Source organism: Mycobacterium sp. MOTT36Y (genome assembly GCF_000262165.1).
GTDB lineage: Bacteria > Actinomycetota > Actinomycetes > Mycobacteriales > Mycobacteriaceae > Mycobacterium > Mycobacterium intracellulare.
Window position 1 is genome coordinate 5,317,793 of the sequence record NC_017904.1, and the last position, 227,617, is coordinate 5,545,409.

Annotated in this window: 219 protein-coding genes and 1 riboswitch (2 of these 220 cut by a window edge); of the genes, 91 read left to right on the forward strand and 128 right to left on the reverse strand. The window is 68.7% G+C overall.

What is annotated here, in order from left to right:
* Window positions 1-318: the 3' end of a sensor domain-containing diguanylate cyclase gene (locus W7S_RS24360; protein ID WP_014712518.1), read on the forward strand. Its footprint begins 768 nt before the window's first position; the window shows 318 of its 1,086 coding nt (coding positions 769-1,086); its start codon lies off the left edge, out of view; its stop codon occupies window positions 316-318.
* On the opposite strand, the gene W7S_RS24365 is transcribed toward W7S_RS24360, so the two are convergent.
* The 3 genes from W7S_RS24365 to W7S_RS24375 all read right to left on the reverse strand — a co-directional run bounded on the left by W7S_RS24365 (window position 319) and on the right by W7S_RS24375 (window position 4,938).
* Window positions 319-2,145 (reverse strand): phosphoenolpyruvate carboxykinase (GTP), encoded by a 1,827-nt coding sequence (locus W7S_RS24365; RefSeq protein ID WP_008261874.1) that lies wholly within the window; start codon window positions 2,143-2,145, stop codon window positions 319-321.
* Window positions 2,146-2,284: 139 nt separating this feature from the next.
* Window positions 2,285-3,841: a hypothetical protein gene (locus tag W7S_RS24370; RefSeq protein ID WP_014383464.1), complete on the reverse strand. Its 1,557-nt coding sequence runs from the start codon at window positions 3,839-3,841 to the stop codon at window positions 2,285-2,287.
* Window positions 3,838-4,938 (reverse strand): hypothetical protein, encoded by a 1,101-nt coding sequence (locus W7S_RS24375; RefSeq protein WP_008261876.1) that lies wholly within the window; start codon window positions 4,936-4,938, stop codon window positions 3,838-3,840. The genes W7S_RS24370 and W7S_RS24375 overlap by 4 nt, the downstream gene beginning before the upstream one ends.
* Before the next feature lie 156 nt (window positions 4,939-5,094).
* On the opposite strand from W7S_RS24375, the gene trmB reads away from it, so the two are divergent.
* From trmB to W7S_RS24390, 3 genes are read left to right on the forward strand one after another with little or no spacing between them, the layout of a single operon-like run.
* Window positions 5,095-5,877 carry a tRNA (guanosine(46)-N7)-methyltransferase TrmB gene (gene trmB / locus W7S_RS24380; RefSeq protein WP_170320636.1) on the forward strand — a complete coding sequence of 261 codons (783 nt, stop codon included), beginning with the start codon at window positions 5,095-5,097 and terminating at the stop codon, window positions 5,875-5,877.
* 14 nt (window positions 5,878-5,891) lie between these two features.
* A complete protein-coding gene (locus tag W7S_RS24385) occupies window positions 5,892-6,614 on the forward strand; it encodes an NYN domain-containing protein (RefSeq protein ID WP_008261879.1) in 723 nt (240 codons plus the stop codon).
* Window positions 6,615-6,672: 58 nt separating this feature from the next.
* Window positions 6,673-9,525, forward strand: a complete 2,853-nt coding sequence (locus W7S_RS24390) for an MMPL family transporter (protein ID WP_008261885.1) — start codon at window positions 6,673-6,675, stop codon at window positions 9,523-9,525.
* A 31-nt stretch (window positions 9,526-9,556) separates the two neighbouring features.
* On the opposite strand, the gene W7S_RS24395 is transcribed toward W7S_RS24390, so the two are convergent.
* A complete protein-coding gene (locus W7S_RS24395; RefSeq protein WP_008261889.1) occupies window positions 9,557-10,699 on the reverse strand; it encodes an AI-2E family transporter in 1,143 nt (380 codons plus the stop codon).
* A 167-nt stretch (window positions 10,700-10,866) separates the two neighbouring features.
* On the opposite strand from W7S_RS24395, the gene W7S_RS24400 reads away from it, so the two are divergent.
* Window positions 10,867-12,045 (forward strand): YbhN family protein, encoded by a 1,179-nt coding sequence (locus tag W7S_RS24400; protein WP_008261900.1) that lies wholly within the window; start codon window positions 10,867-10,869, stop codon window positions 12,043-12,045.
* On the opposite strand, the gene W7S_RS24405 is transcribed toward W7S_RS24400, so the two are convergent.
* Window positions 12,042-12,593: a hemophore gene (locus W7S_RS24405; RefSeq protein ID WP_008261902.1), complete on the reverse strand. Its 552-nt coding sequence runs from the start codon at window positions 12,591-12,593 to the stop codon at window positions 12,042-12,044. The two genes, W7S_RS24400 and W7S_RS24405, sit on opposite strands and share 4 nt — an antisense overlap.
* Before the next feature lie 341 nt (window positions 12,594-12,934).
* On the opposite strand from W7S_RS24405, the gene W7S_RS24410 reads away from it, so the two are divergent.
* Both W7S_RS24410 and W7S_RS24415 read left to right on the forward strand, forming a co-directional pair.
* Window positions 12,935-15,991 carry an efflux RND transporter permease subunit gene (locus tag W7S_RS24410; RefSeq protein ID WP_008261904.1) on the forward strand — a complete coding sequence of 1,019 codons (3,057 nt, stop codon included), beginning with the start codon at window positions 12,935-12,937 and terminating at the stop codon, window positions 15,989-15,991.
* A complete protein-coding gene (locus W7S_RS24415) occupies window positions 15,988-16,545 on the forward strand; it encodes a helix-turn-helix transcriptional regulator (protein WP_014712519.1) in 558 nt (185 codons plus the stop codon). Before W7S_RS24410 ends, W7S_RS24415 begins: the two co-directional genes overlap by 4 nt.
* A 1-nt stretch (window position 16,546) precedes the next feature.
* Here W7S_RS24415 and W7S_RS24420 read toward each other — a convergent pair whose 3' ends face one another.
* Both W7S_RS24420 and W7S_RS24425 read right to left on the reverse strand, forming a co-directional pair.
* Window positions 16,547-17,230: a hypothetical protein gene (locus tag W7S_RS24420; RefSeq protein ID WP_008261908.1), complete on the reverse strand. Its 684-nt coding sequence runs from the start codon at window positions 17,228-17,230 to the stop codon at window positions 16,547-16,549.
* The gene (locus W7S_RS24425; protein ID WP_008261909.1) at window positions 17,227-17,922 is read right to left on the reverse strand and encodes a hypothetical protein; all 696 of its coding nucleotides are present in this window, start codon (window positions 17,920-17,922) and stop codon (window positions 17,227-17,229) included. The genes W7S_RS24420 and W7S_RS24425 overlap by 4 nt, the downstream gene beginning before the upstream one ends.
* A gap of 41 nt (window positions 17,923-17,963) precedes the next feature.
* Between W7S_RS24425 and W7S_RS24430 the strand changes: the two genes are divergently transcribed.
* Complete coding sequence (locus tag W7S_RS24430) at window positions 17,964-19,952, forward strand: M13 family metallopeptidase (RefSeq protein ID WP_008261910.1); 1,989 nt, start codon at window positions 17,964-17,966, stop codon at window positions 19,950-19,952.
* Here W7S_RS24430 and W7S_RS24435 read toward each other — a convergent pair.
* The 5 genes from W7S_RS24435 to W7S_RS24455 all read right to left on the reverse strand — a co-directional run bounded on the left by W7S_RS24435 (window position 19,936) and on the right by W7S_RS24455 (window position 25,745).
* Complete coding sequence (locus W7S_RS24435) at window positions 19,936-22,188, reverse strand: molybdopterin-dependent oxidoreductase (protein WP_008261911.1); 2,253 nt, start codon at window positions 22,186-22,188, stop codon at window positions 19,936-19,938. The two genes, W7S_RS24430 and W7S_RS24435, sit on opposite strands and share 17 nt — an antisense overlap.
* Window positions 22,185-22,784 carry a TetR/AcrR family transcriptional regulator gene (locus tag W7S_RS24440; RefSeq protein ID WP_008261912.1) on the reverse strand — a complete coding sequence of 200 codons (600 nt, stop codon included), beginning with the start codon at window positions 22,782-22,784 and terminating at the stop codon, window positions 22,185-22,187. Before W7S_RS24440 ends, W7S_RS24435 begins: the two co-directional genes overlap by 4 nt.
* A gap of 147 nt (window positions 22,785-22,931) precedes the next feature.
* Window positions 22,932-23,972 carry an Ig-like domain-containing protein gene (locus tag W7S_RS24445; RefSeq protein WP_008261915.1) on the reverse strand — a complete coding sequence of 347 codons (1,041 nt, stop codon included), beginning with the start codon at window positions 23,970-23,972 and terminating at the stop codon, window positions 22,932-22,934.
* Between the two features lie 118 nt (window positions 23,973-24,090).
* Window positions 24,091-25,335 (reverse strand): MFS transporter, encoded by a 1,245-nt coding sequence (locus W7S_RS24450; protein ID WP_008261916.1) that lies wholly within the window; start codon window positions 25,333-25,335, stop codon window positions 24,091-24,093.
* 119 nt (window positions 25,336-25,454) lie between these two features.
* Window positions 25,455-25,745, reverse strand: a complete 291-nt coding sequence (locus tag W7S_RS24455; RefSeq protein WP_008261917.1) for a metal-sensitive transcriptional regulator — start codon at window positions 25,743-25,745, stop codon at window positions 25,455-25,457.
* A gap of 107 nt (window positions 25,746-25,852) precedes the next feature.
* On the opposite strand from W7S_RS24455, the gene ilvD reads away from it, so the two are divergent.
* The gene (gene ilvD / locus W7S_RS24460; RefSeq protein WP_008261918.1) at window positions 25,853-27,565 is read left to right on the forward strand and encodes a dihydroxy-acid dehydratase; all 1,713 of its coding nucleotides are present in this window, start codon (window positions 25,853-25,855) and stop codon (window positions 27,563-27,565) included.
* 64 nt (window positions 27,566-27,629) lie between these two features.
* Here ilvD and W7S_RS24465 read toward each other — a convergent pair whose 3' ends face one another.
* Complete coding sequence (locus W7S_RS24465; protein ID WP_008261919.1) at window positions 27,630-28,070, reverse strand: SPW repeat protein; 441 nt, start codon at window positions 28,068-28,070, stop codon at window positions 27,630-27,632.
* 116 nt (window positions 28,071-28,186) lie between these two features.
* On the opposite strand from W7S_RS24465, the gene W7S_RS24470 reads away from it, so the two are divergent.
* Window positions 28,187-29,170 (forward strand): nitronate monooxygenase family protein, encoded by a 984-nt coding sequence (locus W7S_RS24470; RefSeq protein WP_008261922.1) that lies wholly within the window; start codon window positions 28,187-28,189, stop codon window positions 29,168-29,170.
* Window position 29,171: 1 nt separating this feature from the next.
* On the opposite strand, the gene W7S_RS24475 is transcribed toward W7S_RS24470, so the two are convergent.
* Window positions 29,172-29,828, reverse strand: a complete 657-nt coding sequence (locus tag W7S_RS24475) for an O-methyltransferase (protein WP_008261924.1) — start codon at window positions 29,826-29,828, stop codon at window positions 29,172-29,174.
* 158 nt (window positions 29,829-29,986) lie between these two features.
* On the opposite strand from W7S_RS24475, the gene mymT reads away from it, so the two are divergent.
* A complete protein-coding gene (gene mymT, locus W7S_RS26595) occupies window positions 29,987-30,133 on the forward strand; it encodes a metallothionein MymT (RefSeq protein ID WP_008261926.1) in 147 nt (48 codons plus the stop codon).
* 42 nt (window positions 30,134-30,175) lie between these two features.
* On the opposite strand, the gene W7S_RS24480 is transcribed toward mymT, so the two are convergent.
* From W7S_RS24480 to W7S_RS24495, 4 genes are all read right to left on the reverse strand, one after another.
* Window positions 30,176-32,293, reverse strand: a complete 2,118-nt coding sequence (locus W7S_RS24480; protein WP_036429559.1) for a beta-glucosidase — start codon at window positions 32,291-32,293, stop codon at window positions 30,176-30,178.
* Window positions 32,290-32,802 (reverse strand): TIGR04338 family metallohydrolase, encoded by a 513-nt coding sequence (locus W7S_RS24485; protein ID WP_014386021.1) that lies wholly within the window; start codon window positions 32,800-32,802, stop codon window positions 32,290-32,292. The genes W7S_RS24480 and W7S_RS24485 overlap by 4 nt, the downstream gene beginning before the upstream one ends.
* On the reverse strand, window positions 32,799-33,548 hold the full coding sequence (locus tag W7S_RS24490) for a DUF2786 domain-containing protein (protein ID WP_008261931.1): 750 nt from the start codon (window positions 33,546-33,548) through the stop codon (window positions 32,799-32,801). Before W7S_RS24490 ends, W7S_RS24485 begins: the two co-directional genes overlap by 4 nt.
* Window positions 33,549-33,692: 144 nt before the next feature.
* Window positions 33,693-34,526 carry an alpha/beta hydrolase gene (locus W7S_RS24495; protein ID WP_008261933.1) on the reverse strand — a complete coding sequence of 278 codons (834 nt, stop codon included), beginning with the start codon at window positions 34,524-34,526 and terminating at the stop codon, window positions 33,693-33,695.
* Between the two features lie 35 nt (window positions 34,527-34,561).
* Between W7S_RS24495 and W7S_RS24500 the strand changes: the two genes are divergently transcribed.
* On the forward strand, window positions 34,562-35,614 hold the full coding sequence (locus tag W7S_RS24500) for a sigma-70 family RNA polymerase sigma factor (protein WP_369751755.1): 1,053 nt from the start codon (window positions 34,562-34,564) through the stop codon (window positions 35,612-35,614).
* Window positions 35,615-35,627: 13 nt separating this feature from the next.
* Window positions 35,628-37,040 carry an alpha/beta hydrolase domain-containing protein gene (locus W7S_RS24505; RefSeq protein WP_008261937.1) on the forward strand — a complete coding sequence of 471 codons (1,413 nt, stop codon included), beginning with the start codon at window positions 35,628-35,630 and terminating at the stop codon, window positions 37,038-37,040.
* A gap of 37 nt (window positions 37,041-37,077) precedes the next feature.
* Here the strand turns inward: W7S_RS24505 and W7S_RS24510 are convergent, their stop codons facing one another.
* On the reverse strand, window positions 37,078-38,211 hold the full coding sequence (locus tag W7S_RS24510) for a dihydrodipicolinate reductase N-terminus domain-containing protein (protein ID WP_008261939.1): 1,134 nt from the start codon (window positions 38,209-38,211) through the stop codon (window positions 37,078-37,080).
* A 74-nt stretch (window positions 38,212-38,285) separates the two neighbouring features.
* Here W7S_RS24510 and W7S_RS24515 point away from each other — a divergent pair, with 74 nt between their 5' ends.
* From W7S_RS24515 to W7S_RS24530, 4 genes are all read left to right on the forward strand, one after another.
* Window positions 38,286-39,164, forward strand: a complete 879-nt coding sequence (locus W7S_RS24515) for a MarR family transcriptional regulator (RefSeq protein WP_008261941.1) — start codon at window positions 38,286-38,288, stop codon at window positions 39,162-39,164.
* 25 nt (window positions 39,165-39,189) lie between these two features.
* Window positions 39,190-39,915, forward strand: coding sequence for a pirin-like bicupin family protein (locus W7S_RS24520; RefSeq protein ID WP_008261943.1), 726 nt, complete (start codon window positions 39,190-39,192; stop codon window positions 39,913-39,915).
* A gap of 56 nt (window positions 39,916-39,971) precedes the next feature.
* Complete coding sequence (locus W7S_RS24525; RefSeq protein WP_008261945.1) at window positions 39,972-41,396, forward strand: YhgE/Pip domain-containing protein; 1,425 nt, start codon at window positions 39,972-39,974, stop codon at window positions 41,394-41,396.
* A gap of 79 nt (window positions 41,397-41,475) precedes the next feature.
* Complete coding sequence (locus W7S_RS24530; protein WP_085976465.1) at window positions 41,476-42,585, forward strand: phosphodiester glycosidase family protein; 1,110 nt, start codon at window positions 41,476-41,478, stop codon at window positions 42,583-42,585.
* On the opposite strand, the gene W7S_RS24535 is transcribed toward W7S_RS24530, so the two are convergent.
* From W7S_RS24535 to fadD5, 14 genes are all read right to left on the reverse strand, one after another.
* On the reverse strand, window positions 42,578-43,243 hold the full coding sequence (locus W7S_RS24535) for a YoaK family protein (protein WP_014712520.1): 666 nt from the start codon (window positions 43,241-43,243) through the stop codon (window positions 42,578-42,580). The two genes, W7S_RS24530 and W7S_RS24535, sit on opposite strands and share 8 nt — an antisense overlap.
* A 74-nt stretch (window positions 43,244-43,317) precedes the next feature.
* Entirely contained in the window at window positions 43,318-44,022 is a 705-nt protein-coding gene (locus tag W7S_RS24540; protein WP_014712521.1) for a hypothetical protein, read from the reverse strand.
* Window positions 43,989-44,543, reverse strand: a complete 555-nt coding sequence (locus W7S_RS24545; protein ID WP_008261953.1) for a hypothetical protein — start codon at window positions 44,541-44,543, stop codon at window positions 43,989-43,991. Before W7S_RS24545 ends, W7S_RS24540 begins: the two co-directional genes overlap by 34 nt.
* Window positions 44,540-45,511, reverse strand: a complete 972-nt coding sequence (locus W7S_RS24550) for an RDD family protein (protein ID WP_008261955.1) — start codon at window positions 45,509-45,511, stop codon at window positions 44,540-44,542. Before W7S_RS24550 ends, W7S_RS24545 begins: the two co-directional genes overlap by 4 nt.
* Window positions 45,508-46,188 (reverse strand): hypothetical protein, encoded by a 681-nt coding sequence (locus tag W7S_RS24555; protein ID WP_008261956.1) that lies wholly within the window; start codon window positions 46,186-46,188, stop codon window positions 45,508-45,510. Before W7S_RS24555 ends, W7S_RS24550 begins: the two co-directional genes overlap by 4 nt.
* A complete protein-coding gene (locus tag W7S_RS24560; RefSeq protein ID WP_008261958.1) occupies window positions 46,158-47,708 on the reverse strand; it encodes a virulence factor Mce family protein in 1,551 nt (516 codons plus the stop codon). Before W7S_RS24560 ends, W7S_RS24555 begins: the two co-directional genes overlap by 31 nt.
* Window positions 47,702-48,853 carry a virulence factor Mce family protein gene (locus W7S_RS24565; protein WP_008261959.1) on the reverse strand — a complete coding sequence of 384 codons (1,152 nt, stop codon included), beginning with the start codon at window positions 48,851-48,853 and terminating at the stop codon, window positions 47,702-47,704. The genes W7S_RS24560 and W7S_RS24565 overlap by 7 nt, the downstream gene beginning before the upstream one ends.
* Window positions 48,854-48,861: 8 nt before the next feature.
* A complete protein-coding gene (locus tag W7S_RS24570; RefSeq protein ID WP_008261960.1) occupies window positions 48,862-50,475 on the reverse strand; it encodes a virulence factor Mce family protein in 1,614 nt (537 codons plus the stop codon).
* The gene (locus W7S_RS24575) at window positions 50,472-52,034 is read right to left on the reverse strand and encodes a virulence factor Mce family protein (protein ID WP_008261961.1); all 1,563 of its coding nucleotides are present in this window, start codon (window positions 52,032-52,034) and stop codon (window positions 50,472-50,474) included. Before W7S_RS24575 ends, W7S_RS24570 begins: the two co-directional genes overlap by 4 nt.
* Window positions 52,031-53,071 carry a virulence factor Mce family protein gene (locus W7S_RS24580; RefSeq protein ID WP_008261962.1) on the reverse strand — a complete coding sequence of 347 codons (1,041 nt, stop codon included), beginning with the start codon at window positions 53,069-53,071 and terminating at the stop codon, window positions 52,031-52,033. Before W7S_RS24580 ends, W7S_RS24575 begins: the two co-directional genes overlap by 4 nt.
* Complete coding sequence (locus tag W7S_RS24585) at window positions 53,068-54,375, reverse strand: MCE family protein (RefSeq protein ID WP_008261963.1); 1,308 nt, start codon at window positions 54,373-54,375, stop codon at window positions 53,068-53,070. Before W7S_RS24585 ends, W7S_RS24580 begins: the two co-directional genes overlap by 4 nt.
* Before the next feature lie 2 nt (window positions 54,376-54,377).
* Window positions 54,378-55,247, reverse strand: coding sequence for an ABC transporter permease (locus tag W7S_RS24590; protein WP_008261964.1), 870 nt, complete (start codon window positions 55,245-55,247; stop codon window positions 54,378-54,380).
* A gap of 1 nt (window position 55,248) precedes the next feature.
* A complete protein-coding gene (locus W7S_RS24595) occupies window positions 55,249-56,064 on the reverse strand; it encodes an ABC transporter permease (RefSeq protein ID WP_014381458.1) in 816 nt (271 codons plus the stop codon).
* A gap of 260 nt (window positions 56,065-56,324) precedes the next feature.
* Window positions 56,325-57,911, reverse strand: a complete 1,587-nt coding sequence (gene fadD5, locus W7S_RS24600) for a fatty-acid--CoA ligase FadD5 (protein ID WP_008261967.1) — start codon at window positions 57,909-57,911, stop codon at window positions 56,325-56,327.
* A 194-nt stretch (window positions 57,912-58,105) separates the two neighbouring features.
* Here fadD5 and W7S_RS24605 point away from each other — a divergent pair, with 194 nt between their 5' ends.
* Window positions 58,106-58,789, forward strand: coding sequence for a GntR family transcriptional regulator (locus W7S_RS24605; RefSeq protein WP_014712523.1), 684 nt, complete (start codon window positions 58,106-58,108; stop codon window positions 58,787-58,789).
* Window positions 58,790-58,876: 87 nt separating this feature from the next.
* Here W7S_RS24605 and W7S_RS24610 read toward each other — a convergent pair whose 3' ends face one another.
* Window positions 58,877-59,317: an SRPBCC family protein gene (locus tag W7S_RS24610; RefSeq protein WP_008261971.1), complete on the reverse strand. Its 441-nt coding sequence runs from the start codon at window positions 59,315-59,317 to the stop codon at window positions 58,877-58,879.
* A 58-nt stretch (window positions 59,318-59,375) separates the two neighbouring features.
* Entirely contained in the window at window positions 59,376-59,852 is a 477-nt protein-coding gene (locus W7S_RS24615; protein ID WP_050989401.1) for a thioesterase family protein, read from the reverse strand.
* Between the two features lie 14 nt (window positions 59,853-59,866).
* On the opposite strand from W7S_RS24615, the gene W7S_RS24620 reads away from it, so the two are divergent.
* Window positions 59,867-60,979: an alcohol dehydrogenase catalytic domain-containing protein gene (locus W7S_RS24620; RefSeq protein ID WP_008261981.1), complete on the forward strand. Its 1,113-nt coding sequence runs from the start codon at window positions 59,867-59,869 to the stop codon at window positions 60,977-60,979.
* Here the strand turns inward: W7S_RS24620 and W7S_RS24625 are convergent.
* The 10 genes from W7S_RS24625 to W7S_RS24670 all read right to left on the reverse strand — a co-directional run bounded on the left by W7S_RS24625 (window position 60,976) and on the right by W7S_RS24670 (window position 70,106).
* Window positions 60,976-61,899: an alpha/beta hydrolase gene (locus W7S_RS24625; protein ID WP_008261984.1), complete on the reverse strand. Its 924-nt coding sequence runs from the start codon at window positions 61,897-61,899 to the stop codon at window positions 60,976-60,978. The two genes, W7S_RS24620 and W7S_RS24625, sit on opposite strands and share 4 nt — an antisense overlap.
* On the reverse strand, window positions 61,896-63,416 hold the full coding sequence (locus W7S_RS24630) for an NAD(P)/FAD-dependent oxidoreductase (protein WP_085976466.1): 1,521 nt from the start codon (window positions 63,414-63,416) through the stop codon (window positions 61,896-61,898). The genes W7S_RS24625 and W7S_RS24630 overlap by 4 nt, the downstream gene beginning before the upstream one ends.
* Window positions 63,398-64,126 (reverse strand): SDR family NAD(P)-dependent oxidoreductase, encoded by a 729-nt coding sequence (locus W7S_RS24635; RefSeq protein WP_036454155.1) that lies wholly within the window; start codon window positions 64,124-64,126, stop codon window positions 63,398-63,400. The genes W7S_RS24630 and W7S_RS24635 overlap by 19 nt, the downstream gene beginning before the upstream one ends.
* Complete coding sequence (locus W7S_RS24640) at window positions 64,123-64,533, reverse strand: nuclear transport factor 2 family protein (RefSeq protein ID WP_014712526.1); 411 nt, start codon at window positions 64,531-64,533, stop codon at window positions 64,123-64,125. The genes W7S_RS24635 and W7S_RS24640 overlap by 4 nt, the downstream gene beginning before the upstream one ends.
* On the reverse strand, window positions 64,530-65,288 hold the full coding sequence (locus tag W7S_RS24645) for an HpcH/HpaI aldolase/citrate lyase family protein (protein ID WP_014712527.1): 759 nt from the start codon (window positions 65,286-65,288) through the stop codon (window positions 64,530-64,532). Before W7S_RS24645 ends, W7S_RS24640 begins: the two co-directional genes overlap by 4 nt.
* Window positions 65,289-65,298: 10 nt before the next feature.
* A complete protein-coding gene (locus W7S_RS24650) occupies window positions 65,299-66,267 on the reverse strand; it encodes a zinc-binding dehydrogenase (protein ID WP_014712528.1) in 969 nt (322 codons plus the stop codon).
* A gap of 1 nt (window position 66,268) precedes the next feature.
* Window positions 66,269-67,489 carry a cytochrome P450 gene (locus tag W7S_RS24655; protein WP_014712529.1) on the reverse strand — a complete coding sequence of 407 codons (1,221 nt, stop codon included), beginning with the start codon at window positions 67,487-67,489 and terminating at the stop codon, window positions 66,269-66,271.
* A gap of 17 nt (window positions 67,490-67,506) precedes the next feature.
* The gene (locus tag W7S_RS24660) at window positions 67,507-68,211 is read right to left on the reverse strand and encodes a hypothetical protein (RefSeq protein ID WP_014712530.1); all 705 of its coding nucleotides are present in this window, start codon (window positions 68,209-68,211) and stop codon (window positions 67,507-67,509) included.
* A 3-nt stretch (window positions 68,212-68,214) separates the two neighbouring features.
* Window positions 68,215-68,778, reverse strand: coding sequence for a hypothetical protein (locus tag W7S_RS24665; protein ID WP_009955720.1), 564 nt, complete (start codon window positions 68,776-68,778; stop codon window positions 68,215-68,217).
* Between the two features lie 158 nt (window positions 68,779-68,936).
* On the reverse strand, window positions 68,937-70,106 hold the full coding sequence (locus tag W7S_RS24670; protein WP_014712531.1) for a CoA transferase: 1,170 nt from the start codon (window positions 70,104-70,106) through the stop codon (window positions 68,937-68,939).
* A 182-nt stretch (window positions 70,107-70,288) separates the two neighbouring features.
* On the opposite strand from W7S_RS24670, the gene W7S_RS24675 reads away from it, so the two are divergent.
* Window positions 70,289-71,041, forward strand: a complete 753-nt coding sequence (locus tag W7S_RS24675) for an SDR family NAD(P)-dependent oxidoreductase (RefSeq protein WP_014712532.1) — start codon at window positions 70,289-70,291, stop codon at window positions 71,039-71,041.
* Window positions 71,042-71,189: 148 nt separating this feature from the next.
* Window positions 71,190-71,897: a DUF427 domain-containing protein gene (locus W7S_RS24680; protein WP_008262003.1), complete on the forward strand. Its 708-nt coding sequence runs from the start codon at window positions 71,190-71,192 to the stop codon at window positions 71,895-71,897.
* 55 nt (window positions 71,898-71,952) lie between these two features.
* Here W7S_RS24680 and W7S_RS24685 read toward each other — a convergent pair whose 3' ends face one another.
* From W7S_RS24685 to W7S_RS24695, 3 genes are read right to left on the reverse strand one after another with little or no spacing between them, the layout of a single operon-like run.
* On the reverse strand, window positions 71,953-73,128 hold the full coding sequence (locus W7S_RS24685) for an acyl-CoA dehydrogenase family protein (protein WP_014712533.1): 1,176 nt from the start codon (window positions 73,126-73,128) through the stop codon (window positions 71,953-71,955).
* Window positions 73,129-74,049 carry an LLM class F420-dependent oxidoreductase gene (locus W7S_RS24690; RefSeq protein WP_014712534.1) on the reverse strand — a complete coding sequence of 307 codons (921 nt, stop codon included), beginning with the start codon at window positions 74,047-74,049 and terminating at the stop codon, window positions 73,129-73,131. It lies immediately after the preceding gene.
* 15 nt (window positions 74,050-74,064) lie between these two features.
* Entirely contained in the window at window positions 74,065-74,955 is an 891-nt protein-coding gene (locus W7S_RS24695) for an acyl-CoA thioesterase II (protein ID WP_041298123.1), read from the reverse strand.
* A 132-nt stretch (window positions 74,956-75,087) separates the two neighbouring features.
* Here W7S_RS24695 and W7S_RS24700 point away from each other — a divergent pair, with 132 nt between their 5' ends.
* From W7S_RS24700 to W7S_RS26600, 6 genes are all read left to right on the forward strand, one after another.
* On the forward strand, window positions 75,088-75,564 hold the full coding sequence (locus W7S_RS24700; protein WP_008262011.1) for a polyketide cyclase: 477 nt from the start codon (window positions 75,088-75,090) through the stop codon (window positions 75,562-75,564).
* Window positions 75,565-75,636: 72 nt separating this feature from the next.
* Window positions 75,637-76,455 carry an SMP-30/gluconolactonase/LRE family protein gene (locus W7S_RS24705; protein ID WP_014712536.1) on the forward strand — a complete coding sequence of 273 codons (819 nt, stop codon included), beginning with the start codon at window positions 75,637-75,639 and terminating at the stop codon, window positions 76,453-76,455.
* Window positions 76,456-76,474: 19 nt separating this feature from the next.
* Window positions 76,475-77,296, forward strand: a complete 822-nt coding sequence (locus W7S_RS24710; RefSeq protein WP_014712537.1) for a thioesterase family protein — start codon at window positions 76,475-76,477, stop codon at window positions 77,294-77,296.
* 15 nt (window positions 77,297-77,311) lie between these two features.
* Window positions 77,312-77,857: a TetR/AcrR family transcriptional regulator gene (locus W7S_RS24715; RefSeq protein ID WP_008262018.1), complete on the forward strand. Its 546-nt coding sequence runs from the start codon at window positions 77,312-77,314 to the stop codon at window positions 77,855-77,857.
* 533 nt (window positions 77,858-78,390) lie between these two features.
* Complete coding sequence (locus W7S_RS24720; RefSeq protein ID WP_232525863.1) at window positions 78,391-79,926, forward strand: GNAT family N-acetyltransferase; 1,536 nt, start codon at window positions 78,391-78,393, stop codon at window positions 79,924-79,926.
* 35 nt (window positions 79,927-79,961) lie between these two features.
* A complete protein-coding gene (locus tag W7S_RS26600) occupies window positions 79,962-80,345 on the forward strand; it encodes a hypothetical protein (protein ID WP_008262021.1) in 384 nt (127 codons plus the stop codon).
* Window positions 80,346-80,430: 85 nt separating this feature from the next.
* On the opposite strand, the gene W7S_RS24725 is transcribed toward W7S_RS26600, so the two are convergent.
* The 3 genes from W7S_RS24725 to W7S_RS24735 are packed head-to-tail and all read right to left on the reverse strand — an operon-like array spanning window position 80,431 to window position 83,662.
* Window positions 80,431-81,780: an FAD-binding oxidoreductase gene (locus W7S_RS24725; protein WP_014712539.1), complete on the reverse strand. Its 1,350-nt coding sequence runs from the start codon at window positions 81,778-81,780 to the stop codon at window positions 80,431-80,433.
* A 21-nt stretch (window positions 81,781-81,801) separates the two neighbouring features.
* On the reverse strand, window positions 81,802-82,545 hold the full coding sequence (locus W7S_RS24730; protein ID WP_014712540.1) for a glucose 1-dehydrogenase: 744 nt from the start codon (window positions 82,543-82,545) through the stop codon (window positions 81,802-81,804).
* A 16-nt stretch (window positions 82,546-82,561) separates the two neighbouring features.
* Complete coding sequence (locus W7S_RS24735; protein ID WP_014712541.1) at window positions 82,562-83,662, reverse strand: diacylglycerol kinase; 1,101 nt, start codon at window positions 83,660-83,662, stop codon at window positions 82,562-82,564.
* 110 nt (window positions 83,663-83,772) lie between these two features.
* On the opposite strand from W7S_RS24735, the gene W7S_RS24740 reads away from it, so the two are divergent.
* Complete coding sequence (locus W7S_RS24740; RefSeq protein WP_014712542.1) at window positions 83,773-84,663, forward strand: alpha/beta hydrolase; 891 nt, start codon at window positions 83,773-83,775, stop codon at window positions 84,661-84,663.
* Here the strand turns inward: W7S_RS24740 and W7S_RS24745 are convergent.
* On the reverse strand, window positions 84,660-85,295 hold the full coding sequence (locus W7S_RS24745; RefSeq protein ID WP_008262031.1) for a TetR/AcrR family transcriptional regulator: 636 nt from the start codon (window positions 85,293-85,295) through the stop codon (window positions 84,660-84,662). The two genes, W7S_RS24740 and W7S_RS24745, sit on opposite strands and share 4 nt — an antisense overlap.
* 157 nt (window positions 85,296-85,452) lie before the next feature.
* Between W7S_RS24745 and W7S_RS26720 the strand changes: the two genes are divergently transcribed.
* Complete coding sequence (locus W7S_RS26720; protein WP_003874194.1) at window positions 85,453-85,578, forward strand: hypothetical protein; 126 nt, start codon at window positions 85,453-85,455, stop codon at window positions 85,576-85,578.
* Window positions 85,579-85,596: 18 nt separating this feature from the next.
* Here the strand turns inward: W7S_RS26720 and W7S_RS24750 are convergent, their stop codons facing one another.
* From W7S_RS24750 to W7S_RS24765, 4 genes are all read right to left on the reverse strand, one after another.
* Window positions 85,597-87,021: an NAD(P)(+) transhydrogenase (Re/Si-specific) subunit beta gene (locus W7S_RS24750; protein WP_008262033.1), complete on the reverse strand. Its 1,425-nt coding sequence runs from the start codon at window positions 87,019-87,021 to the stop codon at window positions 85,597-85,599.
* Window positions 87,018-87,347 carry an NAD(P) transhydrogenase subunit alpha gene (locus tag W7S_RS24755; protein ID WP_008262035.1) on the reverse strand — a complete coding sequence of 110 codons (330 nt, stop codon included), beginning with the start codon at window positions 87,345-87,347 and terminating at the stop codon, window positions 87,018-87,020. The genes W7S_RS24750 and W7S_RS24755 overlap by 4 nt, the downstream gene beginning before the upstream one ends.
* A 9-nt stretch (window positions 87,348-87,356) precedes the next feature.
* On the reverse strand, window positions 87,357-88,451 hold the full coding sequence (locus W7S_RS24760) for a Re/Si-specific NAD(P)(+) transhydrogenase subunit alpha (protein WP_036429568.1): 1,095 nt from the start codon (window positions 88,449-88,451) through the stop codon (window positions 87,357-87,359).
* A gap of 244 nt (window positions 88,452-88,695) precedes the next feature.
* Complete coding sequence (locus tag W7S_RS24765) at window positions 88,696-89,157, reverse strand: nuclear transport factor 2 family protein (RefSeq protein ID WP_014712543.1); 462 nt, start codon at window positions 89,155-89,157, stop codon at window positions 88,696-88,698.
* 120 nt (window positions 89,158-89,277) lie between these two features.
* On the opposite strand from W7S_RS24765, the gene W7S_RS24770 reads away from it, so the two are divergent.
* The gene (locus W7S_RS24770) at window positions 89,278-90,498 is read left to right on the forward strand and encodes an acyl-CoA dehydrogenase family protein (RefSeq protein ID WP_014712544.1); all 1,221 of its coding nucleotides are present in this window, start codon (window positions 89,278-89,280) and stop codon (window positions 90,496-90,498) included.
* Window positions 90,491-91,324, forward strand: coding sequence for a tyrosine-protein phosphatase (locus W7S_RS24775; RefSeq protein WP_008262043.1), 834 nt, complete (start codon window positions 90,491-90,493; stop codon window positions 91,322-91,324). The genes W7S_RS24770 and W7S_RS24775 overlap by 8 nt, the downstream gene beginning before the upstream one ends.
* Before the next feature lie 27 nt (window positions 91,325-91,351).
* Here the strand turns inward: W7S_RS24775 and W7S_RS24780 are convergent, their stop codons facing one another.
* The 9 genes from W7S_RS24780 to W7S_RS24820 all read right to left on the reverse strand — a co-directional run bounded on the left by W7S_RS24780 (window position 91,352) and on the right by W7S_RS24820 (window position 100,755).
* Window positions 91,352-92,215, reverse strand: coding sequence for an SDR family oxidoreductase (locus W7S_RS24780; protein WP_008262046.1), 864 nt, complete (start codon window positions 92,213-92,215; stop codon window positions 91,352-91,354).
* Between the two features lie 56 nt (window positions 92,216-92,271).
* Complete coding sequence (locus W7S_RS24785) at window positions 92,272-93,705, reverse strand: aldehyde dehydrogenase family protein (RefSeq protein ID WP_009956640.1); 1,434 nt, start codon at window positions 93,703-93,705, stop codon at window positions 92,272-92,274.
* A 105-nt stretch (window positions 93,706-93,810) separates the two neighbouring features.
* Window positions 93,811-95,388 carry an LCP family protein gene (locus tag W7S_RS24790; protein WP_008262049.1) on the reverse strand — a complete coding sequence of 526 codons (1,578 nt, stop codon included), beginning with the start codon at window positions 95,386-95,388 and terminating at the stop codon, window positions 93,811-93,813.
* Window positions 95,389-95,440: 52 nt separating this feature from the next.
* Window positions 95,441-96,382: a class I SAM-dependent methyltransferase gene (locus W7S_RS24795; RefSeq protein WP_008262051.1), complete on the reverse strand. Its 942-nt coding sequence runs from the start codon at window positions 96,380-96,382 to the stop codon at window positions 95,441-95,443.
* Window positions 96,383-96,415: 33 nt separating this feature from the next.
* The gene (locus tag W7S_RS24800; RefSeq protein ID WP_008262053.1) at window positions 96,416-97,357 is read right to left on the reverse strand and encodes a class I SAM-dependent methyltransferase; all 942 of its coding nucleotides are present in this window, start codon (window positions 97,355-97,357) and stop codon (window positions 96,416-96,418) included.
* 75 nt (window positions 97,358-97,432) lie between these two features.
* Window positions 97,433-98,068 (reverse strand): TetR/AcrR family transcriptional regulator, encoded by a 636-nt coding sequence (locus tag W7S_RS24805; RefSeq protein WP_041298126.1) that lies wholly within the window; start codon window positions 98,066-98,068, stop codon window positions 97,433-97,435.
* A 2-nt stretch (window positions 98,069-98,070) separates the two neighbouring features.
* Entirely contained in the window at window positions 98,071-99,054 is a 984-nt protein-coding gene (locus tag W7S_RS24810) for a pirin family protein (protein ID WP_014712547.1), read from the reverse strand.
* A gap of 151 nt (window positions 99,055-99,205) precedes the next feature.
* Window positions 99,206-99,754: a Dps family protein gene (locus W7S_RS24815; protein WP_008262065.1), complete on the reverse strand. Its 549-nt coding sequence runs from the start codon at window positions 99,752-99,754 to the stop codon at window positions 99,206-99,208.
* Between the two features lie 89 nt (window positions 99,755-99,843).
* On the reverse strand, window positions 99,844-100,755 hold the full coding sequence (locus W7S_RS24820; protein WP_008262067.1) for a DNA-3-methyladenine glycosylase: 912 nt from the start codon (window positions 100,753-100,755) through the stop codon (window positions 99,844-99,846).
* A gap of 62 nt (window positions 100,756-100,817) precedes the next feature.
* Here W7S_RS24820 and W7S_RS24825 point away from each other — a divergent pair, with 62 nt between their 5' ends.
* Window positions 100,818-101,216 (forward strand): nuclear transport factor 2 family protein, encoded by a 399-nt coding sequence (locus W7S_RS24825; protein WP_009956648.1) that lies wholly within the window; start codon window positions 100,818-100,820, stop codon window positions 101,214-101,216.
* On the opposite strand, the gene W7S_RS24830 is transcribed toward W7S_RS24825, so the two are convergent.
* The 4 genes from W7S_RS24830 to W7S_RS24845 form a co-directional block, all read right to left on the reverse strand.
* Entirely contained in the window at window positions 101,210-101,590 is a 381-nt protein-coding gene (locus tag W7S_RS24830) for a DUF427 domain-containing protein (protein WP_008262071.1), read from the reverse strand. The two genes, W7S_RS24825 and W7S_RS24830, sit on opposite strands and share 7 nt — an antisense overlap.
* A gap of 50 nt (window positions 101,591-101,640) precedes the next feature.
* Window positions 101,641-102,468, reverse strand: coding sequence for a class I SAM-dependent methyltransferase (locus W7S_RS24835; protein WP_014712548.1), 828 nt, complete (start codon window positions 102,466-102,468; stop codon window positions 101,641-101,643).
* A 78-nt stretch (window positions 102,469-102,546) separates the two neighbouring features.
* Window positions 102,547-103,566 (reverse strand): NAD-dependent epimerase/dehydratase family protein, encoded by a 1,020-nt coding sequence (locus W7S_RS24840; RefSeq protein ID WP_008262076.1) that lies wholly within the window; start codon window positions 103,564-103,566, stop codon window positions 102,547-102,549.
* Complete coding sequence (locus tag W7S_RS24845; RefSeq protein WP_008262078.1) at window positions 103,563-104,069, reverse strand: nuclear transport factor 2 family protein; 507 nt, start codon at window positions 104,067-104,069, stop codon at window positions 103,563-103,565. Before W7S_RS24845 ends, W7S_RS24840 begins: the two co-directional genes overlap by 4 nt.
* A gap of 75 nt (window positions 104,070-104,144) precedes the next feature.
* Between W7S_RS24845 and msrA the strand changes: the two genes are divergently transcribed.
* Entirely contained in the window at window positions 104,145-104,657 is a 513-nt protein-coding gene (msrA, locus tag W7S_RS24850; protein ID WP_008262080.1) for a peptide-methionine (S)-S-oxide reductase MsrA, read from the forward strand.
* Window positions 104,658-104,672: 15 nt separating this feature from the next.
* Here msrA and W7S_RS24855 read toward each other — a convergent pair whose 3' ends face one another.
* The gene (locus W7S_RS24855; protein ID WP_008262081.1) at window positions 104,673-105,998 is read right to left on the reverse strand and encodes a cytochrome P450; all 1,326 of its coding nucleotides are present in this window, start codon (window positions 105,996-105,998) and stop codon (window positions 104,673-104,675) included.
* A 141-nt stretch (window positions 105,999-106,139) separates the two neighbouring features.
* On the opposite strand from W7S_RS24855, the gene W7S_RS24860 reads away from it, so the two are divergent.
* A complete protein-coding gene (locus tag W7S_RS24860) occupies window positions 106,140-106,745 on the forward strand; it encodes a TetR/AcrR family transcriptional regulator (RefSeq protein ID WP_008262083.1) in 606 nt (201 codons plus the stop codon).
* 106 nt (window positions 106,746-106,851) lie between these two features.
* Complete coding sequence (locus W7S_RS24865) at window positions 106,852-107,064, forward strand: molybdopterin-binding protein (protein WP_008262084.1); 213 nt, start codon at window positions 106,852-106,854, stop codon at window positions 107,062-107,064.
* A 25-nt stretch (window positions 107,065-107,089) separates the two neighbouring features.
* On the opposite strand, the gene W7S_RS24870 is transcribed toward W7S_RS24865, so the two are convergent.
* Window positions 107,090-107,977: an alpha/beta fold hydrolase gene (locus W7S_RS24870; protein WP_008262085.1), complete on the reverse strand. Its 888-nt coding sequence runs from the start codon at window positions 107,975-107,977 to the stop codon at window positions 107,090-107,092.
* Window positions 107,978-108,006: 29 nt separating this feature from the next.
* Complete coding sequence (locus W7S_RS24875) at window positions 108,007-109,251, reverse strand: sulfotransferase (RefSeq protein WP_008262086.1); 1,245 nt, start codon at window positions 109,249-109,251, stop codon at window positions 108,007-108,009.
* Window positions 109,252-109,279: 28 nt separating this feature from the next.
* On the opposite strand from W7S_RS24875, the gene W7S_RS24880 reads away from it, so the two are divergent.
* A complete protein-coding gene (locus tag W7S_RS24880; protein ID WP_009956660.1) occupies window positions 109,280-109,855 on the forward strand; it encodes a TetR/AcrR family transcriptional regulator in 576 nt (191 codons plus the stop codon).
* Complete coding sequence (locus tag W7S_RS24885) at window positions 109,852-110,964, forward strand: DUF1214 domain-containing protein (RefSeq protein WP_008262089.1); 1,113 nt, start codon at window positions 109,852-109,854, stop codon at window positions 110,962-110,964. The genes W7S_RS24880 and W7S_RS24885 overlap by 4 nt, the downstream gene beginning before the upstream one ends.
* A 68-nt stretch (window positions 110,965-111,032) precedes the next feature.
* Here the strand turns inward: W7S_RS24885 and W7S_RS24890 are convergent, their stop codons facing one another.
* The 4 genes from W7S_RS24890 to W7S_RS24905 form a co-directional block, all read right to left on the reverse strand.
* A complete protein-coding gene (locus tag W7S_RS24890; RefSeq protein WP_008262092.1) occupies window positions 111,033-112,091 on the reverse strand; it encodes an LLM class flavin-dependent oxidoreductase in 1,059 nt (352 codons plus the stop codon).
* Complete coding sequence (locus tag W7S_RS24895; RefSeq protein WP_197095504.1) at window positions 112,091-112,615, reverse strand: SRPBCC family protein; 525 nt, start codon at window positions 112,613-112,615, stop codon at window positions 112,091-112,093. The genes W7S_RS24890 and W7S_RS24895 overlap by 1 nt, the downstream gene beginning before the upstream one ends.
* Window positions 112,616-112,659: 44 nt before the next feature.
* On the reverse strand, window positions 112,660-113,766 hold the full coding sequence (locus W7S_RS24900; RefSeq protein WP_008262096.1) for an acyl-CoA desaturase: 1,107 nt from the start codon (window positions 113,764-113,766) through the stop codon (window positions 112,660-112,662).
* A gap of 94 nt (window positions 113,767-113,860) precedes the next feature.
* A complete protein-coding gene (locus W7S_RS24905) occupies window positions 113,861-114,955 on the reverse strand; it encodes a ferredoxin reductase (RefSeq protein ID WP_036429571.1) in 1,095 nt (364 codons plus the stop codon).
* A gap of 70 nt (window positions 114,956-115,025) precedes the next feature.
* Between W7S_RS24905 and W7S_RS24910 the strand changes: the two genes are divergently transcribed.
* The gene (locus W7S_RS24910; RefSeq protein ID WP_008262100.1) at window positions 115,026-115,700 is read left to right on the forward strand and encodes a TetR family transcriptional regulator; all 675 of its coding nucleotides are present in this window, start codon (window positions 115,026-115,028) and stop codon (window positions 115,698-115,700) included.
* A gap of 34 nt (window positions 115,701-115,734) precedes the next feature.
* Here the strand turns inward: W7S_RS24910 and W7S_RS24915 are convergent, their stop codons facing one another.
* Both W7S_RS24915 and W7S_RS24920 read right to left on the reverse strand, forming a co-directional pair.
* The gene (locus tag W7S_RS24915) at window positions 115,735-116,088 is read right to left on the reverse strand and encodes a hypothetical protein (protein ID WP_008262101.1); all 354 of its coding nucleotides are present in this window, start codon (window positions 116,086-116,088) and stop codon (window positions 115,735-115,737) included.
* Between the two features lie 30 nt (window positions 116,089-116,118).
* On the reverse strand, window positions 116,119-116,730 hold the full coding sequence (locus W7S_RS24920) for a GNAT family N-acetyltransferase (RefSeq protein ID WP_008262103.1): 612 nt from the start codon (window positions 116,728-116,730) through the stop codon (window positions 116,119-116,121).
* Between the two features lie 53 nt (window positions 116,731-116,783).
* Here W7S_RS24920 and W7S_RS24925 point away from each other — a divergent pair, with 53 nt between their 5' ends.
* Complete coding sequence (locus W7S_RS24925; protein WP_085976525.1) at window positions 116,784-117,881, forward strand: F420-dependent hydroxymycolic acid dehydrogenase; 1,098 nt, start codon at window positions 116,784-116,786, stop codon at window positions 117,879-117,881.
* A gap of 98 nt (window positions 117,882-117,979) precedes the next feature.
* Window positions 117,980-118,558, forward strand: coding sequence for a hemerythrin domain-containing protein (locus W7S_RS24930; protein WP_008262113.1), 579 nt, complete (start codon window positions 117,980-117,982; stop codon window positions 118,556-118,558).
* 57 nt (window positions 118,559-118,615) lie between these two features.
* Here W7S_RS24930 and W7S_RS24935 read toward each other — a convergent pair whose 3' ends face one another.
* A complete protein-coding gene (locus tag W7S_RS24935) occupies window positions 118,616-119,515 on the reverse strand; it encodes a manganese catalase family protein (RefSeq protein ID WP_008262116.1) in 900 nt (299 codons plus the stop codon).
* A 164-nt stretch (window positions 119,516-119,679) separates the two neighbouring features.
* On the opposite strand from W7S_RS24935, the gene W7S_RS24940 reads away from it, so the two are divergent.
* The gene (locus W7S_RS24940) at window positions 119,680-120,378 is read left to right on the forward strand and encodes a GAF and ANTAR domain-containing protein (protein WP_008262118.1); all 699 of its coding nucleotides are present in this window, start codon (window positions 119,680-119,682) and stop codon (window positions 120,376-120,378) included.
* Between the two features lie 108 nt (window positions 120,379-120,486).
* Here the strand turns inward: W7S_RS24940 and W7S_RS24945 are convergent, their stop codons facing one another.
* Window positions 120,487-120,942, reverse strand: coding sequence for a MaoC family dehydratase (locus W7S_RS24945; RefSeq protein ID WP_008262120.1), 456 nt, complete (start codon window positions 120,940-120,942; stop codon window positions 120,487-120,489).
* Window positions 120,943-121,188: 246 nt separating this feature from the next.
* Between W7S_RS24945 and W7S_RS27250 the strand changes: the two genes are divergently transcribed.
* Window positions 121,189-121,362 carry a hypothetical protein gene (locus W7S_RS27250; RefSeq protein WP_008262122.1) on the forward strand — a complete coding sequence of 58 codons (174 nt, stop codon included), beginning with the start codon at window positions 121,189-121,191 and terminating at the stop codon, window positions 121,360-121,362.
* Window positions 121,363-121,365: 3 nt separating this feature from the next.
* Here the strand turns inward: W7S_RS27250 and W7S_RS24950 are convergent, their stop codons facing one another.
* Window positions 121,366-121,761 (reverse strand): DUF302 domain-containing protein, encoded by a 396-nt coding sequence (locus W7S_RS24950; protein WP_008262125.1) that lies wholly within the window; start codon window positions 121,759-121,761, stop codon window positions 121,366-121,368.
* 55 nt (window positions 121,762-121,816) lie between these two features.
* Between W7S_RS24950 and W7S_RS24955 the strand changes: the two genes are divergently transcribed.
* The 5 genes from W7S_RS24955 (at window position 121,817) to ag85C (ending at window position 125,761) form a co-directional block, all read left to right on the forward strand.
* Window positions 121,817-122,314: a metallophosphoesterase gene (locus W7S_RS24955; RefSeq protein WP_008262133.1), complete on the forward strand. Its 498-nt coding sequence runs from the start codon at window positions 121,817-121,819 to the stop codon at window positions 122,312-122,314.
* Between the two features lie 57 nt (window positions 122,315-122,371).
* Window positions 122,372-122,833 carry a MarR family winged helix-turn-helix transcriptional regulator gene (locus W7S_RS24960; protein ID WP_008262134.1) on the forward strand — a complete coding sequence of 154 codons (462 nt, stop codon included), beginning with the start codon at window positions 122,372-122,374 and terminating at the stop codon, window positions 122,831-122,833.
* On the forward strand, window positions 122,830-123,669 hold the full coding sequence (locus W7S_RS24965) for an ATP-binding cassette domain-containing protein (protein WP_008262136.1): 840 nt from the start codon (window positions 122,830-122,832) through the stop codon (window positions 123,667-123,669). The genes W7S_RS24960 and W7S_RS24965 overlap by 4 nt, the downstream gene beginning before the upstream one ends.
* Window positions 123,659-124,477 carry an ABC transporter permease gene (locus tag W7S_RS24970; protein ID WP_008262137.1) on the forward strand — a complete coding sequence of 273 codons (819 nt, stop codon included), beginning with the start codon at window positions 123,659-123,661 and terminating at the stop codon, window positions 124,475-124,477. The genes W7S_RS24965 and W7S_RS24970 overlap by 11 nt, the downstream gene beginning before the upstream one ends.
* Before the next feature lie 234 nt (window positions 124,478-124,711).
* Complete coding sequence (gene ag85C, locus W7S_RS24975) at window positions 124,712-125,761, forward strand: diacylglycerol acyltransferase/mycolyltransferase Ag85C (protein WP_008262140.1); 1,050 nt, start codon at window positions 124,712-124,714, stop codon at window positions 125,759-125,761.
* Window positions 125,762-125,802: 41 nt separating this feature from the next.
* Here ag85C and W7S_RS24980 read toward each other — a convergent pair whose 3' ends face one another.
* From W7S_RS24980 to W7S_RS24995, 4 genes are all read right to left on the reverse strand, one after another.
* The gene (locus W7S_RS24980; RefSeq protein WP_008262142.1) at window positions 125,803-126,507 is read right to left on the reverse strand and encodes a YoaK family protein; all 705 of its coding nucleotides are present in this window, start codon (window positions 126,505-126,507) and stop codon (window positions 125,803-125,805) included.
* A 93-nt stretch (window positions 126,508-126,600) separates the two neighbouring features.
* The gene (locus W7S_RS24985) at window positions 126,601-127,941 is read right to left on the reverse strand and encodes a maltokinase (RefSeq protein WP_008262144.1); all 1,341 of its coding nucleotides are present in this window, start codon (window positions 127,939-127,941) and stop codon (window positions 126,601-126,603) included.
* Window positions 127,942-127,990: 49 nt separating this feature from the next.
* A complete protein-coding gene (gene treS, locus W7S_RS24990) occupies window positions 127,991-129,763 on the reverse strand; it encodes a maltose alpha-D-glucosyltransferase (protein WP_008262145.1) in 1,773 nt (590 codons plus the stop codon).
* A 121-nt stretch (window positions 129,764-129,884) separates the two neighbouring features.
* On the reverse strand, window positions 129,885-130,931 hold the full coding sequence (locus tag W7S_RS24995) for a S1C family serine protease (protein ID WP_008262147.1): 1,047 nt from the start codon (window positions 130,929-130,931) through the stop codon (window positions 129,885-129,887).
* A 163-nt stretch (window positions 130,932-131,094) separates the two neighbouring features.
* Between W7S_RS24995 and W7S_RS25000 the strand changes: the two genes are divergently transcribed.
* Both W7S_RS25000 and W7S_RS25005 read left to right on the forward strand, forming a co-directional pair.
* Entirely contained in the window at window positions 131,095-131,517 is a 423-nt protein-coding gene (locus tag W7S_RS25000; RefSeq protein ID WP_008262148.1) for a TIGR03668 family PPOX class F420-dependent oxidoreductase, read from the forward strand.
* A 118-nt stretch (window positions 131,518-131,635) separates the two neighbouring features.
* Complete coding sequence (locus W7S_RS25005) at window positions 131,636-133,795, forward strand: elongation factor G-like protein EF-G2 (RefSeq protein ID WP_014712549.1); 2,160 nt, start codon at window positions 131,636-131,638, stop codon at window positions 133,793-133,795.
* A gap of 4 nt (window positions 133,796-133,799) precedes the next feature.
* On the opposite strand, the gene W7S_RS25010 is transcribed toward W7S_RS25005, so the two are convergent.
* Window positions 133,800-135,446 (reverse strand): FadD7 family fatty acid--CoA ligase, encoded by a 1,647-nt coding sequence (locus tag W7S_RS25010; protein WP_014712550.1) that lies wholly within the window; start codon window positions 135,444-135,446, stop codon window positions 133,800-133,802.
* Between the two features lie 251 nt (window positions 135,447-135,697).
* Between W7S_RS25010 and oxc the strand changes: the two genes are divergently transcribed.
* A complete protein-coding gene (oxc, locus tag W7S_RS25015; RefSeq protein WP_014712551.1) occupies window positions 135,698-137,434 on the forward strand; it encodes an oxalyl-CoA decarboxylase in 1,737 nt (578 codons plus the stop codon).
* Here the strand turns inward: oxc and W7S_RS25020 are convergent.
* Entirely contained in the window at window positions 137,418-138,347 is a 930-nt protein-coding gene (locus tag W7S_RS25020) for a LysR family transcriptional regulator (protein WP_014712552.1), read from the reverse strand. The two genes, oxc and W7S_RS25020, sit on opposite strands and share 17 nt — an antisense overlap.
* Window positions 138,348-138,675: 328 nt before the next feature.
* On the opposite strand from W7S_RS25020, the gene W7S_RS25025 reads away from it, so the two are divergent.
* Both W7S_RS25025 and car read left to right on the forward strand, forming a co-directional pair.
* Window positions 138,676-139,431 carry a L,D-transpeptidase family protein gene (locus W7S_RS25025; protein WP_014712553.1) on the forward strand — a complete coding sequence of 252 codons (756 nt, stop codon included), beginning with the start codon at window positions 138,676-138,678 and terminating at the stop codon, window positions 139,429-139,431.
* 110 nt (window positions 139,432-139,541) lie between these two features.
* A complete protein-coding gene (car, locus tag W7S_RS25030; RefSeq protein WP_050989402.1) occupies window positions 139,542-143,108 on the forward strand; it encodes a carboxylic acid reductase in 3,567 nt (1,188 codons plus the stop codon).
* A gap of 12 nt (window positions 143,109-143,120) precedes the next feature.
* On the opposite strand, the gene W7S_RS25035 is transcribed toward car, so the two are convergent.
* Window positions 143,121-143,753 (reverse strand): hypothetical protein, encoded by a 633-nt coding sequence (locus W7S_RS25035; protein WP_014712555.1) that lies wholly within the window; start codon window positions 143,751-143,753, stop codon window positions 143,121-143,123.
* Window positions 143,754-143,882: 129 nt separating this feature from the next.
* On the opposite strand from W7S_RS25035, the gene W7S_RS25040 reads away from it, so the two are divergent.
* The gene (locus W7S_RS25040) at window positions 143,883-144,827 is read left to right on the forward strand and encodes an NADP-dependent oxidoreductase (RefSeq protein ID WP_008262161.1); all 945 of its coding nucleotides are present in this window, start codon (window positions 143,883-143,885) and stop codon (window positions 144,825-144,827) included.
* Here W7S_RS25040 and W7S_RS25045 read toward each other — a convergent pair.
* The gene (locus tag W7S_RS25045; protein ID WP_008262165.1) at window positions 144,819-146,612 is read right to left on the reverse strand and encodes an NRAMP family divalent metal transporter; all 1,794 of its coding nucleotides are present in this window, start codon (window positions 146,610-146,612) and stop codon (window positions 144,819-144,821) included. The genes W7S_RS25040 and W7S_RS25045 overlap by 9 nt on opposite strands.
* A gap of 71 nt (window positions 146,613-146,683) precedes the next feature.
* A complete protein-coding gene (locus W7S_RS27070; RefSeq protein WP_131810750.1) occupies window positions 146,684-146,899 on the reverse strand; it encodes a hypothetical protein in 216 nt (71 codons plus the stop codon).
* Window positions 146,900-147,148: 249 nt separating this feature from the next.
* Window positions 147,149-147,321, reverse strand: a riboswitch (M-box (ykoK) riboswitch).
* A gap of 112 nt (window positions 147,322-147,433) precedes the next feature.
* Here W7S_RS27070 and W7S_RS25050 point away from each other — a divergent pair.
* Window positions 147,434-148,093, forward strand: a complete 660-nt coding sequence (locus W7S_RS25050) for an O-methyltransferase (protein ID WP_008262169.1) — start codon at window positions 147,434-147,436, stop codon at window positions 148,091-148,093.
* Window positions 148,094-148,096: 3 nt separating this feature from the next.
* Here W7S_RS25050 and W7S_RS25055 read toward each other — a convergent pair whose 3' ends face one another.
* The 8 genes from W7S_RS25055 to W7S_RS25090 all read right to left on the reverse strand — a co-directional run bounded on the left by W7S_RS25055 (window position 148,097) and on the right by W7S_RS25090 (window position 159,769).
* On the reverse strand, window positions 148,097-150,091 hold the full coding sequence (locus W7S_RS25055) for an acyltransferase family protein (RefSeq protein WP_014712556.1): 1,995 nt from the start codon (window positions 150,089-150,091) through the stop codon (window positions 148,097-148,099).
* Window positions 150,092-150,324: 233 nt separating this feature from the next.
* On the reverse strand, window positions 150,325-151,755 hold the full coding sequence (locus W7S_RS25060; RefSeq protein ID WP_008262174.1) for an aldehyde dehydrogenase family protein: 1,431 nt from the start codon (window positions 151,753-151,755) through the stop codon (window positions 150,325-150,327).
* Between the two features lie 28 nt (window positions 151,756-151,783).
* Complete coding sequence (locus W7S_RS25065) at window positions 151,784-153,496, reverse strand: thiamine pyrophosphate-binding protein (RefSeq protein WP_008262177.1); 1,713 nt, start codon at window positions 153,494-153,496, stop codon at window positions 151,784-151,786.
* Window positions 153,493-154,692: a CaiB/BaiF CoA-transferase family protein gene (locus W7S_RS25070; protein ID WP_036429576.1), complete on the reverse strand. Its 1,200-nt coding sequence runs from the start codon at window positions 154,690-154,692 to the stop codon at window positions 153,493-153,495. The genes W7S_RS25065 and W7S_RS25070 overlap by 4 nt, the downstream gene beginning before the upstream one ends.
* Before the next feature lie 13 nt (window positions 154,693-154,705).
* Window positions 154,706-155,674, reverse strand: coding sequence for an SDR family NAD(P)-dependent oxidoreductase (locus W7S_RS25075; protein WP_014712557.1), 969 nt, complete (start codon window positions 155,672-155,674; stop codon window positions 154,706-154,708).
* On the reverse strand, window positions 155,671-157,518 hold the full coding sequence (locus W7S_RS25080) for an NAD(P)/FAD-dependent oxidoreductase (protein WP_014712558.1): 1,848 nt from the start codon (window positions 157,516-157,518) through the stop codon (window positions 155,671-155,673). The genes W7S_RS25075 and W7S_RS25080 overlap by 4 nt, the downstream gene beginning before the upstream one ends.
* A complete protein-coding gene (locus W7S_RS25085; protein WP_014712559.1) occupies window positions 157,515-158,915 on the reverse strand; it encodes an SRPBCC family protein in 1,401 nt (466 codons plus the stop codon). Before W7S_RS25085 ends, W7S_RS25080 begins: the two co-directional genes overlap by 4 nt.
* Window positions 158,915-159,769: an SDR family NAD(P)-dependent oxidoreductase gene (locus W7S_RS25090; protein WP_041298295.1), complete on the reverse strand. Its 855-nt coding sequence runs from the start codon at window positions 159,767-159,769 to the stop codon at window positions 158,915-158,917. The genes W7S_RS25085 and W7S_RS25090 overlap by 1 nt, the downstream gene beginning before the upstream one ends.
* 220 nt (window positions 159,770-159,989) lie before the next feature.
* Here W7S_RS25090 and W7S_RS25095 point away from each other — a divergent pair, with 220 nt between their 5' ends.
* The 6 genes from W7S_RS25095 to W7S_RS25120 are packed head-to-tail and all read left to right on the forward strand — an operon-like array spanning window position 159,990 to window position 167,425.
* Window positions 159,990-161,606, forward strand: a complete 1,617-nt coding sequence (locus tag W7S_RS25095; RefSeq protein ID WP_008262190.1) for an SMP-30/gluconolactonase/LRE family protein — start codon at window positions 159,990-159,992, stop codon at window positions 161,604-161,606.
* On the forward strand, window positions 161,606-162,355 hold the full coding sequence (locus tag W7S_RS25100; protein ID WP_008262192.1) for a GntR family transcriptional regulator: 750 nt from the start codon (window positions 161,606-161,608) through the stop codon (window positions 162,353-162,355). The genes W7S_RS25095 and W7S_RS25100 overlap by 1 nt, the downstream gene beginning before the upstream one ends.
* Before the next feature lies 1 nt (window position 162,356).
* Entirely contained in the window at window positions 162,357-163,979 is a 1,623-nt protein-coding gene (locus W7S_RS25105; RefSeq protein WP_014712561.1) for an AMP-binding protein, read from the forward strand.
* The gene (locus W7S_RS25110; protein ID WP_009957131.1) at window positions 163,972-164,754 is read left to right on the forward strand and encodes an SDR family NAD(P)-dependent oxidoreductase; all 783 of its coding nucleotides are present in this window, start codon (window positions 163,972-163,974) and stop codon (window positions 164,752-164,754) included. The genes W7S_RS25105 and W7S_RS25110 overlap by 8 nt, the downstream gene beginning before the upstream one ends.
* Complete coding sequence (locus tag W7S_RS25115) at window positions 164,739-166,268, forward strand: AMP-binding protein (RefSeq protein ID WP_009957132.1); 1,530 nt, start codon at window positions 164,739-164,741, stop codon at window positions 166,266-166,268. Before W7S_RS25110 ends, W7S_RS25115 begins: the two co-directional genes overlap by 16 nt.
* Window positions 166,269-166,282: 14 nt before the next feature.
* On the forward strand, window positions 166,283-167,425 hold the full coding sequence (locus W7S_RS25120) for an NDMA-dependent alcohol dehydrogenase (RefSeq protein WP_008262201.1): 1,143 nt from the start codon (window positions 166,283-166,285) through the stop codon (window positions 167,423-167,425).
* On the opposite strand, the gene W7S_RS25125 is transcribed toward W7S_RS25120, so the two are convergent.
* Window positions 167,403-167,900, reverse strand: coding sequence for an SRPBCC family protein (locus tag W7S_RS25125; RefSeq protein ID WP_008262210.1), 498 nt, complete (start codon window positions 167,898-167,900; stop codon window positions 167,403-167,405). The two genes, W7S_RS25120 and W7S_RS25125, sit on opposite strands and share 23 nt — an antisense overlap.
* A gap of 44 nt (window positions 167,901-167,944) precedes the next feature.
* Complete coding sequence (locus tag W7S_RS25130; protein ID WP_369751691.1) at window positions 167,945-169,138, reverse strand: IS30 family transposase; 1,194 nt, start codon at window positions 169,136-169,138, stop codon at window positions 167,945-167,947.
* Between the two features lie 105 nt (window positions 169,139-169,243).
* Here W7S_RS25130 and W7S_RS25135 point away from each other — a divergent pair, with 105 nt between their 5' ends.
* Window positions 169,244-169,624, forward strand: coding sequence for a nuclear transport factor 2 family protein (locus W7S_RS25135; protein ID WP_008262266.1), 381 nt, complete (start codon window positions 169,244-169,246; stop codon window positions 169,622-169,624).
* A gap of 43 nt (window positions 169,625-169,667) precedes the next feature.
* A complete protein-coding gene (locus W7S_RS25140) occupies window positions 169,668-169,889 on the forward strand; it encodes a hypothetical protein (protein ID WP_009957137.1) in 222 nt (73 codons plus the stop codon).
* Between the two features lie 93 nt (window positions 169,890-169,982).
* Here the strand turns inward: W7S_RS25140 and W7S_RS25145 are convergent, their stop codons facing one another.
* On the reverse strand, window positions 169,983-170,717 hold the full coding sequence (locus W7S_RS25145) for a DUF899 domain-containing protein (RefSeq protein WP_008262270.1): 735 nt from the start codon (window positions 170,715-170,717) through the stop codon (window positions 169,983-169,985).
* 29 nt (window positions 170,718-170,746) lie between these two features.
* Entirely contained in the window at window positions 170,747-171,514 is a 768-nt protein-coding gene (locus W7S_RS25150; protein WP_008262275.1) for an SDR family oxidoreductase, read from the reverse strand.
* 156 nt (window positions 171,515-171,670) lie between these two features.
* Between W7S_RS25150 and W7S_RS25155 the strand changes: the two genes are divergently transcribed.
* Complete coding sequence (locus W7S_RS25155) at window positions 171,671-172,624, forward strand: sigma-70 family RNA polymerase sigma factor (RefSeq protein ID WP_008262277.1); 954 nt, start codon at window positions 171,671-171,673, stop codon at window positions 172,622-172,624.
* Window positions 172,625-172,795: 171 nt separating this feature from the next.
* Window positions 172,796-177,628 carry a cation-translocating P-type ATPase gene (locus W7S_RS25160; protein WP_014712562.1) on the forward strand — a complete coding sequence of 1,611 codons (4,833 nt, stop codon included), beginning with the start codon at window positions 172,796-172,798 and terminating at the stop codon, window positions 177,626-177,628.
* Window positions 177,629-177,691: 63 nt separating this feature from the next.
* Here the strand turns inward: W7S_RS25160 and W7S_RS25165 are convergent, their stop codons facing one another.
* Together W7S_RS25165 and W7S_RS25170 are read right to left on the reverse strand one after the other, a co-directional pair.
* On the reverse strand, window positions 177,692-179,263 hold the full coding sequence (locus W7S_RS25165) for an AMP-binding protein (protein WP_036429856.1): 1,572 nt from the start codon (window positions 179,261-179,263) through the stop codon (window positions 177,692-177,694).
* Complete coding sequence (locus W7S_RS25170) at window positions 179,253-180,158, reverse strand: SDR family NAD(P)-dependent oxidoreductase (protein WP_008262282.1); 906 nt, start codon at window positions 180,156-180,158, stop codon at window positions 179,253-179,255. Before W7S_RS25170 ends, W7S_RS25165 begins: the two co-directional genes overlap by 11 nt.
* A 299-nt stretch (window positions 180,159-180,457) precedes the next feature.
* On the opposite strand from W7S_RS25170, the gene W7S_RS25175 reads away from it, so the two are divergent.
* A complete protein-coding gene (locus W7S_RS25175; RefSeq protein ID WP_036429697.1) occupies window positions 180,458-181,201 on the forward strand; it encodes a cutinase family protein in 744 nt (247 codons plus the stop codon).
* 83 nt (window positions 181,202-181,284) lie between these two features.
* On the opposite strand, the gene W7S_RS25180 is transcribed toward W7S_RS25175, so the two are convergent.
* Window positions 181,285-182,049, reverse strand: a complete 765-nt coding sequence (locus W7S_RS25180; protein ID WP_008262286.1) for an SDR family oxidoreductase — start codon at window positions 182,047-182,049, stop codon at window positions 181,285-181,287.
* A gap of 146 nt (window positions 182,050-182,195) precedes the next feature.
* Window positions 182,196-183,170, reverse strand: a complete 975-nt coding sequence (locus W7S_RS25185; protein ID WP_050989431.1) for an oxygenase MpaB family protein — start codon at window positions 183,168-183,170, stop codon at window positions 182,196-182,198.
* A gap of 186 nt (window positions 183,171-183,356) precedes the next feature.
* Here W7S_RS25185 and W7S_RS25190 point away from each other — a divergent pair, with 186 nt between their 5' ends.
* From W7S_RS25190 to W7S_RS25200, 3 genes are all read left to right on the forward strand, one after another.
* The gene (locus tag W7S_RS25190) at window positions 183,357-183,962 is read left to right on the forward strand and encodes a TetR/AcrR family transcriptional regulator (protein WP_008262290.1); all 606 of its coding nucleotides are present in this window, start codon (window positions 183,357-183,359) and stop codon (window positions 183,960-183,962) included.
* A 40-nt stretch (window positions 183,963-184,002) separates the two neighbouring features.
* Complete coding sequence (locus W7S_RS25195) at window positions 184,003-185,388, forward strand: adenylate/guanylate cyclase domain-containing protein (RefSeq protein ID WP_009954459.1); 1,386 nt, start codon at window positions 184,003-184,005, stop codon at window positions 185,386-185,388.
* Window positions 185,389-185,485: 97 nt separating this feature from the next.
* Window positions 185,486-186,232 (forward strand): methyltransferase domain-containing protein, encoded by a 747-nt coding sequence (locus W7S_RS25200; RefSeq protein WP_008262302.1) that lies wholly within the window; start codon window positions 185,486-185,488, stop codon window positions 186,230-186,232.
* Between the two features lie 17 nt (window positions 186,233-186,249).
* Here the strand turns inward: W7S_RS25200 and W7S_RS25205 are convergent, their stop codons facing one another.
* Both W7S_RS25205 and W7S_RS25210 read right to left on the reverse strand, forming a co-directional pair.
* On the reverse strand, window positions 186,250-186,702 hold the full coding sequence (locus W7S_RS25205) for an SRPBCC family protein (RefSeq protein ID WP_008262303.1): 453 nt from the start codon (window positions 186,700-186,702) through the stop codon (window positions 186,250-186,252).
* A 58-nt stretch (window positions 186,703-186,760) separates the two neighbouring features.
* Window positions 186,761-187,456: an SDR family oxidoreductase gene (locus W7S_RS25210; protein WP_008262306.1), complete on the reverse strand. Its 696-nt coding sequence runs from the start codon at window positions 187,454-187,456 to the stop codon at window positions 186,761-186,763.
* A 148-nt stretch (window positions 187,457-187,604) separates the two neighbouring features.
* Here W7S_RS25210 and W7S_RS25215 point away from each other — a divergent pair, with 148 nt between their 5' ends.
* Window positions 187,605-188,150, forward strand: coding sequence for a CGNR zinc finger domain-containing protein (locus W7S_RS25215; RefSeq protein ID WP_008262309.1), 546 nt, complete (start codon window positions 187,605-187,607; stop codon window positions 188,148-188,150).
* Here W7S_RS25215 and W7S_RS25220 read toward each other — a convergent pair.
* The 3 genes from W7S_RS25220 to W7S_RS25225 form a co-directional block, all read right to left on the reverse strand.
* Window positions 188,130-188,741: a bifunctional 2-polyprenyl-6-hydroxyphenol methylase/3-demethylubiquinol 3-O-methyltransferase UbiG gene (locus W7S_RS25220; protein ID WP_008262314.1), complete on the reverse strand. Its 612-nt coding sequence runs from the start codon at window positions 188,739-188,741 to the stop codon at window positions 188,130-188,132. The genes W7S_RS25215 and W7S_RS25220 overlap by 21 nt on opposite strands.
* 24 nt (window positions 188,742-188,765) lie before the next feature.
* The gene (locus W7S_RS27255) at window positions 188,766-188,930 is read right to left on the reverse strand and encodes a hypothetical protein (protein ID WP_008262315.1); all 165 of its coding nucleotides are present in this window, start codon (window positions 188,928-188,930) and stop codon (window positions 188,766-188,768) included.
* Between the two features lie 152 nt (window positions 188,931-189,082).
* Entirely contained in the window at window positions 189,083-189,928 is an 846-nt protein-coding gene (locus W7S_RS25225) for an SDR family oxidoreductase (RefSeq protein ID WP_014712564.1), read from the reverse strand.
* A gap of 93 nt (window positions 189,929-190,021) precedes the next feature.
* On the opposite strand from W7S_RS25225, the gene W7S_RS25230 reads away from it, so the two are divergent.
* Complete coding sequence (locus tag W7S_RS25230) at window positions 190,022-190,636, forward strand: PaaI family thioesterase (RefSeq protein WP_008262317.1); 615 nt, start codon at window positions 190,022-190,024, stop codon at window positions 190,634-190,636.
* Window positions 190,637-190,653: 17 nt separating this feature from the next.
* Here W7S_RS25230 and W7S_RS25235 read toward each other — a convergent pair whose 3' ends face one another.
* The 3 genes from W7S_RS25235 to W7S_RS25245 are packed head-to-tail and all read right to left on the reverse strand — an operon-like array spanning window position 190,654 to window position 193,743.
* Window positions 190,654-191,418, reverse strand: coding sequence for a DUF2127 domain-containing protein (locus W7S_RS25235; protein ID WP_008262319.1), 765 nt, complete (start codon window positions 191,416-191,418; stop codon window positions 190,654-190,656).
* Window positions 191,419-191,464: 46 nt separating this feature from the next.
* Window positions 191,465-192,853 carry an MmgE/PrpD family protein gene (locus tag W7S_RS25240; RefSeq protein ID WP_008262321.1) on the reverse strand — a complete coding sequence of 463 codons (1,389 nt, stop codon included), beginning with the start codon at window positions 192,851-192,853 and terminating at the stop codon, window positions 191,465-191,467.
* 41 nt (window positions 192,854-192,894) lie between these two features.
* On the reverse strand, window positions 192,895-193,743 hold the full coding sequence (locus tag W7S_RS25245; protein WP_008262323.1) for a helix-turn-helix domain-containing protein: 849 nt from the start codon (window positions 193,741-193,743) through the stop codon (window positions 192,895-192,897).
* 124 nt (window positions 193,744-193,867) lie between these two features.
* Here W7S_RS25245 and W7S_RS25250 point away from each other — a divergent pair, with 124 nt between their 5' ends.
* The 5 genes from W7S_RS25250 (at window position 193,868) to W7S_RS25270 (ending at window position 198,548) form a co-directional block, all read left to right on the forward strand.
* Window positions 193,868-194,911, forward strand: a complete 1,044-nt coding sequence (locus tag W7S_RS25250) for a zinc-binding dehydrogenase (RefSeq protein ID WP_008262325.1) — start codon at window positions 193,868-193,870, stop codon at window positions 194,909-194,911.
* A complete protein-coding gene (locus W7S_RS25255; RefSeq protein WP_014712565.1) occupies window positions 194,908-195,321 on the forward strand; it encodes a nuclear transport factor 2 family protein in 414 nt (137 codons plus the stop codon). The genes W7S_RS25250 and W7S_RS25255 overlap by 4 nt, the downstream gene beginning before the upstream one ends.
* Entirely contained in the window at window positions 195,322-196,140 is an 819-nt protein-coding gene (locus W7S_RS25260; RefSeq protein ID WP_014712566.1) for an SDR family NAD(P)-dependent oxidoreductase, read from the forward strand.
* Between the two features lie 244 nt (window positions 196,141-196,384).
* The gene (locus W7S_RS25265; protein ID WP_041298132.1) at window positions 196,385-197,677 is read left to right on the forward strand and encodes a sodium:proton exchanger; all 1,293 of its coding nucleotides are present in this window, start codon (window positions 196,385-196,387) and stop codon (window positions 197,675-197,677) included.
* A 34-nt stretch (window positions 197,678-197,711) separates the two neighbouring features.
* The gene (locus W7S_RS25270; protein ID WP_014712568.1) at window positions 197,712-198,548 is read left to right on the forward strand and encodes an SDR family oxidoreductase; all 837 of its coding nucleotides are present in this window, start codon (window positions 197,712-197,714) and stop codon (window positions 198,546-198,548) included.
* A 34-nt stretch (window positions 198,549-198,582) separates the two neighbouring features.
* Here the strand turns inward: W7S_RS25270 and W7S_RS25275 are convergent, their stop codons facing one another.
* Window positions 198,583-199,815 carry a cytochrome P450 gene (locus W7S_RS25275; protein ID WP_081490175.1) on the reverse strand — a complete coding sequence of 411 codons (1,233 nt, stop codon included), beginning with the start codon at window positions 199,813-199,815 and terminating at the stop codon, window positions 198,583-198,585.
* A gap of 79 nt (window positions 199,816-199,894) precedes the next feature.
* Complete coding sequence (locus tag W7S_RS25280) at window positions 199,895-200,209, reverse strand: hypothetical protein (RefSeq protein WP_014712570.1); 315 nt, start codon at window positions 200,207-200,209, stop codon at window positions 199,895-199,897.
* Between the two features lie 224 nt (window positions 200,210-200,433).
* Here W7S_RS25280 and W7S_RS25285 point away from each other — a divergent pair, with 224 nt between their 5' ends.
* A complete protein-coding gene (locus W7S_RS25285; RefSeq protein WP_014712571.1) occupies window positions 200,434-201,027 on the forward strand; it encodes a TetR/AcrR family transcriptional regulator in 594 nt (197 codons plus the stop codon).
* Here the strand turns inward: W7S_RS25285 and W7S_RS25290 are convergent.
* The 3 genes from W7S_RS25290 to W7S_RS25300 all read right to left on the reverse strand — a co-directional run bounded on the left by W7S_RS25290 (window position 200,989) and on the right by W7S_RS25300 (window position 203,811).
* Window positions 200,989-202,545 carry an NAD(P)/FAD-dependent oxidoreductase gene (locus W7S_RS25290; RefSeq protein WP_014712572.1) on the reverse strand — a complete coding sequence of 519 codons (1,557 nt, stop codon included), beginning with the start codon at window positions 202,543-202,545 and terminating at the stop codon, window positions 200,989-200,991. The two genes, W7S_RS25285 and W7S_RS25290, sit on opposite strands and share 39 nt — an antisense overlap.
* A 119-nt stretch (window positions 202,546-202,664) precedes the next feature.
* On the reverse strand, window positions 202,665-203,141 hold the full coding sequence (locus W7S_RS25295; RefSeq protein ID WP_014712573.1) for a YkgB family protein: 477 nt from the start codon (window positions 203,139-203,141) through the stop codon (window positions 202,665-202,667).
* A gap of 61 nt (window positions 203,142-203,202) precedes the next feature.
* Entirely contained in the window at window positions 203,203-203,811 is a 609-nt protein-coding gene (locus tag W7S_RS25300; protein ID WP_197690747.1) for a TetR/AcrR family transcriptional regulator, read from the reverse strand.
* A gap of 122 nt (window positions 203,812-203,933) precedes the next feature.
* On the opposite strand from W7S_RS25300, the gene W7S_RS25305 reads away from it, so the two are divergent.
* The gene (locus W7S_RS25305; protein WP_014712575.1) at window positions 203,934-204,494 is read left to right on the forward strand and encodes a pyridoxamine 5'-phosphate oxidase family protein; all 561 of its coding nucleotides are present in this window, start codon (window positions 203,934-203,936) and stop codon (window positions 204,492-204,494) included.
* Here W7S_RS25305 and W7S_RS25310 read toward each other — a convergent pair whose 3' ends face one another.
* Together W7S_RS25310 and W7S_RS25315 are read right to left on the reverse strand one after the other, a co-directional pair.
* On the reverse strand, window positions 204,495-204,965 hold the full coding sequence (locus tag W7S_RS25310) for an SRPBCC family protein (RefSeq protein ID WP_008262340.1): 471 nt from the start codon (window positions 204,963-204,965) through the stop codon (window positions 204,495-204,497).
* Window positions 204,966-205,004: 39 nt separating this feature from the next.
* A complete protein-coding gene (locus W7S_RS25315; RefSeq protein ID WP_014712576.1) occupies window positions 205,005-205,970 on the reverse strand; it encodes a LysR family transcriptional regulator in 966 nt (321 codons plus the stop codon).
* 139 nt (window positions 205,971-206,109) lie between these two features.
* Here W7S_RS25315 and W7S_RS25320 point away from each other — a divergent pair, with 139 nt between their 5' ends.
* The 11 genes from W7S_RS25320 to W7S_RS25370 all read left to right on the forward strand — a co-directional run bounded on the left by W7S_RS25320 (window position 206,110) and on the right by W7S_RS25370 (window position 218,156).
* On the forward strand, window positions 206,110-206,985 hold the full coding sequence (locus W7S_RS25320; protein WP_008262344.1) for an SDR family NAD(P)-dependent oxidoreductase: 876 nt from the start codon (window positions 206,110-206,112) through the stop codon (window positions 206,983-206,985).
* A gap of 34 nt (window positions 206,986-207,019) precedes the next feature.
* Window positions 207,020-208,180: a sulfotransferase gene (locus W7S_RS25325; protein ID WP_009954484.1), complete on the forward strand. Its 1,161-nt coding sequence runs from the start codon at window positions 207,020-207,022 to the stop codon at window positions 208,178-208,180.
* Window positions 208,170-209,234, forward strand: a complete 1,065-nt coding sequence (locus W7S_RS25330) for a hypothetical protein (RefSeq protein WP_014386111.1) — start codon at window positions 208,170-208,172, stop codon at window positions 209,232-209,234. The genes W7S_RS25325 and W7S_RS25330 overlap by 11 nt, the downstream gene beginning before the upstream one ends.
* An 18-nt stretch (window positions 209,235-209,252) precedes the next feature.
* Window positions 209,253-210,074: a mycofactocin-coupled SDR family oxidoreductase gene (locus W7S_RS25335; protein WP_008262349.1), complete on the forward strand. Its 822-nt coding sequence runs from the start codon at window positions 209,253-209,255 to the stop codon at window positions 210,072-210,074.
* Window positions 210,074-210,844 carry an SDR family NAD(P)-dependent oxidoreductase gene (locus W7S_RS25340; protein ID WP_008262352.1) on the forward strand — a complete coding sequence of 257 codons (771 nt, stop codon included), beginning with the start codon at window positions 210,074-210,076 and terminating at the stop codon, window positions 210,842-210,844. The genes W7S_RS25335 and W7S_RS25340 overlap by 1 nt, the downstream gene beginning before the upstream one ends.
* A 63-nt stretch (window positions 210,845-210,907) precedes the next feature.
* The gene (locus W7S_RS25345) at window positions 210,908-211,120 is read left to right on the forward strand and encodes a heavy-metal-associated domain-containing protein (protein ID WP_008262354.1); all 213 of its coding nucleotides are present in this window, start codon (window positions 210,908-210,910) and stop codon (window positions 211,118-211,120) included.
* A complete protein-coding gene (locus W7S_RS25350) occupies window positions 211,117-213,387 on the forward strand; it encodes a cation-translocating P-type ATPase (RefSeq protein WP_008262364.1) in 2,271 nt (756 codons plus the stop codon). The genes W7S_RS25345 and W7S_RS25350 overlap by 4 nt, the downstream gene beginning before the upstream one ends.
* Window positions 213,388-213,532: 145 nt before the next feature.
* Window positions 213,533-214,921 carry an alpha/beta hydrolase family protein gene (locus W7S_RS25355; protein ID WP_009953167.1) on the forward strand — a complete coding sequence of 463 codons (1,389 nt, stop codon included), beginning with the start codon at window positions 213,533-213,535 and terminating at the stop codon, window positions 214,919-214,921.
* 257 nt (window positions 214,922-215,178) lie between these two features.
* Window positions 215,179-215,988, forward strand: a complete 810-nt coding sequence (locus W7S_RS25360) for a polysaccharide deacetylase family protein (protein ID WP_008262367.1) — start codon at window positions 215,179-215,181, stop codon at window positions 215,986-215,988.
* 215 nt (window positions 215,989-216,203) lie between these two features.
* On the forward strand, window positions 216,204-217,493 hold the full coding sequence (locus W7S_RS25365; RefSeq protein WP_026071104.1) for a lipase family protein: 1,290 nt from the start codon (window positions 216,204-216,206) through the stop codon (window positions 217,491-217,493).
* A 27-nt stretch (window positions 217,494-217,520) separates the two neighbouring features.
* Window positions 217,521-218,156: a TetR/AcrR family transcriptional regulator gene (locus tag W7S_RS25370; RefSeq protein ID WP_255348952.1), complete on the forward strand. Its 636-nt coding sequence runs from the start codon at window positions 217,521-217,523 to the stop codon at window positions 218,154-218,156.
* 8 nt (window positions 218,157-218,164) lie between these two features.
* On the opposite strand, the gene W7S_RS25375 is transcribed toward W7S_RS25370, so the two are convergent.
* On the reverse strand, window positions 218,165-218,773 hold the full coding sequence (locus tag W7S_RS25375; protein WP_014383532.1) for a TetR/AcrR family transcriptional regulator: 609 nt from the start codon (window positions 218,771-218,773) through the stop codon (window positions 218,165-218,167).
* A gap of 68 nt (window positions 218,774-218,841) precedes the next feature.
* Here W7S_RS25375 and W7S_RS25380 point away from each other — a divergent pair, with 68 nt between their 5' ends.
* Window positions 218,842-219,672, forward strand: coding sequence for an alpha/beta fold hydrolase (locus tag W7S_RS25380; RefSeq protein WP_014712577.1), 831 nt, complete (start codon window positions 218,842-218,844; stop codon window positions 219,670-219,672).
* Window positions 219,673-219,745: 73 nt separating this feature from the next.
* Here W7S_RS25380 and W7S_RS25385 read toward each other — a convergent pair whose 3' ends face one another.
* Window positions 219,746-220,939, reverse strand: coding sequence for an IS30 family transposase (locus W7S_RS25385; protein WP_369751691.1), 1,194 nt, complete (start codon window positions 220,937-220,939; stop codon window positions 219,746-219,748).
* A 76-nt stretch (window positions 220,940-221,015) separates the two neighbouring features.
* On the opposite strand from W7S_RS25385, the gene W7S_RS25390 reads away from it, so the two are divergent.
* Entirely contained in the window at window positions 221,016-221,777 is a 762-nt protein-coding gene (locus W7S_RS25390) for an SDR family NAD(P)-dependent oxidoreductase (protein WP_009953161.1), read from the forward strand.
* A gap of 85 nt (window positions 221,778-221,862) precedes the next feature.
* A complete protein-coding gene (gene fadD1 / locus W7S_RS25395) occupies window positions 221,863-223,494 on the forward strand; it encodes a fatty-acid--CoA ligase FadD1 (RefSeq protein WP_014712578.1) in 1,632 nt (543 codons plus the stop codon).
* Here the strand turns inward: fadD1 and W7S_RS25400 are convergent.
* The 5 genes in view from W7S_RS25400 to W7S_RS25420 are tightly spaced (at most 26 nt apart) and all read right to left on the reverse strand, a layout consistent with a single transcriptional unit that may run on beyond the window.
* A complete protein-coding gene (locus W7S_RS25400; RefSeq protein WP_008262381.1) occupies window positions 223,436-224,083 on the reverse strand; it encodes a MarR family transcriptional regulator in 648 nt (215 codons plus the stop codon). The genes fadD1 and W7S_RS25400 overlap by 59 nt on opposite strands.
* The gene (locus W7S_RS25405; protein ID WP_014712579.1) at window positions 224,080-224,514 is read right to left on the reverse strand and encodes a Zn-ribbon domain-containing OB-fold protein; all 435 of its coding nucleotides are present in this window, start codon (window positions 224,512-224,514) and stop codon (window positions 224,080-224,082) included. The genes W7S_RS25400 and W7S_RS25405 overlap by 4 nt, the downstream gene beginning before the upstream one ends.
* Window positions 224,511-225,671 (reverse strand): thiolase family protein, encoded by a 1,161-nt coding sequence (locus W7S_RS25410; RefSeq protein ID WP_008262386.1) that lies wholly within the window; start codon window positions 225,669-225,671, stop codon window positions 224,511-224,513. Before W7S_RS25410 ends, W7S_RS25405 begins: the two co-directional genes overlap by 4 nt.
* A 26-nt stretch (window positions 225,672-225,697) precedes the next feature.
* Entirely contained in the window at window positions 225,698-226,030 is a 333-nt protein-coding gene (locus W7S_RS25415; protein WP_014386116.1) for a hypothetical protein, read from the reverse strand.
* A gap of 1 nt (window position 226,031) precedes the next feature.
* Window positions 226,032-227,617, reverse strand: the 3' portion of a protein-coding gene (locus tag W7S_RS25420; protein WP_014712580.1) for a CoA transferase. The gene runs 751 nt beyond the window's last position; only the last 1,586 of its 2,337 coding nucleotides appear in the window; its start codon lies off the right edge, out of view — the gene reads right to left on this strand; its stop codon occupies window positions 226,032-226,034.

The following is a 227,617-nucleotide window of genomic DNA, read 5'->3' on the forward strand; positions in this document are numbered from 1 at the left end:
AAACTGATCAAAGACGTCGCCGGGGTGCTGCGCACCATCCGGCGCGAGTCCGACATCCTCGCCCGCATCGGCGGCGACGAATTCTGTGTGATGATCACCGAAAGCGACGGCGACACCCCGTCGCTCGAGGAGCGGCTCGCGCTCGCGTTCGGGAATTTCAACAAGACGAGTGAGCGGCCCTACCGTCTCTCGGCCAGCATCGGCTTCGTGCGGGCGCCGGTTTCCGACACCGCGAACGTGGGCGAACTACTCGCCCGCGCCGACGAGCTGATGTACGCGCAGAAGAAGGCCAGCCCCAATTCGCGGCTGGCGGGCTGATCAGCCCGCTTCGGACAGCCGCTGCTTGAGCGCCTCGAACTCGTCGCGGACGCCGGTCGGCAGCTTGTCGCCGACGAACTCGAACCACTCCTCGATCAGCGGCAGTTCCTCGCGCCACTCGGCCGGGTTGACCGCCAGCGCCTGGGCCACCTCGTCGCTGCTGGCGTCGAGCCCGTCCAGGTCGAGGTCCTCGGCCTTCGGCACGATGCCGATCGGGGTGTCCTGGCCGCCGGCCTTGTGCTCGATGCGGTCGACGATCCACTTGAGCACGCGGCTGTTCTCGCCGAAGCCCGGCCACAGGAAGCCGCCGTCGTCGCCGCGACGGAACCAGTTGACGAAGAACACCTTCGGCATCTTCGACTCGTCGGCGTTCTTGCCCAGGTCGAGCCAGTGCTGGAAGTAGTCACCGACGTGGTAGCCCAGGAACGGCAGCATGGCCATCGGGTCGCGGCGGACGGTGCCGACCTTGCCCTCGGCGGCGGCGGTCTGCTCGCTGCCCATGGTCGCACCCATGAACACGCCGTGCTGCCAGTCGCGGGCCTGCGTCACCAGCGGGACCGTGGTCTTGCGGCGGGCGCCGAACAGGATGCCCGAGATCGGCACGCCCTGCGGGTCGTCCCACTCCGGCGCGAGGATCGGGCACTGCGACATCGGCGTGCAGTAGCGCGAGTTCGGGTGGGCGGCCTTCTCGTCGGAGTCCGGCGTCCAGTCGCGGCCCTTCCAGTCGATCAGGTGCTGCGGGTCGCCCTCGAGGCCCTCCCACCACACGTCGTTGTCGTCGGTGAGCGCGACGTTGGTGAAGACGGTGTTGCCGGCCTCGATGGTGCGCATGGCGTTGGGGTTGGACTTCCAGTTGGTGCCGGGCGCGACGCCGAAGAAACCGAACTCGGGGTTGACCGCGTACAGCCGGCCGTCCTTGCCGAACCGCATCCAGGCGATGTCGTCGCCGAGCGTCTCGGCGCGCCAGCCCGGAATGGTCGGCTGCAGCATGGCCAGGTTGGTCTTGCCGCAGGCCGACGGGAACGCCGCGGCGAAGTAGTACGCCTTGTTCTCCGGGGAGATGAGCTTGAGGATCAGCATGTGCTCGGCCAGCCAGCCCTCGTCGTGGGCCATGGCCGAGGCGATCCGCAGCGAGTAGCACTTCTTGCCCAGCAGCGCGTTACCGCCGTAACCCGAGCCGTAGCTCATGATCTCGCGGGTCTCCGGGAAGTGGGTGATGTATTTGGTGTCGTTGCACGGCCACGGAACGTCCTTTTGGCCCTCCTCCAGCGGAGCCCCCACCGAGTGCAGCGCCTTGACGAAGAACCCGTCGTCGCCCATCTTCTCCAGCGCGGCCTTGCCCATCCGGGTCATCACCTTCATCGAGATGACGACGTACTCGGAGTCGGTGATCTCCACACCCAGCTTCGGGTCGTCGGCGCCGAGCGGGCCCATGCAGAACGGCACCACCCACATGGTGCGGCCGCGCATGCAGCCGCGGTACAGGTCGGTCATGATGGACCGCATTTCGGACGGGTCCATCCAGTTGTTGGTCGGGCCGGCGCCGCTCTCCTGCTCGGTGCAGATGAATGTCCGCGACTCCACGCGCGCCACGTCGGACGGGTCGGACAGCGCCAGGTAGGAGTTGGGGTGCTTCTTCTCGTTCAGCTTCTTCAGCGTGCCGGCCTCGACCAGTTGCGCGGCCAGCCGGTTGAACTCCTCGTCGGAGCCGTCAGCGAACACCACCCGGTCGGGCTGGGTGAGCTCGGCAACCTCCTGCACCCATGACAGCAGGCCCTGGTGCTTCGTGGGTGCTGTGTCCAAACCGGGAATGGTCGCTGAGGTCATCGAACTCTCCTGGATCCGTTGCGTATCGGGCTTGTGTTGCTCGGTATGCCGTCGCCCACATAATTAAGGACTTGGTGGCGTTAACTACAGGTTATCGTGAGGAACTTGTCGGGGAAGTCTCGGGCAGGTATAAGCCTTCTCACAACAACGATTCAGAAGCTCCCGACGGGTCGCCATCTTCGCTCCTCGAAGCGGGTTTTTCGGTTTCGTCACCGTCGCCGGTTTCGGCGGGACTTTCAGCCGGTTGTATACCCGGTTCTCCGAGTTCTGCACGCACCGCCCGCAGGGCGGCGGCGACCGCGGGCATCTCCCGATCCCGCGCGGCCGCGGCCCGCGCGGCGGCCAGGGCGTGCTCGCGCAGTTCGGTGTCGATGACGCCGACGGCGGCGGACGCCTGCGCGTTCTCGGCCTCGTCGTGGGCGAGCAAGGCTTTGCTGAGCACCGACTCGGCGACCAGCACCCGGGTCGCGACCAGTTCCTCGACCACCGAGCGCAGCGATGCCGTCGCGTCGCCCGCCCAGCGGTCCAGCAGCGCCCGGTCATGCAGCAGGGCGCGAATGTTGATCACCAGGAAGGTGAGCGCCACCGAGATCGCCACGCACACCACCGCCGCGACGACCGCCAGCGCGGGGTTGAGCCGCGAGACCACGCCGCTCATCAGCCGGCTCAGCGTGAGCGCCACCCCCAGCCCGAAGCCGACGCCCAGCACGATCATCAGCCAGGTTTCCTGCCGGCGCGACTTCAGCGGCGGCGCCGAGACGTCGACCTCCGGCATCTTCTCGAGGGCCGGCAGGTCCACCGGCACACCCACCGCCTGCGCGACGTCGGACAGCTGCGTGTCCGTGCCGTCGCTGACCTCGGCCACCACCTCGTCGAGGCGGGCGCGGGTGTGCGCCTCGAACCCGGACATGTCGCGCCGCGACAACCCGGCCGCGTGTTCCTGCAGCTCGGTGCGCGCCGTCGCGCATTGGTTGCGCGCGGAGTGCGACAACTGCACCCGAGCCTGCTGGATCTGACCCCGCAGGGTGATGGTGCGTTCGCTCTTCGCCTGACGCCGCCGCTGCAACGCCGTGCTGCGTTCCTCGCGCAGCGCCTCGACCCGCGCGCGACGACCGGATCCCTCGACGTCGCGGTCGAACCGCCGTTTGACCGTCTGTAGGCGAGATTCCCACGCCCGCAACCTGTTTCGCCGGGCGAGGTCGGGGTCGTCGAGTTGCGCCGAAACGGCGGCGACCAGGGCGTCGACGTCCGGCTCACCGGCATCGGGCAGGGCGGCCGCGCCCACCCACGGCGCCCGGCCGTAGCGCGGCGAATGTGCGGCCAGCGCTTCGCGATTGGCGTCGACCACCTCACGCCAACCCCGGTGCACGTCGATCTTGGACACCACCCCCACCACCGCGTCGGTGTGCTCGGTCGCGGCGTCCAGCAGCGCGCAGTCGGAGGCAGTCAGGTGGGCCGCCGCGGACACGACGAACACCACCGCCATCGGCACCTCGCCGGGTCCCAGGTCCGTCGACTCCACGAACTTGTGCTGCGGCAGGCGGCCTTGCAGCGCCGTGGCCACCGCGCTGACCCCGGCCATCCACGGGCCGGTCACCAGGACCACGTCGCAGCGGTGCACGGCCGGCGGATCCAGGTCCGGCGCGACCGCGGCCACCAGCGCGTCCACCTGGGCGATGGGATCGCCGCCGCTCACCAGGATTCCCCCGGCAGTGACGCGCAGGCCTGCGACCACAGCCGCAGCGATCCGCGGGCGATGTCCGCGCCGCAGGCGCGGTGCAGTTCGCTGGCCGAGGCGCGGCTGTAGCGCTGCCACCGCACCGCGCGCGGCAGGTGCGCGGACGGGTCGCGGTCCACGCCGGCCGGCCCGGGGCCGCCCGGGTCCAGCCCGGCCGCCTCGGCCAGATCCACCGCGGCCGCCATCCGGGCGACCACCGTGTCGTCGCGGGACAGGAACCCGCCGATCCGCTCGCCGAGTAGGCCGCCACCGGCGGCCAGCGCCTCCAATTCCGCGACGGCCCCGAGCACCCGCTGGTAGCGCACCTCGGCGCCCAGCGCGCCGACCTTGGCCAGGACGGCGTCGACGCCGCTCATCCGGCGCAGCAGGGCGCGCACCTGCGCCGGGGTTCTGCCCTGGCGGATCGCGGCGACGGCCAGCGCGGTGCCGAACAGGTCGAGGGTGTCCAGCAGGCGCTGACGCACGCCGGTCGGCACCGGGCCGTCCGCCGCCAGGAACCCGGCGAACGAGCCGTCGAGGCACGCCGCGGCACCGGGGTGCGTGGCGAGCGTGTGCAGCGCCGCCCACAGCGCGTGGTCGTCGGCTTTGTCGAGTTCGTCGAGCGCGACCGCGAGCAGGCCGATCATCGGTTCCATGGGAGCGCCGATCAGCGCCGACAGATCGGCGCACCGCGCCCGGGCCGCCGCGATCGGCCCGTCGCCGCGCCGGCCCGACAGGTCGGCCTTGTTCAGCACCGCCACCACCGGCTGCGCGGCGGCCGCGATGGCGTGGGCGTCCTCGGGCTTGACCACCTCGGCGACCACGTAGACCACCGCGTCCGCGCCGGGATCGGGCGCCGACGCGCTCAGCTGGAGGTCGGCCGCGATCCCCGACGCGGTTCCCGCGCGGTCCAGCGCGCGGGCCACCGTGCGGCGGCCGACCCCCCGGCGGCCGCGAACCACGACGCGCAGGGGTGCGGCGGTTCGCCTGGCGATCGCCGTCACGCGCGGATCGACGACGCCGTCGGCAAACCGCGTCAGCTCGTCGACGAAAATCTGGTGTCCTTGTCCCCTCATACCCCGCCTGTTCGGTCCGAATGACCCGATCGCCCCGTCGGTCCCACCGAATGGTGGCATTCACGTCGCCAAGAAGCGAGCCACCGTTAATCAGTTACCAGTTCAAGGCAACTGTTGGGTATCAATCCGGACCAGGGGCGGCTACATCCGAGGTTTATAGGCCACCATGGACAAATGCATGCGCAGCGCGGGGTGGCGATGTCTGCCGACACGCCGATCGGGGAATCGGCCCGCCCCGACCAGCGCTACCTGCCCGCGACGGCGTTTCGGTCGCGACGATCCGCGCTGTCCGACGCGCAGCGCCAGACGTGGGAGCGGCGCTGGCCCGACCTCGGCCTGTCGGTGGGCGCCCCCGCCGACGGGACCGTCGGCGACGAGCCGCCGCTGGACACCCGCTCGTGGTTCGGGCGCCAGGCGCCGCTGGTGCTCGAAATCGGTTGTGGCAGCGGCACATCGACGCTGGCGATGGCCAAGGACGAGCCCGACGTCGATGTGATCGCGGTCGAGATCTACCGGCGGGGGCTGGCGCAGTTGCTGTGCGCGATCGACCGCGACGCGGTGGCCAACATCCGATTGGTCCGCGGCAACGCGCTCGACGTGCTGCAGCGGCTCATCGCCCCGGCTTCGCTGACCGGGGTCCGCGTCTTCTTCCCCGATCCGTGGCCCAAGGCGCGGCACCACAAGCGCCGGTTCCTGCAGCCGGGCACGGTTGGCTTGATAGCCGACCGGCTACTCCCTGGTGGTGTCCTCCACGTTGCGACGGACCACGCCGGCTACGCCGAGCACATCGCCGAAGTCGGCGCGGGCGAGTCCCGGTTGCGCCGGGCGGAGCCCGAAACCCCGCTGCCCATCTCGACTGTCCGCCCGACCACCAAGTACGAGACGAAAGCCCAAGAAGCGGGCAGCGCCGTCACCGAGTTCGTTTGGCTTAAACGATGAGTAGGCGATGAGTGATGAGCCTGACTGAGACGACCAACGCCGGAGCGGAACCCGTCGCGCCGCCGGCGGTGCTGCCGGACGACGGCGTGGGCGCCCTGGGCGGCTTTTCGCCGTCCGGCGGACGCGTGTTGCTGGTGTGGGACGCCCCCAACCTCGACATGGGTCTGGGCTCGATCCTGGGTCGCCGGCCGACCGCCTTGGAACGCCCGCGGTTCGACGCCCTGGGACGCTGGCTGCTGTCGCGCACGGCCGAGATCAGCGCGCAGCGACCGGGCGTCGTCGTCGAGCCCGAGGCCACCGTGTTCACCAACATCGCGCCGGGCAGCGCCGACGTCGTCCGGCCTTGGGTGGACGCATTGCGTAACGTTGGGTTCGCGGTGTTCGCCAAGCCGAAGATCGATGAGGACAGCGACGTCGACCGCGACATGCTGGCCCATATCGAACTCCGGCGGACCGAAGGGCTGGCGGCCCTGGTGGTGGCCTCGGCCGACGGACAGGCGTTCCGCCAACCGCTCGAGGAGATCGCCCGGAGCGGCACCAGCGTCCAAGTGATCGGATTTCGCGAACATGCGAGTTGGGCGCTAGCGTCGGATACCTTGGACTTCGTTGACCTGGAGGAGATCGCCGGCGTCTTCCGGGAACCATTGCCGCGGATCGGCCTAGATTCGCTGCCTGACCAGGGCGCATGGCTGCAGCCATTCCGGCCGCTGTCAGCGCTGTTGACCGCGCGTGTGTGACACTGAAAAACCAGTGCGCGGGTCGTTGACGACTAAGACGATCCAGTAAGGAGCTTGCGTGTTCGCCTGGTGGGGTCGAACTGTGTACCGGTATCGGTACATCGTGATCGGGGTCACGGTAGCTCTGTGTCTGCTCGGCGGCGTCTTCGGCATCAGCCTGGGCAAGCATGTTACACAGAGCGGCTTCTACGACGACGGCAGTCAATCCGTCAAAGCCTCGGTGCTGGGGGACGAGACCTACGGCCGCGACCGCACCAGCCACGTGGTCGCGACGTTCACCGCCCCCGACGGCAAGACGGTCGAGGACCCGGCGTGGCGGGACAAGGTCGTCGCCGAGCTCAACAAGTTCAAGGCCGATCATCCCGACCAGGTCGTCGGGTGGGCGGGCTGGCTGGCGGCCCCCAATAGCGACAACCCCGTGATCAAGGGGATGGTCAGCGAGGACAAGAAGCACACCTTCGTCAGCGTTCCGCTCAAGGGCGACGACGACGACAGCATCCTCAACAACTACAAGGCCATCGCGCCCGGCCTGCAGAAGCTCGGCGGCGGCAACGTGGAGCTGGCCGGCCTCGAGCCAATCGCCAACGCCCTGACCGGCACGATCGCGACCGACCAGCGCCGCATGGAGGTCCTCGCGGTGCCGCTGGTGGCAGTGGTCCTGTTCCTGGTGTTCGGCGGCGCGGTCGCCGCCGGCCTGCCGGCCATCGTCGGCGGGCTGAGCATTGCGGGCTCGCTGGGCATCCTGCGGCTCGTCTCCCTGTTCGGGCCGGTCCACTTCTTCGCCCAGCCGGTGGTCTCGCTGATCGGCCTGGGTATCGCCATCGACTACGGGCTGTTCGTCGTGAGCCGGTTCCGCGAGGAGATCGCCGAGGGCTACGACACCGAGGCCGCCGTGCGAAGAACCGTGATGACGGCCGGGCGCACAGTGACGTTCTCGGCGGTGCTGATCATCGCCTCGAGCGCCAGCCTGCTGGTGTTGCCCCAGGGCTTCGTGCATTCGCTGACCTACGCGATCTTCGCGGCGGTAGGGCTTGCCGCGCTGTTGTCGATCACGTTCCTGCCCGCGTGCCTGGGCATCCTCGGCCGCCACGTCGATGCGCTGGGCGTGCGGACCGCGTTCCGGGTGCCGTTCCTGCGCAACTGGAAGTATTCACGCGCCTACCTGAACTGGCTCGCCGACCGGCTGCAGAAGACCAAGACCCGCGAGGAGGTCGAGGCCGGCTTCTGGGGCAAACTCGTCAACTGGGTGATGAAGCGGCCGTTGGCGTTTGCCATCCCGATCGCCGTCGGCATGATCCTGCTGGTCATCCCGCTCGGCAACCTCTCGTTCGGCGGCATGAGCGAGAAGTATCTGCCGCCCGACAACGCCGTGCGCCTGGCGCAGGAACACTTCGACAAGCGATTCCCCGGCTACCGCACCGAGCAGCTGACGGTGGTGATCCAGAGCGACAACCACAGCAAGGTCACCGACCAGCAGGTGGCCGACATCCGCAACAGGATCTCCTCGATCGGCGGGTTCACCGACAAGCAATGGGAGGAGCGGGCCTGCCCGACCATCGCCGGCAATCCCTGCGTCGCCGGCCCGAACGGCACCACGGTGCCCAAGGACGGCTCGGTGCGGGTGATCCAGAACGGCCTGGTCAACAAGAATGACGCCGCCAAGAAGATCACCGAACTGCGGGCGGTCAACCCCCCGAAGGGGCTGAACCTCTATGTAGGCGGCACCCCGGCGCTGGAGCAGGACAGCATCCACAGCCTGTTCGACAAGGCTCCGCTGATGCTGGTGCTGTTGCTCGGCGCCACCATGCTGTTGATGTTCCTGGCGTTCGGCTCGGTGGTGTTGCCCGTCAAGGCCGCGGTGATGAGCGCTCTCACGCTGGGATCCACGATGGGAATCCTGACGTGGATCTTCGTCGACGGTCACCTGTCGGGGGTGCTGAATTTCACGCCGACCCCGCTGATGGTGGTGGTCATCGCGCTGGTTGTCGCCGTCGGTTTCGGCCTGGCCACCGACTACGAGGTGTTCCTGGTCTCGCGCATGGTCGAGGCGCGCGAACGCGGCATGTCGACCGCCGAGGCCATCCGGATCGGCACCGCGACCACCGGCCGCCTGATCACGGCCGCCGCGCTGGTGCTGGCCGTGGTCGCGGGCTCGTTCGTGTTCTCCGACCTGGTGTTGATGAAGTATCTGGCGTTCGGTCTGATGGCGGCGCTGCTGCTGGACGCGACGGTCGTCCGGATGTTCCTGGTGCCGTCGGTGATGAAGTTGCTCGGCGACGACTGCTGGTGGGCGCCGCGCTGGGCCCGGCGCCTGCAGAACAAGATCGGGCTGGGCGAGATCGATCTGCCCGACGAGCGCAAGCGGCCGACGCTCAACGGGCGCCCCGCGCGGCCGCCGGTGGCGGCCAGCCTGGTCGCCGCCGCGCCGCGTCCGCCGCACGACCCCACCCACCCCGCGCCGCTGGAGCCGTCGCGACCGGCGCGCCCGGCGCCGGAACCCAGGCCCGCAAAGGAACCCACCCCGAGCGCGTCGACCACCCGGGCCGACGACAGCGTGGACACCACCCGCATCCCGGCGCGGCCGAACCAGCCGACCGAAGCCAAGACCACACGTTTCGCCGCGCAGGGCGCCCCGGGCCGGGACCGGCCGGCCGAACCGCGCCCCCCGGCCAAGCCCTCGCCGCCGGCCCCGCAGGCACCCCAGCGTCCGCCGACGGCGCCGCCGTCCGGCGATCAGACCCGGGCCATCCCCGTCCCCGGCAACCGGCCCGACGACCCCGACAACGACGCCCCCGGCAACGCGGTGAACCCCCGCGGCCAGGGCGAGAACGGCGACCCGGCGCGGCAGCGGCGCCGCTCGGGCGGCGGGCTGTCCGCGGCGGATCTGCTGCGCCGCGAGGGACGGTTATAGGAAAGCGCCCCGGCGCCCCCTGACGCTGGTATCAGTCGGAGCCCGGTTTGTCCGGCTCGGCCTGCAGGATGGCGTTCTTCTCGTCCGCCTCCTCGGTCTGCTTCTCGGCTTCCGCCTCGGGATTGGGCGCCAGCAGCACCTGGAACGCGTTGTTGAGGAACGCGACCGTCGGGACGGCCAGCAGGGCGCCGACGATCCCGGCGAGCACGCCGCCGGTGGAAATGGCCAGCACCACGGCGAGCGGGTGGATCGAGACGGCGCGGCCCATCACCAGCGGTTGCAGCAGGTGGGCCTCCATCTGGTTGACCGCGATCAACACCCCCAGCGTGATGAGCGCGTACACGATGCCCTTGGCCAACAGGGCGACCACCACGGCCAGCAGGCCGGAAATCAGCGCACCGATCAGCGGGATGAAGGCACCCAGAAACACCAGCGAGGCCAGCGGCAGCGCCAGCGGGATGCCCATGATCGCCAGGCCCGCGCCCACCCCGGCCGCGTCGGTCAGCGCCACCAGAAAGGTGGCCCGCACGTACCCGATCAGCGACCCGTACCCGGCGTTGCCGGCTTCGTGCACCCGGTCGCGGACGTGGGCGGGGATGATCTGCACCACGTACCGCCAGATGTTGCGGCCACCGTAGAGAAAGAAGATCAGCGTGAACAGCACCAACACCGCCGCGGTCACCAGCTCGGTGACGGTCGCCGCGGTGGACAGCGCGCCGCTGGTCAGCTTGGCCTGGTTGTTGTGCAGCGCCTCGATGGCGGCGTTGCCCGCGCTGTCGATCTGTTCGCTGCGCAGATGCGCGGGCCCGTTGATCAGCCACCGGCGGGTCGACTCGATGCTCTGCGTCACCTGTTCGGTCAGGCCGGGCAGGCCGTCGATGAACTGCAGGATGACGAACGCCAGGATGCCGCCCAGGATCGCGAAGCCGCCCAGCAGCACCAGCGCCACCGCGCCGCCGCGGGGCAGGCCCCGCCGGTCCAGCCAATCGACCACCGGCACCAGCAGCGCGCTCAGCAGCAGCGCCACCAGCACCGGAACGACGATGACTTCGAGCTTCTTGACCACCCACAACAGGGCGACCGCGGCGGCCAGGATGACGAGCAAACGCCACGCCCAGGCCGCGGTCTTGCGTACTACGGGTTCAACCGACGCGTCGTCGACGTTTGCTGACATCTGGCCAGCCTATCGGTAGCGGCGCGGCCCCGAATCGGTTCGCAGCGCCTGCCAAAGGCCTACGCGTCGCCCGCAGCCGTCGGAGCCGGCACGATCCGGTTACGACGGCGACACAGTCGGCGGCGCGCAGCGATCGCGGCGCCACCTGCACCGTTACCCTAAATCACGTGTCGCACGACGCACCCGCCCGCAATCTCGACTTCCCGCGCGAACAAACCCCGCGCGGGAAGTACTGGTGGGTGCGCTGGGTCATCCTGGGGATGGTTGCCATCGTGCTTGCCGTCGAGGTTTCCCTGGGCTGGGATCAGCTGGCCAAAGCGTGGATGAGCCTGTACGAGGCGAACTGGTGGTGGTTGCTCGCCTCGGTCGTGGCGGCGGCCGCGTCCATGCACAGCTTTGCCCAGATCCAGCGCACCCTGCTCAAGTCGGCCGGGGTGCACGTCAAGCAACTGCGCTCGGAGGCCGCGTTCTATGCGGCCAACTCGCTGAGCACCACGCTGCCCGGCGGGCCCGTGCTGTCGGCGACGTTCCTGTTCCGCCAGCAACGGCTCTGGGGTGCCTCGACGGTGGTGGCGTCGTGGCAGCTGGTGATGTCGGGCGTGCTGCAGGCGGTGGGATTGGCTTTGCTCGGGTTGGGCGGCGCTTTCCTGCTGGGCGCGAAGAACAACCCGTTCTCGTTGCTGTTCACGCTCGGCGGTTTCGTCGCCCTGCTGCTGCTGGCGCAGGCCGTGGCCTCGCGGCCGGAGCTGATCGAAGGCATCGGCAGCCGGGTCCTGACGTGGGTCAACTCGGTGCGCGGAAAGCCCGCCGACACCGGCCTGGACAAGTGGCGCGAGACGCTGATGCAGCTCGAATCGGTGAGCCTGGGCCGCCGCGACCTGGGGGTGGCGTTCGGGTGGTCGATGTTCAACTGGGTCGCCGACGTCGCCTGCCTCGGCTTCGCCGCGTACGCCGCCGGGGATCACGCGTCGGTGGCCGGGCTGACCGTCGCCTACGCCGCGGCCCGCGCGGTCGGCACCATCCCGCTGATGCCCGGCGGGCTGCTGGTCGTCGAGGCGGTGCTGGTGCCGGGGCTGGTCTCGAGCGGGATGTCCCTGTCGAGCGCGATCTCGGCCATGCTGATCTACCGGCTGATCAGCTGGCTGCTCATCGCCGCGGTCGGCTGGGTGGTGTTCTTCTTCGTGTTCCGCACCGAGAACGTCGACGACTCCGACGACGACCCGATCACCGGTCCGCTGCCGATCGTGCCGCAGCCGGGCGACGCTTCCGCCGACCCGACCGAGGCCGCCCTGCAGGGGCCGCTGCCGCCCGACCGAAACCCGGAGACCGACGGCCGGGACGCCTAGCCGACGGTGTTTCCGCGCGGCGGGCCCGAGAGCGGGTTGGTGCCGGCAGGGAGAGGAGCGGGCTGCGGCGCGGCGGGCGGGGCGCCCGTTCCGCCCAGCGGGGAGGCGCCCGGGGGGTTACCGGGAAGCGCGGGCAGGGCGCCCGCGGCCCCCTGCGCCTGCTGCATCATGCCCATCATCTGCGGGATCGAGATCGGCAGCTTGCACTGCAGCGACAGGCTGGTCAGGGGTTGCGCGATCGACGTCATGTCCCCGGCGACCTTCGGGTTGGCGTCGAAGTAGCTCTTCAGCCCGCTCAGCGACTGCGGCCCCGCCTGCTGCTGCAGCATCGAGGTCATCGTCTGGTTGGTCTCGGGGTGCGAATCCAGATAGTCACCCATCGACTTCGAGACCGAGCCGATGGTGCGGGCGACCTCGCTGGCCGCGCACGGATCGTTGGCGCCGGTCGCCGGCGGACCGGCGAGCACCGCGAGGGCGGCGCCGGGCGCGGCGGCGGCGATCAGGCCGGCCAAGATTTTGCCACGCCGTCCAGCGCTGCCTGTCGTCATCGAGAACTCCTCACAGTTTGCGCGGACCGCCACGGATGAGCGCGTCGCAAACAGCTGCAATGGACGGCCTTACCGATGGCCGGGTCCCCCTGAATCCCCCGAGGACCCGCCAGGCCAACCGACATCCTGCCACCGCCGATATCGCCCGGCCAGCCGCGAACTGCGGATGTGACCGAGATCCCGCTTGGTCACCGGTTCACAACGACTCCGCAGCTTCTTGGCAACGACGCCGTCACCGCAGCTCAGGAACTACATAACCCCACATAAACCACAGCGTGCTCCGGTATCCTCGCCTGCACGCGTTACGCGAGAACCGGGGAGCGAGAAAAATCCAGCAGTTGATGATGCGCCTCAGCCGCAGCCTGCGTAAGTACCGCTGGTTGGTCTTCACAGGCTGGTTGCTGGCGTTGGTTCCTGCGGTCTACCTGGCGCTGACGCAATCCGGCAACCTCACCGGCGGCGGTTTCGACGTGGCCGGTTCCCAATCGCTGGCGGTCCACGACCAGCTCGAGGAGCTCTACCACGACCAGGGCGGGTCATCGCTGGCGCTGGTGGCCGCGCCCCGCGCCGACGCCACCTACCAGGACATGAACGAGGCGGTCGCACAGTTGCGACGGCTCACCGCCGAGGTCCCCGGCACCTCGGAGATCCCCAACCCCACCCAGCGGCCGCCGCAACCCGACCGCCCCTACGTGCTGTCGGTGCGGCTCGATTCCCGCAACACCAGCGACGTCGCCAAGAAGCTCCGCACGAAGGTCGGCATCAAGGGCGACCAGCCCGGCCAGACCGCCAACGGCCGGGTGCGGCTCTACGTCATCGGCCAGGGCGCGCTGAGCGCCGCCGCGGCCGCCAACACCAAGCACGACATCGCCGCCGCGGAACGGTGGAACCTGCCGGTGATCCTCATCGTCCTGCTCGCCGTGTTCGGCTCACTGGCCGCCGCGGCGATCCCTCTGGCACTGGGCGTGTGCACGGTCGTGGTGACGATGGGCCTGGTGTACCTGCTCTCCGCGTACACCACCATGTCGGTGTTCGTGACCTCGACGGTGTCGATGTTCGGGATCGCGCTGGCCGTGGACTATTCGCTGTTCATCTTGATGCGCTTCCGCGAGGAACTGCGCAGCGGGCGCCAGCCCCGCGAGGCCGTCGACGCCGCGATGGCGACCTCCGGGCTGGCCGTGGTGCTGTCCGGCGCGACCGTCGTCGCGTCCCTCACCGGGATCTACGTGATCAACACCCCGGCGCTGAAGTCGATGGCCACCGGCGCGATCCTGGCCGTCGCCGTCGCGATGCTGACCTCGACCACCCTGACACCGGCGGCGCTGGCGACGTTCGGCCGGGCGGCCGCCAAGCGGTCGGGCTTCCTGCACTGGTCCCGTCGGCCCGAAAGCACCCAGTCGCGGTTCTGGAACCGGTGGATCGGATGGGTGATGCGCCGGCCGTGGATGTCCGCGCTGGCGGCGTCGCTGGTGCTGCTCGTGATGGCCGCGCCCGCGGCGTCAATGGTGTTGGGCAACAGCCTGTTACGCCAGTTCGACTCGTCCCACGAGATCCGCGCCGGCGTCGGCGCCGCCGCCCAGGCGTTGGGTCCGGGCGCGCTCGGGCCGATCCGGGTGCTGATCAACTTCCCCGAGGGCGGGGCGGCCTCGCCCGAGCACAGCCACACCGTCGGCGCGGTCCGCCAGCGGATGACGCAGGCGCCGAACATCGTCTCGGTGTCACCGCCCCAGTACGCCGAGGACAACGGCAGCGCGCTGCTGTCCGCGGTGCTGTCGGTGGACCCCGAGGACATGCGGGCCCGCGAAACCGTGGGCTGGATGCGCGCGGAGCTCCCCAAGGTCCAACAGTTGGGGACCGCGCGCGTGGACGTCGGCGGCCCGACCGCGCTGATCAAGGACTTCGACGACCAGGTGTCGGCGACCGAACCGTTGGTGCTGGGCTTCGTCGCGCTGATCGCGTTCGTGATGCTGTTGGTGTCCGTCCACTCGGTGTTCTTGGCGCTCAAGGGCGTCTTGATGACGTTGCTGTCGGTCGCGGCCGCCTACGGCAGTTTGGTGATGGTGTTCCAGTGGGGATGGCTGAAGGATCTCGGCTTCGCCCAGATCAGCTCGATCGACAGCACGGTTCCCCCGTTGGTGCTCGCGATGACCTTCGGGTTGTCGATGGACTACGAGATCTTCCTGCTCACCCGCATCCGGGAACGGTTCCTGCATTCGGGCAACACCCGTGACGCGGTGGCCTACGGCGTCAGCACCAGCGCCCGCACCATCACCAGCGCGGCGCTGATCATGATCGCGGTGTTCGTCGGGTTCGCCTTCGCCGGCATGCCGCTGGTGGCCGAGATCGGCGTGGCCTGTGCCGTGGCGATCGCGGTGGACGCCACCGTGGTGCGGCTGGTGATGGTTCCGGCGTTGATGGCGATGTTCGCGCAGTGGAACTGGTGGCTGCCGCCGTGGCTGTCCCGCGTGCTGCCGTCGGTCGACTTCGACCGGCCGCTGCCGGAGGTCGACCTCGGCGACGTCGTCGTCATTCCCGACGACATCTCGGCGCTGGTGGCGCCCAGCGCGGACCTGCGGATGGTGCTCAAGTCCGCCGCCAAGCTCAAGCACCTGGCGCCCGACGCCATCTGCGTGACCGATCCACTGGCCTTCAGCGGCTGCGGTCGCGGCCGCGGTCAGGCTTCGTCGGGCCCCGACGAGGAACGCACCCGCGGCCTGGGGCCCGGGCAGATCCCCCACCAGGTAGCGCTGGGCGAGGAGAAGGTCGCCGTCGGGGTGACCGCGGGCGACAGGAAGACCGCCACCAACGGCCATGCCAACGGTTCGTCGGGCCCCAAGAAGCTCGTCGGCGGGCTGGCGGCGCGCAACGGGATCGCCAAGGCCATTTCCGGGTCGGACCGGCCCGTTCATCCGGTGACGCTGTGGCGGGGCCGCCTGTCGGTGGCGATCGACGCGCTCGAGACCGACCCGGACGCCGCACCGGCGGGGGCCACCGACCGTCCGAGGTACGCGCGGCGCAGCCCGGTGGAGACGACCCATGTGCAGCTGCCCACCGGCGACCGGTTGCTGGTCCCGACCGGCGCGGAGACCCTGCGGCTCAAGGGCTACCTCATCATGTGCCGTAACAGTCGCCGCGATTATGCCGACTTTGCAGACATGGTGGATGCGATGGAACCCGAGACCGCCGCGGTGGTGCTGGCCGGAATGGACAGGTATTACTGTTGTGAATCGTCCAGGCGGCAATGCATCGCCACCCAGTTGGTCCGTCGACTCGCAGATCCCGATCCGTGCGACTACCCGGAAGACCAGGGGTCGGAAGCCGACGCGAACTCGGACTGGGAGGGGATCAGGGAACGCTGCCTGTCCGTGGCGGTAGCGATGCTGGAGGAGGCGAGGTGACGTTGGCGGGCGCCCGCAACGAATTCAGCCCCCCACCGCCGCCCCGCCGGCCGGCCCCCGAACAGCGCAACCGCGGCGGTGGCCCGTCCGAGGGGCCGTCCGGATCCGTTCCGGACCTGGACCAGCCGGTGGAGTTCTGGCCGACCGCCGCCATCCGGTCGGCCCTGCAGGGCGGTGACATCGCCACCTGGAAGCGCATCGCCGGCGCGTTGAAGCGCGACCCGTACGGGCGCACCGCCCGCCAGGTCGAAGAGGTCCTCGGCGGCACCCGCCCCTACGGCATCGCCAAGGCGCTGTGGGAGGTGCTCGAGCGCGCCCGCACCCACCTGGACGCCAACGAGCGCGCCGAGGTGGCCCGCCACGTGCGGCTACTGATCGACCGCTCGGGACTCGCGCAGCAGGAGTTCGCGTCCCGCATCGGGGTCAGCCCCGAGGAGCTGGGCGGCTACCTCGACGGCAGCACCAGCCCGACGGCCGCACTGATGATCCGCATCCGCCGGTTGTCGGACCGGTTCGTGAAGGTGAAGTCCGGCCCCTCGGCCGAATCCAACTGAGCTACCTGATCGGCAGCACGTCGGCGACCAGCCAGTCGCTACCGCGCTTGGTCAGCGTCACCCGCAGCGCCGGCGCCACCTGACTGGGTGGCTGGCCCGGCGCGTTCTGGGTCACCCGCAGGATCACCGCGACGCTGGCCGCCGTCGGCCCGAGCGCCTCGACGCCGGCCGAGACCGTGGCGGCCTGGGCGGTGACCTTGTGCTGGCCCAGCTCGGCGCTGGACTTGGTGTACTGCTCCTTGAACGCCGCCGCATGCTCGGGGACGACCATGGCCGTGGCCCGGTCGATCGCATCGGTCGGGGCGGTGGGGCTGAACGACGCCATGGCCTCGGCCATGCCGGTGGCGATCCGCACGACCTTGCGGGAGTCGTCGGTGAAGTCGCGGTCCGTCTTCGTCCAGTGCGTGTATCCGGTCGCGACGGCCGCCGCCAGGGCGGCCGTGCACAGCAGGGCCACCGCCAACCGCAGCCCCGGCGCGTCGTCGTCGGTGCCGAGGCTGACCGAATCGCGGCGCAGCAGCCAGAAGTTGACCGCGACGCCCTCGAGGGTCAGCAGGACCAGCACCGAGCAGGCCGACACCCACCACAGCGGCCAGCCGAGCACCACCCCGATGGCCACCAACGCGGCGATCGCGGCCAGCGGGGCCGCGATGTCGAATGCGAACAGTCGCCAGATGTTTCTCATCGGATCGAACTCAGTCCGGAAATCATCAGCTTGCCGTCGACGTCGGACACGTCCAGCCGCAGGTTCCAGTGCACGGTCTGCGGCTTGGCGCCGGCGTTTTCGCTGACGGACGTGGCGACCAGCAGCACCGAGTCGGTCCGGCTGGCGAACGGCGGCAGCTTGGTCGTCACCGATTCCGACCCCGGGGGCCTGTCGGCGCCGGGCTGGGCGTCCAGCTCGTGGTGCACGGTTTCGATCGCCACCGCGTCGATCCGCCCGGCGCTCTTGGACTGCAGCTTTTCCACCACCGCCCGGTAGGGCTGCACGGCGGCATCGAAGTAGGTGTTGAGTTCGCCGACCGTGCCGTCGTGCAGCCGCTGCAGGCTGGCGTCGACGTTGCCGCTGTTCATGTTGATCAGCACGTTGGTCCACCCGGCGGCGGTCTGCATGACGCGGCTCAGATAACCGCGCTCGGCGACCTGGTCGCGGTGGCCGGACCAGATGATCACCCCGAGCACGACCGCGGCCACCGACAGCACGCCGAGAACCGTTGACGCCACCCCGTAATGCGAGAAGACCGCTGGGTCGGATTCGGGGCCGGGTTCGCCGTCGTCAGCGTCGTCGGCGGTCGGGTGGCCGCCCTCTTCGGCGTCGTCGCCGGCGTCGACGACATCTTCTTCGGCAGGTGGCTCGGTGCGCGCGCCCTCGGACATGGCCCGATCGTCGCACCCGGGAAAGATGGAAGGATGGCGGGGTGACGAATACGGCCCTCCGCTCGGGCATCGACCTGAGCTACGTAGACGACAGCATCCGCCCCCAAGACGACCTGTTCGGTCACGTCAACGGCCGCTGGCTGGCCGAATACGAGATACCGGCGGACCGGGCCACCGACGGCGCCTTCCGGCAGCTGTACGACCGCGCCGAGGAGCAGGTGCGGGACCTGATCGTCGAGGCCAGCGAGCGGGGTGCGGCCGCCGGCGACGCGGACGCGCAACGCATCGGCGACCTGTATGCGAGCTTTCTCGACGAGGAGACCGTCCAGCGGCGCGGCGTGCGCCCGCTGCTCGACGAACTGGCCGTGATCGACGACGCGGCCGACGCCGACGCGCTGGCCGCCGCCCTCGGCGCCCTGCAGCGCACCGGGGTGGGCGGCGGTGTCGCGATGTATGTGGACACCGACGCCAAGAACTCGGCCCGTTACCTGGTGCACTTCACCCAGTCCGGACTCGGGCTGCCCGACGAGTCCTATTACCGCGAAGAACAGCACGCCGAGGTGCTCGAGGCGTACCCCGGGCACATCGCCCGGATGTTCGGCCTGGTCTTCGGCGGCGACCCGGAAAGCCACATCCGGACCGCCGAGCGCATCGTCGCGCTCGAGACCCGGCTGGCCGAGGCGCACTGGGATGTGGTCAAGCGCCGCGACGCCGACCTCACCTACAACTTGCGCACGTTCGCCGAACTGCGCGACGAGTCGGTGGGTTTCGCCTGGGGCACGTGGGTCGCCGCGCTGGGCACCCAGCCCGAAGCGCTCGCGGAAGTCGTTGTGCGCCAACCGGATTACGTTCGGTCATTCGCCGAGCTGTGGCGCAGCGAGGACCTCGAGGTGTGGAAGAGCTGGGCGCGGTGGCGGGTGATCCGCGCGCGGGCCGCCTGGCTGACCGACGAGGTGGTGGCCGCGGACTTCGACTTCTACGGCCGCCGGTTGACCGGCACCGAGCAGATCCGGGACCGGTGGAAGCGGGCGGTCTCGCTGGTCGAGAGCCTGATGGGCGACGCCGTCGGAAAGCTGTACGTGCAACGGCATTTCCCGCCCGGCGCCAAGGCGCGCATCGACGAGCTGGTGGCCAACCTGCAGGCGGCCTACCGGATGAGCATCAACGACCTGGAGTGGATGACGCCCCAGACGCGGGAGCGGGCGCTGGCCAAGCTCGACAAGTTCACCGCCAAGGTCGGCTACCCGGCGAAATGGCGGGACTACTCCACGCTGGTGATCGACCGCGACGACCTCTACGGCAACTACCAGCGCGGGTACGCCGTCAACCACGACCGCGAGCTGGCCAAGCTCGGCGGCCCGGTGGACAAGGACGAGTGGTTCATGACCCCGCAGACGGTCAACGCGTACTACAACCCGGGGATGAACGAAATCGTCTTCCCGGCGGCCATTTTGCAGCCGCCGTTCTTCGACGCCGAGGCCGATGACGCCGCGAACTACGGCGGCATCGGCGCGGTGATCGGGCACGAGATCGGTCACGGCTTCGACGACCAGGGCGCCAAGTACGACGGCGACGGCAACCTGGTCGACTGGTGGACCGACGCCGACCGCGCCGAATTCGGTGCTCGCACAAAGGCCCTCATCGCGCAGTACGACACGTACATCCCGAGGGGGCTGTCGAGCGGCCACCACGTGAACGGCGCGTTCACTGTCGGGGAGAACATCGGGGATCTGGGTGGGTTGTCGATCGCGCTGCTGGCCTATCAGCTGTCACTGAACGGCCAACCCGCCCCCGTGATCGACGGCTTGACCGGCGTGCAGCGCGTGTTCTACGGCTGGGCCCAGGTGTGGCGCACCAAATCCCGCGAGGCCGAAGCGATCCGGCGGCTGGCGGTGGACCCGCACTCGCCACCGGAATTCCGCTGCAACGGCGTGCTGCGCAACATGGACGCCTTCTACGACGCGTTCGACGGCGCCGACACCGGCGCGCTGTTCCTGGAACCGGAGCGCCGGGTCAAGATCTGGAACTGACCGGCGTCAGCGCCTCGATGCGCGCGGGCACGTGCTTGTGCCACGGCGTGCCCGCGTAGGGGTCGCGCCACCCGATCGAGGTCAGGGCGTTCGGGGCCACTCCGGGCACCACGGTGTGACCGTCGTCGTCGAGATAGTCGAGCCCAAAACCGTTGGGCAGGGCGGCATGTCCGGCGAGCATGGTCTCGGTGATTTCGACGGTGGCCTCGGCGCTGCCGGCCGCGGTGCTGATGCGGGCCCGGCATCCGTCGACGAGCCCTAGGGCCTGGGCGTCTTCCACGCTCACCCGCAGCGCGCCGTCGGCGTCGCGTTTGCGCCAGGACGGGTCGCGGAAGATGTCGTTGGCGGTGTAGGCGCGCCGCTCCCCCACCGACAGCACGATCGGGAAATCGGGCGTGGTCAGCTCGGCCGGGGTCCGGGCCAGCGCGGCCAATTCGTCGAGCATCGACGGGATTTCCAGCGCGATCTTCTGGTCGGAGTGGCTGATCAACGCGAAGTCGTCCTCGTAGTTGTGGACGGTGAACGTCACGCCCGAGGGGTTGTCGAGGATCGCGTCGAACAGCGCGTTGCCGTCGGCGTGACCGGCGCGCCGCACGGCGTCGGGATAGTTCATCGCGGTCTTCTGGGCCAGGCCCCATAGGGCGGCCGCGCCGCGCAGCCCGTCCGGCAAGGTCGGTCCGAGCGTCTCGTAGAGCACGTACGGAAGTAGCTGAGCCACCGTGGGATTGGTGGCGGCGGACAGGAAGGCCTCGGCGTACGCTTGCCGACCCCGCTGGGCGGCTTCGCGCAGGGGCCGCAGATCCGCGTCGTCGACCACGCCGAGCGCCCGCACCAACCGGGCCCAGATCTCGGGCTCGGGCAGTGTTCCCGGCAACGGCTCGAGCAGCGGACGGCGCAATTGGAAAGTGTTGTGCGGGAACTCCAGGTTGAAGAAGGTGGCTTCCGGCTTCTCGAATTGGGATGCGGCCGGAAGTACATAATGGGCGAGCCTGGCGGTCTCGGTCATCGCGACGTCGATGACCACCATCAGTTCCAGCGACTGGAAGGCTTCGCGGCAGGCGGTCGAATCGGCCAGCGAGTGAGCGGGATTGCTGCTTTCCACGATCATGACGCGGAAGCGGTCCGGATGGTCGGTCAGGATTTCCTCGGGGACCACGTTGCTGGGCACCAGCCCGGAGATGATGGGCGCGCCGGTGACCGGGGTGCGGCCGGAGAACTGCCCGAACAGGGGTGCGAACGACGAATGCAGGTGCTGGCCGCCCTTTTTCGCGAAGTTGCCGGTGAGAACCCAGAGCAGCTTGTTCAGGTAGGAGCACAGCGTGCTGTTGGGTGCCTGCTGCACGCCGAGGTCCTCGAAGACCGAGACGCTCGCCGCGGCGCCGATGCGCCGCGCCGCCGCGCGCAGCAGTTCCTCGTCGACCCCGCAGTGTTGGGCGTAGTCGGCGACCGCGACGTCGCGCAACGCGTCGCGGACGGTGTCGGCGCCGCGCACGTGCTCGGCGAGAAACGTCTCGTCGCAGAGGTTTTCCTGGACGAGGACGGCGGCCAGCGCCGCCAGGCACCACCCGTCGGTGCCGGGCCGCACCCGCAGGTGGAAGTCGGACATCTTGGCGGTGTCGGTGACGACGGGGTCGATGACGATCATCGACCGGGCCGGATCCTTGGCGATGTCGTTCAGCACCACCCGGGCGCGCGGAAAGCTCTGCGACATCCACGGGTTCTTGCCGACGAACACCGCCACCTCGGCGTGCTCGAACTCTCCCCTGGTGTGACCGCCGTACAGCTGCCCGTCGACCCAGGACTCGCCGGTTTTCTCCTGCGCCAACGCATTTGAGCGGTACCGTGAGCCGAGCGCCTTCAGGAAGGCGCCGCTGTACGCCCCGCCCAGGTGATTGCCCTGCCCGCCGCCGCCGTAGTAGAAGATCTTGTCCCCGCCGTAGGTGTCGCGGATGTGCTTGAATCCCTCGGCGATCTCCACGATCGCGGTGTCCCAGTCGATTTCCTCGTAGCTGCCGTCGGCGCGTCGGCGCAGCGGGGCGGTCAGCCGGGTGCGGCTGTTCTGGTAGTGATCCAGCCGCAACGCCTTGTTGCAGGTGTAGCCCTGCGATGCCGGGTGCGCCTTGTCACCGCGGATGCGGGCCAGCCGGCGATCGTCGAGCTGAACGACGATGCCGCAGTTGCATTCGCACAGGATGCATGCGGTGGAGTGCCATTCACCGGTCGTGTCTGTGGTCACTGTGGGACATCCTCTCCGGTCACCCGATACGACGACGTAGCCAAGAGCAGTTCGCGCACCTGGCGGCGGACGACGTCGAGGGGCATCAGGTCGCGGCGCACCCGGGCCAACAGGATCGCACCCTCGAGCGCGGTGGTGGCCAGGACCGCCAATTCGCCCGCCCGTTCCCGGGCTACGCCGTCGGCGATGAAGCGCTGGGCGATCAGGTCGGTCCAGCGGTCGAACGCCGCCGCCGCGCGCTCGACGACCGGCGCCATGCGCTCGGCGTCCTGCTCGCCCGCCTCCACGGACACGGCGACGATGGGGCAGCCGGCGCGGAAGTCGCTGTCGAGCAGCTGCTGGCGGAATTTGTCGATCAGGGTGTCGATCAGGTCGAGGCCGCTCGCGGCGTCGGCGATGATCGCGGCGACGTGGTCCGCGGCGTAGTCCACGGCCTCGCAGAGCAGTTGCGTGCGCCCGCCCGGGAAGTAGTGGTAGGCCGATCCGCGCGGCGCGCCGCTGTGCTCGAGGACGTCGGAGATGGCGGTGGCGTGGGCGCCGCGCTCCCTGATCAGCAGGGCGGCAGATACCACCATCCGGTCGCGTGGACCGCGCATCGCCGCTCCTCAGGGGCCGAAGTTATATATGATGCTATACATAACCGCCGCGCCCGCGGAAGGCCCCTCGACAAGGAGATGGCCAACAGACGCAAAATCGCCCGATTTCGCAGGGAAATGGGCGATTCTGCGACTGCTCGCGGGCAGCTAGTTCATCCAGTCGGCGGAGCCGTCGTTCTTCTTGTAGTTGCCGCCGGTGGAGTTCTTCACGATGATCGGGTCTCCCGCGCCGAAGTTGTCGAAAAACCACTTCGCGTTGGAGGGGCTGATGTTGATGCAGCCGTGGCTGACGTCGCGCTTGCCCTGGTCGTCCACCGACCAGGGGGCGCTGTGCACGTAGTCGCCGACGTTGTCGAACCGGACCGCGTCCTCCACCGTCACCTTGTAGCCGTAGGTCGAGTTGACCGGGACCCCATAGGTGGACGAATCCATCACCACCGACGCCTTCTTGTCCTGCACGTAGTAGGTGCCGTTGGGGGTTTGGTGGTTGCCGGACGTCATGCCCATCGACATCGGGATCGTCTTCTCCACCGTGCCGTTGCGGGTGACGGTCAGCTGATGCGTGGCGTCGTCGGCCGTGGCGACCAGCGTGTCTCCGGTGCGGAAGCTCGACACGGTGCCCCCGGCGTCGACGGTCACCGCGGTGTGGGCGGGCCAGAAGCTCAACGGCCGCCAGCGCAGCTGCGTCGGGGTCATCCAGTAGAACTTGCCCGGGACCGCGGGCACCGACGAGACGTGGACCGCGCCCTCCGCGGCGCCGGCGTCGTCGACGCGTCCCGGAAAGTTGATGATGATCGGCTGGGCGACGCCGACGGTCGACCCGTTGGCGGGCTGGATCTTGGGGGGCCCGAACGGGGCCGTCCCGGTGAACGGGGTGGGGTTCTGCCCGGCGGCCGAGGCCGCCGCGGGTTCCGCCATCGGCGGGAGCCATGGTGGCGCCGCCGCCGGGTCGGGCGGGGGCGGCGGTGCCAGCGGGTCGGGCGGGGGTGGCGGCGCGAAGGGATCCGGCGGCGCGGGCGGGCCGGGCGGGGCGGCGACGGCGCCCGGGTCGGCGGGAGCCGGGTCCGGGTCGGCCAGCGCGGGGGCGGCGCTCAGCACCAGCGCCAGGGTCAACACTGCGCCCCAGCCGGTGACGTTCAGAGCGGCGAAGAGACCCTTGAAAGTCCAGGCCTTCGTCCAGCCCGACATATGCATACCTCCACTCGTCTACTCCGACACAGTCTGGCATAGGGCGGGCGCCGTCGACCGTCGCCGGCGGGCGTCCGCTGCCCCGGAGCAGCCAAGAACACGCCTCTGAGCTGGACGGTTATGAATCGAGTGAGCTTGTCGGCCGCGGCGGGGGGACGTCGAGCATCCGCCGGTTGGCGGCGATGCCGACCAGCGCGACCGCCATCAGGATCGCCGAAGCGATCAGCATCATCGTGACGCTGTGCTCGTAGAGCAGCCCGCCCGCCAGCGAGCCGGCCATGATGCCGACCTGGAATGCCGTCACGTAGAGGCCCGAGGCCCCGTCGGGGTCGTCGGCCCCGTTGCGCATGGCGGCGGATTGCATCATCGGCGATACGGCGGTGGCCATGGCCCCCCACAGCACGATGGCGGCGGTGCCGATCAGCGCGGTCGTCGCGCCGGACCGGCCGCCGAACGCCAGCGCCGTCAGCACCACGAAGGCGGCCGTCAGACCCGTCATGCACAGGATGACGGCGCCCTTGGGGCGGTGGTCCAGGGGCCGCGCCACCAGCGGCACCGATAGCAGGCCGGCCAGCCCGTAGGCGGCCAGCACCCAGGCCAGGTTCGGCCCACGCACGCCCAGGACGTTGCGGATGAGCTCGACGATGAACGTGTAGGACACGAAGTGGCCGGTGACCGCGATCATCGCCAGCACGCTCACGATGATCAGCCGCGGGTTGCGGTGATGGCGGGACCGGGGCCCGACGTGGGCCAGCTGATCCTCGGTGAGCACCATCTCCGGCAGCATCAGCCGGGCGGCGACCGTGACGAGCGCGGCCGCGACGGTGACGCACACGACGGCCAGGCGCCATCCCCACATCAGGCTCAGGGCCGCGGTCAGCGGGCTGCCGACGACCAGCGCCAGGCTGGTGCCGACGTAGATCGATGTGGTGGCTCGCCCGGCGTGGCTGGGCGGCACCAGCCGGGTCGCGATCGGCGCGATGACCGACCACAGCAGCCCGTGGGTGATCGCACACAGCACCCGCCCGGCGGCCAGCACCGCGAAGTTGGGCGCCAGCGCCGAGATGAGCTGGGAGGCGGTCAGGCAGGTCAGGCTCGCGACCAGCACGCGGCGGCGCGGCAGGTGCGCGGTCCAGCGCACCAGCGGGATCGTCGTCAGGGCCGCGACCAGGGCGTACCAGGACAGCAGGGTCCCCACCAGGACCAAACTGACGTTGAGGTTGCGGGCGATCGCCGGCAGCGCCCCCACCGGCAGGATCTCGGCGGTGACATAGGTGAAGGCCGCGGCCGCGAGGATGGCGAGCTGAGCCGCGATCCGTGGCGTCCACGTTCGCGCGGCTGCGTTGGCGGTTTCGGCAGTCATCACAGTCATCGCTTGGGTGTGCGCAATCGGCTGAGCAACGTCGCCGAGGTCACGCTCCCCATACCGTACGCACACCGGCTACCGGTTCCTCCAACTTGGCGCGGCAACACGCCCTGCGATCAGGAGCGGACGAGGCGAGCGATCGCGGCGGAGGCCTCGCTGAGCTTCGTGTCGGCCTCGTCGCCGCCCTCGGCAACGGCCCGGGTGACGCAGTGGCTCAGGTGCTCGTCGAGCAAATTCAGCGCGACCGACCGCAACGCGCTGTTGACGGCGCTGATCTGGGTCAGCACGTCGATGCAGTACTTGTCTTCCTCGATCATGCGGGCGATGCCCCGCACCTGGCCCTCGATGCGCCGCAGCCGCTTGGCGTAGTTGTCCTTCTGCTGCGAGTACCCGTGTTCGTCTGTCATCGTCGATTCACCCTGCCGCTCCGTCTGGCCCGCCCATCCCAGCTTATACCCCGACGGGGTATCACCCCGGGAACGGGCATCGCGACTGGCCAGCGCATACTTGAACGATGCCCACCACCGATTCGGCTCGGACCGCCGACATCAAGCCGCGTAGTCGTGACGTCACCGACGGCCTGGAGAAGGCCGCCGCCCGTGGCATGCTGCGGGCAGTAGGCATGGGAGACGAGGACTTCGCCAAGCCGCAGATCGGCGTCGCGTCGTCCTGGAACGAGATCACGCCGTGCAACCTCTCGCTGGACCGGCTCGCCAAGGCCGTCAAGGAGGGGGTGTTCTCGGCCGGCGGGTACCCCCTCGAGTTCGGCACCATCTCCGTGTCCGACGGCATCTCGATGGGCCACGAGGGGATGCACTTCTCCCTGGTGTCGCGCGAAGTGATCGCCGACAGCGTCGAGACGGTGATGCAGGCCGAACGCCTCGACGGCTCGGTGCTGCTGGCCGGCTGCGACAAGTCGCTGCCCGGGATGCTGATGGCCGCCGCGCGGCTGGACCTGGCCTCGGTGTTCCTCTACGCGGGCTCGATCCTGCCGGGGGTGGCCAAGCTCTCCGACGGCAGCGAGCGCGAGGTCACCATCATCGACGCGTTCGAGGCGGTGGGGGCCTGCGCCCGCGGGCTGATGCCGCGCGAGGACGTCGACGCCATCGAGCGGGCGATCTGCCCCGGCGAGGGCGCCTGCGGCGGCATGTACACCGCCAACACGATGGCCAGCGCCGCCGAGGCGCTCGGGATGTCGTTGCCGGGCAGCGCGGCGCCGCCGGCGACCGACCGCCGCCGCGACGGGTTCGCGCGGCGCAGCGGCGCGGCGGTCGTCGAACTGCTGCGGCGCGGGATCACCGCCCGCGACATCCTCACCAAGGAGGCGTTCGAGAACGCCATCGCGGTGGTGATGGCGTTCGGCGGGTCCACCAACGCGGTGCTGCACCTGCTGGCCATCGCCCACGAGGCCGACGTCGCGCTGACGCTCGACGACTTCAGCCGGATCGGGTCGAAGGTTCCGCATTTGGCCGACGTCAAGCCGTTCGGCCGCCACGTGATGTCGCACGTCGACCACATCGGCGGCGTGCCGGTGATGATGAAGGCGTTGCTGGATGCCGGCCTACTGCGCGGCGATTGCCTGACGGTCACCGGTGCGACCGTGGCCGAGAACCTGGCCGAGATCGCCCCGCCCGACCCCGACGGCAAGGTGCTGCGGGCCCTGAGCAATCCTATTCACCCCACCGGCGGCATCACCATCCTGCGCGGATCGCTGGCTCCCGAGGGCGCGGTGGTGAAGTCCGCCGGCTTCGATTCCGACGTGTTCGAGGGCACCGCAAGGGTTTTCGACGGTGAACGGGCCGCGCTCGATGCCCTCGAGGACGGCACCATCACCAAGGGCGACGCGGTGGTGATCCGCTACGAGGGCCCGAAGGGCGGACCCGGCATGCGCGAGATGCTCGCCATCACCGGCGCGATCAAGGGCGCCGGTCTCGGCAAGGACGTGCTGTTGCTGACCGACGGCCGGTTCTCCGGCGGGACGACGGGGCTGTGCGTCGGTCACATCGCCCCGGAGGCGGTGGACGCCGGACCGATCGCGTTTCTGCGCGACGGCGACCGCATCCGGCTGGACGTCGCCAACCGGGTGCTCGACGTGCTCGCCGATCCGGCTGAATTCGATTCGCGGCGAAAGGGTTTCACACCGCCGCCGCCGCGCTACAAGACCGGGGTGCTGGCCAAGTACGTCAAGCTGGTCAGCTCGGCCGCCATCGGCGCAGTCTGCGGTTGATCTCCGCCTGACCGGATCGCCCGGCCAGGCGGCGAATCGACCTGTGCCCTAACCGAGTTCGGGGCTAGGCGTGCGTTCCCGTGGCGCGCGTGCGCATGCCGAAGTAGGTGGCGTTGAGACCCAGGAAGGTCAGCAACGCGCCCGCGACGACATTCGACCAGGTCATGCCGGTGGTCAGCGTGACGTCCGGCAGGATCCACGTCGACACGATGACCCACGCGCCGAGTACCGGCAGCGTCCATGTCATGCCGTGCGCGCGATCCAGCGTCGTGGCGAACCCGTACGCCAGGAACGCCACCGCGATACCGGCGATCAGGTCAGACGTGGCGAGCGACCTCGTCGCGCTGAACCCCACGATCCACGGCGACGCGGCCACATACAGACCCGTCAGCAGCGCCAGGCCGAAGGTGAAATGCGCACTCATCGACTCGGCGACACGCTCGTAGCGGGCGCGCAACGCCATCAAATCGGGGTGGTGATCGATTGATGAATGGACTGTACTCATTTTGTGACCTTTCTGTTATGCAGCAAGCCTTTTGAGCTGGGCTGCACCCATCCATCTGTGATCAACATTACGCTCGATCGCGGCCCAGTTCGAGAAACCGCGTAGCCTCTTGAGGCATGGACCTCGCGGATCGATTGCGGCTCGATCACCCGGTGGGACAGGCCGGCATGGGCGGCGGTCTTGCGGGGGCGGCCCTGGCGGCCGCGGTCGCCAACGCGGGCGGGCTCGGCACGCTGGGCATCGACACCCCGCGCCGGCTGCGCGCCTCGATCGACGAGGTGCGCGAGCAGGCGCCGGGTCGTGCCGTCGCGGTAAACCTGTTGCTGCCCTTTGTGCATCGCCATCACGTCGCGGCCTGCGTCGACGCCCGGGTGGACGCGGTGGTGTTGGCGTTCGGCGACAAGCGGGGCCTCGTCGAGCATCTGCGCGACGCCGGGGTCTTCGTCTTCGTGATGGTGGGCACCGAGGCGCAGGCTCGGGCCGCGATCGCCTGCGGCGCTGACGGTTTGATCGCTCAGGGGCGCGAGGCCGGCGGGCACCTCGTGGGGACCGTGCCGGCCCTGGATTTTCTCCCGCACGCCCTGCGCGCGGCCGGGAACCGACCGGTGTTCCTGGCCGGCGGCGTCGCCACCGCCGCCGACACTCGCGCCGCGCTCGACGGCGGCGCCAGCGGTGTCATCGCGGGCACGCGATTCCTGTTGACGCACGAGGCCAACGCGAGCCGCGAGTATCAGCGGCGAATCCTTCGGGCCGACAGGACGATCGAGACAAACCTGTTCGGCCTGAGCTGGCCGCTACGGCACCGCGTCGTGCCCAACGAGGCGACGCGCCGGTGGTGCCGCGCCGACGGGCGGGCCAAGGCGGTGCCGGCGGCGCTCAACGCGGCCAGTCGTCCCCTGTCGGCGCTGGGCTATTTCGATGCGGGCGCACTGATGCGCCTGCAGTCGCCGGCCCTCCCGTTCTTCACGCCGCTGGCACCGGTGGCCGGTGTGCCCGACTCCTGGCTGGACGGCGCCGCCCTGTACGCCGGTGAAGCCGCCCTGCGGATCGGCGAACTCACCTCCGCCGCGCAGGCGGTCGCCGACCTGTCCCCGCGCTGAGCTACTGCACCAGCGCCAAGGCGAAGCCGTCCCAGTGCTTGGCCCCCACCGTCTGGATCACCGCGGTGTCCAGCCGCGGGTGCTCGCCCATCGCCTGCAGCGTCTCGCGGGTCGCCCGCACCCTGGCATCGTCGGAATGCGGCCGCAGAATCTGCCCGTCGCGAATCACGTTGTCCACCACCACCACCGCACCGGGCCGGGCCAATCGGACCGCCCACTCCACATAGGCCAGGTTGTTCTCCTTGTCGGCGTCGATGAAGATCAGATCGAAGGGTCCGGTGACCGTCGGCAGTGTATCCAGCGCCGCGCCGACGATCACCTCCACCCGATCGTCGACGCCGGCGCGCTTCAAGTTGCCCCGCGCCACCTCGGCGTGCTTCGGCTCGTACTCCAGCGTCACCACGCGGCCCTGCGGCCCGGCGCCACGCGCCAACCAGATGGTGCTGAAGCCGCCCAGGGTGCCGATCTCGAGGATGCGCCGCGCGCCGATGGCGCCGGCGAGCAGGCTCAGGAACTTTCCCTGTTGCACCGACACCGCGATCGGCGGTAGGCCGGCCGCGTTGCTGGCCTCGAGCGCCGCGGTCAAGGACGGATCGTCGCCCACCACCGTGCTGTCCAGGAATGCGTCGACGTCGTGGGGGGTCGGTTTCTCGCTCATGACGTCAACGCTAGCCGCGCCCGCCGGGCCCCCGCACGACAGCCGTCCCCGCCACGAAACCCGTCGCGACCGTTTACGCATACCCATGGGGGGTATATAGTGGGGGTGCGGCCGAACCGCGCCGCACGAGTCACACCAGGAGAAAAAGGGTGAGTCAAATGGCAACTTACGAAGCCGGGACCCTGCTGACGTGCGGTCACGAAGGCTGCGGCTGCCGTGTCCGCATCGAGGTGCCCTGCCATTGCTCGGGCGCCGGCGAGGGCTACCGCTGCACGTGCGGCGACGCGCTGACCCCCGTCGAGTAACGCCTCGGGCCGGTCGTACGTTCGGGCGTCAGCCCGAGGGGGTCATCGCCCGAACGTACGGCCGGTCAGTTCGACCCCCGCCGCGAGCCGCATGGCCAACGCCGAAATGCCCACGGCCGCCGTGTAATCGCCCGCCTCGATCCGCCAGCATCCGGCGCCGCCGTCGTAGCGTGCGAGCAGGCGCGGATCGGCCTCGATCCTCAGCCGGCGGCTGGCGCCCGGTTCTAACTCGATCCGCTCGAATCCCAGCAGCCGCAGGCACGGTCCGCCGGGCTCCGCCGTCACATACAGCTGCGGCACGTCGGCCCCGGCGCGGTCGCCGGCATTGACGACGGTGAAACTGGCCGTGATGGTCTCCCCGCCGGTGACCACCAGGTCACGGTAGTCAAACCTGGTGTAGGACAGGCCATGACCGAAGGCAAACATCGGGACGTGGCCGTTGGCCGCATACCATCGATAGCCGACATCGGCGCCCTCGAAGTATTCGATCGTGCTCGCGGTCCCCCACGGCGTGCCGACACCGGGTAGCCGCGGGCGAGGCGTCTGGTCCAGATCGGCGGGAAAGGTGATCGGAAGCCGGCCCGAAGGATTGACCCGGCCGGTGAGGATCTCGGCGCTCGCCCGGGCGCCGGCCTGACCCGGATACCACGCCTGCACAACGGCATTCACCGCGTCGCGCCACGGCATGCTCACCGGGTTGCCGGTCTCGAGCACCACCACGGTATTGGGGTTGGCCGCCGCCACCGCCGCGATCATTTCGTCCTGGCCCCAGGGCAGCGACAGGTCGGCGAGATCGTATCCCTCCCCTTCCGCGCGCACCGCGAACACGATCGCGACATCGGCGAGCCGCGCCGCCAGCGCCGCCTCGGCCGGACTGATGCCGGGGTCGAATTCGATCTGCGCCCGCGGCAACTGGTTTCGCAACTCCTGCAACGGCGACGACGGCAGCAGGTACAGGTTGCGCAGCCCGGCCTCCAGCCCCGCGCCGCCGATCGGGACCACGCCCGCGTAGCCGCCGTCGGGAACGACGGTGCTCGAACCATAACCGGCCGGCACGCCCAGGTGCGCGTATCCGCCGATGACGGCGATGCGCGTGCCCGGCTCGGGCGTCAACGGGAGCGCTCCCCGGTTGGTCAGCAACACGACCCCCTGGCGGGCGATGCGCAGCGCAATCTCGTTGTGCGCGGCCCGATCCGGCTCCGGCGGCGCGGCGTCGCGGTCGATACCGACGGCGAACATGGACCGCAGGATCCGTCGGACCATGTCCGACAACCGCTCCCTGGGTAGCCTGCCCTCGGCGTACGCGTCGCGCAGCGGCGCGCCGAAGGCCTCGGCCTGCCACAGCAGCGCGTCGATCTGGGCGCCGCACTCCTGATCGAGGCCGGCCAGCGCGCACTCCCAGCTCGGCGTGGCGCCCCAGTCGGACATGACCCAACCGCGATACGCCCAGGCGCCCTTGAGCACCTCGTTGATCAGGACATCGTTCGCCGCGGCGTAGACGCCGTTGACCTTGTTGTAGGCGGTCATCACGGCGCCCGGTTGCGCCCGCTCGATCGCGATCTCGAAGGCGAGCAGGTCGGACTCGCGGTGCGCGTCGGGATCGATGACCGCGTCCAGGAAGTGCCGATTGGTCTCGTTGCAGTTCAGCGAGTAGTGCTTGACCGTCGAGATGACGCCGTGGCGCTGAATGCCGTCGATCGACTCCGCGATCATCGCGGCGGTCAAAAGCGGGTCCTCGGAAAGGTATTCGAAGTTGCGGCCGTTGCGCGGGTCGCGCGCGAGGTTCATCGCCCCGGCGAGCTGCACGTTGAATCCGCGGCTGCGCGCCTCTGAGCCGATCACTTCGCCTGCGGACCGGGCCAGCGCCGGATCGAAACCCGCGGCCAGCGCCAGCCCGGCGGGCAGCGCGGTGGCCGTGTCGCCCGGACGGTAGCCGGGGTTGGTGACGCCCAGGCCGGCATCGCTCATCCGCAGGGGCGGCACCCCGAGGCGGGGAATCCCGGGCACGTACCCCGCGCTCATCGGCGTGTCCGCCGGGATGCGTTCGTCGCGCACCGGCCACAGGTCGCCGGCGCCCATCACCGAGACCAGCAGGGAGAACCGCTCGTCGTCGGTCATCTGGGCTTCGATCTCGCGGGCCCTCTCGTCGGGATCGCTCACCGCACACCCTCTTTGGCGTAGACGACGCGCAGCACATGCCCCACTTCGGGTCCCATCACCAGCTCCGTCAACTCGCAGATCGTCGCGACGAACTCGCGGCCGTGCGGCGGCTCGGCCCGGCACAAATGATGCGCCACTTCGTGCAACATCACCAGCTCACGCAGCGCCCAGTCGGCGGTGTCACGGTCGGGGACCGCGATAACGCCTGCGCCGTCCTGGTTTTCGTAGTGCGCGGCGGTGGCGGCCCGGCGCGGCCGGACCCGCAACGGGGCCACCCCCGGCCACCGGCTGCGCACCGCCGGCAGCGCCAGCACGTCGTCCACGTAGCGCTGGGCGGAGGCCACCGAGCCGAAGCGGCCCTCCGGCGGCAGCGTCAATTGTGTGCCGAAGAAGTCCACGGCGGGTGAACCGTGCTGGGCGGCGCGGTCGAACAACGTGCGGACGAATTCCTCGGCCGCATAGACCCTGGAGCGTTGAGAATCCCGCCGCGGGAAGTTCCCGGGAGTCACCCGCTCAGCGCGCTCCGCGCCCCGGGGAGTTCCGGGCTGTTGCCGAGCCGCGCTCGCTTGCCGGCCCGGTCGCCCGCGCGCCGCGCCGCCGAGGAATACCCGGCCGAGGCTCGACTGGCCTGCCAGGTGCCGCGCGCCTTGGACGCACCGCGGTAGTAGTCCACGAGCTCAACCTCCTTGTCCCGCAAGGCGATAGCGGTTCCCGGCGCACGTTGCCGGTCCTTGGTGGCTTCCCGCCGGGCCTCGTCGCGGGCCTCGGCCAGCCGTTGGCCCACGCGCGCCCCGAAGGCCAGCTGAAAGTTGAGCCGGGCGGTGATCGTCGGCGTGGGACGGTGCGCGCCCGAGGCGAGGTAGGCGTCCGACGCGCGCACCATTTGCACGACCAGGCCGGCGTACAGGGCGTGGCTGGCGTCGATGTCCTCGGCAAACCCGTAGGCGTAGACGAACGTCGAATTGGACGCGACGTCGCACCGCACGTCGTTGGCCGCGGCGATCAGCACGAAGAGCTGAACGTAGGTCCGCAACCCCTTGGTGCCCGCCGCGCCGATGGTGATGGTGCGCTGCGTCGGGGCCTGCGCGGCCGAACGCTGGGCCGAATGGGAGCGCGCCACCGCGAGGTCGATGGACGCGGCCGTCGCGAGCCGCTGCGCGGCCGACATGAACGCGTCGGCCTCGTGGGAGTTGTCGGTGCCTTCGGCCTGACGCAGCAGCGCGGCGATGCGCGCCAGCATCTTGTCGTCAGTCATTAGCGCCGTTCCTCCTCATCGCTGCGCTCTGCATCGTCACCGGCGCGAGTCATTAGCGCCGTTCCTCCTCATCGCTGCGCTCTGCGCCTCATCGCCCGTGCGGGTCATTAGCGCCAACGTACGGGAGCGGTCCGACACGCCCGCTCACAGCCGAGCGGTGATCCAGGAGACGACATCGTCGAGCACCTGCTCGCGCTCGGGCTCATTGAAGACCTCGTGATACAGGCCGGGATACACCTTCAGCTCGACGTCGGTGGACCCGACGCACTCGACGAGCCGACGGCTGCCGGCGACGGGAATCAACCGGTCCTCGGACCCGTGCACCACCAGCAACGGCGCCGTCAGCGCCGGCGCCCGCTGCGGCATCGTCTCGCCGACCTGCAGCAACGCGCGGCCGATGCCGGCCGGAACCTTGCCGTGGTACACCAGCGGATCGCTCTTGTAGGCCGCCACCACCGCGGGATCGCGCGAGATGGCGTCGACGTCGAGGTCCTGCGCCGGCAGGCCGGGCACGAGGGCCCCCAGCACCTTGGCGGCCAGGGCCAGCAGCGGTGACACCTGGTCCTGGGCCGCCACCGCGGGCCCCGACAGCACCATCAGGTCGTAGTTGTCCGGGCGCTCGACGCCGTAGGCGAAGACGATCCCCCCGCCCATGCTGTGGCCCAACACGACGCACTTGAGGCCGTGGTGTTCGCGCGCGGCGATGCCGACCAGGGTGTCGAAGTCGGTGGTGTACTCGTGGATGTCACGCACCACCGCCCGTTTGCCGCCCGAGCGGCCGTGCCCGCGATGGTCCAGCGCGTAGGTGACCAGGCCCGCCGCCCCGAAGCACTGGGCGACGTGGTCGTAGCGGCGGGCGTACTCGCCGAGACCGTGCGCCAGCACCACGACCGCCCGTGGCGGCGTGTCGGGGGTCCAGACGTCGTAGACGATACGCACACCGCCGAATCCGTCGAAACTGCGTTCGGTGCGGTTCATCGGCTGGTCCTAGTCATTGAGGTGCAGCGTAATGGCTGGGATCCCGGCCGGGGTTGCGGACACTGCGTAGGCTCATCCGCGTGAGTCTTCTCGCCCAAGACCCCGAAGGCGACGCGGTGCTGGGGACCGATTTCTCGGCCCAGGCCGAGCCCTATCGCCGCGAGCTGCTCGCCCACTGCTATCGAATGACCGGGTCGCTGCACGACGCCGAAGATCTGGTGCAGGAGACGTTGCTGCGGGCCTGGAAGTCCTACGACCGTTTCGAAGGCAAGTCCTCGCTGCGGACCTGGCTGCACCGCATCGCCACCAACACCTGCCTGAGCGCGCTGGAGGGCAAGGGGCGCAGGGCGTTGCCGGTGGGCCTGGGCGCCCCGAGCTCGGACCCGACCGCGGAGCTGGTGGAGCGCCGCGAAGTGCCCTGGCTCGAGCCGCTGCCGGAGTTGACCGATCACCCGGCGGACCCGTCGGTGGTCGTCGGGTCGCGGGAGTCGGTACGGCTGGCGTTCGTGGCTGCGCTGCAATACCTTCCGCCGCGGCAGCGGGCGGTGCTGCTGCTGCGCGACGTGCTGCAGTGGCGCTCCGCCGAGGTCGCCGAGGCGGTCGGCACCACCACGACCGCCGTCAACAGCCTGCTGCAGCGGGCCCGGTCGCAACTGGATGCCGTCGGTCCCAGCGCCGACGACCAACTGGCGCCGCCGGATTCGCCCGAGGCCCAAGACCTGCTGGCCCGCTACATCGCCGCGTTCGAGACCTACGACATCGACCGCCTGGTGGAGTTGTTCACCGCGGAGGCGATCTGGGAAATGCCGCCGTACGCCGGCTGGTATCGGGGCGCGGCGGACATCGTGACCCTGATCCACCAGCAATGCCCGGCCGAGGCGGGCGGAGACATGCGGCTGCTGCCGCTGGTCGCCAACGGTCAGCTCGCCGCCGCGATGTACATGCGCGCCGGCGACGTGCATGTCCCCTTCCAGTTGCATGTGCTGGATGTGCACGGCGAGAAGGTGTCTCACGTGGTGGCGTTCCTCGATGAGACGTTGTTCACGAAGTTCGGGCTGCCCGGTTCACTGTCCGCCGGTCAGGAGTAAGAAGGTTGCGCACATGACGAATTCCACCGCCCTGGTCACAGCCGCGCCCGGAAAGCCGCTGCTGCTGCTGAGCGCCTATGACCTCGCCGACGTGGGCTACCGCGTCAAGGAATTCTTCGTTTCCGCGACGGCCTCGTCCTATACCCCGGTGACCGAGTTGGGACCCGATGGCCGCTGGGACGTAACACCCTCGGGCTCCGCCGATTTCACGACGCGGATCGTGGTGTTGACACCCACCGATCCGGCCCGATTCAACGGAACAGTGCTGGTCGAATGGCTCAACGTGAGCGGCGGCATCGACGCTCCCGCGGTATGGATGATGGCGCACCGCGAAATCATCCGGTCGGGCTACGCCTACGTCGGGGTCTCGGCGCAGCGGGTGGGGGTCGAGGGCGGCGACAGCCTGCTCGGCGCGGACATGTCGCTGAAAACCCAGGACCCACAACGGTATGCGCCCCTACACCACCCGGGCGACGCCTTCTGCTACGACATCTTCTCCCAGATCGGCGGCCTGCTCAAAAGCGACGAAGGCCGGGCCCTGCTGGGGGATCTGCCCGTGCGGCGCGTCATCGCTCTGGGCGAATCGCAATCGGCCATGTTCCTCACGACCTACATCAACGCCGTCGACCCGTTGGCCCGCAGCTACGACGGGTTCCTCGTCCATTCCCGTTTCGGCTCAGCCGCCCCGCTCGACGGAACCTCGATCTTCGCGGAAACCGAAGAGCCGCAAGGGGTTGCGTTCCGCCCGGAGCTGCGCGTCCCGCTGCTGACGGTCGTCACGGAAACCGACGTGTTCGGCGGAGCCCGGCAGGGCTACTACTTCGCCCGCCAGCCCGACAACCAATACCTGCGGGTCTGGGAGATCGCCGGCGCCGCCCACGCCGACAACTACACCATCCAGGTCGCGTTCATCGACAGCGGGTCGGCGCCGCTCGCGGACATCGCCGCCGCCTACACGCCGACCAACATGCTGATGGGCCAGCAGTTGGCGCACTGCATCAACTTCGGGCCGCAACACCACTATGTGGTGCAGGCCGCGCTCACCGCCCTCAACACGTGGGTCGCCAGCGGCGAGCCGGCGCCGAGCGCGGAACCCCTTGAGGCCCGGGAAACCGAAGGGCCGCAACCGGTTCTGGATGGCAACGGCCTCGCCCGCGGAGGGCTCAGGACCCCCTGGGTGGACGTGCCGGTCGCCCGGACGTCGGGGCTGGGTGGCGAGGAAAGCATCATGTCCATGATCTTCGGCTCCGGCGAGCTTTTCGACGCCGCCACGCTGCGCCGGCTCTATCCCGGCGGGAACACGGAATACCTGGAGCGCTTCACCGGCGCGCTCGACGCGGCGATCCGCTCCGGATTCATTCTGGCGGCCGACCGCGCCGAGATCCTGGAGCTCGCCGCCGCGACGTACCCCGGCGCGCGGTCCTAGGCAAGATTGCCCGCCTCCTCACTCGCGCCGTCACCAACTAGAACAGCCGGCTGTCGGGCGGCGGGCCCGGCACCGGACGCACCAGGCCGTTCCCGGTGATCAGCGGCAGATCCAGCGCGGAGAGCAGCCCGGGCGCGGCGGCGCACACGGCGGGGATGGCGTTGACCATCCTCGAGGAGCCCGCGATGCGCGCCCCCAGATCGTGGTCGTGGTCTTCGGCCATCTCGAATTCGCAGCGCATGCTCGGAGAACCCTCGATCTCCACGCGGTACAACCCGCGGCCGGACGCCGGGCCGTAACCGAGGTCCTTCGGCTCGATGCAGATGCGGGGCTGGGGCCAGTCCGGGGCGATGTCGTCGCGCATGCGCGTCACGTGGTCGAGGACGAAGGTCGGTTTCCCCCCGACGTAACCGGTCAGCGTCGAGCGCATGGCCGCGATCGTTCCGGCCGCGATGTGCCCCGTTGGCGTGTCGAAAGATTCGCCGGCGGGGATCCGCTCGTTGGCCTCCTCGATGTTGTCGATCTTGACCCCCAACCCGGCGGCGAGCTGGTGCAACACGGGCCCCCAGCCGAAGGTGAAAATCCCCGGCTGGGCCGCGAAGGCCGGGTAGTCCGGTTGCTGCCCGAACCCGAGGATCTCGTAGACGGCGGAGCGGTCCGGGTAGGTCGCGTAGTTGAACATCTCGGTCACGCGCACCGATTCGATCACCCGCGACACGCCGGTAAGCATCAGCGGCAGAACGTCGTTGGCGAATCCGGAGTCGATGCCGGTGGTGAAGAACGACACCCCGCCGTCGATCGCGGCCTGGCGCAGCGGCTCGGTGAACGCGGCGTCGACGGCGTCGGGAAAGACCAGCGGCACCACCGAACACGACACCACGTTCTTTCCGGCCCGCAGGATCGACACCATGTCCTCGACGGCGTCCAGCGGCCGCAGGTTGGCGGCGGCGGCGTACACCACGGCGTCGGCGTCGCCGGCGAGCATGGCCGCCGGATCCTGGGTGGCCACCACGCCCACCGGCGCAATGCCGCACAGCTCCCCGGCATCTCGGCCGGCCTTGGCATCGCTGTGCACCACGACGTCGACCAGTTGCAGCTCCGGATGGTCGATCACGCCACGCAGGGCGACCACTCCCATGGACCCGGGCCCCCACACCCCCACCTTCAACACGATTGTCTCCTAATATTAGGACATATATTCTGGCATTTTGGACGGATCGTAGGGAGGCGGCGGTGGCTACGTCAATGGCGCAGGCGCGGGGCGAACCACGCCCCAAATCGCCGCCGACCGCGCGGGTGATGGATGTGCTTGCCGCCCTGGCAAATTCGCCGGGTGGGCTCACATCGGCGGAACTGGCAAAACGTTGCGCCATCAGCACCTCGACGTGCGCCCTCGTGCTGGCCGAGTTGGAACGGCGCGCCTGGGTGGCGCGGCGCGGGGATCGTCGCTACGTGCTGGGCAGCGGGCTGTTCGGGCTGGTGCACGGGCTGCGCGAGCAGTTTCCGCTGCTGGACCGCGGCCGCGACGCGCTGCGCTTCCTGCACGACAGGCTCGACGCGGGCTGCTCCATGTCGAAGATCGGCGCCCGACACCTGATCACCGTCGACACGGTCGGCCACGGCACCGACGGCGAACACGCTGTGGGCCAGCGCTTTCCCATCGACCCGCCCTTCGGCCTGGTCGCCATGGCCTGGCGCGACGAGGATTTCGTCCAGGCCTGGCTGCATCGCGTGATGCCCCGGCTCACCCGCGCCGAAATCTCCGAGCATCAGCGGGTGCTGACCGATATCCGTGCCCGCGGCTATGGCGCGTGGCGCTTCGACGACACCCACCAGTCGCTGCACCATCGGCTGGCCGAGGTGCTGGCCTCGCTGGAGCCGACGGCCCACGTCACGCGTCAGCTCACCACGCTGATGACGATGGTGACGCTGCGGTCGGTCACCGATGTCCTCGAAACGGACTTGGCCACCGCCGAATTCGTCGTGCTGCCGATCTTCTCCCCCGATGGCCAGCCGGAGTATCAGATCGAGATCCACCTGGGCCACGCCACCGGGTTGACCCTGCCCGAGCTCGACGCCGCGCTCCGCCACGCCCAGCGGCTGCTCACCGCGGCGGTCGGCTGACCCGCCCGGGCATTACGCTGGGATCATGTCTGCCACCGCGGAGATCCGCCGCGCGGCCGATCGGGCCGTCACCACCACACCGTGGTTGACCTCCCGGCACTCGTTCTCCTTCGGCGACCACTACGACCCGGACAACACCCACTACGGGTTGCTGTTGGTCAACAACGACGACATCGTCTCCCCCGGAACGGGATTCGACACGCACCCGCACCGGGACATGGAAATCGTGACCTGGGTGCTGCGCGGCGAACTGTCCCATCGCGACTCCACCGGCAACCACGGGGTCGTCTATCCCGGACTGGCGCAACGCATGTCGGCCGGCAGCGGCATCCTGCACTCCGAGCGCAACGACTCCCCCAGCGAGCCGGTGCATTTCGTGCAGATGTGGGTGGTACCCGACGAGTCCGGCATCGACCCGAGCTACCAACAGCACGAGATCGACCCGAAAATGCTGGACGACAACCTGGTGACGATCGCCTCTGGCATCCCCACCCACGACGCGGCCATCACCCTGCACAACCGCCACGCCGCGCTGCACGGCACGCGCCTGGGGGCCGGGGCGGCCGCGCACCTCCCGGCCGCGCCCTACCTGCATCTTTTCCTGGCCCGCGGCCGGGTCAGCGTCGAAGGGATCGGGGAGTTGCACGCGGGCGACGCCGTGCGATTGACCGACGCCGACGGCCGCCGCGCGGCGGCGAGCGAGCCCTCGGAACTGCTGCTGTGGGAGATGCACGCCAAGCTGGGCGACTGAGACATGGAGGGCCGGCGACGCAGCCCATAGAGTGGGCACGACAGACAGGAGTCGGCATGCCTCAGTCGCACGCGCAGCACGCGGCGCCCAATCCCAAGCACAACATCAAGGCGATCCGCACCGTGCGGTTCTGGGCGGCGCCCCTGATCATCACGTTGGCGCTGATGTCGGCGCTGTGCGCGCTCTACCTCGGCGGCATCTTGAACCCGAGCAGCAACCTGCACCACTTCCCCATCGCGGTGGTGAACGAGGACGCCGGCCCCGGGGGTGCGCAGATCACCGACCGGTTGGTCAATGGGTTGGACAAGAACAAGTTCGACGTCCGCGTGCTCTCCCGCGGCGAGGCCAAACGTCAACTGGACACCGGCCGGGTGTACGGGTCGGTCGTGATACCGCCCAGCTTCTCGTCCAAGCTGCGGGACTTCGGGACCAGCGCCGTGGCGCCGACCCGCGCCGAACGGCCGTCGATCACCGTCTCCACCAACCCGCGGGCCGGCACGCTGGGCGCGAGCATCGCCGGCCAAACGCTCAGCACGGCCATGGGCATGGCCAACGGCATAGCGGGGCAACGGGTTACAGCGGAGGTGGCCGCGCAGACCGGCGGCGCGCCGCTACCCGGCGCGGCCCAGGTGGGGCTGGCCGCCCCCATCGAGATCCAGTCGGTCGTCTACAACCCGCTGCCCAATGGCACCGGCAACGGGCTGTCCGCGTTCTATTACGCGCTGCTGCTCCTGCTTGCCGGGTTCACCGGCAGCATCGTGGTCAGCACGCTGGTCGACGCGCTGCTCGGCTACGTGCCGGCCGAATTCGGCCCGGTGTACCGATTCGCCGAGCAGGTCAGGATCTCGAGATTCCAGACGCTGCTGCTCAAGTGGGCCATGATGGTGCTGCTCGGGCTGCTCACCTCGGCGGTGTACGTCTGGATCGCCGACGCGCTCGGTATGCCCATCGATCTCAGTTGGCAGCTCTGGGCGTTCGGCGTGTTCGCGATCGCCGCGGTGGGCATCACGTCCAGTTCGCTGCTCTCGGTGCTCGGCACGGCGGGGATGTTGGTGAGCATGCTCATCTTCGTGATCCTCGGCCTGCCGTCGGCCGGAGCCACGGTGCCGCTGGAGGCGACGCCGTCCTTCTTCCGATGGCTGGCCGAATTCGAGCCGATGCATCAGGTTTTCCTGGGCGCGCGATCGCTGCTGTACTTCGGCGGCCGCGGGGATGCGGGCCTGAGCCAGGCGCTGACCATGACGTCGGTGGGCCTCGTCATCGGCCTGCTGCTCGGCGGCATCGTCACGCACCTCTACGACCGCAAGGGCTTTCACCGGATCCAGGGCGCGGCCGCCCTGGCGCTCGCGCAGGAACACCAGGCTCAACACAAGGCCCGCCGCGGCAAGCGGGCCGAGCCCGCCGCCACCGAGTCGACGCCGGCCGCCACCGAATCAACCCCGGACGTCGCCGAGCCCGAAAGTTCCAGCGAACAAACGTAATTCGCACGTGGCCCCAGCGTCATCGGCTCGTTATCTTTATTGACAGTGTGACTAATGAGGCTGATGATGTCTCTGTTGCATCCAGATCATGGCCGAAAGGGCTATCGTGCTGACCCGACGCGCCAGCTTCCGCCGGCTGGCGGCGTGCTGCACCGCCCTCCTCGCCTGCTTCACGCTGGCCGCCACCAACGGGCTGCCCCTGGCGCGAGCCGCCGACGGGCGCGATCTGCTCGCCAACGCCATCGGCAGCACCCGCGGTTCCTACCTGGTGTACAACTTCGGCCCCGGCCATCCCGCGCCGATGCTCAACGCCGCCGGCAGCTGGTATGAGATGAACAACGGCGGCCACCTGATGATCATCAAGAACGCGGCCGGACGTCTCTCACCGCACCTGCTGGTCGACACGCACCAGGGCGACCAGGCCCGCTGCGAGAACAATCCCGGTGCCCGCACCGGGGAGGGGCTGTGGCAGGCCTCGGAGCTCTACACACCGCTGCAAGCGTGGCAACGCATGGGCCAGCCGACGATCGCGATCAACGCCAACTTCTTCGACGTGCGCGGGCAAAAGGGCGGTTCGTGGCGCCAGACCGGGTGCAGCTCACCGTTGGGCGCCTTCGTGGACAACACCAATGGCCGGGGCCGCGCCAACCAGGCGGTCACGGGCACCCTCGCCTATCCCGGCAAGCAGGGTCTCTCCGGCGGCGGCGAGAGCTGGAGCGCGCTGACGACCATGATCCTGCCGTCCGGCGGCGCGCCGTATGTGGTGTGGCCCAAGACAAAAAAGGACTACGACGCCGCGACCCCGGTCGTCCAGGATCTGCTCAGCAAGAACGAGAGGTTCGTGGCGGTGTCGGGCATCGGGCTGCTGGCACCCGGCAACACCGAACAGCTGCACGACGGCGGGCCCAGCGCGGCGCGAACGGCGTTGGCCTACGCGCGGCAAAAGGACGAGATGTACATCTTCGAGGGCGGCAACTACACCCCGGACAACATGCAGGACCTGTTCCGCGGGCTGGGCAGCGACAACGCCGTGCTGCTCGACGGCGGCGGCTCCTCGGCGATCGTGCTGCGCCGTGACACCGGCGGCATGTGGGCCGGCGCCGGCTCCCCCAGGGGGTCGTGCGACACCCGACAGGTGCTCTGCGACTCACACGAGCGGGCGCTGCCGAGCTGGCTCGCGTTCAACTAACCACGGCCGCAGCGCCTTTCGTTGCACCGGGCCCGAACCTGAAGATCAGCAGGCTCGTCGCTATCACCGCCGCGGCCACGACGAACACCGGGGCGACCGTGTACCTCGACATCGTCGCGCCGACGAAGGCGCCGGCGCCCATCGTGACGACAACGCCCACCCGCAGCCTTTGGCGCTCACCCGTGCCGCCGGCCAGCCGGCTGTCCAGGCCGAGGCTGACGATCGTCGACGTCAGCACGGTGGTCGAGAGTTCCGGAATGCCGAACTGGCGTGCGCTCGAGTGCTGCAGCCCGAACGTCACGGCGAGGATGCCGATCATGACGAGGGTGGAATTCCGTTGGTAGGTCAGCACTCCCGTGCCCGCCAGGATCGACACGGTAACCAGCAGGACGATCTCCGTGGCCAGCACCGTGGTGATCCACGCCCGCGTCCGCCCGCCGAAATGCCGGGACAGCCGGCCGCTGAGCACGGTGGTGCACACGAAGGTCGGCAGGGCGACCACGACGGCGGTCAGGTCGATGCTGGTTCTCGGCGCCAGCCAGAAACCCAGGAAGATCACGTTGCCGGTCATGTTGGCGACGAACACGTGGCCGAGCACCAGGATGCTGATCGCGTCGGCCAGTCCCGTCGCGAACGTCAGCAACAGCAGCGCCGCCACCGTCGATCGTTGTGAGACCGGTGAGGTAACCGCCATGGGGTGCAGTCTATTTCGGCGTGCCCGTGGCTGCGGCGTCAGGTTTTCGGTGTCAGATCCAGCGAGGTGATCGTCGTCATCCTGGTCACCAGCCAGCGGCTCTTTTGACGCTTCATGAACAGCCGGTAGGACAGGTACTTCAGCGACGGCACGTTCTTGGTAAGCGGGCTGGTCGACGTGGTGTTGGTGTAGATGATGACCACGGCGTTGTTGTCGTCGAGCGATTCGACCGCCGCACCGGTGACGTCGGTGTGGTTGGTGATCTTGGCCTGCTTGTTGGGCGCCACGATGGCGTCGACGAATTTGCGGTACTGCGCCGCGAAATCGCCGGTGAGATAGGCGGATGCGCGGTCGGCGAGGGTGTCCATGTTTTCCGGGGTGTAGGTCCACAGCGTGGTGATCGCGTTGGCCGCTGTGCGCGCGACGTTGATTTTCGTTTCGGCGACGGCCCGGTCGGTTAGGTAGGGCTGCACCATCGCGCCGGCGAACCCGGCGGAGCCGACGAACAGCACGGCGGCGACCAGGGCGACGATTGCCCATGCCTTGCCGGCGAGGCGCCGCTTGCGTGGCGCCGGCGCCGGGGCGTCCGCCGCCTGCTCGCCGGCGTCCTCGGTGGCCTCGGCGTCGGTGACGTCGTCGGTGGCCTCGGCGTCGGCGTCGTCCAGCGCCGCAACGGTCGCCTCGTCAACGGTCGCCTCGTCCTTGGCGGTCAGATCACCTGCTGCAGGTTGCTGATCTTCCACTGGTTACCTTCCTGCGTCGCGGTTGCCGCCCAACGATTGGCGTTCTCCAACACCTGTTTCTCGTCCGGTGATTTCGTGGTGATGGCCGTGGCCACCATGACATTGGCGCTGCCGTCGTCGTTCCAACGCTCCAGGCCGGCGTCGAGCACGCTGCCCGTGGCCGGTTCGGCACGGGCGACCTGAAGCAGGATCTCGTTGGCGTTCTTCTCGTACTGCTTGGCGAAATCGCCGGTCGCCTGGGCGAGTATCCGGTTCACGTAGTCGTTGGCGTGAAAGGGGTCGATGGAGGTGAACTGCGTCATGAATCCGGTCACGTAGGTGAGCACCTCGCGGTCCCGGGAGGCGGCGCGCGCCCGGGACTCGTGGGAGCCCCACATCAGCGCGCAGACGCTGATCGCCGCGACCATCAGCACCGCCGCCACCGTGGCGGCCAGCGGCACCAGCCATCCTTGCCGCGGCGGCACCGGGCGCTCGACGAGCAGTGGCCGCTCACCGGGCGTGAACTTGCGGCGCGGGCTCATTTGCCGTTCCCCGGCGGCTTCGGCTTGGACAACACGGTGAGATCGTCGACGCGCCAAGCGTTTCCGCCGCCCTTGGCGAAGTTCACCCGCACGGTTGCGCTGATGTAGCGCACCTCGGGTGCGGCGCCGCGCCGTCCCTGCATGAACAGCAGCATGGTGGCCCGGTTCGGGGCGGCCGATTCGATCGAGCTGTTGGTGACCCAGTACTCGTTGATGACCGGAGTGCCCTTGCGCACCAGGTCCTGCTGGGCCGCCAACTGTTCGCGGTACTTGTCGGTGGCCAGCGACTGCGCCCGGGTGAAGTCGTCCTGCAGCGACTTGGGGTCATACGTCAGCATCTGGGCCACGATCTTGGGCCCCTGCGTGGCGATTTCGGCGCGGGTCTGATCGCTCGCCCGCTGTGGGGCGTACGCCGCGCCGTAGCTGAGCGCGGCACCGCCCAGGCACACCGCCGTCGCGGCCAGCACCGCGCCCGCGGCCCAGCGCCGGACGTTCGGGGGCGCCTGGTCCGGCTGCAGGCGTCGCGCCTCGGTGCGCGCCACCATGTCGGCGAACGTGCGGCGACGCGAATCCCACAGCGGCCACAGCCATCCCACGGTCGTCGCGGTGTCGAGCAGGTGGGCGACGTCGCGCAGCAGCAGCGTCCACGGCCCCGCGGCCTCACCGCCGCGACGCGTCACGGCGATGCCCGCCACGGCGCGGCCCAGGCTCCAGCCAAGGATCGTCGGCAGCAGCAACCGGTTGACCAGCATCGCCAGGACGGCGAGCCCCATGACGCAGATGGACACCCACCACCACAGGCCGCGCGCCGGCACCGTGAGCGACACCAACGCCAGCGTCGCCAGCACCGCCACGCCCGGCAGCACGTCGATGGCGAAGGCGCCGACGCGAGAATGCCAGGGCGCCAAGGCTTCCCGCGGTGGCTCTGGGACGTCCGTGGGTGCAGTCTGTTCGACCACCACCGTCACTTCGTCACCTGGTCGAGTTTGGAGATCCTGTATTGCCCCTCGGCGAATGCCATCTTCACCCGCAGGCGGTAGCCGGTCTCGTTCTCAGTCTGATCGCTGGCCACCTTGACGCGGAGCGCGACAAGGATATTTATCGACCCGTCGGGGTTGTTGCGCTCGACCGCCGCCCGCACATCGGACACCTGAACGTGGATGTTCGCGGCCTGGTACGCCTGAACGAGCATGCTGGTGTACAGCAAGGCCTGCGTGCGGAAAGTGTCTGTGCCACATTCGATGATCTTCTGCTCAGCCGCGGTCATCGCGTTGGTGTCCGGCGCCTGCGTCGCCGTGACGCATTCGACCGCCGCCTTGAGCGCGGTGGCATCGTTGCGGGCGATCACCAGGCTGTCGCGGTGATAGCGCTGCGCGAGGTAGCCCCCCGCCCCGATCGCGCCCGCGCATAGCACCAGCAGCACCGCGATGGCGGCCAGCCACCCGCGTCCCACTCTTGACGCGCCGCGCGGCGCGGTCGCACCGGGCTCACCGGATTCCACCGGATCCTGGGGGTCACCCTGCGGATCGGCCTGCTCGGCTACGCTGTCGGGTGCCGTCGAATCCTCGTCCTTGTCTTCGGGGCTCAACGAATCGTCGTCCGTGTCGATGGGGTTCAGCCGGCTGGTGCCAGCATCTCCTTCCATCCGTCGTCTCCTGTTCTGGTCGAATTCTCGACGGAGTATTTAACCCCGTCTGGCCCCACCAGTTCACCGCTTTGGGGACTGTAGACCGCCGTGGGAGGCCCGCTGGGGGTGTAGACACACGGGTTGGGTTGCTGGCCGTTGCACTGCACGCTACCCGACCCCGGCCGCGACAACGGATCGCTGGTGGGCGGGGGCGTCCCCGCCACCCGGTCCGAGGGCGCGGGGTTGAGCCCGTTGTTGATCGACGGCGCGGGGATCACCATGCCCGGGCGCACCGACTGATCGCATCGCGCTCCCGGCGCGGGGCAGGTCAGGATCTGGTTGGGGTCGCCGTACCAGGGGTTGGTGCCCGCCGGGACGTACGGCTTGGGGTCGCGGCATTCCCGCGGGGTGGCCGCCCGTTTGCCCGGGATGTCCGTACAGGGGATGTTGCGCGACCCGCGCACGCTGTTGGCCGGGGTCTCCATCGGGATCTTGCAGTACGTGCCCGTCGGCAACGGCTGAATGCTGGTGTCCGCCGGGGACCGCCACTCCGAGGCCGGGATGAAGCCGGTCAGGCACGGCGGCGGCTGGTTGATCGACAGCGCCAGGTCGAGCGCGGCCATGTTCGGGAATGGGGCGGCCACCGTCTGGGCGATCGACGCGCCCTGCGGAAGGAACACCAGGACCTGCTCGACGCCGGTGTGGTAGCGCTTGAGCAGGTCGAAGACGACCTCAAGATTGGCCAGCGTCTGCGGCAGCGACTCCCGGACGCCGCTGAAGAGGTCGTTGACCTGATCGGCCGTCGGCGCCGCCTGGTGCAGCAGGCTTTTCAGACGCTGGTCCTGCTGCGCGGACTGGGCGGCGAGCCTGTTCAGGTTGCGTGCCCAGCGCTCGATGTTGTCGCGCGATTTGACCTGGCTGTCCAGCACCGGGCCGGAGTTCTCGATGATGTCGTTGACGTCGGTGATCTGGGTCTTGAAATCGCCGACGATGGCCTGGGTGGAGTCGACCAAGCGCTGCAGGGCGGGACCCAGCCCGCCGACGGATTGCGCCGTCTCGTCGAGCAGCTGGCCGATCTTCTCCTTGGGCAGCACCGCCAAGCCGCGGTTCGCCGTGTCCAGGGCCGGCCCGATTTCGGCGGGCACCGTGCCCTTGGTGATGGTCTGTCCGTCCGCGAGGTACTTGCCGGGGTTTCCGCTCGACACCAGGTCCAGGTATTGCTCACCGACGGCCGAGACCGAGTGCACGTTGGCCGTCGCGTCGGTCGGGATCTTGTAGTGGCTGTCGATGCTCATCGTCGCCTCGGCGCCGCGCTCGGTCGGCTCGACATCGGTGACCTTGCCGATGGTGATGCCGCGATAGGTGACATTGGCCGTCGGATACAGCCCGCCCGAGGCGGGCAGCTCGGCCTTCAGCGTGTACCGCCCGATGCCCATCAGGCTCGGGATCTGCAGGTAGTACACCCCGAGCACGAGCAGCGAGATGACGGTCAGGATCCCGAAGGCGATCAGCTGGCGTCGGATGAAGGGAGTCAGCAATTCCTGTCCCCCCTTTCCACCAGCGGTCCACCCGGCGCGTCATTCGGGTTCGGCGTGTAGCGCACGTCGGGGATCATCGTCTCGGGGTCACGCCCGAACGACTGCTCGAGCGCCCGCAGGGCTCCCGACAGCCCGGTCCCGGTCAGGAACGCGTTGTCGACCGCGCTGTAGGTCAGGTCCAGCGTCAACGAGATGTTGATGTAGTCGCCGCGGAAGATCTTCGGCACCGTGTCGATGTCGAACGGCTGCGTGAGGATCAACTTCAGCGCGCCGATCAGGTACGGCGAGGCCCGGCCGAGCTCCTTCAACGGGCATTGCAGCGCCTGCAGGTCGGTGTACAGCGGCGCGCGCGCCTCCGACAGGTACTGGTCGGCGACCTGGCTCAGACGCCCCACCGAATCGACGGCGTTGATCAGCAGGTTTTGCGTGTCGGCAAAGTGTTTGATCAGCGGCGGGATGTCGGTGAGCACCCGGTCCAGGACATCCGCCCGCCCGCCGACGTAGGTCAGCAGCCGGTTGGTGGAGTCGATGGCGTGGGTGATGTCGTCGCGCTGCGCGTTGAGCTGGGTGGTGAAGGTGTCCAGCTTGCCGAGCAGGGACCGGATCGCCTCGCCGCGGCCGTTGAAGATGTTGTAGATCTCGTTCTGCAGCACCTCCAGGTTGGGGATGCCGCCGCCGCGCAGGATCAATGAAAGGCTGGCCAGCGTCTGCTCGGTGGTGGGATACGCCGACGAGTTCTTCAGCGGAATGGTGTCGCCGTCCTTGAGCAGCTCGGGCGACGGGTTCGGCGGCGACGCGAGCTCGACGTGCTGCGAACCCAGCAGCGAGGTCTGGCCGATCTTGGCGGTGGCGTTCTTGGGCAGCTTGGTGTGCTTGTCCAAGCCCAGCGTCAGGGTGGCCACCCAGTTCTTCAGGTTGATGGCCTTGATCGAGCCGACGAACACGTCGGCCACCATCACCTTGCTGTTGCCGTTGATCGCCAGGGTGTCGGGCACCTGCACATAGATGGTCATCGATCCCGCGCCGCTGCCGGGGCCGCCCGGAATCGAGACGTTGGAGATGCCCTTCCAGCCACACGAGCTCAGCACCATCGCCGCCACCAGCAGCACCAGGGCCTGCCACGCCCGGTGGCGGATCAGCCTCATCGCAGCCCTCACTGGCCACCCCCGAAGTCAGCGGCCGACGCCGGCCCACCAGCGTTCGGCGCGGGCGCGGACACCGGCGCCGGGGTCGGCGCCACGGGACCCGGGGCCACGCCCGGCCCGGGCGGCGGCGGCTGGATCGGCACCGGGGCGTTCAGTCCCATCGGCGGCAGGATCGGGTTCTCGTCGTAGGCGTTCGGCGGACCCGGCGGGGTCTGCAGGTTCGACTGGACGGGTTCGATGTTCGGGCCACCCATCAGCTCTTCCAACGACTCCGGCGTCATCAGGCCCGCGGTGATGGGACCGACCTGCTGACCCTGCATGCCCGGGGCGACGATCCAGCCCGGCTGGGTGTTGCGGTGCGAGGTCGGGGTGTCGGGCACCCAGATGCCGGGGACGGTCGTGTCCTTGTACCCGTTGGGCGGCTGCAAGCGCGGCTCGGAGTAGGCCACTTGCTTGGGCAACGTCTCGGCGGTGCTGAACAGGTTCAGGCCGAACGGCGGGTAGTTGAACTTGATCGCGTCGAGGATCGGCGCCAGGTACTGCGCGCACAGTTCGGCCGACTCTTGGTAGCCAAGCCGGCTGCCGGCCTGGATCGCGCTACAGATGAACTGCATCGGGTTGGCGAAGTTGGTGATCGACGTGATGGCGACCAGCGATCCGTGCGACGGGTGATAGATCTGGTTGATGTTCGCCGCGGCCGTCGGCACGACGTGCAGCGCGGTCTCCAAACCGTTCAGCGGATCCGGTTGCAGCAACGCGTTCGTCGCGGTCTCGAGGTTGTTGACGTCGTAGGTCAGCACCCCGGCGTTCTTGTCGAGCCAGGGGCGCACGGTGGTGAGCAGGCTGTCGAACTGCTGGATCGCGTTGGACAGGTCGGTGTCGTTGTGCGCGAGCCGGGTGGTGAAATCGGCCAGGTTTTGGTTGAGCGCGACGAACTGCGCGTCGTCTTGGTGCAGCGCGTTGACGAACAGCGCCAGGCTGCGCACCACGGCGAAGAAGTCGCCGCGGCCCTCGTTCAATGCGGTCAACGCCTGCGACAGGTTGCTCAGCGTGGTGTTGAACTGCTTGCCCTTGCCGGCCAGCCCGTTGGCGAACGACTCGATGACCTCACCGAACGGGCCCTTCGGCTGCTCGGCGGTGGGACCCAGTTTCGAGATGATGTTGGTGATGCTGTTGCGCAGCTGGTCCCATTCGACCGGAACCTGGGTGCGCTCTTCGGGGATCACGGCGTTATCGGCCAGCACCGGACCGCCCTTGTACGGCGGCTCCAGCTGGATGGCGCGCGACGCCACCAGGGTGGGGTTGAGGATCACCGCCGACGCGTTGGCCGGCACCCGGTATTTGTTCTCGTAGTGGAAGGTGACCTTCATCTTGTCGCCGGTGGGCTCGATCTTGTCGATCGCACCCACCCGCAGGCCCATGATCTGGACCTTGTCCCCCGGGTACAAAGCGTTGGCCGCCGGGAAGTAGGCCACCACGGTGTTGTTGGTCAGCTTCTCGTAGAGCCGCCAGCCGACGTAGCCGACGACGAGGGCCAGCACGATCACCAGTGATCCGATGATCACCGACGCCCGGGACAGCTTCGGGAGTCGAATGTTGCGGATGTCAAAGATGGTGCTCAATTCTGGCTACCTCCCGTGACACCGCTGCCTCCGGCTCCACCGGGGTTGATGAACGGCGCCGGCAACTGGTTGCCCGGCCCGGGCGGTGCCGGCGGACCCGGCGGTAGCCCCGGCGCGAACGTCGACGGCGGCGGCACCGGTCCGGCCGGCGCCAGGTTCTCGGTACGCGCACCCGGGGGCGCTTGCGTCGGCAACGGGACGGGTGTCCCGGGCACGTCCGGCGGCGGGTCGCCCGGCCGGCCCGCGATATTGATGCCGGGCGTGGGTGGCAGGCCCGCGGGGTTCGGGGGTGACGTCATCACGTCCACCGGCGCCGGGAAGCCCGGTCCACCGAACGGCCCGGACACCGCACCCGCACAGGGCAGCGGGTTGTCGGGGCGGGGCAGCCCGTCCGCCGCCGGCGTGTACGAGCACGGCGATCCCGGAGGCACGGCCGGCCCCGGGTGATCGGGCGTGCCCTCGAGCACCGGGGGCGCCGGGGGCGGCGCGCCGTTGGGGAACCGGGTGCCGTTGGGGTCGGGGAACCGGTAGGCCGGCAATCCGGCGCTGCGCCAGAAGTTCTCCGGGTCGATCCCACGCTTCTTGAACGCCGCGTCGACCCACGGCTGCGAAATCTGATACAGGGCCAGGTTGTGCAGGACCACCTTGAAGAACGGTCCCGAGGCGATGGCCTCGTTCAACGACGGCAGGAACTTGCCGACCTCGGTGAGCCCGTTGGCGAGGTCGTCTTTGCGCTGCACCAGGATGTCGCTGAGGGTGCGCAATTGCTCGAGCACGTGATTGATGTTCGGGTTGTCGTCGAGCAGCCCCTTGACCTGTTCGGAGAAGGCGGCGATGTTGGCCAGCAAGGCGTTGATGGCCTGGCCGCGCTCGTTGAAGGCGGCCAGGAGCGTTTTCGCATTGACCAAGGCCCGGTCGATCTGGTCGCTGCGATCCCCCAGGACGCCGGCCACCTGGTTGGCCTGGGCGAGCAGGTGCTTGACCTCCTCGTCGCGCTTGCCGATCGTGTCGGAGAACTTGGCCACCCCTTCGAGCGCCGGGCTCAGGTGCGGGTAGGTCTGGTCGATGGTCTGGGAGAGCACGTGCAGGGACTGCTTGACGGTATCGATGTCCCAGCCCTGGGCGGCCTTGGTGACGTCGAAGAACGCGTCGTAAATCTGGTACGGCGTGGTGCTCTGGCCCAGCGGCAAACTCGCCCCGGGCCGCAGGGGCTGGTTGCCGCGGGCCTCGACGTCGAGGATCTTCTTTCCCAGGATGGTGTCGGTCTTGATCGCCAGCCGGCTCTCGGTGCCGATCGTGTTGGTGCCGATGGAGAACTTCAACCGGATGTGGTCCCCGTCGATCTTGATGCCCTCCACCTTGCCGACGTCCAGGCCGGCGATACGCACTTTGTCGCCGGTGTTGATGCCGCCGGAGTCGGTGAACTGGCCGTAGTAGCTCGGCTTGGCGAACAACATCGGGACGCTGGTGAAGCTTTGGCCGACGCCGATCACGAGCACCGTCACGACGATGCCCATCAGCCCGATGCGGACCCGGTTCGGCGGTTCCAGTGTTCTCATTGCGGCGTGCACCTACCCGTCGGCTGCTGGAACAACCGGACCGTGCGGACCGGGCCGCCGGCCTGCAGACCGTTGATCTTGAGGGTGATGTCGCAGGCGTAGAAGTTCACGAAGTCCCCGTAGGAGCCGATCGCGCGCCCGATCATGTTCAGCGCTGTGGGCACCTTCTTCAGGTAGTCCTGCAGTTGGTCTTGCTGGTCGATCAGTGGCTGCTGAACGGCGTCCAGGTAGTTGATCGTCTTGTGCAGTAGCGCTCGGTCCTCGGCGAGCAGGTCGGCGACCGTCCCGGCGGCGTTGCTGATGTGGGCGAACCCCGCGGCCTGCGAGTCGCTGTGGTTCTTGAGGCCGGTGATCAACACCTCGAGCTTGTCGACCGTCTGGTCGAATTGCTGCCGATGCCGGACGGTGGTGTCCAAGACGATGTTCAGGTTCTTGATGACCTCCCCGATCGCTTGGTCGCGCTCACCGAGCTGGTTGGTCAGCTGCGCGGTGTTGTCGAGGATGTCGTTGATGGTGCCGCCCTGGCCCTGGAACACGGTGATCAGCGCGGTCGCGATGGTGTTGACCTTCTGTGGGTCGAGCGCCCGGAACAGTGGCTTGAAACCGCCGATCAGGGCGTCGAGGTCGAGCGCCGGCGTCGTCCGCGACAAGGGGATGAACCCGCCGGGCGGCAGGACCTTGTCCGCGCCTTCGCCCTGACCGCGTTTGATCTCCAGGTAGCGGTTACCGATCAGGTCGAGGTAGCGGATCTGGGCGGTCGTCGACTGGTACAGCGGGATGGAGCGGTCGACGTTGAATTTCACCCGGGCGCGCTTGCCGCCGTCGACCAGCTCAACCTTGTCGACCTTGCCGACCTCGACGCCGGAAGCGCGGACGAACTGGCCCGCCCGCAGGCCGCTGATGTTGCTGAATTCCGCCGAATACCCGTTGGTGCGGTCGAAGCGCATCTGACCGAACACCACGAAGATCATCACGGTGAAGATCAACAGCACCACCGAGAAGATGCTGAGCCTGGTAATGGTTCCGGAGATTTTCATGGGTTGATCGTGTTATCCCCTACCTGGCGGCCCCAGACATACTCGATCGCGTACGGCGATCCGGTGTCCAGGTGGTTGTACGGCGCGATGCTGTTGCCGGAGTCCATCACCAACTCCGGTGCCGGCCACAGATCGTGGGTGAGCGGCTGCCAGCAACCGGGGGCGCCGCCGGGGCCGCCGCGGGCGTTCACCCGCGGCAGGTTTTCGGGCCAGACGTAGGGGTTGGGCGCGCCGCCGACCAAACCTGCCGTGGCACCGAGCCCAAGCGTGAGCGCGGCGACGGCGACCAACGACAGCGGGTTGGCGATCAGGCCCAGCCCGGACAGGGCCTGGGTGTGGCTGTTGAGCGAGTAGCCGTTGCCGCCCAGGAACGAGGCGGCCTTGGGCTCGATGTCGTGGTAATTGCGGACCGCGCAGAACAGTTCGGGGCTGTAGGTGTCGAGCAGCTGGGCCGTGGGCACCAGATCGGCGGCCCCGCGCGCCAGATACGGGCCGCCCTTGGTGAACAGCTCGGCCCCGGTGTTGCCGAACCCGGCCGCCGACAACAACGCCTGATCCAAATCCTTTTGCTGCGCGTTGATCGTGCGCGAGGTGACCACCGCGTTGTTCAAGAAGTCGAATAGATCCGGCGAGGCGTCCGCATAGGTGTCGCCCAGCGCCGCCAACTGCTGAATGTCCTTGCGCGCCTGCGGCATCCGCGGATTCACCTCATCCAAGACCGCGTTCGCATTCACCACCGACTGCCCGAACTTCTCCCCCAGCCCGGCCAACGACTGCGCCGCCGCGCTCAACGTCAAATTCAGCTTGACCGGATCGACCTTCTGCGCGATCGAGGTGATCGTCTGAAACAGCGTGTTGATCTCGGTGGTCACCGAACGCGCGTCGAGCACGGTGTGCGCCGAGATCTTCTGCGGCGACGGGTGCGCCGGCGTCGTCAGCGACACGTACTTGCCACCGAACACCGTCGTCGCCTTGATATCGGCATTCACATTCGACGGGATCAGCTTCAAATACCGCGGATAGACCTCGAGCGTGAACTTCGCCGCCGGCTTGCCGTCGCGCACCGTCTCCGCGATGCTGCCGACCCGCCCGATCTCCACCCCGTTGTAGGTGACCTTCGACCCCGGATCCATCACCAGACCGGCCCGCGACGCCAGCATCGTCAGGTTGGTCTTGGGGGTGAAGTCGCCGCGGAACTGGCCGTAGACGAAACCGAGGACCAGCGCGGCGATCACCAGCGCCGCCAACCCGGCCCACTTGTACGGCGGGGTCCGGGGGGCGTTGGTCTGGATCGGCGCTGACATGGCTACACCGTGAGCGCGAAGTTGGGGTTGACGCCATAGAGCGCCAACGCGGCGGCCAACACGACAACCTGCACCGACACCAGCGAGAAGCGCATCGATCGGCCGACGGCCTCGCCCACGCCGACCGGCCCGCCGCCGGCGTTGTAGCCGTAGAAGCAGTGGGTGATCATGACGACCGCGGTGATAAGGATGGCTTCCAGGAACGACCAGAAGACGTCGTCGGGGCGCAGGAACGTTCGGAAGTAGTGCTCGTAGGTGCCGTTGGATTGTCCGTAGAGCACGGTCGTGGTGATCTGCGGCGACAGGAACGACATGATCATCGCCAGCGCGTACAGCGGGATGATCACCACCAGCCCGGCCATGATCCGGGTGGTCGCCAGGAACGAAATCGACTTGATACCCATCACTTCCAGCGCGTCGATCTCCTCGCTGATGCGCATCGCGCCCAGCTCGGCCGTCGCGCCGGCGCCGACCGTGGCGGCCATCGCGATGCCGGTGACGACGGGCGCGGCGATGCGCACGTTGATCAGCGCGGCGAAGAATCCGGTGAACGCCTCGACGCCGATGTTGCCCAGGGAGGCGAACCCCTGGATCGCGACCAGGGAGCTACCGGACAACGTCACGAAGCCGACGATGGCGACGGTGCCGCCGATGACGGCCATGGCGCCGGTGCCCATCCCGATCTGGGCGACCAGACGCAGGGTTTCCTTGCGGTAGTTGCGCAGCGCGTGCGGGATGTGCGCCAGGGCCACCCCGCCGAACCACGCCATCTGGCCGATGTCGTCGAGCCCGCGCGCCGCGGCCAGGCCGTAGCGGTTGAGATTCTCTGCGGCCCGCGGGAAGCGGGAGCGAAAGACGGTGGTCGTTGACATGTCAGTGCCCCGTCCCAAATCGCACGCCGATCGTGGTCAGCACGACGTTGACCGCATACAGCGCGACGACGCAGAGCACGACGGTCTCGTTGACGGCGGTGCCCAGGCCTTTGGATCCGCCGCGCACCGTCAGCCCACGGAAGCAGCCGACCAGTCCGGCGATCAGGCCGAAGACCGCGGCCTTGACCGTCGCGATGACGACCTCGGGCAGGCCGGTGATGGTGGTCAGCGTGGCCAGGTACGCCCCGCCCGACACGTTCTGCAGGTAGACGCCGAACAGGTAGCCGCCGACGAGGCCGACGGTGATCACCAGGCCGTTGAGCAGGGTGGCGACCAGGGTCGCGGCGATCACCCGGGGCACCACCAGCCGGTGGATCGGGTCGATGCCGAGCACCTCCATCGCGTCGATCTCTTCGCGGATGGTGCGCGCGCCCAGGTCGGCGCAGATCGCCGTCGACCCGGCCCCGGCGACCACCAGCACCGTGGTGAGCGGGCCGAGCTGGGTGACCGCGCCGATCGCCGCGCCGGCGCCGGACAGGTCGGCGGCGCCGAACTGCGCCAGCAAAACGTTGAGGGTGAAGATCAGCAGCACCGTCAGCGGGATCGACACCATGATCGTCGGCAGGAACGCCACCCGCATGATGAACCAGCACTGCAGGACGAATTCGCGCCACTGGAACGGCCAGCGGAACAGCGCTTTCCCGGTGAGCACGCACATCCGGAAGAACCCGCCGACAAGCTCCAGCGGGGTTTGCAGTTGATCGCGCACATAGCCGACCAGGTAGGGGCCCCGTCGACTAGTCGACGTCGAAGTCACCGCTGCCCCCTCTGGCCGTCACCGCGCGCCGTCCGGCGCCGCGGCGGAACATATAGCACGCCCCCTCCTCGCCCCGACTCAACGTCTGTGACCATCGGCTCCCTACTGGCAAGTAGTAACGGAGACCACAGGAATGTACCCGATGGCCAAGCACGTGTGAACCGCATCCGCACAATTAACCCTTCGCCAACGACTGGCAAACGTTACAGCCCCTGCCCAATTTCCTTTCTGGTCCTAAAACCTCTTGCCCTAGAATGGATTTAGTCGATTTTTGCGGCCCCGTAGCGGATCCGCAGCTCAGTTTTGAGCACCTTGCCGGCCGGGTTGCGCGGCAGCGCGTCGACGATCTCGAGCGCCTTCGGGTGCTTGTAGCGCGCCAGTCGCTCGGTGAGGAACTCGTCCAGCTCGTCGAGCGCCAACCCCTCGCCCGCCACCGCGGCGACCGCGATCGGCACTTCTCCCCACTTGTCGTGGGCCCGGCCGATGACGGCGACTTCGACGATGCTCGGGTGGCTGGCCAGGACGTTCTCCACCTCGGCGCAATAGATGTTCTCGCCACCCGAGATGATCATGTCCTTCTTGCGGTCGACCACCCACACGTAGCCGTCGGAGTCCATGCGGACCAGGTCGCCCGAGTGGAACCAGCCGCCGGCGAACGCTTCCGCCGTCGCCGCCGGGTTGTTCCAGTAGCCGCTCATCAAAGTTGGTGCGCGATAAACGATTTCACCGACCTCGCCGATGGGCACGTCGTTCATGTTCTCGTCGACGACCCGGGCGGCGACCGTCGGGATCACCTTGCCGACCGAGCCGCGCTTACGGATGGCGTCCTCGCCGAGCAGCATGCAGGTGACCGGTGACATCTCCGTCTGGCCGAACGCGGCCAGGATCTGGGTGCCGGGGAACCTCGCCGACATCTCGCGCAGCAACGCGTCGGGAGCCGGGGCGGCACCCCACGAGATCACCCGCAGTTTCAGGTCGCGCGGGCGCGCCTGTTGCTCGGCGCAGACCGCCTGCCACTGCGCGGGAACCAGAAAAATCCCGGTGACCTTTTCTGCGGCCAGCACGTCGAGGAGCTGCCCGGGCTCGAACGCGCCGAGCGGGTAGATGACCGTGGGGATGCCGAGCAGCACCCCGGTCAGCAAGTTGCCGATGCCGGCGATGTGGAAGAACGGCACCCCGATGAACCCGACGTCGCTGTTGATGTCGGCGCCGTTGGTGTACAGCCCGGTCATCGTCTGGCCGGTCAGGTTGGTGTGGGTGAGCACGGCGCCCTTGGGGCGGCCGGTGGTGCCCGAGGTGTACATGATCAGCGCCGGGGAGTCGTTCGGGATGTCGACGGGTTGGTGCGACTCCCCGGTCTCGTTGACGAGGTCTTCGTAACCGAGCACGGTGTCGTCGGTCGAACCGCCGGCGACCACGATGGTGCCGAGCAGCGACTCGATGTCGCGCACGTCGGTTGCCACCGGGGCGAGCACCGATTCGGTGATGATCACCCGCGCTTCGCAATCCTGGACCAGGAAGGCGATTTCGGCCGCGGTCAGCCGGAAGTTCAGCGGCACGGCGATGGCGCCGAGCATGTTGATGGCCAGCACCGATTCGACGAACTCGGTGCGGTTGAGCATCAGGATCATGACGCGGTCGCCGAAGCCGACACCCCGGCGGCTCAGCGCGTCGGCCAGCGCCGCCACCCGGCCGCGCAGTTCGCCCCACGTCAGGGTCTTGCCCAGGAACCTCAGCGCGGTCGCGTTCGGCTGCATCAGCGCGTGCCGCTCGAGTTGGTTCACCCAGTTCTGCCGCCGGGCGAGGTACGGCTGCTCTGTCAGATGGTCTGCCAATTGCGCGGTCAAACTCGACACTTCCCTTCACTCGCGCACCGCTTGCGCCAGGTTGATATTTGATAAAACATAGTGTTGTGTGGGTCACACTATGGCTTTGACGGTCCACTGACAAGTCCTCGACAAGCGCCCGTCAAGGTCCGTCAAAACTTGAATCCCGTCCCGCCAAGTCACTGAAAGTCCTGGCAGACCCTGTGAACGCACCGATGTCCATGCAGCCGAGGAGCCGGCGGCCGCTGCGGCGGGCTCAGCTGTCCGATGAGGTCGCGGGCCATCTCCGGGCGTCGATCATGTCCGGAACGCTGCGTCCGGGGACGTTCATCCGTCTCGACGAGACTGCGGCCCAACTCGGGGTCAGTGTCACCCCGGTGCGCGAAGCCCTGCTGAAGTTGCGCGGCGAGGGCATGGTGCAGCTGGAGCCGCACCGCGGCCACGTCGTGTTGCCGCTTACCCGCCAGGACATCGAGGACATCTTCTGGCTGCAGGCCTCGATCGCCAAGGAGCTGGCCGCCGCGGCCACCGACCACATCACCGACGCCGAGATCGACGAGCTGGACCGCATCAACGATTCGCTCGCCGCGGCCGTCGGATCCGGCGACGCCGAGACCATCGCGGGCATCGAGTTCGCCTTTCACCGGGTCTTCAACCAGGCCAGCGGCCGGATCAAGCTGGCGTGGTTCCTGCTCAACGCCGCCCGCTATATGCCGGTGCTGGTGTACGCCGCCGATCCGCATTGGGGCAAGGCCGCCGTCGACAACCACCGGAAGCTGATCGCCGCGCTGCGCCACCGCGACACCGCGGCGGTGATCGAGCACACCGTGTGGCAGTTCACCGACGCGGCGGCCCGGCTGACCGAGATGCGCGACCGAACCGGGCTCAGCGCTTCCTGACGGTCGCGAGCGTAAGCACACCGCGAATTCGGGGCCGCCATTGCGCAGTGGGTTTACGCTCGCGGCGAGAACTGGCTGTCGCGGTGGCTAGGTCGCGGCCAGCTGCTCGGCGCGCTGCTTGAGGCTCTCGGCGAGGTGGTCGAGGACGTTGTTGAGGAGCTGCTTGACCATGGGCGCCGGGACCGGCATCGAGGTCTCGACGTCCAGGTCCACGGTCAGCAGGCTGGAAGCGCCCATCGCCACCACCGAGAAGAGCTGCTCCTGCTTGGTGAACAGGTCGCCCTGCTGCAGGACGGTCTGGATCTGGTTTTCCCCCGGGTAGTACACGGCCTGGATGAACATGCTTTGCATGCCCTGGTAATCGGTGTCGAGCCGCAGCTGGCTGGGCCGCCCGTCGTCATAGCGGGCGAGCACCCAGAGACCCTTGATCTCCTCGTTCCACTGCGGGTAAGCCTCGAAGTCGCCGACGATCTTCATGATCAACCCGGCGTCGGCGCCGATCTCGACGGTCTTGCTCAACACTGGCATGCGCGCAGCATATCGGGGTGAGCGAAAACCCCAGCGCAGGGCGGTATCTGGGCCGGAGCTAGGCCGATTCGCGGACGCTGGCCGTCGACAGCAGGGTCCGGACGGGGTCGGGAATCGGGACGGACTTGCGCGTGGCCCGGTCGACGTAGACGTGCACCCAGTGCCCCAGCGCGGTGATCGGCCGCGGGTCGCCGTCACCGGACTCGAACACGCCCAGCCGGTAGGTGACGCTGCTGCGGCCCAGCCGGGTCACGGCCAAGCCCACCGTGAGGTCCTGGGGGAAATGCAGTTCGGAGAAGTAGCGGCAACCCGACTCGGCGACGATGCCCAGCGCCGGCGTGGTGATCGGGTCCAGCCCGGTGGCGGTGTTGATCCAGGCGTTGATCGCGGTGTCGAACAACTGGTAGTAGACGGCGTTGTTGAGGTGGCCGAACATGTCGTTGTCGGCCCATCGCGTCCCGACGGGCCACAGCACCGGGAAGTCGTTGCTGGTCAACCCGTCCGGGGCGGGGGGAACTACTGGAGCCGACGCCATGGTTGTATTCCAGCATGTCCGGAATTCGGGGCGCGGTACTGGAGCACATCGGGGCGCCCCGGCCCTACGCGCGGTCGCGGCCCATCAGTGTCGCCGACGTCGACCTCGCGCCGCCGGGTCGCGACGAGGTGCTGGTCCGCATCGAGGCGGCCGGCCTCTGCCACTCCGACCTGTCGGTGGTCGACGGCAACCGGGTGCGCCCGGTGCCGATGCTGCTCGGCCACGAGGCCGCCGGGATCGTCGAGCGGGCCGGTGACGGTGTCGGCGATGTGGCCGTCGGCCAGCGGGTGGTGCTGGTGTTCCTGCCGCGCTGCGGCCATTGCGCGGCGTGCGCGACCGAAGGCCTGACGCCGTGCGAGCCGGGCAGCGCCGCCAACGGCGCCGGCACCCTGCTGGGCGGTGACATTCGGCTCAGCCGGGCCGGCCAACCGGTGTATCACCACCTCGGGGTCTCGGGTTTCGCGACGCACGCGGTCGTCAATCGGGCCAGCGCGGTCGCGGTGCCGCCCGACGTGCCCGCCGATGTCGCCGCGCTGTTGGGGTGCGCGGTGCTCACCGGCGGCGGCGCGGTGCTCAACGTGGGGCAGCCGCGGCCGGGCCAGACGGTCGCCGTGGTCGGGCTGGGCGGCGTCGGGATGGCGGCGCTGCTCACCGCCCTCACCTATGACGACGTGCGCGTCGTCGCCGTCGACCAGTTGCCCGACAAGTTGGCCGCCGCCCGCGCCCTGGGCGCCCACGAGGCGTACACGCCGCAGCAGGCCGAGGACGCGCGGGTGAAGGCGGCCGTTGTCGTCGAGGCCGTCGGCCACCCCGCCGCGCTCGAGACCGCGATCGCCTTGACCGCGCCGGGCGGGCGCACCATCACCGTCGGCTTGCCCCCGCCGGACGCCCGGATCACGGTGTCGCCGTTGGGTTTTGTGGCCGAGGGCCGGTCGCTGATCGGCAGCTACCTCGGTTCGGCGGTGCCCAGCCGGGACATTCCGCGCTTCGTCGAGCTGTGGCGTTCCGGCCGGCTGCCGGTGCAATCGCTGGTGTCGTCGACGATCGCGCTCGACGACATCAACGAGGCGATGGACCACCTCGCCGAGGGCACCGCCGTGCGCCAGCTGATCCGATTCGACGCCTAGTCGCCGTGCAGCGCGCCGGCCAGCGCCTCGCCTTGCAGCGCGAACAGGCGTTGCGAGCCCGGCCATTCCGGCAGCAGTGAGTCGAATCCATGGCAGGCGCGCGCAAACACGTGCAGCTCCGCCGAGATCCCGGCGCGCAGCAGCCGCAGCGCATAGTCGATGGCCTCGTCGCGGAAGGGATCGATCTCCGCGCAGGTGATCAAAGCCGGTGCCAGCCCGGCGAATTCGGGTCGCCGTGCGGGCACCGCGGCCTCCGGCGCGGCCGTTGGGTCGAGGTAGTGGCGCCACATCAGCTCGGCGCCCTCGCCGTCGAAGGCGGGACTGGTGCGGAACTCCGACTTCGATCCGGTGGGCCGGTCGTCGAGCACCGGCTGGTGCAGCAGCTGGAACACCACCGGCGGCAAGGATCCGTCGGCGGCGCGCTGCGCCAGGCATGCGGCCAGGGCGGCGCCGGCGCTGCTGCCCGCGACGGCCACCCGCGCCGGGTCCACGCCGAGCGACGCCGCGTCGTCGATGGCCCAGCGCAGCACGGCGCTCGCGTCGTCGAGCGCGGCCGGATAGGGGTGCTCCGGAGCCAGCCGGTAGTCCACCGACACCACCGTGCAACGCCCGCGGCGGGCGAGCTCCACGCACTGGCGGTGATCGGTGTCCAGGTTGCCCAGCGCGAAACCGCCGGCGTGGCAATACACGACGGCGGGCGCCGGGGCCGAGCCACCGCGGTAGATGCGCACCCCGACGCCGGCCGCGTTGTCCTCGTCGATCCGGACGTCACAGACGTCGGTCTGCTCGGCGGTGATGCGGCGGCGTTCGTTGAACGGTCCACGCGTCAGCTGGATCGCGGCGGCCGAGAAGTCCGTTCGGGTGGTCGCGAGTGCGCGCAGCGCCGGATCGAGGCGGTCGGCGCCGTCGAGCTCCGTCATCGAGTTCCCCGCTCGGGCACGGCGACCGGGGGCGAGGCGGAGGTGGCGGGCGGTTCGAAACGGAAGTCGGCGGGCCTGAACCTGCGCGTCATCCCCCAGAAGGTTCGGGCGCTGCGCGGCCACTGGGTGACCACGCGCCCGTTGGGGGCGCGAAAGTAGTTGCTGCACTGGGTGTTCCAGACGGTGCCCACCATCCAGCGGTCGATCTTGGCGACGAACTCGGCCAGCGCCGAGGCACGCACCGCGACGTAGCGTTTGCGGTGGCGGCGAAGGTGCCGCAGCGCCCGCACGATGTAGCGCGCCTGGGCTTCGAGGATGAAGATGACGCTGTTCGAGCCGACGTTGGTGTTCGGCCCGTACAGCATGAAGAAATTGGGGAAATCCGGCACGGCCATGCCGAGGTAGGCGTGCGCGCCGTCGCGCCAGACCTGCCGCAGCGTGATTCCGTGTTCGCCGGAAACGTCCAGCTCCCCGAGATAGTCGGCGGCGGCGTAGCCGGTGGCGCACACCACCAGGTCGACCTCGCGTTCGGTGCCGTCTTCGGTGACCAGGGACCGGGCACGCAGGGAGCGCGCCGGGCTGGTCAGCACCTCGACGTTGGGGCGGGTCAGCGCGGGCAGGTAGTCCGACGAGAACACCAGCCGCTTGCAGCCCATCGGGTGGTCCGGTGTGAGCTTGCGGCGCAATTCCTCGTCGTCGACCGTGTTTTCGAGCAGCCGCAGGGCGAGGGCGGTGAATTGCTCGGTCTTTTCGCTGCCGTGCTCGATCACCGCGATGTTGGATTCGCTGCGCAGCCACAGCCGGGTGCGGTAGACCTTTTTGGCGAACGGGAGGTGCGCGAAGGCCCAGCGCTCCCCCCGGGTGTAGTGCCGGTCGGGCTTGGGCAGTATCCAGGTGGGTGATCGTTGCACCGAATACACCGTGCCGGCCACTTTGGCCAATTCGGGGATCAGCTGGGAAGCCGTCGATCCGGTGCCGAGCACCGCAATCTTCTTGCCTTCCAGCGGGATCGAGTGGTCCCAGCGCGACGAGTGCATCACCGTTCCGGTGAAGGGCTCTTCCTCGACGAGGTCGGGCATCAGCGGCCGGGTGAACAGGCCCACGGCCGAGACGACGACGTTGAAGTGGTGCTGTTCGCCGGTCGCGGTGGTCAGGCACCATCGCTGGGTGTCCGAATCCCAGTGCGCGGAGCGGATTTCGGTGCGCAGTTTCAGGTGCGGCCCCAGGCCGTGCTTGTCGGCGCTGCGCTGGAAGTAGTCCAGGATTTCGGGTTGGCCCGACCACAGCCGTGACCAGTGGGCGTTCAGGTCGAACGAGAACGAGTAGAGGTGCGACTTGACGTCGCACGCCAGTCCCGGATAGGTGTTGATCCGCCACGTGCCCCCGACGCCGTCCTCGCGGTCGAAGATGGTGAAGTCACGAAACCCGGCGCGTGACAGCATGATTCCCAGCGCCAGACCGCCCGGGCCGGCGCCGATCATGCCGATGGACAGGTCGGTCATCGGATCTGCAGGCATTGACCACCGTCGATGATGAGTTCGGAGCCGGTGATGAATGACGCCTCGCCGGAGACCAGGAACGCCACGGCGTCGGCGACTTCGTCGGCGCGGCCTATCCGCCCGAACATCGATGCCGCGGCGAGCCGGGCTTGGGTGGTCTCGTCGAGCATCGTGGTGGCGATCGGCCCGGGGAACACGGCGTTGACCCGGATGCCGGAGGGCGCGAGTTCGGCGGCGGCGGTCTGGGTGAGGCCGCGCAGCGCCCACTTCGACGAGCCGTAGGCGCCGTGCTGGGGGAACGGGCGGATCGCGCCGGTGCTGCAGATGTTGACGATGGAGGCGTCCGGCGCCGCGCGCAGGTGTTCGAGCGCGGCGCGCATGCCGAGGAACGCGCCCAGACAGTTGACCCGCCACGTGTTTTCGAATCCTTCGGCGGTCTCCTCGGTCAACGACGCGCGGTGCAGCACGCCGGCGCAGTTGACCAGCGTGCTCAGCGCCCCGAAGCGGTCGACGACGTGTGCGACGGCCGAGTCCCATTGCTGCTCCGAGGTGACGTCGAGCTCCACCGCGATCAGTTCCTCGTCGCCCGATTGGCGCACCGCGGTGGCGAGTTCGTCGGCCCGCCGATCGCAGGCGGCCACCGAAAACCCCTTGGCGCGTAGGCGTTCGGCGATGGCCCGGCCCTGCCCGCCGGCCGCGCCGGTCACGAGTGCGACACGTGGGTTCATGCCGGCGCGCCCTCGGGGCTGTCGGCCAGCCCGCCGCTGGTGACGAAGCTGCACCGGCGCCGCGCGAAGCGCCACCGGCCGTCCACGCGGGTCAGCTCGTCGTCGTAGAGGGCGGGCCGCAGCTGGAGGTCGCCGGCCCGGACGAACAGCACCTGCGATCGGGCGGTGGCGCGCTCCCCGTCCACCGCGACCCGCGAGACGCCGGTCAGATGCAGGCCGCGCGCCGCGGCGCGGAACATGTCGGCGATCCCGTCATGGCCCGCGAAAGTCCGGCCGTACACCAGGAATTCGCCGTCGGGGGCGAACAGCCGGACGCAACCGTCGACGTCACCGGCGTCGAGGGCGAGCGCGTAGCCGGCGATCAAATCGCGGATCGCTGCCTCGTCGTCCGGCGGGCGGCCGGTCATTGCGTCGCCTCACGCAGGTGTTCGGCGGCCCCGCGGCGCAGTGCCTGCGACTCGGCGGCCAGGGTGATCATGCGAAAACCCAGCCGCGCCATGGCCTGGCCCGTCATGCCGTCCCCGGCGTGAATGCCGGTAACCAGCCCCGCATCCGATGCCGCCCGGTGGATGCGCGTGATCGCGTCGAGGACCTCGGGATGCCGGGTCGCCCCGAGGACGCCGGCGCCCATCGAGATGGCGAGGTCGGCCGGGCCGACGTAGATTCCGGTCAGGCCGTCGACCGCGCAGATCTCGCGGATGTCCGCCAGCGCCGCCGCGGTCTCGATCATCGCGAACACGCCGATCCGGGATTCGTGGGCGGCGGGGTCGTGCCCCAGGCTGGCGCGCAGCGGTCCGAAGCTGCGCACGCCCGCCGGCGGGTAGCGGGTGGCGGCCACGGCCGCGGCGGCCTCGTCGGCCGATTCGATCATTGCGATGACGACGGCGTCGGCCCCGGCGTCGGCCACCCGCCCGATCGGTGCGGCGTCGGCGTTGGGCAGGCGCACGACGGTGCCCAGCGGCAGGTGTTCGGTGCGGCGCAGCATGCGGGCGACGCCGGCGTCGTCGAGATAGCCGTGCTGGGCATCGAATCCGACGTAGTCGTAACCGGCGCGGGCGAATTCCTCGGGTCCCAGCCAGCTGGGGCCGGTGACCCAGCCGCCGAAGATGGCGGGCTTGCTGCTGAGCGCCAGTTGCAGATTGCCCGGCGAAGCGTCGGTCACGGTCGGCCCCTCACCCGGCGATCGCGATCTTGATGCGCTCGGTCACCGGTCGGCTGGCCAGCTCGAACGCGTCCTGCACCTGCTCGACGCCGAACGTGTGGGTGAGGTACGCGCCGAGCAGCCAGGGATGCTCGGCGGCGAACTTGCTCGCGAGCTCCAGCATCCGCCGACGGTCAAGCGTCACACCGGATTTCAGCGTCAGGTTGTTGCGCAGCATGGCCCGCATGCTGATGGGATACATCTCGTCGTCGGCGACACCGAAGTAGAAGACGGTGCCGCCGGGGGCGGTGGCGTCGATGGCGTGCGTGAGCGTGGCCACCTGGTGACCGACCGCCTCGATGACGACGTCGGCGCGGTCCCCGGGTGCCAGCTGACTCGCCCAGCGGTCGCTGGTGGCACGCACCGGTTCGTCGACGCCGAATGCCCTTGCCACATCGCGGCGGTCGATCGGGTCGACCCCGGTGACGCGGCGCGCACCGGCCGCCTTGGCGACGTAGGAGAACAGCAGGCCGATCGATCCCTGGCCGATGATCGCGACGCGCCGCCCGGCCAGATCGCCGAGCTGCTCGCAGGCGTAGAGCACACAGGCCAGCGGTTGCAGGCCGATGGCCTGCGCCGGCGTCAGCGCCGGATCGTAGGGCGCCAAACCGTCACCGTCGGTGACGATGCGTTCCATCATGCCGTCGAACCCGGAGGCCCAGCCGACGACGAGGTCCCCCGGGCGGTGCGCGGGGTGGCGGCTGGCGATCACCTCGCCGGCGACCTCGTGGATGGGGAAGCCGTCCTTCTCGGGTCCGCTGCGGCCGTCGTCGCCCGGGATTCGGCCCTTGGCGCCGCGAAACGCGGGCAGATCGCTGCCGCAGACGCCGGCCGCCAGGAACCGCAGCAGCACCTGCCCGTCGGTCAGGGACTCAGGTGTTGCGTCCGCGATCGTCGTCCGCTCGAACAGATACGGGGCGATGAGCCGGTAGGACCACACCTCAGACCTCCACCGGGATGTTGTTCCAGCCCCATTGGAAGCTGGACGGCAACCGGGTGGCGGCTTGGTCCTGGATCGCGTAGTCGGGCACCCGACGCAGCCATTCGGCAAGCAGCACATCGATTTCCAGCCTGGCCAGGTGGTAGCCGATGCAGAAGTGCTGGCCGCGGCCGAACGCCAGCGAGCGGCGGATGGGCCGGTCCCAGATGAACTCGTCGGGCTCGGGGTATTCCCGCTCGTCGCGGCTGGCCGAGGCGAGCAGGGTGATGACGCGCTGGCCGGGATTGATGGTCTGACCGTGAATGTCGAAGGGCTTGCGCGCCGTTCGCGCGAACCACTGCGCGGGCGCGCAGTATCGGATCATCTCCTCGCGGGCGACGGGCACGTTGCCTTCGGGATCGGCGCGCACGGCGGCCAACTGGTCGGGCCGCCGGCTGAGCTCCCACAGCCCGTGGGCGACGATCTTGGGGACCGTCTCGGTCCCGCCGATGAAGATGCACAGCATCTGGGTGGCGACTTCCATGTCGTCCAGCGCGCTGCCGTCGGGCAGGTGGTAGCCGAGCAGGCCGTCGACCACGTCCAGCGGCGGCCCGGACCGGTCGGCGCGGCGGCGCGCGACCGCGGGCAGCAGGAACTCGAAATAGTTCGGGCGCGCCTGCCCGGTGTCCACGCCGACACCCGGCTGGGCGAGGCTGCCGGCGTTGACCGCGGCGAGGACCTGCGGCGCGAGATCGGTGGGAATGCCCAGGAGTTCGCAGACGATCGCGGCCACCACGACGCCACCGTAGTCCTGGGTCAGGTCGAACGAGCCGCGCGGCAACAGCAGGTCGAGGCGTTCGTTGGCCAGCTCGCGGATCCTGCCCTCGAGGTCGGTGACCGAACGCGGCCGAAACGGCCGGGAGTGCGTGCGCCGGATCTCGCCGTACAGGTCGGCGTCGAACATGGCGTGGAACGGAAGCGGGTGCAGCGGCGGGTCGTCGACCGGTCCGGAGTTGTGTTGGGCCAGAACCGATGCCGCCGGCAGCGTGCCCTCCGAGGCGACGAACGTGCCGTTGTTGACTTCCAGCACCTTCCAGATGTCCTCGAAACGCGACAGCGCGAAGGTGTCCCACTGCGGCATGTAATACACCGGGTGGTGGTCGCGCAGGATTCGGTAGTACGGCAAGGGGTTTGCCATCACCGCAGCGTCGAAGGGGTCGTAGCTGAAGTCGGTCTGGTCCATGGGTCCTTGGCGCTCGGTCACTGCAGGGGTGAGGGCGGTAGGGCAGCCAGGATGGAATCTTCCCACCCGTCCCGCAACGCGGGGGCCACGCTCATCCAGGTGACGATCTCGGCGGGTGGGCTCTCCTTCCACGACGGGTAGTGCTCGGCGAAGCAGTCCCATCCCCCGTCCAGCGCCCAGTAGTGGATGACCTCGTTGAAGCGGAAGGTCGTCGTGAACGAACCGAGCCAGCGTTTTCCGGTGCGTTCCGACCACGGCACGTAGAGCCGCTCGAGCTCCCGGATGTAGTCGTCCTGCCGGCCGGGCTTGGTCTGCATGATCTCCTGGATCACCAGCGGCGCAGTGAAATTGGCCTCGCGCAGCTGGGCGAGCGTCCTGTTACTGGGGCCGGCGTACATGATGCGGCCCTCGCCCGAGGCGCCGAGGTCGGCCAGGAACGCCGACCATTTGCCGGCGGCGGCCTCGTGACTGCCGCCGCGGGCCTGGGCGGCGCCGATCCTGGCGTAGTCGGAGAACCCGTCGATCTCCCAGATGACGGTCACCTGTGGCCAGTGGCCGTTGTACGGGGTGGATTCCCAGATCGCGAACAGCCGGGCGCCGAGTTGTTCCATCATCGGCTGGTAGGTGTCGGCGAAGACCTCGGTGAACCGGTCGCTGCGCCCGGATCCCAGCGAGATCGTCTCGTGCAGGTAGAGCAGCGCGTGTTTGTAGTACTTCTTCATGGCCTAGTCGAGCCGGATCAGCTCGGAGTCGGCCCCCGAACCCACGTCGCACAGCAGCGTCTCGGTCGGGGCGACCGTGGCGTCCGAAATACCCTCTGCCGCAAGCGCATAGCCCTTGAACATGCGCGCCGCCCCGCTGAGCAGGTGCTGGGCGCGGGTCGTGGCACGCTGCACTCCCAGCGGCCACCCGTCGCCCCACAACGCGACCTCCGTCAGCCGGTTGTCCAGCGACTCGAGCACCGCGTCGCGCACCCGCGCGTCGGCGGTGAACGCGTCGGCGCTGACGGCCAGGCTGGTCGAGCCCGCCCCCAGCGCGCCCAGGGACGGCTCGAGGTCGGACGCCCGCACCCCCAGGATCCGCAGCGCTCGGGTGTCGCGGCCCTGCGGGAGCAGCACGGTCACCTCCCAGCCGGCCATCGCCCGGTCGTAGAGCCACCCCCCGGCCGATTGGACGACGTCGACGGCGCTGGCGGCGACGACGTCCAGTCGATAGCGCAGGCCGTCGGCGTTGGCCTGGGTTGCTCGGGCGGCGTCGGTCTTGCTGATGTCGAACGTTGGAGCGACCATCGATCCATTCCTCACCACGGCCCCAACGACTCCGTTGGCGGGCCTCACGCGCTTGTCACGGCTTTCTCAAGGGCTGGAGCCGCTGCACGCGTCGGGTGAAGCGACTCACCGCACAGCGTGACACTTCTGGCGAAATTTGTAAAGGTCCGGTCGGGCCCTCACGACCCGCGGCGCGCCTCGAGGTCGGCCAGGACCTCCTCGGTGTGCTGCCCGAGTTCCGGTGCCGCAGAACGCGGTGCCCAGGGGGTGCCGTGAAAATCCGCCGGCGTGGCCACCATCGGGACGGCCGCGTCCCCGTCGGGCACGTCGACGATGCCGCCCGCGGCGTGGAACTGCTCGTCGGCCACGACGTCCTCGAGCGTGTTGACCGGCGACCAGAAGAAATCCGGTTCGCCGGCGAAGATCTGCGCCCATTCGTCGAGCGGGCGCGTCGCAAAGATCTCGTCCAGCGCGACGATCAGCGCCGCCGAGTTGGCCGCGCGGGAGCGGGCGTCGGCGAACCGGGGGTCGTCGCGCCATTCGGGTCGCCCCACGGCGCGGCACAGGGCCGGCCAGTGCCGCTCGGGTTCCAGGCCGACGATCCAGAACCGCCGCCCGTCTTGGGCGGCGTAGTTGTTCATGCACGGGTTGCCCATCGACTCGCGTTGCCCGATCGCGATCGGCTGCCCGCTCATCAGGTAGGTGTTCAGGTCGAAGCTCACGGTGTAGGCGCCCTGCCGGTACAGCGAGGTGGTCACCAGTTGACCGGCCCCGGTGCGTTCGCGCGCGAGCAGCGCCGCGCACACGGCCGCGGCCATCGTCATCCCCGCGGAGTGGTCGCCCATGCCACCGCGCTGAAACGGGGGCGTCTCGCCGGGCCGGGTGAGCAGGTGGGCGACCCCGGCCCGGGACCAGAACGCGGCCACGTCGAAGGCGGCGCGATCGGCGTCCGGCCCGTTTTCGCCGTACCCGGTGATGAGCCCGTAGACCAGGCGGGGGTTGGCCGCCGACACCGACTCGAAGTCCAGCCGCAGACGCTGCAGCGCGCCGGGTCGCACGTTGGTCAGGAAAACGTCTGCGCCGGCGAGCAATTCGAACGCGGTGGCGCGGCCCGCGTCGGTGCCGAGGTCGAGCACCACGCTGCGCTTGGAGCGGTTGTCCATTTCGAAGGGCGGGTTGAGGCCCATGTCGCAGCCCAGCATGCGGCCGAACATGCGCGCCGGGTCGCCCGTCGGCGGTTCGATCTTGATCACGTCGGCGCCCCAGTCCGCCAGGATGCCGCCGGCGGCCGGTCCGGCCACCCACACCCCGAGTTCGACGACCTTGACGCCTTCCACCGGTCCCGCCATGCGTAAGTTCCTACTCCCTGCGCCGGCCGCCCGTTGCCACCGGGTCATCCGGTTCGCCGTTCTGATCTGCCCGCCGATGAATCTGGGCGGCCCCGTGTATCGGAATACATGCGGGCGTCGCGCAATGACTGGCCGCGGCAAGCCACCCCACCTATGCGGCCTGCCCAATCCGACACCAATCAATGAAGGAGGCCGTCATCGTGGCCACAATCTCAGGCAGGGCGGTGCTGATCACCGGGGGAAATCGTGGCATCGGCGCCGCGCTGGTCGCGGAGGCCTTGCACCGGGGCGCCCGGCGGGTGTACGTCGGCACCCGGAAGGCCTTGGCCGGCAACGGTGATTCCCGCGTGACACCGCTGGCCCTGGACATCACCGACCCCGCGCAGATTCGGCGGGCCGTGGCCAGGGTCGACTCGCTTGATGTCCTGGTCAACAACGCCGGCCTGGCGGTGTACGACGATCTCGGCGACGCCGCCGCCCTGCGGACGCACCTTGCGGTGAATCTGCTCGGCACGTACGACGTGATTCAGGCCTTCCTGCCGATGCTGACGCGATCCGGGGGATCGATCGTCAACAACCTGTCGGTGAACGCCTTGGCGCCGTTGCCGCTGATCCCGGCGTATTCGATCTCCAAGGCCGCGGCGTTCTCCCTCACGCAATCGCTGCGTGTCATCCTGGCCGGGCGGGGCGTGCGGGTTCATGCGGTGCTGACCGGTCCCGTCGACACCGACATGACCCGAGGCCTCGACATCCCCAAGGCCTCAACGCAATCCGTGGCGCAAGGCATCTTCGATGGGCTGGAGAACGGCGACGACGAGATCTTTCCCGACCCGATGTCGCGTTCGTTGGCAGAGGGCTGGCAGGTGGGCGTCGCCAAGCTGCTCGAGCAGCAGTACGCGGCCCTGCTCGCACCCGGAGATCCCGTCACATCCTGACTCCCAATCACGAATCCGAATGCCGCCACGCTTAGTCGGCGGCCCTCCGGTCGGGCTCCCGCCCCAACCGGGTCTGTCGGATCGAGGCCGGTGTGCACCACAATGGCCTACGCGGAGCTAGATGAGTGGTTGCAACCGGGAGGAACGCATGACTCTGGTGGCCGGGCGGGGACCGCTCAGCAGCGATCCGGCGGGGCGCTTCTCGCCCGCGATACCCGACGGGCCAGAAGGGATTGTGTACGTCGAGCCGCATCCCCGGCGCGTGCAGGCGGTCAAGGACGGGCGGCTGGTGATCGACACCGAGCGGGCGCTGATGGTGCACCGGCGGGGCCGTCCGCTGAGCTACGTCTTCGCGCCCGACGACGTCGGCGACCTGCCGACTGAGCCCGAGCCGGAGGCACCCGGTTTCGTTCATGTTCCCTGGGACGCGGTCGACACGTGGTTCGAGGAGGGGCGCAAACTCGTGCACTACCCGCCCAATCCCTATCACCGCGTCGACTGCCGTCCGACGCAGCGCCGCCTGCGCGTCCGCGTCGGCGGCACCACGCTGGTCGACACCGACGACACGACGATCCTCTTCGAGACGGCGCTCGAGCCGAGGTTGTATGTCGACCCGGCGCACGTGCGCACCGATCTGCTGGTGCGCTCCGAGACGTCGAGTTACTGCAACTACAAGGGCTTTGCGACGTATTGGTCGCTGGTCTCGGGTGAGCGCGTCGTCGAGGACGTCGCCTGGTGTTATCCCGATCCGCCGCCGGAAAGCCTGCCGATCAAGGGATTTCTCAGCTTCGACGACACCCGCGCCGACGTGCTCGCCGAGCTGCCCGGCGGCCCGCGCGATCCCGCGAGAGTGTAACTGGCAACGCATCTCCCGGGTGCCACCGTCGGTGGTGACACTCTCGCGGCAAAGGTCAGCGGCCGTAGCTGGGACGCCCGAGTCCCAGCTCGTGCTGGGCGATCATGTTGCGGAACACCTCCATGGTGCCGCCGTAGATTCCGGCGGGCACGCCGTGGCGGAAGATGAACTCGATGGCGCCGTCGTCCGCGGAACCCGTTGTGTCGGTGGGCAATGCCGAGGCCGTCCCCAGCAGGTCCATCAATTCCTGGGAGACCTCCCGCATGGTCTGGATGAGGCCCACGCGCCCGTACATCCCGGGAGTCGACATGGCCGCCTCGATCCGGGCCATGGCGCGCCCGAGGCGGTATTTCGTCGCCTCGTCGTCGATCGGGCGGCGCCCGTCGGCATTGGGCGTGGCCAGGATGGCCGCGACCCCGTCGGCCGCCTCGGCCATCAGCTGGCCGTGCTCGGAGAGCATCGAGATGTTCTGCAGGCCATGGTCTTGGACCTCGGTGATGCCGTGTTCGGCGTCGAGGGCGAACCGCATCACCGTCCACCCGCCGTTGACCTCGCCGATCCGGTAGAGGTCATCGACCCGCACGTCGCTGTAGTACACGATGTTGGTGCGGTCACCATCCAGCGTGCGGATGCCCTGGATCTCGATGCCCGGCGAATCCAGCGGCACCAGAAACATGGTCAGGTTCTTGTGTCTCGGTCCTTGCGGATCGGTGTTGGTGAGCAGGAAGACGTACTTGGCGTTCTGCGCGTTCGAGGTGAACATCTTGGACCCGTTGATGACCCACGCGTCGCCGTCGCGCACGGCTCGCGTCTTGCAGGTGGCGACGTCGGAGCCACCCTCGGGTTCGGTGTAGCCCAGGCAGAGCCGGATCTCGCCGGACAGCACGCCCGGCAGCACCGCGTCGACGAGTTCGGCCGCCCCGAACTGCTGCACCAACCGCGCGACGACCGCCGTGGTGCCCCAGTGGAACCACGGGGCGTGGGCACGACCGATCTCGAGGTGAAAGATCCGGCGGCGCACCGGATTGAAGCCGCCCTCGGACTCCAGCTTCCAGTCCGATTCCAGATAACCGGCTTCGCCCAACGCCAAATGCACCGGTTCACTGAAGTTTTCACCGGTCTCCCGGTCACGCCGCCGCACCTCATCGGTGACATGCTCGGCGATGAACTCCCGGAACTGATCGTAGAAATCCTGGTCCTCGGGTGAGAGCGCGACGCGGGAGAAGTCCATTCAGGCCGCGTCGATCACGAGGGTGCGGAAACGGTCGAGGGTTTCGAGCGCATGCGTCATGCTGTCGCCGGGCAGGTGGACACTGACCCACGTCACTCCCAGCTTCGCCAACCTGTCCAGGCCGTCGAGGTACGCGTCGGCGTTGAACGCGTCATCGGCGGGGCCGCCGCCCTCGAAGTTGGTGAAGGTGATGTCGATCGCCGACCAATCCCGGCCCGCCGCATCGCATCTGCGTCGCAGGTCCTCGATGCCCTCGGCGAGCTTTTGCACCGAGTCGATGGTGGCCGTGCCCGCGGTCTGCGCCAACTGGGGCGGGGCGGGAAACGGGCACCAGCCGTCGCCGTACTGCGCCACCCGCTGGCGCGACGCGGTGGTGTTGCCGCCGATCCAGATCGGCGGGTGCGGGCTGCTCAGCGGCCGGGGATGCGCGGTGATGCCGCGCGCGCTGAAGTGCTTGCCCTCAAAGGAGATGTCGTCTTCGGTCCAGACGGCCCGGATCACCTGCAGCGCTTCCTCGAACAGCTCGGCGCGCTCGTCGTAGCTGACGCCCAGCGCCGCGAACTCGCGCTTGAGGTAGCCCACGCCCACCGCGAGGGTGAAGCGGCCGCCGGATAGCAGATCCAGGGTGGCGCCGGACTTGGCCACCACGAACGGGTTTCGGTACGGCAGCACGACGATGTTGGGAATCAGCCGCAGGGTGGAGGTGGTGGCGGCTGCGAAACCCAGTGCGACGAAAGGGTCTAACGCGTCATGCCCGCCCGCGTCCAGCCACCGCTGCGACGGCGCGGGGTGATCGGTGAAGCCGAAACCGTGGATCCCGGCCGCTTCGGTGGCCGCGGCCACCTTGCCGATGCCGTCCCCACTGACCAATTCCGGGTTGTAGGGATGGCTGTGCATCGGGTGGGTGATGGTGAAGCGCATCTGACTTTCCAGCCGTCAGAAGCGCGCGCGGGAATCGATCGCGGTGTCGCTGGTCCGCAGCGGGCGGATCAGCGCCTCCTGGGAGAACGACGCCAGCAGGTCCCCCTCCTCGGCGTGCACGGTGCCGCGCACGTACGACATGCCCGCGCCCACCTGGGTGCTCTCGTGGGTGTAGAGGAGCCAGCCGCTCCAGCGCGCCGGCTCGTGGAAGGCGACCGAGATGCTCATCGGCGCGGTGGACACGGTCAGGTGCGCCTGGGCGGTGCCGATGCCCTCGTGCGCGCGCATGGTGGTGGAGATCCCCAGGTGACCGGTGAAGTACGCCAGCAGCGCCTTGGCCAGGTCGTCGCGGGTCGGGATGGGGTCGTAGTGCAGCCACGCGTAGAGCTCCGGCGGGCCGACCTCGTCGGGGCTGTTGACGTCGACAACGTCCACCAGGCGCAGCTCGCGGCCGACCATCGGCATCGGTGAGGCGTTGGCGTCGGCCGGCGCGGCCACCTCGGGGCGCGGCAGGTGGTGACGGATGACGTCGGCGGTCGGGACGTCGGCCAGCACCGTGATGCTCAGGCACCGGCGGCCGTTCTGGTGCACGGCCACGACGGCGGTGGCGGTGGACCGGCCCTCGGCCACGACGTCGAGGATCAGCTCGATCGGCGGGCCGACGGTCACGGCGCGGGAGAACACCGCGTGCGCCGACCGGACCGACTTGTCCGGGAATCGTTTGGCCACCGCGACAATCGCCTGGGCGAGCACCTGGGTGCCCTCCACCACCTGGCGTTCGTCGCCGCCGGCGATGCCGGTCTCGCCGGTGAACCGGTCCTGCCCGTCGGCCCGCACGTCAAACAGATCCAGCAGGCCTTGCACCGTCCACTCGGTCTGCTGAGACTCCTCGGAAGCTTTCGTCAAATCCGCTCCACCTCTCGCGCTAGCAGCTCAGGGCTCAGCGTGACACTTTGAGTAGGATTTGTAAAGCTTGGCTAACAAGACCGCGGCCCGGCGGACCAGCCCGCCGACGAAAAGCGCAGGGAGGCAACGCCATTGGGTATCGTGACCACCACTTCGGAGACCGCGTTCACGCAGTCCGCCGAGACCGTCTACGACTTCGTCACCAACCCGTTGAACTGGACAAAGACCTACCCCGGCAGCGCGCACATCGGCGGGTTGCCCGACCTACCCCTGAAGGTGGGTGACACCTGGGAGGAAGCGGGGCCCGACGGCGACCGGATCTTCCGCTGGCAGCTGGCCGCCGCCGTGCGGCCGACGCTGTTCGTGTTCACCTCGATCGGCCGCCTGGGCCATGACCGCGACGGGAACGGCGGCATGGAGGGCAGGATCACCGTGTCGTACCACTTCACCCGGCCGGGCCAGGACGTCACGCTGTTCTCCCGGACCATGACGATCGAGGCGTACAAGCACGCGCCCCTGCCCGATCAGCTCTTCATCCAGGCCAACCCGGCGAAGATCGACGCCTACCACGAGGCCGTCGCACGAGAACTCGCCCGGTCGGCAGATTGACACCGGTACCCGCGGTGCGTGACACTTTTTCGGTGTTTTGTAAAGCGGCAGGTTGGCCAAAGGCATGAGCGGATGATCCCCGAGCCGCTGGCCAACGGGTTCTGCTTCGGCGAGGGGCCGCGCTGGTTCGAGGGCCTGCTGTGGTTCTCCGACATGCTAGGCGAGGCGGTCCACACCTCGACCATGGGGGGCTCGCTGACCACGCTGCCGTTGCCCGGGCACTCGCCGTCGGGTCTGGGTTTTCGTCCCGACGGCTCGCTGCTGATCGCGTCGACCGAGGACCGGCGGGTGCTGCGCTACGACGGCGAAAGCGTCGCCACCATCGCCGACCTCGCCGACGTGGCGCCGGCCAACCTCGGTGACATGGTCATCGACGACGTGGGCCGCGCCTACATCGGATGCCAGGCGCTGCGCGGCGGCGTCATCGTCCGCCTCGACCCCGACGACAGCGCGACCGTCGTCGCCGAGGATCTCGACTTCCCCAACGGGATGGTGATCACCCCGGACCGCGAGACGCTGATCGTCGCCGAGTCGACGGGCCGGCGACTGACCGCGTTTTCGATCGGCGATGACGGTGGGCTGACCGACCGCCGGATCTTCGCCGACGGCCTGGACGGGCCGCCCGACGGCATCGCGCTCGACGCCGAGGGCGGGGTGTGGACGTCGATGACCCTGGCCCACCAGTTCGAGCGGATCGTGGCGGGCGGGGACGTGACCGACCGGATCGACATGGGCGATCGGGTCGCCATCGCCTGCGCCCTCGGCGGCCCGCAGCGCCGCACCCTGTTTCTGTTGTCGAGCACGGACGCCTATCCTCAGCGCCTGGCCGGCACCCGGCTTTCCCGGCTGGACGCCGTCACGGTGACCACTCCCGGCGCCGGCCTGCCCTGACCCCCCGAAGAGGTTGACGATGACCGACGCCTACTACGAGCTGATCGACCCGGCCGACGCGCCGGGCGAGAAGTTCCGGGCGACCGACCTGGCGCGCGGCACCTGGTCGGCGGCGATCCAGCACGGCGGTCCGGTGTCGGGGCTGCTGGTCCGGGCGCTGGAGCGGTGCGAACATCGCGACGACACCCGCCTGTCCCGGGTCGTGATCGACCTGCTGGGCGGGGTGCCGGCCGAGGGCGACCTGTGGGTCCGCTCGCAGGTGCAACGGCCCGGCAAGCAGATCGAACTCGTCAGCGCCGAGATGCTGGCCCCGGGCCCCGACGGCGCGCCCCGGCCGGTGGCGCGCGCCAGCGGCTGGCGGTTGCAGCACCAGGACACCCGGGAGCTCGCGCACGCCGCGGCTCCCCTGCCCCGGCCGAGGGCCGAGGCCTACGACCGCAACCTCAAGGCCAAGGACTGGGACCGCAACTACGTGCACAGCCTCGAGTGGCTGTGGCTGACCGAGCCGCTGAGCGAAGGCCCGGGCGAATCGTGGATCAACCCGACCGTCGACCTGGTCAACGGCGAGCCCATGACCCAGCTGGAACGGCTGTTCGCGGTCGCCGACTGCGCCAACGGCATCGGCAGCAAGCTGGACATCACCAAATGGACCTTCCTCAACACCGATCTGGCCGTGCACGTGTTTCGTGTCCCCGACGGTGATTGGATCGGGATCAGGGCGGAAACCAGTTACGGGCCGGACGGGATCGGGACGACGATCGGCACATTGTTCGACGAGCAGGGCGCGGTCGGCGCCATCCAGCAGTCGGTGCTGGTGCGCCGGCGCCCGCCTCGGGCCTAACGTGGAGGCGAAAAGATGAGCCACCCGATCCGGTCGACGACGATCGCCGACACCGACACCTCGACCCGTCAGCGCATCCTGGCGGCCACCGCCGAGGTGCTCGGCCGCAACGGCAAGACCAAGCTGAGCCTGTCCGACGTGGCCACCCAGGCGGGCGTCTCCCGCCCGACGCTGTACCGCTGGTTCGCGTCCAAAGAGGAGTTGCTGTCGGCGTTTTCGGCCTACGAGCGACAGATCTTCGAAAGCGGCCTCGTTAAGGCCACCGCGGGCCTCAAGGGCGTGGACAAGCTCGACGCCGTGCTGCGGTTCATCGTCGATTACCAGCACTCGTACTCCGGCGTGCGGATGGTCGACGTCGAGCCCGAGCACACCATCGCCCAGTTCTCGTGGGTGATCCCGCAGATGCGCGAGGGCTTACAGCGGCACCTGCCCGGGCCCAACTCCGCGGTGAAGGCGGCGACGGTGATCCGGATCGCGATCTCGCACTACATCGTGCGCAGCGACGACGCGGATCAGTTCCTCGCGCAGCTGCGGCACGCGGTCGGCATCAAGGGCAACTGATCGTTTGGTGTCGCGCGGTGTGACACATTCGAACAAGCCGCACCGATAGTAAGAAGTCCAGCAGGCCCCTCCAGACCCGTCGCGCCAGAGGATTACTGAGCTCGGTCCATCTCGCCAGCACTTAACAATGTCCCGCATGCAACTGAATTGTGTTGATAACCGCGATTAACCATAACCTTTGTCCGCACGTCAGATAGCTCGATGTCGAGCTAGCCCGTTTCATTGGACTGCAAGCGAGGGCCTTTGGGCAATCAAGGCATGGTTTCTCCACCGGTTCATCGCGAAAACGATGATGCAATTAACGAACGGAGCGTTGCCTGACGCTTTGAGAAAACGACTCGATGTGATCCTTTCGCCAAATGCTATGGGCGTGCGCGCCGGCACTCGGGCGCGGTCAGCATCGCCGGGTCGGAGGAGAAATCACACATACCTCCAAGGAAAGCCGGAACAGCAGGCCTTTATTCGAGCAACCACGATGCTTTGCGGGGCGTGTCAGCGGTCGAATGTTTCGTTCAAAGGCGATAATCGCGACCGTGGCGGATGAGGTTGAAGATGCGGGTGGTCCGACCTCACCACTGCGATTCCTCCTCGACACGAACGCTCTTATCGCGCTAGAGCCGTTTGCAGGCCAAATGGAAGCGGGCATGGGTCCTGCAGCAGCCTTCATGCGTTTGGCTATGAAGCAACGGCACTACATCTTTGTGCACCCGGCCAGTCGCGATGAACTCGCGGGCGGCAAAGACGCGGCCCGCGCCAAACAGCGTCTCGCAGAGATCGATAAGTTTGACACGCTGGCTGAGTCGCCGATCCATTCGTCGATTGACAACGAACTAGGTCCTGTTGAGCGCGACACGAACGACCACCGCGACCGACGAATTCTGGCGTCGCTGTATTCGAATTCGGTTAACTTCCTTGTCAGCGACGACGGCCGACTGCGAAAGAGGGCAACGCGCATCGGCGTGGGCACACGTGTCCTCACCCTCGCAGACGCAGTGGCCATGCTTGAGGGTTTCGAGCCCGCCGCCATTCCACCGCCGCCGCAGGTCGAGAACTTGCCGTCGTACGCGCTCGACGTGGAGCAGAAAATCTTCGGCAGTATCCGTGACGACTACGAGAATTTCGACGCATGGATTGCCAAAGTGCAAGGAGATTCGAGCAACCGCGAGTGTTTCGTCGTCAAGGAGGACGATGGCACATACGCCGCGATCGCCATTGTGAAGATCCGCGAGGATGACTGCGAGTACGATTTCGTGCATCCCGTGAGCAAGATATCGACTTTTAAAGTGGCACAACAGTTTTCCGGCAGTAGATATGGTGAGCTGTTGTTGAAGGCGGTCCTTCAATCGCATCATGATCACCATGTCAGCAGCGCGTACGTGGAGGTTTGGGATCATCACCAGCCTCTGATCGATTTCCTTGGCCAATTCGGATACGTCAGTGCCGGTCGGTCGCAAAAAGGGGAGACCACGCTCGTCAAGGTGTTCAAGCCGCGCGACGAAACATTGAACCCACTGGACTATCACATCCGGTACGGGCCCCCAGCGGTATCAGCCGCTGCCTCCGCGTTTGTCATACCCATCCGCAATCATTGGCACAATCAGCTGTTCCCAGAGTGTGCGATGTCCGGGCCAATGGGCCAGTTGGTCTTTCCCGACCTCGCAGGGGAGAAGAGTAGACCGTGGGGGAATGCGCTTCGAAAGGCGTACTTGTGCAATGCTTCAACGAACAACATAGAGCCAGGTGACATTATCCTCTTCTATCGGTCAGGGGGCTTCAAGACGGTGGAAGTCGTTGGCGTCGCCGAGGAGACGCACCGAACAGCATCAGCCGAAAACGTCATGAACATGGTTGGTGGCCGCACTGTGTACACCGCCGAGGATGTGGAATTGCTCGCACAACACTCGTCACAGGTACTTGTCATTATGTTCCGCAGGGATTGGGTCCTCGATCCCCCGTGGACCTTGGCAGAGTTGCAGGCGAACGAAGTATTAAAGGCACCACCGCAAACCGTTCAACAAGTGAGGGAGGCTGGCACCAAATGGATTCATCAGCGACTGGCCGACAGGTAGTAATGTCAGTCCACCCACGCTACGCAGAGGCGATTATGCAGGGCCGCAAGAAGATCGAGTTCCGTAAGCGGCCGCTAGCCAAGGACGTCGATCTTGTGTGGGTGTACGCGACAGCGCCGGTCCAGCTGATTGTCGGATACTTCAAGGTCGGTGCCACCGTCAACGCCGCGCCCCTTAGTCTTTGGCGACGATTTAACCGTGTAGGTTGCATCGACCGCGTCGACTTCGACCGCTATTACGCGAATTCCTTGATGGGAAGCGGGATTCGAATCGAAAACGCGACTCGTCTAGCAGTTCCGATGTCAATCGGTGAACTTTTACCTTCTGGCGTGCCACCTCAAAGCTTCGCATATGTTGGCACGATCGACTTCGTGCGCGAACACAGGCATGCATCGCGTGTCCCTGCAGGAGCATCCTGAAACCGAGAGAATCACGACACGGAGGATGGCAATCTCGTAGCGTCGATCTTCAACTTGGTGGGCGTTGCCTCTGGTAGCGGACGCATCACGGCGATCGGTCGAACAACACCGCCGCGTTGAGGTAGCCGGTCGGGTCCAGCGCGGTCTTGAGGGTGCGCATCGCGGCGATGTCGGCGGGTTCGCGTGACATCGCAAGGTAGGGCCGCTTGCGGCTGCCGACGCCGTGCTCGGAGCTCACGTTGCCCCCGCATCGCGCGATGAGGTCCATCATCGGCTCATAGAGGCGCCGCTCTTGCTCGCCCGGGCAACGCAATACGTTCAGGTGCAGGTTGCCCTCGCCGATATGCCCGAACAGCACCGGCAGCGCCCCGGGGGCGTGGGTGCTGACCAATTCAACGGCGTGCCTTTCGAATTCGCTGATCGCCGACAACGGCAGCGACACGTCGAACTTCAGCGGCGGACCGTACACGCCCAGCACCTCGGCCAGCGATTCGCGTACCTGCCACAACCGTTGCTGCGCGGCAAGATCCACGCCGACCGCCGGTTCGCCGCACATGGGCACGTTGTCGAGCAAGTCGGCGAGGCGCTCGGTCTGGTCATGGTCGGCGGCCAGCTCCACCAGCAGCAGCCAGTCCCCGGTGACCGGGGCCCCGACGCCGCGATGCTCGCGGGTCAGCGCGGCGGCCCGGCCGTCGATCAATTCCAGGGCCGCGATGCCGTCCACGTCGCGGAAGATCCGGCCCGCGGCCACCAGCGCGTCGAGGTCGGCGAATCCGCAGATGGCGGTCACCCGGTGCGGGGGGATGGCGTGCAGCCGCAGATCCAGCCCCGTGATGACGCCGAGCGTGCCCTCGGCGCCCACGAACAGCGCCGGAAGGTCATAGCCGGTGTTGTCCCGGCGCACCCGGCTGTGGCGGCGCAGCAGCGAGCCATCGGGCAGCGCGACCTGGACGCCGATGACCTGCTCGCCCATGTTGCCGTACCGGACGGTGCGCAGGCCGCCGGCGTTGGTCGACGCCATGCCCCCGACGGTCGCCGTGTCGCGGGCGGACAGGTCCACGCCGAACACGAGATTGGCCGCGGCCGCGGCCCGTTGCACCGCGGCCAGGGTGGCCCCGGCGCCGACCTCGATGCGGCTCTCGACGGTGTCGACGTCCCCGATGGCGTGCAGCCGCTCGGTGGACAACAACACGTCGTCGTGCTCGGGGACGGTGCCGGCCACCAGCGAGGTCCGGCCGCCCTGCACCGTCACGTGCGCGCCGGCGTCGCGGCACACCCGCAGCACCTCGGCGACCTGCTCGGCCGAGCCCGGCCGCACCAGCGCGCTGGCCCGCCCGCGGTAACGGCCGGTGTGGTCGACGCTGCGCGCCGCCAGCACGTCGGGGTCGGTGACGACGTGGTTCGGCCCGACCAGGCTTGCCAGACTGCTCAGCATGCTCGCGGTTATAGCACCGCCCTAGAACAGGTTTTTGTGCGGCACGTCGGTGACCAGGCCGCCGTCCATGACGAATTCGCTGCCGGTGGCGTACGACGACTCGTCGCTGGCCAAAAACAGGATGAAGGTCGACACCTCGCGGGACTCGGCCGGGCGGCCGAGCGGGATGGTCACCATGTCCTCGGGCAGGTGCTTGGTCATCGGGGTGCGGATGAAGCCCGGGTGCACGGAGTTGACCCGGATGTTGTGCGGCGCCAGTTCCAGGGCGGCGGACTTGGCCAGGCCGCGCACCGCCCACTTGGAGGCGACGTAGGGATGCACCATCGGCGCGCCGCGCAGGCCCTCGATGGACGACACGTTGATGATCGAGCCGCCCCCGGCCGCGATCATCGGCTCGACGGCCACCCGCATGCCCAGGAACGTCCCGGTCAGGTTGACGTCAATCACCTTCTGCCACTTGGCCAGATCGAAGCTCTTCAGTGGGCCGAGCGCGACGGTCCCGGCGTTGTTGACCAACACGTTGAGCTTGCCGAATTCGCCGATCGCGGTCTGCACGGCGGCGTCCCACTGGTCGGGCTGGGTGACGTCGAGGTGCACGTAGCGCACCGCGTCACCGATCTCGTCGGCCACCGCCTTGCCCTCGTCGTCGAGGATGTCGCCGATCACCACCTTGGCGCCTTCGGCGGCCAGCAGCCGCGCGTGCTCGGCGCCCATCCCGCGCGCACCGCCACTGATGAGCGCAACTTTGCCGTCTACCCGTCCCACAGGGGGCTCCTTTCGATTAACTGGTCACCAAAGTGCTTGGTGCGTAAAGGCCTTTTCCGGTGACCAGCGGCAGGTCGAGCGTGGTCCGGATGCCGGGGGGCGCCGCGATCACCGCCGGGATGGCGTTGACGACGCGGCCCGCGGCGCCCGCGATCGCGGCGTGATTGTGGTCGCCCTTGCGGCTGCTGGGAATGATGTCGACCGCGTAGGAGGGCTCGCCGGTGATCTCGACGCGGTAGGAGCCGTCGCCCGAGGCGGGCTGGGGCAGGTCGGGGCGCAGGTCGGGCCGCAGCCGGGTGACGTGCTCGATGACGATGGCGGGGTGGCCCTTGACCATGCCGCGGATCTCGAACTGCAGCACGGCCACGGTCCCCTTGGCGACGCGGCCGACCGCGATGTCGAAGTCCTCGGGCGCGGGCTCGCGCTGGTAGGACTCGGTGATCTCGTCGACCTCGATGCCCAGGCCGGCCGCCAGCTGACGGATCGCGGTGCCCCAGGCGATGCTGAGGATGCCCGGCTGCAGCAGCATCGGGATCTCGTCCATGGGCTTGGCGAATCCCATGTAGTCCATGACCTCGGTCCCGTTGTAGGACGCGTAGTCGTGAATCTCCATGCAGCGCACCTGCTCGATGCGCTGACACGTCCCGGCGAGCGCGAACGGGATCAGGTCGTTGGCGAACCCGGGGTCGACGCCGCTGATGAAGATGCTCGAATTGCCTTGCTTGGCAGCGTCTTCCACGCGGGCGATGTATTTGTCGGGCATCACGCCCCACGGGTACTGCAGCAGCCCCGGCGAGGACCCGACGACGTTGATCCCGGCGGCCAGGATGCGCATGACGTCGGCCATCGCCTCGGGCAGGCGGGTGTCGCCCATCGCGCAGTAGACGACGCACTCGGGCTTGGCGGCGATGATGGCGTCCAGGTCGTCGACGGCCGCGACGCCCGTCACCACGCCGGCGTCCAGGCCGACGCCGCACAGCTCGCCCGCGTCCTTACCCACCTTTTCCGGGGTGGAGACGCACACCCCGGTCAGCTCGAACTGGGGGTTGGTGATCAGTTCGGCGAGGGCCAGCCCACCGACGTTGCCGGTACCGACGTGCGCGACGCGGATCGCCATGACAGTCTCCGTCCGTTGAGCGCTCAAAACGTTTCTAGACACTAGTCCATTAATTTGGGCGCGCATACCTGCGGACCGCCCGTGGACCGCGGGGGCAGAATCAACCGTTGATGACCACACGCGAAGACCTTCGGTTCCCGTCCGGCGACGACCTGATCAGCGCCTGGCTCTACCGCCCGCCGGGCGACGGCCCCGCGCCGCTGCTGGTGATGGCCCACGGCCTGGGCGCCGTGCGGAGCATGCGCCTGGACGCCTACGCCGAACGCTTCAGCGCGGCCGGCTACGCGTGCCTGGTGTTCGACTACCGCAACTTCGGCGACAGCGGGGGCCGGCCCCGTCAGGTCCTCGACGTCGGCATGCAGCTCGCCGACTGGGCCGCGGCCGTCGACTACGCGCGCACCCTGCCGGGTGTCGATCCCGCTCGAATCGCGTTGTGGGGCACCTCTTTTGCCGGCGGTCACGTGATCGCGACGGCGGCGCGGCTGCCGGGCATCGCCGCGGCCGTCGCCCAGTGCCCCTTCACCGACGGCATCGCGTCCGCGCGCACCATCACCAACCCGCTGATCACCGCGCGCATCACCGCGCGGGCGGTGCGCGACGTGCTCGCGAGCAAGCGGGGCGGGCCACCGGTGATGGTCGCGACGGCGGGGCGGCCCGGCGAGGTCGCGTTGATGAACACGCCCGACGCGTACGAGGGCTACCTGCGGCTGGTGCCCGATGGCGCCGACCTACGCAATGAGGTCGCCGCCCGAATCGCGTTGCAGGTCTTCACCTATCGCCCGGGACGCCTGACGCCGGAGATCGCCTGCCCGATCCTGTTCTGCGTGTGCGAGGCCGACTCGGTGGCCCCCGCGGCGGCGACGCTGCGCCACGCGTCCAGAGCGCCCCGCGGCGAGGTCAAGCTGTATCCCGAGGGCCATTTCGCGATCTACGTCGACGACGCGTTCGAGCGGGTGGTCGCCGACCAGCTCGCGTTCCTCGACAAGCACCTGCGCGGTTAAGGACCCAGCGGAGACGTCGTGCGGATCGCCTCGTCGCGGATCAGTCCGCGCAGCAGCGCCGTGCTGAACTCCGCCGCGATCTCCTTGGCGGAGCGCCGCCCGCTGGGCCGCAGCCAGCGATAGCTGCCCAGCGTCATGCCGATGTAGCCCAGCGCCAGCACGTGCGAATCGCACTGGTAGAACTCGCCGCTGGCGATCCCGCGGTCGATCAGGCCGTGCACGTGGTGGTAGACCTGCGCTTCCTTCTCGCGGACCTCGGCGACCTGCTCGCTGGTGAACCACTCGGTGATGTAGGGCTGCTCCTGGAAGTACACCGCGGCGCGCTCGGGATCGCTGGCGATGCCGGTCAGCAGCCGGACGGTGTACTGGTAGAGCGCCTCGCGCGCGGTCCAGGACGGGTCGTCGTGCACGGCGGCCAGCGTGCCCTCGGCGGCCTGGCGGTAGATGTCGAACAGAATCAGCGACTTGCTGGCGTAATAGTGATAGACGGTCGCCTTGTTCAGGCCGATCACGTCGGCCACGTCGTCCATCCGGGTGCCGTGATAGCCGCGCGCCGCGAACAGCTTGGTGGCGACGGCCAGCAGCTCTTCGCGCCGCGTTTGCCCATTGGGTGTGACGCTGTCGGTGGGCATCTGTTCTCACTATCGTCGGTACGGGCAGGCCAGGCCCGGTGCGGCCAAGAATAACTATCAATCAACTGGTTGGACAGTTTAAGCAAAAACGCCGGGTGTCACGTCGACGGGCATGCGACTAGACTCCTCCTCGAACGAGATTCGAGAGGTGGGACCGATGGATCCGAGCCCGGATTACGACGGAAGCGACGAGATCGAGTTCTTCATGCGGTACCTCACCTGGGGCTTGCGCGGTGTCACCGACGGCAACGGGTACCCGCCGCCGGCATACCCGCCCGTTTAAACGCCCAGCGCCAGCGCTTTATAGCGCCTTGAGTTCCTCGGCGACCTCGGTCACCGACTTCTTCGCATCCCCGAACAGCATGCTGGTGCCCTCGCCGTAGAACAGCGGGTTGTCGATGCCCGCGAACCCGGAGTTCATCGATCGCTTCAGCACGATCACCGACTTGGCCTTGTCCACGTTGAGGATCGGCATGCCGTAGATCGGGCTGGACGCGTCGTTGCGGGCCGCCGGGTTGGTGACGTCGTTGGCGCCGATGACGATCGCGACGTCGGTGCGCGCGAACTCGTCGTTGATGTCGTCCATGTCCTTCATGGCGTCGTAGTCGACCTCGGCCTCGGCCAACAACACGTTCATGTGCCCGGGCATCCGGCCGGCGACCGGGTGGATGGCGTACTTGACCTCCACGCCCTTGTCCTCCAGCAGGGCCGCCATGTCCTTCACCGCGTGCTGCGCCTGCGCGACGGCCAGGCCGTAGCCCGGCACCACGATCACCTGGTTGGCGTAGGCCATCTGGATCGCGGCGTCCGCGGCCGAGGTGGCCTTGACGGTCTTGTCTCCCCCGCCATCGCCACTGGGGGCCACCCCGCCGCCGCCGAAGCCGCCGGCGACGATCGCGGGGATCGAGCGGTTCATGGCCTTGGCCATCAGGTTGGTCAGGATCGAGCCGGACGCGCCGACGATCATGCCGGCCACGATCATCGCGGTGTTGTTCAGCGCCAGACCGGCGGCCGCGGCAGACAACCCGGTCATCGCGTTGAGCAGCGAGATGACCACGGGCATGTCCGCGCCGCCGATGGGCAGCACCACCATCAGGCCCAGCACGCCCGCCGCGGCCAGCAGCCCGATCATCCACCACAGGGACGCCCCGCCGGTGCCGGGATGGGCGTGCACCCCGACCACCACCGCCGCGGCCACCGCGGCGACCAGCAGCAGCAGGTTGACCGGCTGCTGGGCCCTGCCGAAACCGATCGGTGCGCCCGAGATGATCTCCTGCAGCTTGCCGAACGCGATGATCGATCCCCAGAACGAGATCGACCCGATGATCGCGGCGAACAACGACGCCACCACGATGTGCACGGTCGGCGACTCACCGTGCTGGAACGCCGAAAAGCCTTGCGTCTCAATGAATTCCGACAGCGCGATCAGCGCGACGGTGCCGCCGCCGACGCCGTTGAAGAACGCCACCAGCTGCGGCATCGCCGTCATCTTGGTGTAGCGCGCCGGCGGGACACCGAGCACCACGCCCACCACCAGGCCGGCGATGATCAGCACCCATTGGTCGGTGTGGCGGATCTTGACAAGCGTCGCGGCCACCGCGATCGCCATGCCCACCGCGGCGATCAGGTTGCCCCGCACCGCCGTTTTGGGCCCGGTCAGGCCCATCAGGCCGTAGATGAACAGGGCGAACGAAATGATGTACAGGCCGATGACCAAGTAGTTCATTTGGCGGCCGGCTCCTCACTCGCGGCGGGCACCGGTTTCTTCTTGCCCTTGAACATGCCCAGCATCCGGTCGGTGACGATGAACCCGCCGATGACGTTCAGGGTGCCGAACACGACGGCCACGAACAGGATGATCTGCACCGCCAGCGAGGGGTGCTCGACCGAGCCGAACACCACCAGCGCGCCCAGCACCACGATGCCGTGGATGGCGTTGGTGCCCGACATCAGCGGCGTGTGCAGCGTGTTGGGCACCTTGGAGATGACCGCGAACCCGACGAACCCGGACAGCACCAGGATCGCCACGTTGGCCAACAATTCGTCGTACATGTAGTCCTCTCAGTCCCGCGTCACACAGGAGTCCGCGATGACCTCGTCGTCGAAGTCCGGCGCCAGCTTGCCGTCGGTGAGCAGCAAGTCCAGCAAAGCGGTGATGTTCTTGCTGTAGAGCTCGGAGGCGTGCTCGGGCATCGTCGCCGGCAGGTTCAGCGGCGACGCGATGGTGACGTCGTGCTTGACGACCGTCTTGCCGGGTTCGGTGAGCTCGCAGTTGCCGCCGGTCTCGCCGGCCAGGTCCACCACCACGCTGCCGGGCTTCATCGCCTCCACGGCCGCGGCGGTCACCAGCCGCGGCGCGGGACGGCCCGGGACCAGCGCTGTGGTGATCACGACGTCGAAGCCGCTGATGGCCTTCTCCAGCGCCTGCTGCTGCTGCGCGCGCTCCTCGTCGGTCAGCTCGCGGGCGTATCCGCCCTCGCCGGCCGCTGTGATTGTTTCTGAGATCCCGAGCTCGAGCCACTGCGCGCCCACCGAGCGCACCTGATCGGCCACCTCGGGCCGCACGTCGTAACCGGTGGTGCGGGCGCCGAGCCGCTTGGCCGTCGCCAGCGCCTGTAGCCCGGCCACCCCGACCCCGAGCACCAGCACCGTGGCCGGCTTCACCGTTCCGGCGGCCGTCGTCAGCATCGGGAAGAACCGGGTCGCCTCCGAGGCCGCCAGCAGCACGGCCTTGTAGCCGGCCACGTTGCCCTGCGACGACAAGGCGTCCATCGCCTGTGCGCGCGAGATCCGCGGGATGGCCTCCAGGGCGAACGCCTGCACGCCCGCCTGCTTCAAAGCGCCGATCGAGTTCTCGGCGTTGCGCGGCGCCAGGAAGCCGATCAGCGTCTGCCCGCTGTGCAGCTTGCCGACCTCGTCCGCGGTCGGCGGCGCGACCTTGACCACGATGTCGGCGGCCCACGCGTCCCCGATGGTGGCGCCGGCCTCGGTGTAGAGCGCGTCGGGCAGCAGCGCCCGTTCGCCCGCGCCGGACTCGACCACGACCGCCACGCCGCTGCCCACCAGCGACGCCACCGCCTTCGGCACCAGCGCGACCCGCCGCTCGTCGGCCCCGGACTCGGAGACCACTCCTACCGTCGTCTGCGCATCTGTCATGGCGCGTACATCTACTTTCCGTACTCTTACGTACTGTCCGTGCCGATGGGCGTGGCGCTGGCTCGGCCGCGCGCTTCGCTACCTTAACCAGGTTCCGCCATGGATGGGTGATCGGCTCTGGGCCACCCGGGGCGGGATACCCCGCCGGCGGGCGATCGACTCCCGGTCGATGGTTCGCCGCCGCATGCCGATGCAGTAGCGGCCACACCGTTGTGGGGTCACAAGGCGTCGTTGTTGCCCGCCGCTACCAGAGCGGGATGTCGTGGCCGCGTTCGGACGACGGGCGGGGCCCGAAGATGCGTCGCTGCGATTCGTCGATCGGCACGTCGTTGATGCTGGCTTCGCGGCGGGCCATCAGCCCCGACTCGGCGAACTCCCACAGCTCGTTGCCGTAGCTGCGATACCACTGCCCCGACCGGTCGCGGCACTCGTATTGGAAGCGGACCGCGATGCGGTTGTCGTGGAAGTCCCAAAGAACCTTGCGCAGCGCGTAATCCAGTTCGCGCTGCCACTTGCGGGTCAGGAACGCCACGATCTCGTCGCGGCCCACGATGTGCTCGCCGCGGTTTCGCCACCGCGAATCGACCGTGTAGGCCAGGCTGACGCGGTGCGGGTCGCGGGTGTTCCAGGCATCCTCGGCCGCCTGCACCTTCTGCATTGCGGTCTCCCGCGTGAACGGCGGGAACGGGGGGCGGGATTCGGTCACGCCCCAATCCTGCCGCGAGCAGACACAGAATCGCACTAATCCGCACTGCAGCATGCGATTTTGCGTCTGCTCGCGCCGTCCAATAACGCGTGACCTATCGTGACGGGCATGGACTTCGCGATGTCGGCCAAGGCCAGCGACTATCACAAGCGGCTGACCGATTTCATGACCGAGTACGTGTTCCCGGCCGAGGCCGACTACGACAAGTTTCGTCACGAAGCCGGCCCGCACGACCACACGGTTCCGCCCGTCGTCGAGGAACTGAAGATCAAGGCCAAGCAGCGGGGCCTGTGGAACCTGTTCCTACCGGCCGAATCGGGCCTGACCAACCTCGAATACGCGCCGCTGGCCGAGATCACCGGCTGGAGCCTGGAGATCGCCCCCGAGGCGCTCAACTGCGCGGCACCCGACACCGGCAACATGGAGACGCTGCACCTGTTCGCGACCGAGGAACAGCGCAAGCAGTGGCTGGAGCCGTTGCTGGCCGGCGAGATCCGCAGCGCCTTCTCCATGACCGAGCCGGCCGTGGCCAGCAGCGACGCCCGCAACATCGAGACCTCGATCGTGCGCGACGGCGGCGACTACGTGATCAATGGCCGCAAGTGGTGGACGTCGGGTGCGGCCGACCCGCGCTGCAAGATCCTGATCGTCATGGGCCGCACCAACCCCGACGCCGCGAGCCACCAGCAGCAGTCGATGGTGTTGGTGCCGATGGACACGCCCGGCGTGACGGTGGTGCGCTCCACCCCGGTCTTCGGCTGGCAGGACCAGCACGGCCACTGCGAGATCGTCTACGACAACGTGCGCGTGCCGGCCACCAACCTGCTCGGCGAAGAGGGCGGCGGCTTCGCGATCGCCCAGGCCCGGCTCGGGCCGGGCCGCATCCACCACTGCATGCGCGCGCTCGGCGGGGCCGAGCGCGCCCTGGCCCTGATGTCCGACCGCGCCCAGAAGCGGGTGGCGTTCGGGCGCCCGCTGGCCGAGCAGGGCGTGGTGCGCGAGTCAATTGCCAAGTCCCGCAACGAGATCGACCAGGCACGGCTGCTGTGCGAGAAGGCGGCGTGGACCATCGACCAGCATGGCAACAAGGCCGCGCACCTGCTGGTCTCCCAGATCAAGGCGGTGGCCCCGCAGGTGGCCTGCGACGTCATCGACCGCGCCATCCAGGTGCACGGGGCCGCCGGCGTCAGCGACGACACGGTGCTGGCCCGCCTGTACGGCTGGCACCGCGCCATGCGGATCTTCGACGGCCCGGACGAGGTGCACATGCGAACCATCGCGCGCGCCGAGCTGGGCCGGGAAAAGTCGGCGCTCGCCGCGGCGGTCACCGCGCATGACTGAGGCGTTGCGAGAACTGTCGGGCGCGTGGAACTTTCGTGACGTCTCCGACGGCGCGCCGGCGCTCAAACCCGGGCGGCTGTTCCGCTCCGGCGAACTGAGCGGGCTCGACGACGACGGCCGCGCGACGCTGAGCCGGCTGGGCATCACCGACGTCGCCGATTTGCGGGCGGCCCGTGAGGTCGCGCGGCGCGGGCCGGGGCTGGTTCCCGACGGCGTCGAGGTGCACCTGTTGCCCTTCCCCGATCTCGGCGAGCAGGACGCCGGGACCGACGACGCGGCGCCGCACGAACACGCCTTCCAGCGCCTGCTCACCGGCGAGGGGGCCGAGGAGCAGTCGGGCCAATCCGTCGATGAGGCCGCCACCCGCTACATGATCGACGAATACCGGCAATTCCCAACGCGGAACGGGGCGCAGCGGGCGTTGCACCGCGTCATCTCGCTGCTGGCCGACGGGCATTCGGTGCTGACGCACTGCTTCGCCGGCAAGGACCGCACCGGCTTCGTGGTGGCGACGGTGCTCGAGGCGATCGGCATCGACCGCGACACCATCCTGGCCGACTTCCTGCGCAGCAACGACGCCGCGCCCGCCCTGCGGGCGCAGATCTCCGCGATGATCGCGCAGCGCCAGGACGCCGAGCTGACCCCGGAGGTGGTGACCTGGACCGAGGCGCGGCTGTCCGACGGCGTGCTCGGGGTCCGCGAGGTCTACCTGGCCGCCGCGCGCCAAACCATCGACGAGGAATTCGGTTCGCTGGACGCCTATTTGCGCGCCGCGAGCGTCAGCGAGTCAGACGTGGAGCGCCTGCGCGAGGCGCTGCTCGCCTGACCCGCCGACCACTCGGGAAGGCCGGGCTCAGCCCAGCTTGAAGCTGGCCTGCTGGGCGGCGGACAGGTCGGTGATCTGGCCCCACTTGGCGGCGATGTCCTCGACCGACGGCACGCTGTCGAAGGTGATGCCGTCGTTCTGGAACAGCGCGGTGCGCTGCACCTTGCCGCCGCCGACGATGAACACCGAGTCGGTGTCGGTCAGCTCCTCGGTCATCAGGTAGGCCACCACCGGGGCGACGTACTCCGGGGTGAGCTTCTCGAAGACCTCCGGCGGCAGGATGTCCTGCGTCATCCGGGTGGCGGCGATCGGCGCGACCGCGTTGGTCTTGATGTTGTACTTGGCGCCTTCCTGGGCCAGCGTGTTGATCAGGCCGACGAGGCCGAGCTTCGCCGCGCCGTAGTTGGCCTGCCCGAAGTTGCCGAACAGCCCGCTGGTGGAGGTGGCGACGACGACCCGGCCGAAGCTCTGCTCACGGAAGTGCGGCCACGCGGCGCGGATGACGTTGTACCCACCGTAGAGGTGCACCTTGAGCACGGCGTCCCAGTTCTCGAAGGACATCTTGTGGAACGTGCCGTCGCGCAGAATGCCCGCGTTGCTCACCACACCGTCGACCTTGCCGAATTCGTCGAGCGCGGTCTTGACCATGTTCTCGGCGCCCTCGGGCTCGGCGACGCTGTCGTAGTTGGCGACCGCCCGGCCACCGGCGTCCTTGATCTCCTTGACCACCTCGTCGGCCATGTTGTGGCCGGCGCCGGTGCCGTCGCGGGCGCCACCGAGATCGTTGACCACGACGCTGGCGCCCTCCTTGGCGAGGGTCAGGGCGTACTCACGGCCCAGTCCCCCACCGGCTCCGGTGACGATGACGACGCGATCCTGCACTCCGGGCATTAGGTTCCTCTCTGCTGTGAAAAACTTTGTCTAGCAACTGGTTCGGCGAAGCCGGGTCAGAACATCCGGCGGGCCATCTTGAAGGCCCGCTCGGTGTATGGAGGGTAGATGAAGCTCGACAGGTCGGGGCGGGTGGGCTTGGTGAGGACCGCCTTGCGGTGGCTGAACTCGTCGAAGCCCCACTTGCCGTGGTAGGCGCCCATGCCCGACGCGCCGACGCCACCGAAGGGCAGCTTGGCCGTCGACACCTGGAAGGCGACGTGGTTGACCAGCATGCCGCCCGCCGGCACCTCCTTGATCACCCGCTCGCGGGTCTCGCGCCGCTTGGTGAACAGGTACGCCGACAGCGGCTTGGGCCGCGAGTTCACGAAACGTATTGCCTCGTCCAGGTTTTGGACGGTGATCACCGGCAGGACCGGACCGAAGATCTCGTTCCGCATCAGCGGGCCGTCCGGGTCGGGGTCCACCACCACCGCGGGCTGGATGCGCAGCGTCGACGCGTCGCATGCCCCGCCGACGGTGACCGTGCCGTCCTTGCCGGAAAGGTAGCCGCTGATCCGGTCGAACTGCCGCTGGTTGACCACCCGCATGCCGTCCGGTTTGTCGGAGGTGAACTTGGTGATGGCGGCGCCGATCTTGTCGACCAGTTCGTCGCGAATCGTGGCGTCGGCCAACACGTAATCCGGTGCGACGCAAGTCTGTCCGGCGTTGAGCAGTTTCATCCAGGCGATCCGCTTGGCCGCCACCTCCACGTCGGCATCCGCCGCGACGATGACCGGGCTCTTGCCGCCGAGCTCGAGCGTGCAGGGCGTCAGGTGCGGCGCCGCGCCCTCATAGACCTTGCGGCCGATCTCGGTGCCGCCGGTGAACATCACCCGGTCCAGGCCCTGGGCGATGAGCTCCTGGCTGGTCGCGCCGTCGCCCTCGATGACCGCGATGGCGTCGTTGTCGAGGTACTTGGGCACCAGCTCGGCCATCACGCGCGAGGACGCGGCCGCGATTTCCGACGGCTTGAGGATCACGGTGTTGCCGGCGGCGATCGCCCCGACGGCCGGGCCCAGCGTGAGGTAGAAGGGGTAGTTCCAGGCGCCGATGATCAGCACGGTGCCGTAGGGCTCGTATTCCACCCAGCCGCGGCCGGGCAGCTGCGGCAGCTCCAGCAGTTGATACTTGCGCCGCGTCCACTTGCGCACGCGCTTGGCCGCGTACTTGGCCTCACCGGCGGTGGTGGCGATGTCGGCGATGTAGGCCTCGAAGGGGCTGCGGTCCAGGTCTTCGGCGAGCGCGGCGGCCAGCGCGGCCTCGTTCTCCTCCATCAGCTTCACCAGCTGCAGCAACTGCCGCTTGCGCCAGTCGACGTCGCGGGTGCGTCCGGTGGCGAAGGTCTGACGAAGCCGGGCAACCGTGGCGGCGACGTCGGCCGAGCCGGTCCCGTTCGTGGAGTCCTTGGAGAGCGATGCCTGCGATGCAACCGATTCGGTGGTCATCATTGTCCTTCCCGAGCAGAGTCCCGCCGCGGGGCGGCCGCTCATCGGTGATAACCGCGATACTAACCAGCCGGTTGGGAGAGCAGTAGAAAGGATCGGGCCGCGCGGTTACTTGACGCAGGGGACGCTCGAGTCCGTCATCTGGCTGAGGTCGGTCGGCGCCGGGGCGCGGTCGCCGCTGCCGGTGGCGGCGACCGCACTCACCTGCCCGGACGACGGCGCGTCGCCGGCCGCGCCGGGTTGGGCTTCGGAATGGGAGAGGTAGTCCGCCGCGGGAAACCGCGTTCCCACGGTCAGCCGGACGGTTCCGGAGGCCACCGAGGGATCCGCGGTCGCGGGCACGCGCAGTTGCTCGGACAGGACCTGCGCTCCCGCGTCGGCCCCGGGACCGTATTCGATCGTGCTGTCGTCGGCGGGGGCGGCGGCAGTCGTGGCGCTGCCCCGGGTGAAGCCCCGGCCGGTGAGGGCCTCCTCGAGGGCGGCCGCGAGTCCGTCGCGCGAGCTGGCGTTGACGACGTCGAGGATGACGGGTTCGGTCAGCGCGGGCGGTGACTGGGCCGCCGGCGACGCGGCGTCGAGCGCGGCCGGCGCGTCGGACATGAAGCGCTCGTTGACGATGCGCCGGATGGCCGCAAGGTCGACGAGGTTGATGTCGGAGCCGTTCGCGTCCTTGCCGAAGCCGGAGATCGGCAGGGTGTACAGCGACAGCGGCCGCCCGGTCAGCCGCGAGGCCCGCGCCGCGAACTGCCCGAGGTCGAGCCCGGCGTCGACGGCGACGTTGTCCCGGGCGACCTCGAGCATTTTGCGCAGCCCGCTCATGCTGGACAGCGCGCCGCCGCTGCGGGCCGCCTCGACCAACGACACCAGGAACGCCTGCTGGCGCCGCGTCCGATCGAAATCGGTGAACGAGCCGTCGTTTTCGTCGCGCCGCTGCCGCACGAAGGCCATCGCGTCGGCCGCATCGATGCGCTGCACACCCTGATGGAAGTCCGCGCCCGAGTAGCTATCACGCGTATCGCCGTTGAGGCACACCGTGATTGGCTCCACCGCCTTGGCGATCTGGTAGAAGGCGCCCAACGTGACCTCGACGAAGTGGTCGACCGAGATACCCAAAAAGTCGCTGACGGCGCTGATTTCGGCCTTGCGGCCGGCCTCGCGGGCGGTTTGCTCGCGGGCCGCCAGATCGGTCGACCCCGCGCCGCCCGAGTCCCCGGCGGCCTGCGTGTTCAACGATTGCTGATACGCCAGGCCGTACGCCTGCTTGATCTTGCCCGTGCACACCGAGCCGGGGCAGCCCGGCAGCTCGGCGTAGTCGTCGCGGGGAATCGACACCGCGGTGACGGGCCCGTCACGGTCCGAAATGTGCACGACGATAAGCACATTGGCGTTGTAGCCGCCCGAGGTTTCGTCGCCGGCGTGCAGCGCGTCGTAAACCTCCTGCGGTAGCGGCCGACCGTTCTGGTCCAACCGGCTGTCCAGGCCCATCAGCAGGATGTTCTGGTTGTCGCCGAGCGAGGCCGCCCCATTCGGCAGCGCGTGGGAGATGATGATCCGGCCCAGGGCGGTGTGGTAACCCGTCCAGCCGATTCCGGTGATGGCCATGACGAAGGCCGAAGCGATGCCGGCGACGAGCCGGCCCTTCAACAGCACCCAGCGGTGTGATCGCTGCGCCGCGCCGCCGCCCATAATGAGTCATCATTATGGGCGATGACCTGCCGATACGGCGGTAACCGCGCCGTTACAGGCGCTCGGCGATCACGAAGTCGGAGAAGGCGTCCTTGTCCTGGTCCAGCTCGAAACTCTGCACCCCGCGGTTCAGGCGGTGCATCTCGTCGATCGAGTTCTGCGCCGTGGCGCGCCAGCCGTGGTCGTTGAGCCAGTCGGCGAGGTTCGCGCGGTGCTCGTCGCGGTACATCAGCTCGCCGACGTCGATGGTCTCCTCCAGGCCGAGCTGGTCGGCGACCTTCTTGAACCGTTCCCGCATCTGCTGGCGCCGCTCCTCGGCGTGCATCGGTGCGGTTTCGGCGGAGACCCGGCTGCCGGCCGGACTCAGCTCGCCGATCTGCGTGAACAGCTTGTCCTGCGCCTCGGCGGGCAGGTACATCAGCAGTCCCTCGGCCAGCCAGGCGGTCGGCCGGGTCGGGTCGAAACCCGCGGCGCGCAGCGCGGCCGGCCAGTCTTCGCGCAGGTCGATCGCCACCTCGCGGCGATCGGCGGACGGCGTGGCGCCGCTTTCGGCCAGCGTGGTGGTCTTGTAGTCCAGCACCTGGGGCTGGTCGATCTCGTACACCGTGGTGCCGGCCGGCCAGTCGAGGCGGTAGGCCCGCGAGTCCAGCCCCGACGCGAGGATCACCACCTGCCGGATCCCGGTGGCGACGGCGTCGGCGAAGTACTCGTCGAAGAAGTGGGTCCGCACCGCCTGGTAGCCGCGCATGTGCTGGATCCGGGCGGCGGATTCCTCATCGATGGCTTCGATCTTGGCCACGACGTCCGGGTCGAGCATGGCTTCCCACAGGACGTCGGCACCGGCGTTGTTGACGAGCAGCCGGGCGTAGGGATCGCGGATCAGCGCGTCGGGCTGCTCGGTCTCGATGGCCCGCGCGGCGGCCACCATGACCGCGGTGGTGCCGACGCTGCTCTTGATGTCCCAGGTGTCGTCGTGGGTGCGCAGCGAGCTCATGCATTAACTCCTTGGGTCTTGGGCAGGCGAAGGTCAAAAGGCGGTTTCGCCGAGGCGCGCCCGCAGCAACGTGCTGCGCACCGCCTCGTCGGAAAGGTCGTCGGGCACCGCGCGGCCGAGTCGGGCCATCTCCTCGCGGTTGTCCACGGCGTGCACGTGCCAGCCGTGGTCGGAAAGCCACGCGGCGGCGTCCGAGCGGTCCGGCTCGTGGTAGGTCAGCGCCTGGACGTTGACGTCCAGGCCGAGCCGCTCGCGCATCCGCAACCAGCGCTGCGAGTTGCTCCGCGAGTTGATGCCGAACACCTCGATCGCGACCTGGCTGCCGGGCGCGCTGAGCGCGGTCAACATCTCGAACAGCCGGTCCTGGGCGTCGCTGGGCAGGTACGGCAGCAGCCCCTCGGCCAGCCAGGCGGTCGGCTGCGTGCGGTCGAATCCCGCGGCGGCCAACGCGGCCGGCCAATCCTCGCGCAGGTCCGCCGGGACGGGATGGCGGATCGCGGTGGGCACGGCGCCGTGCTGCTGCAGGATGCCCGACTTGTACTGCAGCACCTTGGGCTGGTCGATCTCGTAGACCGTGGTGCCGGTGGGCCAGTCCAGCCGGTAGGCCCTCGAATCCAGGCCCGCGGCCAGAATCACCGCCTGCCGGATCCCGGAACGCACTGCGCCGTCGAAGTATTCGTCGAAGAAGTGGGTGCGCACGGCCTGGTAGTCGATGCCGGTCCGGTGCGCGCGCCGCCCGTGCTGATCGTCGGCGAGCCAGGACAGCTCCGGGTCCGCCAGCCGCGCCCACGCGGGGCCGGCCGACGACACCAGCAGGCGGGCGAACTCGTCACGAATCAGCGGGTCGGCGCCGGCGGTCTCCGCCGCGCGCGACGCGGCGACGCCCAGCGCGGTGGCGCCGACGAGTTCGGTGATGGACCAGCTGTCGCCGGCAGACCGCACGGAAGGCGGCATCGAGGCATCCAGGTCAGTCATATCCCGACCATGGTACCGGGATAAGTTAGTTAGCCTATACGCTTTGTGCGCAACTTCACTGCGCCGCCCGGCGGGCTAGGCCCCCGGACGCCAGAGCGCGCCCTCCAGCAGCTGGCGCAGCATTCCGGTGACGGCCAGCATCTGCTGGTAGCTCTCGACGTAGCCCGCGTACAGGCCCACCCCGCAGATGATGACGAGCAGGGTTTCGACCAGTGCCGACGCATCGACGTCCGCCGCGAGCTCACCGTTTTCGATCGCGTCGTTGACGGCGCGCAACAGGAACTCGCGGCACACGCGCACCGACGAGTTGTCGGTTCCGGTCAAATCCGGATGGCGCTGGGACTCGAGTACGCCGCTGATTAAAAACGCCGATCCGGCGGGATTTTCCGAATTAGCCCTAACGGCCACGGAGATGAAGGCCGTCAGCCGCGCGACCAGCCCGGTTTCGGCGTCCGCCTCTTTGATACCGGCCGCAATGACGAATTCGTTGGTGTCCTCCAGAACTTCCCGATACAACGCTCGCTTGCTCGAAAAGTAATGGTTGATCGCCGGGCGGGTCAGGTCGGCACGGGAGGCGATGGCCTGGAACGTCGCGCCGTCGTAGCCGCGTTCGCTGAACACCAAACGAGCAGCTTGGATGATTCGTTTCCGGGTCTCGTCCGCCTTCGCCGCAGGCGGACGGCCCGGCCTGCGAGTCCCCCGTGGAAGCATTGCTAGAGTGTGCCACCGCCATGGTGGGGCATTAGTGCATTTGGCGGAATAGCGCCAAATTTTCCGGCTTGATAGTCCTCGAGCGCCTCGATCAATTCCGCGCGAGTGTTCATCACGAAAGGCCCGTAGTGGAATACCGGCTCGCGAATGGGCCGCCCACCTAGAAGCAGGACATCAATGGCGGTCGCGTCGCCCCAATCCCGAGCTCGCTCCGCCCCGACGGTGATCCGGTCGCCTGGGCCCAGGACCGCCAGCTGCCCCTGGTGGATCGGGTGGGCGACCGGCCCGACGTACCCGCTGCCCGACAGCACGTACACGAGCGCGTTGAAGTCGCGCCGCCAGGGGATGTTGAGCCGGGCGCCGTTCTCGACCGTCGCGTGCGCGAGCGTGACCGGCGTGTGCGTGACCCCGGGCCCCCGGTGGCCGTCGATCTCGCCCGCGATGATGCGGATCAGAGCCCCGCCGTCGTCGGACGCGACCAATGCGGCGTCACCACCCTCGATGGCCTGGTAGCGCGGCGGCGCGAACTTGTCCTTCTTCGGCAGGTTCACCCAGAGCTGGACGCCGTGGAACAGTCCGCCGCTCTCGACGAGTTCGGCCGGCGGCGTCTCGATGTGCAGGATGCCCGAGCCGGCGGTCATCCACTGGGTCGCTCCGTCGGTGATCAGCCCCCCACCGCCGTGGGAGTCCTGGTGCGCGAATTTCCCGTCGAGCATGTAGGTCACCGTTTCGAAGCCGCGGTGCGGGTGCCAGTCGGTGCCCCTGGGTTCGCCGGGCTGGTAGTTCACCTCGCCCATCTGGTCCATGTGGACGAAGGGATCCAGGGCGGCGCTACCGACCCCGGCGAAGGCGCGCACGACCGGGAACCCCTCACCCTCGTACCCGCGCGGGCCCGTGGTGATCGATCGCACTGGCCGCTCGGTGTCGGCGGGGCCGGGGCCGCGGACGCGCGGCAATGTCAGTGGGTTGGCCGTAACTGCAGGCATTTGACCTCCTCGTAGAGCGGACTACCCGGTATAACCGGACTAGGGTCCACTTATTCCGGGCGGTCGGCACCTGCGTGGCGGCCAAGCCGACGCGCCATCGCCCCGGCATCGATTTGCCGGGGCGATGGCGCGAAGTGTGCGACTGAGGGTGTCAGGATTTGCTGCGCGCACTCTTGGCGGCGGACTTCTCGGTGCTCTTGCCCGCGTGGGCGAGCTGACCGCCGGCGCTTTCCAGGTGCGCCCGGACGAACCACTGGAACTTCTCCAGCTGGCCCGCCTGGCCGATCAGCAGGTCCTGGGTCACCGGGTCGAGTTCGTCGGTCTCGTCGATGTATTGGCGGATGTCCTCGATCACGCCGTTGTAGACGAGGTCCAGCGCGGCCAAGTGGGCCTGGACGGTGTCGCGGCCCACCGAATAGTCGTCCCACGAGCGGTCCTTGATGATGGCACCCGGCGTGCCCTGCGGCGAAGAGCCCAGGGCGGCAATGCGTTCGGCGACATCGTCGGCGAAGCCACGCACGGCCTCCACCTGCGGGTCGATCATCTCGTGCACGCCGATGAAGTTCGGGCCGACCACGTTCCAGTGAATGTGCTTGAGCGTCAGGTGAAGATCGTTGTAGGTGCTCAACTGTTTTTGCAGCAGTTCGGTGAGCCGCGCCGCCTGCTTGTCGGTCAATCCCGGAATTGTGAACTGAGTCATCGCGTGTTTCCTAGCTTCCTTCCGTGGGGTTCCCACACACTTTCTTGCTCTGCTGGGTACCCGATGGCGACGCCGAAAAACGCGACGGATCACAGTGAGTGGATTTGCTGCACCGGCAGGCGCGGGCCCCGGCGCGGTTCGTAGGCCAATCCGCTGGCCTCGAGCAGCCGGACCACGCGCTGGCGATGTGGCCGCATCGGCTCCAGCAAGTCGAGCATTCCCGCGTCGTCGACGGGCTCACCCAGCAGTGTCCAGCCGATCATCTTGGGGATGTGGTAGTCGCCCACCGATACGGCGTCGGCGTCGCCGAAGGCGCGTTGGGCCGTCTCCGCGGCGGTCCATTCCCCCACGCCCGGCAGGGACGTCAAGGCCGCCCGCGCCTGTGCCGCCGGCCGTGATGTCAGCCGCTCCAGCGACGCGGCGCGCTGCGCGCAGGTCACCACCGTTTGTGCGCGCCTGGGGTCGACGTTGGCGCGATGAAACTCCCACGACGGGATGGTTCGCCACCGCTGCGCCGACGGCGCCACCCGCATGCCCTCGGGGGCGGGCCCCGGCGCCGGTGTCCCGTACTTGGTCACCAGCACGCGCCAGGAGCGGAACGCGTCGGCGCCGGGCACCCGCTGCTCGATGATCGCCGGGATCAGCGCCTCGAGCACCAGCCCGGTGCGGCCCAGCCGCAGGTGCGGAACCCGCCGGTGCGCGGCGGCGACCGTCGGATGCCGCGGCACGAAGTCGGAGGCGTCGTCCTCGAGACCCAGCAGGGCGGGCAGCATTTCGACGAACTCACCCGCGCCGCTCCCCCACGCCACACAGTGCGCGGCGTTGGGGGCCGCGCGGCTGATCCTGGCCGTGACGGGGCCGGTGGGCAGCAGGCTGGTCCGCCAGATCGAGCCGTCGCCGGTCGCGCGGAAGCAGGGATCCGCGGGGCCGCGGCGCAGCGGCGACAACGTGTGCCCGAAGCTGGCGGCCCCGGGGAACACGACCGTGCGCGTGCTTTTCACCTGATGACTCTCCGACCGCTCGATTGACCCTGAACTCCGTCCCCAGTCAGTATTGCGGTGTGATGACGCCCTTCGATGACCCTCAGGGCGAACTGGCCTGGATGTTTTTGCAGAGCATCAGCGACGGCGGCGATCTGGACGAGGGCTTCGCGTTGCTGCGCGACGACTTCACCTTCTGGACGCTCTACACGCGCACCGCATGCGACAAGGACACCTTCCGGCGCGCGGTCGAGCGGCGCAAACAAGACCTCGAGCTGGTCATCGACCTGGTGCGCTGCGTCAACGAGGGAGAGACGGTGGTGGTGGAGGCACAGGCCACCGGCACGACGTCCGACGGCACCTCCTACGACAGCCCGTTCGTGTGCATCTTCGACACCCGCGCCGGGCTGATCGTCTCGATGCGCCTCTACGGCGACACCCGGGCGACGGCGTCCGCCCTCCCCGGATGGGTCCCCTACTGAGCCGAGACGGTGATGTCGGCCTTGTTCGGGTAGAACGCGACGTGCCCGGCGATCGCGGCGACCGCCGGATACGGCTGCTCATAGGTCCAGATCACGTCGTCGACGGTGTCACCGGACGAGGTCGTCACGCTGTAATAGCTGGCGTCGCCCTTGAACGGGCAATACGTGCTGGTGTCGGTGCGGGTGAGCCGATCCTGTTGCACGTCGGCGATCGGAATGTATTGCACCGCAGGGATTGTGGCTTCGCGCAGTTCCAGCGCGGCGGTGGTGTCGGCCACCAGTTCGCCGTTGACGCGGACCTGCACCCTGCCCTGGGTGGGTTCGATGGTGATCGGGTGCCCCGCGTTCGGCTCGAGGACTTGCCGGTGGGCCATGGTCGATACCTCCTACAGACGCCTATTGGGGCTGTAACACCCGGCCGCCGTCAACCCTTCCCGTCCGGCGGGCCGAATGCGTAGCGATGGTACTGGGACATGTTCGCGGCGGCGGGGATCAGCGACATCACCCTTCCCAGGAGTCGGGAGGAGCGTGGCAATCGTGCGAAGGTGTCCGACTCGAACCAGCGCTCGCAGGCCAGCAGCCGCACCGCCGGTACGGCCGCGATGATGTCGTCGGGCCCGTTGATCGCCCACCGCAGCGTGGATCCCGACCGTCGCACCACGGAGTTGAGCCATTGCGACTTGATCCCGAGCCAGTTGAACACGTCGAACTGCAGCTCACCCGAGCCGAACCGGTCGACCACCCGGCGCAGCAACGCGGTGCCGTCCTGCTCGGTCAGGTACATGGTCAGCCCCTCCCCGATCATCAGCGTGGGGCGATCGGTGGGGATTTCGCTCAGCCATGACGGGTCGGTGACCGAGGCGGCGATCACGCGATAGTGCTCGCGGCTCGGGTAGAGCTGGGCGCGCAGCGCCGCGACCTCGGGGTAGTCGACGTCGTACCACCGCACGTCCGGACCCGGCTGCACGCGGAAGAACCGGCTGTCCAGTCCGCAGCCCACGTGCAGCACAACCGAGCGCGGGTGCGCCGCAAGGAATTTGCGCGTCCACTCGTCGAAGTGTGCCGAACGGGTAGTGACCGACGGCGCCCGCCGGGCGGTGATGGTCGTCTTCTTCCAGTCGTAGTCGATGCGATCGACGATCTCCTTCGCGTACCGATCACCCAGGATCGGCTTGTCGAAGTCGGCGTCCAGCGCCTTGGCGTAGAACGTCGCCAGCATGGTCTGGGGAGCCCCGGTGAGATCGACGGACACTCGCTCGGTATTCACCCGCTCGAGGCTAGTCCCACGCCCAGCGCCGCGCCGCGTCCTGAACAGCGGTCGGCGTGGCGTTCAGCGGGGAGTCGCGCTCTTACCCTTGGCATTTCGCATGGCGGCCCAGAATCGGGCCGCCTCGCGGATGGACTCCTCGACCGGGCGTGGCCGCCAACCCAATTCGCGGACGGCCTTGCTGTGGTCGACGGGTGCCTCGGCGCGCATCATGCGCACCGACGCGAGGCTGAGCTCGGCGTCCTTGCCGGTGAGCCGGGCTCGCAGGCTGCCCAGGGCGCCCAGGGCGTACAGCACCGGAACGGGGATGGAACGTCGCGGCGGCGGCACGCCGGCCTCGTCGGCCGCGATCCGCACCACCTCGGTCAGCGCGATCATTCGCTCGGAGATCAGGTATCGCTCGCCGATGCGGCCGCGCTCGGCGGCCAACAGCATGGCCTCCGCGGCGTCGGTGACACCGACGACCTCCAGCTGGATGCCGTCCATGGTGAAGGGCAGCTTGCCGAAGACGGCGCCGGCGATGAACGCGCCGTGCGGGGTGCGGCCCCAGTCGCCGCTGCCGTAGGTCGTCGACACGCACATCGCGACCGCGGGCAGCCCGGATTCGGCCACGTAGCGCATCACCAGGTTCTCGGCCTGGACCCGGGATTGGACGTAGTCCGACAACCCGCGGGTGGCGACGATGTCGTCCTCGGTCGCCACGCGCCCGCGCCGCCGGCCGACCGTCGCGTAGGTGCTGGTGAAGACGAACCGGCGCAGGTCGGGTTGTGCGACCGCCACGTCGAGGACGTTGCGCAGCCCCTCGACGTTGGTGCGAAACAGCGGCGAGGTGTCGCGCAGCCAGGCGCGGGTGTCGACGACGCAGTAGTAGACGTCGTCGACCCCGTCCATGGCCTCCCGCAGCACGGCGGTGTCGAACACGTCACCGTGAAACCGGGTGAGCTCGAGGTCGTCGATGGACCGGGTGTTGGCGTTCTCGCGCACCATGGCCCGCACTTCATGGCCCTTGGCGACCAGCTGGCGCGTGACGTGTGAACCCAGAAAGCCGTTGGCGCCGATGACGAGTTTGGGCCTGGCGGTCACTGGGCGCCTCCGTATTGCTCCATGAATTGCGCGCCGGCCTCGTCGAGGGTGCCGAGCTCCTGCGCTTTGCGGCACCACTTCAACGTGGCCTGCACGAAGCGCAGCGGGTTGTAGATGTCTTCCTGCTGACGCCACAGGCCATCACCGGCATAGGTGATGATCGAGATGTTGGTCGCGCCGATGACCGTGCCGTCACCCGGATCGCGCATCGGGTTGTCGAGTTCCATGATGATGCGCCCGGTGGCCTCGTCGATCACCGACCACAGCGACGGAAACGCGACCATGTGACTGCCGGGGAAGCTGCCCATCGTCGCACTGATCCACTGCCGGACCTCGTCGCGGCCGTGCATGGTGCCCGCCGCGTGTTCGATGTACAAGACGTCGGGTGTGTAGTGCTGGACCCACGCGTCCCAGTCGTGCGACCGCGCGGCCGCATCGACGGTCGCTTCGAATTGCTCGAACGCGGCGGCCAGTTCGCTACGGGAGAACTTGGACGTGCTCATGATTTCGCGGCACCATTGCAGCTCATCGGCGGAGTGTAGCCTGGGCCTCACTGTGGCGGGTGAGGAGGACGAGCGATGACCAACCAGAAAGCGATTCTCGCCGGCGGCTGCTTCTGGGGAATGCAGGAACTGATCCGCAAGCAGCCGGGGGTGGTCTCGACCCGGGTCGGCTACACCGGCGGTGACGTCCCCAACGCGACCTACCGCAACCACGGCACCCACGCCGAGGCCATCGAGATCATCTACGACCCGGCCGTAACCGATTACCGGGCGATCCTGGAGTTTTTCTTCCAGATCCACGACCCGACAACGAAAGACCGCCAGGGCAACGACCGCGGCCCCAGTTACCGGTCGGCGATCTTCTACCTGGACGAGGAGCAGAAGCGGATCGCGCTGGACACCATCGCCGACGTCGAGGCGTCCGGCCTGTGGCCCGGCAAGGTGGTGACCGAGGTCAGCCCGGCCGGCGACTTCTGGGAGGCCGAGCCCGAGCACCAGGACTACCTGCAGCACTATCCGAACGGATACACCTGCCACTTCATCCGCCCGGGCTGGAAGCTGCCGCATCGGGCCGCCTCCAGCCAGTAGCGGTCCCCGGCGAATTCAGCGCCGGCGCACCGTGATCCGGCCGCCGTCCTTCGGGGTGAACGCCACACCGCGGCAATGCCACCGCTCACCGGGCGCATCCGTGGTCTCGATTGTCAAGTGGCGCAGCACGGTCCGGAGCACGACGTCCATTTCCATGTTGGCGAACGCCGCGCCGACGCAGCGGCGGGTCCCGCCGCCGAACGGGATCCAGGACAGCGCCGACGGTTTGGTGTCGATGAAGCGTTGCGGGTCGAACCGCCGCGGATCGGGGAACACGTCGGGGTTGTCGTGTATCTGCGCGATGCCGACGATGATCGAGTAGCCGCGCGGGATCGCCCATTCGCCGAGCCGGTAGGCCTCGGGGTAGACGTGGCGACCGGCGAAATCGATGACGGTCCTGGCCCGTTGCACCTCGAGGATCGTCGCTTGGCGCAGCTCGTTGCCGCCCTCATCGGCCCCGTCGGCCTCCTCGACCAGCCTCGCCAACAGCTCGGGGTGTCGGCTGATCCGCTCGAATGCCCATGCCAGCGTGGACGCGGTGGTCTCGTGCCCGGCGGCCAGCAGGGCCAGCAGCTCGTCGCCAATGTCCTTGTGCGACATCGCGGAACCGTCGTCGTAGGTGCTGCGCAGCAGCAGCGCCAGCACGTCGGTCCGCTCGGCGAAATCCGGGTCGGCCCGCTCCGCGGCGATCAGCTTCTCGATGACGATGTCGTATTGGCGCCGCCACTTGTCCAACCTGCCCCACGGGCCGAACCGAGGATAGCGCTTCGGCTTCGGCAGCGCCGCAAGGCGTGAGCCCAGGGTGACCCACGGCGGGATGAGCCTGCGCAGCTCGTCGAGTTCGGCCCCCTCGGCGCCGAACACCGCGCGCAGGATGGCGTTCAGCGTGATCCGCATCATCGGCGGCAACGTCGCGAACGGGCTGCCCTCCGGCCAGCCGGCCATCTCGCGCAGCGTTTCTTCCTCGATGATGCTTTCGTAATTTTTCATGCTCTTGCCGTGAAATGGCGGCGCCAACAGCCGCCGCCTCCGGCGATGGTCGTCGCCCTCGAGTCCGAATACGGAGCCGGGACCGAACAGTCTGCTCAAATTGGGTTGGATGTTGCCGAGTTCGTCTGGGCTGGTGGTGAAGATCTGCTTGGCCAGCTGTGGATCACTGACCATGATGACGCGCCCCCACATCGGCAGCCGCAGCGTGAAGACGTTGCCGTAGCGGCGTGACAGGCGTCGCATCATCATCCGCCGCGACACGGCAAAACCGACGCCCTGCACCAGCTTCGGGCTTCGGACCGCGGGGGGCAGGCGAACCGTGGCCGGCGGGACGGTGGCTAGTTCACTCATGGCGTCATTGCTCCCCACGTCTGCCGGGCCGGAGTTGGTACCGCGATGTACCACGGACCTTTCCGAGTACGGTACTCTGCAGTACCAAAGCTGACAAGGTGCGTTTCGAACCGAAAGGGGGTGCGGGCCGTGACCTCAGCAATGACAGCAACGGATGGCGACCCCGCTCTCGACGAGGTCGATCCTTTCCGCCTCCGGCTCCTCGATGGCCTGGCCACGTCGATCACCGAACGCGGCTATCGCGCCAGCACCGTCGCCGACGTCGTCCGTTGCGCGCGCACGTCCAAACGCACCTTCTACGACCACTTCGCGGGCAAGGAGGAGTGCTTTCTCGAGTTGCTGGCCGTCGACATCGAGAAACTGGGCGCGAAGATCGCGGCGTCGGTCGATCCCGACGCCGATTGGCACGCACAGATCCGGCAGGCGGTCGAGGCCTATGTCGGTTACATCGAGGCGCGCCCGGCCATCACGTTGAGCTGGATCCGTGAGTTGCCGTCGCTGGGTGCGGCCGCTCGCCCGGTCCAGCGCCGCGGGTTGCAGCTGTTGACCAGCCTGTTGATCGACCTCAGCGCCAGTCCCGGGTTCCGGCGCGCGAAGCTGCCGCCGTTGACCGCGCCCCTGGCCGTGATCCTGCTGGGCGGTCTGCGGGAGCTGACCGCACTTGCGGTCGAAGACGGAACACCGGTCCGAGAAATCGTGGAACCGGCGGTGGATGCGTCCGTAGCCCTGCTCGGCCCGCGGCATTGAGCGCGTCCGGCGCCGTAAATCGAGGTGTCGCAAGCCATCCCGGGCCCGGCCCGGCGGGGCTAGGCTCACCGCAGACCCCGCCCGTTCTGACATGGAGGATTCTGCGATGCGGCTCTCGACTCGAAACCAGCTCCGGGGAAAGATCACCGAGGTCGAACTCGGCACCGTGATGGCCGTGGTGAAGGTGACGCTCGACGGCGGCGATCAGGTCGTCACGTCGTCGGTCACCAGGGACGCCGCGACCGACCTCGGGCTCAAGGTGGGCCAGCCGGCGACCGTGTTCATCAAATCGACCGAAGTCACCATCGGCGTCGACTAGGTGCGCCGAAAAGCCCGCACCCGGTTTACTTTTCGGCGAGGAAGGCCCGGACCCGATCCAGCACGAGATCGGGTCGCTGGTCGACGATCCAATGGCCGACCCCATCGACCAGTTCGACCTCGAAATCCTTGATGTGGTCGGCATATCCCTCGGTCAGGTCGGCCGTGATCACCGGGTCTTCGGTGCCCGTCAGCCAGCGAACGGGGACGTCGACGCGGGCCCCGTCGTACTCGCCGCGCATCCAGCTCAGCATCTCCCCGGTCTGAAACGACCGGTACCACCGCGACCCCGCCTCGGCGTGGCCGGGCTGCCGCATGCATTCGAGGTACAGCCGCACGTCCTCCTCGGGCAGCGTGTAGCCGCCGCCGACCCATGACCCCAGCAGGCGGAGGAACCGCGGGTTCGACGCGCTGATCACCCGGGGGCCGATGACGGGCAACGAGATTGGGATCTGATACCAGAACCGCCAGACGTTGCGCAGCATCGACGGGGAGCGCTTGACGAACGGCGCCGAGGTGTTCACCCCGAAAAAGCCGGTCACCTTGTCCGGATGGCGCAGCATCATGATGAACGCGGCCGGTCCGCCCCAATCGTGGGCCACCAGCTTGACCGACGCGACGCCCAACCGATCCAGCACCCCGGCCAGGTCGTCGGCCATCTCGTCCTTGCGGTAGCTGGTGCGCGGCGCCGAGCTCCAGCCCGAGCCGCGCAGGTCCGGGCACAACACCCGGTACCCGTCGGCGGCCAGCGGGCCGATCAGCTCGCGCCATTCCCACCAGTTCTGCGGGAAGCCGTGCACCAGCATCACCGCCGGCCCGCTCGCCGGGCCCGCGTCGGCGACGTGGATCGTCACGCCGTTTCCGAGCTCGACGTAGCGGTGTTCGACGCCGTCCAGCGTGGGCATGGTGACCATGTGTTGAGAACGTAGCGGCTCGGAAAGGGTTAGGCCAGAAACCGCTCCACATAGGGCGCGAAGCGCCGGCGCAGGCTGTGCTCGTTCAGGCCGAACATCTCATACGACGTTTTGACGTTGCCCAGGCGTCCGCGGCGGTGACCCGCCAGGTAGCCGGCGACGGCCTGGCGCGCCTCATCGGTGTAGGGCTCGCCGGCGAGGGCGTAGACGCGCTCGGCCACGCCGGCTTCGTCGGCCATGAAGTCGTCGAACCGGATGTCGACCGAGCGGTCCGGGCCGATGGTGTCGCGGTCGCGCACCAGCGCGCTGAGCATCTGATCGAGGCGGTCGATCCAGGAGTTGGCGATCTGCTCGACCGGCACCGGCGAGCGGTGCATGCGCGCGGAGTAGGTGATCATCGTGATCATCGACAGCGCCACCGGCACCGGGTCGCGGTGGGTGAACACGACGATGCTGTCGGGGAACACCCGATCCAGCACCGGCACCTGTTCGAGGTGCTGCGGCGACTTGAGCAGCCAGCGCCGGCCCCCGCGCAGGAACTGCATCGCCCGCAGCTGGGTGGCCAGGTATTCGTAGTGCGGCGTCTGGTCATGGGACTGGTAGTAGTCACGCCAGCGGGGCACGTGGGCGAGCGTCTCCAGCAGCATCGTGGACACGTCGTTGGCCAGCAGCTGGATCTCCTCGTGGACGTGGTCGGTGGTCATTTCGTGCATGAGCGCGAAATGCGGCATCACCGTGTTGATCACCCCGACCGCGACGTCCATCCGGGCCCGCCGCGGATCCGGCTGCACGCCAACCTCGTTCGGCATCGGGAAGGGCTCGTTGCTTTCCCAGTACGGCATGGTGCGGAAGGTGGGTGGCGCCGCCAGCAGGTTGTGCAGGTGCGTGGTGCCGGTGCGGGGCAGCCCGGCGATCACCACGGGCGAGGTCAGTTCGATGTCGTTGATCTCGGGATGGCGCCGCAACAGGTCGGCCAGCAGTAGCCGGTTCTTCAGGATCTGCAGCAGCTGCCCGTAGAAGTTGACCGCCCCGGCGCCGTGCAGCCCGTCGATCTCGCGCAGCGCGGCGAGGAAGACGTCGAGCCGTTCGCGGTAGTCGTCGGGCCCGAAATCGTGCAGGCCGGTGTCCGCACTGGCCTGGGCGTGCAGCGCGTCGGCGTCCAACGGGCACTGCGGGGCCATAGCGCTCATCATGTCGAGGATCTGCTGACCCTCGACGCTGAATCGGGGCGTGGCCAGGTCATCGAGGGAAACGGAGCGAACGGCATCGGTCACGGCGACTTATGTTACTCTCAGTTTCGTAATGGATGGTGATTTTGGCCGGCCCCGTGATCCGCGTATCGACGCCGCGGTGTTGCGCGCGACGGTTGAACTGCTCGCCGAGTCCGGTTATCCGGGGCTGTTGGTGTCGGCCATCGCCGAGCGGGCCGGCACCAGCAAGCCCGCGATCTACCGCCGCTGGCCCAGCAAGGCGCATCTGGTGCATGAGGCGGTGTTCCCCATCGGCGCCGGCACCGCCATCCCGGATACCGGCTCGACGGCCGACGGCCTGCGCGAGATGGTGCGCCGCACAATGGTTTTCCTCACCACGCCGTCCGCCCGGGCGGCCCTGCCGGGCCTGATCGGCGAGATGGCCGCGGATCCGAGCCTGCACTCGGCTCTGCTGGAGCGCTTCGCCGGCGTCATCGGTGGCGGGCTGGGCGACTGGCTCGCGGCGGCGGCGGCGCGCGGCGACGTGCGCCCGGAGGTCACCGCCGCGGAACTGGCCGAAACCATCGCCGGCATCACGCTGGTCGCCCTGCTCACCCGCCCCACCGAGCTCGATGACGCGTGGGTCGATCGCACGACACGGTTGCTCCTGGAAGGAATCAGCGCATGACGCACGAATCGACGGTCGCGTGGCAGGATCTGTTGAAAACCCTTGGCGGCCTTGATCGCTCGTTTTTGGAGGGTGACCGCGCCGTCACCGATGACCGGCACATCGCCGACGGCTACCGCATGCTCGCCACCACGCTGGGCGTGGCGTTGGACACCTACCTGTTCCCCGAACCCGATCGGCCGCAATTCGTCGCGGTCAACACGCCGTTCCGCCGCGACCGCCGCTGGGGCGGGGACAACACCGACGCCTACTACCACATCTGCCCGGTCGACCCGGCGCGCCGCTATCGCATCAGCGGGAACAAGGGTGACAGCGTGTACTTTTCGGTCACCGCCTACAACGAGCCGACGCTCGGGGCGTGGTCGGACCGGGTGGTCGCGATCTTCCGCGACACCGACCTCGACGTCGACGTCGACGGCAACTTCTCCTTCGAATTCCCGCCGACGGCCGACGCGGCCGTGTTGATGACCCGCGACTATCAGGCCGACCCCCTGACCGGGCGCCCGGTTGTCTGGCGGATCGAGGCGCTCGACGAGCCGGCGCCGATCCGCCACGGTGACGCCGAGACGGCGGCGCGCCTGCGCGCGGTCACGACGTGGCTGCAAACCATGTTCGCCATCGTGCCGCTGGCCGTCGGCAACCGGGTCGAAGACGCGCACGCCCTCGGGCACGAAACCGCCCACGCCGCAAACGCGTTCGCCGAGCCCTACCAGGTGCCGGACGCCAACTTCGGCTGGTCGGCGCGCGACGCCTGCTACTCGTACGGCAGTTTCGTGCTCGACGAGGACGAGGCGCTGGTGATCACCCATCGCCCGCCGGCGTGCAGGTTCTGGAACATGGTGGTGTGGAACCAGTTCATGGCCACCTACGGCGCGGCGGAGGGCCCCGACGCGCGCTGCTCGATCAACGGCCACAGCGCCGTCGCCAACAGTGACGGCTCGGTGACGATCGTGCTGTCCGGGGCGAAGACGGCACACCCGAATTCCCTGACCACGCTGGGCTATCCGCGCGGCAACCTGGCCTTCCGGTGGTTCCTCGCCGACGGCGTGCCGCAGCGGCCGGAGGTGAAGCTCGTCAAGGCGGCCGACGCGCCGACGACGACCAGCTGAACCGCCGAGCGTGTAACGAGGGCGGAAAACGCGCGAAAAACCCGCCACCAGTGCACGTTCGGCGGCCCTCAAGAATTCGAAGCCGCGCGGACCAGTTCGATGGCCCGGCCCAGCGTCTCGAGCTTGGCGTCCAGCGTGTCGCCCGCGGGATAGAGCCGCACGGTGTTCACGCCGGCGTCGCGCCACACCGCGAGGCGCGCGGACACCATCTCCTCGGTCCCGATCAGCGTGGTCGCCAGCACCATCTCGTCGGTCACCAGCGTGGCCGCGTCGTCGCGGTCGCCGCGCTGCCAGCGCTCGCGCACCTCGGCGGCGACCTCGGCCCAGCCCTGCCGGCCGTAGGCCCGGTTGTAGAAGTTCGTGCTCGACGATCCCATGCCGCCGAGGCTGAACGCGAGCTCCTTCTTGCGGCCCGCGACCATGCCCCGCAACTCGTCATCGTCGGCGGCGAAGGCGACCTCGGCTCCCTGGCAGATGTCGATGTCGGCCCGGGCGCGGCCGGCGGCCGCCAGGCCGTCGTCAAGGTGGCGGAAATAGGCGTCCTCGGCGCCTTCCGGGACAAAGCTGGTGCCCAACCACCCGTCGGCGACCCGCCCGGTCAACCGCAGCATCGCCGGTGACAGCGTGGCCAAGTAGATCGGGATCGGGTGCTGCGGCCGCGTCGACAACCGCATCGGCACCGCCTCGCCGCCGGGGCGGGGAAGCTCGAATTCCTTACCGGTGTAAGAGATCTTTCCGCCCGCGAACGCCTGCCGGATGATGTCGATGGTTTCGGAGGTGCGCGCCAGCGGCCGGTCGAACGAGACGCCGTGCAGGCCCTCGATCACCTGCGGGCCCGAGGCGCCCAACCCGAGCAGGAACCGCCCGTTCGACAGATTGGCGAGTGTGATCGCGGTCTGGGCGATCAGGACGGGCGAGCGGGTACCGACCTGAAACACGCCGGATCCCAGGAGCATCCGCTCGGTGCGGGCGGCGAGGTAGCCCAGCGCCGACGGCGCGTCCGCGCCCCACGCCTCGGCCACCCAACACACATCGAGGCCCAGCTTTTCCGCCTCGACCGCGAGCGCCACCGCCTGCCCGGCGTCGTCCCCGGTACCGGAGAACTCCACCGTGGTGGCGGTCCGCATCACCGCACTCCGTGCTCGGCCAGCCGTTTGATCGAGGCCAGGGTCTTTCCGATCGCGGCCTCGAACTCCCGCATCCGCACGAACACGATCTTCTGTTCCTTGTCGGGCATCGAGTCGATCGCGGTCGACAACCCCGAACGTCCCGGCCCCATCTGCATCCAGTAGTTCAGGGCCGTGCCGCCGTCGCGGGGCGCCAGCCGGAATCGCCAAATCGAGGCCGGGTTATCGGGACCGCCGACGGCCCAGGCGAATTCGCGTGGCTCGTCGCACGCGACGATCTCAGACGTGGTGCTCCACTGCCCGAACGCCTCGTGCTCGTTGTGTCCGACGAAGCGGGCGCCGACCCGCGGGCCGTCCGATCCCTCGGCCCACTCCACGGCCTGGAGCTCGTTGCTGACCGCAGGCATCAGCTCGATATCGCAGACCAGGCTCCAGACCCGCTGCGGGTCGGCGTCGATCCACGTCGAGGCCTCCACCGTCGGGGTGTCCGCGTAGCGCGCGCCGGTCCATTCCACGGACCTCATTGTCCCCCTCGTCCGGCGCAAGGCAATGCGTGGACGGCACCGAGTTACGCGGCGACCGGCTCGCGGGCGGCGGGCGCGTCGGCGCCGACCTTGGGCCGCCAGCTGTCCGGGAAGGTCAGCCTGACGATCTTGCGGACGACGGTGCCGAACTGCCGCAGCAGCGGACCGCGGTTGTACGGGATGCCGTAGCGCTCGCAGATCCGTTGCACCTCGGGCGCGATCTCCGCGTAGCGGCGGGCCGGCATGTCCGGGAACAGGTGGTGCTCGATCTGGTGGGAGAGGTTGCCGGAGAGCAGGTGAAAGAGCCGGCCGCCGGTGAGGTTCGCCGAGCCGAGGACCTGGCGGAAGTACCACATGCCGCGCGACTCGTCCCGGGTTTCCTCGACGGTGAATTCCTGTGTGCCGTCCGGGAAGTGGCCGCAGAAGATGATCATGTACGACCACACGTTGCGCATCAGGTTGGCCGTGAGGTTGCCGGTGAAGACGAACGGCGCGAACGGGCCGGCGAGCAGCGGGAAGGCGACGTAGTCCTTGAGCGTCTGGCGCCGGGTCTTGCGCCAGATGGCGCGCAGCACCTCGCGCTTGTCCTCGAGGCGGATCTCGCCGGAGCGGATGCGCTCGGTTTCCAGTTCGTGCAGCGCGACACCGTACTGGAACAGCACCATCAGCAGGAAGGCATACAGCGGGTTGCCCAGGAAGTAGGGCTGCCAGCGCTGGTCCTCGCTCATCCGCAGGATCCCGTAGCCGATGTCGCGGTCCATTCCCACGATGTTGGTGTGGGTGTGGTGCATGTAGTTGTGCGAGTGCCGCCATTGATCGGCCGGGCACGCGGTGTCCCACTCGAAGGTGCGGCCGGAGATCGCCGGGTCACGCATCCAGTCGTACTGGCCGTGCATGATGTTGTGGCCGATCTCCATGTTGTCCAGTATTTTGGCGATGCCGAGCATGCCGGTGCCCAGCAGCCACGCGGGCGGCAGGAACAGCAGCACGCGCCCGCCGACCTCCAGCGCACGCTGGGTCTTGATGACGCGGCGAATGTAGTCGGCGTCCTTTTCGCCGAGGTCCGCCATCACGCGCTCTTTTATGGCGTCGAGCTCGCGGCCGAAATCCTCGGCCTGCTCGGGTGTCAGGGTGATCTTGTTGGGTGTCATGGCTTTTCCTCCGGATTCTGCCGCGACTGTGAATCTCGCGACGCGACACGCCGTGCGGCCGTCGCGTATTTCACATTCGCGAGCTTGGTTGCTGTTAAAGGGACACGTCCACGTCACCGACCGGAACGGACACGCAGATCTGCACGTCCTCATCGGGTGCGGTCGAGACCGCGCCGGTGACCAGGTTGCGCACGGTGCCGGCGGTTTTGCGCCGCGTGCAGGTGTGACAGATGCCCATCCGGCACCCGTTTTCCGGGGACAGGCCGGCGGATTCGGCCTGTTCCAGCAGCGGGCGTCCGTCGTCGACGACGTCAACGCCGCTGTCGGAGAACGTGACTCGCCCTCCTGACGGGTTAGCCGGTGTTTCGAAGGCCGGAGGGACGAAGCTTTCGGTGTACACGGTGTCGCAGTGCTCCCGCACGGACTCGACCAAAGCCGTTGGGCCGCAGACGAATACCGCGTCGGGTGAGGGCATCGCGGCGGCCAGGTGTTCCGGGCCGAAGCGTCCGGCCAGGTCGCCGCCGTCGGCGCGGGTGTAACCGTGCAGCACCCGCACCGACGGCAGCGCGGCCAGCTCGTCGCGGTAGCACGCCTCGGCGGGCGTGCGGGCGTAGTGGACGAAGGCGATCTCGCCGCGATGCCCCTGGGCTACCAGGGTGCGCAGCATCGCCATCACCGGGGTGATCCCGCTCCCCCCGGAGACGAACAGGATCCGCCGGGGCCGCGGCCCGGGCAGCGTGAAGTCGCCGCCGGCGCCGGCCAAACCGACCACCATGCCGGGACGGGCGTGTTCGTACAGATGGTTCGAGACCAGCCCTCCCTCGTGGCGGCCGATGGTCAGCTCTAGGGTGGCCGCCCCTTCGGCGTTGGCCGGGGAATAGCAGCGGGTGTGGCGGCGCCCGTCGATCTCGACGGTCAGGTTGACGTACTGGCCGGCCCGGACCGTGTGGGTGGCCAGGAAGGTGTCGTTGGGTGTCAGGGTGAGCGTGACGCTGCGGGGTGTGGTCCGGCGCACGTCGGTCACCTTGGCGCGGGCGTCGCCCAGCGTCCATGTCGGTGCGACGAGCTCGGTGTAGCGGTCGACGCCGTGCGGACCGGTCAGCAGGTCTAGGAGCTCCGAACCCAGCACGCGCTGCCGGAACATCCGAGCGAGGACCCGACCAGAAGCTTGAGCGTTTTGAGTGAACATATGTACACCGTGCGGTCGCAACGGCCAGGTAGTCAAGGGTTTACTGGCCCGATGTGGTAGGGTTCACACAGTGAACAGCCGTACTCCTAGCTCACGGGCGCGCGGCTCCGGACGCGAACGCTCGCGGGAAAGCCAGTCGCGCGAGGAGCGCAAGGAGGCGACGCGGCGTGCCATCATCGCCGCGGCGCTCAAGCTCTTGCAGGACCGCAGCTTTTCCAGCCTGAGCCTGCGCGAGGTGACCCGCGAGGTCGGGATCGTGCCGGCGGCGTTTTACCGCCACTTCGAATCGATGGAGGCGCTCGGCCTGGTCCTGATCGACGAGTCGTTTCGCAGCCTGCGTGACACCTTGCGCGACGCGCGCGCCGGCAAGCTCGACCCGAACCGGGTCATCGAGTCGTCCGTCGAGATCCTGGTCGCCAGCGTGGCCGACCGGCGCGAGCACTGGAGGCTGATCGGTCGCGAGCGCAACAGCGGCCTGTCCGTGCTGCGCTACGCCATTCGCACCGAGATCCGGCTGATCACGTCCGAGCTGGCCACCGACCTGGCGCGTTTCCCCGGTTTGAACAAGTGGACCACCGAGGATCTCAACGTGCTGGCGACCCTGTTCGTCAACGCCATGATCGTCATCGCGGAGGCCATCGAGGATTCGCAGAGCGCGGAGGCGACCGAGGACATCCGCCGGCTCGCGGTCAAGCAGTTGCGGATGATCGCGACCGGCATCGCCGGGTGGCAGAGCACTCCCTGATCGCATCGGCTGCAGTAAACAGGCGAGCACTGACTTACTCGTCGACCACGTCGTAGAGCGAATCGCCGTCTTCCGGGGTGCCGTCGATCTGGCCGCGATGCGCGCGCCGCGGCCCGTCGTCCACGGGCTCGATGTCATCGGGCACATCGGGCTCCTCGGCGGCCAGCCGCTCGTCGAGGGATTCGCCCTCCCGTTCTTCTCTCGCCGTCACACCGAAGCGATTGGCCTCGCTCCAGCCCTCGGGGGGATCGACGACGATGTCGCCGTCGTCGTTGCGCAGTTCGTCGGAGTCGGTTCCTTCGCTCGCGTTCAGGGTGTCGCCCGGTCCGCCCTCCTCGGGAAAGTCGGCGGGATCGACCAGATCGTCGGCTTGGGGGTTCTCGCTCATGCCAAAACGGTTGCCCGCCGGATTGGGTGACTAAACGGCCCGCGGCGCCCGCCACATCGCCCACATCGTCGGGCCGCCGTCGGGCAGCACGATCTCGCGGGTGACGGTGAAGCCGAAACGTTCGTAGTACGGGACGTTTTCGAATTTGGTCGATTCGAGGTAGGCCGGACAGTATTCGGCGTCGCAGCGGTCCAGACGCGACCTCATCAGGGCTTGACCGAATCCCTGGCCACGGACCGCCGGGTCGCTGCCGATGACCGCCAGATACCAGTGCGGTTCCTCGGGGTGCACGCTCTTCATCAATTCCTGGACCGCGCGGCCGCGCATCGAGCGCAGACCGAACACCCGCAGGAACGTGGGCGTCATCGCCAGCTGCGCACCGGGCGTCTCCTGCCACTGGCCGGGCGGATCCCACAGCGCCGCAGCGCCGATGCCCGAATCCTCGGTGGCCACCTCCACGCCGCCGCGGCCCAGGTGATGGTGGCGGGTCATCGTCGCGAACAGCCGGCTCAGGCCCGCGGTGCGCTTGTCCGCCTCGGGCATCAGCCAGACCATCACCGGGTCGTCGTAGAACGCGCGGGCCAGCGTGCGCGACAGCTCGCGGACGTCGGCCTTGAGCGCCGGGCGGACGTGCGGGGTCATCCACGTCACGCTAGTGGGTGTTGAGGTGATGCGGCGCGGGTATGCCGACCCGGGTGACCGGCATGTCGCGGCGAGCGTTCGGGCGGGTGGCCGTCGGCGCGGGCATGCTCGGGTCCGTCGGGCTGTCGGACGGCTGCACGACACCGGGCACCGACCACGCCACGTCCGCCGGTCCGCCACCGCCGTCGGGCAGGGGCGTGGGGTTCGTGCTGTCCCACGAGCAGTTCCGCACCGACCGGCTGGTGGCGCAGGCCCAGGCGGCCGAAGAGGCCGGCTTCCACCACGTGTGGGCCAGCGACCACATTCAGCCCTGGCAGGACAACCAGGGCCATTCGATGTTCCCGTGGCTCACGCTGGCGCTGGTCGGCAGCGCCACCAGCCGGATCTCGTTCGGCACCGGGGTGACCTGCCCGACCTACCGCTACCACCCCGCCACGGTCGCCCACGCCTTCGCCTCGCTGGCAATCCTCAACCCGGGCAGGGTGTTCCTGGGCGTCGGCACCGGTGAACGGCTCAACGAACAGGCCACCACCAACGCCTACGGCGACTACGCGGAGCGCCATGACCGGCTGGTCGAAGCGATCGACCTGATCCGCCGGTTGTGGAGCGGATCGCGAATCTCCTTCTCGGGGAGATACTTTCAGACGAACTCGTTGAAGCTTTACGACGTGCCGGCCACCCCGCCGCCGATCTTCGTGGCGGCCGGCGGCCCGAAGAGCGCGAAACTGGCCGGGCAGCACGGGGACGGCTGGATCACCCAGGCCCACGATGTGACGGACCCAAAACTGTTGGCGGCCTTCGGTTCCGGAGCGCAGGCCGCCGGGCGGGATGTCGCCACGTTGGGTAAACGCGCCGAACTGTTCGCGGTCGTCGGCGGCAATGCCGAGGCGGCCCGCGCCGCTACGCTGTGGCGTTTCACGGCCGGCGCCGTCGACCAGCCCAATCCCGTCGAGATCCAGCGCGCGGCCGAGTCCAACCCCGTCGACAAGGTGTTGGCCGGCTGGACCGTCGGCACCGACGCGGCCCCGCACATCAGCGCCGTGCAGCGGGTGCTCGACGCCGGGGCCGTGCCCTTCCTGCACTTTCCCCAAGACGACCCCATCACCGCCATCGACTTCTACCGCACCGATGTCCTGCCGAAGTTGCGCTGAGCGACCTTCGGCGCGCAGTCGTTTCGAAGCTGTTTCGAAGCCCCGGGCCCGGGTATCCGCACCCAACTTCGAGGGACAGCCCAATGGGAAGGCAAAGCATGGACGCAATCACTTTTCTCCGTCAGGACCACAAGAGCGTGCTCGGTCTGTTGGAGACGCTCGACGGCGCGCCGTCGGGCCCCGGCGAGCAGGCGAGCGGCCTGGAAACCATGGTGAACAACCTCATCATCGCCGAATCCCAGCACGAAGCGATTGAGGAACAATTCTTTTGGCCGGCCGTGCGCGACGCGATCGGCGATGGACTCGTCGACAAGGCGATCGAGCAGGAGCAGGCCGGAAAGAAGCTGCTGCAACGTCTCGAGGACGGTAAACCCGGTGAGCCGGACTACCACGAGGCGCTGCAGGAGTTCGTCAAGGCGGGCCGCGAACACATCGCCTACGAACAGAATGAGGTGTGGCCCCAAGTCGAAACGGTGCTCAGCCGTGAGGAGTTGGAGAAGATCGGCGAAAAGCTGGAAGCGGCAAAGAAGATCGCTCCGACCCGGCCGCACCCCGATACCCCACCCAACCCGGCCGTGCTCAAGACGATGGGGATGGGCGCGGCGATCGTCGACCACGTCCGGGACGCGGTGACCGGCCGCGGGAAGGACAATCCGCCGGATCCGCAGATGCACTGACACGGCAACGACGATGGCCGGGCGTCTTGATCGGACGCCCGGCCATCTCGTCTCCAATTAGCCTGTGGGAACGTGCTGTTCGTGCGTGAACGGTTTCTCGGCGTTGACGGCCGGCGAGCCCTGCGGGTTCTCCTTGGCGCCGGTGTTCTTGCGCGTGGCGCCGCCCAGCCACTGCTGCTCGGGCTTTTCCACGTACTCCCATTCCGTGCCCTCGGGCCAGGGGCCCTGTCCTTGGTTCCACGGACCGCGAACGGACTCGCCGCCCCCGTTGGACATGTTGAACGCCACGTTCTGGAACCGCGGGTCGCCGGGCAGCTGCCCCGGCGGGAAGTTCACCGGAAGCTCGTTGAGCGCTGCCGTGAACTGCTGATAGTGCGCGACCTCGCGCGTCATGAGGAACGTCAGCGTGTCCTGGACGCCGGGGTCGTCGGTGAACTGCTTGAGGTATTCGTAGACGATCTTGGCGCGCGATTCCGCCGCGACGTTGTTGCGCAGATCGACGGTCGGGTCGCCGTTGGCGTCGATGTAGGCGCCGGTCCAGTTGTTTCCGCCGGAGTCCTTGACGTCCGGCCCGCCGCCGCTGAGCACCAGGAACAGCGGGTTGACCGCGACCGAGTGGATGAGGCCGTCCCGGCCGCCGCCGTTCGCCGCCACCGCCGGCATCCAGTCGCATTTCTCGTTGGCGATCTTGAGGTTGTCGTTGAGCCCGTCGAGCAACATGGTGATCATCGACCCGACCATTTCGAGGTGGCTGAGCTCCTCGGTCGCGATATCCATGAACAGGTCATACATTTTCGGGTTCTTCTGCCGCAGCACGAAAGCCTGGGTGAAGTACTGCAGTGCCGCGGTGAGTTCACCGTTGGCGCCGCCGAACTGGTCCATCAGCAGCGACGCGAATCGAGGGTCGGGCCGGTCGACCCGTACCTCGAATTGAAGATCTTTGTTGTGCACAAACACTGGGGCCTCCCTGGGGGATCGAGATGGGGCTGGTCGACGCCGGATACCCGGGGCCTATGACGCCAAACTCGGGGCATCGCGATTTCCCATCGGTCGGCCGTCCGGCCGGGGCCGCTGATCGCCGGGGTTACGCGTCGGGGATCCATCGTGGAGAATGCGCCCCTATGGAGTCTTTGGACCCAGCCTCGAAGCACGAGTTGGCCGTGCGCATTGCCGAGCTCGCCCGCGAGATCGCCACCCCGCGCTCGCTGGACGACGTTTTCGCCGACGTGACCACCGCCGCGGTCGAGCTGATACCTGCCGCGGATATCGCGGGGGTGCTGCTGCTCAAGGCGGGTGGGGAGTTCGAATCGGTCGCCGACACCGACAGCCTGGTCGCGAAGCTCGACAAGCTGCAGCACGACTTCGGTGAGGGCCCCTGTCACGACGCCGCCCTGAAAGAAACGATCGTGCGCAGCGACGACCTGCGCGATGAACCACGCTGGCCCAAGTACGCGCCGGCGGCGGTCGAACACGGGGTGCTGAGCAGCCTGTCGTTCAAGCTCTACACCGCCGAGCGCACCGCCGGCGCCCTGAACCTGTTCAGCTTCCGGCCCAACGTGTGGGATACCGAGGCCGAGACCATCGGAACCGTGTTCGCCGCGCACGCCGCGTCGGCGATCATGGCCGGGCGCCACGGACGGCAGATGCAATCGGCCCTGTCGTCGCGCGACCGCATCGGGCAGGCCAAAGGCATCATCATGGAGCGCTACGGCGTGGACGACGTGCGTGCCTTCGAGTTGCTGCGCCGGCTGTCGCAGGAGAGTCAGACCAAGCTCATCGACATCGCCCAGCGCGTGATCGACACCCGCGGCGAGGATTGATCCGCGGCCGCGCGACACCCGAACGTGGACTTGTTGCGCGAAGAGGCCGCGTTTCGCCGCAACAGGTCGACGTTCGACGCGGCGTTTTCAGGCGTCGACGCGGCGTTTTCAGGCGACGAAGCGGACGACGCTCTCGGCCACGCACGCCGGCTTGGCCGACCCTTCGATCTCGACGGTGGTCGAGATGGTCGCCTGCACGGCGCCGTTGCCCACGTCGTCGACGCTGACCAACGAACTCTGCGCGCGCACCCGCGAGCCGACCGGGACCGGCGCGGGGAAGCGAACCTTGTTGAGGCCGTAGTTGATTGCGAGCTTGATGCCGTTGACGGTGTAGATCTGGTGCTGCAGTCGCGGCAACAGCGCCAGGGTCATGAAACCGTGGGCGATGGTCGTGCCGAACGGCCCGGACGCGGCCCGCTCCGGGTCGACATGGATCCACTGGTGATCGCCGGTCGCGTCGGCGAACAGGTTGACGTCTTCCTGTGTGATGGTGGCCCAGTCACTGTGGCCCAGCTCCTCGCCCGCGGCGGCGGCCAGGTCGGCGACTGATTCGAAGGTGCGCATTGGGTGTTCTCCTTGGTTTCGGCTGCTAACAATAACGGTGGGCCGCACGGTTAACACCGAGCCCTCGCGGGTGGCAGCCGGTGGACGGACGAACCCATCTCGAGCCATCCCGACCAATTCAATGCGGCCCTGCTCGACTTCCTGCGCGGTAGCGCCCGGGCGCCGAACGCCGCGCCGCCCCCGTTTCGCCTGAGCCGTCGGGGGAATTCGGGAGGTGGACGTTGCCGCGCCAGGAAAGGAACCGCCATGCCAGACCGCAAAGGCCACAAAGCCGAGGAAGACGTGGAACCCGACACCCACCAAGCTCGGTCCCGCGCCGCCGCGGGTGAGGACGACGGCTCGTACGTGGGCGCCGCGGGCTCCGATGACTCGTTCGACGCCGGCGAATCGGGCGCCGAGGCCCGCAGCGAGCGCGGCTGACGGTTACCCGAGTGCGCCGATCGCCGCTTGCAGCCTGGTGGTGGCCTGGTCCGCGACCTCCTGCAGCGCCCCGGCTTCGCCGGTCACCTTGACCATGAGCTGGGGATCCATGGCCTCGACCAAGACCGCGTCGCCGGCGGGGTCGGAGCGCACCACCACGTTGCACGGCAACAATTGGCCGATTTGGCGGTAAGCGTTCAGCGCCCGGTGCGCCAGCGCCGGGTTGCAGGCGCCCAGGATGAGATAGTCCTCCATCTCCTCGCCGAGCTTTTGCTTGAGCGTGGCCTTGACGTCGATCGTGGACAGCACGCCGAAACCCTGGTCGGCCAGCGCTCTCGTGGTGCGCTCCACCGCGTCCTCGAACGAGGTGTGCAGCGTGGTGCTCAATCCCGGTGTCATGTGATTCCTCCTCTTTCAGCCGTGGACTACCCAGAATTTCGCCCACAATGGGTCGGTGAGGCTGCTGCTGATCGCCGATACCCACATCCCCAAACGCGCCCGCGACCTGCCCGCGCAGGTGTGGGATGAGGTCGCCCAGGCCGACGTCGTCATCCACGCCGGCGACTGGATCTCGCCGGAGTTCCTCGATCGCCTCGAAAGCGCCGCGACACGCCTGGTCGGGTGCTGGGGAAACAACGACGGCCCGGCGTTGCGGGCCCGGCTCCCCGAGCGGGCGGACGTGACCCTGGCGGGCGTCCGGTTCACGGTCACCCACGAGACCGGCGCCGCAGCGGGCCGCGACGCGCGTATGTCACGGCTGTACCCGGACAGCCAGGTGCTGGTGTTCGGGCACAGCCACATCCCCTGGGACAGCACCACCGAGACCGGGTTGCGCCTGCTCAATCCGGGGTCGCCGACGGATCGGCGCCGCCAGCCGTTTTGCACGTACATGACCGCCGACGTCGACGACGGCGCCGTGACCGGCGTCGCGCTGCATCGCCTGCCCAGGTAGCGGGTACTTACCGTACGCGGAGCTTCCCCACCTAAATAGCTCGGCTACAGAGGTATCATGGCGGAAGTGAAGACACGCACCGACGTCGCAACCGACCTGTTCGGCGTGGTCGGCCGCTTCCGGCGGCAACTACGCCGGTCGGCCGGCCGGGCGTTCGATTCGTCGCGGCTCTCCGAATCGCAGTCCGAACTGCTGTGGCTGGTCGGCCGGCGTCCGGGAATCTCGGTCAGCGCCGCCGCGGCCGAACTCGGGCTGGTGCCCAATACCGCCTCGACCCTGGTCACCAGGTTGGTCTCCGACGGGCTGCTGCTCCGCACCGCCGGGGACACCGATCGCCGGGTGTGCCAGCTTCGGCTCGCCGAGCCCGCCCAGCAGATCCTCGACGCGTCCCGGGCCGCCCGGCGCGACCTGCTGTCCGAGCTGCTCGACGAACTCGACGCCGACGAAATCGAGTCCTTGGCAAAGGGATTGGAGGTCCTCGACACGATGACCCGCATGCTTCAGGAGCGAAGATCATGAGCGTGACGCTGCCGATGGCGATCGACGCCCGGCACCTGACCTACCGCTACGGCCAGTTCACCGCCGTCGACGACGTGACATTGCAGGTCCGGCCCGGCGAAACCATGGGCCTGTTGGGCCCCAACGGCGCCGGGAAGACGACCATGGTCCGGATGCTGACCACGCTGGCCCCGGTGCAGCAGGGCGAGCTCCACATTTTCGGGATGGACGCGCGCCGCCAAACCACCGACATCAGAAGCAACATCGGCTATGTGCCGCAACAGCTTTCGATCGAGCCCGCGCTGACGGGCCGGCAGAACGTGGAGTGGTTCGCGCGGTTGTACGGTGTGCCTCGCGCCGAGCGCTCCGATCGCGTCGATCAGGCGCTCGTCGCCATGGACCTGCTGGGCGTGGCCGACCGGATGGCGTCGGCCTACTCCGGCGGCATGGTCCGCCGTCTCGAGGTGGCGCAGGCGCTGGTCAATCGTCCGTCGCTGCTGGTGTTGGACGAGCCGACCGTGGGGCTGGATCCCATTGCGCGCGACGGCGTGTGGTCGCAGGTGCGAAAGATGCAGGCGCAGTTCGGCATGACGGTGCTGCTGACGACGCACTACATGGAGGAGGCCGACGCGCTGTGCGACCGGGTGGCGCTGATGCACCGCGGCGCGTTGCGGGCCGTCGGCGCACCCGACGCGTTGAAGGCCCGGCTGTCCAACGGGTCGCCGGGCGCCACGCTCGAGGATGTGTTCCGCCATTACGCGGCAACGGGTTTGGACGACAAGGCGGCGTCGACGGAGGAACCCGGGTCCATCCGGGAAATCCGTTCCAGCAGAAAGGTGGCGCGCCGTGTCGGTTGATGGCGCCGCGGCGGGGACACTGCTTCGCGCGCCGCGGGGATGGCAGCGGGTCGGCGCGCTGACCGGCCGCATCGGAGCATTCGCGATCGTCGAACTGCAGAAGCTGCAACACGACCGGACCGAACTCGTCACCCGGATGGTGCAGCCCGCGCTGTGGTTGCTGATTTTCGGTACCACCTTCAGCCACCTACACGTCATCGCGACCGGATCGGTGTCGTATCTGGCCTTCCTGGCACCCGGGATCATCGCCCAGTCGGCGTTGTTCATCTCCATTTTCTATGGGATACAGATCATTTGGGATCGCGACGCCGGCGTACTCGCCAAGCTCATGGTCACGCCGGCGCCGGCGTCGGCGCTGATCACCGGCAAGGCGTTCGCGGCCGGGGTGCGTTCGGTGGCCCAGGTCGTCGGTGTGATGGCGCTGGCGTACCTGATGGGTGTAGGCCTGACGATCAATCCCCTGCGGATCGCGGCGGCGATGGGGGTCGTCATGCTCGGCGCCGCGTTCTTCGCGTGCCTGTCGATGACGCTGGCCGGCTTGGTGCGCAACCGCGATCGCCTGATGGGCATCGGACAGGCGATCACCATGCCGCTGTTCTTCGCCTCCAACGCGCTGTACCCGGTCGACGTGATGCCGGCGTGGTTGCGCGCGCTGAGCAAGGTCAATCCCCTCAGCTACGAGGTCGACGCGCTGCGGGCGCTGCTGATCGGAACCCCGTTCAACCCGGTCGGCATCGTCGTGCTGGTGGTGGCGGCGGTGCTCGGAATCACCACGGCGTCAACGCTTTTGCGTCGCTTGGTCGCCTAGAGCGCCACCGGCGGTGCTAGCGCGCCCGCCATCACGTCGCAAGGGGCGGCGCGGTTCCGAGAGCCGATCGTGACCCGAACGTGATGATGTCTGGCCGACTCGCAATCGTTAGCTAACCGCGATCTGTCGCTGCGGCCGCGACAACCGAATTCGGCGCTCGCGCTGTGTTTCACTCCCCGAGAACAGATTCCACCGCATGGTGCGGCAGATGAAAGTTGGGATGGGTAGAGAGCTATGTCGTTCATCGAAAAGGTGCGAAAGTTGCGTGGCGCGGGGGCGAACATGCCGCGCCGACTGGCGATCGCTGCCGTGGGGGCCTCCCTGCTGTCCGGTCTCGTCGCCGCCACCGGAGGCTTCCCCACCGCGAGCGCTTTCTCCAAGCCGGGGCTCCCGGTGGAATACCTCGAGGTTCCGTCGCCGTCGATGGGCCGCAACATCAAGGTCCAGTTCCAGCCCGGCGGCGCGCACGCCGTGTACCTGCTGGACGGCCTGCGCGCGCAGGACGACTACAACGGCTGGGACATCAACACCCCCGCCTTCGAGGAGTTCTACCAGTCCGGCCTGTCGGTGATCATGCCGGTCGGCGGCCAGTCCAGCTTCTACAGCAACTGGTACCAGCCGTCGTCGGGCAACGGGCAGAACTACACCTACAAGTGGGAGACCTTCCTGACCCAGGAAATGCCGCTGTGGATGCAGGCGAACAAGCAGATCTCCCCGGCGGGCAACGCCGCGGTGGGGCTCTCGATGTCGGGCGGCTCGGCGCTGATCCTGGCCGCCTACTACCCGCAGCAGTTCCCCTACGCCGCCGCCCTGTCCGGGTTCCTGAACCCGTCCGAGGGGTGGTGGCCCACCCTGATCGGCCTGGCGATGAACGACGCCGGCGGCTACAACGCCAACAGCATGTGGGGCCCGTCCACCGACCCGGCGTGGAAGCGCAACGACCCGATGGTCCAGATTCCGCGGCTGGTCGCCAACAACACCCGCATCTGGGTCTACTGCGGTAACGGCACTCCCAGCGACCTGGGCGGCGACAACATGCCGGCCAAGTTCCTGGAGGGCCTGACGCTGCGCACCAACGAGCAGTTCCAGAACAACTACGCGGCCGCGGGCGGGCGCAACGGGGTGTTCAACTTCCCCGCCAACGGGACGCACTCGTGGCCCTACTGGAACCAGCAGTTGATGGCCATGAAGCCCGACATGCAGCAGGTGCTGCTGGCCAGCAACACCACCGCGCAACCCGCGCAACCGGCACAGCCGGCGCAACCCGCGCAGCCGGCGACCTAAATCCCGGCAAGCCAGCATCGGCAGTAGCGCACCGGTCAGCGCTACTGCCGATGCTCTTTTTCACCCGCGTCGAGCAGGGCGCGCCGATCGGAGTGGAAGTAGGTGTAGCCGGTGGTCAGCGCGCACACGACCGTGGCCACCACCAGCATCCACGTCCCGTTGACGAACAGGCTGATGAACCCGCCCACGGTTGCGCCCACCACGAAGCTGGCGAACAGCAGGAAATAACCCAGCCATTCGGCCGCCGTCCCACCGGCGAGGTGGCGTTCGATGCCCTGGCCCATCTTGACCAGCGTCCCGGTCACGTAGCTGAGCGAGACCGACACCTCGCCGTCCTTGACGAACGATGTGTTGAGGGCCCCAATGCCGAAGGCCACCAACATGATCGGCGCGAAATCGAGCAGATTCTCTTCCCAGCCCTCATCGATGACGTCCACCATGGTGGCCGCCAGCAGGCTGAACGTCGTCAGCACCGTCGGCCCATGCGGGTGCGCCACCCAGAAATGCCGCCGGCACACCGAGGCGATCACCACGCCTGAGACGAAGCAAACGATCAACACGCCCGCCGTCACCGACAGCAACACGTCGCCGCGGAAATACCCGAGCATGGCCCGCTGGGCGTTCCCGGTCATGAAGGTCACGAAGTAGCCGGCGGAATGGGTGAAGGCGGTCGCTCCCAGGATCCCCGCCAGCACCGCCAGCACCCAGGACAACCGCGACTCACTGTTATTGATCTCGTTCGGCACACGCACATGGTTCCAGACGGCGGCGGCGCGTGCAGCGCACGCCGCTTGCCGACGGGCGACCGCGCCCGGCTACGCCGCGCTTGCGATCGCCACTCAGACGGCGGTCAGGCGGGCGATGGAACGCAACGGGATCGGCAGCCAGCCGGGCCGGTGCCGGGCCTCGTAGCCGGCTTCGTAGACGGCCTTGTCCAGTTCGTAGGCGGCCAGCAGCTGCGCCGAATCGCGGGGGTCAATCCCGGAGGCGGCCGCGTAGCCGTCGCAGAACGCGGTGCGGTTGCGTTCGACCCACTCGCGGGCCCGGGCCGCCAACTGCTTGTCATCGGCCTGGTCCACCAGCGGCCCGTAGGCGGCGTATTCGAATGACCGCAGGACGCCGGCCACGTCGCGCAGCGGCGAATCGGGCGCGCGGCGTTCCTCGAGCGGCTGCCCCGGCTCACCCTCGAAGTCGATGAGCAACCAGCTCTCCGGCGTGCGCAGCACCTGCCCCAGGTGCAGATCGCCATGGACGCGCTGCACGGTGATCGTCTCGGCGACCAGCTTGCGGAACCGCTCGTCGATGGTCGCGGCGAACTCCTCGAGCTCGGGCACCAGGGCCACGGTCGACGACAGCCGCGCCAGCACGTTCTCCACCGGGAAGACCGCCTGCGCGGTGCCGAGGGTCTCGGCCAGGGTGGCATGCACCGACGCCACGGCCTCGCCGAGGCGGAAGGACTCGCCGGCGAAGTCGCCGCCGACCTCGTACGCGTAGAGATCGGCCTCGGCGAACAGGTCGCGAACGCTGGCGCTGGCCATCGCCCAGCCTTCCGCGGCGTTGGCGGCGAACTCGGTCACCATGCCCAGCGGCCACGTCTCGTCGCCCGGACCCGTCATCTCGTAGGTGCCCAGCAGCCGGGCGACGTGCGGGTTGCCCGCGCGGCCCAGCACGCGGTTGAGCTCGATGTCGGGGTTGATGCCGCCGCTGACGCGGCGGAACACCTTGAAGATCGCGTCGCGGTCGAAGATGACGCTCGTGTTGGACTGCTCGGCGTCGGACACGTGCGCCATCGCCTCCAGCGGCAGCTCGGCGTCGGGCTCCTTGGCGAATCTCACCTCGACGCCCGACGCGCCGCGCGCGGCCGACGAGTCGATGAGCGACAGCAAAAACTGCGGCGCGTCGGCGTCGTACATCGCGTCGAAGCCGGTCCGGTCGTCGGCGGCGCCGATGGTGGCGACGTTGCTGTACTCGACGACCGGGGCGGAATCCCACCTCACGATCACCTGGTAGCGGTCCCGGGAACCGTCGGCGTAGGAGGCGTCGACGAGCACCAAGTCGAGATCGTCGCGCAGCGCCACGACGACGCTCGGCTCGGCGCTGGACAGTTCGCGGTTGCGCCCGGCGTACCAACGCTGCTGTGGAAGCCACTCGGACCAGGGCAATTTCTCCGGGGAAGTCATCAGCGCCGCTCCTCTTTCTTGCCTGGATTGACGCCGGCGCGAGTGATCGTCATGCATCCTCCTCGCATCCGCTCAGCCGGAACCAATAGAACCCGTGTCCCGGCAGTGTCAGCAGGTAGGGCAGGTGACCGATGCGCGGAAACTCCACCTGCCCGGTCAGCTCGACCGGCGTGCGTCCGCTCCAATGCTGCAGGTTCAGTTCGATCGGCTGCGGGAACCGCGACAGGTTGTTGACGCACAGCACGGTGTCGCCGTCGCCGGACACCTGCCGCAGGAACGCCAGCACCGACGGGTTCGAGCCGCCCAGTTCCTCGAAACTCCCGATGGCGAAGGCCTCGTGGCGGCGCCGCACGGCCAACATCGTGCGGGTGAAGTTGAGCAGCGACGTGGACGTGTCGCGCTGGGCCTCCACGTTGACCGCCTGATAGCCGTACACGGAGTCCTGGCTGGGCGGCAGGTACAGCCGGCCGGGATTGGCCTTGGAGAAGCCGGCGTTACGGTCCGGCGTCCACTGCATCGGGGTGCGCACCCCGTCGCGGTCTCCCAACCAGATCACGTCGCCCATGCCGATCTCGTCACCGTAGTACAGGACCGGCGAGCCGGGCAGCGACAGCAGCAGCGCGGTGAACAGCTCGATCTGGTTGCGGTCGTTGTCCAGCAGTGGGGCCAGGCGGCGGCGGATGCCGACGTTCGCCTTCATCCGCGGATCCTTGGCGTACTCCGAGTACATGTAGTCGCGCTCTTCGTCGGTGACCATCTCCAACGTCAACTCGTCGTGGTTGCGCAGGAAGATCCCCCACTGCGCCATGTCGGGGATCTCGGGCGTCTGGGCCAGGATCTCCGAGATCGGGAACCGGGACTCCCGGCGCACCGCCATGAAGATGCGCGGCATCAGCGGGAAGTGGAAGGCCATGTGGCATTCGTCGCCGCCGGTGCTGGGGTCGCCGAAGTACTCGACGACGTCGGCCGGCCACTGGTTGGCCTCGGCCAGCAGCACCCGCCCCGGGAATTCGTCGTCGACGACCTTGCGGACGCGTTTGAGGAAGGCGTGCGTCTCCGGCAGGTTCTCGCAGTTGGTGCCCTCCCGTTCGAACAGGTAGGGCACCGCGTCCAGCCGGAACCCGTCGATGCCCAGGCCGAGCCAGAACCGCAGCACGTCGATCATGGCTTCCTGCACGGCCGGGTTTTCGTAGTTCAGGTCCGGCTGGTGCGAAAAGAAGCGGTGCCAGTAGAACTGCTTGCGCACCGGGTCGAAGGTCCAGTTGGACTCCTCGGTGTCGATGAAGATGATCCGGGCGTCGGTGTAGCGCTCGCTTGTGTCGCTCCACACGTAGTAGTCGCCGTACGGGCCGTCGGGGTCGTGGCGCGACTCCTGGAACCAGGGATGCGAATCCGATGTGTGGTTCATCACCAGGTCGGTGATCACGCGGATGCCCCGCTCGTGCGCGGCGTTGAGCAGCGCGACGAAATCCTCGACCGTCCCGAACTCGGGCAGCACCTTGTAGAAGTCCCTGATGTCATAACCGCCGTCGCGCAGGGGCGAGTCGTAGAACGGGGGCAGCCAGATGCAGTCGATGCCCAGCCATTGCAGGTAGTCCAGCTGCCCCAGCAGTCCGCGCAGGTCACCGGCGCCGTCGGCGTTGGCGTCGAAGAACGCCCGCACCAGCACCTCGTAGAACACGGCGTGCTTGAACCAGGTCGGGTCGGTGGGTAGCGCGGCGGCGTTGTTGAAGTCCTCGGCGTCGGGGTGCTCGACGACGCCGTCCTGGACGTGACTGCCCCCTTCGGGATGGTGCTCGACAGCTTCTTTTGCGTCGTTCATCAAATCCACGATGCCACGGGTACCCGAGGCGCGACATTCGGAATCACGCCCACTCCTGGGCGACGAATCACGGCCGGGGGCAAACGAATTGGCCTCCGGCCGGATGTCGTCGCCGGGTGTGTCAGGCCGGCGGCCCCTCCGCCAGCGTGATGTTCGCGGTGCGGTCGCCGCCGTCGGTGGAGCGGTAATGCACGGCGATCGTGTCCCCGGGGTGGTGCGGGACGAGCACCTCGGTCATGGACGTCGCCCCGGTGATCGCGACGTTGTCGACCCCGGTGATGACGTCGCCCGCGGCGATCCCGGCCGCCCCGGCGGGCCCGCCGTTGACCACCCGCTGCACCCGCGCGCCGTTGCCGTTGTTGTCCATCACGCCCAGGCCGAGGAACGCGGTGGGGCCGATGTGCACGGTGTTGGAGCCGGCGCCGGACCTGATCTGGTTGGCGACACCCATCGCGCGGCCGATCGGAATCGCGAAGCCCTGACCGCCGGACATCTTGTAGCTGTCGGTGGCGGCGGTGTCCACACCGATCACCTGCCCGGCGCTGTTCACCATGGGCCCACCGGAGTCGCCCGGCCTGATCGGCGCGTCGGCCTGGATGAGGCCGCCCAGATTCTCCTGCGCGCCGGTCAGGGTGTCGGTCGCCGAGACGCTCTGGTTGAGCGCGAGGACCTTGCCCGTGACCGCGCTGGGGGTTCCGCCCTGACCGCCGGCGTTCCCCAGCGCGACGATCGGCTCGCCCACCCTGGCCTCACCACCGATCGCGGCGGTGGGAAGCCCGGCGGCACCGCGCAGCTGCAGCACCGCGATGTCTTGCGTGCGGTCGTAGCCGACCACGTCCACGGCGTAGGTCTGCCCGTTGCCGACGGCGAAGGCGCTGATGTCGGTGGCCCCCGAGATCACGTGGTTGTTGGTCAGCACGACACCGTTCGGGTCGATCACGATGCCGGTGCCGGCACCGACGGCGTTGTTGTAGCCGAACTTGGTGTCGATGTTGACCACCTGCGGCCCCACCTGACCGACCATCGCCGACGGGTCCAGCGGCAGGGCGGGCGGTGACGCGGTGGCCATTCCGAGGCCGATACCGGCGTCCAGACCGAGGCCGAGTGCGACCACGGCCACCACGCTGACCATCCTGGACCAGACCGAGCGGTGGTGCGATTTGCTCATCGGTGTCACCCTCCTGCTTCGCCGTAACCAACAAACTGTCCCGGCCTCAGGCTCTGGGCGGCACAATTCGTGTACATAACCGTAATGCAGGTAGCTGTGCACGGCATGTCCCAGGCTCGCGCCGGCCCTGCTGTCACGCCCGGCGCGCCCCTAAGCTGACGCGGTGGGCGAATTCGACCCCCGGGCCCGATTCATCGAGTCGCCGGTCGCGCGGTTGGCCACCGTCACCCCGGGCGGGGCGCCGCACCTGGTGCCGGTGGTGTTCGCGGTCGCCGCCGACCCGGGCGGCCGGGACGTGGTGTACACGGCCGTCGACGCGAAACCGAAGACGACGCGGCGGCTGCGCCGGCTGGCCAACATCGAGGCCGACCCGCGGGTGAGCCTGCTGGTGGACCACTACTCCGATGACTGGGCGCGGCTGTGGTGGGTGCGGGCCGACGGTGTCGCCACCATCCACGACGACGGCCGGGCACTGGAATCGGGCCGCCGGCTGCTGCGCGCGAAATACCCTCAGTATCAATCGGTTTCGCTGGACGGCCCGGTCATCGCCGTCGCCGTGCACCGCTGGTCGAGCTGGCATCCCTGATCGGCCGGCCGTTCGATCTGGCCCGACGGTCTTGTGGTCGACGGGAGTTGGGTGAATGGTAGCTAGATAGGTGCTAGCTAGGTCAGCGACCACGCGCCCCGGCAACCTGGAGGAAGTCATGGCAGACAGGACAACTACTTCCCAAGGCGCGGCAAACGCTCCTACCGCCAACGGTCCGGGCGAGATTCGCAACGTGGTTCTGGTGGGACCGTCCGGCGGCGGCAAGACCACGCTCGTCGAAGCGCTGTTGGTCGCCGCCGGCGTGCTGACGCGAAGCGGCTCGGTGGCGGACGGCAGCACGGTCTGCGACTACGACGAGGCCGAGATCAGTCAACAACGATCGGTGGGCCTCGCGGTGGCCTCCCTGTCGCATGACGGCGTCAAGGTCAACCTGATCGACACGCCCGGCTACGCCGACTTCGTCGGGGAGCTGCGGGCCGGGCTGCGGGCCGCCGATTGCGCGCTGTTCGTGATCGCGGCCAACGAAGGCGTCGACGAGCCCACCAAATCGCTGTGGCAGGAGTGCAACCAGGTCGGCATGCCCCGCGCCGTGGTGATCACCAAGCTCGACCACACCCGCGCGAATTATTCCGAGGCGCTGGCCGCGGCGCAGGATGCGTTCGGCGACAAGGTTTTACCGTTGTACCTGCCGACCGGGCTGCCCTCCTGCCGCGGGCTGATCGGTCTGCTGTCGCAGGCGCGCTACGAGTACGCCGACGGCAAGCGCAGCGTGCAGGCGCCGGACCCGTCGGACGCCGCGCAGATCGAGGAAGCGCGCGGGGCCCTGATCGAAGGGATCATCGAGGAGTCCGAGGACGAGTCGCTGATGGAGCGGTACCTGGGCGGTGAGTCCATCGACGAAGCCGTCCTCATCGCCGACCTGGAGCGGGCCGTCGCCCGGGGGTCGTTCTTCCCGGTGATCCCGGTGTGCAGCACCACGGGCGTGGGCACCTACGAGTTGCTGGAGGTCGCCACCCGCGGGTTCCCGTCGCCGATGGAACACCCGCTGCCGGAGGTCTTCACGCAAGTCGGGGCGCCCCGCGCCGGCCTGACGTGCGACACCGACGCGCCGTTGCTCGCGGAGGTGGTGAAGACGACGTCGGACCCCTACGTCGGCAGGGTCAGCCTGGTCCGGGTGTTCTCCGGGACCATCAGGCCCGACACCACGATTCACGTGTCGGGCCATTTTGCGTCGTTCTTCGGCACGTCTAATGGAAACGGGCATGCGCACCCCGATCACGACGAGGACGAGCGCGTCGGCGTCCTGTCCTTCCCGCTGGGCAAGCAGCAGCGCCCGGCCGCGGCCGTGGTGGCCGGTGACATCTGCGCGATCGGCAAGCTGAGCCGCGCCGAGACCGGCGACACCCTCTCGGACAAGTCGGAGCCGCTGGTGCTGAAGCCCTGGACCATGCCCGAACCCCTGCTGCCGGTCGCGATCGCCGCCCACGCCAAGACCGACGAGGACAAGCTGTCGGTGGGGCTGGGCCGGTTGGCCGCCGAGGACCCGACGCTGCGGATCGAGCAGAACCAGGAAACCCACCAGGTGGTGCTGTGGTGCATGGGTGAGTCCCACGCCGGGGTGGTGCTCGACGCGCTGGCCAACCGGTACGGCGTCACCGTGGACACCGTGGAGCTGCGCGTCCCGCTGCGAGAAACCTTCAGCGGCAAGGCGAAAGGCCATGGCCGTCACGTCAAGCAGTCCGGCGGTCACGGCCAGTACGCGGTGTGCGACATCGAGGTGGAGCCGCTGCCGGAGGGCTCGGGCTTCGAGTTCGTGGACAAGGTGGTCGGCGGGGCGGTGCCGCGTCAGTTCATTCCGAGCGTCGAGAAGGGTGTGCGCGCCCAGATGGAGAAGGGCGTGCACGCGGGCTACCCGGTGGTCGACATCCGCGTCACCCTGCTCGACGGCAAGGCGCACAGCGTCGACTCGTCGGACTTCGCGTTCCAGATGGCCGGCTCGCTGGCGCTGCGGGAGGCCGCGGCCGCGACGAAGGTGGCGCTGCTCGAGCCGATCGACGAGATCTCGGTGCTGGTGCCCGACGATTTCGTCGGCGCCGTGATGGGCGATCTGTCCAGCCGGCGCGGCCGAGTCCTCGGGTCCGACACCGCGGGCAACGAACGCACCGTCGTCAAGGCCGAGGTGCCCCAGGTGGAGCTGACCCGCTACGCCATCGACCTGCGGTCACTGGCGCACGGCGCCGCCTCGTTCACCCGGTCGTTCGCCCGCTACGAGCCGATGCCGGAATCGGCCGCGGCGCGCGTCAACGCCGGCGTCTGAGCGTTCAGGCCCCGTCCGATGGCGGCGACCCGCTGCGCCCGGCTTCGCCGCGCTTGCGATCGCCGCTAGGGCGGAACTGTTCGGCGACGGCGCGCCGGTCCAGCGAGCCTTTGGCGGTGTGCGGCAACTCCGCCGCCTGCTGGAAGTCGGCCGGCACCTCGAAGGGGGCCAACCGGTCACGGCAGAACGACGCCAGCTCGTCGGCCGTCGGCGCGGCGGATCCGCGCGCGACGATCACCGCGGCCACGGTCTCGCCGTACAGCGTGTCCGGCTTGCCGAACACGGCCACCTCCAGCACGCCGGGGTGGCTGGCCAGCACCGCCTCGACCCGCTCCGGCGAGATCTTCTCCCCGCCGCGGTTGATGAGTTCCTTGATGCGGCCGCGGATCACGAGGTCGCCGGCCGGCGACAGGGTGCCCAGATCGCCGGTGTGCAGCCACCCTTGGGTGAAGTTGGCGTCGGTGATCGACGGGTCGCCGAGGTAGCCCCGCACCACGGTGGGGCCGTGCAGCCAGACCTCGCCGACGGTCTCGGCGGGCAGCGACCGACCGTCGGGTCCGACGATCCGGATCTGCGGTCCGGTCGAGCGGCCGACGAGACCCGGTGTGGCGCCTGGGTTTTCGCTGTGCCCGGCGCCTTCGACGGCGGTGGTGGCCACCTGGTGGGTCGCCTCGGTCATCCCGAAGGCGCACACCACCGGGGCCGAGAACGTGTCCTGCAGGGCCTGCGCCGTCTCGGCGGTCAGCGGCGCGCTGCAGCTGCGGATGAACCGCAGGGCGCCGGCGCCGCCGGGCCGCTCGGTTCGGGCGCGCTCCAACAGGATCTGATGGATCGTCGGGACGGCCGTGTACCAGGTGGCCCGGACCGCCTCGATGTCGTCCCAGAACGTGTGCGCCGAGAATCGCCCACCCGCGGGCAGCAGCACCGTTCCCCCGGACGCCAGGGTGGCCAGCAGGGCGGCGAGCAGGCCGTGCCCGTGGTAGAGCGGCATCACCGCGACGGTCGAATCCCGTTCCCCCAGGGCGTATCCGGCGACGATGGCCGCGACCGAGCCGGCGATGTTGTGGCGCGTCCAGGGCACCATTTTGGGCATGCCGGTGGTGCCGCCGGTGAACATGATCATGGCGTCGTCGTCGCGCAGGCCCTGCGGCGTCGACACGTCGCGCTGCGCTGCGGCGCTGACCGTCAGGCTGACGGCCGGGGCGGCGCCGTCAGGTCCGACGCTCACCGCGATGGGCCAGGCCGGCGGTGTCGCCCCGGCGGTCTCGTCATCGCCGGGCCGGTCGACGAGCACCGCCCGCGCGCCCACCGCCTCGCTGCGGGCGCGCTGCTCACGCACCGGCAGCGCCGGATCGAGCGGAACCGCAACGAGATCCGCCCGGGACGCGGCGAGCAGCCCGACGACGAATTCGGCGTTGCTGCCGGCGCGCAGCGCGACCCGGTCGCCCGGGACCAGACCGCCGGCCGCCAGTTGTGCGGCCAGATCGTCGACCAGCCTGGTCACGTCGCCGTAGCTGACCGTGACGCGTTCGGCGGTGACGACCAGCGCGCTCGCCTGCGGCGCCCGCCGCGCCGCCGCCTCGACCAGGTCGGCGATGCGCGGGCCGGCGGACGCCGTGACCTCGCCGCCGGTTGTCGAATCGGATCCCATCACCGCGCTCCTTCCCCTCTGTTGCCGTCCTCACGCCGTCGATGCCACCCTGCCGGGCGGGCTCGCGGCCCGTCCAATACCGATCCGCTCACGACCGATAACCGTCGGCTATCGAAGCGCGACGCCGCCCCTCTGAGCTGTGGCGATAGCCGCCGTCGATCATCGGATAGCGGCTTCGACTTGGACACGCGCCGGGCGCGGGGGTCACAGTGATGGCTAGTCAGTACCGCCCGCGCACCGAGGAGTCGCCCATGTCCACCGTTTCGGCGTCTGGAAGCGACGCGCAGGGGTCGACCCGCGTGATCGACGGCTTCCACCTCGTGGTGGAGGCGCTCAGGGCCAACGACGTCGCAACCATCTATGGCCTCGTCGGCATCCCGATCACCGACCTCGCCCGGACCGCGCAGGCGGCGGGCATCCGCTACATCGGCTTTCGACAGGAAGCCTCGGCCGGCAACGCCGCGGCGGCCGCCGGATTCCTCACCCGCCGGCCCGGCGTGTGCCTCACGACGTCCGGGCCCGGTTTCCTCAACGCTCTGCCCGCGCTGGCGAACGCCACGACGAACTGCTTTCCGATGATCCAGATCTCCGGCTCGAGCAATCGGGCGCTGGTCGATCTGCAACGCGGTGACTACCAGGACCTCGACCAGCTCAACGCCGCACGGCCGTTCGCGAAGGCGGCCTTTCGGGTCAACCGGATCGAGGACATCGGTCGCGGCGTCGCACGCGCGATTCGCACGGCGGTCTCCGGGCGTCCCGGCGGCGTCTACCTCGACATCCCCGGGGACGTCCTGGGCCAGGCCCTGGAGGCCTCGGCCGCCGCCGGCACGATCTGGCGGGTCGTCGACCCCGCGCCCCGTCAATTGCCCGCTCCCGACGCGGTCGACCGCGCGCTGGAAGTCCTGGCCCGGGCGCGGCGGCCGTTGATCGTGCTCGGCAAGGGCGCGGCGTACGCCCAGGCCGACAACGAGATTCGACGATTCGTCGAAGCCACCGGCATCCCGTTCCTGCCGATGTCGATGGCCAAGGGGCTGCTGCCCGATTCGCACCCGCAGTCCGCGGCGACCGCACGGTCGCTGGCGATCTCAAGGGCCGACGCCGTCCTGCTGATCGGCGCGCGGCTGAATTGGCTTCTGGGCCACGGGGAGTCACCCCAATGGTCGTCCGACACCAAATTCGTGCAGGTCGACATCGCGGCGAGCGAATTCGACAGCAACCAGCCGATCGCCGCGCCGTTGGCCGGCGACATCGGCTCGGTGATGTCCGCGCTGTGTGACGCCGTGACCGCCCGGCCGTTCGCCGCGCCAACGAAATGGGCGACCGAGCTGGCCGACCGCAAGGCGCGCAACGACGCCAAGATGCGCGAGCGCCTCGCCGACGACCCGCACCCCATGCGGTTCTACAACGCCCTCGGCGCGATTCGCGCTGTGCTGCAGGACAACCGGGACGTGTACATCGTCAACGAGGGCGCCAACGCGCTCGACCTGGCGCGCAACGTCATAGACATGGAGTTGCCGCGGCACCGGCTCGACACCGGAACCTGGGGCGTCATGGGGATCGGCATGGGCTACGCGATCGCGGCCGCCGTCGAGACCGGCGGGCCGGTCGTCGCGATCGAGGGTGACAGCGCGTTCGGCTTCAGCGGGATGGAGATCGAGACCATCTGCCGCTACCGGCTACCGGTGACCGTCGTCATCCTCAACAACGGCGGCGTCTATCGGGGGGACGAGACCGCGGCACACCCGTCGGACCCCGCCCCCACCGTGCTGAACGCGCGGGCGCGCCACGAGCTGATCGCAGAGGCGTTCGGCGGCAAGGGTTATCACGTCACCACACCCGATGAGCTGCGCGCGGCGCTGACCGAGGCGATCAGCTCCGGGGCGCCGTCGGTCATCGACTGCGAGCTCGACCCGGCCGCCGGGGTGGAAAGCGGTCATCTGGCCGGCCTGAACCCGGCTCGCGCGGCGGCGGTCAGCGGCGGCGGGTGACGCCCAGGAGTTGGGCGTCGAAAAAGTCGTTCAGCGCCAGGCCCGCGGCCGACGCCGCCAGCGCACGCGCGATCGGCGAACCGGGTCCACTCGCATTGGTCGCCAACACGACGTCTGCTTTGAGCACCGGATCGACCATCTCCACCGCCCGGATCTCCGGGCCCAGCGGGGAGGTCCACAGCCACGTGTGCGGCACGACGGAAGCCCACTTCCCGGCGGACGCCTGAGCGAATAGCGAAGCGACGGAGTCGGTTTCGACCTGTGGGCTGACGGTGATGCCGTGATCGGCGAACGCCTTGTCGATGATCTGGCGGTCGCGCATGTCCGGGGTGAGCAACGCCAGCGGCAATTGCGCGGCCTGGGCCCAGGTCATCGTCGCCGCCCCGGATCCCAACATCTCCGCGGGTGACAGCAGCACGTAGCGCTCCTGGTACAGCGGGACCAGGTTCACGTCCGCCTCGTCGGGTGCCGCGTGCACGATCGCGGCGTCGAGCTCGAACTCGCGCAGGCGTCGGTACAGTTCGGTCGCCGCCAGCCGGGACAGGATCTGGACCTTCACCAGCGGGTGCGCCGAGCAGAACGCCGAGAGCACCAACGACGCGGTCGTCGAGGCGGTCGGCACGGTGCCCAGCCGCAGCGTCCCCGTGATGCCGGAACGGACGGCGTCGACCTCGGCCTTGAAGGCGTCGTGCTCGGCGAGAATCCGCCTGGCCCACACCACCAACCGCTCCCCTTCCGGGGTGAGGCCCTCGAAGCTGTGGCCACGGTTGATCAGCGTGACGTTCAGCTCCCGTTCCAGCTTGGCGATCGCGGCAGACAGCGCCGGCTGGGAGACGAAGCACTTCTCTGCCGCCCGGGCGAAGTGGCGCTCGGAGGCGACCGCAACGAAGTACTCCAGCTGGCGGAAGAGCACCGCACTCCTCGGGTTCCGGGCTCGGGCTTGGGCGCCGATCTCGCTGAGGCTAACGCGCGCCCGACGGGTGCGCCAAGCCCGCGGCGGCACCTTCGACCACGCCCGCGGACGATTTGGGGGCTGCGGCCGCGAAAATCGGTGTATCGGTGCCGTTTTCGAAGCGCGTACCGCCCGGGCTGCGCGCCGCTGACCCAATCGAACCCAATCGGCGGTCGAATCGTGACCGCAGCGGGTCCAGTGGGCTGTCATTGTTTGCTGAAACCGGTGATTCGTGGGTAACCCGTAGAATGACCGTGTGTTGATCGCACCATCTCGAAGGGTGGACGCTATGCGTCGAGGTGTTCGTTATCTATTTGTTATGGTCGCGATCACGGTCATGGGCCTGGTGGGATCGGCGGCCCGTGGCAGCGCCGCCGTGCCCACGCCGCACGCCGCACCCGAGGTCGCCTCGATTTTGCCCACCGACGGCGCCGTGGTCGGCGTGGCGCACCCCGTCGTGGTGACGTTCACCGCACCGGTGGCCGATCGGGCCGCCGTCGAGCGGTCGATTCGTGTGACGTCGCCGGGCGGCACGCCGGGGCACTTCGAATGGGTTCACGACACGGTGGTGCGGTGGGTCCCCAACCAGTACTGGGCCCCACACACGCACGTTTCGGTGGGTGTGCAGGCGCTGACGACCGGCTTCGACACCGGCGATGCACTGCTCGGTGTCGCCAGCATCTCCAAGCACACCTTCACCGTCAGCAGGGACGGAGAGGTGCTGCGCACCATGCCCGCGTCGATGGGTAAGCCCAGCAGGCCCACGCCGATGGGCAGCTTCACCGCACTGGAGAAGCAGCGCACCGTGGTGATGGACTCGCGCACCATCGGCATCCCGCTCAGCTCCCCCGAGGGCTACAAGATCACCGCGCAGTACGCCGTCCGGGTCACCTGGAGCGGCGTGTACGTGCACTCGGCCCCCTGGTCGGTTGACTCCCAGGGCTACGCCAACGTCAGCCACGGGTGCATCAACCTCAGCCCCGACAACGCCGCCTGGTACTTCAACCAGGTCAACGTCGGCGACCCCATCCAGGTCGTGGCCTGAGCGGCACGCGCAGTCCCCGGCGTGTGACCGCCGTCACACGCGCCGACAGGAAGACCGGCCCGCGGCGGTGAGTTCTCGTTGGAGCGAGGCACTTGAACGAGAGGCGGGCCATGACCGGCGATGCGAAGCGCACGAAAGTTAGCTCTAGAGGCCCGGCGCACGCGCAGGTAGCCGACCGCATCCGCGCGTTGGCCGCGACCGACGAACAGTTCCGCAACGCCCAACCCGATCTGTCGCTGCAGCAGGCGGCCCGCCAACCGGGCCTGCGCCTGCCCCAGATTCTGGAGCTGTTCGTCGAGGGCTACGCCGATCGGCCCGCGGTGGGCTGGCGGGCCAGGACACTGAGCACCGACCCAGCGACCGGGCGTACCACCACGCGACTGCTCCCCCGCTTCGACACCATGACCTACCGCGAGCTGTGGGCCGATGTGCGCGCGATCGCCGCCGCGTGGCGGCACGACGCCGCGAACCCCGTGTCGCCCGGGGACTTCGTCGCGACGGTCGGTTTCGCCAGCGCCGAATATCTGACCCTCGACCTGGTCTGCGGCTACCTCGGGCTGGTTGCCGTTCCGCTGCAACACAATACGACCCCCTCACGGCTGCGACCGATCGTCGACGAGGTCGAGCCGTCGATCCTGGCGGCCGGCGTCGGTTATCTCGACCTCGCGGTCGAGGCGGCGTCGGGCAGCTCGTCGTTGCGGCGGCTCGTGGTCTTCGATTACCAGCCCGAGGTCGACGAGCAACGCGAGGCGCTGCAGCGCGCCGAGGCGATGCTGGCGGCCGCCGGCGCGGCGGTGAGGATCGAGACCCTCGACGACATCATCGAACGCGGACGCGCCCTACCGCCCGAGCCCATGTACACCGGTGACACCGATCAGCGGCTGGCGATGATCATGTACACCTCGGGCAGCACCGGATTACCCAAGGGCGCCATGTACACCGAGCAGATGCTGGCCAAGGTGTGGACCAACGAGCTGATGCCCGACTTCGCGGACACACCCGTGTTCAACGTCAACTTCATGCCGCTGAATCACCTCGGTGGCCGGATACCGCTGTCGACGGCGTTCCAGGCCGGCGGCACCAGCTATTTCGTGCCGGAAAGCGACCTGTCCACGTTGTTCGACGACTGGAACCTGGTGCGCCCCACCGAGATGGGCCTGGTACCCCGGGTGGCGGAAATGCTTCACCAGCGCTACCAGAGCGCCGTCGACCGACTCGTGGCTTCGGGCGCCGACGCCGACTCCGCCGAGGCCCGGGCGCGGGCCGAGCTGCGTGAGCAGGTCCTCGGCGGGCGCATCGTGACCGCCTTCTGCGGGACGGCGCCGCTGGCCGCGGAGATGCGGGCCTTCGTCGAAACCTGTTTGGACGTCCACGTTCTCGACGGCTACGGGCTGACCGAGGTCGGCATGGTGACCAAGGACGGGCGCATGACCCGTCCCCCGGTGCTCGACTACAAGCTCATCGACGTTCCCGAACTCGGCTATTTCCACACCGACAAGCCTTATCCGCGTGGCGAATTGCTGGTGAAGTCGCTGACCGCGACGCCGGGCTACTTCAAACGACCGGACGTCACCGCCAACGCGTTCGATCCCGACGGCTACTACCGGACCGGCGACGTGATGGCCGAGCTCGAGCCGGACCGGCTGGCCTACGTCGACCGCCGCAACAACGTGTTGAAGTTGGCGCAGGGCGAGTTCGTCGCCGTCGCCCGCCTGGAGGCCGTCTTCGCCAGCGCGCCGCTGATCCGCCAGATCTTCGTATACGGCAACAGCGAACGCCCCTATCTGCTGGCCGTCGTCGTGCCGACGGCCGACGCCGCGGAGCGATTCACCGAAGATCCCGAGGGCCTCAAGGCCGCCGTCGCCGAATCCCTGCGCCAGTCGGCGCAACTCGCCGAACTGCAGTCCTACGAGGTGCCCGTCGACTTCATCGTCGAAACCGAGCCGTTCCGCGAGGACAACGGCCTGCTCTCGGGCGTGGGCAAGCTGCTGCGGCCGAAGCTCAAGGAGCGCTACGCCGACCGGCTCGAACAGCTCTACGCCGAGCTGGCCGAAAACCGCGTGACCGAGTTGCGTGCGCTGCGCGAGGGGGCGGACAAACACCCCGTCGTCTTCACCCTCACCCGGGCCGCCGAGGCGCTACTGGGTGTGGCCGGCGGCCCGCCCGCCCCCGACGCACTCTTCATCGAACTCGGCGGCGATTCCCTGTCGGCGCTGACCTTCTCCAACCTGCTGCGCGACATCTTCGACGTCGACGTGCCGGTGGGAATGATCACCGGGCCCGCCACCGACCTGGGCCAGCTCGCGGAATACGTTGAATCCGAACGCAAATCGGGATCGCGGCGGCCCACATTCGCGACTGTGCACGGACGCGACGCCGCCGAGGTCCGCGCCGCGGAGCTCACCCTCGACAAGTTCATCGACGCGACGACCTTGGCCGCCGCACCGAACCTGCCGCGCGCGACCGGCACACCCCACACGGTCCTGCTGACCGGCGCCAACGGCTACCTCGGCCGCTTCCTGGCCCTCGAATGGCTCGAGCGCCTCGCCGAGACCGGCGGGAAGCTCGTCTCCATCGTCCGCGCGACGGACACCGCGACGGCCGGCAAACGGCTGGAGGCCGTTTTCGACAGCGGGGATCCGCAGTTGCTGGAGCGGTTCCGGACGCTGGCCGCCGAGCACCTGGAAGTCATCGTCGGCGACATCGGTGAGCCCAATCTCGGCCTGGACCAATCGACTTGGCAGCGCCTGGCCCAGAGCGTGGATCTGATCGTCCACCCGGCCGCGCTGGTCAACCACGTGCTGCCGTACGACCAACTGTTCGGCCCGAACGTCGTCGGCGCCGCCGAGTTGATCCGCCTGGCGATCACGACGCGCATCAAGCCCGTCACCTATCTGTCGACCGTCGCCGTGGCGATGACGGTCGATCCCGGCGAGTTCGCCGAAGACGGCGACATCCGCGCGGTCAGCGCGGTACGCCCGATCGACGACAGCTATGCGAACGGGTACGCGAACAGCAAGTGGGCCGGTGAGGTGTTGCTGCGTGAGGCGCACGACCTGTGCGGGTTGCCGGTCGCCGTCTTCCGCTCCGACATGATCCTCGCGCACAGCCGGTATGCCGGGCAGCTGAACGTGCCAGATGCCTTCACCCGCTTGATGTTCAGCCTGCTGACCACCGGCATCGCGCCGACCACGTTCTACCGGACCGACGAACACGGAAACCGAGCCGTGGCCCACTACGACGGGCTGCCCGCCGACTTCGTGGCCGAAGCGGTCACCACGCTCGGCGAACAGATGGCGGCCGAGGAATCCGGCGAGTACCGCTCCTATGACGTGATGAACCCACACGACGACGGCGTCTCCCTGGACGTGTTCGTCGACTGGCTGATCGCCGCCGGACACGACATCCGGCGCATCGAGGACTATGACGAATGGCTGGGCCGCTTCACCACGGCGCTTCGCGCGTTACCGGACAAGCAGCGCCAGCATTCGGTGTTGCCGTTGCTGGACGCCTACCGGGAACCCGCGACGCCACTGCGGGGAGCGCCGGCCCCCACCGACGTCTTCCGCCACGCGGTGCGGACGGCCAAAATCGGTGCGGACGAGGACATTCCGCACCTGTCGGCGGCATTGATCGACAAGTACGTCGCCGACCTACGCCTGCTGGGCTTGGTGTAGCCCCGTGCGGTGCTAGCCGGGCAGTCCCCGCTTGATCGCATCGTCTTGCTTGCGCGCGATGTCGACGGTCACTGCCGGGTCGAACGGGTCGTCGGGTGCGCTGTCGAATTCCAGGGTGACGAGCGCCTTGCCTTCGGTGAACAGCAGGACCGTCATGGCTTGGGAGTTATCGGGCGAGGCACCCGAAATCGCCGACCCGTTGGCGCCCACGGCGAGCGGCCGCCAGTCGCCGACCACCTTGCCCGCGTATTCGGCTCTGCTGCCGGCGAGTTCGGCCGCGGCCGCCGACGGGTCGGCGGTCACCACGATGGTGTCCCACAGCCGGCGGCCGCTGTCGGCGTTGGCGAACAGCTGCGCGACCCCCGGCGCGTTGTTGGGGTTGAGCATCGGCGACTGGGGTGCGGTGAGACCCCCGCCCACGTCGCCCGGCTTGATCAGCAGATAGCCGTAATCGGTGGGTTGCCGCGGCGGCGGCCCGGTGACCGCGCCCGAGTCGGTCGGGGATGCGGACGGGCCCGACTCCGCCGCCGACGGCGGCGGGGGCTTGTCGGAGCCGCCGCAGCCCGTGCTCGCGGCGCCGACCGCGACGATCGCGGCCGCGTGCCACACGACCCGGCCGGCGATACCGATCCGAGGAGCCCCCACGCATGTTCCTTCCACGCGTCATCCGTGCCCGAGTTGCTACGAACATATGCCCAACGGGCCGCCGGTGGGTAGCTCTTTGCGTGCCTATGCTGGCGTGGGTGGGGGCATCGTCGCGGTGAGGAGATCGGCATGACCGCTGCAGCGGCGCGCGCCGTACGGTTCGACCGGTACGGGGGGCGTGAGGTGTTGTACGTGGCGGACATCGACATGCCCACGCCCGGACCGGGCGAGGTTGTCGTCGAGGTCCGCGCGGCCGGAATCAATCCCGGCGAGGCCGGCATCCGGGTCGGGGCGATGCACGAGAGGTTCCCGGCCACCTTTCCCTCCGGGGAGGGCAGCGACCTCGCCGGTGTCGTGACCGCGGTGGCGCCCGGGGTCACCGAATTTGCGGTCGGCGACGAGGTTTTGGGATTCAGCCTGCGCCGGTCCAGCCACGCGACCCACGCCGCCGTGCCGGTGGGTCAACTGATTCGTAAGCCCGCCCAACTCGGTTGGGAGACGGCGGGTTCGCTCTACGTGGCCGGCGTGACCGCGTACGCGGCCGTGCGCGCGGTGGCGCCGCAGGCCGGTGAGACGGTCGCCGTGTCGGCAGCCGCGGGCGGGGTGGGCAGCCTGGTGGTGCAACTTCTGGCGCTGCGCGGGGCGCGCGTGCTGGGCATCGCGGGCCCCGGCAACGCCGACTGGCTGCGCGCGCATGGCGTCGTCCCGATCGCCTACGGTGACGGGCTCGCCGGGCGATTGCGCGACGCGGCGCCCGACGGCATCGACGCGTTCATCGACTTGTTCGGCCCGGACTACGTCCAGCTCGCGGTGGACCTCGGCGTCGCGCCGGAGCGGATCAACACCATCATCGCCTTCCAGAAGGCCGGCGAGGTGGGCGCCAAGACCGAGGGCAGCATGGACGCCTCGACACCCGAGGTGCTCGCCGAGATGGCCGGCCTGATCGCCTCCGGCGCCGTCGACTTCGACATCGCCGCGACCTATCCGCTGGACCGGGTCGCCGACGCCTTCGCCGAACTCGAGCGACGGCACACCCACGGGAAAATCGTTCTGCTGCCTACCGACTCACAATGACGAGACCGGCCCGACGACCCCTGCCTGCACGATTTTGATGATGACGAACGCGACGGCGACCACGAGGTAGCCGCGCAGGGTGAACAACCCCGCCCGGCGCATCGGCGACATCGCGGGCCGGTCGAGCAGGGCCAGGTTCGGGGTGACCCAGCCGGCCCGGTCCTGGCGGCGCACGGCCCGCCGTTCGGCACGGGTGAGCGATGCGGCGTCGTCGAGTTCGTCGACCTGCTCCGGGTCCAGCCCGCCTCCGAGGGTGCGCACGATGGCTTCCGCCTCGGCCAGGCTGCGATGCCTGCGGCCGACGACGACCATCACCGCGCCGCCGGCGATGCCGACCGCGGCGCCGGCGGCGAGCCCGGTCTCGATGGTGGCGGTGGACAGGTCCGGGAAGAAGGTCGTCGCCGTCAACGCCAGGGACAACAGCACCAGACACCACACGATGCTCCACGCAACGATGTTCTGCCGCACCGTGTTCACCCACGGTCCCAACACCGCGCGGTCGTTGCACAGCAACACCAGAAACACGGTGGCCGAGGGAAGCAGCACGCCGGCGAGCGCCTGCACGCCCTGGGTCACCAGGCCGAGGACGTGGTCGGGGCTGAAGGACACCGCGGCCGACACCGCAAGCAGCACCGCGTAGCCGCCGTAGAACACCGGCGCCTCGCCGATCTTCCAGTGCAACGAGTGCCGCTTGCCCAGGGCGTCGCCGACGGCATAGGTGGTCGCCAGGCCGACGGCGTTGGCGCCGATCAGCGACGCGTCCAGCAGGATGATCGCGAACAGCGCCCCCACCGTGCCGCCCAGATGCCGCGACAACCCGGCGGCGACCGCTCCGGCGTCGGTGAAGTGCCCGGCGTCGGCGGTGCCCGCCATCCCGAAGGCCGTCACCGCCATCAGCGCCGTCGCCCCGACCATGACCACGACGATCCCGATCACCAAATCGGCCCGGCCATAAGGGATCCAGCGCGCGGTGATGCGCTTGTCCACCACGTTGGACTGCTGGAAGAACAGCTGCCACGGCGCGACCGTCGTCCCCACGATCGCGACCACCAGCAGCAGCACGGTCGAGTTCAGCCCGCCGGGGAACTGCGGGATCAGCCCGGCCGCAGTCGCTTTCGGGGCCGGATGCGCCAGCAGCACCATCGGGATGATCAGCACGTTCACCGCGATCAACAGGAACATCAACCGCTCCCAGCGGCGAAACGAACCCCCGGCCACGACGGCGAACAACAGCACCGCGGCCGCCGGGACGGCGACGATCTTCGGACAACCCAAGAACCCGAGAGCCATTGACACACCGATGAATTCGGTGACGATCGTCAAAGCGTTCAAGATCAGCAGGTCGCCGACGCTGAAGGCGCCCCAGAACTTGCCGAACCGTTCGAAGATCAAGCGCGCGTGACCCACCCGGGCGACCGCACCCAGCCGCAGCACCATTTCCTGGTTCACGTAGAGCACCGGGATCATCAGCACCAGCGTCCACAGCAGGCCCATCCCGTAGTCCTGGCCGGCCTGGGCGTAGGTCGCGACGCCACCGGCGTCGTTGTCGCCGACCATCACGATCAGGCCGGGACCGGTGATGACCGCCAGTGTCTTCAGCCGCCGCCAGCGGCCGGTCACGGTCCCGTCGGTGCGCCCGATGCGACCGAACGCGCCGACGATGTCGCCGACGTGCGCGGTGTCGAGCACCGTCGACGCCGGCGCCTCGGCGCTCGGGTTCTCCGCGGCGGCGGCCGTGCGGCCCGAACCCAGGCCACGGCCGCCGCCGGTGTGGATCGACGTCATCTGGTCCTCGCTGTACGAATCGCTCTCACCACGGGTGAGGGCATGCGGATGCACTCGATGCGCGGGACGAATCACCAGTGGTTGTCGGGGCGTCCCGACGCGTGCCCGCCCAGCGAGGCGGTGACCACCGCGATCGGCATCCGCGAGACGTACAGGTTGGCGCGCTCCTGCGGGGTCAGGTTGGTCCGCAGGTGCAGCTTGTCGGCCAGCAACCGGCCCGCGCGCAGCATCGACCGCCGGCGTCCCCGCGGAACGGCGGAAAAACGGTGCGTAACAACAAAAGCCATGATCTTCTCCTGCCAGGGGTCCGATCGGCATCGACACTGTCCGTGGGACGTGTCAGCCGCGCAGGACCAAACGCAAGGTCAGGCGGCGGAAGGAATGCCGGAGCCGGATCGGGACAAAACGAATTTCGGATGCGGACTATCGCCGGGACTCATCTCGCCCTCACCTCCTCACGGCCGGGACACACGCGGGTGTCGTCACATTCACCTGAACGAGAGAGGCAGGAATGACCGACGGCACCAAAGCCGCCGGTCGCACCCCTCTCGTCGGAGCTTCGGCACTGCACGGCGTATCCGGAACGTTCCAGAAGCCACTTGGGCTCAACCCTTGGGTCCGGGAAGAGCTGTCCTGACCCGGGGCGTCTCTCGACGTTCGGGGTCAGTGGCCTGTATCCATGCAGACGCCTCACCTACCGAGGTGCTTGCGGAGTCCATAGTGGCACCGCGGCCCGGGCTCGTCAAACTCATTTGCGCTGAGCGTGGCGCCGTCGGCGGGCTCTAAGCGCCCACCCAGGCCGCACGCCTAGGCTCGGCGAGATGACCACAACGCTGCAGGATCCCCGGGTCGCATCGACGCTCGACCGCATGTACGCCGAGTCGAAGAACCAGATGTCGCTGTTGCGCGAGCGGCGTGGCACCTTCGATCAGCCGATGTCCGCCCAGGAGCGGGCCGACGCGATGAGCGAGTTCTACATCCCCGTGACGCCCGAAGCCGGCCGGCTGCTGTATTCGTTGGTTCGCGCCACCCGCCCGGCGACGGTCGTCGAATTCGGGATGTCGTTCGGCATTTCCGCCGTTCACCTGGCCGCCGCGGTGCGTGACAACGGGAGCGGCCGCGTCGTGACCACCGAGCTCAGCGCCGCCAAGATCGCGGCCGCGAAGAAGACGTTCGCCGAGACGGGCTTGGACGATGTGATCACGATCCTGGAGGGCGATGCGCTGAGCACGTTGAAAAGCGTGGACGGGGCGGTCGATTTTCTGCTGCTCGACGGTTGGAAAGATTTGTACCTGCCCGTGATCGAGCTGCTGGAGCCCCGGCTGTCCACGGGTGCGTTGGTCATCGCCGACAACGCCAGCTCGGCCGATATGGCCCCGTATCTCGACCGCGTGCGCGACCAGGCCAACGGCTACGTCAGCTTCAACTTCGGAGTCCGCGACAGCGACAGCATGGAGATCAGCTGCCGCACAGGCACTTAGCGGCTAGCGCAGCGACTCCTCGAGCCACGGCGTCAGCCACTTCACCCCTTCCGGGGTCAGGTGCACGCCGTCGCTGCGCACCTTGATGCCGTCGACCTTGGCGGTATAGACGCCGTCGGGGCACAGCTTCTTGTTCAGGTCGAGGATCGCGACGTTCGGGTGGTGGCTGACGGTCTTGCGCAGCATGGTGTTCCACAGGTTGACCCGGTCCGGCTGGTCCTCCGGATACAGCCGGCCGTCCGGCTTTTCACCGCCGCGGCTGTAGGGCACGGTCGCGACCACCACCCGCACACCGGTGGAGCCGGCGATGGTCAGCGCCCGCTCCAGCTCGCCGTTGAGGTAGGCGTCGAAGGTCGGGTCGCCGATGTGGGTCCACTGGCCCTCGTTGACGCGGTCCACGGTTTCCCAGCGGCCGATGATCAGCAGCGCGACGTCGGGTTGGTCCTGGGCGACCTGCCTGGCCCATCGGATCGGCCAGCCGTCGCACTCGGATCGCTGCTCGAGGGTTTGGCCCACATACCGGTACGGGGTGCCGCGCACCAGGCTGCATCCGATGACGGTGTGGTCGAGGAACGCGAATCCCGGTGTCGGCGGGAGGTAGTGCATCCACGTCCACCCGATCGAGTCCCCGAACACCGATACGGTGAACGGCCGGTTGGGATCCCGCGGCCGGCTTTCGCCGGGCGGTGACGGCGAGACGGCCGCGACCGCGGAGACTCCGGGCGGCAAGCCCGGCTCGCGCAGCCCCGGCCCGGCTCCCACCGGAACCACCAACAGCGTCACCGCCGCGGCGCTGGCGACGGTCGCCGCCGCCAGCGGCAGCAGCGGCACCCGCGCCGGCCGCCAGCGCCGGATGGGCTGCTCGAGCACCCAGTACGACGCCGCGGCCAACACCACCGTGGCGGCGCACCGCGCGGCGAACAGCGGCAGCCCGGACCACCCGGTGCGTTCCCCGTTGAGCGCCAAGAAGATCGGCCAGTGCCACAGGTACACGCCGTAGGAGATGGTGCCGAGCCACACCAGCGGCGGCAACGCGAGCGCGCGCGCGATGACGCCGCGCTGCTCCAGGGCGACCGGGGCGATGACGAACACGGCCGCGATCGCGACGCCGATCAGCAAGCCGTGGCGGAATTCGCCGCTGGCGCCGGTCGCGTAATGGGTCGCGGCCGCCAGACCCGCCAAACCCAGCAGCGGCAGAATCCGGGCGGCGCGACGCCCCCACCGCGTGCGGATCATGCACCAGCCGCGGTTCATCGACGGCCAATCCCGCACCAGCAGGGCCGCCGCCGACGCGCCGACCAGGAGGGCCTGCGCGCGGGTGTCAGTGCCGAAATAGATCCGGTCGCGGGTGCCGTCGGACACCATGACGATGGCGAGCGCCGCGGACGCCAGGGCCCCCACGGTGGCGATGACGAACGTCGCGAAGCGCACGCCGCCGACGGTGGCCCGGGTGAAACGGCGCCTCGCGCGCGCCGCCAGCGCCAGCGTGACCGCGACCAGCAGCAGCGGCCAGACGAAGTAGTACTGCTCCTCCACGCCGAGCGACCAGGTGTGCTGCAGCGGCGACGGCGGTGCGCCCTGGGTGAAGTAATCGGCCTTCTGGGCGACGAACCGCCAGTTCGCCAGCCACATGAACGCCGCGATGGCGTCGTCGCGCAGGCCGGTGAGCGACCGCTCGGGCAGCAGCTGCCGGGCCGCGGCCACGGTGAGCACCATCAACACCAGCGCCGGCAGGAGTCGCCGCGCGCGCCGGATCCAGAAGCCGGTGAGGTCGATGCGACCGGTGCGTCCCAGCTCGTCGAGCAGCAGCGAGGTGATGAGGAATCCGCTCAGGACGAAGAAGACGTCGACGCCGATGAATCCGCCGCTGACGCCGGGGATGCCGCCGTGCCCGATGAGCACCAGCGCAACGGCGATCGCGCGCAGGCCGTCGAGCGCCGGGATTCCGCTGCGCCCCTCCGGCCCGTCCCAGACCCCCAGCCGGCCGACCCGGCGCATGGGGGCGACCCATCGGGGCCGAGAACGACGAGCCGGTGCGGGGTGAGACCCGCCCGGCTCGATGCTCGCTGTCAGCGCGCCGTGACTACCATCCCGCCCGGCGCCATGGTTGATGCCGATACGTCGCTGCCCCTCCTCGTGAACGGAGCCAGCTTAAGGGCGGACGCGCGGGATCGCGTGGAGGACACGCAACGGTTTTCCGCTGCGCTGCGTTCGGATTTCGGGGTCGGGCGTCAGGCCTTGCCGGGCGCGTAGCCCAGGGTGCTCTTGACCTCCAGGTACTCGTGGAAGCCGAATTCGCTCCATTCGCGGCCGTTGCCGCTGCGCTTGTAGCCGCCGAACGGCGCGTTCATGTCGAACGCGTGATTGATCGTCACCCATCCCGCGCGGATCCGGCGGGCAACCTCGCGCGCCGTGTCGAGGTCGGCCCCGGAGACATAGCCGGCGAGGCCGTACTCGGTGTCGTTGGCGATCTCGACGGCCTGGTCGATGTCGTCGTAGCCGAGGATGCACAGCACCGGCCCGAAGATCTCCTCGCGCGCGATCGTCATGTCGTTGGTGACATGCGCGAAGACTGTCGGCTTGACGTAGTACCCCGTGTCCAGCCCCGCCGGCCGGCCCGGGCCGCCCGCGACCACGGTCGCGCCCTCGTCGATGCCCTGCTGGATCAGCCGCTGCACCGTCTCGAACTGCGTCCTCGACGCCACCGGCCCGATCGCCGTCGCGTCGTCGGCGCTGCCCACCTTGACCTGTTCGGCCACCTCGCGCGCGATCGTAATGGCCTCGGCCATCCGTGAATTCGGCACCAGCATGCGCGACGGCGCGTTACAGCTCTGCCCGGAGTTGGGCATCATGTTGGCCACGCCCGCGCGGACGCCGTCGGCGAAGCCGCCGTCGTCGAGGACGATGTTGGGGCTCTTGCCGCCGAGTTCCTGGGTCACTCGCTTCACCGTCGGGGCGGCGTTCTTGGCGACCTCGATCCCGGCGCGGGTGGACCCGGTGAACGACACCATGTCGATGTCGGGATGGCTCGCCAGCGCCGCGCCCACGCCCGCGCCGTCACCGTTGACCAGATTGAACACCCCGGCCGGCACGCCCGCGGCGGCCAGGATCTCGGCGAAGATGTACGGCGAATACGGCGCGACCTCAGAGGGTTTCAGGACGACGGTGCAGCCGGTGGCCAGCGCCGGATACACCTTGACGGCGACCTGGTTGATCGGCCAGTTCCACGGCGTGATCAAGCCGCAGACACCGATCGGCTCCTTGGCGATCAGGGTCTCCCCTTTGGGTTCGGAGAACGGGAAGTTCTTCAGCACGTCGATGGCCGTCGTGAGGTGGCCGATGCCGAGGAAGACCTGCGGGCCCGCGGCCAGTGAGGGCGGCGCGCCGATCTCCTCGGTGACCGCCTCGGCGAGATCGTCGGCCCGCTTCTGGTATTCGGCGAGGATGGACTGCAACAGGTCCAGGCGCTGTTCGCGGGTGCTCAGCGACCAGCCCGCGAAGGCGCGCCGGGCGGCCTGAACCGCCACGTCGACGTCGGCCGCCGACCCCAGCGAGATCTTTCCCGAAACCTGCTCGGTCGCCGGGTTTTCCACCTCGAAGGGGTTGGGCCGCACCGGGTCGACCCATTGTCCGTCGATGTAGAACTTCAGGTATTCGCGCATAGCTAGCACTCTTCCTTAGTTGCGGCGCTCACTGGGTGCCTTCTGCATACCAGGTGCGGAATCGGTCGTACTTGGGCATCTCCTCGGAGTTGGCCTTCGGGTCGATGCACACGTGCACCACACCGACTTTGCCGCTGGCGTAGGCGCGTGCGATGGCCGGTCCGATCTCGGATTCCTTCTCGACGAACTCGCCATGGCACCCGAAGCCCTCCGCGATCTTGTCCATCCGGACGTCCTTGCTCCAGTGCACGCCGGGCTGCGGTGACGGCTGGGCGAACGTGCGCTTGTAGACGCCGACCTCCAGGCCCCACTGGTGGTCGACGCCCACCACGCACACCAGCGGAAGGTTCTGCCGCGCAGCCGTTTCCAGTTCCGCGATGTGGAAGAGGAAGGCCGAGTCGCTGGTCAGCAGCATGACGGGGCGCTTGCCGCCCTCGGCGACGGAAGCCCCGACCGCGTAGGGCAGGCCGGTGCCGAGGTGGCCGAAGTTCTGGTTCCAGATGACATCGCGCGGTTTGGCCTGCGAGTAGGTCCACTGAAAGATGACGGTCGCGCCGCCATCGCGGACCATGATGGCGTCGTCGAGTTCGTTGAACGCCTTGGTGGCCTCGACGACATAGCGCGCCGGGTGGATCGGCGAACGACCCGACGGCGCGGTCTCGGCGAGCTGTGCGAGCTCCTCGGCGTCGGCCTTGACCAACTTCTCGAGGCTGGGCGACGGGGTGCGCGGCGTGTCCCGGAGCGCCTCGACCAGCTGCGGCACGACGCCGCGCAGATCGCCGACCAGCGGCACGTCGAACTGTCGGTTGACGCCGATGGCGGCCGGGTCCTGCTCGACGTACACCCATTTGCGATTCGCGTCGTTGCCCGCCCAATGCTGGGTCCGGCCGTAGTGCATGGGCTCACCGAGTTCGGTTCCCAGCGCGACGCACAGGTCGGATTGCTCGACCGCCTCGTTGGCGGCCGGGGAGAACAGGTAGGGGAAGGTCCGCTCCTGCAGGCCCGGGATGTACGAAGTACCCCCGGAGGTCTGGATGACCGGGCAGGCCATCAGGTCGGCGAGCTCCTTCACCGCGGGGCCGGTGCGCGACGTGTGCACGCCGTGGCCCACCAACAGGATCGGGCTCTTCGCTTCGCGAATCAGCTTGGCGGCCTTGGCGATCTCCGGGGCGCCCGCCCCCTGGTTGACGAGGCGATACCGATGCGGCGGCAGCGGATCGGCCACGTCGAGCTCTTCGAGGATGACGTGCGACGGGTATTCGACGTAGGCCGGGCCGGGGGTGCCGGACATGGCCCGGCGGATGGCCTCATGGATGATCTCGTCGGTCTGGTCGGCGTACTCGATGGACGCGCTGTACTTGACGGACGGGGCGAAAAGCGGCTCCTGGCGGACGAATTGGATGCGCCCGCGCCGCACCCGGCGCTCGGTGATGCGGGCGCGCTGGCCGCCGAGGAAGATCACCGGCGAGTTCTCCACGAGCGCGCACTGGATCGCTCCGGCCATGTTGGCCATGCCCGGGCCGAGCGTCCCGATGCACAGCCCGGGCTTGCCGGTCATCCGTGACGCCGCCTCGGCCATGAAACCCGCGCTCAACTCGTGATGCGGCGCGACCACCGACCACCCGCGCGCGTCGGCCTCGGCGAACATGTGCACGAAGTTCGGGTCCGGGATCCCGAACAGGGTGTTCACCCCCTCGGCCTCGAACAGGTCGAGAATGCGCTTGTACACCGGCACGGTCATTGTTGAAGTTCCTCTCCCTGGCGAGCAGACGCAAAATCGTGTTCAGGCGGTGTGTTTCGTGCGAGTCCGGGACCGCTCGCGCCGATTTCGGCGAGCACGTCCTCGGTATGGACGCCGAGTTCGGGCGCCGGCCCCGCGACGCGGCCCGGTGTCTGGGAGAACCAGGTGGGCACGCCGGGGAAGCGCACCGGCCCGTGCGGGGTGTCCACGGTCTCGAACATGCCGACGGCCTTGAGATGCGGATCGTCGAACAGCGCGCCGGGCGTGTTGAGCGGCGCGGCCGGGATCTCGAGTTCGCGCAGCAGCTCCAACCACTCCGCGGTGGATCGCTCTTTCATGGTCTCGGCCACCAGCCCGTAGACGGTGTCGATTTCGCGGGCGCGCTGTTCCAGCGTCGCGTAGAGCTCGCTGGCCCACGGCGGCCGCACGGCGTTCATGAACGCGTTCCAGTGCTTGTCGTTGTAGATCAGTGCGGCGATGTGGCCGTCGCTGGTGCGGTACGGACGGCGGTTGGGCGCCACGGTGCGCGGATACACCGCGGGCCCCAGCGGGGGATCGAACAGGGCGCCGTTGGCATGCTCGACGAGCATGAACGACGCCATGGTTTCGAACATGGCGACCTCGACCTCTTGGCCCTGCCCGGTGCGCTCGCGGTGGAACAACGCCATCGTCGTTGCGTACAGCGCTGTCAGCCCGGCGATCTTGTCGGCCATGATGGTGCCGACGTAGTCGGCCTCGCCGGTCAACTGCTGCTGCACCGCCGGCAGGCCGCATTCGGCCTGGATCGTGTCGTCGTAGGCCGGGCGGTCGCGATCGGGTCCGCGTCGCCCGTACCCGTAGCAATTGGTGTAGACGACTTCGGGATTGATCGCGGCGACGTCGTCGTAGCCGAAGCCGAGCTTGGCGATCGCCTTGGCGCGCATCGAGTGGATGAACACGTCGGCGGTCTCGACCAAAGCGCGTAGCGCCCGCTTTCCGGCATCGGTCTGCAGGTCCAGCACGACGCTGCGCTTGCCGCGGTTGACGTTGACGAACACCCCGCTCATGCCCGGCGCCGGGCCGACCGAGATGTAGCGGGTGTTATCGCCTTGGGGCGGTTCGACTTTGATCACATCGGCGCCCATGTCGGCCATGATCTGGGTGCAGTAGGGCCCCATCACCATCGCGGTGAGATCGATCACGCGCACACCGGCCATCGGGCCCGCGGGGCTAGCCATTGAGCGCTCCTTGATCGGGCGAGCCATTTAGTTCGCTTGACCTCTGCGCCAGCTCGAAGCTGTAGCGGATGTGCTCGTCATGGCCATCTGGGACGACCGGGAAGATCAGCGGCGCCTCCGCGTAGCGGATCGCGTCCAGATGGCTGCCGACGTCCTCGATCGTCCACGACGACCGGCACACGCCGGGGCTCTCCGCGACGACCGCCCGGGCCACGCGGCCCGCCAGCGCGATGTATATTTCCCCGGTCACCGAGCAGGATTCGTGCGCGAGCCAACCCACCACGGGTGCAACGAGTTCCGGTCCCATCGGCGGGTAGGCGGAGGTGTCGATGCCGTCCGCCATGCGCGTCACCGCCGCCGGCACGATCACGTTGCAGCGGACGCCCTCGGCGGCGCCCTCGAGCGCGGCGACATTGGACAACCCGATGACGCCCGCCTTGGCCGCCGCGTAGTTGGCCACGTCGCGGTTTCCGTACAGGCCGCCGATCGACGACGTCAGCACGATGCGGCCGTAGCCCGCCCCGCACATGAGCGGGAACGCCGGGCGCACGACGTTGAACGCGCCGCGCAGGTGCACGTCGAGCACGGCGTCGAAGTCCTCGTAGCTCATCTCCTTCAGCGAGCCGCGACGGACGTTGCCGGCGTTGTGCACCAGGATGTCGACGCGGCCATAGTGCTCGAGCGCGGTCGCGATGATCGCGTCGCCGCCCGCTGCGGTCGCGACCGAAGCGCTGCACGCGACGGCCTGTCCGCCGGCCGCGGTGATCTCGGCGACGACCCGCTCCGCCGGACCGGCGTCGACCCCTTCGCCGTCGAGGCCGCCGCCGACGTCGTTGACGACCACCTTCGCCCCACGCGAGGCCAGCAGCTGCGCGTAGGCGCGACCCAACCCGCGGCCGGCCCCGGTCACCACGGCGACGCGGCCGTCGAATCGTAGTTGCTCTTCAGGGGTTTCGCTCAAGTGCCGAGCACCAACCCGTCCAGGTCGCCCTTGTCACGCCACACGCGCAGCAAGTCCTCGAACGCGTAAAAGCCGGGGCCGTACGGTTCGCCCAGGTGTGACCGGATGCCCTCTCCCCCGCCGCCGCCTTCGTTGTTGTAGTAGCCGGGCGTGCACTGGGCGTCGAAAGCCGAGTTGTCGACGGCGGTTTCCCGGATCGTCGCGCACCACTGCTCCTGGGCCGCCGCGCTGGGCTCCACGGTGGTCGCGCCCCGCTTCAACGCCTCGGCGATGATGTAGGCGATGTGCTCGCCCTGCAGCTCGTAGTTGGCGGCGATGTTGGCGGAGATGCCGACCTGGGTAAAACCGGTATAGAACTGGTTCGGGAAGCCGCGGCTGGTCATCCCGTGCAGCGTCTTGTAGCCGTCGCGCCAGTGGTCGAACAGCGACAGCCCGTCGCGGCCCTCGATCGTCTCCATGGAATAGCGGCGGCTGATCTCGGTGGTGATCTCGAAGCCGCTGGCATAGATGATGCAGTCGACCTCGTACTCGACGCCGCCCGCCACCAGCCCCTTTTCGGTGATCCGTTCCACCCCTTTGGAATCGGAGACGTCGACGAGGGTGACGTTGGGCCGGTTGAACATCGGCAGGTACTCGTCGTTGGACAGTGGCCGCTTGCACAGGAACCGGTAGTAGGGCTTGAGCGCCTCGGCGGTCTGCGCGTCCTCGACGATCACGTCGATGCGGCGGCGCAGCCGCTCCATCAGCTTGTAATCCTCTTCCTCGCGGATCGCCATGAACTGCTCGGGCGTCAGCGACGCTGGGTCGTCCAGCGCGAGCACCCGGGCCGCGGTATTGCGCCCGAGCTCGGTCCAGAAGTCGCACACCAGGTCCGGCTGACCCAGCGCCATGCCCTCGAAGGTCCAGGAGTGGAAGTTGCGTTGCCGTTCCCGCTGCCAGCCCGGCCGCAACGACTTCACCCACTCCGGGTCGGTCGGCGCGTTGTTGCGTTCATCGACCGTCGAAGGGGTGCGCTGAAAGACGTAGAGGTGCTGGGCGTCTCGGGCCAGGAATGGGACGATCTGGATCGCAGTGGCGCCGGTGCCGATGACGGCGACCCTCTTGTCGGCGAGCTTGTGCAGGTTGCCGCCGCTGTCGCCGCCGGTGTAGTCGTAGTCCCACCGCGACGAGTGGAACGCGTGGCCTTTGAAGTCCTTGATCCCCGGAATGCCGGGCAGTTTGGGCCGGTGGAAGGGGCCCGACGCCAGCACCACGAACCGGGCGCGGATGTCGTCGCCGCGGTTGGTGCCGATTCGCCAGCGCCTGACGTCCTCGTCCCAACGCAGGTCGCGCACCTGGGTGGAGAAGATCGCCGAATCGTAGAGGCCGAAATGTTTGCCGATGTTGCGGCAGTGCTGGTAGATCTCGGCGCCGTCGGCGAACTTCTTCGACGGCATGAAATCGAGCTCTTCGAGAAGCGGGATGTAGCAGTAGGATTCGTTGTCGCACTGGATGCCAGGGTACCGGTTCCAGTACCAGACACCGCCGAAGTCGCCGCCGAGCTCGATCACGCGTACGTCGTCGACGCCCGCCTTCTTCAGGTGGGCCGCCGACAGCAATCCCCCGAAACCGCCACCGAGGACCGCGACGTCGATGTCCTCCGAAATCGGGTCGCGTGGCGCGGCCGGGGTATAGGGATCGACCTCGTAGTACCCGGCGAAGTCGTCCTCCAGTTCGATGTACTGCTTGGAACCTTCCTTGCGCAGCCGCTTTTCGCGTTCCAGCCGGTACTTCTCGCGCAGCGCGGCGATGTCGACGTCGTCGGGCGTCTGGGTGGGCCCGCAGCTGTCCTGGTGCATGGTCATGCCGATGGTGACTCCTTGCGTGACAGTTCCTGGGGCTCACCGGTACCCATGTATCTCGACAATTGGTAGTGCAGGTTGACGGTGCTGCGTTCGCGGTACGGGTTGGGCTTGGTGCCGGCGAAGCCGAGTGACTTCATCCCCTGCTGCACGGCCGCCATGTTGGAGAAGTCCTGCGGTAGGACCGACCGCCAACGGGGATCCCCGACCGGGGTGTACTCCCACTCGGTCTGGGGCTCTTGGCCTTTCGGGTACAGCTCGAACACCGACACCTCGAAGATGCACTTGTCGGGGTTGTAGCTGGGGTGCGGTCGCGCGCCGTAACACAGCGCGCTGGTCAGGCCCTGTCCGATCTGGAAGTTCGGAAAGATCTGCCACGCGGTGCCGGCCTGCCCGAGGATGTCGGCGGGGATCGTCGGCCAGACGACGCCACGGGCCTCGTCGTCGCGGCGCGCCGATGCCAGCCAGTGCTCGAGGACCTTGTCGGCCGGCGTCCCCTCGGGCAACTCGTCGACGAGTCGCTTGGCCGCGTTCACCAGCGTTTGGGTGGTGGTGGCGTTGGTCTCCTCCATCGTGTACACCTGCATCTCCGCGGTGGACACCCGCGGGTCGGCGCCGATGCCGAGGCGGATCTTGGACTTGGTGGCCTCCATGTCCTCTGGGGCGTCGTAGCCGATATTGCTGTGTCTGCCTTGGGCTTTCGCCCAACCCTTGAACTCGCCGAACTTGTTGAACTCGGGGTGGGTGGTGTAGACGTGGTAGGTCTCGTTGAACGCTTCCAGCGCGACCTTCCAATTGCAGTCGAATTCAAGCCATTTGCGCCACTTGTAGCGCATGTTCTCACACCCGAACGGGTCGAGGATCTTCGCGGCGGGGAACAGGTAATCGGCCAGCGGCTCGCAGTCGGGATCCATGTTGATCCACAACCAGCCGCCCCAGGTGTCGACCCGAACCGGTCGAAGGTGGGTATTGTCCGCGGTGAGCGCTCCCTGCCAGTCCTGTTGCTCGCGGATGTGCGTGCACGCCCCGTCCAAGCCATAGGTCCAGCCGTGAAAGCCGCAGACGAACGACTTTCGGGTGCGGGCACAGGCGTTCTTGGCGCCCTCGGGGGTGTCGATCAGCCGGCGGCCGCGGTGCATGCACACGTTGTGGTGCGCGTGAAATTCGTTGTGGCCGGTGCGCACCACGATGATCGAGTCGTCGAGGATGTCGTAGGTCAAATAGCTGCCCACCTCGGGTAATTCCTCGACGCGGCCGACCTGCTGCCAGACCCGCCGCCACAGCTTGTCGCGCTCGGCGCGGGCGTAGTCCTCGGAGATGTATGCCTCGACGCCGATCGTCATCGGGGACGAGAGTTCCTCGGCTCCGGCGGAATTCGTGCCCTTGGCGAGATCGGTCATCACATCCTCCTAATGGCGGCGCGGAAGGATTCGTCACGCAAGAAGAGCGACGTGTTGTCGGCGCCGAGATGGCTCCATTTGAGGTCCAGGCCGCCGTCGACCAACAGCGTCTGGCCGGTGATATAGCTCGACATCTCCGAGAGCAGAAACAGGATGGCGCCGGCCTGCTCCTCGGGCCGGCCCCGCCGTCCCATGGCGATCGCCTGCCGATCCCGTTCGGGGTCCTCGTCGACGTAGGTGCGCGAGGCCGCCGTCTCGGTGACGCCGGGCGCGACGGCGTTGACCCGGATTCCGGCCTGCGCCAACTCGAGGGCCATCGTGCGGGTCATCGCGGTGATCGCGGCCTTGGCGGTTCCGTAGGCGATGTGAAACGGCGCGGTGTTCATGCCGCTGATCGACGAGATCGACACGATGGACCCCGGCAGTCTTTGCGCGACGAGCTCGGCCGCCACGGCCTGGCTCATGAAGAACGCCGTCTCGAGGTTGTCGGCGAAGATCTTGCGCCAGTCGCCGCGGGTCACCCGCGTCGACGGCATCCACGTCGACGGCTCGGCGCCGCCGGCGACATTGACCAGCCCGTACAAGCTTCCGTCGGCGCGGCGCGCGTGGTCGATCACCGCGGCGATGCCCTCGTCGGTGGACGCGTCGGCCGCGACGGGCACCACGGCCAGGCCCTGGGCGGCCAGCGGGGCGATGTGCTCGTCGAGGTTTTCCTTCGATCGGCTCACCGCGATCACGGTGGCCCCGGCCCGGGCGGTCATGGCTGTGACGGTGGTGCCGATGCCGCCTCCGCCGGCGCCGGAGACCACCACGACGCGACCATCAAGCCTGAGGTGCCCGAATTGATCGTCCATGACCTGCTTTCGGCCGCCGACGGCGCCGTCCCGCGCCGGCCGCGACATTCGCTACCAGTTTGTCCGGACAAAATATGGCATTCTGTCCCTGGGAGAACACTATTCCGAGCGGCAGACTTCGCTGTCAAGATCGAGCCGAGACATCACCGTGGCTATTGTCTGGACTACGAGGAATTGATAACGTCCAGCCCAACCGGCTGACGGAAGGACCTCGACGAGCATGTCCATTTCAAGGGCCCTCTCAACGCAGCCCTCGCGGTACGCAGTCCCGGACGCGATCGACGTCGCTCCGGGCTGGGAACTCGACCGGTTGACCGCGCCCAGCCGGCTGTTCGGGGCCAACGGGCTGCGCACCGGCCCGGACGGCCGCATCTACATCGCGCAGGTGACCGGCAGTCAGATCAGCGCGCTGGACCACCGCACCGGGGAACTGGTGACCGCCAGCCCCAAGGGCGGCGACATCGTGGCACCCGACGACGTCGCGTTCGATCCCCGCGGCAACCTGTACGCGACCGAGGTGATGGACGGCCGGGTCAGCGTGCGCGAGACCAGCGGCCGGACGCGGGTGCTGCGCGACGACGTCCCGTCGGCCAACGGCATCACGTTTTATGACGGCCGGTTGTTCATCGGTGAATGCCGGGAGGGCGGGCGGCTGCTCGAATTCGACCTGTCGGGCGGCCCGCCACGGGTGCTCTTGGAGAACGTGCCCTCACCGAACGCGATGGAGGTCGGTCCCGACGGCCTGCTGTACTTCCCGGTGATGGGCGCCAACGAAATCTGGCGCGTCGACCCCGACGGCGGCGAGCCACACTGTGTCGCAAAAGATCTCGGCGTGCCCGACTCGGTGAAGTTCGACGCCCGGGGCTACCTCGTCTCCACCCAGGTGGCCAGCGGGCAGGTGCTGCGCATCGATCCCCGCAGCGGCGAACGTCGCCTGCTCGCCCAGCTGAATCCGGGGCTGGACAACTGCACCTTCGTCGGCGACCGGCTGTTCGTCTCCAACTTCAGTGGCGAGATCACCGAGATATCGCCCGACGGCGCAACGACATCGGTGTTGCCGGGCGGACTCAACTGGCCGCTGGACCTGGCCGTGGGCCAGGACGGGCAGCTCTACATCGCCGACGGCACGTACTTCTATGTCGCCCTGCCCGACGGGTCCCTGCAGACCGCGGGAATGTTGTTCAGCCCCGGCTATCCCGGGTTCCTGCGCGGCCTCGCCGCCGGCGGGCCCGGCGAGTTCGTCGTCACGACCTCGGGCGGCCAGGTCGCCCGTTACCGGCCCGAAGCCGGCGAAACCGAGGTGCTGGCCGACGGTTTCGACCAGCTCTACGGTGTCGCGGTGACCCCAGGCGGTGTGGTGGTTGCGGAGTTGGGGACCGGGCGGGTGTTGTCGCTGCGGTCCGAAGGTGTCGACGTGCTGGCGACCGATCTGCGCGAGCCGGTCGGGGTCGCGATCGACGCCGACGGAGCCCCGCTGGTGGCGGAGGCGGGCGCGGGCCGGGTGGTCCGGCCGGCCGGGTCGCGGGCCGACACCGTCGTGGCCGATCTGCAACGGCCGCAGGGCATATTGGTCCGCGACCGTGTGCTCTACGTGGTCGATGCCGGCGCCAAGGAACTGATCGCCTTCGACCTCGCCGGCCACGGACGCCGGACGATCGCGTCCGGGCTGCCGGTCGGTCCCCCGCCGGGCGTGACTGCCAAGCCACTGCGCGGCATGCCGCCGTTTTCGGGGCCACAGGGTCCGTTCGCCGGCATCACGGCCGCGGCCGATGGGACGCTGTACATCTCGGCCGACGGCGAGGGCAGCGTGCTCGCCCTGCGCCCCACGGGCCACTGATGTCCCAGGCCATCGCGGGCGACCACCGCTACCTGCAGATCGCCCGCACGCTGCGCAAGGAGATCGTCGACGGGGTCTACCCGGTGGGGTCGCAGCTGCCGACCGAGCACCAACTGTGTGAGCGCTTCGCGGTGAGCCGCTACACCGTTCGCGAAGCGTTGCGCCGGCTCCGCGAGGACAACCTGGTCGCCTCCCGGCCGCGGGCGGGCACCCGGGTGGTACCCCGCCCGGCGTCGAGTTCCTATGCCCAGGACGCGATGTCGATCGACGACCTGCTCGCGTTCGCCGCCGGCGCGCAGCTGACCATCGAATCCAACGCGATGGTGACGATCGACGACGACCTCGCCGCCCGGACCGGACTCGAGCCCGGCACCCAGTGGCTCTCGGTGCGTGGCTACCGGCAGGCCGACGGCGCGTCGGTGCCGATGTGCCGGACGGAGTACTACATCAGCCGCAGTTTCGCCGCGGTGGGCAGGCTGCTGCAACGCCATGCCGGCCCGATCTTCCCGTTGATCGAGGATCTTTTCGGCGTGAGCGTCGCCCAGTTGCACCAGGAGATCGCGGCCGTCCTGCTCTCCCCGGAACTGGCCGACGGCCTCGGCGTGGACGCGGGAACGGCCGCACTGCAGATGCGGCGCACCTACACGACCTCCGACGGCGAGGTGGCCCAGGTGACGATCAACACCCACCTGTCGTCGAGGTTTCGGTATGCGATGACCATGCGTCGCGTCACCGGTCAGGCCGGCTGAGTTGCTCGCCCGGGCCCGCCACGACGCGGCGCATGCGTCAGAGGCCTACCGGCGCGGACTGTGGGTGCACACCACGCTCGCCGATTCCCTGCGCGCGGCCGCGCAGACGTCGCCGCACCGAACGGTGTTGGTGGACAAGGATGTTCGGCTGGACTGCGCCACACTGCACGCGCAGGCCGGCGCGCTGGCCGCGGCGATGCTGGCGCGCATGCCCACCGGCAGCGTCGTGTCCTTCATGCTGCCGAACTGGCATGAGACCGCCGTCATCTATCTGGCCGCGACGCTGGCCGGCATGGTGGTGAACCCGATCCTTCCGTCGCTGCGCGACCGCGACCTGCGCTTCATTCTCGAAGACGCCGGCACCGCAATGCTATTCGTCCCGCACCGATTCGGCGGCCACGACTACGGGGCGATGCTCGAACGGGTGACGGCCGCGATGGACAACGCGCCCGAGGTCGTGGTGCTGCGCGAAACTGGGCACGCCGGTCCGCACACCCCCTATCCGGACCTGCTCGACCATGCGCCGGACCCCGCGACGCTTCCGGCGCTCGATCCCGACGCCGCGCGGATGATCCTGTACACCTCGGGGACCACCAGCCGCCCGAAAGGCGTCCTGCACACCCACAATTCGCTGCACGCGCTCATCCGCCAGCTCCGCGAGCACTGGAACATCGAGCCGGGCGACACGTTCCTGGTCCCGTCGCCGGTCGCCCACATCGGTGGCTCGATCTATGCCTTCGAATGCCCGCTGCTGCTGGGCACCACCGCGGTGCTGATGGACCGGTGGGATCCGGCGCAGGCCGTTGCGCTGATGAACGCCGAACGGTGCACCCACATGGCGGGGGCCACGCCGTTTCTGCAGCAGCTGCTGTCCGCCGCCGAAGACCTCGGCACCCGCCTGCCCGACCTGAAGGTGTTCATCTGCGGCGGCGCGTCGGTATCGCCGTCGCTGATCCGGCGCGCCGCCGACTATTTCGACCGCGCGGTGGTCACCCGGGTGTACGGCTGCACCGAGGTGCCCGTCGCGACCGTCGGCGCGCCCCGGCCCGACGAAGCCGACAGCGCCGCGGATACCGACGGCAGGGCCGGCATCGCCGAGATCAAGCTCGTCCCCCACGGTGCCGCACCCGCCGGTGACGGCGAAATCTACCTGCGCGGGCCGCAGATGCTGCTGGGCTACCGCCATCCCGAAGACGATTCCTTCGATGTCGATGGGTTTTTCCGCACCGGGGATCTCGGGCGCTGGGTCTCGACCGGTTCCGGAGACCGGTACCTCGTCGTGACGGGACGGGCCAAGGACGTCATCATCCGCAGCGGCGAGAACATCTCGGCCAAGGAGGTCGAGGACCTGCTCGCCGACCATCCCGGCATCGCCGAGATCGCTGTGGTCGGGCTGCCCGACGAGCGCACCGGGGAGCGGGCCTGCGCGGTGATCGTCCCCGCGGGCGCGCAGCGCCCGGACGTCGCGAGTTTGCTTGCGCTGCTGGTGAGCAAGGGCGTCGCCAAATTCAAGGCGCCAGAACAGGTCGTGATCTGGGATGCCTTGCCGAAGAACGACGCGGGCAAGGTGCTCAAGCATCGGATCCGGGCGGCGCTCACGCGGGTGGAGACTAAGGATGGGTGAGATGCAGGTCGCAATCGTCACGGGCGCAAGCAGCGGCATCGGCCTGGGCTGCGCCACCAAACTCGCCGAGATGGGCATGGCGGTCCTGGGCACGGGCCGCGACCAGGACCGGCTGGCCGAACTGCACACGGCCATCGGCGATCCGGATCGCGTTGCCACACTTGCCGTCGACCTGACCGACGACGACGCGCCGCGACGCATCGTGGACCTCGCCGTGCAGCGATGGGGCCACATCGACTTCCTGATCAACAACGCCGGAGTCGGCAGCCCCAAGCCGCTGCACGAAACCGACGACGAAACCCTGGACTACTTCCTGGGTTTGATGCTACGGGCACCGTTTCGGCTCGCGCGTGACGTGCTGCCCCACATGGGACCCGGCTCGGCGATCATCAACGTGACATCGACGTTCGCGGTCGTCGGCGGCCTGCGGGGCGGGGCCTACTCCGCGGCCAAGGGCGGGCTGACCGCGCTGACCACCCACATCGCCTGCCAGTACGGCGCGTCCGGCATCCGTTGCAACGCCGTCGCGCCTGGCGTCACGGTCACACCGATGGTCGAGAAGCGCTTGCAGGACGAGCGATTCCGCAAGATCAACACCGAGATGACGCCGCACCCGCGGTTGGGCCGCGTCGACGACATCGCCAGCACGGTCGCGTTCTTGTGCTCGCCGGGCGGAAGTTTCATCAACGGCCAGACGATCGTGGTCGACGGCGGATGGAGTTCGACGAAGTATCTGTCGGAGTTCGCCTTGTCCTCGCGGTGGACGGAGCGGTGAACCTATTCGCGATGCTCGAGCAGGCCGCGAGCCGGCACCCCCACCGCGGCGCGATGTATCACGGCACCCGGCGCCTGTACACCTGGATCGAGCTGCGCGACAGGGCCTTACGCCTGGCCGCGTCGATCCGAAAACAGCACGCCGCCGGCGCCCGCCTCGCGATCGCGACCCACAACCGTCCCGAGATCATCGAGTTGATGTTCGCGATCTGGGCCGCCGAGTGCGTCGTCGTCCCCATCAACTACAAGCTGCATCCGCGCGAGATGGCCGAGATCCTCGACGACGCGGGCGCGGCGCGGGTGTTCGCCTCCACGGCGATTGCCGGCGAACTGGCGCCGATCACCACGACACCGATGGAAACCTTTGACTCGCAGGACTACTCGCGGCGGGTCACCGTCGCCCCGTCGGCGAAGCCGCGCACCGATCCGTCGGCGCTCGCCTGGCTGTTCTACACCAGCGGGACCACCGGCCGATCGAAGGGCGCGATGCTGTCGCACCGCAACCTGACCGCGATGACCGTGGCCCACCTCGCCGACATCGACGACCCGGACGAACGGTGCAGCCTCCTGCACGCGGCGCCCATGTCGCACGGCTCGGGGCTCTACGTCCTGCCGTACGTGCTGCGCGCCGCCCGCCAGGTGGTGCCCGCCTCGGGCGCATTCGACCCCGACGAGTTCCTCGATCTGTGCGAGCATCACCCCGGCGGCAGCGCGTTTCTCGCCCCGACGATGGTGCAGCGCCTGGTGGGCACGGGCCGCGCCCGCCCGGCCAACCTGAAGTCGATCGTCTACGGCGGCGGCCCGATGTATGTCGAAAGCCTGCGCAAGGCGATTGCGGCGTTCGGCCCGATCTTCGCCCAGATCTACGGGCAGGGCGAGTCACCGATGACCATCACCGGGCTGCGCCGCGCCGACCACGAATCCGGCGACGACGCAATCCTGGGATCGGTCGGCTATGCGCGGTCCGGGATGGACGTCGCGGTGCTGCGCGCCGGCGGCGACCCGGCGCCCGTCGACGAGATCGGCGAGATCGTCTGCCGCGGCGACGCGGTCATGTCCGGCTACTGGCGCAACCCCGATGCCACCCGCGCCACGCTCAAAGAGGGCTGGCTGTACACCGGCGACATGGGCTCGTTCGACGCGCGCGGTTTCCTCACGCTGCGCGATCGATCGAAGGACGTCGTCATCAGCGGCGGCAGCAACATCTACCCGCGCGAGGTCGAGGAGGTCCTGCTCGAGCACCCCGCGGTCGCGGAGGCGTGCGTGGTCGGCGCCCCCGACGCCGAGTGGGGCGAGGTGGTGGTCGCATTCGTCGTCGGCACAGGCGATCCCGTCGACGCCGCGGCGCTCGACGTGCACCTGCTGACGCGCATCGCCCGGTTCAAACGTCCCAAGCGCTACGAATTCGTCGACGAGCTACCAAAAAACAGCTACGGCAAGGTGCTCAAGCGGGAACTGCGGGCCCGCCTGGCGCCGCTGCGGGAATGCCATGAGACATCAGGGAGGTCGCAATGAAGTGTCGCGCCGCTGTGATCCGCGGGGTCGGCCAGGACTGGGAGATCCGCGAGATCGAGCTGGATCCGCCCCGCGGCGGTGAAGTGCTGGTGCGCATGGCCGTTGCCGGGATCTGCCACTCCGACGATCATCTGTTCACCGGCGATGTGGTGCCGACCCCCGAGGCGCTGGCCGCGAGCGGCCAGCCGGCGCCGGACTGGTTCCCGCTGCTCGGCGGTCACGAGGGAGCCGGCGTCGTTGAAGAAATCGGGCCCGGCGTGACCTCGGTGCGTCCGGGAGACCACGTGGCGCTCTCCTTCATCCCCGCGTGCGGCAGCTGCCGGTTCTGTGTCAACGGCCAGAGCTACATCTGCGACATCGGCGCAAGCCTGTTCGTGCGGGAGATGCCCACCGACGGCACGTGCCGGCGCCACCTCGGTGACGAAAACCTGTTGGCCTACGGGCAACTCGGCACGTTCGCCGAATACGCGGTGCTATCGGAACGCTCCGTCATCAAGATCGACGACGCGATCCCGTTCCATGCCGCCTCGCTGGTGTCGTGCGGGGTGAGCACCGGCTGGGGGTCCGCGACGATCTCGGCGGGCACCGAACCCGGCGACACCGTCGTCGTCATCGGCGCGGGCGGCGTCGGGATGAACGCCCTGCAAGGCGCGCGCGCCGTGGGCGCCAAATACGTCGTCGCGGTGGACCCTGTTGAGTCCAAGCGCGATTCGGCCAAGGTCTTCGGCGCCACGCACACCGCCGCCTCCGCCGAGGACGCGATACCTCTGGTCAGGGAGATCACCGCCGGCCTGATGGCCGACCGCGTCGTCGTCTGCCCCGGCGTGGTGCACGTGGACCTGCTTCCGTTGGCGATGGCGCTGCTTCGCAAAGGCGGGATCTGCGTGCTCACCGGCATCACCCCGTTCACCGAACCCCCGGTCCCGTTGGTCCTGCAGGAGATGACGCTGTCGGCCAAACAGCTCAGGGGCGCGCTCTACGGCGGCATGAATCCGCGCACCAGCGTGCCGATGCTGCTGTCGTTGTACCAGGCGGGCGCGGTGAAACTCGACGAGTTGGTCACCCGCCACTACCAACTCGACCAGATCAACGAGGCGTTCGTGGATCTGCGCGAGGGCCGCAACATTCGCGGCGTCATCGATTTCGCGGGTGCGTGACTTCGAAGTGCCTGCGGATGCCGGCCAGCATCTCGGCGTGCGCCTTGACCGCCCCGCGGACGGTCACCCCGGCCAGGAGCCGCGGCGCGGAGATCCGGATGCGCTCGGTGATCCGGGTGCCGCCGTCGTCGGGCACGAAACTCACCGTGCCGCGTAACCGCACCCCGGGTGACTGGGCGGCCTCCGTCAGCACGTCGCCGTCGGCCGGCACTCGCAGCCGGGCGTGATAGACGGTACGGATGGTCAGCGGCCCCAAGGGGATTCGATCGACCACCCGATAGCTCTGCTGGTAGCCCTCCGGGGTTTCGCCGCGGGACAACGTTTCCACTGACACGATCAGCGGGTGCACGAGCCTGATGTTGTCCAGGTCCACGTAGAAGCCGCGCACCGCATCGGGCGGCGCGGGCACGCGCTCGGACAGCGTCCGGTCGGCGTGCACGAAAAGCAGCGACCGGGCCCGCGCATGTAACGCCACGGCGACATTCTGCCGCTCAAAGTCAAGTGGCTAATGCATTTTTGTTAGGCGGCTTGGTCGAGGAGGGCGGCCAGGCGTTGGGCGGGGGTGTCGAGGTCAAGGGTTGGGCGCGGTCGTCGGTTGAGGGTGTCTTGGATGCGTTTGAGGTCTGCTGGGGTGTAACCGCTGAGGTCGCTGCCCTTTTCGAACCAGAAGCGCAGGAGGCGGTTGGTGTTTTCGTTGGTGCCGCGTTGCCAGGGCGAGTGCGGATTGCAGAAATAGACCGGGGTGTTGAGTTGCAGGTGAATGTCGCGCCAGCGGGCCATTTCGCTGCCACGGTCCCAGGTGATTGATCGACGAAGGTGTTCGGGTAACTGGCGCATCGCTTCGATCATCGCGCCGGCCACCGTCTCGGCGGTGTGATCGCCGGGCAAATGCAGCAGCATCGTAAAGCGGGTGGACCGCTCGACCAGGGTGCCGATGGCGCTGTTGGGGCCGACGATCAGATCACCTTCCCAGTGGCCGGGCACCGCGCGGTCGGCGGCCTCGGCGGGCCGGTCGCTGATGGTGAACACATCGTGGAATTTCCCCCGCCGTTCGGTGTGGTCCCGGGATTTGCGGGCCGCGCGTTTCGTCGACAAACGCTTACTCAGGTCGGCGCGCAGTTGACCACGAGTTTGGACGTAGAGGCACTGGTAGATGGTTTCGTGGCTCACCCGTGCCAGCCTGTCATCGGGGTGATCGCGCGCCAAGACATCGGCGATCAGTTTGGGACTCCATCCCTGATCCATCCAGTCCTCTATGGCCTCGCATAGCGCGCGGTCTTGGAGTTTGAATGCTTTGGGACGCTTGGCTTTCTTGGCGGCGCGGGCATGGGCAAGACCAGCGTGGTAATCCCCGTCGGGATTGCGATTGCGTTTGAGCTCACGGGAGATGACGCTGGCGTCGCGGTCGAGCTCGTCGGCGATCTCGACCTGGGTGAGGCCCTTGTCCAGACCCCGCATAATCACCAGGCGTTCATCGAAACTGAGCCGGTGTCCCCGCGCGCCCGGCCGGGTCAGATCACCTGGTTCGGCAAGGCCGGTATCAGAGCCCGTACCACTTCGTAATTGCATTGATCCAGCGTCATGCCACCAGCTCCATCCGGTCTGGATCGACACACCGACCTGACGGCCGGCTTCACGCAATGATTCCCCTGCACACACCCGATCAAAGAACTCTCGCCGCATCGAACGCGGATAAGCAACTGACACCTGCAACCTCCTCAAACGTGGAAATTGCATTGACCGTATGAATCTGCCGCCGGTTTTTCCGCCGCAGCGTTACGCTCGGCGCAATGCCAGGAGCGCGGGAGCGGAGGCGTGATGGGCGACGCGGCGGAAGGTCAAGCGGTCGAGCGTTACCTGCAATGCCTGACCGATCACGACTGGGACGGACTGGCCGGCACCCTCGCCGAGGACGGCCTGACCCGGGAGGGTCCGTTCTGCGACGTCGTCGAGGGCAAGGCGCACTACGTCGCCTACCTGCGCAAGGTATGCACCGCTCTGCAGGGCCACCGGTTGCAGGTGCGGCGGATCTCGCACGTCGACGCCCGAACCTCCTACGCCGAGCTGTCCGAGACGTTCGAGATCGATGGCGTCGCGACCACGTGGCCCGAATGCATCCTCTTCGAGCGGGACGACGACGGATTGATCGTTCACGTCAGCGTGTTCTTCAAGCAGCGCCAGGCCGACGCCGCCACGTAGCGGTCTATTCCCTCGCTTGCGGAATTGACCTAACGTGTCATGGATGGAGGCAGATGGAACTCCGGAGTCGGTGCCGGTCGAGAAATTGCACTCGGGCGACCCGATCACCGATTGTGGTCAGCGGTACATAGTTCTCGAATCGAAGGCGCTCAGCGACTGCGTGGTCCTCGAGCTCGAATCCCGGGTGGATCACCAACTGCAGGTCATCGAGAAATCGTTCCCCACCGGCTACCAGGTCGGCAGGGCGAACCACCGAATTTTATAGCCGACGAATTCTCGGCGGAACAAATGCGCGAGTAACCGTTCGACGGCTACCGCGCATTCGTGTTTTCGGGCCGCGCCAAACAGCCTGTGCCACTTAACTCTTCGGCGGCCGGATGTCGTTGGGGTTGTTCGGGTCGGGGTCACCGAACCAGCGTGAGGGCTCGTGCTCGCCGTACGCGTCGTGCCAGTCCCACCACTCGTAGGGAGCGGTCTGCGGATAGCCCTCCGGCGAATCCTCCCAGGTTTCCTGGCGTCCGAGCGCGGTCATGTCCAGGAAGCTCCAGGTGGTCCCCAGCGCCTCGTCGCCGCGGTTGTTGATGAAGTAGGTGCGAAACACCCGATCGCCGTCACGGATGAAGGCGTTGGTGCCGTGCCATTCGTCCACGCCGAAATCCGCGTCGAAGCCGTCGGTGATCGTGTACCAGGGCATCTTCCAGTCCATCCGCTCCTTGAGGCGCGCGATGTCGGCCTGCGGCGCGCGTGAGGCGAACACCAGCGTGGTGTCGCGGGCGTTCAGGTGGGCCAGGTTGCCGACGTGGTCGGCCATCATCGAGCAGCCCCGGCAGCCGCGCTCGGGCCAGCCGTCGATGTCGGGCCCGTAGAACGCGCGGTAGACGATGAGTTGGCGCCTGCCGCCGAACAGGCCCGCCAGGTTGACCGCGCCCTCGGGTCCCTCGAACCGGTAGTCGGAGTCCACCTCCATCCAGGGCATCCGGCGCCGCCGGGCCGCGAGCGCGTCACGGGCCCGGGTGAGCTTCTTCTCCTCTTCCAGCAGCTCTCGATGCGCGCTCGCCCATTCCTGGGCCGTCACGATCGGGGGTGTGTTCATCGCTGTGCGCCTTTCGAACTCGGGTGTTTTCAGGTCAGCGGCGCGAGGCCGGCGGAGGTGAGCAGGTAGGCGTCGTGGTCCGGGCCGGCGGTGGCGATCTCGAGCACCGACTTGCCCACCTGTTCGGCGGTGAGCGCGGGCCCGGCGGCCTGTAAGAAGGTGTCGACGTCGACGCCTTGGCGCTCGGCGTAGGCGGCGACGGCGGCCGCGCCGAGGCCGGTGGCCGGGGTCAACCGCGGCAGCACGGCGGTGAAGCCGATCCCGAGCCCGGCGCGTTGCGATTCGAGGGCGGCATAGCCGGCGAGGAACCGTACGGTCGCCTTGGCGCCCGCGTAGCCACCGGACAGCGGTGATCCGGCCAGGGCGGCGCCGCTGGACATCACGATCACCGAGCTGCCCGGCGCCAGCGGGCGCCGCAGCGCGTCACGAACCCAGTGAAACGCCTGCGCGACGTCGGAGTTCCAGTTGTCGCTGAACGACTCCCAGGTCTGATCCTGCAGCGGCGCCATCCGCGGCGCCGCCCCGGCGCACAGCACCAGGGTGCGCGGCCGGTGCCGGTCGATGAGCCGGCCGGCCGTCGCCGGATCGGCGGCGTCGGCCACCACCGGGGTGAAGGTGACGCCCAGTTGGGCGCGCACCTCCTCGAGCTGCGATCGGGTGCGCGCGACGCCGACGACCTCGGCGCCGGCGGTCGCCAACGCGGTGGCGATCGCGCGGCCGAATCCGCGGCCGGCCCCGGTCACGATCGCGGTGCTGCCGGCGAACCCGTCGGCGCCGGGGTTTGGGGTCTGGTTCATGTCGTGCTCGCTTCCTCGCGTGGACTGCGGCCGTGCCGCGACTTCACTGATTGAGATACGGGGGGGCGGCCGAATTCATCGCTGCCGGCCGATGAATTTCGGCGGCCGGATGTCTCTACAGGAGTAGGTTCACCACGCGGCCGAGAGGAGAGGGCATTGCCGGCGCAGGAGGAGTTCGTCGAGCGGGCGGCGCCGTTTCGTGCCGAGCTGATCGCGCATTGCTACCGCATGCTGGGCTCGGTGCACGACGCCGAAGACCTCGTGCAGGAGACGTATCTGCGGGGCTGGCGGGGCTATCAGGCCTTCGAGGAACGCGCGGCGTTGAAGACCTGGCTGTACCGGATCGCGACGACGGCCTGTCTGCGCGCGCTGGAAAACCGCGCCCGCCGCGTGCTGCCGGCCGGGCTGGGCGAGGGCTCGATGGACCCGGACGCCGACCTCGGTGCGGCGGGCGCGCACGCGTGGCTCGAACCCATCCCGGACGACATGATGTTCAAGAGCCCCGAGGAGGACTTCACCGCGAAGCAGAGCGTGCGGCTGGCCGTGATGACCGCCCTTCAGGAGCTTCCGGCGCGCCAGCGCGCGGTGCTGATCCTGCGCGACGTCGTGCAGTTCAGCGCCGCCGAGGTCGCCGAGCTTCTGGAGACCACGCCGGCCGCGGTCAACAGTTCGCTACAGCGCGCCCGGGCCCACCTCGCCGAGCTGTCCCCCAGCGAGGAACAGATGGCCGAGCCGGGCAACGCCCGGCGGCGCGAACTGCTCGACCGGTATTGCGCGGCATTCGAAAACGCGGACATGGCGGCGCTGACCGCGCTGCTGCAGGCGGACGTCAAACTCGAAATGCCGCCCCTGCCAGTGTGGTTCGCCGGCCGGGACACGGTGCTGAAGTTCCTTGCCGAGCGTGCCGTGGCGCAGCCCGGCGACATCGCGATGGTTCCGACCGCCGCGAACGCGCAACCCGCCGTCGCCGAGTACCGCCGCGCCGCCGATCACGTGTTGCGGGCCCATTCGATCCACGTCTTGACCCCCGGTCGCGACGGGATCGCCGGCATCACCGTCTTTCTCGACCCCGACTTGTTCAGCGCGTTTGGTTTGTCTTCAACCCGGTAATGTTTGTCCCAGGGACGTGATCGCAGCCCTTGCCATCTTGGGAAGCCCGACCTGCATCGACCCGCATCGTCATCGATGTCGTCGGACGGTTTACCTTCCCGCCCCACGTGTGGACAGGTCCTTCACACGCCAGGATCATTAGGCGCGGGAGACGTAGTTGAAGGGTGACGAGTGAAGATTCCCGGCGTTTCCGACGTCGTCGCCGGTGTGGCCGGCGGAGCCGCGCAGGTGGTGCGGGCAGGCGTGTCGACTGCGGCGGGGGCCGCCGGCGCGCTGCAGACGTTGGCCGGCCCGGTCGCCGAGCTCGCGGGCCCCGTCCTGCAATCGGTGGTTCAAACCACGGGCCGGGCAATCGGTGCCGACACGTCCACCGACAACGCCGCCGCCCCGATCACGCCGCCGGTGCGCTGGCGCAGCGGGCAACGCGTGCACCTGGACCTGGACCCGTTGCTGCCGTTCCCCCGCTGGGGCGAGTACGCGCCCGCCGTCGAGGAGCCGGTGCGCCGAATCCCGGGCGTGGCCGAGGCGCACGTCGAGGGTGCGTTGGGCCGGTTGGTGGTTGAACTGTCCGACGGCGCGGACCACGACGCCGTCTTGGACGAGGTGCGCTCGACCGTCGCATCCATCGCCGCCGATATCACCTGGTCGAAGTCGGAGGCGGCGACGCCGTCCGCGCCCTTCGCCGACCCGGGCAACCCCCTGGCGATTCTGGTGCCTCTCACCGCGGCGGCACTGGATCTGATCGCGATGGGCGCCGCGGTGACCGGATGGGTGACCCGGCTGCCCGCGGCGCCGCAGACCACCCGGGCCGCGGCCGCGCTCATCAACCATCAACCGCGCATGGTCTCGATCCTCGAGGAGCGGCTGGGCCGGGTGGGCACCGACATCGCGCTGGCCGCCACGACGGCCGCCGCCCATGGCCTGACGCAATCGTTCGGCACGCCGATGCTCGACCTGACCCAGCGCACCCTGCAGGTCTCCGAGGCGGCGGCGCACCGCCGGGTGTGGCGGGACCGGGAACCCCACCTGGCCTCGCCGCAACGGCCACAGGCCCCGGTGGTCCCGGTCATCTCGTCCGCCAAGTCGGAGGTGCCCCGGCACAGCTGGGCGGCCGCGGCGGCCGGCGAGGCTTCGCACGTCGTGGTCGGGGGAACCATCGACGCGGCGATGGACAAGGCGAAGGGCTCGATGGCCGGGCCGGTGGAGAGCTACGTCGATTCCGCGGCGAACGGCTCGCTGATCGCCGCGGTCAGCGCGCTGGTGGCCGGCGGCGGCACCGACGACGCGGCCGCGGCCATCGAAGCCGGGGTGCCGCGGGCCGCGCACATGGGCCGACAGGCGTTCGCGGCGATTTTGGGCCGCGGGCTCGCCAATTCCGGACAGCTGGTTCTCGACCCGGGCGCGCTGCGCCGCCTGGATCGGGTGAAGGTGGTCGTCATCGACGGCGCCGCCCTGCGCGGCGACCATCGCGCGGTCCTGCGGGTCCGCGGCGACGCGCCCGGCTGGGACGACGACCGGGTCTACGAGGTCGCCGACGCCCTGCTGCACGGCGAACAGGCGCCCGAGCCCGACCCGGACGAGTTGCCGGCGACCGGTGCACGACTGAAATGGGTTCGCAATCAAGGGCCTTCGGCCACGCCCGCGCAGGGCCTGGAAAGCGCCGACCTGATCGTCGACGGCGAATGCGTCGGGAGCGTCGACGTGGGCTGGGAGGTCGACCCGTACGCGATCCCGCTGTTCCAGACCGCGCACCGCACCGGCGCGCGGGTGGTGCTCCGCCACGTCGCGGGGACCGAAGACCTGACCGCCAGCGTCGGCGCGACGCACCCGCCCGGCACCCCGCTGTTGAACGTGGTCCGCGAGCTGCGGGCCGATCGCGGACCGGTGCTGCTGATCACCGCGCTGCACCGCGACTTCGCGTCGACCGACACCCTGGCCGCGCTCGCGATCGCCGATGTCGGTGTGGCGCTTGATGATCCGCGCGCCGCCACGGCGTGGACCGCGGACATCATCACCGGTACCGACCTGGCCGACGCGGTGCGGATCCTCTCGGCGATTCCGGTGGCCCGATCGGCCAGCGAGTCGGCGGTGCACCTGGCCCAGGGCGGCACCACGCTGGCCGGGCTGCTGCTGGTCACCGGTGAGCAGGAGAAGACCACCAACCCGGTGAGCTTTCGGCGCTGGCTCAACCCGGTCAACGCCGCGGCGGCCACGGCCCTGGTGGCCGGAACGTTCTCGGCCACCCGGGTGCTGCGGCTGCCCGACCCGACCCCCCAACCGCTGACCGCCTGGCACGCACTGGATCCCGAGATCGTCTATTCGCGGCTCGCCGGCGGCGCGCGGCCGCTGGCCGTCGAGACCGAACCCTCGTGGCGGCGCCGTCTCGACGACCTGTCCTACAGCCCGGGCCTGGCGCCCCTGCGCAAGCCGCTGCACAACATGGCCCGGCTGGCGTCGGCGACCCGGACCGAGCTCGCCGATCCGCTGACCCCGATCCTGGCCGTCGGGGCGGCCGCGTCGGCGATCGTCGGCAGCAACATCGACGCGCTGCTGGTCGCGGGAGTCATGACCGTCAACGCGATAACCGGTGGGGCGCAACGTCTGCGGGCCGAATCCGCGGCCGCCGAGCTGTTCGCCGAGCAGGACCAGATGGTGCGCCGGGTGGTCGTCCCCGCGGTCGCAACGACGCGCCGCCGGCTCGAGGCGGCCAAGCACGCCACCCGCACGGCGACGGTGTCCGCGAAGTCGCTGCGGCCCGGCGACGTCATCGATCTGGCCGCCCCCGAGGTGGTGCCGGCCGACGCCCGCCTGTTGGTGGCCGAGGACCTCGAGGTCGACGAGTCCCTGCTCACCGGCGAGTCGCTGCCGGTGGACAAGCAGGTGGACCCCGTCGCCGTCAACGACCCCGACCGGGCCAGCATGCTCTTCGAGGGCAGCACCATCGTGGCCGGCCACGCCCGGGCGATCGTGGTGGCCACCGGCGTCGGGACCGCCGCGCACCGCGCGATTTCGGCGGTCGCCGACGTCGAGACGGCGGCCGGAATCCAGGCGCGGCTGCGGGAACTCACCAGCAAGGTGCTGCCGCTGACGCTGGCCGGAGGTGCGACGGTGTCGGCGTTGGCGCTGCTGCGCCGCGCCCCGCTGCGCCAGGCGGTGGCCGACGGCGTCGCGATCGCGGTGGCCGCCGTGCCGGAGGGGCTGCCCCTGGTGGCCACCCTCTCCCAGCTCTCGGCCGCCCAGCGGCTGACGGCCCGCGGCGCGCTGGTCCGCGCGCCGCGCACCATCGAAGCGCTGGGCCGCGTCGACACCATCTGTTTCGACAAGACCGGCACGCTCACCGAGAACCGGCTACGCGTGGTGTGCGCCGTGCCGGTCGGGGTCGACCCGCACGACCCGCTGCCCCAACTGACCGATCCGCAATCGGCGGGGCTGCTGCGGGCCGCCGCGCGGGCGTCCGCCCAGCCGCAGGACGGCCAGGGCCATGCCCACGCCACCGACGAGGCTATCCTCACCGCCGCGAATTCGCTGAACGGCCATGGCGATTCGGACTGGACGATGATCGCCGAGGTGCCCTTCGAGTCCAGTCGCGGCTTCGCCGCCGCGATCGGCGCGCTGGGTAGCTCCAACGGGCATCCCGCCGACGCGCCGGTGCTGATCCTCAAGGGCGCGCCCGAGGTCATCCTGCCGCGCTGCCGGTTCGCCGACCCGCAGGCCGACCAGGAACGGGCCGAGGGCGTCGTCCGCGGTCTCGCCGAACAGGGCCTGCGGGTGCTCGCGGTGGCGCAGCGCGGTTGGAAGCACGAGACCGACGACGACGACACCGACGCCGACGCCGTGGACGCCGCGGCCGAGGACCTCGAGCTGCTCGGCTACGTGGGCTTGGCGGACACCGCCCGGGCGTCGGCGCGCCCGTTGATCGAGGCGCTCACCGACGCCGACCGCGACGTCGTGCTGATCACCGGCGACCACCCCATCACCGCGCGGGCGATCGCCCGGCAGCTGGGCCTGCCCGCGGACGCGCGGGTGATCACCGGCGCCGAACTCGCCGGGCTCGACGAGGACGCGTGCTCCAAGATGGTCGCCGACGTGCAGGTCTTCGCCCGCGTCAGCCCGGAGCAGAAGGTGCAGATCGTGGCCGCGCTGCAGCGCTGCGGGCGGGTGACCGCGATGGTCGGCGACGGCGCCAACGACGCCGCGGCGATCCGGATGGCCGACGTGGGGATCGGGGTGAGCGGGCGGGGTTCGTCGGCCGCCCGCGGCGCCGCGGACATCGTCTTGACCGACGAGGATCTGGGCGTGCTGATGGACGCCCTGGTCGAGGGCCGCAGCATGTGGGCGGGCGTCCGGGACGCCGTGACGATTCTGGTCGGCGGCAACGTCGGTGAAGTGCTGTTCACCATCATCGGCACCGCCTTCGGCGCCGGCCGTGCACCGGTGGGCACCCGCCAGCTGCTGCTGGTCAACCTGCTCACCGACATGTTCCCCGCGCTCGCGGTGGCGGTCACGTCGCAATACGTCGAGCCCGACGAAGCCGAGTACGCGTCGCCCGAGGCGGCCGAGGAGGCGCGCCGGCAGCACCGGCGCGCGGTGCTGACCGGGCCCACGCCTTCCCTCGACGCGCCGCTGATGCGCCAGATCGTCACCCGCGGCGCGGTGACCGCGGCCGGGGCGACGGCGGCCTGGGCCATCGGGCGCTGGACGCCGGGCACCGAACGCCGCACGGCGACAATGGGTTTGACCGCCCTGGTGACGACGCAGCTGGCGCAGACGCTGCTGACCCGCCGGCACAGCCCGCTGGTGATCGCGACCGCGCTGGGCAGCGCCGGTGTGCTGGTCGGCATCGTGCAGACCCCGGTGCTCAGCCAGTTCTTCGGCTGCACGCCCCTGGGTCCGGTCGCCTGGTCGGGGGTGCTGGGTTCCACCGCGGGCGCCACCGTGATCTCGGCGCTGGCGCCCAACTGGCTGGCCAAGCAGGTCGCCGCGTTGGAGCCCGCCGAGGAGTGATCGCGCGGTCCGGCGACGGCGAGCGCCGTGGAGCGGCGCGAGTAAGGAGCCGGACGATCCTGTTCAGCCGGACAGCTCCCTGCGCAGCACCTTGCCGGTCGGGTTGCGCGGGATGCGGTCTACGACGTTGATGTCGCGGGGTTGTTCGAAGCGCGAGACGCGGCTCTTCAAGTACTCCCGGAGCTCCGGCACGTCGATGTCGCTGCCGGGCCGCGCCACCACGAACGCCACCAACCGTTGGCCGAACCGCTCGTCGGGGACGCCGATCACCACGTTGTCGGCGACGGCGGGGTGGCGGGCGAGCGCGTTTTCGACCGCGCGCGGATAGACGTTCTCGCCGCCCGAGATGATCATGTCGTCTTCGCGGCCGACGATGAACAGGCGGCCGGCGTTGTCGAGGTAGCCCATGTCGCCGGTGCTCGTCATGCCGTCGACGACGGCCTTGGCTTCCCCGGCGCCTTCGGTGTAGCCCTTGCCGGCCAGGTCGCCGCCGACGAAGATGCGTCCGGTCACCCGCGGCCCCACCGGTCGGTCGCTCTTGTTGAGGATCCGCACCGGGCAGCCCGCCACCGGCCGCCCGACGGTTTCGGGGGCCTCGCGCAGGTCCGCGGGCGTCGCAAGGGATCCGATGCCGACCTCGGTGGAGCCGTAGCCGTTGTAGAGGATCTCCCCGTAGGTGTCCATGAACCGCTGCCCCAGCGTGGGATCCATGCGGTCGCCGCTGGACATCACCACGCGCAGGTGCGGCACCGGGTTACGCGCCCGAACCCGCTCGGGCAGGTCGAGGATGCGCGCGAGGACGACGGGCACCGCGGTGAAGGCGTCGGCGCGGTGCAGCGACGCCTGGGCGAGCGCGGCCTCGGCGTCGAACTGGCGATGCGTGAGCACGGTGCCGCCGAGGGCGATCGTCAGCATCAGCATGCCGAGCCCCAGGCCGTGAAACATCGGCATTGCCACCGAGATTCGCGAACCGGTACGCAACCGGGTGCGGTCAAGGATGGTTACCCAGACCCCCACGGCGGAGCGCAGCTGCGGTGCGCGCGGCACCCCTTTGGGTTTGCCGGTGGTGCCCGACGTCAGCAGCACGATACGGCCGGGCGCGGCCACCCGCGGCCGCCGGGCGCCCTCCTCGGCGGTGACCGTGGCCGGGTCGACCGTGGCGACCGAGTCGTCGGCGGCCCGTATCCGCTCGGCGAATTCGTTGTCGGCGACCATCGTTGAGATGCGGTGGGCCTGCACGGCGGCCGCCAGCGCGTCGCTGCGGAACTCCGTACTGACCGGGACGACGTCGGCGCCCAGCAGCGCGGCGGCGAAGACACCGGCGACGAAGCCGCGCCCGTTGCGGCACATGACCCCGACCGCGCGGCCGGGCGCGACCCCGTCCGCGGCCAACCGCCGCGCCAGGGACTCGGTTTCGCGTTGCAGTTCGCGGTAGCTCAGGGCGCCGTCGTCGTCGACGATCGCCGTGCGGTCGGGCCAGCGGGCCGCCGTGACCGCCAGCAGCGTGTAGGGGTTCGTGCCGCCCCGGCGCGCCTCGCGAAGCAGCCGCACGCCCGCCGTCGGCGACGGCGGGGTGAGCAGGCCGGAGTGCACCAGGGCGCGGACGGCGGTGGTGGCGACGCGGTCAGTGGTCACGGTCGCCCCCGTCGGCATCGGTGAGGAATCGGCGGTGCCATAGCCGGGCGGCGTGGTCGGCCGGCCCGGCCAACAGCACCGAGGCAAACTCGGCCGGCAGCACCCAGGGCGGCTCCAGGGTGCGGGGCCGCTCGATGACAGCTTTCGCGATGACGTCGGCGGCGTCATCCGGTGACAGGCCGGGGAACCGGCCGAGGAGGGGCGTGGGCGCGATCATGCGGGTGCGGACCAGCGCGAAGTAGATGGTCGTGACGTCGACGCCGTCCGCGTGCAGCTCCGGAGCCACGCTGCGCAGCCAGCGGTCGAACGCCCCCTTCGATGCCTGATAGGCGCCCCACTGCGGGCCCGGCGCCACCCGCACGCCGACGCTGGACACGTTCACGATGTGCCCGCTGCCGTTGTCGCGCATCGCGGGCACGAGTCCCAGCAGCAGCCGGACGGGCCCCAGGTAGTTGATGTCGATGGTGCGCTGGAAGTCGTGCGGGCGGTCGTACTGGTGGTGCAGCGAGCGGCGCAGCGACTTGCCCGCGTTGCTCACCACGATGTCGAGCGGGCCGTGCTCCTCGGTGATCTGCTTGGCCAGGCCGCTCACCGCGGATTCGTCGGTGAGGTCGGTCGGGTAGGCGACCGCGTGCCCGCCGCCGGCGTTGATCGACGCCGTCAGGTCCCCGAGCCTCTCCTCGGACCGGGCGACCGCCAGCACGGTCGCGCCGGCGGCCGCCAGCCTGCGCGCGGTCGCCTCGCCGATGCCGTAGGAGGCGCCGGTCACCAACGCGGTCTTGCCGGAGGTGGCGGCACGCAGCTTGTCGGGATCCGACACCCGCGCCGGATTTGCCACGTGGTCGCCCGCCGCGGTGAGGACCGCGTTGAGGGCCTGGGCTACTGCGTTCAACATCGCTGCCGCATTCATTCGAGCCGCTGGCCGGGACGTGGCTGCTGCTCAACCGTGTCCCGACCCGTAACTACAAGTAGCAGACCACATTGCGGCCCGGGTCCGCGCTTCGGCCCGGCCGTGACGACCCGGTGGCACTCGCAGTGAGGGGCGGGACGCAAGGTGCCGGGCGCTCATGCCGGATGAGCGCCGCGCACAACCGATCTCGCTCCGACCGCAGCAGCGGCGGTTCTTTTATGAGAACACGGTAATTTCGGCGTTTCCTTTGTTTAGGCCGCGTGTCGAATGGGCACAATGGCGGCATGTTTGCGCGTCACATGGTTCGTTCCGTTGGTCCAGCAGTAGTTATCGCCGCGTCGGGCATGGCCGCCTCGGCCGTCTCCGGTTCCCTCATCCCCACCGCCGCGGCCCAATGTCCCGACGTGCAAGTGGTCTTCGCCCGCGGCACCGGCGAAGAACCCGGCGTCGGCCCCACCGGCCAAGCCTTCGTCGACGCCCTGCACCAACGCGTCGGCGACCGCTCCTTCGACGTCTACCCCGTCAACTACCCCGCCACCGACCAATGGGACACCGGCATCGACGGCATCCGCGACGCCGGCGCCCACGTCGTCTCCATGGCCCATGACTGCCCCAACACCAAAATGGTCCTCGGCGGCTACTCCCAAGGCGCCGCCGTCATGGGCTTTGTCACCTCCGCCGCCGTCCCCGAAGGCATCGACCCCGCCACCGTCCCCAAACCCCTGTCCCCCGACGTCGCCAACCACGTCTCCTCAGTCGTGCTCTTCGGCATGCCCAACGTGCGCGCCATGAACTTCCTCGGCGAACCCCCCGTCGTCATCGGACCCGCCTACCAAGACAAAACCCTCAAAGTCTGCGCCACCGAAGACCCCGTCTGCTCCGACGGCATGAACTTCGCCGCCCACAACACCTACGCCGACGACGGCTCCATCATCGACAAAGGCGTCGCCTTCGCCTCCAGCCACCTCGGCATGGGTAGCCCCGGCGCGATGTCGGTCGCGTCGCCGCACGGCGGTTTCGGAGAGTGAGCGGCTAACCCGCTGGCGGGGTTTTATCGCCCTGTGTCACACGGGGTCTCGGCCCGCGCCCCGCGGGCGTACAGGGGGCGGCGCTAGCTGCCGAACATGGCGGTGATCGTCTCGTTGAACCGCGGATAGATGTCGTCGTAGGTGCCGTCACGCTCGGCGTAGCGGAACATCTTGACGCGCTCCACCACGATCTCGTTGGCCTGTGGCTGCGTCTGCAGCAGCGTCATCGTCTCGGTGATGTACTCGTCGAGCGGCATCGCCCTGGGATCGAATCCCCGCTCGCCCTGCAGGGCGGTGCGCACGTGCGGCGGGATGATCTCGATCACCTGGACCGAGGTGTCGCGCAGCTGGAAGCGCAGCGATTCGGTGTAGGAGTGCAGCGCCGCCTTGGAGGCGCAGTAGGTGGGGGTAAGCGCGCTGGGCATGAACGCCAGGCCCGACGTGACGTTGAGGATGGTGGCGTGCGACTTGCGCAGCAGCGCCGGCAGCAACGACGCGGTCAGCCGCATGGGGCCCAGCAGATTGATGGCGACGGACTGCTCGGCCAGGCCGACATTGCCGCTGGTGAGGTCCTCGACCCGCTGGATGCCGGCGTTGTTGATCAGCACATTGAGGTCCGGGTAGTGGTCGGTCACCTCGGTGGCGAACCGCCGGATGTCGGCGGCGTCACCCTGATCGAGCGACAGGGTTTGGATGCCCGGGTTGGCCTCTGCGACGGCCCGTAGCTGGTCGCTGCGTCGGGCGGCGATGATCACCTGGTTGCCCAGCCGGTGAAAAGATTCGGCCAGACCGCGGCCGATTCCGCTACCACCGCCGGTGACCAGAACCGTATTGCCCGTCATTTGCATCGCGGTTCTCCTTCGGATTCGCTCGACCGGCACACCCGACCGACGCAGCGGAATGCCCCGTTGGGAAGCCGGCTAACCACGATGCCCTATCCACCCGCGCGATGTCACGGCCGGCACCCTGGGAGGGCGGGCCGCCGGAGGCGGGATTATGCCGCGGCGGCCCGGTTGTGCAACTTCCGCGGGTCGACGCCGGCGCGGGCCCACGCCCGGGCCGCCCAAGGGGTGTAGAGCGCCTTGACGGGGAGTCGGTTGATCAGCGGGTTGAGCGCCCGGATGACCCCGGCGAAGCGCTGGAATCGCTTCTCCTTCTTGGCATCCCAGTGCAGCTGGCACACCTCGCGCATCTGCGGCGGCAGCGTTCCGACGACGACCAGCCGGGTATAGGCGTTCAGCGGAGCCGACACCACGTTCCAGATCGGCTTGGGCATCCAGCGCGGGCCCGGGATGCCCTTGCGGATGTAGCCGGTGCCGTACAGCACGGTCTTGTGCGGGACGAACCGGTCCAGCATCTCGTCCCAGTAGGCCACGAAGTCGTCGTAGGTCTGCGGCTGGCCGCGGTCGCTGACGCCGTAGAGGCTGTACCAGACCTTGCCCTCGTTGAAGATCTGCTCCTTCTCGGCGTGTGACAGCCGCCGGATGAAGGTGTCGGTGTTGTAGATGACCTGGTCGACGAAGCTGGCGTGGGCCCAGTAGAACAGCTCCGGGTTCAACGCGTGATACCGCGAGCCGTCGCTGATCGTGCCCTTGATGGTCTTGTGGAAGTCCCGCACCTTTCGCCCCCACTCGTGGGGGTCCTCGGAGTAGACCGTGTTCATCAGCGGAGGCGCGGTCCGCTTGGCCCGGCCCAGCGTGTCGCTGAAGATCACGGAGTGGTCCAGCACGCCCTGCGCGAGCTGCTCGATGCAGTTCTCGACCCCGGCGGTGCGCTGGAATCCGAACAGCTGGGTTCGGTTGTCTCCGTAGAACTTCCAGATCAACGAATCGGGCCCCAGGCGCGGTGACGTGTCGTCGGTGGCCGACCAGTCGGGGCCGTCGGTGGGCATGGGCACGGCCTCGCGCACGCCGCTGTCGAAACGCGATCCCGCGCTCGGGGCGGCGAGTTCGTCGTTCTGGGCGGTCATGCCCACCTCCTCATGCACGCGCTGAGCCGGCCACGCGTTGTGAACCAGTGACACAAAGTCGTATCTTTGTTTCAGAGCCTAGCAGCCGTCCCGCGGCCTCGCACATCGCCGGTGGGCCGCGCCGCTTTCCTCGCGCCGAAAAGCGCCGATGAACCGTGCCGGAGAGTTGATACGATGCCGCCAATCATGCAGTCCGAACCGGGCTCGGCCTCTCACTCCGCTTCCGCCGAGGCGCTGACCGATCTCGATCGCACCATCCTGGACACCGCGCGCGGCGTGTTCGAGACCTACGGCGTGCGTCGGGCCAATATCGACGACGTCGCCACCCGGGCCGGGGTCAGCCGCAGCACCATCTATCGCCGTTTTCCGACCAAGGAGAAGCTGTTCGGGCAGGTAGTGCGGCGCGAGGCCGAGCTGTTCTTCAGCACGCTCGATCAGGCCACGGCGGGGTGTGATCCGCGGGAGGCCGTGGTCGAGGCGTTCGCGCTCGGGGTGCGCCTGGTGCAGGACTCGCCGCTGTATTCGCGGATCGCCGAAAGCGAGCCGGAGCTGTTCGGGATGTTCTCCCGGTCGCACGTGTTCCCGATCCGCCAGTTCGCCGACGGGATCGCCCATACCCTGCGGCGGTGCGGCGCCGAGATGTCCGGGACCGACCTGGACAACGTCGCCGACATCCTGCTGCGCGTCGCGCTCGGCATCATCGTCTTTCCCACCGACCGGCTCGACACCTCGGACCCGGCGGCAGTGCGCGAGTACGCCGCCCGCTATCTGGTTCCGATCATCGGCCCCTGAAGGCCGTTGCGGTGTCGGTGCCCTGAACTACGCTCGACCCGTGGCTGGGAGTTCTGCGGCTCCACGGACCCGGTATGCCAGTTGCGGCGAGATCGACATCGCCTATCAGGTCTTCGGCGATGGCCCGATCGACCTGCTCGTGCTGCCGGGCCCGTTCATCCCCATCGACTGCGTCGACAGCGAGCCGTCGATGTACCGCTTTCATCGGCGCCTGGCGTCCTTCTGCCGGGTGATCCGCTTCGACCAACGCGGGATCGGCCTGTCCTCCCGGGTCCCGTCGCTGGACATGATCGGCGCGGAATCCTGGGCCAACGACGCGATCGCGGTCATGAACGCGGTCGGATGCGAGCGCGCGACGATCTTGGCTCCGAGCTTCACGTCGCTGGCCGGGGTGGTTCTCGCCGCCGATTTCCCCGAGCGGGTGAACAGCCTGGTGATCGTGAACGGCCAGGCGCGCACGCTGCGCGCCCCCGACTACCCGTTCGGCTCCGATCTCGCCGAGGCCGACCCCTACACCACCGTCGCCATCGAGCCGGACGCCGTCGAGCGGGGCTTCGACATCCTCGGCATCATCGCCCCCAGCGTCGCGCACGACGACGCGTTCCGGTCGTGGTGGGACATGGCCGGCAACCGGGCGGCGTCGCCCAGCATGGCGCGCGCGTTCATCGGCAAGATCCGCGAGGGCGACGTGCGCGACCGGCTGGACCGGGTCGGCGTGCCGACGCTGATCCTGCACCGGGACAACCCGCGGTTCAGCCCCGTCGGGCACGCGCGCTACCTCGCCGAGCGCATCCCCGGGTCGCGCCTGGTCGAGCTCCCCGGCGAAGACGTCCTGTACTGGGTGGGCGACACCGGGCCGATGCTGGACGAGATCGAGGAGTTCATCACCGGGATCCGCGGCGCCTCTGACGCCGAGCGGCTGCTCACGACCATCGTGTTCACCGACATCGTCGGGTCGACCGAGCGCGCCGCCGAGCTCGGCGATTACCGCTGGCGCGACCTGCTGGACAACCACGACAGGATCGTGCGGCACGAACTGCAGCGCTTCGGCGGCCGCGAGGTCAACACCGCCGGGGACGGATTCGTCGCGACGTTCAGCAGCCCGAGCGCCGCGCTCGCCTGCGCCGACGCTCTCGTGGACGCGGTGCAAGTGCTGGGCATCGAGGTGCGGGTCGGCATCCACGCCGGCGAAGTCGAGGTGCGCGGCGCCGGCAAGGACGACATCGCCGGCATGGCCGTGCACATCGGCGCGCGGGTGGCGGCCCTCGCCGGGCCGAGCGAGGTCTTGGTGTCCTCGACGCTGCGCGACATCGTCACCGGATCGCGGCACCGCTTCGGCGACCGGGGCGAGTCCGCCCTCAAGGGCGTGCCGGGCTACTGGCGCCTCTACGCCCTCGTCCGCGAGCACGCCGCCGTCCGCCGGTAACCCCGCGCGCGGCGTAGGCTGCCCAACGGGGGAATCTTCGCCAGCCCACTGTGCGATTTGGCGTCCAGCTCGGGGCTGCTGCCCGAAGGAGTTACGCATGACCGACGTGGACATCACGCTGCCTCCCGCGCTGCGGCGGGCACTGGACCTGCTCATCGATCCGCCGGCCGATCCCGACGTCAGTCACGGCTATCTCGACCTGCTCGGCTCCGGTTCGGCCGGCGACGACGGCGTGGGGAAGAACACCGGCCCGATCCAGGCCGCGTGGGCGTCACGAGTCGGGTCGATGCTCTACGACAACGCCCAGGCCTTCGCTCGCCAGTGGATCAGCGCCTGGCAGCTGCCGCTCGAGTGGTTGCAAATCCCGCCCGGCGGTATCGCGCTGGACGTCGGCTCGGGACCGGGCAACGTCACCGCGTCGCTGGCGCGGGCCGCCGGACCCGACGGGCTGGCCCTCGGCGTCGACATCTCCGAGCCGATGCTCGCCCGCGCCGTCCGCAATGAGGCCGGGCCCCAGGTCGGCTTCATCAAGGCCGATGCGCAGCGACTTCCGCTGCGCGACAACACCTTCGACGCGGCGGTGTCGACCGCCGTGCTGCAACTGGTTCCGGACCCGAAGGCCGCGCTCGCCGAGATCGCGCGGGTGCTGCGGCCCGGGGGCAGGGTGGCGATCATGGTCCCGACGGCCGGGCGGCTGGCCCGCTATTGGCAGCTGCTGCCCAACGTCGGGGCGCACGCGTTCGACGACGACGAGATCGGCGACACCTTGGAAGACAACGGATTTAGCAGCGTTCGGGTCAAGAACGTCGGCACCTTCCAGTGGGTGCGCGCCAAGCTGGGCTGACTTTTCCGGGCGGCTTGTTATTCGGCGCTCTGCGCCAGCGCGGCGAGCCGATCCATCGACTCGCGCAGCATGTCCGTCGTCGTCGCGCGGGCGCGCTCGAGGCGGGTGGCGTCGGTCAGCTCCGTCCAGTCGTACGTGTGGGTCACCGTGGTCAGCTCGGCGTTGACCGGGCTGAGCTCCCAGCGCCACAGGTGACCGGGCGGCTGCTTGCCGGGTTCGGCTGGGCGCCAAGCGATTTTGCTGCCCTCGACGAACTCGGTGACATGGTTCTCCCGCACCGCGCCGTTGGTCAGCGTGGTCTTGAACACGTCACCCACTGCGCGCACGCGCTGACCGGGCGCCGATGACGCCAGATTGCCGTTGCCGTCCCAGCTCGGCTGGCGCGACGGGTCGGCGATCAGTTCGAAGATCCGCGCGGCGTTGGCCGACATGACCCGGGTGGCGGTCACGATGCGTTCGGTATCGGACATACCGCTATCCAAACACGGAGCGCCGCCCGCCGCGCCGGGCCACGTCGAGCCGGGCGGTTCACGGCATCCGGGGCAGCGCCTCGACCGGTCCGGCCAGCGCCGCCTTCACGTAGCGGGTATCGTCGTCGGCCAGCACCTCCTTGTCGTCCGCCTCGATGCCGTCGACGATCGCGCGTGCCACCTGGCGCGGGTCGTTCTTGGGCGCGTCGAAGCCGGAGGTCATGTCGGTGTCGGTGAAGCTGAGATGCGCGGCAATGACCAGGGTGCCCTGCTTCTCCAGTTCGGCACGCAGGGAATTCGTCATCGACCACAGGGCGGCCTTGGAGTCGCCGTACCCACCGGATCCGGGCATCCAGGACAGGATCGAGGCGATGTCGACGAGGGCACCACCGCCGTTGTCGGCCAGGACGGGTGCGAATGCCTTGGCGACGCGCAGCGCGCCGAAGTAGTTCGTCTCGAAGACCGCTCGCACCTCTTCGATGTCGCTGTCGAGCAGGGTCCGGGCGCCGAGAACGCCGGCATTGTTGATGACGATTTCTGCGTCGGCCGCCGTCGTCGCCAGCGCGGCCACCGAGTCCGGCCGGGTGACGTCCAATTCGACGCCGATCACGCGGGGGTCCTCACTGGGCTTCGGCACCCGCGCCGTCGCGTAGATCTTCGCCGCGCCCCTGTCCAACAACTCGGCCACGATGGCCTTGCCGAGACCGCGCTGCCCGCCGGTGACCACCACGGCCGCTCCGTTGACGTTGACCATGATCCTGCTCCTTTGACTGAGGCAAAATTGCTTTGATTACGTCAAGCTAGTTGTCGGCAGCGACGCAGTCAAGTAGTATTTGCCTATGTCTTCATCGTGGATTGCGTCACAGCGATACGGCTGCGCCGCGGCGCCTGGAGGCCTGGGCTTGGTCCAGGACTTCCTCAACACGAGGGGCGTCGACGGGTACGGACCGGACCTGCTGGCCGACCCGGGCCAGGCGCGCGAGTGGGCGGACGCCGCGGTGCGGGCCTGGTCGTCCGCGCGCGGCGTGGACGTGTCGCCACCGGAGCTGGGTGAGGCGGATTTAGGCAGGCTTCGCGCGGTGCGGTCCACCATCGAGCGGATGGTGGACGGCGAACCGCCGAGGTCTCGGGGCGCCCACGGTGTCGTCGCGTCCTTCGGGCTGTCCGATGCCGGTGAGGTGCGGCTTGATCCCAGCGGCAACGGGTGGCGCTGGTTGGCCTCGGCGTTGTGGGGCGAAATCCTGCTGAGCCAGCACGCCGACACCTGGCGGCGGATCAAGCGCTGCCACAACCACCGGTGCGGGTCGACGTTCTACGACCGCTCGAAGAACAACAGCGGGGTCTGGCACGACGTCAAGACGTGCGGCAACGCCGTCAACCTGCGGGCGTCCCGGGCGCGCCGGCGCGAACGCGAAAAGGCAACGCGCTCAGCGGTTTCGCCACAGTAGGCGGTAACGGTAATAGAGGCCCCGCCGGATGGCGGCCCCGGGTAAGACGTCGGCGGCGACACGCCGGATCTCGTCGAGGCCCTCCCGGGGATCGGCAACGGGCACCCCGATGTCGCGGGTCTCCCGATGCAGTAACCCGCCGACGCGCGCCCCCGGCACGCACAGGCCGGCCCACACCCAGTCGGCGATGCTCTTGTTGGCGGACAGCCCGACGACGGCCAGTTGCCCGGCGGGCCGCAGCATTTGACGCGCTTTGTGCAGGGCATCGCGCAGCGGCAGGTGATGCAGACTGGCCACAAAGGTGATCAGGTCGTAGCGCCGCTCGGCCCCATCGAGGTCCTCGAACCGCCCATGTTCCACCGACGCGTTGTCGATGGACTGCAATCGCTGCGCCGCGCGCCACACCGAGACCGGGTCGGCATCGATGCCGACAACGCTGCGGGACACCGCGGCCAACCGCTGGGCCAGCAGCCCTTCGCCGCACCCGACGTCGAAGACATCGCCGTGCCGCCGCGCGGCGAGGCCGACCAGCCACGGGTGATAGGCGGAATTGTGGTTCCAGTAGTCGTCGTGCTTCGCGTATTCAGGCACCGTTGCCAGTCTGACCGACGGACGTCAGCAGCGTTCGACGCCCCTGGGCATGATGCGCGGGGCGGTGGCCCCCGGGCGCCGCTTGCTGCCGAGGACCGCGTACAGCGCGTCGCAGGCGCGCGCCTTCAGGGGCGCGCCCACGTCGAGGTTGGCGGAGCCCTGGCTGACCCAGGACGGAAGAGTGGTCACAGTTGATCCTTTGTTTTTCGGCCGTGCGCCGATTCATTCAATTGCACCACAGCCGTTTTGCGTGGACGCCGCGCCGAGGTAAACGTCACGAAAAGCCGCGCTGTGGGATAGCGCACATTCCCGGTATATCGAAAGGCACGCAACAGCAGAATTTATGGAAAGGCCCTGAACCGGCGCAGGTACCCGGACAATCGGCCCACCGGCACGGCCTTCGGCCAGTCGTCGGACCGGAAATAGGCATCGGTGCCGCCGTCGACGAATATGACCGTGCCGCACAGGAAGTCGGCGGCGTCCGACAACATGAAGCACACCCACTCTGCCATCTGCCCCGGGTCGCCGAAACCACCGACCGGGACCGGAAACGATTCGACGGCCTTGGCCTGCCGCGGGTCCGACAACTGTTCGGCCAGAAGCGGAGTCATGATCGCACCCGGCGCCAGGGCGTTGAGGCGCACGCCGGACCCGGCCCACTCGGGCAGCACCGCATGCCGCCGCACCCAACGGCTGACAGCGATTTTCGAGGCCGCGTACATCATGGTCGGCGCGGCCGGTCCGAACAGCCGCACCGAGCGCAACGCCTTGTCGGCGTCGTGCGCGAGCAGGGACCTCACGGCCCGGCGGGGCACCGCGGGCACGGTCGTCGTCGAATTACTGGCGACGACAACGGCTTTGGCGCGCCCGGAGGCCGCCAGCGCCGCCCGCCAGGCGGTCAGTAAGTCGACGACCCCGAAATAGTTGACCTGGGCGATCTGGCGAAGGCGATCCGGCCCGGGACTGGGCCCGAGTCCGGCCGCAAGCACGGCGCCGTCGAGCCTGCCGCCCGATGCCGCCAGGACGCGCTCGACGGCCTCGCTACGCCCGTGTGGCGTCGACAGATCGGCGACGACGTCGGCGTCCTTGATGTCGACTCCGATGACGGTGTGCCCGCCGTCCCGGAGGCGCTGCGCGGTCTCGCGCCCCATCCCGGACGCCGATCCGGTGATCGCGTAGGTCCCCATCGAGGTCCTCCTTCCCCAGGCAGTATGCCCGGCCCGCCGGACGCTTCCGAGGGGCGCCGCCCGCTGGGTGGACACCTGAGTTAAGTTGCGAAGATGCATGACCAAACGCCCTGCATCGACTTCGGCGAGCTCGAGTCGGTCTACGCGCCGCTGGCCGAATCGCTTCGCCGGCTCATCGATATCAGCATCCGCACCGAGGCCGGCGCCGCGGCGGTGGCGGCGGCCACGTCCAAGATCGACAGTGCGGCAGCGGAATTGAGCGGGGCGTTGAAGCCCGGGCCGTTCGGCGTGCACCGCAATCCCGATGGCCAGACCATCGCGTGGGGCAACGCGGTGGTGGGCCTGCGCAACCCGATCGCACCGCCGCTGGTCATCCATCACGAACCCGACGGACTGGTGTGGTCGGAGTTCGTGCTGGGCGCCGCCTACGAGGGCCCGCCGGACACCGTGCACGGCGGCGTGTGCGCGCTGGTGCTCGATCATGTGCTGGGCGCGACCGCGCACCAGCCCGACAAGCCCGCGTTCACCGGCACGCTCACGCTGCGGTACCGGCGCCCCACGGCGCTGGGACGGCCACTGCGGGCCCAGGCTCATGTCGAGCGTGTGGAGGGCGTCAAGACGTTCGCCGTCGGTCACCTGGCCGACGAGCACGGCGTCACCGTGGAGGCCGAGGGTATTTTCATTCATCCCAGGCCGGCCGCGGAATAGCGGACCGTGCCGCAGATTCAGGTCCTGGTCGCGGCCCGCTCGACGTCGAGCAGCTGCTCGCCGCGCCGTTCCGCGTCGTAGGCCCTGCGCCCACCGCGCAGGCCGAACAGGCGTTTGGAGATCAGCAGATAGATCACCGCGGCCACGTTGATGGTGAACGTCACCACCCGCGTCATCGTGATGCCCTTGGCCAGGTCGTGGATCTCCAGCGGTAGGAAGACCGAGGTGGCGATCACCGCGAAGTATTCGCCCCAGCGTTTCAGCAGCCACAGGCCGACGCCTTCGACGACCTCCAGCAGTGCATAGCCCGCCAGCATCAGGGTCAGCAACGCCAGGGTGGACGGCTTGGCCGCCAACGCCTTTTCCAGTTCGTGCACGATGGTCATCTGATCGACCTTGAAGCCGGCGGCGCGGAAGATCGGCAGGTCCCGGTCGAGGGTGGCCTGAATGGCGCCCCGCGCTCCGCGAAACTTCCACACCGCATAGGCCGCCAGGACGATCACGACCGCACGGAACAGGCGTTCCACCGCCAGGGCCCGAATGATGATGGCCTGGCGTAAGGCCTTGCCGCGCATGATCATCGGCGCGTCCTCGGCGTGACCGCGTCCGTGCGGCGGGCCGACGGTGAATTCACCGCACCGCAGACAGCGCCATGCCTCACCCAGACCGGTGGTGCCGCTCAGGCGCTGCGCGAGCGCGTGCTCGTCGGGCGCGTAGGTGACGTGTCCCGCGAGCGCGCAGGTAACCAGCTCCCACCGATTGAGGCCACGTTCTTTGGGCATGGCCGATCATCGACCGCGCGTGCCCGGACGCGCAAGGGGGCGCGCGTCAGAAGCGCGGCCCGCTGCGCGGTCGCCGGGCGGTGGGGCTCACGGCGCCGAGCAGTCCGGTGAGCGTGGCGACGGGAATCTCGTCGAGCCGTGCGACCGCCGCGATGATCTCGTCACCCAGCGCCCGCTCGCAAAAGGGCCCGGTGAGCCACCAAAATTTGTCCACCACGCGATCCCAGGACATCGGACGGGTGGGTGATCCCTCGTAATCGTCCTGCTCGCGGCTGAATTCGCGTCCGTCGTGCGTCCTGAGGTGCACCCGCGCCGCCGTGCGCTGCGGATAGTCCGCGGTCAAATCGTCGGCCGCCGTGACGTCCACCCGCGACAAGAGGTCCTGAACGTCGGCGCGCAGAACCCGTTCGGTCTCAAGCTGTTCGGGACCGACTCCCCCGTCGAGCAGGGCGACCGCGCTCAGGTATTTGAGGTTGTAGTCGGCCTGCTCCTTGGTGCGCGGGTGCTCCTTGTTGCCGTACGCACCGCCGCCGGCGATGTCGAATGCGCCCTGAAAGACCTCGAGGCTGACCCGCGCGACGTCCTCGCCGCGCAGACTGTTCTCGGCACGCAGCGCCAGGACCGCGTCGATCACCACCTGGCCGTGGATGAGCGAACAGTACTGCTTCAGATAGGTCTGCTCGACGCAGGACAGTGCCCGGTCGGCGGTGTGGAAATCGATTGGCTGACCGAATAATTGGACCAGCCCGTGAGGGCCGTCGAACAGCGACTTGGGACCGGTGACTCCGCGCGCCGCCAGCATCGTCGTGTAGACGGCGCGCATGCCGGTGCTGGCCGGGGAGATGCCCTTCCAGTGGGAAACCGGTTCGGCATGCACGCCCGCCAGCGACACATTGTCGGCGGCGGCGGCCGCGATGGCGTTGGTGGTCTGTTCGGCACTGAGCCCGAGCAGTTTCGCGGTGCCCGCCGCCACCGACATCGCCAGTTGCAGCGCATGGTTGAGTCCGCGCGCCATCACGGGAACCTGTGCGCTGAAACGGCATTGGACCTCGTAGGCGACCGCCAGTGCCAGCAGGAAGTCGGCGCCGCCCGCGCCGGTGTGCTCGGCCACCGCCAGCACGGCACCGAAGTTGTCGGCGGGATGGCACAGACCTCCCACCGTCAGATAGGTGTCGAGCAGATCGGGGTAGCGCACCAGCACCGCATTGAAGAACGCGGCCTGGTCCACCGATGCCCGGCCTCCGCCGACCAGCGTTGCCGTCGGGTCTCCGCTGAATTGGGCGGTGTGTTCACGGATCGCCCCGATGAGCTCCCCGTTCAACGAACCGACGGCGCACGCGACGCTGTCGAGCACATTGCGCGTCAGCAGCGCTCGGGGCCGCCCGGTCAGGTCAGACGCCTGTGCGCCGACGACGAATTGGGCCAGCTCGTCCACAAGATAGTTCTCTGCCACGACTTTTCGCCTCCGAGGCGAGGCTACCCGGCTGATGGTTGTGATCCGCTCAGTGCCGTCGTCTCGTCGGTCAGATGCGCCCCGATGTCCCGGATCTGCCGCGCGCTCAGCGGGCACAGTGGGTGCACGGCCACCATCAGGGAAACGCGTCCACTGTCGTCGAAGACCGGTGCGGCGATGGTCACCACGGGTTGCTTCCGCCGCCCCGGGTTGTCGTCGGAAAGGAACCCGATGGTGGTGAATTCGACGAGCAGCTGGTCCATGATGTGTCGCACGGGCGTCGGCATCTCACTGCTGTCCAAGGTGCCGACCACCTGGACGGCCTGGGCCAGTGCGGGCGTCGTCCAGTCGATGTCGAATCCCCGTTCCCGCGTCCGTGCGAGGACCTGTTGCAGGCGCTGCATGCGATCGGCATTGCTGCCCGCGCCGCGGCGGATCCAGGCGCGTTGTTCCTCGTCGGTGTCCCAGGCCGCCATCGCCACCCCGAAGGGTGGTGCGTAGGGGATGCGGTCGCCCGGTATGCCCGACGGCTGGGTGGCGGGTTCGCCCTCAAAGGCGGTGACCACCAGGGAGTCTCCGAACTTCTCGACCACCGAACAGGCGTAGCCGACTGCACGGGACAGGCGCAGCGCGGCCGAGCGCGCCGCGTGGGCCAGCGGGCGGGCGGTGTCCGTGCGGGCGGCCACCACGGCGAGCGCCGGCCCCAGCGCGAATGTCTTCGCGATCGGATCGCGACTGGCCCAGCCGCGGTCGCACAAGGTCTTGAGGATGGCGTGCGCCGTCGCCTGCGTGAGATCGAGCTCGCGCACCACGTCGGAGAACCGCAGCCGCGCGCTTCCGGACCGCGCAAGGAGCTCGACGACGTCGAGCACCCGCGCGGTCGGCGCTGACGTCGATCCGCGAATCGCTTGACTCCTCCGCTACGCGATTTTTACAGTTGTACGAACATTCGAGATCTTATGTCGATTATTCGAGAAAGCTACCGTATTGCGCGCAGTGGTGTTGCGAGACGGTCGGCTGCAGGTCCGCGAGACCGCGGACCCCATCCCCGGCCAGGGCGAGTTGTTGCTGCGCACGTTGAGCACCGCCATCTGCGCGTCCGACGTGCATTTCATGGACCACCCGGAACTCGCCATCGACGACCCGACCGGCCGCTCGCTGTATGACACCGAGCGCGACATCGTGCTCGGTCACGAATTCGTGGGTGAGGTCATCGGGCACGGTCCCGGTTGCACCGACCAATTCGCCGCCGGCACGCGGGTGACCGCCATGCCCGTGCGGCTGGTCGACGGCGGCGCGGGCGGAATGCGCATCATCGGCCAGCATCCCGAGGCGCAGGGCAGTTTCGGTGAGCTGTTGGTGGTTTCGGAGGTCGCGGCCAAGCGCGTCCCGGGTGACGTGCCCAGCGACGCCGTCGCCTTGACCGACGCGTTCGCGGTCGGCGAGTTCTACGTGCGGTCGGCGCGGTTGGGACAGGGTGAGGTCGCGATCGTCATCGGCGCGGGGGCGATCGGACTTTCGGCCGCCGCCGCGCTGGCCGCCCGCGGCGTCGAGCCCATCATCGTGGCGGACTACAAATCCGACCGGCGCGAGCTGGCCCGCGACCGCTTCGGTGCCCACGTCGTGGTCGACCCTTCCGAGAAGTCCCCGTTCGAGGCCTTCAACGAGGTCCGCGCGCAGCGCGGATTGCCCGGGCCGGCCGTCGTATTCGAATGCGTCGGCGCCCCGGGGCTGATCCAGAAGCTGGTCGAATCCGCCGAGATGGGCACCCGAATCTACTGTGCGGGTGGCTGGTACACCGGCGACACCCTCGACATCACCACCGCCACCCGCCAGGGCGTGACCATCCAGTTCGGCGGCGGCCCGCACCCGCAGGACTGGTACGGCACACTCGACGCGATCGCGTCGGGGCGGCTGGACCCGCTACCGAGCGTAGGGAAGATCATCGGCCTCGACGAGGTCCCCGACGCCCTCGAGCTGGCCCGCAGGTCCGACGGTCCGCCCCGGATCATCGTCCACCCGACTGGAGATCGCCCGTGAGCGAAAGAGAAGACCGGCAAGACATTTCGGACCTGCTGGTGCGTTACGCCACCGGCATCGACAGGCGCGACTGGCCGCTGTTTCGCACCGTGTTCACCGACGACTGCGAGCTCGACTACGGCGAGATCGGCCGCTGGAGCGGTGTGGACGAGGTCACCGACTTCATGGACAAGACGCACGCGATGGCGGGCCACACCCTGCATCGGCTGTCCAACCAGGTCATCGCCGTCGACGGCGACAACGCCACTGCCCGAACCTATGTCGACGCGGTGATCATGTTCGGTGACAACGAGGCCGGCGTCAACGCGTGGGGCTTCTACGACGACGAGATCGTGCGGACCGGCAAGGGATGGCGCATCGCGCGGCGCCGCTTCACTCAGGTGCGCGTCGCTACGTTCGGGGCCCTGTAGATGACGTTCGCGACGAGGTACGGGCCGTGGGCGTTGGTGGCCGGCGCGTCCGACGGTGTGGGGGCGGCGTTCGCCGAAGGGCTGGCCGAACGCGGTGTCAACGTGGTGCTGCTCGCACGGCGGCAAGGCGTTCTCGACCGCGTCGCGGCCGAGATCGAGAACAAGACGTCGGCGCAAACCCGCACTGTCGCTATCGATCTCGCGCAGCCCGGCGCCGCGGCGGCGATCGCCGCCGCCACCGGCGACCTGGAGATCGGGATGCTGGTCTACTGCGCCGGCGCCGACCCGAACTTCACACCGTTCCTTGCCAATTCGATCGAGGCCGCCGAGGCGATGGTGCAGCGCAACTGCATGGTGCCCATGCAGCTGTGCCACCACTTCGCGCCGCCGATGGTCCGGCGAGGCAGCGGCGGCATCGTCCTCTTCGGCTCCGGTGCCGGGTTGGCCGGTGGGCCCAACATGGTCGCCTACGGCGCCTCCAAGGCTTTCGACATGGTGTTCGCCGAGGCGCTCTGGGCCGAACTGCACCCCAAGGGCGTCGACGTCCTGGGCCTCATCCTCGGCAAGACCGATACGCCGGCCCTGCGCGCCCTCGAATACAGCCGCGGCCAGATCGGCTCGTCCGACGAGGCGCCGGCGGACGCGGCCCCCGTCTCCGAGGTCATCGCCGAGGCCTTCGAGAACCTGGGCAACGGCCCGACGCTGATGGTGGGCGACACCATGCGCGCCGCCGCGCAGCTGCTGGCGTCGTTGAGCCGCAATCAGGCCGTCGAGCTCTTCGCCCAGGCCGCCGCCGCGGCCATGGGGCCGGACCACTAGCGGGAACCCGAACCGTTCGCTGCGCGTCGAACCAGTCGTGGCGAGGTTTGCCAAAGTTCGAAATCAGGGCATCCTAACTTTTGCTTCCGCAGGCCCCTGTACAGCAAATATGGGCTTGGGCACGTCACCGACTTTGCCCACCGATCGCGTTGCTGACGGTGTGGGCGACGGGTAGCTTGGGTAATCAGTTCGTCACGGCAACCGAGCCGAAGTACCACCACCCGATCGCCGCCTCCCGCGAAGGATGACGATGCTCGCCATAGACAGGCCCGCTGCCGACGTCGCGATGACGGCCCAGTGGCGGCGCCGCACCCTGACGCGTTCGGGGCTGATCACCGCCGCATTCGTCGCCCCGGCCGTGGCCATCCGGATCGCCGGGCTGCACGTCGGCGCCGTGCCCGCGCTGCTGATCTTCGGCGCCGCGGTGGTGGCGGCCAGCTTCTTGCTGGCGTGGGCCGCCGAGGCCGCCCAGATCGATGTGTCCGGCGGCCTGGCGACGGCGCTGCTCGCCTTGATCGCGGTCCTGCCCGAATACGCCGTCGACCTGTACTACGCGTACGTCTCCGGCCACAACGCCGAATACACGCAGTACGCGGCCGCCAACATGACCGGGTCCAACCGGCTGCTGATGGGGCTGGGTTGGCCCGTCGTGGTGCTGGTCAGCATCGTGGTGGCGCGCAGGTCCGGATCCGGGAAACCCACCGGGCTGACGCTGGAGCCAGCAAACCGCGTCGAACTGGGATTCCTGTTGATCGCCGGCGTCATCGCGTTCGCGGTGCCGGCGGCCGGCGAGATTCATTTCGGGCTGGGGCTGGCGTTGCTGGCCTGGTTCGGGTTCTACCTGTACAAGCTGAGCCACGGCGAGGTCGAGGAGCCCGACCTGATCGGTACCGCCGCCGCGCTGGGCGAACTGCCCGACGTCCGTCGTCGCGTCGCCGTGGTCGGCCTCTTCGCCGCCTCGGGCGCGGTGATTCTGCTGTGCGCCAAGCCGTTTGCCGACAACCTGGTGGCCGCGGGTACCGAACTGGGCGTCAACCGCTTCCTGCTGGTTCAGTGGCTGGCCCCGCTGGCGTCGGAGGCCCCGGAGTTCATCATCGCGACCATCTTCGCCACCCGCGGCAAGGGCACGGCGGCCATCGCCACGCTGATCTCCTCCAAGGTCAACCAGTGGACCCTGCTGATCGGCTCGCTGCCCATCTCCCACCTGCTCGGGGGCGGCGGGTTCTCCCTGCACCTCGACCCCCGCCAGGTGGAGGAGATGCTGCTCACGGCGACCCAGACGATGATGGGCGTGGCGCTGATCCTGGCGCTGCGCTTCCACCGGGGCGCGGCGCTGGCGCTCTTGGGAATGTTCGTCGTGCAGTTCCCGATCGCCTCGACGCACGGCCGCCTGCTGCTCTGCGGCGTCTACGCGGCGGTGGCCGTCGTCGCGCTGATCCGTTACCGGCGCCACCTGCCCGCCACGGTCCGGGCGCCGTTCTTCGGGACGGCCGTCCGCCACACCGGCCACCCGTTACATCCAGTGCAGGACCCGTAACGTCCCGCGATCGCGCGCCGTATACGGTCCAGGTATGAATCGAGTGTCCGTAATCACAGGCGGCGCGGGTGGCATGGGCTTGGCCACCGCGAAGATCGTCGGGCGCGACCACACGGTGGTGCTCTGCGACGTCCGGCAGGACCGGCTGACGACCGCCGCCGCCACGCTGCAAGAGCTCGGGATCACTCCCACCATTGTGAACTGCGACGTCACCGACCGGCGAGCCGTCGCGGACCTGCTCGGCACCGCCACGAATCTCGGATCGGTCGTCTCGGTCATCCACACCGCGGGCGTGAGCCCGAGCATGGGACCCGCCGATTACGTCATGCGGACCAACGCGGTCGGCACCGTCAACGTTGACGAGGAGTTCTACGCGGTCGCCGGCGAGGGCGCGGTGATCGTCAACGTGGCCTCGATGGCGGCGCACATGCTACCCGCGGAAATCATTCCGACAGGCCAATTCCCGCTGGCGCTCGACGACGCCGACGCCTTCATGGACGCCATGATGACCGCGTGCGACATCGCCCCCGAAGAGGCGCGGTCCGGTCTCGCGTACGCCCTGAGCAAGAGCTTCGTGAAGTGGTACAGCCAGTCACAGGCGGAGCGCTTCAACGCGCGCGGACTGCGCATCGTCTCGGTGTCCCCGGGTTCGATCGACACCGAGATGGGCAGGCTGGAGGAGCAGGCGGGGGCGGGCGCGATGGTGGCCGACGCCGCGGTCCCGCGGTGGGGCAAGCCGGAGGAAATGGCAGAGCTGCTCGCCTTCTGCGCCAGCGAGAAGGCCGGCTACCTCACCGGCACCGACATCCTCAACGACGGCGGGGTGATCGCCTCGATGACCGAGCGGGCCAGGGCGGCCGCCGCCAGCTAGACGAACAGTCCAGCTCTCATACGGCGTAGGTCGGTCAGGCTGGCGTCAGGTGGATCGGCAGGTAAGTCGGGCCGCGTAACGAACTGTGGGCCGACCAGGTTGTCGGGCCGTTGGGGCTGAGGCGGCTGACGCGGGTGACGAGTTGTCGCAGCACGGCTTGGGCTTCCATTCGAGCCAGTGGTGCTCCTAGGCACATGTGCGGGCCGTAGCCGAATGCGACGTGAGCTCGCGGGTTGCGGTCAGCGCGGTACTCGTCGGGTTCGTCGAAGACGGCCGGGTCGCGATTCGCCGCCCCAAAGGACAGCAGGACGCGTGACCCGGCGGGGATAGTGACATCGCCGATCTGATAGTCGGCGCGGGTGTAACGGTAGAGGTTCTGTATCGGGGTGGTGATGCGGAGTTGCTCCTCGACGGCGGTCGGGATCAGGTCGGGGTTGGCGCGTATCAAGTCGTACTGATTGGGGTGACGGGCGAGAGTGTCGAACATTCCGCCGAGAAGGTTTGTGGTTGTTTCGTTCCCGGCGATCAACAGGTGAGTTGCGATGAGCAGAAGCTGACGATCGGTGAGGCTGCCATCGGTGTTGTGTTCGAGGAGTCGCCCCAGCACGGTGCCCGATCCTTTGAGTCCACCGTGTGCGAATTGCTTCACGAAGTAGCGCTGTAACGCAACCATTGCGGATACGGATCTGGTTGCCCCTATGAGACCAGCGCGTGTCGGGGTCAAATCCATGACTCTCACGGCGTTTTCTGACCACCGCCGGAAGTCGTCGACGTCGTCTTCGGGTACCCCGAGGATCTGAGCGATCAGACGGATCGGCATTGGTATCGCCAAGTGCTGCACGACATCGCAGCCGGGATTGTTCAACAGATCGGAGACGAGTTCCACGGCGAGCTTCTCGACGATTTCCTGCCATGCGCTCATGGCTCCCTTGCTGAAGCCCGGCTGGATCTGTTTTCGCAGTCGGGTGTGTTCCTCACCGTCGGTCAGCACCGCGAGCGGAGCCGACATTCTCAACCGGGTGACCCCTTGAGTACTGGTGACCTGATCGGTGTCGCGCAGTGCCGCTCGCACGTCGTCGAGTCGGCTGAGTATCCAGGTGGCTCGCCTCGGGTTGTAGTGCACGCGGCCACTTCTGTGTAGGGCGCGGTAGGCGTCGAATGGTTGTGCGGCGGTGATCGGATTCTGTGGGTCATAGTCGGTATTCACCGCGCCAGTCCAAGCGTCGTAGCCACGTCGGCGGGTGCGTATTGCAGCAGCCAGGTTCATCCGGACGGCATCACCGAACGGCCTGAAGACTTCGGCAGCCCCTTGGGCGGTTTGACCGATCGACACTTTTCGCTTCCCCTTATCCGAGCCGCCGGTCGCCGCGCCACGTCCTGATCTGATTTCTGCCGATGTTGCTCGTCAAATAGATGACGTAACAAGCAGATACGACGGCCGATTGTCGACGAGTTCGAGGATTCGCCATCATGAGCCCGATCATCGTTTCGATGGCACCGTTGATGTAGGTGAAGATACGCGCATGGTCGGCGGAGCCAAAGCTGTTGATGGGGACGAAGATCCGTGGAACGAGGAAGTGCGCCACACCGACGACGATGACGATGGCTGCGACGTTCTGTTCGCGCGTTCTTCGTAAAAGGCGAGTAGCGTTGTTGCTCACCGGTGTTCCTGCGCCCCTTCCCGCTTGGCGGGAAGCCCCGCTTCGGGCCGAACCCGTCAGCACTGAACATACGGACCTGGTGCCTGTTCCGACTGACCCGCACCATTACGAGATACTCTTTCTCGTAAATAGAACCACATTGCTGCGCCTATGTACACAGGCAGACTGCGTCGCCCCAGTCGCCGACAAGCCAGGCCGCTCAAGATTTGATTTAAGGTCGTCACGTGAGCCAACCGCGCCGAGGACGACCGCGTAGCGCGGCCGTCCATTCGGCGATCCTCGAAGCCACCCGCGCCCTCCTAATCGAGGCAGGGTACAGCGGAGTGTCGATGGACAAAGTCGCCGCCAATGCCGGAGTGGGAACGCAAACGGTGTACAGACGGTGGCCGTCGAAAGCGCCCTTGGTGGCCGAAGCGGTAATGCAGGCCTACGCGCAAGCAGACTTCACGCTTCCAGATACGGGAGACGCGGTCGAAGATTTGAGGACCTGGATGCACGAATCTGCCGCGCTCAGTGCCCACCCTGAGAACATCGCACTAGTCCGCGCTCTTGCCGCTGCCGCCGCTGAGAATCTTCAAGATCGCGACACCCTGTACCGACAACTCACCGGCCGCTTCCACCGCGCGGTGATGCACCGGTTGCAATCCGGAATCTCGTTGGGTCAAATTCGCGCCGATGCCGACATCGAAGCTGCCGCCGACGCTTTGATCGGAGCCACGCTATATCGCATGCTCAGTGTCACCACGACGGCAGGCGAAACCATCGGACGTTACGACGGGCTAATAGACACATTGATGCGTGGCCTCTCGACGCGCTGACCCCAGGGTTTGGATCCAATCTCGGCGTCGCAGCCGCCAGGTCCGGCGGGCGTACTCCAGCTCGGTATAGGGCCATTGGGTGACGATGCGGCCGGTGGGCGAACGGAAATAGCTGTCGCACTGTGTCCAGATGGTCCGCGCCAGGTCGGCGGAAAGCTGGTCGTTGTATCGCTTTTCGGCCTCGGGACGCACGTCGAGGTAGCCGCCACGGCGCGCCAGCCGGCTCACCGCGCTGGCGACCAGCCGCGCCGCGGACTCGAGGATGTAGACGATCGAGTTGCCGCCCTGGTTGGTGTTGGGGCCGTACAGCATGAAGAAGTTCGGGAACCCGCTGACCGCTACACCCAGGTAGGCGCACGGATCGTCACCCCAGTGCTCGTGTAACCGGCGGCCGCCCGTTCCGGTGACGTCGATGCCGGACAGGTAGCGGGACGTCTCGAAGCCGGTGGCGAGCACGATCGCGTCGCTGCCGATTTCGCGGCCCGACGCGGTGATCACCGACGCCTCGCCGACCCGCGCGATGGGCTCGGTGACCAATTCGACGTTGTCCCGCTGCAGGGCCCGGTAATAGTCGTCGCCCAACAACACTCGCTTACACCGGAACGGATAGTCCGGAGTCAGCGCTCGGCGCAATGGCTCGTCGTCGACGGTGCGGTCCAGGAACGACGTCGCGATCTGCGTGCGCCCGGCCACCACGGGATCGTCGGCGAACGTCGCAGTGTTGTCGTGCTGGAATTTCCAGATCTTCCACCGGGTGCGGCGCAGCGCGACCGGGCTGCGCCTGAACCGCGCCAATTCGCTTGCGCTGTACGGGCGGTCGTCCTTGGGCACCATCCACGGCGGGGTCCGCTGAAAGACCGTGACGTGTCCGGCGGTCTTCGCCAGCTCCGGCACCAACTGCACCCCGCTGGCGCCCGTCCCGATCACCGCCACGTCGCGCCCCGCCAGGTCGAGCTGGTGATCCCACTGCGCGGTATGCAGCACCGGTCCGGCGAACCCCGTCAGGCCGTCGATGTCGGGCAGCTTGGCCGAACCGAACAGCCCGACCGCGCACACGACGACGTCGGCGACCAACGTGGCGGACTCGCCGTTGCGGTCCACTCGGCACTCCCACGTCCCGGCGCCCGGGTTCCAGTGCAGGGACCGCACGGTCGTGTCGAGCATGAGGTGGCGTCGCAGATCGAAATCGTCGGCGACCGATTCGAGGTAGGCCAGGATCTCGGGCTGCCGGGCGTACGTGCGGGTCCAGGATGCGTTGGGCGCGAAGGAAAATGAGTACAGATGGCTCTGGATGTCGCAGGCGGCGCCGGGATAGGTGTTGCGGCGCCAGGTGCCGCCGACGCCGTCGGCGCCCTCGATGATCACCAGGTCGTCGATGCCGGCGCGGCGCAGCGCGACGGCGGCACCGAGACCGCCGAAGCCCGCGCCGATGATCGCCACCCGCGGCGATCGCCCGCGCCGCGTCGCCGCGCGCAGCCGCCCAACGGCGTAGAGCCAGCGGGCTTTTCGGCTGGTCACGGGCTGCCCCGCGCGCGGCGTTCCTCGGCGTGCCCGCGTCGCGGCGCGTCGACGCCTATCCCCTGGCCCACGGTCTCGGTCACGGCCTCGGCTTCCTCTCCGTGGCCACGACTATATAGTCACTCGCTGCGGGCGGGATACGGCCGTGCGGTGACGACGCCCGCGGACAGCGAGTCGCCCAGCGTCCACACGGCGACCCCGAGCAATACCAGGTCCTTGAGCAGAAACTGGCCGGGCAGCGCCGAGAGCACCGGCACGCCGTGGGCATGGGTTGCGATCACGCCGGGGGTGGTGACCAGGAAACTCACCGTGCCCAGGAACAGCACCACCGCCAGCGCGCTGCCCGCCGCCGAGACCCGCGGCCACCATGGCCGCAGCGCGATGAGCAGGGCCGCAACGATTTCCATCGTTCCGAGCGCCCGCGCGACGAAGGTGACGCTGAAGACGTCGTAGAGCCAGCTCATCAGGGGGCTGTGCTCGATGAGCACGCGCGATTCCATCTTCACGTACTTGCCCACTCCGATCCACACCAGCACCACCACCAGGCCATAGCGGCCCAAGAGTTGACCCCAGCGGCTCAGCGTGTTTGCGATCATCGAGCGGTGTCCTTTCGGGCGCGGTCATCCACCCAAGCCACGGTTGGCGCCGCGAAAACGTTCACTCGCGCAGTTGTTCGAGCCCGGAGACGATGAGCCGCAACCCAAAAGCGAACTCGTCGGCCAGCGGAACGGGAAGCTCGTCGGCGACGGTGACGGTCGCGGGATAGCGCGACGGATCGAGCCGGTGAAACGCCGCCGCCAGTTCCGCTTCACCGCCCCCATCCGTCGCCCCGGGCAGTTGTAGCGCGAAACCCAAGACGTAACGGGCCAGCGTGGCGTAGGCGTGGGCCGCGACCGCCGGCGCGAAGCCGTTGCCGAGAAGGATCGCCAGGCAGCGCTCGCGATTGGCCAGCGCGCTCGGCCCCGTCGGCGTGTATTCGATCAATAGCGGCGCGACATTGCCATGCCGGCGCAGCGCGTCAAACATGTGTTGCGCGAACGTGATACACGCCTGCTGCCACGGTAGGGCCGCCAGCGCCCGCGCATCGAGGTCGACTTCGCCCAGTATGTGGTCGATCACCTGAGACACCAGTTCGGATCGATTGGAAAAGTGGCGGTACAGCGTGGCGGTGCCGGATCCCAGGCGCTGGGCCAGCGACCGCATCGACAACGCGTCCGCCCCCTCGGCGTCGAGCAGTTCGACGGCCGCGCCCAGGATGCGGTCCATCGGCAGGGCCGGGCGGCCGCGGGACCGCCGCGGCCCCCGGTTGACATCGTCACGCATTACGGAGACACTGTATCCGTAATTACCGCGTCGATCAACCCCGTTGACAGCAAGGAAAATTCGTCATGCTCCTCCCCCTGGCGGCAGAGCCCTTCACCGCTCCCACCGACCGCGACATGCTTCCCTCCGAACGACGCGAGTTCGTGCGCACGCATCGCACCTGCGTGTTCGGCTACCGTCGCCGCCACGACGGCCCCGCCATGTCGGTCGTGTACTACATCCCCACCGACACCGACGACTTGCTCGTCTCCACGATGGCCGGGAGGGGCAAAGCCCGGATCGTTCAGCGCGACGGCAAGGTGAGCCTGTGCGTCCTCGACGAGCGGTGGCCCTTCGCCTACCTGCAGGTCTACGCCGACGCCGCCGTCGAGGACGACCGGGATCTCGCGGTCGACGTGATGATGGCGGTTGGCGGCCGAATGTCCGGCCAGCCACTCGGTGACGAGGCGCGCCCGCACATCGAGGCGATGTGCGAACGCGAGAACCGCGTCGTCATTCGGTGCCGGCCCTACTCCACCTACGCGACGCCTCCACGCCATCTGCACCGCAACGACCAGGCCTCGGAACTGAGCCACTGGGTGTCCGGCGTGATGCCCTGGGACGCAGCCGATCCGGTGGCGAACTGATCACCCAGCGTAGCGATCCCGCAGTTTGGTCAGCGTCGCCTCGATGCCCGAGGCGTTCGCCTTGACGAAGCCCATCCGCTCGTAGTACTTCAGTTTGTTCTTCAGCGCACCGGCATCCCGGTAGTCGAACGTCTCGGTGACCTGCGTCAGGTTCGGTGACAGCGCCTCGAATTCCCACCGCCAGCGATGACCCAGCGGGTGGCGCCATTCGACCACCTCGTTCGGCGTCAGCGCGGTGATCGTGCTGGTGATGCGGTAGGGCACGCCGAACATCTTCATGCTCGTCGAAAACTTCGAGCCCTCAAGGAGTTGCGGCGGCATGGTGATGTTGTCGCGCACCGTGCCCGACCCGTCGAGTTCGTGGTGACGCCGCGGATCGGCGACGATGGCGTACAGCTCGGCCGCCGGCGCGGCCACTTCGACTCTGCGGCTCACCTGGCGGGGCCCCCGGTCGACAACGGTGACGGTCATTGCGAATCTCCTTTCCGCTAACCGGCAGCGTAATCCCGTTCAGTTCCGCGGCTCAGGGATGTTGGGATCCCATACCGGTGACGGCTCGAAACGCGCCGGCCAGAAGCCGGATTTGGTCAACCGCGCCACCTCTTCGCGCAACACGATGCCGATCTTCGCCGCGAATTCGCGGGGCAGTTCCAGCGCCGCGGTGGCGGCCACGCCGAGTTGTTGGTCGATCGGGGGTTCGTGGATCGACGTCCACCGCAGCCGCCCCGCCTCCACATCGGCGCCGCACGCCGCCATCGGCAGCACCGCATAGCCGAGCCCCGCGGCGACCAGATGCTTGGCCACCTCCACCGAATCGGTCGAAAAGCGGGCCGTGATCGCAACTTTGAGCCGCAGCGCGGTGTTCTCCAGGGTGTTTCGAATGCCGGTCAGCCCGCTGGGCATGACCAGCGGGAGCTTGGCGAGATCGGTGAAGCGGATCGGGCTGGCGGGCGAGAGCTCCGACGCGGGCCCCCCGACCAGCACGAGGTCCTCGGTCACCAGGTGCCGGTGGAAGAGCCGGTCATCGGAGACCGGGTTGATCACCGCGAGGTCGATCGCGCCCTTGAGGAGGCGCTCCACCAGGTCGTCGGTCTCGGCCACGGCGACGTGGAAATGGACATTCGGGAACGCGGCGCCCACGCTTGCCGCCAGCGGCGCGGCCAGGACGCCGGCGGCGGTCGGCACGATCCCGAACAGCAGCCCGCGCTCGATGCGCGCCAACGGCGATCCCGCATACCGGACCGCGAGCTCGAGCTGACGCAGCGGCGCGGCGGTCGAGGAGCGCAGCCGTTCGCCCTCCTCGGTGAGGTGCACGCCCCGGCGGGTCCGCTCGAACAGCGTGATGCCGAGGTCCTCCTCCAGCAGCCGGATCTGGCGACTCAGCGCCGGCTGGGCGATGCCCAACACCGCGGCCGCGCGGGTGATCGAGCCTTCCTCCGCGATCCGCAGGAAGTACTTGAGCCGGTGGGTGTCCATCGCCTCCACATCTACCAGCCATATAAATGCGGCATGACTGGTTTCCCGAATTGGTATTACCTGCTGGCCGTGAGGCCGTCATATCGTCAGCGAGGTGGGGCGGCGATGCCGTCCCGGTCTGGCTGAGGAGGGGTCGACGATGACGGTTCAGGACGACCAGGACTGGGTGCAGCTGCTCGGGTTGGACCGCCTACCGGAGCACATCGTCGGCAAGCGCGTGACCGAGCTGATGGACCTGTCCGGCAAGAAGGCCTTCGTCACCGGAGCCGGCGGCGACGGCCTGGGGCAGGCGATCGCCAACCGGCTGGCCGGCTGCGGCGCCGAGGTCGCGCTCATCGGCCGCACCTTCGAGAAGGTCGAACGCCGGGCCGAGGAAGTCGAGCGGCGCTGGGGCGTGCGGGCCATCCCGGTCAAGGCCGACATGTCCGACTGGGACCAGGTGCACGGCGCGGTGCGGCAGGCTCACCACGAGCTCGGCGGCCTCGACATCATGGTGAACAACCCGGTGATGGTGGCCGCGGGTCCGTTCGAGAAGCAGACGAAAGAGGACATCGACTACACGGTGCTGGGCAGCCTGACGATGATGATGTACGGGGCGCACGCCGCGCTGGCGTACATGCTCGACCAGGGTTCGGGGAAGATCATCAACATCGGGTCGGTCGGCGGCCGCATTCAGCAGCGCGGCCTGGTCGTCTACAACGCGTGCAAGGCCGGCGTCATCGGGTTCACGCGCAACCTCGCCCACGAGGTCGCGCTGCGCGGTGTCAACGTGTTGGGCGTGGCGCCGGGCATCATGATCAAACCGGAGATGCGGCAGTACCTGCTCGATCCTCAGGACGACAAGCAGCGCGCCGGCCGCGGCGCCATCCAGGAAGCGATCACCCACCAGGTCCAGCTGGGTCGCGCGTCGTTGCCCGAGGAGGCCGCCAACATGGTCGCATTCCTGGCCTCCGAGGCCGCCGACTACCTGTGCGGTCAGACCATCGACGTCGCCGGCGGGCAGTGGATGGGTTGAGCGCCGCCGCAAGGACTTTGATCGAGGAGACGCCGTGCTGACATCCGGTGAGCTGATGGAGGAGGCCGCGGCGCAGACCGGGCTCACCGACTTCGGCGACGACTCCTTCACCGAGGGCCTGAACGTCCTGTTGTCGGCGTTGCGCGACGAGGCCCACCTGAACGAGCGCGGGGAAGCCTTTCTGCGCCAACGCATCGCGGGCTATCTCTCGCAACGGCTGCAGGTCGAGGACTGGTTTCGGCGGCACCCGGAGATCGGCGACGTGCCCATCCGCGAACCGCTGGTCGGCCTGGGATTGCCCCGGACCGGATCCACCGCCCTGTCCATGCTGCTGGCCCAGGATCCCGAGGTGCGCTACCTGCGCCGGTGGGAGTCGACGCAACCGTGCCCCCCGCCCTCGACGGTGCACGGCGTCGATCCCCGCGTCCCGGCCGACCGGGGCGAGATGGTCGGCACCCGCCGCCACGTTCCCGGCGACACCCACGGGCCCATGGAGTGCCACGAGCTGATGGCGCTCGACTTCAAGTCGCACATCTTTCAGTCGTTCGCCGAAATCCCCTCGTACTCAACGTGGCTCGTGCACCACGCCGACCTCACCCCGACGTTTCGCTATCAGCGGCGGGTGATGCAGCTGCTGCAGTGGGGCGAGCCTGAGCGGCCGTGGCGGCTGAAGTGCCCGTCCCATGTGTTGTGGCTCGACGCGCTGGACGCGGTGTTCCCGGACGCCCGATTCGTGATGACCCATCGCGATCCCACCGACGTCCTGTTGTCGGTGGCCGACCTGTACGCCGACATCATCGGGTCGTTCAACACCCGGATCGACCGCCGCTACATCGGCCGGCTCAACGTCGAGCATTGGTCGCTGGGCATGGAGCGGGCGCTGCGGTTCCGCGCGGCCGGTGCCGACGATCGGTTCTACGACATCGACTTTCGGGCCATGCAGGCCGACCCGGTCGGCGAGGTCGCCGGGCTGTACGCCTGGCTCGGGGCCCCGGTGTCCGACGAGTTCGAAGCGCGGATGCACAGTTGGTGGGAGCACGCCGCCGCGCAGCGCGAGCCGAGCTCGCACGCCGACCCGGTGGAGTTCGGCATCGATCTCGACGAGGTTCGGCCCCGGTTCGCGCGCTATGTGGACAGCGCGCGGCGGTGGACGCGGCATCCAAAGGTAAGGAGCGAGGAAAGCAATGGCGGTTGATCTCACCGGCGGCATCGACCCGTCGCGCGAGTACGTGCTGGCGCAGCGCCCCGAGGATCCGGAGATGCGGGACTCGGTCAGTTTCTGGGTGGTCGACGACCGCGGCGAGATCGGCCTGCCCCGCGTGGGAATCGAGGCGGTGGGCGCCAATTGGGACTCCCACGACATTCAGGTCAATGCCGCGTTTCCCGACGGGCGCGTCTACCGGCTGCGCACCAACGGGCCGTCGCTGCCGGCTCGCGGCGCCGACGGGCGGCCCACCGTGCTCGGCGCCGGCGGCCTGGCATTCCAGTGCCTCGAACCCTTCGACACCTGGACGATGTCCTACGACGGGCCGGCCGTGCAGACCTCGTCGGTCGACCTGGTGGCGGGCAGGAAGGACGGCCCGACGACCAACATCGGCTTCCACGTCGAGGCGAGGATGGCCGTGCCCCCGTGGGTCCAGGGCGCGCTACAGGCCGACGCGGGCACGCAGCTCCAAACGACGTCTGTCGGGGCCATCATGGGCGGGCCCCGCTACGAGCAATTGTTCACCGCCACAGGGGAATTCCGATTTGGGGATGAACGCCACACCTTCACCGGGAGCGGCCTGCGGATCCGTCGCACCGGGGTGCGCAAGCTCGCCGGCTTCTGGGGACACTGCTGGCAGTCGGCCGTGTTCGGCAGCGGCCGCGCCTTCGGCTACATCGCCTATCCGCCGCGCCCCGACGGCCAGCCCACCTTCAACGAGGGATTCGTCTTCACCGGCGACGGCGGCCTGGTCCCGGCGCGGGCGGTGCGGGCGCCGTGGCTGACACGCCTGCGGCCACTCGGCGAGGATGCCTCGCTGGTGCTGGAGACCGCCGACGGGCTAGTCGAAATCGCCGGCGAGACAGTGTTTTCCACGCACGACGTGCACCACGACGACGACATGTACTCCATGCACGCCCTCAAAGAGGAGATGGCCGAGTTCCCCGCCGTCCAGCAGGCCGGCGTGCGCTACCGATGGGACGGCGAAGAAGCGTACGGCATGCTGGAACGCTCCAACCCGCTCGACAAGCTCGCGCGCGACTGAAAGGAACCCAGACCACACATGAGCCAGTCACTCTCGGGAAAGGTCGCGCTGATCACCGGCGCCGCGCGCGGGCAGGGCCGGGCACACGCCGTGCGTCTTGCGGCCGAGGGCGCCGACATCATCGCGGTCGATCTCGCCGGGCCGCTGCCGCCGAGCGTCCCCTACGACTCGCCGACGTCCGACGATCTGGCCGAAACCGCACGGCTGGTGAGCGAAGGCGGCCGGCGGGTCGTCACCGCCGAGGCCGACATCCGCGATCTTGACGCGCTGTCCGCCGCCGTGGACAAGGGGGTCGGCGAGCTGGGCCGGCTCGACGTCATCGTCGCCAACGCCGGGATCTGCAGCCCCGCGCCCTGGGATCAGATCACCGCGCAGGCGTTCCGAGACACCATCGACACCAACGTGATCGGCACCTGGAACACCGTGATGGCGGGGGTGCGGCACATCATTGACGGCGGCCGCGGCGGCTCGATCATCCTCATCGGTTCGGCGGCCGGCATCAAGATGCAGTCGTTCATGATCCATTACACCGCAAGCAAACACGCGGTCGTGGGGATGGCGCGGGCGTTCGCCGCCGAGCTCGGCCGGTACAACATCCGCGTCAACAGCCTCAACCCCGGCGCCGTCGCCACCCCGATGGGCACCGGCCGGATGCGGGAAGCGTTACAGGCCGCCGCCGACGACTACCCACACCTGCGGGGCATGCACAAACCGCTGCTGCCCGAGGGCATCGCGCAGCCCGAGGACATCGCCGACGCCGTGGCCTGGCTGGCCTCCGACCAATCCAGATTGGTGACCGCGACCCAGGTGTCGGTCGACATCGGCGTCGGGTACGTGTGATGCGCGGCCTGACCGGCAAGACATTTGTGGTCGCCGGGGGCGCCACCGGGATCGGCGCGGCCACCGCCGAACGCCTCGCCACCGAAGGCGCCCGTGTTGCCATCGGCGACAACAACATTGCGGGCGCCGCCGCCACCGCGCAGCGCATCGTGTCGGCCGGCGGCCGCGCGATCGCCGTCGAGTTCGACCTCGCCGACGAGCAGTCGGTGCGGCGCCTCGTCGAGACGACGCTCGACGAGTTCGGGGCCATCGACGGCCTGCACAACGTGGGCGCCGATCTGTCCGAGGGAAACCTGGGACGCGACACCACGATTCTCGACACCGACATGGACGTCTGGCAGCGCACGCTCGACGTCAACCTGCTCGGGTACGTCCGCACGATCCGCGCGGTCCTGCCGCACCTGCTCGCCCGGGGTGGGGGCAGCATCGTGAACACCTCGTCGGGCGCCGCGCTGGGCAGCGACCCCATGCACGTCGCCTACGGCGCCTCGAAGGCGGCGGTGAACCACCTGACCCGGCACGTGGCCGTCAACTGGGGCAAACACAACATCCGCAGCAACGGGGTCATGCCGGGCCTGGTGATGGGCGAGACCCAGGAGCGCCAAAACGACGTCGCGCTCCAGCAGGCCTTCCTGACGTTCGGCAAGACCAGCCGGCTGGGCAAGCCGGACGACCTCGCGGCGATCACCGCGTTCCTGCTGTCCGACGAGGCCGAGTGGATCACCGGCCAGGTGTGGTACATCGGCGGCGGGTCGCACCTGCGCCAATAGCCCGAACCCCCCGGCAGGCAGAATGGTGGGGTCAAGTCCGCGGCGGGATCGAGAAGGAGCGGCATGCCCACCAGCGAATATCGGGTGAGCGGGATGAGCTGCGCGCACTGCGAGGCCGCCGTCCAGGGCGAGGTCGCCGGGATTCCCGGCGTCGACGGCGTGACGGTCAGCGCCGACACCGGCCGGCTCGTCGTCACCAGCGCGGTGCCCATCGACGCGGACGCCGTCCTCGCCGCGGTCGACGAGGCGGGCTTCCAGGCCGTCCAGGTCGCATGAGCACGCCCCCGCGAAACATCGACGAGGGCACCCTCCCCGAGGACACGCCGGCCGCCGCGCCCCCCATCGAGCTCGAGATCACCGGGATGACCTGCGCCTCCTGCGCCGCCCGGATCGAAAGAAAGCTCAACAAGCTCGCCGGCGTCTCGGCCACCGTCAACTATGCGACCGAGACGGCCGCCGTCAGCGCCCCCGCCGGGTACGACCCACGGATCCTGATCGCCGAGGTCGAAAAGGCCGGTTACGCGGCCGCCCTGCCGCGACGTTCGCCGGTGCGCGACGCCGAGCTGACTTCGCTGCGCCGGCGGCTGATCGCCGCCGCCGTGCTGGCCGGCCCGGTTATCGCCATGGCCATGGTTCCCGCGTGGCAGTTTCACCACTGGCACTGGGCGTCGCTGGCGCTGACGGCGCCGGTCGTCCTGTGGTGCGGGCTGCCCTTCCACGCGGCCGCCTGGGCCAACCTCAAACACGGCGTCGCCACCATGGACACCCTGGTCTCGATCGGGACCCTGGCCGCGTTCCTGTGGTCGCTCTACGCGCTGTTCCTCGGGACCGCCGCCCAGCCGGGCATGCAGCACGACTTCGAGCTCACGGTCGGGCGCGATGACGCCCCGTGCCACGTCTACTTCGAGGTGGCCGCCGGCGTCACGCTGTTCGTCCTGGCCGGCCGTTATTTCGAGAAGCGGGCCAAGCGGTCCGCCGGCGACGCGCTGCGCGCGCTGGTGGCGCTGGGCGCCAAGGACGTCGGGGTCTTGCGTGACGGCACCGAGACCCGGCTCCCGATCGAGCGGCTCGCGGTGGGTGACCAGTTCGTGGTGCGTCCCGGGGAACGGATCGCGACCGACGGGGTCGTCGTCACGGGTTCCTCGGCGGTCGACGCATCGATGCTGACCGGCGAGTCGGTGCCCGTCGAGGTCGGAGCGGGCGACGCCGTCACCGGCGGCACCGTCAACGCCGGGGGCCGGCTTGTCGTCCGGGCCACCGGGATTGGCGACGACACCCAGCTGGCGCAGATGGCCAAGCTCGTCGAACGGGCCCAATCGGGCAAGGCACGGGTGCAGCGCCTCGCGGACCGGGTCTCCGGCGTGTTCGTTCCCGTCGTCCTGGCGCTCGCGGTGGCGACCCTGGGCGGCTGGCTCGCGGCGGGCTTCTCGCCCACCACCGCGCTGACGGCCGCCGTCGCGGTGCTCATCATCGCCTGCCCGTGCGCGATGGGCCTCGCGACTCCGACCGCCCTACTGGTCGGCACCGGCCGCGCGGCCCAGCTCGGCGTCCTCATCCAGGGGCCCGAAGTGCTGGAGTCCACCCGCAGGATCGACACGATCGTGCTCGACAAGACCGGCACCGTCACCACCGGCCGAATGGCCCTGGTCGACGTGGTCGTCGGGGCGGGAACCGACCGCGCCACGCTGTTGCGCTACGCCGGTGCCCTGGAGGCCGCCTCCGAACATCCGGTCGCGCAGGCCATCGCCCGGGCCGCCGCGGCGCAGCTCGGCGCGCTCCCCACGCCCGCCGATTTCGCGGGTGTCCACGGCATGGGCGTGCACGGCACGGTCGACGGCCACGCCGTCGTCGTCGGGCGCGCGAGCCTGATGGACGAGCGCGGTGCGCGCCTCGACGCCGCGCTCGCCGCGGCCAAATCCCGCGCGGAGGGCGACGGCAAGACGGCCGTCGTCGTCGGCTGGGACGGCGCGGCGCGGGGGCTCCTGGTGCTCGCCGACACCGTCAAGCCGTCCAGCGGCGACGCCGTGCGCCAGTTGCAGCGACTCGGCCTGACCCCGGTGCTGCTCACCGGCGACAACCACACCGTCGCCGCCCGCATCGCCGCCGAACTCGGCATCGCCGAGGTGATCGCCGAGGCGATGCCCGACGACAAGGTCGCGGCCGTCAAGCGTCTGCAAGCCGAGGGCAAGGTGGTCGCCATGGTCGGCGACGGCGTCAACGACGCCGCCGCGCTGGCCGCCGCCGATCTGGGTCTGGCCATGGGCGCGGGCACCGATGTCGCGATCGAGGCGGCCGACCTCACCGTGATCCGCGACGACCTGCGGGCGGCCGTGGACGCGATCCGGCTCTCCCGCCGGACGCTGGCCACCATCAAGACCAACCTGGTGTGGGCGTTCGGCTACAACCTCGCCGCGATCCCCCTCGCCGCGCTCGGCATGCTCAACCCGATGCTGGCCGGCGCCGCCATGGCGCTCTCCAGCGTTCTCGTCGTCGGCAACAGCCTGCGGCTGCGCTCATTCACCAGCGTCGTCACGGACACGTGAACCCGGCGGAGCGTAGGCCGGCGGGCCGCGATCGTATGGGATAGTGAGTCCGGCCACCGGCCGCCGAGACGCCGCCCGGCCCCTTGACGATCACGACAATCACCGCACCCTCGCGCAGCGATCGATCTAGCAAAGGTCACGACCGTTGGAGCAGTTCTTCGGGCAACTGTCCCTGCTGCATGGCTGGTTTCCGCCCGCCGTTCAGGGCCTCGCGTTGCTCGTGCTGATCGTCGCGATCCAATGGCGCGCGCGAAGTTGGCTCAAGCGAGTGCTGCCCGTGGCGCTGATCGCGGCCGTCGCGGTGACCGCGCTGTCGCGCTGGTACATCACCTCGCTCGGGGTGGCCGGGGATCCCGCGCCGACGACGCTGTGGTTGTGGATCGCGATGAGCGGCCTGGCCGCCGCGGTGTTCCTGGTGGGCTGGCGGGGCGCGCGCTGGTGGCGCCGCGGGGTGGCCGTGCTGTCGATACCGCTGTGCGTCCTGTGCGCGGGCATGGCGCTCAACGGCTGGGTGGGCTACTTCCCCACGGCGCTGGCCGCGTGGAACCAGCTGACCTCGGTGCCGTTGCCCGACCAGGTCGACCGCCTGCGCGTCACCGAGATGCAGATCGCGGGAACGAGGCCCACCAAGGGCGTCGTGGTGCCGGTCGACATCGACTCCTCGGCCTCCCATTTCGCCCACCGGCGGGAATTGGTCTATCTGCCACCGGCATGGTTCAACAGCAATCCCCCGCCCCGGCTGCCGGCCGTCATGATGATCAGCTCGGCCTTCAACACCCCGGCGGATTGGCTGGGTCCGGGCGGCGCCTTCACCGCCATCGACAACTTCGCCGCCGCGCATCACGGTTTCTCGCCGGTGCTGGTGTTCGTCGATCCGACCGGGTCGTTCGACAACGACACCGAGTGCGTCAACGGCCCCCGCGGCAACGCCGCCGACCACCTTTCCAAAGACGTCATCCCGTTCACGGTGTCGAACTTCGGCGTCAGCGCCGATCGGGCCAACTGGGGCGTCGCCGGCTGGTCGATGGGCGGTACCTGCGCCGTCGACCTGGCCGTCATGCACCCGGAGCTGTTCAGCGCGTTCGTGGACATCGCGGGCGACCGCGGTCCCAACGTCGGCTCCAAGGACCAGTCCGTCGCGCGGCTGTTCGGCGGGGATCAGGCCGCATGGGCCGCCTTCGACCCGGTCACCGTGATGACCAAGCACGGTCACTACGCCGGCCTGTCCGGATGGTTCGACGTGCCCGTCTCCTCGGGGCCCGGCAACGTCGCCGAACAGGCCAGTCCGACCCTCGTCGCGTCCAGCGATCCCGCCGCCAACCCAGAGGGCCAGGACGCCGCCGCGAGGTCGCTGTGTGCGGTCGGCACCGCGCACGGCATCGCCTGTGCGGTGGTCACCCAGGAGGGCAAGCACGACTGGCCGTTTGCCGCCCAGGCGTTTGCCACCGCCCTGCCGTGGCTGGCTTTTACGCTGGGAACTCCCGCCGCCGAACCCGTGCAATTGCCGCAACGCGGCGCCGGGGAACCGCATTGATCCTCGCTGGTCGGGTCGCCGTCAGCGGCCGCGATGTCCGCCGAGAGAATTCACAGCTGACCCTCCCGTAACGCAGCCGACTATTTGGGCCTTTGAATGGTACGGTTCGCTGCTGTGGCCTCGGTGTTTTGCGCGAACGGCGGTCCCTGCGGGGACCCGCCCGGTACGCAACGCGCCGCCATCCGTTTCCAAATGACCGGGCCGAAATCTCCTTTTCTGCGCCCATCCCTTTTGATCGACGTCGCCCCTTCGCAGCCATGAACCGCCGCCAGTTTCTTGGATCGCTCGCCGCGTCGGTGGTTGCCGGCGTCGGGACGGCGCGGCTCATCGTCGACCCGCAGCCGCGCACGTTCGCCCAGACGCCCGGCGTCGACATACCGACTTCGGGCCCGACCGCGCCGCAGGCCCTGCTGCCGCCCCCGCCGCTCAGCGCCCGCATCCCCCTGCCCGGCGGCGGCGCATTGATGAAGCTCCCGGGCGAAGGCGACCTGCTCGCGCTGACCGTCGACGACGGCGTGAACAGCGAAGTGGTGCGTGCCTACACGCAGTTTGCCAGGGACACCGGCGTGCGGCTGACGTACTTCGTGAACGGGATCTACGACTCGTGGACCGAAAACTCCGAGCTGCTCCGGCCGTTGGTCGACAGCGGGCAGATCCAACTCGGCAACCACACCTGGTCACACCCGGACCTGACCACACTGACCAAAGAGCAAGTCGCCGAACAGCTCACACGAAACGACACGTTCTTGAAGAAGACGTACGGCATCGGCGCGAAACCCTATTGGCGCCCGCCCTACGCCAAGCGCAACGCCGCCGTGGATGCCGTGGCCGCCGACCTCGGTTACAAGGTGCCCACCTTGTGGTCGGGTTCGCTGTCGGATTCGACGTTGATCACCGAGGACTACATCGTGCAGATGGCCGACCAGTACTTCACGCCGCAGGCCATCGTGATCGGGCACCTCAATCATCTGCCGGTGACGCACGTCTATCCGCAGCTCGTCGACATCATCCGCGACCGCAACCTGCGCACGGTCACGCTCAACGACGTGTTCCTCAAGACACCCTGACGGCGGCTACCGCCGGCGCCGAGTGCGGACTCGTTGGCCGACAACGTCTTCGACGTCTCGCGTGGATCCCCCGGTCGGCGCTCGCGCAGAAGCCGCGCTCCGGTGAGCCGAGCCCCTGGGCGGAAGAGGTGGCCGGAATTCCGTTAACCGCGAGATCTCTAAAAAATTAGAGATTGCTCTTCCGCTGGCGGGCGGTCCATTGTTACCGTTCCGTAATGCATCGGGCCGGGGGAGTATTCACAGTACTGCTGATAATTGCTTCGGCTCTGGTGGGCACCGGAATTGCGCGCGCCGACGGCGGGGACGAGCCGCAGTACGCGGACTTTTATGCCGCGCCGGATCCGCTGCCGCCCGGTCAACCCGGCGACCTGATCCGCACCGAACCGTCGCGACTGGTGCTGGAGCCCTCCGGCCAGCTGGGCGCGATCATGGCGTCCGGCACGCGAATCATGTACCGCAGCACCGACACCCGGGGCAACCCGATCGCGGTGACGGGCACCTATTTCGAGCCCTACAACGACTGGCCGGGCGCCGGGCCGCGCCCGTTGATCAGTTACGCGCCGGGTACCCAGGGGCAGGGCAATCAGTGTGCGCCGTCGCGAATGTTCAACCAGGGCATTCACTATTCGGGTGGCTGGGACATCATGTTCAACTACGAGGAACTGTTCGTCGCCACCATGGTCGCGCGCGGCTTCGCCATTGTGATGACCGACTACGAGGGCCTGGGCACCGCGCCGATGCACACGTATGTGGGGCGGGTGGCCGAGGGACAGGCGGTGCTCGATGCCGCCCGCGCCGCCATGCGCCTACCCGGCACGTCGCTGGATCCGCATGGGCCCGTGGCGTTTTGGGGCTATTCGCAGGGCGGCGGCGCGACCGCGTCGGCGGCCGAGCTCGCCTCGCAATACGCCCCCGACCTTCACATCGTGGGCACCTACGCCGGGGCGCCACCCGCCGACCTCAAGGAGCTGTTGCCCTACGCCGACGGCAGCGCGCTGGTCGGCGTCGTCGGGTACGCGCTCAACAGCGTCATGGCCGCCTATCCCGAGTTCGCCGACATCATTCGCTCCAAGATGACGCCGCGCGGGTTGGCGATGCTGGAATCGGTGTCACGCCAATGCGTCGGACAGACGTTGCTGGACTTCATGTTTCGTCACATACAGCCCTACTTCACCGAGGACATCAATCAGCTGGTGAACGAGGAGCCGTTCAACAGCCTGTTCGAGGCGCAACGGCTCGGCCGCTTCAAACCGAACGCGCCGGTGATGATCGACAGCAATCGCTACGACCCGCTGGTGCCGTGGACCGCGGCCAACCAGCTCGGGCGCGACTGGTGTGCCCAGGACGCCGACGTCGAATTCCGCACCAACGAAGAGCCGCCGTTCCTCAACAAGCTCGTCATCAACCACGCGCTGCCGATGCTGGTCGACGGCGAACCGGCGATGCAATGGATCGCCGCCCGCTTCAACGGCGAGCCCACCACGCCGAACTGCGGTCAGTTCTAAAGCGCGGGCTAAGTCGGCGCCGATAAACTGGGGCGCATCGCTGCACGCAGAAAGCACAACGCGCCCGAGCGGCGCCGCCAACTCGCCGACGCCGCGATCGAATTGCTGGGCAGCAACGGGGTGCACGGGGTCAGTCACCCGAAAGTCGACGACCACGCGGGCGTGCCGGCCGGCACCACATCGTTTTATTTCCGGACCCGCCGGGCGCTGGTGCACGCCATCGCCACCCGGCTGGCCGAACTCGACGTCGCCGACTTTTCGATGATGGCCGAACTGGCCGAGGATCACGCCACCCAGTTCACCGGCACCGCCGGCCTGGCCCGCATCGTCATGTACGTCAACAGCGAACCCTGGCTCACCCGCGCCAAGGCCCGCTACGAGCTGGCGCTGCTGGCCGGCCGGGACCCGGAACTGGCCGCGGCCCTTAGTGAGTCGGCGGACCGGCTCTACGCCCTGGCCCGCGACGTCGTCACCCAGTGGCACCCCGAGGGCAGCGCGCCGGATCCGGCATTGGTCGACGACCAGGCGACCGCCACCCTGGCCTTCATCAACGGGATCATGCTGACCTTCGTCGCGGGCCAGCCGGCCGTCGACGACCCCGAGCACCTCGACCGGCTCATCCAGGGCGTCATCGCCGGCGTCGCGCACGTGCGCGGTGACTGACCGCCTCGTCAGCGCGCGTCGAACATCCCGTCGATGAGCCGGTGCAGCACTTCCCGGGTCTCGTCGCGCGTGCGGTCCGGGTCATCGGCGGTGGCGATGACCATCGCGGCCTCGTCGAGCGCGCCGATGAGCACGTGCGCCAGCGGCCGCACCGGCTGCTCGGCCAACTCGCCGGCCCGGATCGCCTCGGTGAGCATCTGCTCGGTCATGCCCAGGCTGTACCGCTGTGCGACGTCGCGGAATCCCGCCCAGCCGAGCACGCTCGGCGCGTCCAGCAGGATCAGTTGCCGCACTTCGGGATCGGCGGACACCTCGAGCCAGGCGTCGACCGCGCCCCGGACCGCGGCCGTCGGCGTCGCCGCCCCCGACTCGGCGACCACCACGGCCATCCGCGCCATCACATCCTGCTCGACGACCTCGACGACCTCACGGAACAGCGCCGCCTTGTCGGCGAATTGGTGATACATCGCGCCGCGGGTGACCCCGGCGGCCGAGGCGATTTCGGGCGTTCCCACGTCGGCGTATCCCCGCAGGCCCCAGAGTTTGCGGGCAGCCGCGATCAGCGCCTCGCGGGTGGCCGCGGAGCGCTCCTCCTGGGTGCGTCTCTTGCTTTCCATACAACCTGTTGGTAACTTACGAACAGACAGCCTGTTTGTAAGTGTATCTCTGACGTAGGAGTCCTCATATGTCGACGATCGACATTAGTGCCGGAACCATCCATTACGAAGCAACCGGACCCGAGAACGGCAGGCCCGTGGTCTTCGTGCACGGTTACATGATGGGCGGCCAACTGTGGCGCCAGGTCAGCGAACGGCTGGCCGCCCGCGGATTGCGGTGCATCGCCCCGACCTGGCCGCTGGGCGCACACCCCGAGCCGCTGCGCCGCGGCGCCGATCGCACCATCACCGGCGTGGCGGCCATGGTCGCCGAGGCACTCGCCGCGCTCAACCTCGAGGACGTGGTGCTGGTCGGCAACGACACCGGCGGCGTCGTCACCCAGTTGGTCGCCGTGCACCACCGCGAGCGGCTGGGTGCGCTGGTGCTCACGAGTTGCGATGCGTTCGAACACTTTCCACCGCCGATCCTCAAACCGGTGATCCTGGCGGCCAAGTCGAAGACGACGTTCCGGGCCGTCGCCCAGGCCATGCGGGTGCCCACGGTGCGCAAGCGCGCGTTCGACGGCCTGGCGCACCGCAACATCGACGACCTCACCGAGCTCTGGGTGCGCCCGGCGCAGTCGCTGCCGGCGGTCGTCGAGGACCTGCGCCAGTTCACCCTTTCCATGCGCCCCGAGGTGACGACGACGGTGGCGGCCAGGCTGTACGACTTCGACAAGCCGACGCTCGTCGCATGGTCGGCCGACGACGTGTTCTTCGAGCAGGAGGACGGCGCCCGGCTGGCGGCGACCATCCCCAACGCCCGCCTCGAGGTGATCGCCGGGGCGCGGACGTTCTCCATGGTCGACCAGCCGGACCGCCTGGCCGATCTGCTGTCGACGGTCGCGGTGCGCGCGTAACGCGTTCTGCTTCGCGGTCGTAACGCCACGGCGGAGATCCGAGCCTCAAAGTCAAGTGGCTAATGCATTTTTGTTAGGCGGCTTGGTCGAGGAGGGCGGCCAGGCGTTGGGCGGGGGTGTCGAGGTCAAGGGTTGGGCGCGGTCGTCGGTTGAGGGTGTCTTGGATGCGTTTGAGGTCTGCTGGGGTGTAACCGCTGAGGTCGCTGCCCTTTTCGAACCAGAAGCGCAGGAGGCGGTTGGTGTTTTCGTTGGTGCCGCGTTGCCAGGGCGAGTGCGGATTGCAGAAATAGACCGGGGTGTTGAGTTGCAGGTGAATGTCGCGCCAGCGGGCCATTTCGCTGCCACGGTCCCAGGTGATTGATCGACGAAGGTGTTCGGGTAACTGGCGCATCGCTTCGATCATCGCGCCGGCCACCGTCTCGGCGGTGTGATCGCCGGGCAAATGCAGCAGCATCGTAAAGCGGGTGGACCGCTCGACCAGGGTGCCGATGGCGCTGTTGGGGCCGACGATCAGATCACCTTCCCAGTGGCCGGGCACCGCGCGGTCGGCGGCCTCGGCGGGCCGGTCGCTGATGGTGAACACATCGTGGAATTTCCCCCGCCGTTCGGTGTGGTCCCGGGATTTGCGGGCCGCGCGTTTCGTCGACAAACGCTTACTCAGGTCGGCGCGCAGTTGACCACGAGTTTGGACGTAGAGGCACTGGTAGATGGTTTCGTGGCTCACCCGTGCCAGCCTGTCATCGGGGTGATCGCGCGCCAAGACATCGGCGATCAGTTTGGGACTCCATCCCTGATCCATCCAGTCCTCTATGGCCTCGCATAGCGCGCGGTCTTGGAGTTTGAATGCTTTGGGACGCTTGGCTTTCTTGGCGGCGCGGGCATGGGCAAGACCAGCGTGGTAATCCCCGTCGGGATTGCGATTGCGTTTGAGCTCACGGGAGATGACGCTGGCGTCGCGGTCGAGCTCGTCGGCGATCTCGACCTGGGTGAGGCCCTTGTCCAGACCCCGCATAATCACCAGGCGTTCATCGAAACTGAGCCGGTGTCCCCGCGCGCCCGGCCGGGTCAGATCACCTGGTTCGGCAAGGCCGGTATCAGAGCCCGTACCACTTCGTAATTGCATTGATCCAGCGTCATGCCACCAGCTCCATCCGGTCTGGATCGACACACCGACCTGACGGCCGGCTTCACGCAATGATTCCCCTGCACACACCCGATCAAAGAACTCTCGCCGCATCGAACGCGGATAAGCAACTGACACCTGCAACCTCCTCAAACGTGGAAATTGCATTGACCGTATGAATCTGCCAGCGGGATTTCGCCATGGCGTTACGCTCGCGGGCATGGAACATGTCCTGCAAGGCCGGCGGATCCTGGTGACCGGCGCCGCCACCGGCATCGGCGCCGCCGCGGTAGGGGTCCTGATCGAGGCGGGCGCCGAGGTGGCCGCGACCTATCACCGGACGCCGCCGCCGGAAGGCCTCGCCGCCAAGTGGTTTCAGTGCGACGCGCGTGATCCCGACGGCGTCTCGGCGACGGTCACGGACGCGGCGCACCACCTGGGCGGGCTCGACGTGCTGGTGAACGCCGCGGGGCTCTGGCAGGCCGGCATCCCCGGCTATATCGGCGCCGACGACATCTCGTTCCTGTTGGACACCAACGTCAAGGCAACCATCCTCACCAACCAGGCCGCCTACGCCGTCATGAGGGACCAGGACCCCAAGGGCGGACGGATCATCAACTTCGGCTCGTCGGAAGCCGTTATGGGCAGCCCGATCTCGGCCGTCTACGCCGCGACCAAGGGCGCGGTGCAGGCGTGGACGCGGTCGGCCGCCAAGGCCTGGGCCGCCGACAACGTCACCGTCAACGCCCTGGCTCCCGCCGTGCAGACGCCGGGTGCCGACCGGCTGCGCGACTTTCTCGGCCCCGACGCCGCCGCCCTGATCGACCAGCAGATGAAGATGATGATCCCCCTGGGAGGGACGCTGGGGGACCCCACCCGCGACCTCGGGCCAATGCTGGTGTTTCTGGCCGGCCCCGGCTCGGGCTTCATCACGGGGCAACTCCTGGCGGTGGACGGCGGCCTGATGATGGTGGGTGGATAGGCGGCACGCCGACCGCCGCCGGCCGCTACTATAAGACGGACCGTCTCGTCTCGTAGGGCAGGCAGAGTGAGGGTGAATCGGACCGATGGCTGACGACACGATTCAAGCGCTGCTGCGCAAGCGCCTATCCGATTCATCGATCGCGGTGAAATACGGTGATGCGCAATGGAGTTGGCGTCAGTATCTGGAGGGCTCGACGGCGCGGGCCGCGGCCTTGCTGGCCGCCGCCGATCCGTCCCGGCCGGTGCACGTCGGCGCCCTGCTGGGAAACACCCCCGAGATGCTGAGCCAGATGGCGGCGGCCGGGCTCGGCGGCTACGTGCTGTGCGGCCTGAACACCACCCGCCGCGGCGAGGCCCTGGCCGCCGACATCCGCCGCGCGGACTGCCAGGTCGTGGTGACCGACGCCGAGCACCGCCCGCTGCTGGACGGCCTGGACCTGGCGGACACGCGCGTCCTCGACACCTCGACGCCTCAGTGGGTCGAGCTCATCGACTCCGCAGGCGAGCTCACTCCGCATCGGCAGGTCACCGCGATGGACGCCTTCATGATGATCTTCACGTCGGGAACGAGCGGAAATCCCAAGGCGGTGCAGGTATCTCACTTCATGGCCACGGTCGCCGGGCTCAGCCTGGCCGAGCGATTCACCCTCACCGACCAGGACACCTGTTACGTGTCGATGCCGCTGTTTCATTCCAACGCGGTGGTCGCGGGATGGGCGCCGGCGGTGTGCTCGGGTGCCGCGATCGTGCCGGCGAAGTTCTCGGCGAGCAACTTCCTCGACGACATCCGCCGCCACGGCGCCACCTACATGAACTACGTCGGCAAGCCGCTGGCCTACATCCTGGCCACCGCCGAACGCGACGACGACGCCGACAATCCGCTGCGGGTGGCGTTCGGCAACGAGGCCAACGACAAGGACATCGAGGAGTTCGCGCGCCGGTTCGGTGTGCAGGTCGAGGACGGCTTCGGGTCGACCGAGAACGCCGTCATCGTGATCCGCGAACCCGGCACGCCCAAGGGCTCCATCGGGCGGGGCGCCGACGGGGTGGCCATCTACCACAGCGATACCGTCACCGAATGCGCGGTCGCCCGGTTCGACGCCGACGGGGCACTCGTCAACGCCGACGAAGCGGTGGGCGAGCTGGTGAACACGGCCGGCTCGGGTTTCTTCACCGGCTACTACAACGATCCGGACGCCAACGCCGAGCGCATGCGCCACGGCATGTACTGGTCCGGAGACCTCGCCTACCGCGACTCCGACGGCTGGATCTACCTGGCCGGCCGCACCGCCGACTGGATGCGGGTCGACGGCGAGAACCTGGCCGCCGCGCCCATCGAGCGGATCCTGTTGCGCCACAGCGCGATCAACCGGGTCGCGGTCTACGCCGTCGCGGACGGCCATGTCGGCGATCAAGTGATGGCAGCCGTCGTGCTCAACGACGGCCACACGCTGGCGCCCGACGAATTCGAAGCGTTCCTCGACGCCCAGCCCGACCTGTCCCCCAAGGCGCGCCCACGCTACGTCCGCATCGCCGCCGACCTGCCCAGCACCGCCACCCACAAGGTGCTCAAGCGCCAGTTGATCGCCCAGGGAACCGCGATCGGGCAGGGAGAAGTGTTGTGGGAGCGCGAATCCCGCGGGACAGCCTATGCGGTCACGGGCTCCGGGGCTCCCTACGGCGGATCTGCCCCTTCGACCGTCGCACCCGTTTGACCGGATCGCGGGTGGTGCCGGCGGCGATCTCGTCGCGCAGCTGGGTGATGTTGGAGATCTCCGCGTACAGCCCGCGGATCGCGTAGTCCAAAACGGCGAAGGAGTAGCGCTGTTCGGGGTCGTCGGTGATGCCGAGCTCGCGGGAACGCTGCCGCGACCACAGCGCCTCGTCGAGGCGGGCCCGGGTCGCGTCGAGATGGCGGTCCAGGGTGTCCAGGACGTGTTCGGGGTCCTCGCCGCGGGCCAGCCAGGTTTTGAGGATGACGGGGTGTTTGATGACCACTTGGTCCTGCCCCGGGAAGTGCTGCACCCAGCGGCGCAGCGCGTCGAGCCCGGCCTCGGTGGTCTCGTACAGGGTGATGGCGCGCTTGCCGGACTGGGCGCCGGTCTCGCTGACCATTCCCCGGGCCAGCAGCCTGGTCAGTTCGCGCCGCACGTGGCTGACCGACGGGGACCAGTAGAAGTGGCCGACGGACAGTTCGGCGCGCATCTTGATCTCGCCGGCGGTGAGTTGCTCGTCGTTGGCCGCCAGCACGCCCAGGACCAGGTAGGCGGTGACCGGAAGTCCGTTGCTGGTACGGGGACTCACGAACTGTCGGTTCCTTCCGCGGTGAAGTACGGAAGCGTCACGCCGGGACCGACGTCGTGGAATCGCACCCGCACGCGCAGGCCGACCTCGATGTCCTCCGGCGGCACACCGACGACGTTGGTCAGCATCTGATAGCCCTCGTCGAGCGTGACGATCGCCGGCGCATACGGCGGTTCGAACTCGGGTGTCACCGGCCGATAAACCACCGTCCAGCTGTAGATCTCGCCGCGACCGCTGCCCTCCCGCCAGTCGACGACCTGCGAAAGGCATTGGCGGCAATGCTCGGTCGGGGGAAAGTTCGCCAGGCCACACCCCGCGCAACGCTGATAACGCAGCTGCCGCGACCGGCAGCCCTCCCAGAACGGCACGCTGACCTGGCTGCTCGCGTGCGGGACGGGGCCGGTTTGGGGTCGCAATGGATCAGAGGTCACCGTGGCTCGTCTCCCAAAATCAGTACCGTCGTGAACAACGCCCCCGCTCCCCCGTTGCTACACAACGCGATATGCGCATCGGGGACTTGAAGATCGCCGGCCTGGCCGCGCAACTGCTGAACCGCTCGGATGGCGCGCTGCATCATCTGCGGGTTGGAGCCCGCGTGGCTGAACGACATGGTCCCCCCGTCGGTGGTGATCGGATGGCTGCCGTCGATGGCGATGTGGCCATCGGCGACGAACGGCCCGCCCTCGCCGTCGCCGCAGAAGCCGAATGCCTCGAGCTGGCGGATGATTTCGAAGGAGAACGGGTCGTAGAGTTCCAGCACGTCGACGTCTTCGCGGCGCAGCCCGGCGTGGGTGAATGCGCACTCGGCCGCGCGCCGGCCCACCACACCGTTCACGTGATCGCCGCGCCGCCCGGCCAGGTCGTACGCCGGTGGGTGCTGGTAGGAGGGACCGTGAAAGTCCGCGCCGCTGCCCAGGACGTAGATGGGTTGACTCTTGACGTCGATGGCGTCGACGTTGGCCACGACGAGCGCGCACCCGCCTTCGGACGTGGTCGCGCAGTCCAGGAGATGGAACGGGTCCGCGATGGGGCGCGACGCGGTGATGTCCTCCGGCGCGAACGGGCCCCGCTGGTAGTAGACGGCTTCTGGGTTGCGCGAACCGTTGTTGCGGATGGTCGCGGCGACGAGCGAGAGTTGTTCGCGCGTGGTGCCGTAGACGTGCATGTGGCGCCGGGCGATGAGCGCGAATTCGGCGGTGGTGAACATGCCCCAGGGCGCGACGAATTCGTTTTCGGGCCGGGTCCACGGCGCGGTGGCCTCGTGGTCGCGGTATTCGCCGGCCTGCGCCGCGACCAGCACCACCACGTCCGCCATGCCGTGCTCGATCGCGGTGACCGCCTCGGTGATCATGCCGACCCCGAAGGCCAGGCCCTGCCAGGCCGGGCCGATCCGCAGGTCGTAGATCAACGAGGTCGACTGCGGGCTCGCGCTGATGCCGTCGACGTCGTCGAGGGTCAGCCCGGCATCGTCGAGCGCGCCTAGGATCGCCTTGATCGCCAGGCCGCGCGACGTTTCGCCGTCCAACCGACGTCCCTGCCGGGTGTTGTGCACCCCGACGATCGCCGCGGTGCGCCTCGTCGCGCTCACCGATGTTCCATTCCCGTTACCGCCGTTCAGTTTTCGTCCGCGACGACACCCAGGTAGGTGCCCCTGACCTCGTATCGTCTCCCGTCGCGGGTGATGGTGCCGATGATGGTGCCGGGCGCGGGGCTGTGATCGGTGCCGGCCACTGCCACGACGTCGATCCGCACGTCCACCGGTCGCGCCGTCTGCGGGTCGGTGATCTCGACGACCATCGCCACCGCGTGTTCGTCCTCGTCCCATTCCACGCTGGTGATGCGGTGGCGGGCGGTCAGCTCCATCACCACCGAATCCCGGCGCACCAAGAAGCGCACCGGCGCGCACAGCTCCCCGGCACGGGGCGGCACGCACAGGCTGACCGCCATGTCACAGGCCCGCCGGCCGGTCGCTGATGGTGCCCGAGCGCCGCAGGTCGGCCAGGTCCGCTTCGCTGTGCCCGAGAATGTCGGTGAGTACCTCTTGGGTGTGCTGCCCGTAGAGCGGTGGCACCCGCCGGATCCAGCGTCTCGGCCGGTCGAGGAATGCGAAAGGCATTCCGGTGCACAGGAAAGAACCGGCGACGGGATGGTCGACCGTCTCCCAGAAGCCGCGTGCGTGCAGGTGTGGATCGGTCAGCAGCGCCGCGGCGGGGGTGACGCGCGCGGCGGCCACGCCGGCGGCGCGCAGCGCGTCGACCGCTTCGGTCACCGAGCGCGTCGCGGCCCAGGCGCAGATCAATTTGTCGATGTCGTCGGCCCGTTCGTCCCACGCGGTGTCGTGTAGATCCGGCTGGTCGAGCAGCCCGGCCAGCGACCCCCGGGCGGCGGCGTCCAGCGCGGCGAGCGCGACCCATTCGTCGTCGCCGCGACAGCGGTACACGCCCTGGGGGGACGCGCCGGGGCCGCGGTTCCCGTTGCGCCGCAGGACGATTCCGTTGCGCGAGTACTCGACCAGCATTTCGGCGGCCACGTTGAGCGCCGCCTCGACCATGGTCGATTCGACCTGCATGCCGGCACCCTCGCGGTCGCGGATCGCCAGTGCGGCCACGGCGGCGAAGGCGGCGTGCAAGCCGGCGATCGGGTCGCACACTCCGCGCGGAATCACGGGCGGACCGTCGGCGTGGCCGGTCATCCACGCCATGCCGGTCGCCTGCTCCATCGTCTGCGCGAACCCGACGCGATCGCGCCACGGGCCATCGAGGCCGAAGGCGGGCATCCGCACCATGATGGCGTGTGGGTTGGCGGCGCGGACCGCGTCCCATTCCAGGCCGAAGTTCGCCATCACCCGGGGCGAGAAGTTCTCGATGACCAGATCGCTGGCGGCGATGAGTTCCAGCGCGACGGATCGCCCGGCATCGGTGCCCAGATCGACGCTGACCCCGCGCTTGTTGTTGTTGCTGCATAAGAAGACCGGGCCACACTCCCACCATTGATCCCAGTCGGGAGGGCGGCCCGCGGAGAACCGCATGCCGTCGGGCCGCCGGACGCCCTCGACCTTGATCACGTCGGCGCCCAGGGCGCCGAGCAGTTGCGTGGCGACCGGGCCGGCCCAGAACGCGGTGAAATCGGTGATCCGCACGTCGGACAGCGGAAGCGCGTCGGCCTCGTCGGTGCGGGGCGGCTCGGGTCGCGGCGGCCAGTGCAGGCGTGCGTTGTCGGCGCCGAGCGCCGGGGGCTGCCTGGGCGGCCTGGTCGCCATCGCCTCGCTGCGATACGGCACCCGCGGCGCCAGCACCCCGTCCCGCGATTCGACGAACACGCCGCGTTCCACGAAATGGTCCAGTTTGGGCAGCATCTCGGGAGACGCTATGGGGGCGACCGGGATCCGGAAGGCCACGGCGACGTCGACGATCTCCTGGGTGGTGCGGCTTCTGGTCCAGGCGGTGACCATGTCCAGGAACTCGTCGCGGCGCGCGACCCGTCCGGCGAAGGACGCCAGCTCGGCGTCGCCGACGAGATCGGCGCGGTCGATCA

Coding starts and splice junctions, on each gene's coding strand:
- fadD1 (WP_014712578.1), top strand. CDS start 221,863: ATGGCTGACGACACGATTCAAGCGCTGCTGCGCAAGCGCCTATCCGAT.
- W7S_RS24520 (WP_008261943.1), top strand. CDS start 39,190: ATGTCTGCCACCGCGGAGATCCGCCGCGCGGCCGATCGGGCCGTCACC.
- W7S_RS25060 (WP_008262174.1), bottom strand. CDS start 151,755: ATGCGCGAATACCTGAAGTTCTACATCGACGGACAATGGGTCGACCCG.
- W7S_RS27070 (WP_131810750.1), bottom strand. CDS start 146,899: ATGGCTTTTGTTGTTACGCACCGTTTTTCCGCCGTTCCGCGGGGACGC.
- W7S_RS24900 (WP_008262096.1), bottom strand. CDS start 113,766: ATGACACCCAACAAGATCACCCTGACACCCGAGCAGGCCGAGGATTTC.
- W7S_RS25085 (WP_014712559.1), bottom strand. CDS start 158,915: ATGACCGATCTCGCCAAGGGCACGAATTCCGCCGGAGCCGAGGAACTC.
- W7S_RS24965 (WP_008262136.1), top strand. CDS start 122,830: ATGAGCGTGACGCTGCCGATGGCGATCGACGCCCGGCACCTGACCTAC.
- W7S_RS25235 (WP_008262319.1), bottom strand. CDS start 191,418: ATGCCCAAAGAACGTGGCCTCAATCGGTGGGAGCTGGTTACCTGCGCG.
- W7S_RS25360 (WP_008262367.1), top strand. CDS start 215,179: ATGAACCGCCGCCAGTTTCTTGGATCGCTCGCCGCGTCGGTGGTTGCC.
- W7S_RS24810 (WP_014712547.1), bottom strand. CDS start 99,054: ATGCCTGCAGTTACGGCCAACCCACTGACATTGCCGCGCGTCCGCGGC.
- W7S_RS24455 (WP_008261917.1), bottom strand. CDS start 25,745: ATGACAGACGAACACGGGTACTCGCAGCAGAAGGACAACTACGCCAAG.
- W7S_RS24680 (WP_008262003.1), top strand. CDS start 71,190: ATGACTCTGGTGGCCGGGCGGGGACCGCTCAGCAGCGATCCGGCGGGG.
- W7S_RS24625 (WP_008261984.1), bottom strand. CDS start 61,899: ATGACGGAGCTCGACGGCGCCGACCGCCTCGATCCGGCGCTGCGCGCA.
- W7S_RS25265 (WP_041298132.1), top strand. CDS start 196,385: ATGACGATGCTCGCCATAGACAGGCCCGCTGCCGACGTCGCGATGACG.
- W7S_RS24590 (WP_008261964.1), bottom strand. CDS start 55,247: ATGTCAACGACCACCGTCTTTCGCTCCCGCTTCCCGCGGGCCGCAGAG.
- W7S_RS25175 (WP_036429697.1), top strand. CDS start 180,458: ATGTTTGCGCGTCACATGGTTCGTTCCGTTGGTCCAGCAGTAGTTATC.
- W7S_RS24770 (WP_014712544.1), top strand. CDS start 89,278: ATGTCGGCCAAGGCCAGCGACTATCACAAGCGGCTGACCGATTTCATG.
- W7S_RS24790 (WP_008262049.1), bottom strand. CDS start 95,388: ATGGGCGGCGGCGCGGCGCAGCGATCACACCGCTGGGTGCTGTTGAAG.
- W7S_RS25230 (WP_008262317.1), top strand. CDS start 190,022: ATGCATGACCAAACGCCCTGCATCGACTTCGGCGAGCTCGAGTCGGTC.
- W7S_RS25275 (WP_081490175.1), bottom strand. CDS start 199,815: ATGAACCTGGCTGCTGCAATACGCACCCGCCGACGTGGCTACGACGCT.
- W7S_RS25135 (WP_008262266.1), top strand. CDS start 169,244: ATGGGCGACGCGGCGGAAGGTCAAGCGGTCGAGCGTTACCTGCAATGC.
- W7S_RS25295 (WP_014712573.1), bottom strand. CDS start 203,141: ATGATCGCAAACACGCTGAGCCGCTGGGGTCAACTCTTGGGCCGCTAT.
- W7S_RS25315 (WP_014712576.1), bottom strand. CDS start 205,970: ATGGACACCCACCGGCTCAAGTACTTCCTGCGGATCGCGGAGGAAGGC.
- W7S_RS25190 (WP_008262290.1), top strand. CDS start 183,357: ATGCAGTCCGAACCGGGCTCGGCCTCTCACTCCGCTTCCGCCGAGGCG.
- W7S_RS25140 (WP_009957137.1), top strand. CDS start 169,668: ATGGAGGCAGATGGAACTCCGGAGTCGGTGCCGGTCGAGAAATTGCAC.
- W7S_RS26600 (WP_008262021.1), top strand. CDS start 79,962: ATGCAGGGCCGCAAGAAGATCGAGTTCCGTAAGCGGCCGCTAGCCAAG.
- W7S_RS24780 (WP_008262046.1), bottom strand. CDS start 92,215: ATGCCCGGAGTGCAGGATCGCGTCGTCATCGTCACCGGAGCCGGTGGG.
- W7S_RS24655 (WP_014712529.1), bottom strand. CDS start 67,489: ATGGACCAGACCGACTTCAGCTACGACCCCTTCGACGCTGCGGTGATG.
- treS (WP_008262145.1), bottom strand. CDS start 129,763: ATGAACGACGCAAAAGAAGCTGTCGAGCACCATCCCGAAGGGGGCAGT.
- W7S_RS24610 (WP_008261971.1), bottom strand. CDS start 59,317: ATGCCAGTGTTGAGCAAGACCGTCGAGATCGGCGCCGACGCCGGGTTG.
- W7S_RS24410 (WP_008261904.1), top strand. CDS start 12,935: ATGATGCGCCTCAGCCGCAGCCTGCGTAAGTACCGCTGGTTGGTCTTC.
- W7S_RS24860 (WP_008262083.1), top strand. CDS start 106,140: ATGACAGCAACGGATGGCGACCCCGCTCTCGACGAGGTCGATCCTTTC.
- W7S_RS25225 (WP_014712564.1), bottom strand. CDS start 189,928: ATGGGGACCTACGCGATCACCGGATCGGCGTCCGGGATGGGGCGCGAG.
- W7S_RS25260 (WP_014712566.1), top strand. CDS start 195,322: ATGACGTTCGCGACGAGGTACGGGCCGTGGGCGTTGGTGGCCGGCGCG.
- W7S_RS25320 (WP_008262344.1), top strand. CDS start 206,110: ATGACGGTTCAGGACGACCAGGACTGGGTGCAGCTGCTCGGGTTGGAC.
- W7S_RS25185 (WP_050989431.1), bottom strand. CDS start 183,170: ATGACCGCCCAGAACGACGAACTCGCCGCCCCGAGCGCGGGATCGCGT.
- W7S_RS24800 (WP_008262053.1), bottom strand. CDS start 97,357: ATGACTGACCTGGATGCCTCGATGCCGCCTTCCGTGCGGTCTGCCGGC.
- W7S_RS24920 (WP_008262103.1), bottom strand. CDS start 116,730: ATGACCCCGCACGTCCGCCCGGCGCTCAAGGCCGACGTCCGCGAGCTG.
- W7S_RS24670 (WP_014712531.1), bottom strand. CDS start 70,106: ATGGCGGGACCGGTGGAAGGCGTCAAGGTCGTCGAACTCGGGGTGTGG.
- W7S_RS24445 (WP_008261915.1), bottom strand. CDS start 23,972: ATGTCGGGCTGGACGAAGGCCTGGACTTTCAAGGGTCTCTTCGCCGCT.
- W7S_RS24825 (WP_009956648.1), top strand. CDS start 100,818: ATGACGCCCTTCGATGACCCTCAGGGCGAACTGGCCTGGATGTTTTTG.
- W7S_RS25150 (WP_008262275.1), bottom strand. CDS start 171,514: ATGAACCAGACCCCAAACCCCGGCGCCGACGGGTTCGCCGGCAGCACC.
- ilvD (WP_008261918.1), top strand. CDS start 25,853: ATGCCCACCACCGATTCGGCTCGGACCGCCGACATCAAGCCGCGTAGT.
- W7S_RS27250 (WP_008262122.1), top strand. CDS start 121,189: ATGCCAGACCGCAAAGGCCACAAAGCCGAGGAAGACGTGGAACCCGAC.
- W7S_RS25040 (WP_008262161.1), top strand. CDS start 143,883: ATGACCGCTGCAGCGGCGCGCGCCGTACGGTTCGACCGGTACGGGGGG.
- W7S_RS25350 (WP_008262364.1), top strand. CDS start 211,117: ATGAGCACGCCCCCGCGAAACATCGACGAGGGCACCCTCCCCGAGGAC.
- W7S_RS24795 (WP_008262051.1), bottom strand. CDS start 96,382: ATGAGCTCGCTGCGCACCCACGACGACACCTGGGACATCAAGAGCAGC.
- W7S_RS24635 (WP_036454155.1), bottom strand. CDS start 64,126: ATGAACCCACGTGTCGCACTCGTGACCGGCGCGGCCGGCGGGCAGGGC.
- W7S_RS24915 (WP_008262101.1), bottom strand. CDS start 116,088: ATGAGCGAGAACCCCCAAGCCGACGATCTGGTCGATCCCGCCGACTTT.
- W7S_RS24375 (WP_008261876.1), bottom strand. CDS start 4,938: ATGAGGGGACAAGGACACCAGATTTTCGTCGACGAGCTGACGCGGTTT.
- W7S_RS25080 (WP_014712558.1), bottom strand. CDS start 157,518: ATGACCATGCACCAGGACAGCTGCGGGCCCACCCAGACGCCCGACGAC.
- W7S_RS24665 (WP_009955720.1), bottom strand. CDS start 68,778: ATGGTCGCTCCAACGTTCGACATCAGCAAGACCGACGCCGCCCGAGCA.
- W7S_RS24620 (WP_008261981.1), top strand. CDS start 59,867: ATGTCCGGAATTCGGGGCGCGGTACTGGAGCACATCGGGGCGCCCCGG.
- W7S_RS24475 (WP_008261924.1), bottom strand. CDS start 29,828: ATGAGCGAGAAACCGACCCCCCACGACGTCGACGCATTCCTGGACAGC.
- W7S_RS24515 (WP_008261941.1), top strand. CDS start 38,286: ATGGCGCAGGCGCGGGGCGAACCACGCCCCAAATCGCCGCCGACCGCG.
- car (WP_050989402.1), top strand. CDS start 139,542: ATGACCGGCGATGCGAAGCGCACGAAAGTTAGCTCTAGAGGCCCGGCG.
- W7S_RS25050 (WP_008262169.1), top strand. CDS start 147,434: ATGACCACAACGCTGCAGGATCCCCGGGTCGCATCGACGCTCGACCGC.
- W7S_RS24745 (WP_008262031.1), bottom strand. CDS start 85,295: ATGCCCACCGACAGCGTCACACCCAATGGGCAAACGCGGCGCGAAGAG.
- W7S_RS24735 (WP_014712541.1), bottom strand. CDS start 83,662: ATGGCGATCCGCGTCGCGCACGTCGGTACCGGCAACGTCGGTGGGCTG.
- W7S_RS24930 (WP_008262113.1), top strand. CDS start 117,980: ATGGACGCAATCACTTTTCTCCGTCAGGACCACAAGAGCGTGCTCGGT.
- W7S_RS24760 (WP_036429568.1), bottom strand. CDS start 88,451: ATGACAGATGCGCAGACGACGGTAGGAGTGGTCTCCGAGTCCGGGGCC.
- W7S_RS25205 (WP_008262303.1), bottom strand. CDS start 186,702: ATGTCCGATACCGAACGCATCGTGACCGCCACCCGGGTCATGTCGGCC.
- W7S_RS24630 (WP_085976466.1), bottom strand. CDS start 63,416: ATGCCTGCAGATCCGATGACCGACCTGTCCATCGGCATGATCGGCGCC.
- W7S_RS25390 (WP_009953161.1), top strand. CDS start 221,016: ATGGAACATGTCCTGCAAGGCCGGCGGATCCTGGTGACCGGCGCCGCC.
- W7S_RS24785 (WP_009956640.1), bottom strand. CDS start 93,705: ATGATGACCACCGAATCGGTTGCATCGCAGGCATCGCTCTCCAAGGAC.
- W7S_RS24895 (WP_197095504.1), bottom strand. CDS start 112,615: ATGAGGTCCGTGGAATGGACCGGCGCGCGCTACGCGGACACCCCGACG.
- W7S_RS24525 (WP_008261945.1), top strand. CDS start 39,972: ATGCCTCAGTCGCACGCGCAGCACGCGGCGCCCAATCCCAAGCACAAC.
- W7S_RS25170 (WP_008262282.1), bottom strand. CDS start 180,158: ATGTTGAACGCAGTAGCCCAGGCCCTCAACGCGGTCCTCACCGCGGCG.
- W7S_RS24425 (WP_008261909.1), bottom strand. CDS start 17,922: ATGTCCGAGGGCGCGCGCACCGAGCCACCTGCCGAAGAAGATGTCGTC.
- W7S_RS24950 (WP_008262125.1), bottom strand. CDS start 121,761: ATGACACCGGGATTGAGCACCACGCTGCACACCTCGTTCGAGGACGCG.
- W7S_RS25090 (WP_041298295.1), bottom strand. CDS start 159,769: ATGGACGATCAATTCGGGCACCTCAGGCTTGATGGTCGCGTCGTGGTG.
- W7S_RS25330 (WP_014386111.1), top strand. CDS start 208,170: ATGGCGGTTGATCTCACCGGCGGCATCGACCCGTCGCGCGAGTACGTG.
- msrA (WP_008262080.1), top strand. CDS start 104,145: ATGACCAACCAGAAAGCGATTCTCGCCGGCGGCTGCTTCTGGGGAATG.
- W7S_RS25180 (WP_008262286.1), bottom strand. CDS start 182,049: ATGCAAATGACGGGCAATACGGTTCTGGTCACCGGCGGTGGTAGCGGA.
- W7S_RS25200 (WP_008262302.1), top strand. CDS start 185,486: ATGACCGACGTGGACATCACGCTGCCTCCCGCGCTGCGGCGGGCACTG.
- W7S_RS25010 (WP_014712550.1), bottom strand. CDS start 135,446: ATGGGATCCGATTCGACAACCGGCGGCGAGGTCACGGCGTCCGCCGGC.
- W7S_RS24815 (WP_008262065.1), bottom strand. CDS start 99,754: ATGACTCAGTTCACAATTCCGGGATTGACCGACAAGCAGGCGGCGCGG.
- W7S_RS25310 (WP_008262340.1), bottom strand. CDS start 204,965: ATGACCGTCACCGTTGTCGACCGGGGGCCCCGCCAGGTGAGCCGCAGA.
- oxc (WP_014712551.1), top strand. CDS start 135,698: ATGTCCACCGTTTCGGCGTCTGGAAGCGACGCGCAGGGGTCGACCCGC.
- W7S_RS24830 (WP_008262071.1), bottom strand. CDS start 101,590: ATGGCCCACCGGCAAGTCCTCGAGCCGAACGCGGGGCACCCGATCACC.
- W7S_RS24405 (WP_008261902.1), bottom strand. CDS start 12,593: ATGACGACAGGCAGCGCTGGACGGCGTGGCAAAATCTTGGCCGGCCTG.
- W7S_RS24715 (WP_008262018.1), top strand. CDS start 77,312: ATGAGCCACCCGATCCGGTCGACGACGATCGCCGACACCGACACCTCG.
- W7S_RS24890 (WP_008262092.1), bottom strand. CDS start 112,091: ATGCGGACCGCCACCACGGTGGAGTTCTCCGGTACCGGGGACGACGCC.
- W7S_RS24555 (WP_008261956.1), bottom strand. CDS start 46,188: ATGGAAGGAGATGCTGGCACCAGCCGGCTGAACCCCATCGACACGGAC.
- W7S_RS24470 (WP_008261922.1), top strand. CDS start 28,187: ATGGACCTCGCGGATCGATTGCGGCTCGATCACCCGGTGGGACAGGCC.
- W7S_RS24690 (WP_014712534.1), bottom strand. CDS start 74,049: ATGCGCTTCACCATCACCCACCCGATGCACAGCCATCCCTACAACCCG.
- W7S_RS25210 (WP_008262306.1), bottom strand. CDS start 187,456: ATGGTCAACGTCAACGGAGCGGCCGTGGTGGTCACCGGCGGGCAGCGC.
- W7S_RS24870 (WP_008262085.1), bottom strand. CDS start 107,977: ATGGTCACCATGCCCACGCTGGACGGCGTCGAACACCGCTACGTCGAG.
- W7S_RS25025 (WP_014712553.1), top strand. CDS start 138,676: ATGCGTCGAGGTGTTCGTTATCTATTTGTTATGGTCGCGATCACGGTC.
- W7S_RS25270 (WP_014712568.1), top strand. CDS start 197,712: ATGAATCGAGTGTCCGTAATCACAGGCGGCGCGGGTGGCATGGGCTTG.
- W7S_RS24995 (WP_008262147.1), bottom strand. CDS start 130,931: ATGAGCAAATCGCACCACCGCTCGGTCTGGTCCAGGATGGTCAGCGTG.
- W7S_RS24940 (WP_008262118.1), top strand. CDS start 119,680: ATGGAGTCTTTGGACCCAGCCTCGAAGCACGAGTTGGCCGTGCGCATT.
- W7S_RS24395 (WP_008261889.1), bottom strand. CDS start 10,699: ATGTCAGCAAACGTCGACGACGCGTCGGTTGAACCCGTAGTACGCAAG.
- W7S_RS26720 (WP_003874194.1), top strand. CDS start 85,453: ATGGATCCGAGCCCGGATTACGACGGAAGCGACGAGATCGAGTTCTTC.
- W7S_RS24640 (WP_014712526.1), bottom strand. CDS start 64,533: ATGACCGGCCGCCCGCCGGACGACGAGGCAGCGATCCGCGATTTGATC.
- W7S_RS25095 (WP_008262190.1), top strand. CDS start 159,990: ATGTCCATTTCAAGGGCCCTCTCAACGCAGCCCTCGCGGTACGCAGTC.
- W7S_RS25070 (WP_036429576.1), bottom strand. CDS start 154,692: ATGGCCGGTGTGCGCGTGATCGATCTCACCGCGATGGTGATGGGGCCC.
- W7S_RS25345 (WP_008262354.1), top strand. CDS start 210,908: ATGCCCACCAGCGAATATCGGGTGAGCGGGATGAGCTGCGCGCACTGC.
- W7S_RS24985 (WP_008262144.1), bottom strand. CDS start 127,941: ATGACTTCCCCGGAGAAATTGCCCTGGTCCGAGTGGCTTCCACAGCAG.
- W7S_RS24865 (WP_008262084.1), top strand. CDS start 106,852: ATGCGGCTCTCGACTCGAAACCAGCTCCGGGGAAAGATCACCGAGGTC.
- W7S_RS25055 (WP_014712556.1), bottom strand. CDS start 150,091: ATGCGCCGGGTCGGCCGGCTGGGGGTCTGGGACGGGCCGGAGGGGCGC.
- W7S_RS24440 (WP_008261912.1), bottom strand. CDS start 22,784: ATGCGCGGTCCACGCGACCGGATGGTGGTATCTGCCGCCCTGCTGATC.
- W7S_RS24845 (WP_008262078.1), bottom strand. CDS start 104,069: ATGAGCACGTCCAAGTTCTCCCGTAGCGAACTGGCCGCCGCGTTCGAG.
- W7S_RS25340 (WP_008262352.1), top strand. CDS start 210,074: ATGCGCGGCCTGACCGGCAAGACATTTGTGGTCGCCGGGGGCGCCACC.
- W7S_RS24710 (WP_014712537.1), top strand. CDS start 76,475: ATGACCGACGCCTACTACGAGCTGATCGACCCGGCCGACGCGCCGGGC.
- W7S_RS25335 (WP_008262349.1), top strand. CDS start 209,253: ATGAGCCAGTCACTCTCGGGAAAGGTCGCGCTGATCACCGGCGCCGCG.
- W7S_RS24725 (WP_014712539.1), bottom strand. CDS start 81,780: ATGCTGAGCAGTCTGGCAAGCCTGGTCGGGCCGAACCACGTCGTCACC.
- W7S_RS24365 (WP_008261874.1), bottom strand. CDS start 2,145: ATGACCTCAGCGACCATTCCCGGTTTGGACACAGCACCCACGAAGCAC.
- W7S_RS24685 (WP_014712533.1), bottom strand. CDS start 73,128: ATGGACTTCTCCCGCGTCGCGCTCTCACCCGAGGACCAGGATTTCTAC.
- W7S_RS24450 (WP_008261916.1), bottom strand. CDS start 25,335: ATGACTGCCGAAACCGCCAACGCAGCCGCGCGAACGTGGACGCCACGG.
- W7S_RS25005 (WP_014712549.1), top strand. CDS start 131,636: ATGGCAGACAGGACAACTACTTCCCAAGGCGCGGCAAACGCTCCTACC.
- W7S_RS25375 (WP_014383532.1), bottom strand. CDS start 218,773: ATGGAAAGCAAGAGACGCACCCAGGAGGAGCGCTCCGCGGCCACCCGC.
- W7S_RS24615 (WP_050989401.1), bottom strand. CDS start 59,852: ATGGCGTCGGCTCCAGTAGTTCCCCCCGCCCCGGACGGGTTGACCAGC.
- W7S_RS25365 (WP_026071104.1), top strand. CDS start 216,204: ATGCATCGGGCCGGGGGAGTATTCACAGTACTGCTGATAATTGCTTCG.
- W7S_RS24740 (WP_014712542.1), top strand. CDS start 83,773: ATGACCACACGCGAAGACCTTCGGTTCCCGTCCGGCGACGACCTGATC.
- W7S_RS25415 (WP_014386116.1), bottom strand. CDS start 226,030: ATGGCGGTCAGCCTGTGCGTGCCGCCCCGTGCCGGGGAGCTGTGCGCG.
- W7S_RS25065 (WP_008262177.1), bottom strand. CDS start 153,496: ATGACCGTGCCGGTGTACAAGCGCATTCTCGACCTGTTCGAGGCCGAG.
- W7S_RS24565 (WP_008261959.1), bottom strand. CDS start 48,853: ATGAGGCTGATCCGCCACCGGGCGTGGCAGGCCCTGGTGCTGCTGGTG.
- W7S_RS24750 (WP_008262033.1), bottom strand. CDS start 87,021: ATGAACTACTTGGTCATCGGCCTGTACATCATTTCGTTCGCCCTGTTC.
- W7S_RS24580 (WP_008261962.1), bottom strand. CDS start 53,071: ATGAAAATCTCCGGAACCATTACCAGGCTCAGCATCTTCTCGGTGGTG.
- W7S_RS24545 (WP_008261953.1), bottom strand. CDS start 44,543: ATGAGCCCGCGCCGCAAGTTCACGCCCGGTGAGCGGCCACTGCTCGTC.
- W7S_RS24490 (WP_008261931.1), bottom strand. CDS start 33,548: ATGACTGACGACAAGATGCTGGCGCGCATCGCCGCGCTGCTGCGTCAG.
- W7S_RS24905 (WP_036429571.1), bottom strand. CDS start 114,955: ATGTTCACTCAAAACGCTCAAGCTTCTGGTCGGGTCCTCGCTCGGATG.
- ag85C (WP_008262140.1), top strand. CDS start 124,712: ATGTCGTTCATCGAAAAGGTGCGAAAGTTGCGTGGCGCGGGGGCGAAC.
- W7S_RS24575 (WP_008261961.1), bottom strand. CDS start 52,034: ATGAGAACACTGGAACCGCCGAACCGGGTCCGCATCGGGCTGATGGGC.
- W7S_RS24495 (WP_008261933.1), bottom strand. CDS start 34,526: ATGAACCGCACCGAACGCAGTTTCGACGGATTCGGCGGTGTGCGTATC.
- W7S_RS24505 (WP_008261937.1), top strand. CDS start 35,628: ATGACGAATTCCACCGCCCTGGTCACAGCCGCGCCCGGAAAGCCGCTG.
- W7S_RS25300 (WP_197690747.1), bottom strand. CDS start 203,811: ATGGACCGCATCCTGGGCGCGGCCGTCGAACTGCTCGACGCCGAGGGG.
- W7S_RS24585 (WP_008261963.1), bottom strand. CDS start 54,375: ATGTCAGCGCCGATCCAGACCAACGCCCCCCGGACCCCGCCGTACAAG.
- W7S_RS24660 (WP_014712530.1), bottom strand. CDS start 68,211: ATGAAGAAGTACTACAAACACGCGCTGCTCTACCTGCACGAGACGATC.
- W7S_RS24465 (WP_008261919.1), bottom strand. CDS start 28,070: ATGAGTACAGTCCATTCATCAATCGATCACCACCCCGATTTGATGGCG.
- W7S_RS25100 (WP_008262192.1), top strand. CDS start 161,606: ATGTCCCAGGCCATCGCGGGCGACCACCGCTACCTGCAGATCGCCCGC.
- W7S_RS24945 (WP_008262120.1), bottom strand. CDS start 120,942: ATGCGCACCTTCGAATCAGTCGCCGACCTGGCCGCCGCCGCGGGCGAG.
- W7S_RS25145 (WP_008262270.1), bottom strand. CDS start 170,717: ATGAACACACCCCCGATCGTGACGGCCCAGGAATGGGCGAGCGCGCAT.
- W7S_RS24880 (WP_009956660.1), top strand. CDS start 109,280: ATGGATGGTGATTTTGGCCGGCCCCGTGATCCGCGTATCGACGCCGCG.
- W7S_RS24755 (WP_008262035.1), bottom strand. CDS start 87,347: ATGTACGACGAATTGTTGGCCAACGTGGCGATCCTGGTGCTGTCCGGG.
- W7S_RS24385 (WP_008261879.1), top strand. CDS start 5,892: ATGAGCCTGACTGAGACGACCAACGCCGGAGCGGAACCCGTCGCGCCG.
- W7S_RS24885 (WP_008262089.1), top strand. CDS start 109,852: ATGACGCACGAATCGACGGTCGCGTGGCAGGATCTGTTGAAAACCCTT.
- W7S_RS24675 (WP_014712532.1), top strand. CDS start 70,289: ATGAAGGAGGCCGTCATCGTGGCCACAATCTCAGGCAGGGCGGTGCTG.
- W7S_RS25110 (WP_009957131.1), top strand. CDS start 163,972: ATGGGTGAGATGCAGGTCGCAATCGTCACGGGCGCAAGCAGCGGCATC.
- W7S_RS25380 (WP_014712577.1), top strand. CDS start 218,842: ATGTCGACGATCGACATTAGTGCCGGAACCATCCATTACGAAGCAACC.
- W7S_RS24705 (WP_014712536.1), top strand. CDS start 75,637: ATGATCCCCGAGCCGCTGGCCAACGGGTTCTGCTTCGGCGAGGGGCCG.
- W7S_RS24805 (WP_041298126.1), bottom strand. CDS start 98,068: ATGCTTCCACGGGGGACTCGCAGGCCGGGCCGTCCGCCTGCGGCGAAG.
- W7S_RS24960 (WP_008262134.1), top strand. CDS start 122,372: ATGGCGGAAGTGAAGACACGCACCGACGTCGCAACCGACCTGTTCGGC.
- W7S_RS24855 (WP_008262081.1), bottom strand. CDS start 105,998: ATGAGTGAACTAGCCACCGTCCCGCCGGCCACGGTTCGCCTGCCCCCC.
- W7S_RS25305 (WP_014712575.1), top strand. CDS start 203,934: ATGCTCCTCCCCCTGGCGGCAGAGCCCTTCACCGCTCCCACCGACCGC.
- W7S_RS24605 (WP_014712523.1), top strand. CDS start 58,106: ATGTCCATGCAGCCGAGGAGCCGGCGGCCGCTGCGGCGGGCTCAGCTG.
- W7S_RS24775 (WP_008262043.1), top strand. CDS start 90,491: ATGACTGAGGCGTTGCGAGAACTGTCGGGCGCGTGGAACTTTCGTGAC.
- mymT (WP_008261926.1), top strand. CDS start 29,987: ATGGCAACTTACGAAGCCGGGACCCTGCTGACGTGCGGTCACGAAGGC.
- W7S_RS25045 (WP_008262165.1), bottom strand. CDS start 146,612: ATGACGTCGATCCACACCGGCGGCGGCCGTGGCCTGGGTTCGGGCCGC.
- W7S_RS24420 (WP_008261908.1), bottom strand. CDS start 17,230: ATGAGAAACATCTGGCGACTGTTCGCATTCGACATCGCGGCCCCGCTG.